At 66.9% G+C, this 221,043-nt stretch carries 220 protein-coding genes and 1 tRNA gene (1 of these 221 only partly in view); 123 read left to right on the top strand and 98 right to left on the bottom strand.

Features of this window, described 5'->3' with window-relative positions; all coding sequences use genetic code 11:
• From NCCP691_RS01100 to NCCP691_RS01090, 3 genes are all read right to left on the bottom strand, one after another.
• A protein-coding gene (locus tag NCCP691_RS01100) for an NHL domain-containing protein (RefSeq protein ID WP_220806386.1) crosses the window boundary here: on the bottom strand, positions 1-585 show its 5' end (the start). The gene continues 642 nt to the left of window position 1, outside the view; the window shows 585 of its 1,227 coding nt (coding positions 1-585); it begins with the start codon at positions 583-585; its stop codon lies beyond the left edge, outside the window.
• Positions 586-902: 317 nt separating this feature from the next.
• Positions 903-1,568: a response regulator transcription factor gene (locus NCCP691_RS01095; RefSeq protein ID WP_220806385.1), complete on the bottom strand. Its 666-nt coding sequence runs from the start codon at positions 1,566-1,568 to the stop codon at positions 903-905.
• Between the two features lie 112 nt (positions 1,569-1,680).
• Positions 1,681-2,913 (bottom strand): TetR/AcrR family transcriptional regulator, encoded by a 1,233-nt coding sequence (locus NCCP691_RS01090; protein WP_220806384.1) that lies wholly within the window; start codon positions 2,911-2,913, stop codon positions 1,681-1,683.
• A 274-nt stretch (positions 2,914-3,187) separates the two neighbouring features.
• Here NCCP691_RS01090 and NCCP691_RS01085 point away from each other — a divergent pair, with 274 nt between their 5' ends.
• The 5 genes from NCCP691_RS01085 to NCCP691_RS01065 all read left to right on the top strand — a co-directional run bounded on the left by NCCP691_RS01085 (position 3,188) and on the right by NCCP691_RS01065 (position 8,402).
• Positions 3,188-4,483 (top strand): MFS transporter, encoded by a 1,296-nt coding sequence (locus NCCP691_RS01085; protein ID WP_220806383.1) that lies wholly within the window; start codon positions 3,188-3,190, stop codon positions 4,481-4,483.
• A gap of 67 nt (positions 4,484-4,550) precedes the next feature.
• Complete coding sequence (locus tag NCCP691_RS01080; protein WP_220806382.1) at positions 4,551-5,483, top strand: NAD-dependent epimerase/dehydratase family protein; 933 nt, start codon at positions 4,551-4,553, stop codon at positions 5,481-5,483.
• Entirely contained in the window at positions 5,470-6,780 is a 1,311-nt protein-coding gene (locus tag NCCP691_RS01075; RefSeq protein WP_238482255.1) for a flavin-containing monooxygenase, read from the top strand. Before NCCP691_RS01080 ends, NCCP691_RS01075 begins: the two co-directional genes overlap by 14 nt.
• 264 nt (positions 6,781-7,044) lie before the next feature.
• Positions 7,045-7,431 (top strand): PA2779 family protein, encoded by a 387-nt coding sequence (locus tag NCCP691_RS01070; RefSeq protein ID WP_220806380.1) that lies wholly within the window; start codon positions 7,045-7,047, stop codon positions 7,429-7,431.
• Positions 7,431-8,402 (top strand): PA2778 family cysteine peptidase, encoded by a 972-nt coding sequence (locus tag NCCP691_RS01065; RefSeq protein WP_220806379.1) that lies wholly within the window; start codon positions 7,431-7,433, stop codon positions 8,400-8,402. Before NCCP691_RS01070 ends, NCCP691_RS01065 begins: the two co-directional genes overlap by 1 nt.
• A 61-nt stretch (positions 8,403-8,463) precedes the next feature.
• Here NCCP691_RS01065 and NCCP691_RS01060 read toward each other — a convergent pair whose 3' ends face one another.
• The 5 genes from NCCP691_RS01060 to NCCP691_RS01040 form a co-directional block, all read right to left on the bottom strand.
• Positions 8,464-9,609 (bottom strand): ABC transporter substrate-binding protein, encoded by a 1,146-nt coding sequence (locus tag NCCP691_RS01060; protein ID WP_220806378.1) that lies wholly within the window; start codon positions 9,607-9,609, stop codon positions 8,464-8,466.
• 50 nt (positions 9,610-9,659) lie between these two features.
• Positions 9,660-10,406: an ABC transporter ATP-binding protein gene (locus NCCP691_RS01055; protein ID WP_220806377.1), complete on the bottom strand. Its 747-nt coding sequence runs from the start codon at positions 10,404-10,406 to the stop codon at positions 9,660-9,662.
• Between the two features lie 9 nt (positions 10,407-10,415).
• On the bottom strand, positions 10,416-12,194 hold the full coding sequence (locus NCCP691_RS01050; protein WP_220806376.1) for a branched-chain amino acid ABC transporter ATP-binding protein/permease: 1,779 nt from the start codon (positions 12,192-12,194) through the stop codon (positions 10,416-10,418).
• Positions 12,195-12,199: 5 nt separating this feature from the next.
• Positions 12,200-13,249, bottom strand: a complete 1,050-nt coding sequence (locus NCCP691_RS01045; protein WP_220806375.1) for a branched-chain amino acid ABC transporter permease — start codon at positions 13,247-13,249, stop codon at positions 12,200-12,202.
• Between the two features lie 194 nt (positions 13,250-13,443).
• The gene (locus NCCP691_RS01040; RefSeq protein WP_238482254.1) at positions 13,444-13,935 is read right to left on the bottom strand and encodes a MarR family winged helix-turn-helix transcriptional regulator; all 492 of its coding nucleotides are present in this window, start codon (positions 13,933-13,935) and stop codon (positions 13,444-13,446) included.
• Between the two features lie 210 nt (positions 13,936-14,145).
• Between NCCP691_RS01040 and NCCP691_RS01035 the strand changes: the two genes are divergently transcribed.
• Positions 14,146-15,390, top strand: a complete 1,245-nt coding sequence (locus tag NCCP691_RS01035; RefSeq protein ID WP_220806374.1) for a flavin-dependent oxidoreductase — start codon at positions 14,146-14,148, stop codon at positions 15,388-15,390.
• A complete protein-coding gene (locus NCCP691_RS01030) occupies positions 15,387-15,818 on the top strand; it encodes a DUF3237 family protein (protein ID WP_220806373.1) in 432 nt (143 codons plus the stop codon). The genes NCCP691_RS01035 and NCCP691_RS01030 overlap by 4 nt, the downstream gene beginning before the upstream one ends.
• Here the strand turns inward: NCCP691_RS01030 and NCCP691_RS01025 are convergent.
• Together NCCP691_RS01025 and NCCP691_RS01020 are read right to left on the bottom strand one after the other, a co-directional pair.
• Positions 15,815-16,108, bottom strand: a complete 294-nt coding sequence (locus tag NCCP691_RS01025; protein WP_220806372.1) for a DUF1330 domain-containing protein — start codon at positions 16,106-16,108, stop codon at positions 15,815-15,817. The two genes, NCCP691_RS01030 and NCCP691_RS01025, sit on opposite strands and share 4 nt — an antisense overlap.
• 68 nt (positions 16,109-16,176) lie before the next feature.
• Positions 16,177-16,584, bottom strand: coding sequence for a hypothetical protein (locus NCCP691_RS01020; protein WP_220806371.1), 408 nt, complete (start codon positions 16,582-16,584; stop codon positions 16,177-16,179).
• A 112-nt stretch (positions 16,585-16,696) separates the two neighbouring features.
• Here NCCP691_RS01020 and NCCP691_RS01015 point away from each other — a divergent pair, with 112 nt between their 5' ends.
• Complete coding sequence (locus NCCP691_RS01015) at positions 16,697-18,208, top strand: AMP nucleosidase (RefSeq protein WP_220806370.1); 1,512 nt, start codon at positions 16,697-16,699, stop codon at positions 18,206-18,208.
• 358 nt (positions 18,209-18,566) lie between these two features.
• Here NCCP691_RS01015 and ocd read toward each other — a convergent pair whose 3' ends face one another.
• Positions 18,567-19,637, bottom strand: coding sequence for an ornithine cyclodeaminase (ocd, locus tag NCCP691_RS01010; RefSeq protein ID WP_220806369.1), 1,071 nt, complete (start codon positions 19,635-19,637; stop codon positions 18,567-18,569).
• Positions 19,638-19,767: 130 nt separating this feature from the next.
• On the opposite strand from ocd, the gene NCCP691_RS01005 reads away from it, so the two are divergent.
• From NCCP691_RS01005 to NCCP691_RS00985, 5 genes are all read left to right on the top strand, one after another.
• Positions 19,768-20,187: an Lrp/AsnC family transcriptional regulator gene (locus NCCP691_RS01005; RefSeq protein ID WP_220806368.1), complete on the top strand. Its 420-nt coding sequence runs from the start codon at positions 19,768-19,770 to the stop codon at positions 20,185-20,187.
• A 78-nt stretch (positions 20,188-20,265) separates the two neighbouring features.
• The gene (locus NCCP691_RS01000; RefSeq protein WP_220806367.1) at positions 20,266-20,673 is read left to right on the top strand and encodes a PaaI family thioesterase; all 408 of its coding nucleotides are present in this window, start codon (positions 20,266-20,268) and stop codon (positions 20,671-20,673) included.
• A 19-nt stretch (positions 20,674-20,692) separates the two neighbouring features.
• The gene (locus tag NCCP691_RS00995) at positions 20,693-21,352 is read left to right on the top strand and encodes an SH3 domain-containing protein (protein ID WP_220806366.1); all 660 of its coding nucleotides are present in this window, start codon (positions 20,693-20,695) and stop codon (positions 21,350-21,352) included.
• Between the two features lie 158 nt (positions 21,353-21,510).
• Entirely contained in the window at positions 21,511-21,759 is a 249-nt protein-coding gene (locus NCCP691_RS00990) for a hypothetical protein (protein ID WP_220806365.1), read from the top strand.
• A gap of 35 nt (positions 21,760-21,794) precedes the next feature.
• On the top strand, positions 21,795-22,379 hold the full coding sequence (locus NCCP691_RS00985) for a hypothetical protein (RefSeq protein WP_220806364.1): 585 nt from the start codon (positions 21,795-21,797) through the stop codon (positions 22,377-22,379).
• A 5-nt stretch (positions 22,380-22,384) separates the two neighbouring features.
• On the opposite strand, the gene NCCP691_RS00980 is transcribed toward NCCP691_RS00985, so the two are convergent.
• Positions 22,385-22,648, bottom strand: a complete 264-nt coding sequence (locus NCCP691_RS00980; RefSeq protein WP_220806363.1) for a hypothetical protein — start codon at positions 22,646-22,648, stop codon at positions 22,385-22,387.
• A gap of 145 nt (positions 22,649-22,793) precedes the next feature.
• Here NCCP691_RS00980 and NCCP691_RS00975 point away from each other — a divergent pair, with 145 nt between their 5' ends.
• The gene (locus NCCP691_RS00975; protein WP_220806362.1) at positions 22,794-23,048 is read left to right on the top strand and encodes a heavy-metal-associated domain-containing protein; all 255 of its coding nucleotides are present in this window, start codon (positions 22,794-22,796) and stop codon (positions 23,046-23,048) included.
• A 13-nt stretch (positions 23,049-23,061) separates the two neighbouring features.
• On the opposite strand, the gene NCCP691_RS00970 is transcribed toward NCCP691_RS00975, so the two are convergent.
• Positions 23,062-23,493 (bottom strand): ProQ/FINO family protein, encoded by a 432-nt coding sequence (locus NCCP691_RS00970; RefSeq protein WP_220806361.1) that lies wholly within the window; start codon positions 23,491-23,493, stop codon positions 23,062-23,064.
• 347 nt (positions 23,494-23,840) lie between these two features.
• Here NCCP691_RS00970 and NCCP691_RS00965 point away from each other — a divergent pair, with 347 nt between their 5' ends.
• Positions 23,841-26,063, top strand: coding sequence for a malate synthase G (locus tag NCCP691_RS00965; protein WP_220806360.1), 2,223 nt, complete (start codon positions 23,841-23,843; stop codon positions 26,061-26,063).
• A gap of 87 nt (positions 26,064-26,150) precedes the next feature.
• Here the strand turns inward: NCCP691_RS00965 and NCCP691_RS00960 are convergent, their stop codons facing one another.
• Positions 26,151-26,672, bottom strand: a complete 522-nt coding sequence (locus NCCP691_RS00960) for an Lrp/AsnC family transcriptional regulator (RefSeq protein ID WP_220806359.1) — start codon at positions 26,670-26,672, stop codon at positions 26,151-26,153.
• A gap of 179 nt (positions 26,673-26,851) precedes the next feature.
• Here NCCP691_RS00960 and hppD point away from each other — a divergent pair, with 179 nt between their 5' ends.
• The 6 genes from hppD (at position 26,852) to NCCP691_RS00930 (ending at position 34,439) form a co-directional block, all read left to right on the top strand.
• Positions 26,852-27,925, top strand: a complete 1,074-nt coding sequence (hppD, locus tag NCCP691_RS00955) for a 4-hydroxyphenylpyruvate dioxygenase (protein WP_220806358.1) — start codon at positions 26,852-26,854, stop codon at positions 27,923-27,925.
• 11 nt (positions 27,926-27,936) lie between these two features.
• Entirely contained in the window at positions 27,937-28,482 is a 546-nt protein-coding gene (locus NCCP691_RS00950) for a VOC family protein (RefSeq protein ID WP_220806357.1), read from the top strand.
• A 114-nt stretch (positions 28,483-28,596) separates the two neighbouring features.
• Positions 28,597-30,621, top strand: a complete 2,025-nt coding sequence (fusA, locus tag NCCP691_RS00945; protein WP_220806356.1) for an elongation factor G — start codon at positions 28,597-28,599, stop codon at positions 30,619-30,621.
• 204 nt (positions 30,622-30,825) lie between these two features.
• Positions 30,826-32,334 (top strand): alpha/beta hydrolase family protein, encoded by a 1,509-nt coding sequence (locus tag NCCP691_RS00940; protein ID WP_373870315.1) that lies wholly within the window; start codon positions 30,826-30,828, stop codon positions 32,332-32,334.
• 81 nt (positions 32,335-32,415) lie between these two features.
• A complete protein-coding gene (locus tag NCCP691_RS00935) occupies positions 32,416-33,585 on the top strand; it encodes a glycosyltransferase family 2 protein (protein WP_220806355.1) in 1,170 nt (389 codons plus the stop codon).
• Positions 33,582-34,439 (top strand): alpha/beta fold hydrolase, encoded by an 858-nt coding sequence (locus NCCP691_RS00930; protein ID WP_220806354.1) that lies wholly within the window; start codon positions 33,582-33,584, stop codon positions 34,437-34,439. The genes NCCP691_RS00935 and NCCP691_RS00930 overlap by 4 nt, the downstream gene beginning before the upstream one ends.
• Positions 34,440-34,491: 52 nt before the next feature.
• On the opposite strand, the gene NCCP691_RS00925 is transcribed toward NCCP691_RS00930, so the two are convergent.
• The gene (locus NCCP691_RS00925; protein WP_220806353.1) at positions 34,492-35,712 is read right to left on the bottom strand and encodes a GAF domain-containing protein; all 1,221 of its coding nucleotides are present in this window, start codon (positions 35,710-35,712) and stop codon (positions 34,492-34,494) included.
• 33 nt (positions 35,713-35,745) lie between these two features.
• Positions 35,746-36,405, bottom strand: coding sequence for a zinc ribbon domain-containing protein (locus NCCP691_RS00920; RefSeq protein ID WP_238482253.1), 660 nt, complete (start codon positions 36,403-36,405; stop codon positions 35,746-35,748).
• Positions 36,406-36,540: 135 nt separating this feature from the next.
• On the opposite strand from NCCP691_RS00920, the gene NCCP691_RS00915 reads away from it, so the two are divergent.
• Positions 36,541-36,617 (top strand) — tRNA-Arg (locus NCCP691_RS00915).
• A gap of 393 nt (positions 36,618-37,010) precedes the next feature.
• On the opposite strand, the gene soxR is transcribed toward NCCP691_RS00915, so the two are convergent.
• Positions 37,011-37,505: a redox-sensitive transcriptional activator SoxR gene (soxR, locus tag NCCP691_RS00910; RefSeq protein WP_220806351.1), complete on the bottom strand. Its 495-nt coding sequence runs from the start codon at positions 37,503-37,505 to the stop codon at positions 37,011-37,013.
• Between the two features lie 80 nt (positions 37,506-37,585).
• On the opposite strand from soxR, the gene NCCP691_RS00905 reads away from it, so the two are divergent.
• Together NCCP691_RS00905 and NCCP691_RS00900 are read left to right on the top strand one after the other, a co-directional pair.
• A complete protein-coding gene (locus NCCP691_RS00905; protein ID WP_220806350.1) occupies positions 37,586-38,164 on the top strand; it encodes an NADPH-dependent FMN reductase in 579 nt (192 codons plus the stop codon).
• The gene (locus NCCP691_RS00900; protein ID WP_220806349.1) at positions 38,161-38,985 is read left to right on the top strand and encodes an arylamine N-acetyltransferase family protein; all 825 of its coding nucleotides are present in this window, start codon (positions 38,161-38,163) and stop codon (positions 38,983-38,985) included. Before NCCP691_RS00905 ends, NCCP691_RS00900 begins: the two co-directional genes overlap by 4 nt.
• Positions 38,986-39,002: 17 nt before the next feature.
• Here NCCP691_RS00900 and NCCP691_RS00895 read toward each other — a convergent pair whose 3' ends face one another.
• Together NCCP691_RS00895 and NCCP691_RS00890 are read right to left on the bottom strand one after the other, a co-directional pair.
• Positions 39,003-39,872 (bottom strand): alpha/beta fold hydrolase, encoded by an 870-nt coding sequence (locus NCCP691_RS00895; protein ID WP_220806348.1) that lies wholly within the window; start codon positions 39,870-39,872, stop codon positions 39,003-39,005.
• 240 nt (positions 39,873-40,112) lie between these two features.
• Complete coding sequence (locus tag NCCP691_RS00890) at positions 40,113-41,480, bottom strand: sodium-dependent transporter (RefSeq protein ID WP_220806347.1); 1,368 nt, start codon at positions 41,478-41,480, stop codon at positions 40,113-40,115.
• Positions 41,481-41,809: 329 nt separating this feature from the next.
• Between NCCP691_RS00890 and NCCP691_RS00885 the strand changes: the two genes are divergently transcribed.
• Positions 41,810-43,252 (top strand): MFS transporter, encoded by a 1,443-nt coding sequence (locus NCCP691_RS00885; protein ID WP_220806346.1) that lies wholly within the window; start codon positions 41,810-41,812, stop codon positions 43,250-43,252.
• Positions 43,253-43,534: 282 nt separating this feature from the next.
• Here NCCP691_RS00885 and NCCP691_RS00880 read toward each other — a convergent pair whose 3' ends face one another.
• Complete coding sequence (locus NCCP691_RS00880) at positions 43,535-45,709, bottom strand: putative bifunctional diguanylate cyclase/phosphodiesterase (RefSeq protein ID WP_220806345.1); 2,175 nt, start codon at positions 45,707-45,709, stop codon at positions 43,535-43,537.
• 235 nt (positions 45,710-45,944) lie between these two features.
• Between NCCP691_RS00880 and NCCP691_RS00875 the strand changes: the two genes are divergently transcribed.
• The 3 genes from NCCP691_RS00875 (at position 45,945) to NCCP691_RS00865 (ending at position 47,493) form a co-directional block, all read left to right on the top strand.
• On the top strand, positions 45,945-46,337 hold the full coding sequence (locus NCCP691_RS00875) for a hypothetical protein (protein ID WP_220806344.1): 393 nt from the start codon (positions 45,945-45,947) through the stop codon (positions 46,335-46,337).
• Positions 46,338-46,609: 272 nt separating this feature from the next.
• The gene (locus tag NCCP691_RS00870; RefSeq protein ID WP_220806343.1) at positions 46,610-47,077 is read left to right on the top strand and encodes an Lrp/AsnC family transcriptional regulator; all 468 of its coding nucleotides are present in this window, start codon (positions 46,610-46,612) and stop codon (positions 47,075-47,077) included.
• Positions 47,078-47,166: 89 nt separating this feature from the next.
• A complete protein-coding gene (locus NCCP691_RS00865; RefSeq protein ID WP_220806342.1) occupies positions 47,167-47,493 on the top strand; it encodes a hypothetical protein in 327 nt (108 codons plus the stop codon).
• Positions 47,494-47,554: 61 nt separating this feature from the next.
• Here the strand turns inward: NCCP691_RS00865 and NCCP691_RS00860 are convergent, their stop codons facing one another.
• Both NCCP691_RS00860 and NCCP691_RS21265 read right to left on the bottom strand, forming a co-directional pair.
• The gene (locus tag NCCP691_RS00860; RefSeq protein WP_220806341.1) at positions 47,555-48,583 is read right to left on the bottom strand and encodes an isocitrate/isopropylmalate dehydrogenase family protein; all 1,029 of its coding nucleotides are present in this window, start codon (positions 48,581-48,583) and stop codon (positions 47,555-47,557) included.
• Positions 48,584-48,694: 111 nt separating this feature from the next.
• On the bottom strand, positions 48,695-50,788 hold the full coding sequence (locus NCCP691_RS21265; protein ID WP_238482252.1) for a helicase-related protein: 2,094 nt from the start codon (positions 50,786-50,788) through the stop codon (positions 48,695-48,697).
• Between the two features lie 129 nt (positions 50,789-50,917).
• On the opposite strand from NCCP691_RS21265, the gene rpmH reads away from it, so the two are divergent.
• Positions 50,918-51,061 carry a 50S ribosomal protein L34 gene (gene rpmH, locus NCCP691_RS00850; RefSeq protein ID WP_220806340.1) on the top strand — a complete coding sequence of 48 codons (144 nt, stop codon included), beginning with the start codon at positions 50,918-50,920 and terminating at the stop codon, positions 51,059-51,061.
• A gap of 51 nt (positions 51,062-51,112) precedes the next feature.
• On the opposite strand, the gene NCCP691_RS00845 is transcribed toward rpmH, so the two are convergent.
• Positions 51,113-51,352 (bottom strand): hypothetical protein, encoded by a 240-nt coding sequence (locus NCCP691_RS00845; RefSeq protein WP_220806339.1) that lies wholly within the window; start codon positions 51,350-51,352, stop codon positions 51,113-51,115.
• A 137-nt stretch (positions 51,353-51,489) separates the two neighbouring features.
• The gene (locus NCCP691_RS00840) at positions 51,490-51,825 is read right to left on the bottom strand and encodes a hypothetical protein (protein ID WP_220806338.1); all 336 of its coding nucleotides are present in this window, start codon (positions 51,823-51,825) and stop codon (positions 51,490-51,492) included.
• A gap of 131 nt (positions 51,826-51,956) precedes the next feature.
• Here NCCP691_RS00840 and NCCP691_RS00835 point away from each other — a divergent pair, with 131 nt between their 5' ends.
• The 3 genes from NCCP691_RS00835 to NCCP691_RS00825 all read left to right on the top strand — a co-directional run bounded on the left by NCCP691_RS00835 (position 51,957) and on the right by NCCP691_RS00825 (position 55,627).
• On the top strand, positions 51,957-53,177 hold the full coding sequence (locus NCCP691_RS00835) for an HTH domain-containing protein (protein ID WP_220806337.1): 1,221 nt from the start codon (positions 51,957-51,959) through the stop codon (positions 53,175-53,177).
• Positions 53,178-53,225: 48 nt separating this feature from the next.
• Positions 53,226-53,954 (top strand): Vgb family protein, encoded by a 729-nt coding sequence (locus NCCP691_RS00830; protein ID WP_238482251.1) that lies wholly within the window; start codon positions 53,226-53,228, stop codon positions 53,952-53,954.
• 506 nt (positions 53,955-54,460) lie between these two features.
• Positions 54,461-55,627: a GGDEF domain-containing protein gene (locus tag NCCP691_RS00825; protein WP_220806336.1), complete on the top strand. Its 1,167-nt coding sequence runs from the start codon at positions 54,461-54,463 to the stop codon at positions 55,625-55,627.
• Between the two features lie 33 nt (positions 55,628-55,660).
• On the opposite strand, the gene NCCP691_RS00820 is transcribed toward NCCP691_RS00825, so the two are convergent.
• Positions 55,661-57,955, bottom strand: a complete 2,295-nt coding sequence (locus NCCP691_RS00820; protein WP_220806335.1) for an NADP-dependent malic enzyme — start codon at positions 57,953-57,955, stop codon at positions 55,661-55,663.
• A 194-nt stretch (positions 57,956-58,149) separates the two neighbouring features.
• On the opposite strand from NCCP691_RS00820, the gene corA reads away from it, so the two are divergent.
• Positions 58,150-59,130 (top strand): magnesium/cobalt transporter CorA, encoded by a 981-nt coding sequence (gene corA, locus NCCP691_RS00815; RefSeq protein ID WP_220806334.1) that lies wholly within the window; start codon positions 58,150-58,152, stop codon positions 59,128-59,130.
• On the opposite strand, the gene NCCP691_RS00810 is transcribed toward corA, so the two are convergent.
• The gene (locus NCCP691_RS00810; RefSeq protein ID WP_220806333.1) at positions 59,062-59,538 is read right to left on the bottom strand and encodes a LysR family transcriptional regulator; all 477 of its coding nucleotides are present in this window, start codon (positions 59,536-59,538) and stop codon (positions 59,062-59,064) included. The genes corA and NCCP691_RS00810 overlap by 69 nt on opposite strands.
• A gap of 245 nt (positions 59,539-59,783) precedes the next feature.
• Between NCCP691_RS00810 and NCCP691_RS00805 the strand changes: the two genes are divergently transcribed.
• The 5 genes from NCCP691_RS00805 (at position 59,784) to NCCP691_RS00785 (ending at position 64,070) form a co-directional block, all read left to right on the top strand.
• Positions 59,784-60,449 carry a MarC family protein gene (locus tag NCCP691_RS00805; protein ID WP_220806332.1) on the top strand — a complete coding sequence of 222 codons (666 nt, stop codon included), beginning with the start codon at positions 59,784-59,786 and terminating at the stop codon, positions 60,447-60,449.
• Positions 60,450-60,472: 23 nt separating this feature from the next.
• On the top strand, positions 60,473-61,399 hold the full coding sequence (locus NCCP691_RS00800; protein WP_220806331.1) for a rhodanese-like domain-containing protein: 927 nt from the start codon (positions 60,473-60,475) through the stop codon (positions 61,397-61,399).
• 263 nt (positions 61,400-61,662) lie between these two features.
• Positions 61,663-62,082, top strand: coding sequence for a DoxX family protein (locus NCCP691_RS00795; RefSeq protein WP_220806330.1), 420 nt, complete (start codon positions 61,663-61,665; stop codon positions 62,080-62,082).
• Between the two features lie 165 nt (positions 62,083-62,247).
• Complete coding sequence (locus NCCP691_RS00790; RefSeq protein WP_220806329.1) at positions 62,248-63,057, top strand: alpha/beta hydrolase fold domain-containing protein; 810 nt, start codon at positions 62,248-62,250, stop codon at positions 63,055-63,057.
• A gap of 191 nt (positions 63,058-63,248) precedes the next feature.
• The gene (locus NCCP691_RS00785) at positions 63,249-64,070 is read left to right on the top strand and encodes a Crp/Fnr family transcriptional regulator (RefSeq protein ID WP_220806328.1); all 822 of its coding nucleotides are present in this window, start codon (positions 63,249-63,251) and stop codon (positions 64,068-64,070) included.
• A 5-nt stretch (positions 64,071-64,075) separates the two neighbouring features.
• Here NCCP691_RS00785 and hpnE read toward each other — a convergent pair whose 3' ends face one another.
• Complete coding sequence (gene hpnE / locus NCCP691_RS00780; protein ID WP_220806327.1) at positions 64,076-65,521, bottom strand: hydroxysqualene dehydroxylase HpnE; 1,446 nt, start codon at positions 65,519-65,521, stop codon at positions 64,076-64,078.
• A 167-nt stretch (positions 65,522-65,688) separates the two neighbouring features.
• Here hpnE and NCCP691_RS00775 point away from each other — a divergent pair, with 167 nt between their 5' ends.
• Entirely contained in the window at positions 65,689-66,246 is a 558-nt protein-coding gene (locus tag NCCP691_RS00775) for a sugar O-acetyltransferase (RefSeq protein ID WP_220806326.1), read from the top strand.
• Here the strand turns inward: NCCP691_RS00775 and NCCP691_RS00770 are convergent.
• The gene (locus NCCP691_RS00770; RefSeq protein ID WP_220806325.1) at positions 66,239-67,099 is read right to left on the bottom strand and encodes an AraC family transcriptional regulator; all 861 of its coding nucleotides are present in this window, start codon (positions 67,097-67,099) and stop codon (positions 66,239-66,241) included. The two genes, NCCP691_RS00775 and NCCP691_RS00770, sit on opposite strands and share 8 nt — an antisense overlap.
• A gap of 247 nt (positions 67,100-67,346) precedes the next feature.
• Here NCCP691_RS00770 and NCCP691_RS21480 point away from each other — a divergent pair, with 247 nt between their 5' ends.
• Positions 67,347-68,912, top strand: coding sequence for a methyl-accepting chemotaxis protein (locus NCCP691_RS21480; protein WP_220806324.1), 1,566 nt, complete (start codon positions 67,347-67,349; stop codon positions 68,910-68,912).
• Positions 68,913-68,929: 17 nt separating this feature from the next.
• Here the strand turns inward: NCCP691_RS21480 and NCCP691_RS00760 are convergent, their stop codons facing one another.
• The 3 genes from NCCP691_RS00760 to NCCP691_RS00750 form a co-directional block, all read right to left on the bottom strand.
• On the bottom strand, positions 68,930-69,568 hold the full coding sequence (locus NCCP691_RS00760) for an MlaC/ttg2D family ABC transporter substrate-binding protein (protein ID WP_220806323.1): 639 nt from the start codon (positions 69,566-69,568) through the stop codon (positions 68,930-68,932).
• A 347-nt stretch (positions 69,569-69,915) separates the two neighbouring features.
• Positions 69,916-72,306, bottom strand: coding sequence for a glycoside hydrolase family 65 protein (locus NCCP691_RS00755; protein ID WP_220806322.1), 2,391 nt, complete (start codon positions 72,304-72,306; stop codon positions 69,916-69,918).
• A gap of 13 nt (positions 72,307-72,319) precedes the next feature.
• On the bottom strand, positions 72,320-73,291 hold the full coding sequence (locus tag NCCP691_RS00750; protein WP_220806321.1) for a ribokinase: 972 nt from the start codon (positions 73,289-73,291) through the stop codon (positions 72,320-72,322).
• A gap of 203 nt (positions 73,292-73,494) precedes the next feature.
• Between NCCP691_RS00750 and NCCP691_RS00745 the strand changes: the two genes are divergently transcribed.
• Positions 73,495-74,127, top strand: a complete 633-nt coding sequence (locus NCCP691_RS00745) for a YbhB/YbcL family Raf kinase inhibitor-like protein (RefSeq protein ID WP_220806320.1) — start codon at positions 73,495-73,497, stop codon at positions 74,125-74,127.
• Between the two features lie 27 nt (positions 74,128-74,154).
• On the opposite strand, the gene NCCP691_RS00740 is transcribed toward NCCP691_RS00745, so the two are convergent.
• From NCCP691_RS00740 to NCCP691_RS00725, 4 genes are all read right to left on the bottom strand, one after another.
• Positions 74,155-75,384 carry a zinc-dependent alcohol dehydrogenase gene (locus NCCP691_RS00740; RefSeq protein WP_220806319.1) on the bottom strand — a complete coding sequence of 410 codons (1,230 nt, stop codon included), beginning with the start codon at positions 75,382-75,384 and terminating at the stop codon, positions 74,155-74,157.
• Between the two features lie 19 nt (positions 75,385-75,403).
• Positions 75,404-75,592, bottom strand: a complete 189-nt coding sequence (locus NCCP691_RS00735; protein ID WP_220806318.1) for a DUF2795 domain-containing protein — start codon at positions 75,590-75,592, stop codon at positions 75,404-75,406.
• 70 nt (positions 75,593-75,662) lie between these two features.
• Complete coding sequence (locus tag NCCP691_RS00730) at positions 75,663-76,769, bottom strand: AI-2E family transporter (RefSeq protein WP_220806317.1); 1,107 nt, start codon at positions 76,767-76,769, stop codon at positions 75,663-75,665.
• Positions 76,770-76,806: 37 nt separating this feature from the next.
• Positions 76,807-77,877, bottom strand: coding sequence for a flavodoxin family protein (locus NCCP691_RS00725; RefSeq protein WP_220806316.1), 1,071 nt, complete (start codon positions 77,875-77,877; stop codon positions 76,807-76,809).
• A gap of 152 nt (positions 77,878-78,029) precedes the next feature.
• On the opposite strand from NCCP691_RS00725, the gene NCCP691_RS00720 reads away from it, so the two are divergent.
• The 6 genes from NCCP691_RS00720 (at position 78,030) to NCCP691_RS00695 (ending at position 85,109) form a co-directional block, all read left to right on the top strand.
• The gene (locus NCCP691_RS00720; protein WP_220806315.1) at positions 78,030-80,717 is read left to right on the top strand and encodes a bifunctional diguanylate cyclase/phosphodiesterase; all 2,688 of its coding nucleotides are present in this window, start codon (positions 78,030-78,032) and stop codon (positions 80,715-80,717) included.
• Positions 80,718-80,739: 22 nt separating this feature from the next.
• The gene (locus NCCP691_RS00715; RefSeq protein ID WP_220806314.1) at positions 80,740-80,985 is read left to right on the top strand and encodes a hypothetical protein; all 246 of its coding nucleotides are present in this window, start codon (positions 80,740-80,742) and stop codon (positions 80,983-80,985) included.
• 194 nt (positions 80,986-81,179) lie between these two features.
• Entirely contained in the window at positions 81,180-83,735 is a 2,556-nt protein-coding gene (locus tag NCCP691_RS00710) for an EAL domain-containing protein (RefSeq protein WP_220806313.1), read from the top strand.
• 106 nt (positions 83,736-83,841) lie between these two features.
• The gene (locus tag NCCP691_RS00705) at positions 83,842-84,150 is read left to right on the top strand and encodes a hypothetical protein (protein WP_220806312.1); all 309 of its coding nucleotides are present in this window, start codon (positions 83,842-83,844) and stop codon (positions 84,148-84,150) included.
• 97 nt (positions 84,151-84,247) lie between these two features.
• Positions 84,248-84,610, top strand: a complete 363-nt coding sequence (locus tag NCCP691_RS00700) for a TraR/DksA family transcriptional regulator (protein ID WP_220806311.1) — start codon at positions 84,248-84,250, stop codon at positions 84,608-84,610.
• Between the two features lie 52 nt (positions 84,611-84,662).
• Complete coding sequence (locus tag NCCP691_RS00695) at positions 84,663-85,109, top strand: AAA family ATPase (RefSeq protein ID WP_220806310.1); 447 nt, start codon at positions 84,663-84,665, stop codon at positions 85,107-85,109.
• Positions 85,110-85,178: 69 nt separating this feature from the next.
• Here NCCP691_RS00695 and NCCP691_RS00690 read toward each other — a convergent pair whose 3' ends face one another.
• Positions 85,179-87,467 (bottom strand): PhoX family protein, encoded by a 2,289-nt coding sequence (locus NCCP691_RS00690; RefSeq protein WP_220806309.1) that lies wholly within the window; start codon positions 87,465-87,467, stop codon positions 85,179-85,181.
• Between the two features lie 299 nt (positions 87,468-87,766).
• Positions 87,767-88,954, bottom strand: a complete 1,188-nt coding sequence (locus NCCP691_RS00685; protein WP_220806308.1) for a DUF3089 domain-containing protein — start codon at positions 88,952-88,954, stop codon at positions 87,767-87,769.
• 273 nt (positions 88,955-89,227) lie between these two features.
• Between NCCP691_RS00685 and NCCP691_RS00680 the strand changes: the two genes are divergently transcribed.
• Together NCCP691_RS00680 and NCCP691_RS00675 are read left to right on the top strand one after the other, a co-directional pair.
• On the top strand, positions 89,228-90,277 hold the full coding sequence (locus NCCP691_RS00680) for a cyclase family protein (protein WP_220806307.1): 1,050 nt from the start codon (positions 89,228-89,230) through the stop codon (positions 90,275-90,277).
• Positions 90,278-90,302: 25 nt separating this feature from the next.
• Entirely contained in the window at positions 90,303-91,508 is a 1,206-nt protein-coding gene (locus NCCP691_RS00675) for an ABC transporter substrate-binding protein (RefSeq protein WP_220806306.1), read from the top strand.
• 63 nt (positions 91,509-91,571) lie between these two features.
• On the opposite strand, the gene NCCP691_RS00670 is transcribed toward NCCP691_RS00675, so the two are convergent.
• Positions 91,572-91,748 (bottom strand): hypothetical protein, encoded by a 177-nt coding sequence (locus NCCP691_RS00670; RefSeq protein WP_220806305.1) that lies wholly within the window; start codon positions 91,746-91,748, stop codon positions 91,572-91,574.
• Positions 91,749-91,915: 167 nt separating this feature from the next.
• Here NCCP691_RS00670 and NCCP691_RS00665 point away from each other — a divergent pair, with 167 nt between their 5' ends.
• Positions 91,916-92,995, top strand: coding sequence for an AI-2E family transporter (locus NCCP691_RS00665; RefSeq protein WP_238482250.1), 1,080 nt, complete (start codon positions 91,916-91,918; stop codon positions 92,993-92,995).
• A gap of 65 nt (positions 92,996-93,060) precedes the next feature.
• Here the strand turns inward: NCCP691_RS00665 and NCCP691_RS00660 are convergent, their stop codons facing one another.
• The 3 genes from NCCP691_RS00660 to NCCP691_RS00650 are packed head-to-tail and all read right to left on the bottom strand — an operon-like array spanning position 93,061 to position 96,740.
• Positions 93,061-95,715: an ankyrin repeat domain-containing protein gene (locus tag NCCP691_RS00660; protein WP_373870313.1), complete on the bottom strand. Its 2,655-nt coding sequence runs from the start codon at positions 95,713-95,715 to the stop codon at positions 93,061-93,063.
• A gap of 41 nt (positions 95,716-95,756) precedes the next feature.
• Positions 95,757-96,527, bottom strand: coding sequence for a phosphatase PAP2 family protein (locus tag NCCP691_RS00655; protein ID WP_220806303.1), 771 nt, complete (start codon positions 96,525-96,527; stop codon positions 95,757-95,759).
• A 33-nt stretch (positions 96,528-96,560) separates the two neighbouring features.
• The gene (locus tag NCCP691_RS00650) at positions 96,561-96,740 is read right to left on the bottom strand and encodes a hypothetical protein (RefSeq protein ID WP_220806302.1); all 180 of its coding nucleotides are present in this window, start codon (positions 96,738-96,740) and stop codon (positions 96,561-96,563) included.
• 206 nt (positions 96,741-96,946) lie between these two features.
• Here NCCP691_RS00650 and NCCP691_RS00645 point away from each other — a divergent pair, with 206 nt between their 5' ends.
• Complete coding sequence (locus tag NCCP691_RS00645; RefSeq protein WP_220806301.1) at positions 96,947-97,219, top strand: WYL domain-containing protein; 273 nt, start codon at positions 96,947-96,949, stop codon at positions 97,217-97,219.
• Between the two features lie 35 nt (positions 97,220-97,254).
• Here NCCP691_RS00645 and NCCP691_RS00640 read toward each other — a convergent pair whose 3' ends face one another.
• The 9 genes from NCCP691_RS00640 to NCCP691_RS00600 all read right to left on the bottom strand — a co-directional run bounded on the left by NCCP691_RS00640 (position 97,255) and on the right by NCCP691_RS00600 (position 109,660).
• The gene (locus NCCP691_RS00640; protein ID WP_220806300.1) at positions 97,255-99,201 is read right to left on the bottom strand and encodes an ankyrin repeat domain-containing protein; all 1,947 of its coding nucleotides are present in this window, start codon (positions 99,199-99,201) and stop codon (positions 97,255-97,257) included.
• Between the two features lie 367 nt (positions 99,202-99,568).
• A complete protein-coding gene (locus NCCP691_RS00635; protein ID WP_220806299.1) occupies positions 99,569-100,732 on the bottom strand; it encodes a DUF4382 domain-containing protein in 1,164 nt (387 codons plus the stop codon).
• 145 nt (positions 100,733-100,877) lie between these two features.
• Entirely contained in the window at positions 100,878-101,996 is a 1,119-nt protein-coding gene (locus NCCP691_RS00630; RefSeq protein ID WP_220806298.1) for a hybrid sensor histidine kinase/response regulator, read from the bottom strand.
• 8 nt (positions 101,997-102,004) lie between these two features.
• Positions 102,005-102,601, bottom strand: a complete 597-nt coding sequence (locus tag NCCP691_RS00625) for a chemotaxis protein CheB (RefSeq protein ID WP_220806297.1) — start codon at positions 102,599-102,601, stop codon at positions 102,005-102,007.
• Between the two features lie 2 nt (positions 102,602-102,603).
• Entirely contained in the window at positions 102,604-103,419 is an 816-nt protein-coding gene (locus NCCP691_RS00620) for a CheR family methyltransferase (protein WP_220806296.1), read from the bottom strand.
• 7 nt (positions 103,420-103,426) lie between these two features.
• A complete protein-coding gene (locus tag NCCP691_RS00615) occupies positions 103,427-106,513 on the bottom strand; it encodes a response regulator (RefSeq protein ID WP_220806295.1) in 3,087 nt (1,028 codons plus the stop codon).
• 154 nt (positions 106,514-106,667) lie between these two features.
• Complete coding sequence (locus NCCP691_RS00610) at positions 106,668-106,952, bottom strand: hypothetical protein (RefSeq protein WP_220806294.1); 285 nt, start codon at positions 106,950-106,952, stop codon at positions 106,668-106,670.
• A gap of 159 nt (positions 106,953-107,111) precedes the next feature.
• A complete protein-coding gene (locus NCCP691_RS00605) occupies positions 107,112-108,638 on the bottom strand; it encodes an FAD-dependent monooxygenase (protein WP_220806293.1) in 1,527 nt (508 codons plus the stop codon).
• Positions 108,635-109,660, bottom strand: a complete 1,026-nt coding sequence (locus tag NCCP691_RS00600; RefSeq protein WP_220806292.1) for an XdhC family protein — start codon at positions 109,658-109,660, stop codon at positions 108,635-108,637. The genes NCCP691_RS00605 and NCCP691_RS00600 overlap by 4 nt, the downstream gene beginning before the upstream one ends.
• A gap of 333 nt (positions 109,661-109,993) precedes the next feature.
• Between NCCP691_RS00600 and NCCP691_RS00595 the strand changes: the two genes are divergently transcribed.
• From NCCP691_RS00595 to NCCP691_RS00555, 9 genes are all read left to right on the top strand, one after another.
• Entirely contained in the window at positions 109,994-110,464 is a 471-nt protein-coding gene (locus NCCP691_RS00595; protein WP_274387217.1) for a (2Fe-2S)-binding protein, read from the top strand.
• A 1-nt stretch (position 110,465) separates the two neighbouring features.
• Positions 110,466-112,874, top strand: coding sequence for a xanthine dehydrogenase family protein molybdopterin-binding subunit (locus tag NCCP691_RS00590; RefSeq protein ID WP_220806290.1), 2,409 nt, complete (start codon positions 110,466-110,468; stop codon positions 112,872-112,874).
• A 10-nt stretch (positions 112,875-112,884) separates the two neighbouring features.
• Complete coding sequence (locus tag NCCP691_RS00585) at positions 112,885-113,682, top strand: FAD binding domain-containing protein (RefSeq protein ID WP_220806289.1); 798 nt, start codon at positions 112,885-112,887, stop codon at positions 113,680-113,682.
• Between the two features lie 22 nt (positions 113,683-113,704).
• Positions 113,705-114,622, top strand: coding sequence for an AAA family ATPase (locus NCCP691_RS00580; protein WP_220806288.1), 918 nt, complete (start codon positions 113,705-113,707; stop codon positions 114,620-114,622).
• Entirely contained in the window at positions 114,619-115,878 is a 1,260-nt protein-coding gene (locus NCCP691_RS00575; protein WP_220806287.1) for a vWA domain-containing protein, read from the top strand. The genes NCCP691_RS00580 and NCCP691_RS00575 overlap by 4 nt, the downstream gene beginning before the upstream one ends.
• Complete coding sequence (locus NCCP691_RS00570) at positions 115,871-116,368, top strand: SRPBCC family protein (RefSeq protein ID WP_373870312.1); 498 nt, start codon at positions 115,871-115,873, stop codon at positions 116,366-116,368. Before NCCP691_RS00575 ends, NCCP691_RS00570 begins: the two co-directional genes overlap by 8 nt.
• A gap of 30 nt (positions 116,369-116,398) precedes the next feature.
• On the top strand, positions 116,399-116,662 hold the full coding sequence (locus tag NCCP691_RS00565) for a hypothetical protein (protein WP_220806285.1): 264 nt from the start codon (positions 116,399-116,401) through the stop codon (positions 116,660-116,662).
• A 139-nt stretch (positions 116,663-116,801) separates the two neighbouring features.
• On the top strand, positions 116,802-118,097 hold the full coding sequence (locus NCCP691_RS00560) for a polysaccharide deacetylase family protein (RefSeq protein WP_220806284.1): 1,296 nt from the start codon (positions 116,802-116,804) through the stop codon (positions 118,095-118,097).
• Positions 118,098-118,205: 108 nt separating this feature from the next.
• Positions 118,206-118,700 (top strand): outer membrane protein assembly factor BamE, encoded by a 495-nt coding sequence (locus NCCP691_RS00555; protein WP_220806283.1) that lies wholly within the window; start codon positions 118,206-118,208, stop codon positions 118,698-118,700.
• Between the two features lie 9 nt (positions 118,701-118,709).
• Here NCCP691_RS00555 and NCCP691_RS00550 read toward each other — a convergent pair whose 3' ends face one another.
• The 3 genes from NCCP691_RS00550 to NCCP691_RS00540 all read right to left on the bottom strand — a co-directional run bounded on the left by NCCP691_RS00550 (position 118,710) and on the right by NCCP691_RS00540 (position 120,925).
• The gene (locus tag NCCP691_RS00550) at positions 118,710-119,825 is read right to left on the bottom strand and encodes a GGDEF domain-containing protein (RefSeq protein WP_220806282.1); all 1,116 of its coding nucleotides are present in this window, start codon (positions 119,823-119,825) and stop codon (positions 118,710-118,712) included.
• An 87-nt stretch (positions 119,826-119,912) separates the two neighbouring features.
• Positions 119,913-120,227, bottom strand: coding sequence for a hypothetical protein (locus NCCP691_RS00545; RefSeq protein WP_220806281.1), 315 nt, complete (start codon positions 120,225-120,227; stop codon positions 119,913-119,915).
• Positions 120,228-120,295: 68 nt separating this feature from the next.
• Positions 120,296-120,925, bottom strand: a complete 630-nt coding sequence (locus NCCP691_RS00540) for a YkgJ family cysteine cluster protein (RefSeq protein WP_220806280.1) — start codon at positions 120,923-120,925, stop codon at positions 120,296-120,298.
• A gap of 178 nt (positions 120,926-121,103) precedes the next feature.
• Between NCCP691_RS00540 and NCCP691_RS00535 the strand changes: the two genes are divergently transcribed.
• The 3 genes from NCCP691_RS00535 to NCCP691_RS00530 all read left to right on the top strand — a co-directional run bounded on the left by NCCP691_RS00535 (position 121,104) and on the right by NCCP691_RS00530 (position 122,549).
• A complete protein-coding gene (locus NCCP691_RS00535) occupies positions 121,104-121,373 on the top strand; it encodes a cupin domain-containing protein (RefSeq protein ID WP_220806279.1) in 270 nt (89 codons plus the stop codon).
• Positions 121,374-121,909: 536 nt separating this feature from the next.
• Positions 121,910-122,044, top strand: coding sequence for a hypothetical protein (locus NCCP691_RS21475; RefSeq protein WP_274387213.1), 135 nt, complete (start codon positions 121,910-121,912; stop codon positions 122,042-122,044).
• A gap of 97 nt (positions 122,045-122,141) precedes the next feature.
• Complete coding sequence (locus tag NCCP691_RS00530) at positions 122,142-122,549, top strand: YkvA family protein (protein ID WP_220806278.1); 408 nt, start codon at positions 122,142-122,144, stop codon at positions 122,547-122,549.
• On the opposite strand, the gene NCCP691_RS00525 is transcribed toward NCCP691_RS00530, so the two are convergent.
• Entirely contained in the window at positions 122,546-123,079 is a 534-nt protein-coding gene (locus tag NCCP691_RS00525) for a DUF2939 domain-containing protein (RefSeq protein WP_220806277.1), read from the bottom strand. The genes NCCP691_RS00530 and NCCP691_RS00525 overlap by 4 nt on opposite strands.
• 159 nt (positions 123,080-123,238) lie before the next feature.
• Between NCCP691_RS00525 and NCCP691_RS00520 the strand changes: the two genes are divergently transcribed.
• A complete protein-coding gene (locus tag NCCP691_RS00520) occupies positions 123,239-124,180 on the top strand; it encodes an alpha/beta hydrolase (RefSeq protein ID WP_220806276.1) in 942 nt (313 codons plus the stop codon).
• 234 nt (positions 124,181-124,414) lie between these two features.
• Here the strand turns inward: NCCP691_RS00520 and NCCP691_RS00515 are convergent, their stop codons facing one another.
• On the bottom strand, positions 124,415-124,882 hold the full coding sequence (locus tag NCCP691_RS00515; protein ID WP_220806275.1) for a hypothetical protein: 468 nt from the start codon (positions 124,880-124,882) through the stop codon (positions 124,415-124,417).
• A 322-nt stretch (positions 124,883-125,204) separates the two neighbouring features.
• Between NCCP691_RS00515 and NCCP691_RS00510 the strand changes: the two genes are divergently transcribed.
• The gene (locus tag NCCP691_RS00510; RefSeq protein ID WP_220806274.1) at positions 125,205-126,206 is read left to right on the top strand and encodes a tyrosine-type recombinase/integrase; all 1,002 of its coding nucleotides are present in this window, start codon (positions 125,205-125,207) and stop codon (positions 126,204-126,206) included.
• Here NCCP691_RS00510 and NCCP691_RS00505 read toward each other — a convergent pair.
• From NCCP691_RS00505 to NCCP691_RS00495, 3 genes are all read right to left on the bottom strand, one after another.
• Complete coding sequence (locus tag NCCP691_RS00505; RefSeq protein WP_220806273.1) at positions 126,203-126,424, bottom strand: hypothetical protein; 222 nt, start codon at positions 126,422-126,424, stop codon at positions 126,203-126,205. The two genes, NCCP691_RS00510 and NCCP691_RS00505, sit on opposite strands and share 4 nt — an antisense overlap.
• A gap of 127 nt (positions 126,425-126,551) precedes the next feature.
• A complete protein-coding gene (locus NCCP691_RS00500; RefSeq protein WP_220806272.1) occupies positions 126,552-127,574 on the bottom strand; it encodes an Ldh family oxidoreductase in 1,023 nt (340 codons plus the stop codon).
• A gap of 101 nt (positions 127,575-127,675) precedes the next feature.
• Positions 127,676-127,948 carry a hypothetical protein gene (locus tag NCCP691_RS00495; protein ID WP_220806271.1) on the bottom strand — a complete coding sequence of 91 codons (273 nt, stop codon included), beginning with the start codon at positions 127,946-127,948 and terminating at the stop codon, positions 127,676-127,678.
• A gap of 319 nt (positions 127,949-128,267) precedes the next feature.
• Between NCCP691_RS00495 and NCCP691_RS00490 the strand changes: the two genes are divergently transcribed.
• The 3 genes from NCCP691_RS00490 (at position 128,268) to ggt (ending at position 131,267) form a co-directional block, all read left to right on the top strand.
• Complete coding sequence (locus NCCP691_RS00490; protein WP_220806270.1) at positions 128,268-128,630, top strand: DUF4148 domain-containing protein; 363 nt, start codon at positions 128,268-128,270, stop codon at positions 128,628-128,630.
• Between the two features lie 259 nt (positions 128,631-128,889).
• Complete coding sequence (locus NCCP691_RS00485; protein WP_220806269.1) at positions 128,890-129,321, top strand: hypothetical protein; 432 nt, start codon at positions 128,890-128,892, stop codon at positions 129,319-129,321.
• 101 nt (positions 129,322-129,422) lie between these two features.
• Positions 129,423-131,267, top strand: coding sequence for a gamma-glutamyltransferase (gene ggt, locus NCCP691_RS00480; protein ID WP_238482249.1), 1,845 nt, complete (start codon positions 129,423-129,425; stop codon positions 131,265-131,267).
• A gap of 230 nt (positions 131,268-131,497) precedes the next feature.
• On the opposite strand, the gene NCCP691_RS00475 is transcribed toward ggt, so the two are convergent.
• Positions 131,498-132,187, bottom strand: a complete 690-nt coding sequence (locus tag NCCP691_RS00475; RefSeq protein WP_220806268.1) for an ArsR/SmtB family transcription factor — start codon at positions 132,185-132,187, stop codon at positions 131,498-131,500.
• A gap of 69 nt (positions 132,188-132,256) precedes the next feature.
• Here NCCP691_RS00475 and NCCP691_RS21550 point away from each other — a divergent pair, with 69 nt between their 5' ends.
• From NCCP691_RS21550 to NCCP691_RS00450, 5 genes are all read left to right on the top strand, one after another.
• The gene (locus NCCP691_RS21550) at positions 132,257-132,772 is read left to right on the top strand and encodes an antibiotic biosynthesis monooxygenase family protein (protein WP_220806267.1); all 516 of its coding nucleotides are present in this window, start codon (positions 132,257-132,259) and stop codon (positions 132,770-132,772) included.
• Complete coding sequence (locus tag NCCP691_RS00465) at positions 132,769-133,851, top strand: cytochrome P450 (RefSeq protein WP_220806266.1); 1,083 nt, start codon at positions 132,769-132,771, stop codon at positions 133,849-133,851. The genes NCCP691_RS21550 and NCCP691_RS00465 overlap by 4 nt, the downstream gene beginning before the upstream one ends.
• Before the next feature lie 101 nt (positions 133,852-133,952).
• The gene (locus NCCP691_RS00460; protein ID WP_220806265.1) at positions 133,953-134,108 is read left to right on the top strand and encodes a hypothetical protein; all 156 of its coding nucleotides are present in this window, start codon (positions 133,953-133,955) and stop codon (positions 134,106-134,108) included.
• A 389-nt stretch (positions 134,109-134,497) separates the two neighbouring features.
• The gene (locus NCCP691_RS00455; RefSeq protein WP_220806264.1) at positions 134,498-136,273 is read left to right on the top strand and encodes a WD40 repeat domain-containing protein; all 1,776 of its coding nucleotides are present in this window, start codon (positions 134,498-134,500) and stop codon (positions 136,271-136,273) included.
• A gap of 18 nt (positions 136,274-136,291) precedes the next feature.
• Positions 136,292-138,046: a hypothetical protein gene (locus tag NCCP691_RS00450; protein ID WP_220806263.1), complete on the top strand. Its 1,755-nt coding sequence runs from the start codon at positions 136,292-136,294 to the stop codon at positions 138,044-138,046.
• 63 nt (positions 138,047-138,109) lie between these two features.
• Here the strand turns inward: NCCP691_RS00450 and adhP are convergent, their stop codons facing one another.
• Positions 138,110-139,132 carry an alcohol dehydrogenase AdhP gene (gene adhP, locus NCCP691_RS00445; protein WP_220806529.1) on the bottom strand — a complete coding sequence of 341 codons (1,023 nt, stop codon included), beginning with the start codon at positions 139,130-139,132 and terminating at the stop codon, positions 138,110-138,112.
• Positions 139,133-139,354: 222 nt separating this feature from the next.
• Between adhP and NCCP691_RS00440 the strand changes: the two genes are divergently transcribed.
• The 3 genes from NCCP691_RS00440 to NCCP691_RS00430 all read left to right on the top strand — a co-directional run bounded on the left by NCCP691_RS00440 (position 139,355) and on the right by NCCP691_RS00430 (position 141,013).
• On the top strand, positions 139,355-139,918 hold the full coding sequence (locus NCCP691_RS00440; protein WP_220806262.1) for a flavin reductase family protein: 564 nt from the start codon (positions 139,355-139,357) through the stop codon (positions 139,916-139,918).
• A 204-nt stretch (positions 139,919-140,122) separates the two neighbouring features.
• Positions 140,123-140,491: a DUF4148 domain-containing protein gene (locus NCCP691_RS00435; RefSeq protein ID WP_220806261.1), complete on the top strand. Its 369-nt coding sequence runs from the start codon at positions 140,123-140,125 to the stop codon at positions 140,489-140,491.
• 330 nt (positions 140,492-140,821) lie between these two features.
• Positions 140,822-141,013 carry a hypothetical protein gene (locus NCCP691_RS00430; protein ID WP_220806260.1) on the top strand — a complete coding sequence of 64 codons (192 nt, stop codon included), beginning with the start codon at positions 140,822-140,824 and terminating at the stop codon, positions 141,011-141,013.
• A 313-nt stretch (positions 141,014-141,326) separates the two neighbouring features.
• On the opposite strand, the gene NCCP691_RS00425 is transcribed toward NCCP691_RS00430, so the two are convergent.
• The gene (locus tag NCCP691_RS00425; protein WP_220806259.1) at positions 141,327-142,340 is read right to left on the bottom strand and encodes a Bug family tripartite tricarboxylate transporter substrate binding protein; all 1,014 of its coding nucleotides are present in this window, start codon (positions 142,338-142,340) and stop codon (positions 141,327-141,329) included.
• A 210-nt stretch (positions 142,341-142,550) separates the two neighbouring features.
• Between NCCP691_RS00425 and NCCP691_RS00420 the strand changes: the two genes are divergently transcribed.
• Positions 142,551-145,217: a bifunctional diguanylate cyclase/phosphodiesterase gene (locus NCCP691_RS00420; protein WP_220806258.1), complete on the top strand. Its 2,667-nt coding sequence runs from the start codon at positions 142,551-142,553 to the stop codon at positions 145,215-145,217.
• Positions 145,218-145,226: 9 nt separating this feature from the next.
• Here the strand turns inward: NCCP691_RS00420 and NCCP691_RS00415 are convergent, their stop codons facing one another.
• On the bottom strand, positions 145,227-145,832 hold the full coding sequence (locus NCCP691_RS00415) for a LysE family translocator (RefSeq protein WP_220806257.1): 606 nt from the start codon (positions 145,830-145,832) through the stop codon (positions 145,227-145,229).
• Between the two features lie 120 nt (positions 145,833-145,952).
• Here NCCP691_RS00415 and NCCP691_RS00410 point away from each other — a divergent pair, with 120 nt between their 5' ends.
• Entirely contained in the window at positions 145,953-146,432 is a 480-nt protein-coding gene (locus tag NCCP691_RS00410) for an Lrp/AsnC family transcriptional regulator (RefSeq protein ID WP_220806256.1), read from the top strand.
• Positions 146,433-146,490: 58 nt separating this feature from the next.
• Here the strand turns inward: NCCP691_RS00410 and NCCP691_RS00405 are convergent, their stop codons facing one another.
• Positions 146,491-147,504 carry a hypothetical protein gene (locus tag NCCP691_RS00405; protein WP_220806255.1) on the bottom strand — a complete coding sequence of 338 codons (1,014 nt, stop codon included), beginning with the start codon at positions 147,502-147,504 and terminating at the stop codon, positions 146,491-146,493.
• A 242-nt stretch (positions 147,505-147,746) separates the two neighbouring features.
• On the opposite strand from NCCP691_RS00405, the gene NCCP691_RS00400 reads away from it, so the two are divergent.
• On the top strand, positions 147,747-148,100 hold the full coding sequence (locus tag NCCP691_RS00400) for a CZB domain-containing protein (protein WP_220806254.1): 354 nt from the start codon (positions 147,747-147,749) through the stop codon (positions 148,098-148,100).
• A gap of 67 nt (positions 148,101-148,167) precedes the next feature.
• Here the strand turns inward: NCCP691_RS00400 and NCCP691_RS00395 are convergent, their stop codons facing one another.
• The 5 genes from NCCP691_RS00395 to NCCP691_RS00375 form a co-directional block, all read right to left on the bottom strand.
• The gene (locus NCCP691_RS00395) at positions 148,168-148,815 is read right to left on the bottom strand and encodes a DsbA family oxidoreductase (protein ID WP_220806253.1); all 648 of its coding nucleotides are present in this window, start codon (positions 148,813-148,815) and stop codon (positions 148,168-148,170) included.
• On the bottom strand, positions 148,812-149,207 hold the full coding sequence (locus NCCP691_RS00390) for a hypothetical protein (RefSeq protein WP_220806252.1): 396 nt from the start codon (positions 149,205-149,207) through the stop codon (positions 148,812-148,814). The genes NCCP691_RS00395 and NCCP691_RS00390 overlap by 4 nt, the downstream gene beginning before the upstream one ends.
• Before the next feature lie 75 nt (positions 149,208-149,282).
• Positions 149,283-150,326, bottom strand: coding sequence for an HDOD domain-containing protein (locus NCCP691_RS00385; RefSeq protein WP_220806251.1), 1,044 nt, complete (start codon positions 150,324-150,326; stop codon positions 149,283-149,285).
• A 97-nt stretch (positions 150,327-150,423) separates the two neighbouring features.
• Entirely contained in the window at positions 150,424-151,002 is a 579-nt protein-coding gene (locus NCCP691_RS00380) for a restriction endonuclease (RefSeq protein ID WP_238482248.1), read from the bottom strand.
• A complete protein-coding gene (locus tag NCCP691_RS00375; protein ID WP_220806250.1) occupies positions 150,999-151,541 on the bottom strand; it encodes a M15 family metallopeptidase in 543 nt (180 codons plus the stop codon). The genes NCCP691_RS00380 and NCCP691_RS00375 overlap by 4 nt, the downstream gene beginning before the upstream one ends.
• A 266-nt stretch (positions 151,542-151,807) precedes the next feature.
• On the opposite strand from NCCP691_RS00375, the gene NCCP691_RS00370 reads away from it, so the two are divergent.
• The 3 genes from NCCP691_RS00370 (at position 151,808) to NCCP691_RS00360 (ending at position 153,637) form a co-directional block, all read left to right on the top strand.
• Positions 151,808-152,728 (top strand): PRC-barrel domain-containing protein, encoded by a 921-nt coding sequence (locus tag NCCP691_RS00370; protein WP_220806249.1) that lies wholly within the window; start codon positions 151,808-151,810, stop codon positions 152,726-152,728.
• A 110-nt stretch (positions 152,729-152,838) separates the two neighbouring features.
• On the top strand, positions 152,839-153,018 hold the full coding sequence (locus tag NCCP691_RS00365; protein WP_220806248.1) for a hypothetical protein: 180 nt from the start codon (positions 152,839-152,841) through the stop codon (positions 153,016-153,018).
• Between the two features lie 82 nt (positions 153,019-153,100).
• On the top strand, positions 153,101-153,637 hold the full coding sequence (locus NCCP691_RS00360) for a hypothetical protein (RefSeq protein WP_220806247.1): 537 nt from the start codon (positions 153,101-153,103) through the stop codon (positions 153,635-153,637).
• 14 nt (positions 153,638-153,651) lie between these two features.
• Here NCCP691_RS00360 and NCCP691_RS00355 read toward each other — a convergent pair whose 3' ends face one another.
• Complete coding sequence (locus NCCP691_RS00355; protein ID WP_220806246.1) at positions 153,652-153,837, bottom strand: hypothetical protein; 186 nt, start codon at positions 153,835-153,837, stop codon at positions 153,652-153,654.
• 121 nt (positions 153,838-153,958) lie between these two features.
• On the opposite strand from NCCP691_RS00355, the gene NCCP691_RS00350 reads away from it, so the two are divergent.
• Complete coding sequence (locus NCCP691_RS00350; protein WP_220806245.1) at positions 153,959-154,114, top strand: hypothetical protein; 156 nt, start codon at positions 153,959-153,961, stop codon at positions 154,112-154,114.
• On the opposite strand, the gene NCCP691_RS21470 is transcribed toward NCCP691_RS00350, so the two are convergent.
• From NCCP691_RS21470 to NCCP691_RS00335, 3 genes are all read right to left on the bottom strand, one after another.
• Complete coding sequence (locus NCCP691_RS21470; protein WP_220806244.1) at positions 154,115-156,127, bottom strand: S8 family peptidase; 2,013 nt, start codon at positions 156,125-156,127, stop codon at positions 154,115-154,117. It abuts the gene before it with no gap.
• A 30-nt stretch (positions 156,128-156,157) separates the two neighbouring features.
• Positions 156,158-156,418 carry a hypothetical protein gene (locus tag NCCP691_RS00340; RefSeq protein ID WP_220806243.1) on the bottom strand — a complete coding sequence of 87 codons (261 nt, stop codon included), beginning with the start codon at positions 156,416-156,418 and terminating at the stop codon, positions 156,158-156,160.
• Between the two features lie 65 nt (positions 156,419-156,483).
• Positions 156,484-158,049: a hypothetical protein gene (locus tag NCCP691_RS00335; protein ID WP_220806242.1), complete on the bottom strand. Its 1,566-nt coding sequence runs from the start codon at positions 158,047-158,049 to the stop codon at positions 156,484-156,486.
• A gap of 602 nt (positions 158,050-158,651) precedes the next feature.
• On the opposite strand from NCCP691_RS00335, the gene NCCP691_RS00330 reads away from it, so the two are divergent.
• From NCCP691_RS00330 to NCCP691_RS00295, 8 genes are all read left to right on the top strand, one after another.
• Positions 158,652-159,290: a LysE family transporter gene (locus NCCP691_RS00330; protein ID WP_220806241.1), complete on the top strand. Its 639-nt coding sequence runs from the start codon at positions 158,652-158,654 to the stop codon at positions 159,288-159,290.
• A 49-nt stretch (positions 159,291-159,339) separates the two neighbouring features.
• Positions 159,340-159,618 (top strand): hypothetical protein, encoded by a 279-nt coding sequence (locus NCCP691_RS00325; protein WP_220806240.1) that lies wholly within the window; start codon positions 159,340-159,342, stop codon positions 159,616-159,618.
• Between the two features lie 36 nt (positions 159,619-159,654).
• Complete coding sequence (locus NCCP691_RS00320; RefSeq protein WP_220806239.1) at positions 159,655-160,068, top strand: DUF2721 domain-containing protein; 414 nt, start codon at positions 159,655-159,657, stop codon at positions 160,066-160,068.
• Between the two features lie 83 nt (positions 160,069-160,151).
• A complete protein-coding gene (locus NCCP691_RS00315) occupies positions 160,152-160,772 on the top strand; it encodes a class I SAM-dependent methyltransferase (RefSeq protein WP_220806238.1) in 621 nt (206 codons plus the stop codon).
• Positions 160,773-160,892: 120 nt separating this feature from the next.
• On the top strand, positions 160,893-161,999 hold the full coding sequence (locus tag NCCP691_RS00310; protein ID WP_220806237.1) for an S-(hydroxymethyl)glutathione dehydrogenase/class III alcohol dehydrogenase: 1,107 nt from the start codon (positions 160,893-160,895) through the stop codon (positions 161,997-161,999).
• A 2-nt stretch (positions 162,000-162,001) separates the two neighbouring features.
• Positions 162,002-162,847, top strand: coding sequence for an S-formylglutathione hydrolase (fghA, locus tag NCCP691_RS00305; RefSeq protein WP_220806236.1), 846 nt, complete (start codon positions 162,002-162,004; stop codon positions 162,845-162,847).
• Positions 162,848-162,964: 117 nt separating this feature from the next.
• Positions 162,965-163,942, top strand: a complete 978-nt coding sequence (locus NCCP691_RS00300) for a tripartite tricarboxylate transporter substrate binding protein (RefSeq protein ID WP_220806235.1) — start codon at positions 162,965-162,967, stop codon at positions 163,940-163,942.
• A gap of 157 nt (positions 163,943-164,099) precedes the next feature.
• Positions 164,100-165,650 carry a PAS domain-containing hybrid sensor histidine kinase/response regulator family protein gene (locus NCCP691_RS00295; protein WP_220806234.1) on the top strand — a complete coding sequence of 517 codons (1,551 nt, stop codon included), beginning with the start codon at positions 164,100-164,102 and terminating at the stop codon, positions 165,648-165,650.
• A gap of 29 nt (positions 165,651-165,679) precedes the next feature.
• Here NCCP691_RS00295 and NCCP691_RS00290 read toward each other — a convergent pair whose 3' ends face one another.
• From NCCP691_RS00290 to NCCP691_RS00270, 5 genes are all read right to left on the bottom strand, one after another.
• Positions 165,680-166,912, bottom strand: coding sequence for a malic enzyme-like NAD(P)-binding protein (locus NCCP691_RS00290; protein WP_220806233.1), 1,233 nt, complete (start codon positions 166,910-166,912; stop codon positions 165,680-165,682).
• Positions 166,913-167,274: 362 nt separating this feature from the next.
• Positions 167,275-167,880: a carboxymuconolactone decarboxylase family protein gene (locus NCCP691_RS00285; protein WP_220806232.1), complete on the bottom strand. Its 606-nt coding sequence runs from the start codon at positions 167,878-167,880 to the stop codon at positions 167,275-167,277.
• Positions 167,877-169,052 carry a YbfB/YjiJ family MFS transporter gene (locus NCCP691_RS00280; RefSeq protein ID WP_220806231.1) on the bottom strand — a complete coding sequence of 392 codons (1,176 nt, stop codon included), beginning with the start codon at positions 169,050-169,052 and terminating at the stop codon, positions 167,877-167,879. The genes NCCP691_RS00285 and NCCP691_RS00280 overlap by 4 nt, the downstream gene beginning before the upstream one ends.
• Positions 169,053-169,124: 72 nt before the next feature.
• Complete coding sequence (locus NCCP691_RS00275; RefSeq protein WP_220806230.1) at positions 169,125-169,652, bottom strand: DUF3617 domain-containing protein; 528 nt, start codon at positions 169,650-169,652, stop codon at positions 169,125-169,127.
• A gap of 24 nt (positions 169,653-169,676) precedes the next feature.
• Positions 169,677-170,372 (bottom strand): EAL domain-containing protein, encoded by a 696-nt coding sequence (locus tag NCCP691_RS00270; RefSeq protein WP_309295105.1) that lies wholly within the window; start codon positions 170,370-170,372, stop codon positions 169,677-169,679.
• Positions 170,373-170,586: 214 nt separating this feature from the next.
• On the opposite strand from NCCP691_RS00270, the gene NCCP691_RS00265 reads away from it, so the two are divergent.
• Together NCCP691_RS00265 and NCCP691_RS00260 are read left to right on the top strand one after the other, a co-directional pair.
• Complete coding sequence (locus NCCP691_RS00265; protein ID WP_220806228.1) at positions 170,587-172,278, top strand: ExeA family protein; 1,692 nt, start codon at positions 170,587-170,589, stop codon at positions 172,276-172,278.
• 4 nt (positions 172,279-172,282) lie between these two features.
• Complete coding sequence (locus tag NCCP691_RS00260) at positions 172,283-172,993, top strand: general secretion pathway protein GspB (RefSeq protein WP_220806227.1); 711 nt, start codon at positions 172,283-172,285, stop codon at positions 172,991-172,993.
• Here NCCP691_RS00260 and NCCP691_RS00255 read toward each other — a convergent pair.
• Positions 172,987-173,889 carry a DMT family transporter gene (locus NCCP691_RS00255; protein ID WP_220806226.1) on the bottom strand — a complete coding sequence of 301 codons (903 nt, stop codon included), beginning with the start codon at positions 173,887-173,889 and terminating at the stop codon, positions 172,987-172,989. The genes NCCP691_RS00260 and NCCP691_RS00255 overlap by 7 nt on opposite strands.
• 192 nt (positions 173,890-174,081) lie before the next feature.
• On the opposite strand from NCCP691_RS00255, the gene NCCP691_RS00250 reads away from it, so the two are divergent.
• The gene (locus tag NCCP691_RS00250) at positions 174,082-174,981 is read left to right on the top strand and encodes a helix-turn-helix transcriptional regulator (protein ID WP_220806225.1); all 900 of its coding nucleotides are present in this window, start codon (positions 174,082-174,084) and stop codon (positions 174,979-174,981) included.
• 4 nt (positions 174,982-174,985) lie between these two features.
• On the opposite strand, the gene NCCP691_RS00245 is transcribed toward NCCP691_RS00250, so the two are convergent.
• A complete protein-coding gene (locus NCCP691_RS00245; RefSeq protein WP_220806224.1) occupies positions 174,986-176,062 on the bottom strand; it encodes an alpha/beta fold hydrolase in 1,077 nt (358 codons plus the stop codon).
• 152 nt (positions 176,063-176,214) lie between these two features.
• Between NCCP691_RS00245 and NCCP691_RS00240 the strand changes: the two genes are divergently transcribed.
• From NCCP691_RS00240 to NCCP691_RS00230, 3 genes are read left to right on the top strand one after another with little or no spacing between them, the layout of a single operon-like run.
• Positions 176,215-176,634, top strand: coding sequence for a PaaI family thioesterase (locus tag NCCP691_RS00240; protein WP_220806223.1), 420 nt, complete (start codon positions 176,215-176,217; stop codon positions 176,632-176,634).
• Entirely contained in the window at positions 176,631-176,861 is a 231-nt protein-coding gene (locus NCCP691_RS00235) for a DUF1653 domain-containing protein (RefSeq protein WP_220806222.1), read from the top strand. Before NCCP691_RS00240 ends, NCCP691_RS00235 begins: the two co-directional genes overlap by 4 nt.
• Positions 176,858-177,472 carry an alpha-ketoglutarate-dependent dioxygenase AlkB family protein gene (locus NCCP691_RS00230; RefSeq protein WP_238482247.1) on the top strand — a complete coding sequence of 205 codons (615 nt, stop codon included), beginning with the start codon at positions 176,858-176,860 and terminating at the stop codon, positions 177,470-177,472. Before NCCP691_RS00235 ends, NCCP691_RS00230 begins: the two co-directional genes overlap by 4 nt.
• An 82-nt stretch (positions 177,473-177,554) precedes the next feature.
• Here the strand turns inward: NCCP691_RS00230 and NCCP691_RS00225 are convergent, their stop codons facing one another.
• Positions 177,555-177,791, bottom strand: coding sequence for a hypothetical protein (locus tag NCCP691_RS00225; protein WP_220806221.1), 237 nt, complete (start codon positions 177,789-177,791; stop codon positions 177,555-177,557).
• 184 nt (positions 177,792-177,975) lie between these two features.
• On the opposite strand from NCCP691_RS00225, the gene NCCP691_RS00220 reads away from it, so the two are divergent.
• From NCCP691_RS00220 to NCCP691_RS00200, 5 genes are all read left to right on the top strand, one after another.
• Entirely contained in the window at positions 177,976-178,350 is a 375-nt protein-coding gene (locus tag NCCP691_RS00220) for a SirB2 family protein (RefSeq protein ID WP_220806220.1), read from the top strand.
• 101 nt (positions 178,351-178,451) lie between these two features.
• The gene (gene trhP / locus NCCP691_RS00215) at positions 178,452-179,813 is read left to right on the top strand and encodes a prephenate-dependent tRNA uridine(34) hydroxylase TrhP (protein WP_220806219.1); all 1,362 of its coding nucleotides are present in this window, start codon (positions 178,452-178,454) and stop codon (positions 179,811-179,813) included.
• Between the two features lie 51 nt (positions 179,814-179,864).
• Positions 179,865-180,722, top strand: a complete 858-nt coding sequence (gene ypfJ, locus NCCP691_RS00210; protein WP_220806218.1) for a KPN_02809 family neutral zinc metallopeptidase — start codon at positions 179,865-179,867, stop codon at positions 180,720-180,722.
• 32 nt (positions 180,723-180,754) lie between these two features.
• Positions 180,755-181,045, top strand: coding sequence for a hypothetical protein (locus NCCP691_RS00205; RefSeq protein ID WP_220806217.1), 291 nt, complete (start codon positions 180,755-180,757; stop codon positions 181,043-181,045).
• Positions 181,032-181,250: an RNA-binding S4 domain-containing protein gene (locus NCCP691_RS00200; protein WP_220806216.1), complete on the top strand. Its 219-nt coding sequence runs from the start codon at positions 181,032-181,034 to the stop codon at positions 181,248-181,250. The genes NCCP691_RS00205 and NCCP691_RS00200 overlap by 14 nt, the downstream gene beginning before the upstream one ends.
• Positions 181,251-181,265: 15 nt before the next feature.
• Here the strand turns inward: NCCP691_RS00200 and NCCP691_RS00195 are convergent, their stop codons facing one another.
• On the bottom strand, positions 181,266-181,652 hold the full coding sequence (locus tag NCCP691_RS00195; RefSeq protein ID WP_220806215.1) for a winged helix-turn-helix transcriptional regulator: 387 nt from the start codon (positions 181,650-181,652) through the stop codon (positions 181,266-181,268).
• 102 nt (positions 181,653-181,754) lie between these two features.
• Between NCCP691_RS00195 and NCCP691_RS00190 the strand changes: the two genes are divergently transcribed.
• A complete protein-coding gene (locus NCCP691_RS00190) occupies positions 181,755-182,315 on the top strand; it encodes a carboxymuconolactone decarboxylase family protein (protein ID WP_220806214.1) in 561 nt (186 codons plus the stop codon).
• Between the two features lie 41 nt (positions 182,316-182,356).
• Here NCCP691_RS00190 and NCCP691_RS00185 read toward each other — a convergent pair whose 3' ends face one another.
• A complete protein-coding gene (locus NCCP691_RS00185) occupies positions 182,357-182,920 on the bottom strand; it encodes a phasin family protein (protein ID WP_220806213.1) in 564 nt (187 codons plus the stop codon).
• Between the two features lie 144 nt (positions 182,921-183,064).
• Positions 183,065-183,781: a hypothetical protein gene (locus tag NCCP691_RS00180; RefSeq protein WP_220806212.1), complete on the bottom strand. Its 717-nt coding sequence runs from the start codon at positions 183,779-183,781 to the stop codon at positions 183,065-183,067.
• 232 nt (positions 183,782-184,013) lie between these two features.
• On the opposite strand from NCCP691_RS00180, the gene NCCP691_RS00175 reads away from it, so the two are divergent.
• Positions 184,014-184,661, top strand: a complete 648-nt coding sequence (locus NCCP691_RS00175; protein ID WP_220806211.1) for a DsbA family protein — start codon at positions 184,014-184,016, stop codon at positions 184,659-184,661.
• Positions 184,662-184,736: 75 nt separating this feature from the next.
• Here NCCP691_RS00175 and phbB read toward each other — a convergent pair whose 3' ends face one another.
• The gene (gene phbB, locus NCCP691_RS00170; protein WP_220806210.1) at positions 184,737-185,477 is read right to left on the bottom strand and encodes an acetoacetyl-CoA reductase; all 741 of its coding nucleotides are present in this window, start codon (positions 185,475-185,477) and stop codon (positions 184,737-184,739) included.
• 44 nt (positions 185,478-185,521) lie between these two features.
• Entirely contained in the window at positions 185,522-186,697 is a 1,176-nt protein-coding gene (locus NCCP691_RS00165) for an acetyl-CoA C-acetyltransferase (RefSeq protein ID WP_220806209.1), read from the bottom strand.
• A 256-nt stretch (positions 186,698-186,953) separates the two neighbouring features.
• Here NCCP691_RS00165 and NCCP691_RS00160 point away from each other — a divergent pair, with 256 nt between their 5' ends.
• Positions 186,954-187,532: an AMP-binding protein gene (locus tag NCCP691_RS00160; RefSeq protein ID WP_220806208.1), complete on the top strand. Its 579-nt coding sequence runs from the start codon at positions 186,954-186,956 to the stop codon at positions 187,530-187,532.
• Here NCCP691_RS00160 and NCCP691_RS00155 read toward each other — a convergent pair.
• The gene (locus NCCP691_RS00155) at positions 187,486-188,295 is read right to left on the bottom strand and encodes an IclR family transcriptional regulator (protein WP_220806526.1); all 810 of its coding nucleotides are present in this window, start codon (positions 188,293-188,295) and stop codon (positions 187,486-187,488) included. The genes NCCP691_RS00160 and NCCP691_RS00155 overlap by 47 nt on opposite strands.
• A gap of 342 nt (positions 188,296-188,637) precedes the next feature.
• Here NCCP691_RS00155 and NCCP691_RS00150 point away from each other — a divergent pair, with 342 nt between their 5' ends.
• From NCCP691_RS00150 to NCCP691_RS00130, 5 genes are read left to right on the top strand one after another with little or no spacing between them, the layout of a single operon-like run.
• Positions 188,638-190,179 carry a 3-hydroxyacyl-CoA dehydrogenase gene (locus NCCP691_RS00150; RefSeq protein ID WP_220806207.1) on the top strand — a complete coding sequence of 514 codons (1,542 nt, stop codon included), beginning with the start codon at positions 188,638-188,640 and terminating at the stop codon, positions 190,177-190,179.
• Between the two features lie 3 nt (positions 190,180-190,182).
• Positions 190,183-191,385, top strand: coding sequence for a 3-oxoadipyl-CoA thiolase (locus NCCP691_RS00145; protein ID WP_220806206.1), 1,203 nt, complete (start codon positions 190,183-190,185; stop codon positions 191,383-191,385).
• 27 nt (positions 191,386-191,412) lie between these two features.
• Positions 191,413-192,597 carry an acyl-CoA dehydrogenase gene (locus tag NCCP691_RS00140; RefSeq protein WP_220806205.1) on the top strand — a complete coding sequence of 395 codons (1,185 nt, stop codon included), beginning with the start codon at positions 191,413-191,415 and terminating at the stop codon, positions 192,595-192,597.
• A 33-nt stretch (positions 192,598-192,630) separates the two neighbouring features.
• Positions 192,631-193,827 (top strand): acyl-CoA dehydrogenase family protein, encoded by a 1,197-nt coding sequence (locus tag NCCP691_RS00135; protein WP_220806204.1) that lies wholly within the window; start codon positions 192,631-192,633, stop codon positions 193,825-193,827.
• A 9-nt stretch (positions 193,828-193,836) separates the two neighbouring features.
• Positions 193,837-194,973: an acyl-CoA dehydrogenase family protein gene (locus NCCP691_RS00130; protein ID WP_220806203.1), complete on the top strand. Its 1,137-nt coding sequence runs from the start codon at positions 193,837-193,839 to the stop codon at positions 194,971-194,973.
• 254 nt (positions 194,974-195,227) lie between these two features.
• Here the strand turns inward: NCCP691_RS00130 and NCCP691_RS00125 are convergent, their stop codons facing one another.
• Entirely contained in the window at positions 195,228-196,835 is a 1,608-nt protein-coding gene (locus NCCP691_RS00125; protein WP_220806202.1) for an AMP-binding protein, read from the bottom strand.
• A gap of 156 nt (positions 196,836-196,991) precedes the next feature.
• Here NCCP691_RS00125 and NCCP691_RS00120 point away from each other — a divergent pair, with 156 nt between their 5' ends.
• From NCCP691_RS00120 to NCCP691_RS00105, 4 genes are all read left to right on the top strand, one after another.
• Positions 196,992-197,681, top strand: a complete 690-nt coding sequence (locus NCCP691_RS00120; protein WP_220806201.1) for a TetR/AcrR family transcriptional regulator — start codon at positions 196,992-196,994, stop codon at positions 197,679-197,681.
• Entirely contained in the window at positions 197,678-198,928 is a 1,251-nt protein-coding gene (locus NCCP691_RS00115) for a branched-chain amino acid ABC transporter substrate-binding protein (protein WP_220806200.1), read from the top strand. The genes NCCP691_RS00120 and NCCP691_RS00115 overlap by 4 nt, the downstream gene beginning before the upstream one ends.
• A 68-nt stretch (positions 198,929-198,996) precedes the next feature.
• On the top strand, positions 198,997-202,296 hold the full coding sequence (locus NCCP691_RS00110; protein ID WP_220806199.1) for an acetyl-CoA carboxylase family protein: 3,300 nt from the start codon (positions 198,997-198,999) through the stop codon (positions 202,294-202,296).
• Between the two features lie 27 nt (positions 202,297-202,323).
• Positions 202,324-202,896 carry a DNA-3-methyladenine glycosylase gene (locus tag NCCP691_RS00105; protein ID WP_220806198.1) on the top strand — a complete coding sequence of 191 codons (573 nt, stop codon included), beginning with the start codon at positions 202,324-202,326 and terminating at the stop codon, positions 202,894-202,896.
• Here NCCP691_RS00105 and NCCP691_RS00100 read toward each other — a convergent pair.
• Positions 202,893-203,696, bottom strand: coding sequence for a hypothetical protein (locus tag NCCP691_RS00100; RefSeq protein ID WP_220806197.1), 804 nt, complete (start codon positions 203,694-203,696; stop codon positions 202,893-202,895). The two genes, NCCP691_RS00105 and NCCP691_RS00100, sit on opposite strands and share 4 nt — an antisense overlap.
• A 53-nt stretch (positions 203,697-203,749) precedes the next feature.
• Positions 203,750-205,033: an EAL and HDOD domain-containing protein gene (locus NCCP691_RS00095; RefSeq protein WP_220806196.1), complete on the bottom strand. Its 1,284-nt coding sequence runs from the start codon at positions 205,031-205,033 to the stop codon at positions 203,750-203,752.
• A 226-nt stretch (positions 205,034-205,259) separates the two neighbouring features.
• Here NCCP691_RS00095 and NCCP691_RS00090 point away from each other — a divergent pair, with 226 nt between their 5' ends.
• Positions 205,260-208,166 (top strand): hybrid sensor histidine kinase/response regulator, encoded by a 2,907-nt coding sequence (locus tag NCCP691_RS00090; protein WP_220806195.1) that lies wholly within the window; start codon positions 205,260-205,262, stop codon positions 208,164-208,166.
• A 14-nt stretch (positions 208,167-208,180) separates the two neighbouring features.
• On the opposite strand, the gene NCCP691_RS00085 is transcribed toward NCCP691_RS00090, so the two are convergent.
• Entirely contained in the window at positions 208,181-208,600 is a 420-nt protein-coding gene (locus tag NCCP691_RS00085; protein WP_220806194.1) for a hypothetical protein, read from the bottom strand.
• Positions 208,601-208,792: 192 nt separating this feature from the next.
• Between NCCP691_RS00085 and NCCP691_RS00080 the strand changes: the two genes are divergently transcribed.
• Together NCCP691_RS00080 and NCCP691_RS00075 are read left to right on the top strand one after the other, a co-directional pair.
• Positions 208,793-209,179: a glutaredoxin domain-containing protein gene (locus NCCP691_RS00080; protein ID WP_220806193.1), complete on the top strand. Its 387-nt coding sequence runs from the start codon at positions 208,793-208,795 to the stop codon at positions 209,177-209,179.
• A gap of 62 nt (positions 209,180-209,241) precedes the next feature.
• A complete protein-coding gene (locus tag NCCP691_RS00075) occupies positions 209,242-209,484 on the top strand; it encodes a hypothetical protein (RefSeq protein WP_220806192.1) in 243 nt (80 codons plus the stop codon).
• On the opposite strand, the gene NCCP691_RS00070 is transcribed toward NCCP691_RS00075, so the two are convergent.
• The 3 genes from NCCP691_RS00070 to NCCP691_RS00060 all read right to left on the bottom strand — a co-directional run bounded on the left by NCCP691_RS00070 (position 209,447) and on the right by NCCP691_RS00060 (position 212,063).
• The gene (locus tag NCCP691_RS00070) at positions 209,447-209,626 is read right to left on the bottom strand and encodes a VOC family protein (RefSeq protein ID WP_220806191.1); all 180 of its coding nucleotides are present in this window, start codon (positions 209,624-209,626) and stop codon (positions 209,447-209,449) included. The two genes, NCCP691_RS00075 and NCCP691_RS00070, sit on opposite strands and share 38 nt — an antisense overlap.
• 141 nt (positions 209,627-209,767) lie before the next feature.
• Positions 209,768-210,169 (bottom strand): response regulator, encoded by a 402-nt coding sequence (locus NCCP691_RS00065; RefSeq protein ID WP_220806190.1) that lies wholly within the window; start codon positions 210,167-210,169, stop codon positions 209,768-209,770.
• Positions 210,159-212,063, bottom strand: a complete 1,905-nt coding sequence (locus NCCP691_RS00060) for a histidine kinase famiy protein (protein ID WP_238482246.1) — start codon at positions 212,061-212,063, stop codon at positions 210,159-210,161. The genes NCCP691_RS00065 and NCCP691_RS00060 overlap by 11 nt, the downstream gene beginning before the upstream one ends.
• A 303-nt stretch (positions 212,064-212,366) precedes the next feature.
• On the opposite strand from NCCP691_RS00060, the gene NCCP691_RS00055 reads away from it, so the two are divergent.
• Positions 212,367-213,182 (top strand): ABC transporter substrate-binding protein, encoded by an 816-nt coding sequence (locus NCCP691_RS00055; RefSeq protein WP_220806189.1) that lies wholly within the window; start codon positions 212,367-212,369, stop codon positions 213,180-213,182.
• Positions 213,183-213,407: 225 nt separating this feature from the next.
• On the opposite strand, the gene NCCP691_RS00050 is transcribed toward NCCP691_RS00055, so the two are convergent.
• Entirely contained in the window at positions 213,408-214,016 is a 609-nt protein-coding gene (locus tag NCCP691_RS00050; protein WP_220806188.1) for a class I SAM-dependent DNA methyltransferase, read from the bottom strand.
• Between the two features lie 268 nt (positions 214,017-214,284).
• Between NCCP691_RS00050 and NCCP691_RS00045 the strand changes: the two genes are divergently transcribed.
• Complete coding sequence (locus tag NCCP691_RS00045; RefSeq protein WP_220806187.1) at positions 214,285-214,872, top strand: LysE family translocator; 588 nt, start codon at positions 214,285-214,287, stop codon at positions 214,870-214,872.
• Between the two features lie 8 nt (positions 214,873-214,880).
• Here NCCP691_RS00045 and NCCP691_RS00040 read toward each other — a convergent pair whose 3' ends face one another.
• Entirely contained in the window at positions 214,881-215,705 is an 825-nt protein-coding gene (locus NCCP691_RS00040; protein ID WP_220806186.1) for an AraC family transcriptional regulator, read from the bottom strand.
• A gap of 218 nt (positions 215,706-215,923) precedes the next feature.
• Here NCCP691_RS00040 and NCCP691_RS00035 point away from each other — a divergent pair, with 218 nt between their 5' ends.
• On the top strand, positions 215,924-216,562 hold the full coding sequence (locus NCCP691_RS00035) for a tRNA-uridine aminocarboxypropyltransferase (RefSeq protein ID WP_220806185.1): 639 nt from the start codon (positions 215,924-215,926) through the stop codon (positions 216,560-216,562).
• Positions 216,563-216,751: 189 nt separating this feature from the next.
• Here the strand turns inward: NCCP691_RS00035 and NCCP691_RS00030 are convergent, their stop codons facing one another.
• Entirely contained in the window at positions 216,752-217,450 is a 699-nt protein-coding gene (locus NCCP691_RS00030) for a class I SAM-dependent methyltransferase (RefSeq protein WP_220806184.1), read from the bottom strand.
• 172 nt (positions 217,451-217,622) lie between these two features.
• On the opposite strand from NCCP691_RS00030, the gene NCCP691_RS00025 reads away from it, so the two are divergent.
• Positions 217,623-218,051, top strand: a complete 429-nt coding sequence (locus NCCP691_RS00025) for a YciI family protein (RefSeq protein WP_220806183.1) — start codon at positions 217,623-217,625, stop codon at positions 218,049-218,051.
• Positions 218,052-218,212: 161 nt separating this feature from the next.
• On the opposite strand, the gene NCCP691_RS00020 is transcribed toward NCCP691_RS00025, so the two are convergent.
• Positions 218,213-219,118 (bottom strand): LysR family transcriptional regulator, encoded by a 906-nt coding sequence (locus NCCP691_RS00020; protein ID WP_220806182.1) that lies wholly within the window; start codon positions 219,116-219,118, stop codon positions 218,213-218,215.
• A gap of 194 nt (positions 219,119-219,312) precedes the next feature.
• Between NCCP691_RS00020 and NCCP691_RS00015 the strand changes: the two genes are divergently transcribed.
• Positions 219,313-219,639 carry a nuclear transport factor 2 family protein gene (locus tag NCCP691_RS00015; RefSeq protein WP_220806181.1) on the top strand — a complete coding sequence of 109 codons (327 nt, stop codon included), beginning with the start codon at positions 219,313-219,315 and terminating at the stop codon, positions 219,637-219,639.
• Positions 219,639-220,418: an SDR family oxidoreductase gene (locus NCCP691_RS00010; RefSeq protein ID WP_220806180.1), complete on the top strand. Its 780-nt coding sequence runs from the start codon at positions 219,639-219,641 to the stop codon at positions 220,416-220,418. The genes NCCP691_RS00015 and NCCP691_RS00010 overlap by 1 nt, the downstream gene beginning before the upstream one ends.
• A gap of 281 nt (positions 220,419-220,699) precedes the next feature.
• Here the strand turns inward: NCCP691_RS00010 and NCCP691_RS00005 are convergent, their stop codons facing one another.
• The gene (locus NCCP691_RS00005) at positions 220,700-221,020 is read right to left on the bottom strand and encodes a hypothetical protein (RefSeq protein ID WP_238482269.1); all 321 of its coding nucleotides are present in this window, start codon (positions 221,018-221,020) and stop codon (positions 220,700-220,702) included.
• Positions 221,021-221,043 lie beyond the last annotated feature (23 nt).

Genomic DNA, 221,043 nt, shown 5'->3' with positions numbered 1-221,043 from the left:
GCCCTGCGGCCGGTTGAAGCGGGCGCCGCTCCCGCGGCCGTCGGCATAGCCCAGCTCCTTCGGCGCGCCCGCCAGCGTCAGCACCTGTCCCTGCGGCGTGACCTTGCGTATCGCATAGCCGTCGGTGACGAACAGGTTGCCGAAGCGGTCGATGGCGATATCGCCCAGCGACGAAAAGCGCGCCGCCGCGCCCTGCCCGTCCGCGATGCCCGGCCAGCCCGGCAGGCCGGCGAGTGTCGTGACGACGCCATTGCGCGCGATCTTGCGGATGGTGTGGTTCCAGGTGTCGGCGACATAGAGATTGCCCGCGCGGTCCAGCTCGATGCCGCCGGGTCCGTTGAAGCTCGCCAGCCGCGGATCGGACACCTGGTAGCCAGGGTAGCCGCTGGCGGTGTAGGCGCGCTCGGCCTGCACCGCCGCGTCCGACACCGCCGCGTCCGTCGCCCCCGCATCCGCCACCGCCCCGGCGGTGCCGTGCAACGACGCTTCACCGGCACCGTCGGCGCCCTCCTCCCCACCCCCGCCGCATGCCGACAGCAGCATGCAAAGCAACGTGGACACCAGTCCTGCTCGGATCTTGAACATATATGCTCCCAAAAGTTGATGAACGCTCCCTGACCTGTTTTTTTTGTTTTCGCGATGGTAGGGAGGCAAGCCGGTGCCCGCTTGACGGCCCGCAAACGGCCATCGAAGCAGCGTCTTTTCATGGGAGACGGAGCACGCTTCGCGCTTGATGTGTTGTATGGATGTTTCAGTCGGGGCGCGAAAGACGCGATGACAGAAAGTGTTCCAGGCTGGATGCGCTTTGCGCTACGTTTTTCGTAACGTCACCCGAATTTCCCCGTGCGGGGCTCGTGGCGGGGTCTGCCGCAATCTGTAATGCGGCCTGTACGGGAATCGCCTCAGCCGGCGAACAGGCCGACCAGCTCGGCCCGCGAACGCACATTGAAGACCAGGAAGATGGAAGACACGCAGTTCTTGACCGAGCCGAGTGCCAGGCCGGTTTCTTCCGCGATCTGGCTGTTGTCATGGCCGGCAAGGATCAGCTCGAGCACCTGTATCTGGCGCTTGCTCAGGGCGACGCCCGACAGCCGCGAAGCATCGACGCTGCCCGCGCACGTCCCCGGCTGCTGCGCACCGGATGCCGGCGGGCGCGGCAGCTGGCCGCGCGCGAGTGCATCCACCGCTTCGAGCAGGCCGGCCAGGCTGCCGGCATCGCCGCCCTTGTTGACGAAAGCGACCGCGCCCAGCATGGCCGCCTTTTCGCGAACCTTTTCATCCTGCAGCCCGGAGACGACGATCACCGGCAGGTCCGGATAGCGCTGCCTCAGCAGCGCCAGGCCGGCCAGGCCGCGGGTGTCGCCGAGATGCAGGTCGAGGAGGATCAGGAAAATGTCGCCCGCCCGTTCCTTGAGACAGACCAGCGCTTCTTCCAGGCTCTGCGCTTCCTCGACCCGGTAGCGTTCGCCGAAATGCTGCAACAGCACCGAGCGCAGACCGACCCGCACCAGCTCGTGATCGTCGATCGCGAGGATGGTGCGCGGCTGAAGGATATTGTCGTTTGCCATTGCAATGCTGCTCGGTGCCATGCTGTCGGTACTCCGGATTCGTGCGTTTGCCGTGCGGGCCAGGCCGGAATTGTAGATCAAGCGGCGGCGGCTTCCTACCTATGCGGCATGTTCAGGGCCGAATGATTCCGACAAACAATGGCCGCACGAACAACTCCAGCGCATTATCCGCGGTAATGCCCGGCACCCAGCGGTCCAGTTCGACCGAGGCGTTGATCATGCCGCCCACCAGCTCCGCCGCCACCGCCTGGTCCAGCGGCCTCACCGAGCCGTCCCGCATGCCGTCCACCAGCAGGGCGACGAAGCGCAGGCTGAGCTGGCTGATGGTCCGCTGCTTGTCGCCGCGCAGTTCTTCGGGCAGCTCGGTCCAGGCGGACATCCGCAGCAGCGGCCCCCGCTCGGAGAACTGGTGGCGCACCAGCGCCCGTGACAGCGCGCACAGTCTGTCCCAGCCCGATCCCTCCGCATCCAGCGCGAGCGACTGGGCGTCGCGGATGAGGGCGAAGCTGCGCTCGAAGCAGGCCGACACCAGGTCTTCCTTGGTCGGATTGTGGTGATAGAAGGAGCCCTTGGTCACGTTCAGCCGGGCCGAGATGCGGTCCACCGAGGCGCCGCGGTACCCCTGCTCGTTGATGAGCGCGGTGGCGGCGCGCAGGAAGGCGTCATGCGTGGTGGACACCGGCGACGGCGCCTGCGCCAGGCGCTCGTCGAGCGGGCAGAGGCGCCAGCGCGCGCCCTCTGCGCCGAGTCCGCCGGTCAGTATCTCGCTCATCCGGGCGGCGACGCGGGCATAGTCGTCGGCGTCGTAGCGCACGACCCAGCTCATCGCGCGCACCGTCAGGGTCAGCAGCAGGTGGCTGCGCGCATTGAGCGCTGTCCTGTCCGACGGCAGCGCGCCATCGCCGGCAAGCAGCGCGCGCACCCGGCGAAACATGCCGGTGTATGCAGAGAACACCACCTCCGCGTGGTCGCCGGCGAGCGCCTGCACGTCGCGGAAGGTCATCATCTCGGGCGCCTGCCCCCGCCGCACGGCCGCCATGCGGTCGAAGAACAGCGCGATGAAGCGCGTGACCCGGCGGCTGGCGTCGGCCTCCGAGGCGGCCACCGGGATGATGTCGCCGACCGCGTCCACCGACCGCAGCAGGCAGGCCACGACCAGGTCTTCCTTCTTCTTGTAGTAGTAGGTGATGCTGTTGGTGCTCAGGCCGACCTGTCCGGCGACATCGGACAGGGTCACGCCCTTGACGCCGCGCTGGTTGAACAGGCGCGCCGCGGCATCGAGGATGGTCTCGCGCTTCTTCACATAGCGCTCGGTCATCCGGCTGTTTGATATCACCTGGGTCATGTCGGGCAGTCCTCGCTGAGCGGCAAGAGGGCGATTATACCTGCCGCCGCGGCCTGGTCCGCGCCGCGCGGCGGCCATACCCTGTTTTCTAATTCGCCTTGCCTCATTCTTCCTTTCCGGCGCTGCGACTCGCCGGCAGCGGAAAGTGGTGCTAATATCGACCACAAAGGACATACCCCGCGCACGAAAGGTGCGAACTGCAGATGACTGAGATTGCGATGCGCCGCCCGCGGCCGTTTTCCTCCGCCAGACCGGCCGCCCGCGCGGGGCGGGAATGAGCGCCCATGAACCGCTCGCCGGCGAAGCCGCGCGCCGCGTCGCGCTCGAACAGGATTTCCGCGCGCAGGTGAAACGCGACCTCGGCCGCAACTTCGGCGCCAGCCTCGCGCACGGCATGCTCGGGCTGACCGGCTTCCGGCTGGTCACCGCGCCCACCTTCGTCCCGGCCTACATCTACCTGCTGTCGGCGTCCAGGCTCGCCGTCGGACTCGCCCTGGCGGCACAGTTCATCGGCATGGCGCTGTCGTCGATCTGGGGAGCGACCCTGATCGAACATCGCGCGAAGGTGCTGCCAGTGGTGTTCTCGATAGGCTGGCTGATGCGCGTGCAGATACTCGGACTGGCGCTCTCGGCGTGGCTGCTCGACGGCTGGTGGGCGATGGCGGCGGCCTGCCTGTTCCTCGCCCTGTTCGGACTGTTCAACGGCGTGCAGAGCGTGGCCTTCGCCTATCTGATGTCGAAGATGATTCCGGTGGACAGGCGCGGCAGCCTGACCGGCCTGCGCAATTTCATGGGCGGCCTGATCGCCGCCGCGGTCGCCTGGGCGGGCGGCCGCTACCTGGTGGGTGCAGATGCCTTCGGCAACGGCTATGCGAGCACCTTCATGGTGGCCTTCATCCTGACCAGCGTCGGCATCTCCGCGCTGTCCTTCGTGCGCGAGCCGGAGTCGCCCTGGGTGCGGCCGCGCGCGCGGCTGCGCGAGCGGCTGCGCCAGGTGCCGGCCCTGCTGCGCGCCGATCCGCACTATCTGCGCTTCTTCCGGGCGCGCGCGCTGGCGGCGCTCGGCACGGCCGCCCTGCCCTTCTATGCGATCTACGCCGCACGCGGCAGCGGCCTGTCGGGCGAGATGCTCGGCTACCTGTCGCTCGCCTTCCTGCTGGCGCAGACCGTCAGCAACCTGGCATGGGGACGCATCGCCGACCGCCGCGGCTACCGCCAGGTGTTCCTGCTCAGCCTCGGCCTCTGGATAGCCGCCACCGGCGGCCTGCTGCTCGCCACGGGCACGCCGGGAATGATGCTCGCCTTCTGCGGGCTGGGCGCCGGCTTCGGCGGCTACTTCGTCGCCTCGCAGAACATGGTGCTGGAATTCGGAACGAGCCAGGACCGGCCGATGCTGATCGCGGTGTCCGACACCGCCTCGCACCTGATGATGGCGGCGGGGCCGATACTCGGCGGGCTCGCCGCCGAGGGCGTCGACTTCGGCTGGGTGTTCGGCGCGGCGATGCTGCTCAAGGCGGCCGCGCTGCTGATGGTGCTGCGCATGGAGGAGCCGCGCCGCCACAACGCATAACAATCGGATGACGAGCCGATGACGAGCCGGCGGCGACCGGCAACGACTGCGGACAAGGAGGAAGACGATGCGCGTACTCGTACTGGGCGCTGCCGGCTTCATCGGCAGCCATCTCGCCGCCGCGCTGCAGGCGCAGGGCGGTATCGATGAACTGGTGCTGGCGGACCGCCGCCCGGCGGCCGCTTCCGGCCGGGCCATCGTCGCCTGCGGCGACATCCGCGACGAGGATTTCCTCGCACGCCTGTTCGCTGGCGGATATGACCGCATCTATCATCTCGCCGCGTCGCTGACGCTGGACGCGGAGTCCGACTTCAGCGCCGGCATGGCCGTCAATCTGCATGCGCTGATGCGCCTGCTGGAACACTGCCGCCTGCAGGACAGGCCGCCGCAGCTGCTGTTCGCCAGTTCCATCTCCACCTTCGGCGGACCGCTTCCCGACATCGTCGGCGACGATGTCGCGCAGACACCGCAGACTTCCTACGGCACGCACAAGGCGATCGCCGAACTCCTGATCAGCGATTATTCGCGGCGCGGCTTCCTCGACGGACGGGTGCTGCGGCTGCCGGTGGTGCTCACCCATCCCGGCCCGGCCACCGGCAGCGTGTCGGACCGCATCGCCGCGCTCATCCGCGATCCGCTCGGCGGGCGCGACGCCGTCTGCCCGCTCGCGCCGGATACGCGCTTTCCGGTGGCGTCGGTGCAGGCGGTGGTGGCGGCGATGCTGGCCCTGCAGCGCGCACCCGCATCGGCATTCGGCGCCAGCCGTGCGCTGAACCTTCCGTCGCTGTCCGTCACGCCCCGCGAGATCGAGGCGGCGCTGCGCGCCGCGGGCGCGCTGGGAAAGCTGTCGTGGCAGGCGGACGCGCACCTCCAGGCGATCATCGACGGCTGGCCGCGCGGCTTCGACTCGCGGCGGGCGCGGGCGCTGGGACTTCACGCCGATGCGTCGGCCGACGAACTCGTCGCCCGCCACCTGGAGACACTGCATGAGCGCCGCTGACTCGCTGCCGGTCTGCATCATCGGCGCCGGATCGTCCGGCGTCACCGTCGCCAAGGCGCTCAAGCAGAAGCAGGTACCGTTCGAATGCTTCGAGCTCGGCTCGGACATCGGCGGCATGTGGCGCTACGAAAACGATAACCGCATGTCGTCCGCCTACCGCAGCCTGCACATCGACACCAGCCGCAGGAACCTCGGCTATTCGGATTTCCCGATTCCCGATCATTACCCGGACTTCCTGTCGCATTACCAGGTGCTCGAATACCTGGAAGCCTACGCCGAGCGTTTCGGCGTGCGTCCCCATATCCGCTTCCGCACGCGGGTCGAGAACCTGCGGCCCGACGGCAGCGGCAACTGGCAGGTGCGGCTGGACAACGGGGAGCTCCGCCGCTACCGCGCCGTCATCGTCGCCAACGGCCACCTCTGGGATCCGCGCTGGCCGGATTTCCCCGGTGGCTTCGGCGGCACGGCCATCCACTCGCACGACTATCGCACGGCAGCGCCGTTCGCCGACAGGAATGTCCTCGTCGTCGGCATCGGCAACTCGGCGGTGGACATCGCCGCCGACGTCTGCAAGACCGCGCGCCGCACCTTCCTGTCGACGCGGCGCGGCGCGTGGATCATGCCCAAGTACCTGATGGGCATACCGATCGACCGCTGGTCGGCCTTCCTGATGCGCAGGCTGAAACTGCCAACGCCGGTCGCGCGCGCCATCGTCGGACGGCTGATGTTCCTGGCCGTCGGCAACCAGGCGCGCTACGGCGTGCCGCGGCCGCGGCATCCGATCTGGCGCGAGCATGCGACGCTCAGCCAGGAACTGCTGTCCTATGTCGGCCACGGCTGGATCACGGTCAAGCCGGACATCCGCGAACTGCGCGGCGATCACGTGCTGTTCGCCGACGACAGCAGCGAGCGGATCGATGCCATCATCTATGCCACCGGCTACCGCACGACTTTCCCCTTCATCGATCCGGCGCTGTTCCGCATCGAAGACGGCAGGGCCGCGCTCTACCGGCGCATGCTCCCGCCGGACCTGCCGGGGCTCTATCTGGCCGGCCTGGTGCAGCCCATCGGCCCGACCATTCCACTGGTGGAAATCCAGGGCCGCTGGCTGGCTTCGGTCCTGGCCGGCGACACCGCGCTTCCCGGACGCGAGGTGATGGAAGACGAGATCGGGCGGCATGCGCGCCGGCTGGCGCGCCGCTACGTCGGCTCGGCCCGCTATACCCTGGAAGTGGATTTCCGGGAGTATGCGGGTCAGCTGAACAAGGACATGAGACGCGGGCGCGCGGGCGTGTGAAACCGGCCGGCGTGCCGCGGAATGGAACAATTTCTCAACGAGCATCACTCATCCTTGAGGGCGATGCTGCATCGCCGCAGGCGCATCGCCCCGCTGTCGCAGCCGCTGTTGCACCGATAACGACGGTTACACGCGGATTGAGAGCCGTCAAAGAGCGGCCGATACGATGCGGTAGAAGTGGCTCACATGGTGTGCCCGCGCTGAACGCATCCCCGCCGTTCCCGACAGGCGAACACACCGTTTCCATCAACCAAGGAGAACAACATGAACACCTTCAAGCGTCTCACCGCGTCCCTGCTCGTCGTCTGCATGACCTCGCTCAGCGTGCCGCTGCAGGCCAATGCCGCCATCATCTCCACGCAGGAGGCCGCCGGCCCCGCCGCCAGCGCCGAGCGCGACCGCGTCATCGACTTCCTGAAGCGGGACGAGGTGCGCAAGGCCATCGAGGCGCAGGGCGTGGACGCGCAGGCGGCGGTCGACCGCGTGCAGGCCATGTCGGACGAAGAAGTGCAGCAGCTCGCGGGCCGCATCGATCAGATGCCCGCCGGCGGCGACGTGCTCGGCATCCTGTTCACCGTGTTCATCATCCTGCTGGTGACCGACATCCTCGGCTTCACCAAGATCTTCCCCTTCACCCGCTCGATCCGCTGATGGGGAACGCGACCGCCACGGGTCGCCTGCAGCGCCTGGCGGCATCCGCGCTGCTGGTGCTGGTGCTGTCCGGCTGCGCTACGAAACGCGTAGCGACGCTGCAGCAGGACTGGCCGGCCGGCCTGGCACCGGCCGCGCTGCTGCGCGACGTGCCCTTTCATCCCCAGGAAGACTATCAGTGCGGTCCGGCCGCGCTGGCGATGGCGGCCGGCGCTGCCGGCGTGACAGTGCGGCCGGAAGACCTCGTCAGCCAGGTCTATCTGCCGGCGCGCCAGGGTTCGCTGCAGCTGGAAATGCTCGCCACCGCGCGCCGCATGGGCCTGGTCGCCTACACGCTCGAACCGGATCTCGAACCGCTGCTGCGCGAAGTGGCGGCCGGCAATCCGGTGATCGTGCTGCAAAACCTGTCCTTCGGCTTCGCGCCGGTGTGGCATTACGCCGTGGCGATCGGCTATGACCGCGCGCGCAACCTGCTCATCGTCCATTCCGGGCGCAACGAGCGCATGGAAATGTCGCTGCACGCATTCGAGCGCACCTGGGAACGCGGCGGACGCTGGGCGATGCTGGCAATGCCGCCGGCGCGGCTGCCGGCCACCGCCTCCGCGTCTCGCTACGCGACGGCGGTCGCGACGCTGGAACGCAGCTCGCAGCGCGCCGCGCACACGGCTTACCGCACCGCCCTCGGCCGCTGGCCGTCGGATCCTGTGCTGCGGCTGGGCGCCGGCAATACCGCCTACGGGCTCGGCGACCTGCAAGCGGCCGCGGCGGAGTACCGCGCGCTGGTGGACGCGCATCCGGGATTCGCGGATGGCTGGAACAATCTGGCCCAGGTGCTGTTCGAGCAGGGGCGCAAGCGCGAGGCGGTCGCGGCGATCGACAAGGCGGTCGCGCTCGGCGGACCGCGACTCGACGGCTACCGGCAGCTGCGCCAGCAGATCACCGCCGGACTCGGAGGCAGCGGGCGGCGCTAGACGCCGCCCCGGCCATGCATCGGGGAGGCCGGCTGCCCGGCCCCCGTCACGGCATGACTTCTTACTTGTCTTCGGCGAGCTTCCAGTCGCCCTTGTCCACGCTCAGCATCACGCGCGCATTTTCTTCCAGGCCGAAGTGGTCTTTCGGGCTGTAGCGCACGACGCCCTGGGTGATCGTGATCGGCTTGCCCGCCTCCAGCGCCTCCTTGAGCGCGGCGCGGAACTCCGGCGTGCCCGGCTTGCCCTTCTTCAGCGCCTCCGGCACCGCCGCCTGCAGCAGCAGGTGGGCGTCATAGCCGTGCGCGGCGAACTGGTTGCGGGTGCCGGCGCCGAACTGCTTCTCGTAGCGCTGCACGAAGTCGGTGGCGACCTTCTTGGACGGATGATTCTCGGGCAGGGCTTCGGGCATCACCGCGAGGCCGGCGACGACGAAGGCGCCTTCCACATCCTTGCCGCCGATCCGGATCAGGTCGCGCGAGGCGGCGCCGTGGGTCTGGTAGATCTTGCCCTTGTAGCCGCGCTCGACGAGCGCCTTGTGCGGCATCGCCGAGCCGCTGCCGGAGGCGCCGATGAGGATGGCATCGGGCCGGGCGGAGACGATCTTCAGCGCCTGCGCGGTGACGCTGGTGTCGGCGCGGGCGAAGCGCTCCGTCGCCACCGGCTTGAGCCCGGCCTTGCCGGCGAGGTCGGTGAACGCCTTCAGCCAGGTCTCGCCGTAGGCATCGGAATAGCCGAGGTAGGCATAGGTCTTCACGCCCTGCTTTTTCATGTGATCGACGACGGCGCCGGCCATCAGCGGCGTCGACTGCGCGACGCGGAAGGTCCAGCCGCCCTTGCCCTCGGGCAGTTCCACCGGCGAGGTCGATATCTGCACCGTCTGCCCTTCCGCCGCGATGTCGGCCAGCGCCACGGAAGCCGGGGTGGCGGTCGAGCCGACGATCACATCCACCTTGTCTTCCGTGATCAGGCGGCGCCCGTTGCGCGCGGACTGGGTGGTATCGGAAGCGTCGTCGAGCACGACCAGCCTGAGCTTCTCGCCGCCGATCGTCTCAGGCCACAGATTGATGCCGTTCCGGGTCGGAATGCCCAGGCCCGAGGCGGGACCGGTCAGCGGCAGGCTCACGCCGACGGTGATGTCCGCGTGGGCGGCGCCGGTGAGCAGGGAAGCGGCGAGGGCCGCAAGGACGGGACGCAGACGGGTGTTCATGGTGTGTCTCCTTGTTTATCGTGTGGTCGGTGGGTTGTGCCGGTTGCGTTTCAGGCCGCCGCCTTGCGGCCGAGGCCGAGATAGGTATCGATCACGCGCGGATTGTGCGCCAGTTCCTGCGCCGGACCGTGCAGCGCGATGTTGCCGGTCTCGAGCACATATGCATGGTCGGACAGCTGCAGCGCGGCGCGCGCGTTCTGCTCGATCAGCAGGATCGCGACGCCGGTGGCGCGCAGTTCGCCGATCACGTGAAAGATTTCCTTCACGATCAGCGGCGCCAGGCCGAGGCTGGGCTCGTCCAGCATCAGCAGCTTCGGCCTTGCCATCAGCGCGCGGCCGAGCGCCAGCATCTGCCGCTCGCCGCCGGACAGCGTGCCGGCGTCCTGGCGCGCCCGCTCGCGCAGACGCGGAAACAGCTGAAAGACCCGCTCCAGCTGGTCCATGAAATGACGCTCGCCGGCGCGCTTGCGGGGCCAGGCGCCGAGCCGCAGGTTGTCCTCCACGCTCATCGAACCGAACAGCTCCCGCGTTTCCGGCACCAGGCACATGCCCCTCAGCACGCGCTCCTCCAGCGGCAGCGGCATCATGTCCTCGCCCAGAAAGCGCACGCCGCCGGCCGCCGCGGCGCCGGTGTCGAGGCTGCCCATGACGGCATTGAGGGTGGTCGACTTGCCGGCGCCGTTCGGCCCGATCACCGAGACGATCTGGCCGGGCGCGACCGCCAGGCTGATGCCGTGGACCGCCTCCACCTTGCCGTAGCGGACATGCAGGTCTTTCACTTCGAGTATTGCGTCCATGGCCATCCCTTAGTCGACGCCGCCGAGGTAGGCTTCCAGCACGGCCGGATCCTTCTGGATCGCCTCCGGCCTGCCTTCGGCGATGCGCGTGCCGAATTCCATCACCACCAGGCGGTCGGTGAGATTCATCACGAAGTCCATGTCGTGCTCCACGATCAGGATACTCATGCCGTCGGCCCTGAGCTGGCGGAGCAGGCCCGCGAGCGCCTGCTTCTCCTGCAGCCGCAGGCCGGCGGCGGGTTCGTCGAGCAGCAGCAATGCCGGATCGCAGCACAGCGCCCGCGCGATTTCGACAATGCGCTGCTGGCCGAGTGCGAGGCTGCCCGCTTCCACGTGCAGAAATTCGCCCAGCCCGACGCGATGCAGCTGGCGCGCCGCCTCGTGCAGCAGCCGGGCTTCCTCGCGCCGGTTGAGACGCAGCACGCTCGCCAGGATCCCGCCGCGTGGATGGTACTCGCCGCGCAGGTGCGCGCCGAGCGCGACATTTTCGAGGACGCTCATCGCCGGCAGCAGCTGCACATGCTGGAAGGTGCGGGCGATGCCGCGCAGCACGATCTCGCGCGAGGGCAGCCGGGCGATCGACTCGCCGCGATAGCGGACATCGCCGGCGGACAGCGGCAGCACGCCGGTCACCAGGTTGAAGGTGGTCGACTTGCCGGCGCCGTTCGGCCCGATCAGGCCCACGATCTCGCCCGCGCCCACTTCAAAGCTCACATCATTGACCGCGACCAGCCCGCCGAACTGCTTGCGCGCCGCCTTCACCTCCAGCACCTTCTCGCCGGCCGCCGGCTTGCCGCCGGTCCGGAGCGGCTCCGCCTCGGGCGGCGGGCCGCGCCGCGCGGGCGGCGGGAAGACGCGGCGCACCCAGGGCCACAGCCCGTTCGGCGCATACTGCAGCAGCGCAACCATCAGCGCGCCGAACACGATCAGCTCGTAGTTGCCGCTCGACCCGAGCAGCCGCGGCAGCAGTCCCTGCAGCACATCCTTGAGCACGGTCAGCAGCGCCGCGCCGAGCAGCGCGCCCCAGATGTGGCCGACGCCGCCGATGACCGCCATGAACAGATACTCGATGCCGTAGTTCAGGCCGAAGGGAGACGGATTGACGGTACGCTGGAAGTGCGCATACAGCCAGCCGGACAGGCAGGCGAGCAACGCCGACATGACGAAGGCGACGACCTTCGCGTGACGCGTGTCCACGCCCATGGCCTCGGCCATCATGCCGCCGCCCTTGAGCGCGCGGATCGCCCTGCCGGGCCGCGAGTCGAGCAGGTTGTGCAGCGCCAGCACGGACGCCAGCACGACGAACCAGATCAGGTAGTAGATGGAACGGCCGGAGGCCAGCTCGAAGCCGGCGATGGAGATCGGGGGAATGCCGCTCAGCCCGTCGTACTTGTTCAGCATCTCCAGATTGCCGAACAGGAAGTAGAGCGAGATGCCCCAAGCGATCGTCGCCAGCGGCAGATAGTGGCCCGACATGCGCAGCGTGACGGCGCCGATCAGCCAGGCCGACGCCAGGGTCAGCGCCAGCCCTGCCGCCAGCCCGAGCCAGGGCGACAGTCCATAGGTCAGCGACAGGTACGCGGTGCTGTAGGCGCCGAGACCGACGAAGGCGGCCTGGCCGAAAGAAGTCAGTCCGGCGACGCCGGTCAGCAGCACCAGCCCCAGCGCGACCAGCGCATACAGGCCGATGTAGTTGAGCAGGCTGATCCAGTATTCGGGCGTGGGCAGCAGCGGCAGCAGCAGTCCGAGGACCAGCAGCGCGGCGGGGAGCAGGTGTCGGCGTTTCATGTCGGTCAATGCTCCTCTTCCGCATGCTTGCCGGTCAGCGAGCGCCACAGCAGCACCGGGATGATCAGCGTAAAGACGATCACTTCCTTGAACGCGCTGGCCCAGAAGGAAGAGTAGCTCTCCAGCAGGCCGACCAGCACCGCGCCGGCGGCGGCGGCGGGATAGCTCACCAGGCCGCCGACGATGGCGCCGACGAAGCCCTTGAGTCCGATCAGGAAGCCGGAGTCGTAGAAGACCGTCGTGATCGGCCCGATCAGCACGCCCGACAGCGCGCCGATCGCGGCCGCGAGCGTGAAGGCGAGCTTGCCCGCCTGGTTCGCGCCGATGCCGACGATGCGCGCACCCAGCCGGTTCACCGCGGTCGCGCGCAGCGCCTTGCCCGACAGGGTGCGGTCGAAATACAGGTAGAGGAGGAAGATCAGCAGGGCCGAGATCGCGAGCACCCAGATCGACTGGCCGGTGACGCGCAGCCCGCCGAGTTCGAAGGCGGCATCGGAAAAGGCCGCGGTGCGCGACCCCTCGGCGCCGAATACCAGCAGGCCGATGCCCGTCAGCAGCACATGCACCGCCACCGATACGATGAGCAGCACCAGCGTGGTGGCGCCGGACAGCCGCTGGTAGGCGATGCGGTAAATCATCGGCCCCATCGGGATCACGATCAGCATCGCCAGCAGCGCCTGCACCGCCTGCGGCAGCGCCGCCAGCGGCAGCGTGCGGGCGAGCAGGTGCAGCGATACCGGGAGAAGCAGATTGGCGGCAATGTTGGGCAGGTAGGGCCGGACACCGTGCCGCATGCCCGCGATGCGCCAGGTGCCCGCCGCATCCATCAGGAAGGCCAGCGCGCCCATGCCCATCACCAGCCAGGTCAGCTGGGGCACCCCGCCGGTCTGGATCGCCGCCAGCGTCAGCGCGCCGAAGGCGACGAACTCGCCCTGCGGGATGAAGATCACCCGGGTTACCGAGAACACCAGCACCAGCGCCAGCGCCAGCAGCGCGTATACCGCGCCCGATGTCACGCCGTCCTGCGCCAGGATGCCCGCAATCTGCCAGTCCATTGTCTCTCCGTTTCTTGTCGCGCCCCTCGGGGTTGGATTCCCTCTCCGGCGCCGCGGATGTCTCTCCGCTTGCCATGCCGGCTATTTGTTCTAGTGCGTAACAGTTATCGAATATAACGAAACGCCGGCGGCGATGCAAGACGCGGCGCAAAATCGCCGTCATCCACAATCCGGCCGCGATGACCGGAAATGTCCTACGCCTGGTGCTGGCCGATCTTGCGCAGCAGGCCGATCAGTTGCTGCCGCTCCGCCGCGCTGAGACCGCCGGCGATGCGGTCGTCGTGTTCGCGCACCGCCTTCTTGTATTTCTTCAACTGCTTCTGGCCTTCGCGCGTCAGGTGCAGGTTGTAGGACCGGCGGTCGCCGGATTCCTTGCGCTCGACGAGACCGCTTTCCTCGAAGCGGTCGATGATCGACACCACGCCCGAGCGGGCGATGCCCATCACTTCCGCCAGCCTGGTCTGCGAGATGCCGGGGTTGTTTTCAATGATCACCAGCGAGGAAAACCGCTGCGGCGTCAGGTCCTCGGCGGCGAGCGAGAACGCGAAATCCTCGTAGATCGACAGTTGCGCGCGGCGCACCGCATAGCCGACGAGTTCGTCGAGTATCTCGTAATTGATGCCTTCCATCCGTGCATTGAAATGGACGGGCTCTCCGTTTCCTTCCGGCTTACGGCCATTAGCCACTCGTATCTCCCTTGCAGAATTTCCACCGCCGATCGCGGGTCACGGCGGATTGTAGCGCGGACGGGCGGGACCCCGGCCCCGCCAGCCGCCGGCCGCTCTTGTGTTATGCGTCGTAATTGTTATACATTAGAACAATCAAGAACCGGCCACGAGGCCGGCAATCCAGGAATCATCAAGTATCGTCAAGACCGAAGTATCGAGGAGACAAGCATGAAGATCACCATCGCCGGCGCCGGCATCGGCGGCCTCACCCTTGGCCTGATGCTGCATGAGCGCGGCATCGAAGTCGACATCTACGAAGCCGTCGCGGAAATACGTCCGCTCGGCGTCGGCATCAACCTGCTGCCGCATGCAAGCCAGCAACTCTGCCAGCTCGGGCTGGAGGAAACCCTGGCATCCCGGGGCATCGAGACCTCCACCCTCGCCTATTTCAACAAGTTCGGCCAGGAGATCTGGCGCGAGCCGCGCGGACGCGCCGCCGGCTATGACACGCCGCAGTTCTCGATCCACCGGGGGGAGCTGCAGATGACGCTGCTGGAGACCGCGCGCGCGCGCCTCGGCGCCGACCGCATCCATGCGGGCCATGCGTTCTCATCCTTCCGGCAGGAGGCCGACAAGGTCATCGCCAGCTTCACCCGTCGCGCCGACGGCGCCACGGTGGAAGTCGAATCCGATGTGCTCGTCGGCGCCGACGGCATCCATTCCGCGGTGCGCCGCTTCCTGTACCCGAGCGGCGACGAACCGCGTTTCTCCGGCCGCATGCTGTGGCGCGCGGTGACCGAGGCCGAGCCCTACCTGGACGGGCGCAGCATGTTCATGGCCGGCCACCAGGACCAGAAATTCGTCTGCTATCCGATTTCGGAACCCTTGCGCCGCCAGGGCCGCTCGCTGATCAACTGGATCGCCGAATTGCGGGTGCCGAATGGCGAGCTGCCGAGCACCGACTGGAACCGCAAGGTCGACAAGTCGGTCTTCGCCGGCCCCTTCCAGGGCTGGAAATGGGACTGGATCGATGTTCCCGCGATCATCGACGGCGCGCGGGAAGTCTATGAATTTCCGCTCGTCGACCGCGATCCGCTGCCGCGCTGGACCTTCGGCCGGGTGACGCTGCTCGGCGACGCCGCCCATCCGATGTATCCGATCGGCTCCAACGGCAGCGCGCAAGCCATCCTCGACGCCCGCTACCTCGCCGACTGCCTCGTCAACGACCCGAACACCCCTTACGCGCTGCGCGAATACGAGGCGGAGCGGCTGCCGCGCACCGCCGGCATCGTGCTGCGCAACCGCATGAACGGGCCGGAACAGGTGATGCAGATGGCGGAGGAGCGTGCGCCGGACGGCTTCCGCCACGTCAACGACGTGATTCCGCAGGAAACGCTCGAAGCGATCTCGCTGCGGTACAAGCGCCTGGCCGGCTTCGACAAGGACACGCTCAAGAGCGGGAGCCGGGCATGAGCGGCGCGATCGCGCTGCGCCCCTTCGCCCGCATCCGGGTCGAGGTCGCGCCGCCCGTCAGCCTCGGCACGCTCGACGGACGGGAACGGCGCATGGTGGCCATCCTCGGCGGCACGATCGAGAGCGCGCGATTCACGGGCCGGGTGCTCGCCGGCGGCAACGACATCCAGTCGGTGCGCGACGACGGTTCGCTGGACCTCGTCGCCCGCTATGCGCTCGATCTCGGCGAGGCCGGCATGGTGATGGTGGAAAACACCGGCATCCGGCGTCCGGCGGCGGGCGACGCGCAAGCGCCGGCCTATTTCCGGGGCATGCTGCGCTTCACCGCGCCCGCCGGCCCGCTGGCGTGGCTGAACGCGACGCTGTTCCTGACCAACGGGTGGCGCGAGGGGAACACGGTCGTGCTGGATGTGGAGGAAGTACTCTAGGCGCCGAAGCCGCGCACCATCAGCACGACGGCGTCGGCGCCGGCCTTCCGGTCCTGCGCGATCTCGAGATAGGCCGGCGAACTGGAAAACGCGGACGCCGATGCCGCATCCGGAAACGACATCAGGACCACCTTATCCCTTTCCCAGCTGCCTTCCAGCACCTGCGGGCGCTCGTCGGCGGCCAGCAGGCGGCCGTTGAACTGCCGAAAGACATCCATGAACCGCGCCTGGTAGCGGTCGTAGGCTTCGCGGTCGGTGAATCGCAACTGCGCCAGCAGATAAACGCTCATGCTTGTCTCCGGTTGTGGTTGTCCGGGACATTCTAGGCAGCGCCGCCCGCGCCGGCGAGTGACCGGGGTTACGCCGGCAGCAGCGCGATCGCGGCGGCGGCGACGGAGACGACCACGGCGACCGCGGCGGCGCCGGCGATCCACGCCTGGCGGCGGCGCATCAGCTCCACCCGGGCGATGAGCTGCGCGTTCTGATCGGCCAGGTCCTTGATCAGGCCGGACGAGGCGAGCATCTGGCCGCGCAACTCGTCGACCTGCGCCTCCAGGTCCGCCACTTCTTCGCGCAGCACGCTGAGGGCGGCGCTGTCGCTGATCCGGGACTCGGTCCTGGCCTCTTCGCGGTAAGCCGGTTGCTCGCGCTTGCCGGAAACGCTGCTCCATAGCTTCTTGGCGCCGTCCGCCACCTTGGGGGCGTTCGAGATCACGTCGGTCCAGGGAACGTTTCGCAGTACGGTAAGCCAGCTTATTGCCATCATTTGCCTCTTATGAAGATCGAAGCGCGAGATTACCAGATGCGCGGGACCGGCGACGTCGCCCGCGCGGCGCGGCGGCGCGTAGAATGGATGCCGGAAACCCAAGGAGCTGCCATTGCTTACCCCTCAATACACCCCCTCGGTTCATTTCGACGACCCCGATGCCGCCTTCGAACAGGTGCGCGCGCTCTATGACCGCAGCATCGGCCATCTGCACGATGCGCTGCAGCGCTTCGTCGCCGGCGAGGATTTCCACGAACGCATACGCGCCTGCTACCCCTTCGTGCGGATCCATACCGACAGCTTCATGCGTGCCGATTCCCGCCTGTCCTACGGCTTCGTCGCCGGCCCCGGCACCTATGAGACCACGGTCACCCGGCCCGACCTGTTCGAGAGCTACTACCGCGAGCAATTCCGCCTGCTGCTCAAGAACCACGGCGCCGGCCACGTGCAGATAGAGGTCGGCACCAGCCTGCAGCCGATCCCGGTGCATTTTTCCTTCGGCGAGAACGAGCATATCGAGGGCAGCATGCCGCCCGGGCGCCGCCGGCTCATGCGCGACCTCTTCGATCTGCCCGACCTGGCGGCGATGGACGACGGCATTGCCAACGGCACCTGGGAACCGCCACCCGGCGAAGCCAAGCCGCTGTCGCTGTTCACCGCTCCGCGCGTCGACTATTCGCTGCAGCGGCTGAGGCATTACACCGGCACCTCGCCCGCCCACTTCCAGAACTTCGTGCTGTTTACGAACTACCAGTTCTACATCGACGAGTTCATCAAGCTCGGCCACGAGATCATGAACCAGGCGCCCGATGCCGGGGACGCGCCGGATGAAGGCCACTACATCGCCTTCGTCGAACCGGGCAATGTCATCACCCGCCGCGTGGGCCAGAGCGTGCAGCCGGGCGACGACCTCGGCGCGCCGCCGCCGCGGCTGCCGCAGATGCCGGCCTATCACCTGGTGCGCGCCGACGGCAACGGCATCACCATGGTCAACATCGGCGTCGGCCCGGCCAATGCGAAGACCATCACCGACCATGTCGCGGTGCTGCGTCCGCATGCGTGGCTGATGCTCGGCCACTGCGCCGGACTGCGCAACACGCAGGAGCTGGGCGACTATGTGCTCGCGCACGGCTATGTGCGCGAAGACCATGTGCTCGATGAAGACCTGCCGCTGTGGGTGCCGCTGCCCGCGCTGTCGGAAATCCAGCTGGCGCTCGAACACGCGGTCGCCGATGTCACCCGCCTCACCGGGCACGAACTCAAGCGCATCCTGCGCACCGGGACCGTGGCCAGCACCGACAACCGCAACTGGGAACTGCTGCCCGGCTCCACCGCCGTGCGCCGCTTCAGCCAGAGCCGCGCGGTGGCGCTCGACATGGAAAGCGCGACCATCGCCGCCAACGGCTTCCGCTTCCGCGTCCCCTACGGCACGCTGCTGTGCGTGAGCGACAAGCCGCTGCACGGCGAGATCAAGCTGCCCGGCATGGCGAATCACTTCTATCGGGCGCGGGTCGACCAGCATCTGCGCATCGGCCTGCGCGCCGTCGAGCTGTTGCGGCGGCACGGCCTCAACAAGCTCCACAGCCGCAAACTGCGCAGCTTCGCCGAAGTGGCGTTCCAGTAGCATGTTCGGCGCGCGGGGCGACTCCCGCGCGAACGAAAAAAGACCCGCGTCCTCGCGGGCGCGGGTCGAATCCAACATCCGTGGAGTTGGAGGAGACATCGGTCACGCAGCGCAAGCGTGTGCGCCGCAAGCCAGGCGCAACAGGCGCGGCAGCGCGCGCGGGCGCGTTGCAGGCGAAGTGCGACAGGCTGAAAAAACAAATGGTCGGCAAATACCGACCGCATACCTTCAAGACCAGCCTGCCATGGGTTTGTTCCGCCTGACGCGCAGATGTCTTGAATTTTTGTGAACCCGATGCGAAATGTCGGCGCGCTTCGGCATTTTTTTCCGGGTTGACATGACAGGCCGCACCGCGGCGCTAGGCGGCGACCAGGCCCGGCCTTGCCGCGAGACCGAGCGATGCAAACAGGTCGCGCGGGTCGCCCGCCGTTCCCACCAGGCTGATTTCTTCGCCGGCATCGGTCTCCAGCGCCGCCGCATGCAGAAACCGCAGCGCGGAATAATCCTCGAGCGCAAAACCGACCGAGTCGAATACCGTGATTTCCTTGTCATGCCGGCGGCCGGGCTGCGCGCCCGCAAGCACCTGCCAGATCTCGGTCACCGGGAAATCCGCGGGCATCTGCTGTATGTCGCCCTCGATGCGCGTCTGCGGCGCGTATTCCACGAACACGCTCGCCGCCGCGAGCACCGCCGGCGAGAGTTCGGTCTTGCCGGGGCAGTCGCCGCCGACCGCGTTGATGTGCATGCCCGGAGCGAGCATGTCGTCGCTGACGATCGTGGCGTTGCGCTTGTCGGCGGTGACGGTGGTCACGATGTCGGCGCCGCGGACCGCCTCGGCGATTCCCGCGCAGGCGTGCATGCGCAGGCCGCTGCCTTCGAGGTTGCGCATCAGCTTGCGCGTCGCGGCCGGATCGATGTCGTACAGGCGCAGCTCGTCGATGCCGACGAGGTCGCGGAAGGCCAGCGCCTGGAATTCGCTCTGCGCGCCGTTCCCGATGAGCGCCATCACGCGGCTGTCCTTCCTCGCCAGATCGACGGCGGCCAGCGCGGACATCGCCGCGGTGCGCAGCGCGGTGGGCAGCGTCAGGTCGCACAGCAGCAGCGGCATCCCTGTCTTCATCTCGGCGAGGACGCCGAATGCCATGACCGTCGGCAGGCCGAAGCGCAGATTGCCCGGGTGGCCGTTGACGTACTTGAAGCCGAAGAGCGTCGCGTCGGACACGGGCATCAGTTCGATGACGCCCTGCGGACAATGGCTGGCCGAGCGCGGCGACTTCACGAAGTCCGGCCAGCGCAGGAAATCGGCGCGGATCGCTTCCGCGATGCCGGCGATGCATTGCTGCAGCCCCTTCCCCGCGATCAGACGGGCGACGGCGGGCGCGTCGAGGAAAAGCGTGCGGGCGGAGCCGGCATGGATGGTCGACTGCATGTCTTTCTCCTTCCTGGCTGTGGCGATGCAGGCATTCTCCGGCCCGGGCGCGCCAGTCTCCAGCCTTCAAAATATTGCCATTCCGGGCTTAAATTGCCATTATGTACAGCATGAGCTTGCAAAACGACACATGGACGATCTCGACCAGGCCCTGATCGGACTGCTGCGGCAGAACGCCCGGCTGAGCGTGGCCGACCTCGCGCACAAGCTGAAGGTTTCGCGCGGCACGATCACCAATCGCATGCGCAAGCTGGAGGACCAGCAGATCATCGTCGGCTACACCGTGCGGCTGCGGCCGGACGCGAACACCGAACGCATACGCGCCTGGATGGGTGTGCGGGTGGAAGGCAACCAGACGCGCCGGGTCATCGCCAGCCTGCTCGGCGAGCCCGGCGTCGCCGCCCTGCACGACACCAACGGACGATGGGACCTGCTGGCCGAACTCGAAGCCGGATCGATGGGAGAACTGTCCCAGATCCTCGAGCGTATCCGGCTGATCAAGGGCATCGCCGGCACCGAAACCAGCATCCACCTCGCGACCTATCGCTAGCGCCCGGCACGCCCATGCCGGAAATGCTCTAATATCCGGCGCGTCCCCCGCGGCCAACACTCAACACTGGAAAGCAACATGGATCAAGCAGCACCCTTTTTCGGCATCGACGTGCCGCTCATGCGCCTGATCGGCCTGCAGGCCGAACACCTCGACGAGCGCATCGCGCGTACCCGCCTGCCGCGCAGGCCCGAAATCCTCAACAGCCGCGGCGACATCCATGGCGGCACGCTGATGAGCGCGCTCGACTTCACGCTGAGCGCCGCGGCGCGCGCGCACGACCCGCTGGGCACCGGCGTGATCACGATCGACATGACGACGCATTTCCTGAGTCCGGCGCAGGGCGATGTGCGGATCGAGGCGAGAACCATCCGGCGCGGCAAGCGCATCGCCTTCTGCGAAGGCACGGTGATCGACGAGACTGGCACCGAAGTCTGCATGGCGCGCGCGGCGTTCAAGCTGATCCCGCGCGGAGAAAAAGGCTGACATCCCACGGGAGGCAAGCATGGCGCTTGAAGCAATGAAGATCCGCGCGGCCATCGCCGCCTGCCTGATCGCCGTCGGCGCGCTCACGCAGGCCCATGCCGAGCGCACGCTCAAACCCGTCGACCAGGCCGCGACACGCGCCGACTTCTACGCATTCCGCGCGCAGCTGCAGGCCGCCATCGCGAGGCGTGACGCCGGCGCGCTGCTCGCCGGCGTCGACCGCAATATCCGCAATTCCTTCGGCGACAACAACGGGGTCGATGCCTTCCGCCAGATCTGGGAACCCGAGGACCGCCGCAGCCGGGTGTGGGAAGTCCTCGGCGAAGTCCTGGCGCTGGGAGGCAGCTTCGACCGCGAAGGCAGCTTCGTCGCGCCCTATGTCTTCAGCCGCTGGCCGCGTGACGCCGACGCCTTCACCCACGCCGCGATCCTCGGCGCCTCGGTCCCGGTGCGGGCAGCGGCCTCACCCTCGTCGCCCGTCGCCGCCTCCCTCTCGTTCTCCATCGTCGAGCAGATCGAGTCGCGGGGCGCGGACGAAAGCTGGGTACAGATTCGCCTGCCGCGCGGGAAGACCGGCTTCGTCGACCGGCGCTTCATCCGCAGTCCGGTCGACTATCGCGCCATCTTCAGCAAGCGCGACGGCAAGTGGAAGATGACCGCATTCCTTGCGGGCGATTAAGCCTTCCACACGCCGACAATTTCCGATACTTGCCGATACATACAAGCGGTAACGGTTCTTACGCGGCGGCTCTGGAAGCCTACATGCCCATCGACTCTAATGCGTGTACCGACGACGCTGCATGGTGCAGCGGCGCCCGGATCCACACAGGAGCGCGCATGAAAACCTTCTTAGCACTCGCAGCGGCGGCAACCGGCCTCTTGACCGGATGCGTGGCGGTGCCGGTCGGCGAACCGGCGGTACACGTCTCCGGCACCATCGCCGGCCATCACCATCATCGTCATCGCCATCATCCGCCCGCCCGCGCCTACAACGGCCCGCCGCCGCCCCGCTACTGGCGGGACCGCGACGGCGACGGCGTACCCAACGGCCACGACCGCCGTCCGCACAATCCCTATCGCTACTGATTGCCGTCCTTGCCCGCTCACCGGAGGAGAGAAAGATGAAAACCAGGATCATCGCAGCCGCCCTCGCGGCATCCGCCCTGCTGCCGCTGGCCGCCGCGCATGCCCAGCACGAGGGCGGCATCGCGCGCGGACAGCAGCAGGTGCGCGACCGCATCGCGCAGGGCGTGCACAGCGGCGCGCTGACCGAGGGCGAGGCTCATCGCCTGTACCAGCGCGAACGCGCGCTGTCATGGCAGCTGGCTTCGATGGAACGAGACGGCGGCCTGTCGCACGACGAACGCCGCCGGGTACGCGCGCAGATGGAGGCGCTGCACGCCGAGATCGATCACAGGCTGAACAACCACCGGCATGCCCATGTACCCATGCCGGGCCTGCAGCGCCGGCAGGAGATGGTCCGGCAGCGGATCGAGGACGGCGTCGCCTCCGGCAGCATCACGCCGCGCGAAGCGGAGCGGCTCGAGCAGCGGGAGCACGATGTCCTGCGCCTGCAGGCGCGCGCGCAGCGGGACGGCGTCGTCACGCAGGAGGAACGGGCGATGCTGCGCGACCAGGTCGCGCTGCTCAATGACGAAGTCGATCGCATGATCAGCAACCACCGGCGGGTCTATTACCGCCGCTAGGCGCCTCACGCCACGGCGGGCTCGCACTCCGCGGGTCCCGCCGGCCAGTCGGGCTGCGCATGCACGTCGGCCTCCCGCATGCGCTCCACCGGCTGCCCCGCCTGGTCCAGCCTGACGCGGGCCACCCACCGTCCATGCAGGCTCTGCAGCGGGACGATCCATTCAACCGCGTCCCGCGCCTGGCGGCCCGCCCACTCCCTGATGTAGTCGTCGGTGCTCCATACGCCCGGCGTCCACATGACGCCTTCGGCCCTGCGCTGATCTCGCATGTTCGACTCTCCACGATTCAAGGCCGCCCAGTGTAGCGCCGCCGCCGATAACATGCAAACCGATTGCATGTTTTAACGCGTATCCGTAGAATCTGCATCGCGGCCTCCCGGGCCGCGAGCCAAACCGACAGCACAAGGAGCGAACATGAAGACCGGCACCATAGACATGGCGAGCCCGATGGATGAAACCAGCGCACAGCAGGCCGCGGCCGTGCTGCAGAAAGTCGCGGGACTGACGAAGATTGCGATCTCGACCGCATCCGGCCGCATCGCCGTCGACTATGACGGCGAACAGACGTCGGTGCAGGAGATGCGGGCGCTGCTGCAGCGCGCGGGCTTCACCCTCAAGCCCGGCGGCCATGGTGAAGGCGGATGCTGCGGCAGTTGCGGCGGGCGCTGAACGCGCCCGGCGTTCAGCGGCGGGATGAGGAGAACTTGGCGGCGAGCTGAGCGAGTTTTTCGGCGCGCCGGCGTTCCGCCTCGGCCGCCTCTTCCGCCGCCTGCAGGGCCTTGCGGCTCTCGATGGCCTTCTTGCGGCGCTCGGCCAGCAGATTCCTGGCGTGCGTCCGGTGCTCTTCCGATACCTCGCCGCCCTCGGCGCCGTCCAGGCCGAAGCGCTTCTGCGCGTCCTTCAGCTGCTTCAGATAGGGATTCGAGCCGGTATGGATGCCGAGCGCGATGCGCAGCGTCTTGCGGTCGACTTCCGGCATCGAGGCGATGATCTGCTTGTCGATGCCGATGGCCAGCGGCTGGTAGTCGCGGAAGACCGCGTACTTTTCCTGAAGCTGCTTGAGGAGTCCGCGCGGACTGGCTTTCTGCTGTGCGTCGTTTGTCGTATTGCTCATTGCGGGAGGACCAAAAAATGCGGCGCCCAGATTAGCACGCTTCCACACGTCCGGGTGCGACCTTGCCGTGAAAAATTGAGGCTTTCGCTCCCCGGCGACGCGCGGGCACTGGTTTCCTCCGTCTTTCCCCCGGCGGACGTACGCGCCGCTACCGTAAAGCCTCGCCGGATGCGCCATCCGCCCCCTCCCGCGCCCCACTTCATCTTTTACCAAAATGCACAGATCATTTGACCAAATGATTTGTTTAGTGAATTTCAAGTCTCTTATACTCTCGTCTGGCATTTTCGACCGGGGCCGCGCCCGCCAGGGAGGCGAACCGGCTTCACAACCATTCGGGGATTCAAACCATGACCGCACGTACCACCTGTCACGGCCTGCAAGTCGCAACCGTGCTGCACCGCTTCATTGAAGAACAGGTCCTGCCGGGCACCGGCATCGACAGCGCCACCTTCTGGAAGGGTTTCGACGCGATCGCGCATGAGCTGGCCCCGAAGAACGCAGCGCTGCTCGCCGAACGCGACCGCCTGCAGACCGAACTGGACGACTGGCATCAGGCCAACCCCGGCCCGATCCGCGACCTGCCCGCCTACCGCGCCTTCCTGGAAAAGATCGGCTACCTGGTACCGCGCGTGGACGACGTGAAAGTCACCACCTCCAACGTGGACTCCGAACTCGCTCTGCAGGCAGGCCCGCAGCTGGTGGTGCCGATCCTGAATGCGCGCTACGCCCTCAACGCCGCCAATGCGCGCTGGGGTTCGCTGTACGACGCCCTGTACGGCACCGATGCGATCCCCGAAACCGACGGCGCGACCAAAATGGGCGCCAACGGCGAAGGCTACAACCCGGTGCGCGGCGAGAAGGTGATCGCCTTCGCCCGCAACTTCCTCGACCAGGCCGCGCCGCTGGCGAACGGTTCGCATCGCGACGCCACCGGCTACAGCGTGGCCGACGGCAAGCTGGTTGTCTCCCTCAGGACCGGCGGCAGCACCGGCCTGGCCGACGCATCGAAATTCGTCGGCTACCAGGGCAGCGCCGAGGCGCCTTCCGCCGTCCTGCTTCGCAATAATGGCATCCATGCCGAAATCCGCATCGACCGCAACACCGCGATCGGCAAGAGCGATGCGGCCGGCGTGGCGGACGTGGTGCTGGAATCCGCGCTGTCCACGATTCTCGACCTGGAAGACTCGGTCGCCGTGGTGGATGCGGAAGACAAGGTGGTCGCCTACGGCAACTGGCTCGGCATCCTCAAGGGCACGCTCGCCGAAAGCGTGACCAAGGGCGGCAAGACCTTCACCCGCACCCTGAACCACGATCGCAAGTACACCGCCGGCGCCGGCGCCGAGGGCGCGAAGGATGGCGTGGTCACCCTGCACGGCCGTTCGCTGCTCTTCCTGCGCAATGTCGGCCACCTGATGACCAACCCGGCGATCCTGCTGTCGAACGGCCAGGAGATCCCGGAAGGCATCATGGATGCGGTGATCACCGTCGCCATCTCCCTGCATGACCTCAAGCGCAGCAAGGATCATCCTTTCGGCAATTCCCGCACCGGCTCGGTCTACATCGTCAAGCCGAAGATGCACGGCCCGGCCGAAGTGGCCTTCGCCAATGAACTGTTCAAGCGCGTCGAAGCGCTGTACGGCCTGGCGGAAAACACCGTCAAGCTCGGCATCATGGACGAAGAGCGCCGCACGAGCGTGAACCTGAAGGCCTGCCTGAAGGAAGCCGCCGGCCGCGTCGCCTTCATCAATACCGGTTTCCTCGACCGCACCGGCGATGAAATGCACACCGCGATGCGCGCGGGCCCGATGATGCGCAAGGGCGACATGAAGACCAGCACCTGGCTCACCTCCTACGAGCGCAGCAACGTGCTGGTCGGCCTGTCCTCCGGCCTGCGCGGCCGCGCCCAGATCGGCAAGGGCATGTGGGCCATGCCGGACATGATGGCAGCAATGCTGGAGCAGAAGATCGGCCACCCGAAGGCCGGCGCGAACACCGCATGGGTGCCCTCGCCCACGGCGGCCACGCTGCATGCGCTGCACTACCACCAGGTGAACGTCGCCCAGGTGCAGCAGGAACTGGAAAAGCTCGACGCGAAGACCGAAATCGAGCGCCTGCTCGACGGCCTGCTGCAGATCCCGGTCGCCGCCGAAGCCAAATGGTCCGCCGCCGAGATCCAGCAGGAACTCGACAACAACGCCCAGGGCATCCTCGGCTACGTGGTGCGCTGGATCGACCAGGGCGTCGGCTGCTCCAAGGTCCCCGACATTCACAACGTCGGCCTGATGGAAGACCGCGCCACGCTGCGCATCTCGAGCCAGCACATCGCCAACTGGCTGCTGCACGGCATCGTGACCAGGGAACAGGTGCAGGAAACCCTGGAGCGCATGGCCGCGGTGGTCGACGCGCAGAACGGCAGCGACCCGCTGTACAAGCCGATGGCGCCCAACTTCGACGCCTCGTATGCGTTCCGCGCGGCGCGCGACCTGGTGTTCAAGGGTGTCGAGCAGCCCAGCGGCTACACCGAGCCGCTGCTGCACGCATGGCGCCTGAAGGTGAAGGCCGGCGCCTGAGCCTGATTACCACTCCGCGCGTCGCGGCCGTCCAGGCTGCGACGCGCGGAGCGGCTTTTCCCGCATAGCTCCCCCCAGCAGGGCCGGTCAGGATCGCGACAGGACCAGCCGGCGCGACGCCTCCGCCGGTTCCGCCACGTGATCGAGCGGCAGCACGTGCGTCTGCTTGATCTTCTTGAGGGCGATGTTGGACTTCACGTTGATGACGCCCGGGAGCTTCAGCAGGCGCTTCATCATGAATTCCGAAAACGCGTTGAGATCGGGCGCCACCACCCTGAGCATGTAATCGGCTTCCCCGGTGACCGACAGGCATTCCAGCACTTCCGGCATCTGCGCAATCGCGCGCTCGAAGGTGTCGCCCTCGGCTTCGCCGTGGCGGCCGAGCGTCACCGAGGTGAAGGCGATCACGCCCAGGCCCACCACCTCGGGGTCGAGCATGGCCGAATAATGGCCGATGACCCCGGTCTCTTCCAGCCGCTGCACCCGCCGGCTGACCTGCGACGTGGACAGATGCACTTTCTGCCCGAGGGCGGCATTGGTCATGCGGCCGTCGCGCTGCAGTTCCGCCAGCAGCGCCAGGTCGAATTTATCCACTGAAATGGCGGCCACGTCTTGTCTCCTGTTTTCATTTTCTGATGCACATATTGTGCATCAAAAGCGAAAATGTCCGCCAAGAACGCGCAAAAAGTGCGCCCCGGCACTCGTAGAATTGTCGAATCCGCATGAAGCGAAACGGCGCCGGTCCGTCGGCATGCATCGGTTCACATATCCACATTCAAGGAAGAGACATGGCAGACATTTTCGACAATCCGATGGGCCTGATGGGGTTCGAGTTCGTTGAATTCGCATCGCCGACGCCCGGCGTGCTGGAGCCGATTTTCGAGGCGCTCGGATTCACGAAGGTCGCGACGCACCGCTCCAAGAAAGTCGACCTCTACCGCCAGGGCGAGATCAACTTCATCGTCAACAACGAACCCAACAGCATCGCATCCTACTTCGCCGCCGAGCACGGCCCCTCCGCCTGCGGCATGGCATTCCGCGTGCGCGACGCGCACAAGGCCTACAAGCGCGCGCTGGAACTCGGCGCCCAGCCGATCGACATCCCGACCGGGCCGATGGAGTTGCGGCTGCCGGCGATCAAGGGCATCGGCGGCGCGCCGCTGTACCTGATCGACCGTTTCGAGGACGGCAAGTCCATCTATGACATCGACTTCGAATTCATCGAGGGTGTGGACCGGCATCCGAAGGGCGCCGGCCTGAAAATCATCGACCACCTGACGCACAACGTCTACCGCGGCCGCATGGCGTTCTGGGCCGGCTTCTACGAGAAGCTGTTCAACTTCCGCGAGATCCGCTATTTCGACATCTCCGGCGAGTACACCGGCCTGACTTCGAAGGCGATGACCGCGCCCGACGGCCTGATCCGCATTCCGCTCAACGAGGAATCGAAGAAGGGCGGCGGCCAGATCGAGGAATTCCTGATGCAGTTCAACGGCGAAGGCATACAGCACATCGCCTTGCTGACCGACGATCTGCGCAAGACCCTGGATGAGCTCAAGATGGCCGGCGTGCCCTTCGTGCCGGCACCGCCCGAGACCTACTACGAGATGCTCGAGGAACGTCTGCCGGGTCACGGCGAAGAGGTGGCCTCGCTGCGTACCCGCGGCATCCTGGTCGACGGCAAGACCGAGGGCGAGAAGCGCCTGCTGCTGCAGATCTTTTCGCAGCCGGTGTTCGGCCCCGTGTTCTTCGAGTTCATCCAGCGCAAGGGGGACGACGGCTTCGGCGAAGGCAACTTCAAGGCGCTGTTCGAATCGATGGAACGCGACCAGATCCGGCGCGGCGTGCTGCAGACGGCGTAACGGGATACGCGATGAAGATCGACCGCATCCACCATGTCGCCTACCGCTGCCGGGACGCGAAGGAAACCGTGCTGTGGTACCAGAAGATGCTCAACATGGACTTCGTGCTCGCGATCGCGGAGGACAACGTTCCGTCCACCGGCGAGCCCGATCCCTACATGCACATCTTCATGGATGCCGGCAACGGCAACGTGCTGGCGTTCTTCGAGTTGCCGACCCGCCCGGAAATGGGGCGGGACCCGAACACGCCGGCATGGGTCCAGCACATCGCATTCAAGGTGAAGGACCGCGAGGAACTGCTCGCCTACAAGGAACACCTCGAGGCGAACGGCGTGCAGGTGCTCGGCGTGACCGACCACGGCATCTTCCACTCGATCTATTTCTTTGACCCGAACGGTCACCGGATCGAGCTCGCCTGCCCCGATCCCGCCGAGGCCGAACAGCTGAAGAAGCTGGACGCGGTCAAATGGGAAATGCTGGAGGAATGGTCCCGCACGCGCCGCGCGCCACGGCATGCCGCCTTCCTGCATGAGAAAGCCTTTGCCGGCAAGCACTGAAGGCACATGAAGCAAGGATTGCCCGCCCGTCCTGCGCGCAAGCAATCCTTGCCGATTCTCCCCCGCCAACCATAATGAACCCATCCCGATCGGCGATCGCCAGGAGGATGGGTCATGGCATACAGCACTGAAGCGCTCCGCAGCATTGCATTCGTCGGCCATGCCGGCGCGGGCAAGACCTCCCTCGTGCAGGCCCTGCTCCGCGCGGCCGGCATGAACGGCGAGGCGCGAAGTCCGGAAGACCCTCTCGAGCGCAAGTACGGCCACACCCTGAGCGCCTCCGTGCATCACGCGGACCACCGCGACTGCCGCATCTATCTCCTCGACACGCCGGGCTATCCCGATTTCATCGGCCATGCGATCGCTACGCTGCCCGCCGCCGACACCGCCGCCGTCGTCATCGACGCCGAGCGCGGCATCGAGATGATGACGCTGCGCATGATGGAACTGGCGCACGCACGCGGCATGTGCCGCCTCGTGATCATCAACAAGATCGACCAGCCCGGTGTCGATCTCGCCGGCCTCATGCGCCAGGTGCAGGAAGTGTTCGGCCGGGAATGCCTGCCGATCAACCTGCCCGCCGCCTCCGGCAGGGAAGTGCACGACTGCTTCTTCAGTCCCGATGGCGACGCCGACTTTTCCACCGTCGCCGACGCGCACCGGGCGCTCATGGACCAGGTGGTGGAGGTGGATCCCGCCTTCATGGAAACCTATCTCGAACAGGGCGACATCGCGCCGGAGGTGCTGCACTCCCCTTTTGAACAGGCGCTGCGCGAAGGCCACCTGATCCCGGTGTGCTTCGTTTCGGCGCGCGGCGGCGCGGGCCTGCCGGAGCTGCTCGATGTCATGGTGCGGCTGATGCCCAATCCGGCCGAGGGCAATCCGCCGCTGCTCTACCGGCAGGATGCGGAGGATGGACGCAAGCGGACGCCATTGCGCTCGCAGCCCGACGCCAGCCGTCATGTGATCGCGCATGCATTCAAGATCGCGGTCGACCCCTATGTCGGCCGGCTCGCCACGTTCCGCATCCACCAGGGCACGCTGCGGCGCGACGGCACGCTGTACATCGGCGACAGCCGCAAGCCTTTCCGGGTGGCCCATCTCTATACCCCGCAGGGCCGGGAGCAGGCCGAAACCCAGCAGGGCGTGCCGGGCGATATCTGCGCGGTGAGCAGGGTCGAGGAAATCTACAGCGACGCCATCCTGCATGACGCGCTGGAGGATGCATCGATACATCTCGAGCCGGTACCGCTGCCGCAGCCGATCTACGGTCTGTCGATCGAACCGCGCAAGCGCGGCGACGAGCAGCGCCTGTGGGACGTGCTGCAGAAGCTGTGCGCGGAAGATCCCTGTCTGCGCGTAGAGCGCATGATGAGCATAGGCGAGACAGTGCTGTCCGGCCTCGGCGAGATGCACCTGCGCTGCGTGCTCGACCGCATGACCGAGGTGTACAAGATCGAGGTCGAGACGCATCCTCCGAAGATCGCCTACCGCGAGACCGTCGCCGGAGAAGGCGACGGCCATCACCGGCACAAGAAGCAGACCGGCGGCGCCGGGCAGTTCGGAGAAGTCTTCCTCAGGGTCGAGGCACTGCCGCGCGGCGCCGGCTTCGAATTCGTGGACGCGGTCAAGGGCGGGGTCATACCCCGCCAGTTTCTGCCGGCCGTGGAAAAAGGCGTGCTGCAGGCGATGGAGAGCGGTCCGGTCGCCGGCTATCCGATGCAGGACGTGCGGGTGACGGTCTATGACGGCAAGAGCCATCCTGTCGATTCCAAGGAAGTCGCCTTCGTCGTCGCCGCCCGCAAGGCCTTTCGCGACGCGGTGCAGAAGGCGCGGCCGCTGCTGATGGAGCCGCAGGTGCAGATCGATGTCACGGTGCCCGACGAGAACATGGGCGACGTTACCGCCGACCTGTCCTCCCGGCGCGGCCAGATCAGCGGCATGCGCAAGGGGCACGACACGGCCTCCATCGTCAGCGGCCTCATCCCGCTGTCGGAACTGAACGGCTATCAGTCCCGCCTGCACTCACTCACCGGCGGCAGGGGAAGCTACACCGTCAGCTTCAGTCACTACGAAGCCGTGCCGGCGGCGACGCAGCAGAAGATGGCATCGCAGCGCAGGGAAATACAGGACGAATGACGACGCCCGCCCCCTCGCCGCTGTGGCAGGAGGGCGACGCTCTTTCTTCCTCGCATTACTCCGATTGCGACAACTCAAGCCTCGCGCAGCCACTGCGCTGCAGCATGGTGCAAATCCCGTATGTTTGTTCGTCACTGCCTGACAAAACAGCGTTCCGCACGATAGAACGGGCAGACCTACCCAACACATTCGAGGAGATCATCAGTGAGTGGAAAAGACTTTCTGAAAGGCGGCGCCCTGTTCTTTGGCAGCGCGCTCTTGCTGGCAGGTTGCGGCGGCGGTGGCGGCGACACGGTGACAGATGCCTTCGCCAACCGCACCAAGGTCAATGCACAGGAGGAGACGCGGCCCCAGGATGCGCGCACCTTCACTCCGGTGGCCGCCACGGCTTATCCCGACTACGAGCAGGCGTCCGACGGCGGAGCGGGCTTCAAGGCCCTGACCGGCACCTCGGCCGAGACCGACCGCTGGGCAGGCATACTGGGTGAATCGGCCTACCGGATCGAGGTCCCGAAGAACTGGAACGGCAAGCTGGTGATGTATGCCCACGGCTACGCCGGCACCGGGCCTGACCTGCGGGTGACGACGCCCGCGATCCGCCGCCACCTGATCGAGAACGGCTATGCCTGGGCCGCCTCGAGCTACAGCAGGAACTACTACGACGTGCGCGCCGGCGTGGAAGACACCAATGCGCTGGCCAATGCATTCGCCCGCATCGCCAAGGAGCGCGGCCGCAACCTCGGCACGCCGAACCGCACCTACATCATCGGCCATTCCATGGGCGGCCACATCGCCGGCGCGGCCGTCGAGAACGAGACCAAGAAGACCGCGATCAACAAGACCCGCTACGACGGCGCGGTGCCGATGTGCGGCGTGATGGCCGACACCGAACTGTTCGATTACTTCGCCGCCTACCAGATCGCGGCGCAGACCCTGGCCGGCTATCGCGAGCATCCGACCGCCCGCTTCCAGGAGATCGCGCAGGACGTGAAGTCCAGGCTCTTCGTCAGGTTCAGCGAGGTGCCGAACGAACAAGGAAAACTGCTGGCCCAGGCCGTGGAAAACCTGACCGGCGGCGACCGTCCGGTATTCGACATCGGCTTTGCCAACACGGCCCTGCAGAACGTGGTCTGGGGCACCTTCGGCAGCGACGGCACGGTGAACGGCATCCTCAACCGGCCGACGCTCGATACCCGCCGCTTCGTCTATCAGTTCGACAGCGACCCGGCGCAGTCGCCGGCCGAGGCGGAGTTCAACACGATCGTGCAGCGCCTGACCGGCGATCCGGAAGCCAACCGCCTGCGTGCCGACGGGCTGCGCTGGATCCCCAGGGTCAACGGCGACTTCAAGGTGCCGGTGGTGACGATCCACACGCTGGGCGACATGTACGTACCGTTCAGCATGCAGCAGATCTATCGCCAGCGCGCCGAAGCGCAGGGCAATGCGGACCTGCTGGTCCAGCGGGCGATCCGCGCGCCCTCCCACTGCGACTTCACCGTGCGCGAGCAGACCGACGCCTTCGACGCGATGATCAACTGGGCGGAAAACGGCGTGAAGCCGGCGGGCGACGACGTGCTCACGCCGTCCACCGTGGCCAGCCCGACCTACGGCTGCGCGTTCACCCGCAACACGCCGACCGTGGATGACAGCCCGGTGACAGTGGGCACCCGCCAGGCGATCGCGCCGCTGATCGCATCCTGCCCGTCGTCCTGATCCCTGCCGGCTTACGGCCGGCTTCCCGCAGGCGCGCCGCTCTCGTCATACAATGAGCGTCGCGCCTTTTCCATTTTTCCCATGAGCACAGGCACATGGTTTTCACTGGCGGTCTTCCTGCTCGTCGCCGCGGTCTGCTTTGATGTGACGCGCGGCTGGCGCAGGCTTAACGAATTGCGTTTCGTGCCCGCCGTGCTGCCGGCCCCGACGCCGATGGTATCGATCGTGGTCGCCGCCCTCAACGAAGCCGACACCATCGCGCCGGCGCTGCGCTCGCTGCTGGCCATCGACTACCCGCGGCTGGAAGTCATCGTCGTCAACGACCGCTCCACCGACGCCACGCCGCAGATCATCGACGACATCGCGCGCGAACATCCTTCCCTGCGCGTCATCCATATCCATGAACTGCCGTCCGGCTGGCTCGGCAAGAACCACGCCCTGCAACGGGGCGCGCAAGCCGCCAGTGGCGACTACCTGCTGTTTACCGACGCCGACGCGGTATTCGCGCCGAGCGCGGTCAGGCGCGCGGTGGCCTATTGCGCCGAACACCGGATCGACCACCTGTCGCTGCTGTTCGAACTCGTCGCGCATTCCCGGCTGCTGCGTCTGCTGGTGGTGAGCTTCGGCGCCGGCTTCATGGCCCGCTTCCGGCCGTGGAAGGTGCGCGAGTCGCCGTCGCACCACGTAGGCATCGGCGGCTTCAACCTGGTCGGGCGCGCCGCGTATTTCGACGCCGGCGGGCACGCCGCGATGCCGCTCGCCGTGCTCGACGACATGATGCTCGGCAAGCTGCTCAAACGTCACGGCTACCGCCAGGACCTGCTGATCGGCACCGACATGGTCCGCATCGAGTGGTATCGCAACACGGCCGGCCTGGTCCGGGGACTCGAGAAAAACATCTTCGCCGGCTTCGACTACCGGCTTGCCCAGCTGATCGCGGTGACCGTGCTGGTGCTGGCCACCCGCGTCTGGCCCTGGCTGGGCCTGTTGCTGACCGACGGCCTGGCGTGGCGCCTGAACCTGTTGACGGTGATGGTCGGCCTGCTGCTGTATGCCGACCTGCTGCGCGCCCGCGGCTGGGGCCTGGAATGCCTGGTGTACGCGCCGCTGGTGCCGCTGATCGAGCTGGCGATCTGGTGGCGGGGCGCGCTCCTGGTGCTGCTGCGCGGCGGCATAGACTGGCGCGGGACGCGCTACCCGCTGGCCATGCTGCGCCGGGCGCACGACGCCGGCGGCGGAGAAATCCGATGAGCCTCGCGCGCCTGCTGCGGGTGCGCGGCGACGGACTCGACCTGCAGGTGACGGTGATGGGCGAAGGTCCGCCGGTGATCCTGCTGCATGGCTTCCCGGAAAACAGCCATTGCTGGCGCCACCAGATGCCGGCGCTCGCGGCGGCCGGATTCTCCGCCTGGGCGCCGAACCTGCGCGGTTACCCGCCGTCCGACATCCCGCACCGGCGCGGCGACTGCGCGCTGCCTCATCTCGTGCGCGACGTGCTCGGGCTGGTCCAGGCCACCGGATTCCCGCGCGTTCATCTCGTCGGCCACGACTGGGGCGGCATCGTCGCATGGGCGTTCGCCGGCGCCCACCCGGAACTGGTCGAGCGGCTGGTGGTGCTCAACGCGCCCCACATGCAATCGTTCCGGGAAAACATCTGGCGCGGCGGACAATTCCTGCGCAGCGCCTATGCGGGGATTTTCCAGCTGCCCTGGCTGCCGGAAGCGGCGCTGTCGGCCGGCGGATTCCGCCTGCTGCGCTCGATGTTCGGGACGGCGCGGCCGGGCGCCTACAGCGCGGCGGACATCGACTGGTATGTGGAAACGCTCGGGCATGACGGCGCGCTGAGCGCCGCGCTGAACTACTACCGGGCCAACGCGCGCGCCGGCGCGATGGACATGGCGCGCGCCCATGTGCGCAGCCAGACCCTGGTGATCTGGGGAGAGCGCGATCCGGCGCTGTCCGTGCGGCTGCTCGACGGGCTGGATCGCTACGTGACCCGGCTGCGCGTGCAGCGCATTCCGCAGGCCGGCCACTGGGTGCAGAACGAAGCGCCCGGCGAAGTCAACGACGCACTGCTAGGATTTCTGCGGGAGGGGCCGCCCTGACCAGTCGCCGGCAGCCGCGTCCATGGACGCGCAGGCGTCAGCCCCGCGCGCGTCAGTCCAGCATGAGATCGATCCGCAGCGCGAGGCGCGCCTTGCGGGTCTTGCCGCCCTCGCCCGCCGCTTCGCTGCGCAGCAGGCGCACATGCTCGGGGCGGACCACGGCCTGCAGTTCGGGCGCGGCGGCGCCCAGGGCTTCCATCACGATCTTCTGCACGCGGCGCATGACCGCCGCTTCCGCGTCCGCTTCTTCCGCCGGCGCCCTGCCGGTGTACAGCTGGATCGCGGTCTGCATGAACTCGCGGCGGGTGCTGACCAGCATGCGCACCGTGCGGCCCGGGAAGAGTTCGCCGAGGATGCGCGCCGACTTCAGCCGCTCCGGGTCGAGCGTGAGCACCGTCAGCGTGCCGTCGTAGTCGTCGAGCAGCAGCCAGCCGTCGCGCAACGAGTACTCGCGGCGCGCATGTTCGTGCAGCGACACGGCCGGCCGCACCGCGCGGAACGGCTCGTAGGGCACGCCGAAGAATTCCGCGTAGGCGGCGCCGACCTGGGCCGGCGAGACCTGGAACTCATCGATCAGCACATCTTCCAGATCGAGCTGCTTGCGACGAGCCGTGCGCCTCGCAAGCTCAAGCTCCGGCCGCGAGAGCGCGCCCTGCGCGACCAGCGGATCGAAGCGCGTGCGCACCGTGACATCCGGCTGGCTGCGCTGCTCGAAGGCCAGCGCCAGCGTCCTGCACAACTCCCGCGCGCCCTCTTCGATGAGGTCCGGGAAAGGCCCGCCGAGCCGATTGTTGATCAGCTGCAGCACCCCGAGCAGCTCGCCGCTGTCCGCATGGAGAATCGGCATCGCGACCATCTCGCGGGTGCGATACCCGGTCCGCCTGTCGACGGCGTCGAGAAAGCGCAGCTCGCGCGAATAGCCGCGCAGCTCCTCCTGGTCGTACACATTGCGGATGTTGAAGCCGCGCCGCGTCATCGCGACATGTCCGGCGATGCTGGACGTCCCGATCGGCAGCTCGAAGTCGCGGTAGCTGTCCATGCCCGTCTTGATCTTCGACACGATGGTCATGCGCGACGGGCCGACCGCATACAGCGTGAGGCGGTCGCAGCCGCACACCGCGCAAATGTCGCGCGACACCTCGAGCATGATCTCGTCGACGTCGCTCGCGGCACCGATGCGCTCGACCACCTCCGCAAGGCGCTGGAAAAAGGCGCTGCGGCGCTCGGCGCGCTTGAGCTGCTGATGCTCCTCCCAGGTTAACTGCTTGCTCATCCCGACCTCCGGCGGCGGCTGCCGCACGCGCGACTATGTGGATTGCTGGTGTTGACGATGCCCGCACTCGGGGCAGAAGCGCGCCCCGGGCTGCATCTCCGCCGAACACGCGGAGCAGACCGGCTTGACGCCGGTAGGCGTACCGCATTCCGGGCAGAACTTCGCGCCGTGGGTCTCCGTCGCGCACCTGGCGCAGACCAGCTGCTGCTCGCGTCTCACATCCCGCTGCTTGCCGCGCGCGATCCCCTCCGCCATGGCCGCCTCGGTCGCGCCCTGGATCTCGCCCTGCGCGCGCGCCGCGGCGATGGCCACGTTCACGCTCGGCGCGCAGTGGTAGCACATGCCCCTGGCGCTGTCGAAACAGCTCGCGCAGACATACTGGAAGCAGCTGCCGCAACGATGGAAATGCGACTTGGCTTCCTCGATCGCCGCGCTAAAGGCTTCATCCCGCGCCGAGTTGAAACCCGCCTGCGCCATGCCCTCGAGCGCGCTGCTCGCGCCGCCGAGCACCCCGCCGAACATCCCCGCCGCCTTCGACACCCAGCCCGACGCCTGCCCGCTCCGATAAGGACGGAAGCGGGTGCGCCAGCGGTCGTTGCAGCGCTCGCAGTAGAACTCGAACTGAAAGCCCGCATCGACCCCGTCCTGCTGGCTCAGGTCCTGGTAATTGTCGGCAAACCTGATCTCCGCCATCGCTGCCCCACGCATTTCCGAAAAGCATCATTCTACATTTCGGTAATCTTCTTACAAGACGACGGTGACGGGCATCATGTCCCTCGCGCAAGGACTGGCAAAATCCGCAGCAATGGGTTATTATTCAGCCCCTTCGCGGCCGTAGCTCAGCTGGATAGAGTACTTGGCTACGAACCAAGGGGTCGTGGGTTCGATTCCTGCCGGCCGCGCCATATAAAACAAGGGGTTACGATCTTTGGGTCGTGACCCCTTGTCCGTTTACGGATCACTTGCCTCATCTCGCACAATGAGGGTGCGGACAAGCCTTGGGCCGTGCGGCAATGACGGCCCGCACCGCCCCCATCGCCCGCATCCAGTCCATACCCTCCCTATACGCACGCCCTCCGACAACAGCACCGTTCCCGAGGGAGCAGCAGAAGCCTTCGCACGCGGCAGTACCGCGACCTGCGGTGCACGCCGAGGGCAAGCGGATTCACAGGCAGTTGAAGGCGAGGGGCACGCGGCTGATGGACGACGAGGACTACCGGTGCCTGGTCGAACTGCTGGCACGGCTGAAAACGAATCTCGAGTCGTAACCGAACAGGCGCGGAACCGTCCGGGCAGAATTACTTGTCCCGCGCCGCCGGCTGCCGGGCACCCGCCCGCTTGCGCGGACCGCCGGCGCCGATGCGCACCGCCCCTTTCCCCTGCCCGCCCAGCTCATCCGATGGATTGAACAGCTTGCAGCGCTCCAGCGAAAGGCATCCGCAGCCGATGCAGTCGCTGAGGCTGTCGCGCAGCTGGAGCAGGCTTGCGATCCTCTCGTCGAGGTCGGCGCGCCAGCGGGATGACAGGCGGTTCCAGTCGGCGGCCGTCGGGGTGCGCTCTTCGGGCAATGCGCTGAATGCTTCCCTGATCGCGTCCAGCGAAATGCCAAGCCGCTGGGCGACCTTGATGACGGCGACGCGCCTGAGGACGTCGCGGGAATAGCGCCTCTGGTTGCCGCTGCTGCGCCGGCTCCTGATCAGCCCCCTGGACTCGTAAAAATGCAGCGTCGGGACGGTGACGCCGCTCCTGGCCGCCACTTCTCCCACGGAAAGCTCGTGTGAAGTCGATTCCATCGTCGCCAGCCTCCTCTTGACCTCAAGTTCGCTTGAGGTTTTACACTGCCGACTATACCGAAACTTCGACAGGAGGCGCAATGAGCGAAAGAATTCGCGTGGCGATCGTTTATGGCAGCGGCCGGGAGGGCCGGCTGTGCGATCGGCTGGTGGACTGGGTGCGGGAGCGGATGGCGATGCAGGCAGCGTTCGACATGGCATTGATCGATCCTCGCGTGCATCTGCTGGGAGGGAGCGGCCCCGCTTCGGGCGAGAGTGGCCTGTCCGCGCTGAGGGAGGAGGTCTTCCGGGCGGATGCCTTCATCGTGGTGACGCCGGAATACAACCACGGCTATCCGGCGGCGCTCAAGGAGATCATCGATGCGGCCTATCGCGAATGGCATGCGAAGGTCGCGGCCTTCGTTTCCTACGGCGGTACCTCGGGCGGCATCCGCGCGGTGGAGCAGCTGCGTCAGGTCTTCGCCGAGCTGCACGTCGCCACCGTCCGCGACGGCGTGAGCTTTCCGCATGCGTGGGAAAGGATCGGGGCCGACGGGCGGTTTGCCGCTACGCCCTCGCAGGAGAAGGCGTTTGCAAGGATGACCGCGCAATTGCTGTGGTGGGCGCGTGCGTTGCGGGACGCGCGCCTCGCGGCACCCTATGAGGAGACCGTGCAATGAGCGATCTGACTGCCTATTTCGACCTGGTCGGTTATCGGCACCAGGGCAGGCCGGACCTTGCCGCGCTGAGGGCATTGCATCTGCGGCATACGCACTCGATTCCATTCGAGAACCTGTCGCCGCTCGCGGGTCTGCCGGTGAAGCTGGATATTCCGTCGATCCTGGAGAAATTCAGCCGGCAGCGGGGCGGATACTGCTATGAGCACAATCTGCTGTTCCAGCATGCGCTCGACGCGCTGGGGTTCAACACGACCGCGCTGCTGGCCCGCGTGCGCATGAATGTGCCGGCGGATGTCGTCACGCCGCGCAGCCACATGCTGCTGCTGGTGGAGGCGGACGGCGAGCAATGGATCGCGGACACGGGCTTCGGGCGGATGACGCTTACCTCGCCGATCCGGCTGGAGCCGGGCGCCGCGCAGTCCACGCCGCACGGCCGCTACCGCCTGATAAAGGACGACGAGGGATACCGGCTGGAAGCGGAGACGGCGGGAAGCTGGGAGCCGCTCTATGCATTCGATCTCAGGCGCTGTTATCCGCCGGACTTCGAGATGAGCAACTGGTATGTGTCGACCCATCCCGCGTCGCATTTCGTGCACGATCTGGTGGCCGTGCGTACCGTCGCCGGCGGGCGGCACGTGATCTACAACACGCGATACAGCTTCTACGGCCTGGATGCTCCGCCAGTCTCAGTGCAGCTGCAGACCGTGGATGAGATCCTCGACATGCTGCGGAGTGAGTTCGGCATTGCGGCTCATGAGGTCGCCGGCATTCAGGACCGGCTCGCGCGGCTGGTGAGCCGGGTTTCTTCGGCGGGACGATAGCGTCCCTCGGGCCGGCATCAGCGCCTGGCATGCACCCGTGAGAGGAAGTCGCGCGACAGGGCGGCCACCTCGTCGAGATGCGTCTCGAGCAGCCAGTGTCCTCCGTCGAGCAGATGCAGCTCGGCGGCGGGCAGATCGCGCAGATAGGCGCGCGCCGCGCCTTCGGGCATGTAGCCGTCACGCGGCCCCCACACGATCAGGGTCGGCGGACGGCGTTCGCGCAGGAAGGACTGGTAGCGCGGGAACCATGCGAGGTTCTCCTTCAGGCCGAGGATGATGTCAAGCGCGATGCGCTTTCGACGCGGTGTCGTCCGGGCCCAGTGCAGCGTCCACAGGTCCGGCGCGATCAGGCTGGCGAGTTCGCCGTCCGCACCGTTCAGAAACTCATCGCGGTAGCCCTCTTCGCTGATGGCCTCTTCGATCGCCTGCCGGTGCCTGTCCGACGGATCGCGCCAGTAGTCCTGCAGGGCCTGGTACTTGGGGCCGAGCTGGTCTTCGTAGATGTCGCCGTTCTGGATGATGAGTCCGGCAATCCTTTCGGGTTGGGCAAGCGCGAGACGCAATCCGATCTGCGAACCGAAGTCATGCAGATAGATGACGAAGCGGTCTATGCCAAGCTGCCGGCAGAAGCCATCGAGCAGTTCGGCGTAGCTGTCGAAATCGTGGATGAAGCTTTCCGGCGCCTCGCTGTATCCGGCCATCGGAAAATCCGGCGCCAGCAGCCGCCATCGATCCCCGAGGGCGGGGAGATAGTTCCGGAATTCGTAGGACGAGCAAGGGTACCCGTGCGGCAGCAGCACGACCGGCGCGTCCGCCGGCCCGGCTTCGCGGTAGAAAATCTTCACTTCGCCAAGCTGCATGGTGCGATGATGAACAGCGGCATTCATCTTCATGTCTCCCTGATGGAAGCAGAGCGGGAATGTGCGGTCTTTTCCCCGGCGTTTCGGCAAAGTTCTCCGACACTGAAATGCCGGCTGCGTTCATTGAAAGAGCGGTCGGGGGATGCCGGCGCGCCGGAGACGCTTCATTGTTCGGCGGTCGACAACAATGCAGTCGGCGCCCGATGTTTTGTTCGGGCGCCGACGATGAACGGGGCACGTTCCGCGCGGCCGTCACGCGTCGCCCGCTTAAAAGATGTTCAACCCCTTGAGCATCACGATCAGAACCAGCAGCGGCGAGACATAGCGCAGCAGGAAGAACACGAGCCGGGCCAGCCCGGCGTTGGCCAGCTGGCCGTTGTTCGACACCGACTGCCAGAGCCTTTCGAAGCCCCACACCCAGCCGACGAAGAGCGCGATGAGAATGCCGCCGACGGGCAGGATGATGTTCGATGAAACGAAGTCGAACAGGTCGAACATGTTCAGTCCGAACAGTTTCGCGTCGGCGAGCAGGCTGCCGGACAGCGCGCAGACGGAGCCGGACGCCGCCAGCACGGCCAGGGTGAGCATGACCGCCTTCGGACGGGACAGGGAGAACCGCTCGCGCAGGATCAGTACGGGCACTTCCATCAGCGACAGCATGGCGCCGGTGGCCGCGATCGCGGTCAGCACGAAGAACGTGACCATCAATACCTGCCCGATCGGGATCTGCGAAAACACGGCCGGGACGGTGATGAAGACCAACGCGGGGCCGGCCGCGGGTTCGAAGCCGAACGTGAACACCGCCGGGAAGATGGCGACGCCGGCCAGCAAGGATACGCACAGGTCGGCGGCCATCACCCGGAAAGCGATGGCGGGAATGTTCTGGTCGTCGCGGAAGTAGCTCCCGTACGTCATCATCGTGCCCATGCCGATCGAGAGCTTGAAGAAGGCAAGGCCGAGCGCGGTCAGTACCGCGGCGCCGGTGAGCTTGCTGAAATCGGGATAGAACAGGAAGGCCAGGCCCTCGGCGGCGCCGTCGAGCGTGAGGCTGAAACCGCACAACAGCACGAGGAGCAGGAACAGCAGCGGCATCAGTTTCTTCGTCAGCGCTTCGATACCCCTGGCGACGCCCATCAGCAGGATGCCGCCCATCGTCGCCAGCACCGCCCACTGCCAGAGCAGCGACCGCCAGGGGTCGCCGGTCAGCGAGGAGAACGCCGCCTCGGTGACCTTGCGATCACTGCTCAGCGTCGTGCCGCGCAGGGCTTCCAGCACATAGGCGAACACCCATGCGACGACTTCCGAGTAGAAGGACATGATGAGGAAGGACGCGAGCATGCCCGCCGCGCCGATGATCCACCACGGCTGGCCGCGCGGCGCGAGGGACTGCAGCGCCGAGATCGGATTGGCTTTCGCCCGCCGGCCGATGGCGATCTCGGCGATCATCACCGGCAGGCCGACCAGCAGCGTCGCGAGCAGGTACACCAGCAGAAAGCTGGCGCCGCCATTGGCGCCGGTGATGTAGGGGAATTTCCAGATATTGCCGAGGCCGACCGCCGACCCCAGGGTGGCGGCAAGGACGCCGAAGCCGGATGTGAAGGCGTCGCGCTGTCTTTCTTTCGATGCTTGACTCATGTGGATGGATATTGCCTGGCGCTGCCGGCAAGGCGGCGGGTTGCATGCGCCGTCGACACTCGCGGCGCGCCCGTCCGGCCGGGCGGCAAAAGGGACGGATCATACAACGTAATGTCCCGGCTTCCCAGCTTTCCCGGTTTCGGCAACTGGGGCGTGACATTCCGGCAATGATGCGCGCCCTCCTCCCGATGCCCTCGCACACCGGTGGCGGATTTCGCACCCGCGGTCGGACCGCGGAAGCGCCTTCCATTACGTCAGGGGTAATCGACCGCCCCCTCGTCCCCGCATCACACTGATGCAGCCTGACAGTTCATGACCGGAGGAGATGGATGAGAATTTCCGAAGCGAATGCCGCATTGCCGGCCGGCCGCTCCCGCCTGCGCTGGTGGCTCACGCTGCCGGTGCTGCTGAGCGGGACCTTCCTGGTGACGCTTGATTTCTTTATCGTCAACGTCGCGCTGGCGGCGATGTCCGCCGATCTCAATGCCAGCACGGCGATGATCGAATGGGTGGTGGCCGGCTACGGCCTCGCCAATGCGGCGGGCCTGATCACCGGCGGACGGCTCGGGGATTTGTACGGCCGGCGCCGGGTTCTGCTGTCCGGCTTCGCGCTGTTTACCCTGGCGTCGATCGGCTGCGGCCTGGCGCCGAACGTCGAATTCCTGATCGCCGCACGGCTGCTGCAAGGCCTGGGAGGCGCCCTGTTGCAGCCCCAGGTCCTGGCCATCCTGGGCATCGTGTTCGAGGGGGAAGACCGGGCGCGCGCGTTTGCCTGGTACGGGATCGTGCTCGGGCTGGCCGCGACCGCCGGCCAGCTGATCGGCGGCGCGCTGATCGAGGCCGACTGGGCCGGGCTCGGGTGGCGGACCTGCTTCCTGATCAATATACCGGTCGGATGCCTCGCGATCGGCCTCGCGCGCCGCGCGATACCGGCTTTGCCGGGCTCGGGCGGGAGGCAGCTCGATCTGGCCGGCGCCGCCCTCAGCACCCTGGCGCTGTCCGCCGTTCTGCTTCCGCTCATCGAGGGGCGCGAACTGGGATGGCCGGCGTGGAGCTGGGCATGTCTCGCGGCGGCGCCCGTCCTGTTGCTCCTCTTCCTGCGGCATCAGCGCCGCAGCGAGCTGCGGGGCGGCGATCCGCTGATTCCGACGGCGCTGACCCGGAACCTGACCTTCATGATCGGCTTGTCGACGGTGCTGCTCTTCTACGCGGGGAACGCTTCCTTCTATTTCGTGCTGGCGCAGTACCTGCAGATGGAGATGGGAATGGCGCCGTTCGCGTCGGGCGCGATGTTCAGCGTGCTCGCCTCGGGTTTTTTCGCGGCGTCGCTGGCCAGCGCCAGGCTGGCGAAACTGCTGGGTCCGCGATCCCTGCCTCCTGGCGGTCTTGTCCTCGCGCTCGGTCACGGCGCGCAGTTCCTGGTGGTGTCGGTACCGGGCGGGCCGGACCCGAGCGTGATGGGCGCGGTATTGCTGGTCGAAGGCATCGGCGTCGGCATGGTCATGGCGCCGCTCGTCGCGACCGTACTGGCCGGCCTGCCGGCGCAGCAGGCCGGCGTCGCCTCGGGCATCCTGGCAATGGTCCAGCAGATGGGGAATTCCGTCGGCGTGGCGCTGATCAGCATCCTGTTCTACCGGCAGGCTGGCGGCGCAAGCGATGTCGTGGACTTCGCTCCGGGCTTTTCCGCGAGCCTCGTGTATCTGTGCGCGGTCGCGGCGGCGGTTACCGTGATGGCGCGCAGGCTGGTCGCGCGGCTGGCGCGACCGGGCTAGTCTTGCGCGATGAGCGGTGCGGATTCAGCGGGAACGCAGGCCGGGGCCGAACATCCCCAGGAGCCGGAGAAGGGAAGACAGGGTGCGAGAACGGCGGCCAAGAAGGATACGGTTGTGAAGTGTGCGTCCCATGATGTACTCCGGATAATGCAAGGAGTATAGGAATGGCTGCTTACAGCCCTCTGACATTTCACAAGCGAAGCGCATTGGCGGACATTTCGCCGCGCTGCCGCTCGTGATGCGACTGCCCGGCGAGGATTGGAACAGGAATGCCGCTCCGGCTCAGTGACCGCGCGACCGTGCAAAGGCATCGAACATCGTCGCGGAGAGCGGACGATGATGCAGGTAGCCCTGAAAGTTCTGGCAGCCTTCGCGCACGAGGAACACCTGCTGGTCCATCGTCTCGACGCCCTCGGCGATGACGGACAGGCCGAGGTTGTGGCCAAGGGAGATGATCGCCCGGGTGATCGCGGCATCGTTCTGATTGGTCGCCACGTCCTGCACGAACGACTGGTCGATCTTCAACTGGTCCAGGGGCAGCCGCTGCAGGTAGGCGAGCGAGGAGTACCCGGTGCCGAAGTCGTCGAGGGAGAAGCGCAGGCCCATGGCCTTAAGCTCCAGCATCTTGCGCTTCGTGTCTTCCAGGTCCTGGATGAGCAGGCTCTCCGTGATCTCGATCTTCAGCTTGCCGGCGTCCGCGCCAGTGGCGGCGATGATGTCCTTGACCTGGCTGACGAAGCCGGGGTGGCGGAACTGTCTCACGCTGACGTTGACCGAGAGCGCGAGGCTGGCAGTGAAAGGATGCGCGCTCCAATTGACGAGCTGGCGGCAGCTCTCCTCGAGCAGCCAGCGGCCGATGTCCATGATGAGGCCGGCTTCCTCGGCCAGGGGCACGAATTCCGCCGGATACACCAGCCCCCGGCGCGGATGCTCCCAGCGCAGGAGGGCTTCGGCGCCGACGATGCTTCCGTCCAGGTCCACCTGCGGCTGGTAGTGGAGGCAGAAGCCGCCGGTCGCGAGCGCCTCCCGCAGTTCGGACTCCATCGCCGCCCTCGCGTTGAAGAGCTGCTGCATGCTGGGGCTGAAGAACCTGATGGCATTGCGGCCCTCGGACTTGGCCCGGTACATCGCCATGTCGGCGCGCTTGAGCAGTTCGCCGGTGCTGGTGGCCTCGCCGTCGATGATGGCGATGCCGATGCTCGGCGTGCTCCGGTACGGCAGGCCGCCGAGGTCGTAGGGCTTGTTGAGCGCACCCACGATTTTTCGCGCCACATGCATAGCGTGGGTGGCGCAGTCCTGCGGCGAGTCGCCGATGTTCTCGAGCAGCACGACGAACTCGTCGCCGCCGAAGCGGCCGACGCAATCATAGTGGCGCACGCAGGACTGCAGGCGCTCCGCCACGGCCTTGAGCATCAGGTCGCCCTTGTCGTGGCCGTGCGTGTCGTTGAGCGTCTTGAAGTTGTCGAGATCGATGAACAAGAGCGCGCCATCATGCGTGATCCGCTGCCGCATCGCGACGAGGTGGTCGATGCGGTCGAGTACGTGCCGCCGGTTGGGCAGTCCGGTCAGGGTGTCGTAGTAGGCGAGCTGGTGAATCTTGTCCTCGGACGCCTTGCGCTCGGTGATGTCCTGCGTCGTCCCTGCCAGATAGGGCCTCGCGTTCTCGTCCGTGAAGAGGCGCGCGATGATTTCAAAGTGCCGGGTTTCTCCCGACGGGCGGATCACCCGGCAGCGCACCGAGGCGTGTCCCTCGCGGACCGCCATGTCCTTGGCCACGTTGACCGCCGGACGATCCTCGGGATGCACCAGGTCGAGGAAGGCCGGCAGGGATCCCCCGAAATCCTCGGACCGGATGCCGAACATGTACAGGATCTCGTCGGAAAGCCGCAGCACGTCTTCCCCGATCAGATATTTCCAGCTGCCGACCGCGGCGATGTGCTGCGCCTGCTTGAGGTGATCGGCCTGCTCGCGCAATTCCGCGTTCGCCTGATTCAGCCGGGTGGCGAGCTTTTCCAGTTCGATGCCCTGCCGCCTGAGCTCGAAATGCACCATGACCTGGTGCGCCACGACATGCATCCTCTGGCGCTGCCCGGCGTGGAGCATGCGCGGCGCCGTGTCCATGAAGGCAAGCGTGCCGAGCCGCTTGCGGGCCGGCGAAATGAGGGGCACGCCGGCATAGAAACGGATGTGCGACGGCCCTGTGACCTCGGGGGCGCCGGCGAATCGCTCGTCCCGGGTGGTGTCCGGCACTTCCAGCAGTTCATCCCCCTGGATCGCGTGATCCCAGCCGGTCGAGAAATTGTCGTCGCGTAAACCGTACTGGGCACGCAGCTCGATGCGATCGTTTTCCCAAACCGTGATGCGGGCGATCGGCAGGTCGCACACCTCGGCGGCCAGCTGCAGCAGCTGGTCGAAGTTTTCAGGCGGGGCCGGTTGTCTGATTCGGGCTGGACACATGACATCTTCCGCGCAGGCGAATGCTTCGTCGACGATTCAGTTCAGACAATCGCGCGATGCCTTCCCCGCTGTTTTGCGCAAAGCCAAGGTTTGGAAAGTTGGCGCGGCCGCTCCCCGGGCGGCTGTCGCATGTCGCGCGGCAAGCGTAGTGCCGGGCGCCGAACAGTCGCACCAGCCGGCGGTCGAATGTCCTGAACGCAGTCGCCGGACTGCCGCCCCCCTTCCCCGGAGTCTCATGCGCCATGCCTTCATTTTCTCGCTGAGCCTGTGCTTCGCGCTTCCCGCCGCGGCCGAACGGCTGCCTCCCGACGAATGCCGGCAGGTCGCCGCGAGGCTGAACGCGGATCTGCCGCAACAGCTCAGTTCTCACTCCATCCTTGAAAGCGTCGCCTGCGTGCAGGGCAAATCGAAGCCGAGGCTGGTCTACCGGAACAAGGTCCTCGCCGACATCCGGAAGCCGCCGCCGCGCGTGATCGAACGGATGAAGGCTGAGCAGAGGGATGCCTGGTGCAAGGACCCCGCCCAGCGCAGCCTGCTGGCGATGCTGGACGTCAGCTATGCCTACTACGACAAGTCGAACCGCTACCTCGGCGCACTCACGCATCGCATAGGCGACTGCGGGCAGTGAGGTCTGCGCGTCGGCCGGCGGCGAGCCTGGGCGGAACCGCGTACGGGGATCGGGATGAGCGGGGAGGCGTCTCCGCCTTCCCCGGGTCGGGGAAGGCGGGAGCGGGCGGCCAGTCGGTGCCTCGTGAGCACGGATAAATCTTACTGCCGTCCTGCGGGAATATGCTTCTTTTCTCCTCGCCTCATGCAGGCCGGAAGAGAATGTTCTCCTTTCATATCGCTGCTTTACAGGATAAACTTCCCTTCCCCACCTCCAGCCGCGCAGAGCCTGCAATGAAGGAAAACCAGCTTGATGAAATCGACCGCAGGATCCTGCGGGTACTGAGCCGCGACGCCCGCGTGAGCAACCAGAAGCTGGCGGAGGCGGTGAACCTGTCACCCACGCCGTGCTGGAACCGGGTGAAGGCGCTGGAGGAAGCGGGATTCATCACCCAGTATGTGGCGCTCCTCGACCAGCGCGCGCTGGGCTTGCCGGACACGGTCATCATCGAGGTCACCCTCGACAGGCATGATGACGAGATCTTCGCCCGCTTCGGCAATGCGCTGGCCGAACTGCCCGAAGTCATCGAAGCCTATCTGCTCACCGGCGAATACGACTACCTGATCAAGGTGGCGGTATCGGGTACCGAAGGGTATGAGCGGTTTCTCCGCCAGAAGCTCTACAAGATCCCGGGCATTCGCCACAGCCGCTCCACGTTCGCGCTGCGCTGCCTCAAGCGCGTGCATTCCGTCACGCCCTGAAAAAACGCCGGCGCCGGCCGGACCGCACCGGAACATTCCACCGGCGCCGAAGCCAAACCTGTCCCTTGTACGAACCTGAAGGAGCGAGCATGCAATCCGGACAGATGCAGGAGCAATTCACGGCGGTCGCCCGCAGCATCGACAACGCCGCCCGGGCCTGCCAGGCCGGCGGCGAGGTTCCCGAAGCCTTGCGCAGCTGCCTGAGCGAACTCGACCGGGAATCCGACCAGGCCAGGCAGGTCATCGCTTCCGGCACCAGCGAACAGGAACTGCAGCAGTGCATCGAAAGAATGGAGGAAATCGGGGACCGGGCGAAGGAAGCCTGCAAGCAGGCCGACAACATCGACCCGCAACTGCACGACGCGGTGGTGCAGGCGCACGACGCCATCTCATCGCTCAAGCACCAGCTCCACTGACGCCCTCCGCCGCCGCCGCGGTGGCCGGACACGCCGGCGCATCCGCCGGCGGCGGCCCGTTTCAGAGGCGCCTGATGAGCGCCGCGGTGAATGCGTCGGTGCCGGCGGTGCCGCCCAGGTCACGCGTGCGCACCTGGTCCTCCAGCAGCGTGACCGAGATCGCCTGACGCAGCCGCCCGGCGAGATCGGCGCGCCCCACGTGCTCCAGCATCAGGCCGGCGGCAAGCATCAGCGATACCGGGTTGGCCACGCCCTTGCCGGCGATGTCCGGCGCCGAGCCATGCACCGCCTCGAAGATCGCCGCATGCTCGCCGATGTTGGCGCCCGGCGCCAGCCCGAGGCCGCCGACCAGGCCGGCAAGTTCGTCGGAGAGGATGTCGCCGAACAGGTTGGTACACAGCAGCATGTCGAACTGCGAGGGATTCAGCACGAGCTGCATCGCACAGGCGTCGACGATGCGGTCATCGACCTCGACGCGTCCCGCGTACTCGGTCGCCACCTCCCTCGCCGCCTCGAGGAAGATGCCGGTGAGCGCCTTGAGCACATTCGCCTTGTGCACGATGGTGATCTTCTTGCGCCCGTGACTGACCGCGTATTCGAAGGCGAAACGGGCGATGCGGCGGCAGCCGTCGCGCGTGTTCACGCCCGTGGAGACCGCGACCGCGCGCGGATCGTTGCCGACGGGGATGAAATGTTCATGGGCGACGTACAAGCCTTCGATGTTCTCCCGCACCAGCACGATGTCGATATTGTCGTAGCGGCCCGGGATGATGGTCTTCGCGGGACGCAGATTCGCATAGAGCTTGAACTCTTCCCTGAGGCGCACGTTGACCGAGCGGAAGCCGCCGCCCACCGGGGTCGTGAGCGGCCCCTTCAGCGCCAGCCGGGTGCGCCGGATGCTGTCGAGCGTGGCCGACGGCAACGGGTCGCCGCCGTCGTTCACCGCGCTCATGCCGGCCTTGCGTTCGTCCCACTCGAAGGGGGCGCCCAGGGCGTCGAGTACGGCGACCGTCGCCTTCGTCACTTCCGGTCCGATGCCGTCGCCGGCGATAAGCGTGGCGGGGATCTTGTCGTTGCGCTGTTCTTCCATCGTTCTTTCCTCATCAGGTCGGTATCACGCTGCTCATGGGCATGCCGTCGCGGCCGCCGCGGAAATCATCGCACGTGCGGGCGCGACATGCACACGGTACGACGCGGCATCTCACCAGTCGTATTCATCGTCATGCCCCGTCAGCCGGCGAAGCGCCCGCGCTTCGGCCGTCGTCGTATCGAAACCGGATTGCGCGAGCAGTGCCTGCTCGATGTAGCGGCTGACCCGGGCGCGCAGTGGCGGCACCCGGTCGCCCTGCGGGAAGCTCCTCGGATATTTGAAGCCGAGCCAGGCATACAGGCTGAGGTGCTTGCCGAGTATCTCGGCCGCTTCGAGATGCAGCGCGCCCGCCTGTCCGAGCCATGCCGGTTCATCCGGCAGCGCCATCGCCGCGCCCTGCCGGTGCGCGCGCAGGCAGGCATCGAAATAGCCCGCTTCCGCCGCCGAGTCCAGTGACACCGGCGCGCAGCTGAAGACGAACTTTTCCGCCAGCGGCAGGTCCGGTGCCAGCGCGTCGACCCGGTGGCCAAGTGCGATCGCCTCGCGCAGGGAAGCCGTGACGAAGAGCGGGCTCCGGATGGCGATCCGTTCGGCGAAGAACGCAAGCAGCGCGCCGATTTCGGGTGTCTGCAGGATCTCGCGCAAGGCAGTGATCTGCCACAGGCCGGGCGCGATGCGCAGCTTGCCTTCGAAGGGCTGCGGAGGCGCGGACAAGGCCTCGCGGATGTGATCGAGACCGGCTTGCTCGAATGCCCCGACATGGCCCTGCTCATACATGCCCATCCGCCCGGCGCGCCCCGCGATCTGCGCGACCTCGACGGGCGTGAGCGGACGCAGCATGCTGCCGTCGAACTTCTTCGAAGCGGAGAACACGACGCGGCGGATCGGCAGGTTCAGGCCCATGCCTATCGCGTCCGTGGCCACGACGATGTCGGACTCGCCGGACAGGAAGCGGGCGGCCTCGGTGCGCCGCACTTCGGGCGCCAGCGCGCCATAGATGGTGGAAACCCGGAAGCCATTGCCGCGCAACCGGGCGCTGAGCGTGAGAATGTCGCGACGGCTGAAGGCAATGACGGCATCGCCGCGACGGATGCCGCCCGCATCGCGCGACACGGGCGTTTCTTCCGTCACGAGGGCTGTCTTTCTCTCGAACGCGACCTCGACCGCCTGCTCCCCGAGCGCATCGATGAGCTTCATGCAGGCGGCCTTCACCTCGGTGCCGCCGCACAGGTAGACATGGCGGGCCGGCGCGCCGACCAGTGCCGCCGTCCACGCGGCGCCGCGCTGTTCGTTTGCGAGCATCTGAACCTCATCGATGACCGCGACTTCGGCTTCCGTGTCGGGATCGAGCATCTCTATCGTGCATGCGGTGTGCGCGGCCCCCTCCATCGGGATGCGCTCTTCGCCGGTCACGAGCGTGCAGGGCACGCCGGACGCGACGAGGCGGTCACGCACTTCCATCGCCAGCAGCCTGAGCGGCGCCAGGTAGACGCCGGACCGGGCCTGTTTGAGTGCTTCCAGCGCGGCATGCGTCTTGCCGGAGTTTGTCGGCCCGAGGTGGAGATGATGGATTCGGCCCAGGCGGCGCGCGAGCGGGAATGCCTGCGGATAATCCTCCAGTTTCAGCAGCGCCTGCGCCCGTCCGGCGTCGATGCGGTCGAGCGTCTCGCGCAGCGGGCCGGCCAGCATGCGCCGGACAAAACCGCTCTTGAGCACATCGTCGCGCCAGACGCCACGCGCCAGCACGCCCCTGAGCGCGCTGGCAAGATTTTTCGCTTCCTTCGGTGTCAGGTCCTCGCCGTAGACGCTGAACAGGTCGTCGATCCGCGCGGCGATTACAGGCAGGAGTTCCGCGGACGTACTGCCGGCCAGCATCCCGCCCACCTGTCCGGTCAGCGCGGCGCAGTCGGATTCCGTGCGCGGTTGCGGCAGCTGCAGCGGCACACGCACGAGGCAGGGCCAGGATTCGGGACGGCGCGCTGTCGCCGGCAGGGTGAACCGGACATGCTTCACCCAGCAGAGCGGGTCCTGTTCATAAAAGCCCGGCGTCTCCACCGCCAGTTCGCGAAGCCTGCCGGTGTACGGATCGAGCAGGCAGGGCTTGCAGCCATGCACCTGGGCGACGCGCCGGATCTCGCGCCGGCGCGGGGACTGGTCGTCCTCGGGCTTGCCGGCGGTTCTGGCCAGTGCCTTAATCTGTGGCATCTCGTGCTGTCCTTGTTGTCGCGGGCCGCGCGGGCGGCGGGCGGTGTTGAATTCGGCGCGCGATGTGTGGTCGATTCAGCGTCGGTTCAGAACCTGACGCCGGCATTCTTCACCAGGCAAGGAGGCAACATGAAACGCACCTATCAGCCCTCGGTCGTGCGCCGAGTCCGCACGCACGGGTTTCGCGCAAGGATGGCCACCAAGGGTGGCCGCGCGGTGATCAATCACCGGCGGGCCAAGGGGCGCAAACGGGTCGCTGTCAGCGTGAGGTGAACCGCGCGCCCGGACGCCGCCATCCCTGATCCGGTCACGGCGCGCGACGCCTCAGGCGCTGCCGTCGCGCCGGTCCTGCGGGTCGGGCGCGCGTTTCTCCGCCGGCGGCGCGCCGGTGCCGGTGTTGCCCTGCCCGGGCGCCTGCCCGAGGACGGCGCCGCCGACCTGGTCATAGGGCTGGCCGGCGGTCGCCGCGCCGCCGCCGACCGCATTGGCCGGCGTGGCTGGCCCGGAGGGCTTTGTCTTGTCGTCCGTTTCCCCGGCGCGGTTCTTCGAGTCGTCTTCTTGCATCGCATTCTCCTTGCTTGTCCGCAGTCCTCACCATGGCCGGCAGGCGCCGGCCTCATGGTGAGGACTGCGGGCCGCGCGAGAAATTCATTTCCTTTTCGGATTCGGCGGCGCGGCACACGGCGCGCCGGACATGGCTGTCATTTCTGTCCGCCGCCCGCCGCCGCGCTACCGGTCTGTCCTGCCGAGGCGCGCTCGCCTGCGCCGGTGTCGCCGCGGCCGCTGCCGGTTGCCGCATCGTTCCGCTCGGGGCCGCCGCTGCTCTTGCCGGGGAGGACGCCGGCCTTGCCTTCTCTTGCCGCCTCGCCCCTGGAGCCTCCCGGCGTCATCTTGCTGCTCTGTGGATTCTGTCCGTAGACCGGACGGGAACTGCCCTGCTGATCGATGTCGGACGTGCCGCTGATTTGAGCGTGGGCAAATGTCGCCGGGAGCGCCGCCAGTGGCACCAGCAGGGTGCTGATCAGGAATGTTTTCATGCTCGGGTCCTTGTTGTGTCGTACGAGCTTTGACAGCGGCAGGCGGCACTTGTTTGAGGGCCTCCTCCGGCTGGGGTGCCCTCTTCTGTCCGGGAAGAAGTGCCGGCGATGGAAGCGTGTAAGCTCTCGCCATGGATTCCCTCATTACGGCCTCGGCACGCGCGCTGGCCGCCGGCGACGCGCTCGGCGCGCTGAAACGCGTCGCCCTGCGCGACGATCCCCCGGCGCTCGCGCTGCGCGGCATCGCCATGGCCCAGCTCGGCGAACACGCGCGCGCGAGGGAGCTGCTTCGCCGCGCGGCAAGGGGCTTTGGCGCCGGCGAACAGCTGGCCCGCGCACGCTGCATGGTGGCGGAAGCCGAGGTGGCACTGGCCATGCGCGACCTCACCGGTTCGCCGCGTTCGCTGATGGCCGCCGCCGATACGCTCGACGCGCTCGCCGATCGCGCCAATGCGCTGCATGCACGTCTCGTCGCGGCGCGACGGCTCTTGCTGCTCGGCCGCCTCGCCGAGGCCGGCACGGCGCTCGCGCGGCTCGACCTGCATGCGATGCCACCGGCGCTGGCGGCGGTGGCCGACGTCGCCGGCGCCGAACTCGCGCTGCGCGCGCTGCATACCGGCGTGGCACGCGCCGCGCTCGACCGCGCGCGCGACGCGGCGGCGCGCGCCGGCGTGCCGGCGCTCATGGCCGAGGTGGCCGAGTTGCGGGCCGTGCTCGACCGCCCGGCGGCCCGGCGCTTCCATGCCGCCGGCGAACGGATGCTGCGTCTCGACGAGGTGTCGGCGCTGCTGGACACGGACGCGCTGGTGGTCGACGCCTGCCGCCGCGGACTCGGTGTCGGCGACGCATGGCGGCCGCTGGCGCGGCGGCCGGTGCTGTTCGCGCTGGCGCGCTGCCTCGCCGAGGCATGGCCCGCCGACGCCGACAGGGATGCCCTGATCGCCTGCGTGTTCCGCACCCGTCATCCGGACGACACCCACCGCGCGAGGCTGAGGGTGGAAATCGGCCGGCTGCGCGCACTGGTGGCGTCGATGGCAGGCGTGGAGGCGACGCCGCGCGGCTTCGCTCTGCGGCCGCATGGCGAACGGGAAGTCGTGTTGCTGACGCCGCCGATCGACGGCGAGCAGGCCTCCCTGCTGGCGCTGCTGTCCGACGGCGCGCCATGGTCCACCTCCGCCCTGGCGCTGGCGCTCGGCGCGAGCCAGCGCACCGTGCAGCGCGCGCTCGCCGAACTCGAGGCCGACGGCCGGGTACGGTCGGTGGGACGGGCGCGCGCGCGCCGCTGGCTGGCGCCGCCGCTGGCCGGATTCACGACGATCTTGTTACTCCCGGGCGCGGCGGCGGATGTATAGAGTTCTCTTGCAGCGCCAGGCCCTGGCGCATAACACCAGGAGCAAACCATGAGCAGCAAGACCAAAGACAGACCTGAAGCGCCGGTGCGTCCGGCGGAAATCGTACGGGAGTACGGCCCCTTTCCCGGCGCCGGGCCGATAGCGGGCATCAGCCACGACGGCCGCCGCGTGTGGGCGGCCACCGGTACGCGCCTGCTTGCCATCGATCCCGCCAGCGGCGAGACCGTCCACGCGCTCGACCGGCCCTGCGATGCCGGCACCGCCTTCGACGGCACCTGTCTCTACCAGATCGCCGAGGCGCGCATCGACAAGATCGATCCCGCCACCGGCGAGGTCCTGGCATCGATCCCCGCGCCCGGACAGGGCATGGATTCAGGCCTCGCCTGGGCGGAAGGCAGCCTGTGGGTCGGCCAGTACCGCGACCGCAAGATTCACCAGATCGACCCGGAGACCGGCGCCATCCTGCGCACGATCGAATCCAACCGCTTCGTCACGGGCGTGACCTGGGTCGACGGCGAACTGTGGCACGGGACCTGGGATGGGGATGAAAGCGACATACGCCGCATCGACCCGCAGAGCGGCGCCGTCCTCGCGCGCCTGGAGATGCCGCGCGGCGCGGGCGTCAGCGGGCTCGAGTCCGACGGCGACGGTCTCTTCTATTGCGGCGGCGGGCCGAGCGGCAAGGTGCGCGCCGTGCGGCGGCCGCGAAGGGGGCAGCCCATGCCGGCCGAGGCGGAGGAAGACGCGGGCGTCGGCCAGCGCCGAACGACGGTCTGAGGCGGGGACTATCGCGGCGTCGGCAGTTGCGAATACGGGTGAGGTGCGGCGCGGTGAGGTTTGCGGAGGGAGTGTGACGAAGGGGACGCCTGCGGGGCCGGCGATGGCCAGCCCCGCGACGGGTGATCAATTTCAGATCTCGTCGGCGATCAGTCCCTCCGGCAGTTCCTCAAGCGGAACCGGGGGAGCATCCCATTGGTCCTGGCTGGCATGTGCTTGCTTTTCAAACATGGTCTTTCCTTTACTGTGAGACGTGTGGCCATGACTAGCAGCTTCCGTGCCGCACCGCACAAACGCGTCGCAGCCTTATTCCACCGTGTCATGCGCATGAAATATAAGGAATACCTGCTGCACTGCGCAAATCTTACAAATTGAATGTGAGCAACGGTCATCGGCCTGTTCATTCCTTTACTCCCGAGAAGTTTCCCTATTACAATTCTTTAATCGCCAGGGGAAATCCCTGGCATTCGCATCGCTTACATTGCTGGCAACAACAAGGGTTTACCGTGCTGGGAGTCGAACCGCGTTCCTTCATCGTGATTTCCGCGGCCTTCGGCATGCTGTGGGCGTTCATTTTTTTCGTCCTGCATTCCAGCTTCCCGCGCGAGATCAGGGGCCTTGCCCGCTGGGGCTGGGCCTGCACGATGATGGCCGCCGGCGCGGTGCTGTTCGCGACCTATGGCGCGCTGCCGGTTTTCCTGTCCAGCTTCGTGCCCAACCTGCTGGTCGCGGCCGGCGTCGCCGCGATGCAGGGCAGCGTGCGGGCCTTCGGCGGACTGCCGCGCCGCGACGGACCGCTCGCGCTGCTCCTCGGCTTCACCGCGCTGGCCATGTTTCCGGCGACGTTCCTGGATGACGATTACCGCAGCCGGCTGATCATCATGAGCAGCGTGCTCACGCTGCTGTTCGGCGCGTGCGCGGTGGCGATCTACCGCTTTCAGCAGAAGGGCTTCGCCGAACGCTTCACCGGCGGCGTGTTCGCCGCCACGGCCTGCATCATGCTCGCCCGCTGCCTCATCGCCATCTCCCAATCGCCTTCCCTGACCCGGCCGCAGATCGATGCCACGCCGGTGCACCAGGTGTACATGGCGACGTTTTCGTTTTCCATCGTCGCCCTCAGCGTCGGCTTCCTGCTGATGGCGAACCGCCAGCTTCACCGCAAGCTGGAATCGCTGGCGATGCGCGACAAGCAGACGGGCGTATATCGTCGGGACGCCTTTCTCGCGCTGCTCGACAGGGAGATCGCCGAATCCAGATCGGGCAAGCGCTCGATGTCCGTGCTGATGATCGACCTCGACGACTTCAGGGCGATCAACGAACAGCACGGGCAGCAGGCCGGCGACCGCGTGATCGACGATTTCAGCGCGAAGGCAAGACAGTCCCTGCGCCGCAACGATGCGATCGGCCGCTACGGGGGCGACGAATTCCTGGTCATGCTGCCCGATACGTCGGCCGAGGGCGCGCAGGCGGTGGGGCAGCGCATCATGGACGCGGCCGCCGAGGTGCGCCGCGACGATGTGCCGGCCTATACCGTCAGCATCGGCATCGCGCGCCTCGAGGCCGAGCGCGAGGACGCCGGCGCCATCATCGAAGCCGCCGACAAGGCGCTGCACGCCGCCAGGAAGGCGGGACGCAGCCGCATCGAGTTCGCGGCCGAGCCGGTCCGGCGCTGAGCGTCCGCGTCCCTGCGCGACGGCCGGCGGCTCTCAGCCGGCCGCGCCGCCCTGCTCCGCTTTTCCCGCCGCCTTCACCGCCGCCAGCGCCGTCATGTTGACGATGCGGCGCACGCTCGCCGTCGGCGTGAGGATGTGCGCGGGCCTGGCCAGGCCGAGCAGGATGGGGCCGACCGTGATGCCGCCTCCCGCCACCATCTTGACCATGTTGAAGCTGATGTTGGCCGCGTCGAGCGACGGCATGATCAGCAGATTGGCGTCGCCGGTGAGGCGTGCGTTCGGAAAGGTCTGCTTCAGCAGCCCGAGCGAGAGCGCGGCATCGCCGGGCATTTCGCCCTCGATCTCCAGATCCGGGGCGCGCTCCCGGATCATGCCGAGCGCGGTCCGCATCTTGCGCGACGAGGGCGTGTCGGCGGTGCCGAAGCTCGAATGGGACAGCAGCGCGACCCGCGGAATCAGGCCGAAACGCCGCACCTCGCTGGCCGCGAGCAATGTCATGGCGGCGATCTGCCCGGCGTCGGGATCGGCGTTGACATAGGTGTCGCAGACGAAGATGGTGCGGTCCGGCAGCAGCAGCGCATTCATCGCCGCCAGCGTGCCGGCGTCTTCGCGCATGCCGATCACGTCGACCAGGTCGCGCAGATGCCCGCCGTAGGCGCCCGAGGTGCCGCACAACATCGCGTCCGCCTCGCCGCGCCGCATCAGCATGGCGCCGATCAGCGTCCGGTTGCGGCGCAGCGCGAGCCGCGCGTCTTCCGTCGATATGCCCTTGCGTTCCATCAGCCGGTAGTAGTCCTGGTGCAGTTCCTCATAAAGCGGATAGCCGGTCGGGTCGACCAGTTCGAAGTCGCTGTCCGGCCTGATGCGCAGGCCGAGCGTCCGGATGCTGGCGGCGATCTCGTCCGGCCGGCCCACCAGGACCGGCCGCGCGAGGCCTTCGTCCACCGCGACCTGGACCGCCCGCAGCACGCGCTCGTCCTCGCCTTCGGCATAGATCACGCGCCTGTCCGCTTCTTTCGCTTCCGAGAATACCGGGCGCATGATCATCCCGGTGCGGTAGACGTAATGGGTCAGCTGCTGCCGGTAGAGCGCCAGGTCGGGAATCGGCGTGGCGGCAATGCCGCTGTCCATCGCCGCCTTCGCCACCGCCGGCGCGATCTTCACGATCAGGCGCGGATCGAAGGGATTGGGAATCAGGTAATCCGGGCCGAAGCTCATGCGCCGGTCGCCGTAGGCGGTGGCGACGACGTCGGACTGTTCTTCCTGCGCCAGTTCGGCGAGCGCGTGCACGGTCGCGATCTTCATGTCTTCATTGATCGCGGTCGCGCCCACGTCGAGCGCGCCGCGGAAGATGAAGGGAAAGCACAGCACGTTGTTGACCTGGTTCGGATAGTCGGAGCGGCCGGTGGCGATGATCGCATCGGGGCGGACGGCCTTCGCCGCCTCGGGCCGGATCTCGGGCTCGGGATTGGCGAGCGCGAGGATCAGGGGATCGCGCGCCATGCGTTCGACCATCTCCGGCCTGAGCACGCCGGCGGTCGACAGCCCGAGGAAGATATCGGCGCCGTCCATGATGTCGGCCAGGGTGCGTGCCTCGGTGGGACGGGCATAACGTGCCTTGCTCGGGTCCATCGATTCGGAGCGGCCGGTGTAGACCACGCCCTTGCTGTCGCTGATGGTGATGTTTTCCGGCGCGAGGCCGACCTTGACCAGCAGGTCGAGGCAGGCGATCATCGCCGCCCCGGCGCCGGAACCGACCAGCCGCGCACTGCCGATGTCCTTGCCGACGACCTGCAGGCCGTTGAGGACGGCGGCGGCGACGATGATCGCGGTGCCGTGCTGGTCGTCATGGAACACGGGTATCTTCATCCGCTCGCGCAGCTTGCGCTCGATGTAGAAGCACTCGGGCGCCTTGATGTCTTCCAGGTTGATGCCGCCGAAGGTCGGTTCGAGCGAGGCGATGATGTCGACCAGCCGGTCGGGGTCGGTCTCGCTGATCTCGATATCGAACACGTCGATGCCGGCGAACTTCTTGAACAGGCAGCCTTTGCCCTCCATCACCGGCTTGCCCGCGAGCGGCCCGATATTGCCCAGCCCCAGCACGGCGGTGCCGTTGGTGACCACCGCCACCAGGTTGCCGCGCGAGGTCATGTTGCCGGCTTCGCGCGGATCGCTGACGATCAGTTCGCAGGCGGCGGCCACGCCGGGCGAATAGGCCAGGGCCAGGTCGCGCTGATTGGTCAGGCCCTTGGTGGGCTGCACCGATACCTTCCCGCGGGGAGCGGCACGGTGATATTCGATTGCCGCCTGTCGCAACTGTTCGTCCATGTTGTCTCTCCATTGAGTTGATTTCCGGCCGTCATCGGCCGCGCCCGCATACAGGGGTTTGAGCAGGAGCAAAAGCGGCTGGTTCGCGAAAATCGGGGAATTGCGGCGCGCCCTCACATGTGAACTCCGACAATACCCGGCCGCTTCCATGGCCTTACCATGTGCCGTCCGTCAATCGCGTCGAGGAAACCTCCATGTCCAGTCCGTCCGCCATCGTGAACTGCTCCGCCTACCGCCAGGGCAGGAAACTGCGCGACCTCAGCGCCGAGGAAATCAGCGATGTCCTCGGCGACAGGGAGACGTTCGTGTGGGTCGGGCTGCACGATCCCGAACAGGCGCAGCTCAGGCAGATGCAGGAGGAATTCCACCTGCATGAACTGGCGATCGAGGATGCGAGCAACGCGCATCAGCGGCCGAAGCTGGAGGAGTACGGCGACAGCCTTTTCCTGGTGCTGCATACCGCGCATCTCGAGAACGGCCGCATCGAGGTCGGCGAAACCCACATCTTCGTCGGCCAGCAATTCGTCGTGACCGTGCGCCATGGTCCGTCGAGCAGCTACAGCGGCGTGCGCGAGCGGGTCGAGGCCATGCCCGAACGGCTGGCCAGGGGGCCGGGCTTCGTCCTCTATGCGATCGCCGATTTCATCGTCGACCAGTACCGGCCCTGCATGGACGACCTGCGGGCGCGCTTCACCCGGCTGGAGCGCCAGCTGTTCGTGCCGCGGCAGACCGACGACGGACTGGAGTCCTTTTACCTGCTCAAGAACGAACTGCTCAAGCTGCAGGCCGCGGCCACGCCGATGATCGATATCTGCAACCAGCTTCTGCGATTCCACGGCTATCTCATCCCGCGCGAAACCCGCGTCTACTACCGGGACATCCTCGACCATGTGGAAAGAATCACCCAGGACGCCGACCGCATGCGCGAGATGATCAACGCCGCGATGCAGGTGGCGCTCGCGCAGATCACCATACGCCAGAACGAGGTGGTCAAGCGGCTGGCCGGCTGGGCCGGTATCCTCGCCGTGCCGACCATGGTGTTCAGCCTGTACGGGATGAATTTCAAGTTCATGCCCGAACTCGAGTGGCAATGGAGCTATCCGCTCCTAATGAGCGGACTCGCCGGTGCCTGCGTGCTGCTGCATCGCCGGCTCAAGCGCATAGGCTGGCTGTAGGCGCGGACGGCGGCCGCGCTTGCGGGACAGGTCCTCGTCGAGGCTGTGGTCGCCGGCGCCGAAGGCGAACACCTGCAGCAGGCCGCCGGCCAGCGCGAGGTCCTTCAGGACAGGTACCGACATCTCGGGGGCGAGCCCCGCCGTCAGGCTCAGCCAGACGCCGACGATCTGCAGCGCCGCGAGCGCGAGCGCGGCGGCACGGGTGCGCCAGCCGACGATCAGCAGCCAGCCGCCGATCAGTCCGGCGCCGGCGGCAGCGGCGGAGGCGGCCGCTCCGAGCCGCAGGTAGGCATCGCCCGCGGCCAGGGTGGCGGCGGGATCGAGCCTGATCGCGGCATCGACGATGAAAGCGAGGCCGAGCAGGCTCCTGCCGGCGGCGGGGAAGGTTTCTTGTACGGGGATGTTCATTTCTGGCTCCTAGTCGGGATTCGCACATGTTCTGCGCGGCGTTCGCGCATGTCTCCCTGCTGTCCGAACCCAGTCTAGGCGCCCCGTTCGCCAGGATAAACCCGCCTTCCCGGCCATCACCATTCCTTCAACGATGACAATCACGATTATTCCCCTCATCGTGATACTGCAGCACACTCATGCTCGTTTATCCCGCTTTTCCCGCTGATTACACTGGGCGCATCAACTTGAAAGGGGACGAGACCATGGACATGTTCTTCCTGAAGGCCGCGCTTCTGGTGCCGCTGACGCTGCTGCCGATACTCAATCCGCTGGGCAATGCCACGGTCTTCGCGAGCGCGGCGGCCGGCGCCGGCCCCGAACTGGAAAGCCGGCTGGCGCGGCAGGTGGCGCTGAACTGCCTTTTCCTGCTGCTGGGCGCGATGCTGATCGGTTCGCAGGTGCTGGCCTTCTTCGGCGTGACGCTGCCGGCGGTACGCCTCGGCGGCGGCCTGATGGTCGCGGCCGCGGGCTGGTGCTTCCTGAACGAAGCCGCCGCCGGAACGGGCGCCCAGGCCGGCAATGCCTGGTCGGAATCCCTGGTGAAGACGCGCAGCTTCTATCCGATCAGCTTCCCGCTGACCGCCGGACCGGGCAGCCTGGCCGCCGCCATCACGCTCGGCGCGACCGAGCCCGGCGACCTGTACGACCGCGCGGCATCGGTCGCCGGATCGATTCTCGGCCTGGCCGTCACGGTCGCCGTCATCTATCTGTTCTACCGGCACGCCAGCCGCATCGTCGGCCTGCTGGGCGAGGCAGGCACCGTCGTCGTCCGCCGCCTGTTCGCCTTCATCCTGCTGTGCGCCGGCATCCAGGTCGCCTGGAACGCGGCGCTCGACCTGCTGGCCGCATCCGGCCTGCGTCTGTCCTGAACACCGGCCACGAGGGGATCGCCATGACACTCCTGCTGCAATGGATCGAGCATTACGGCCTCGCCGCCGTGTTTCTGAATGTGCTGCTGGAGCAGGCGGGGCTGCCCCTGCCTGCCTATCCGACGCTGGTCGTGGCCGGCTCGGTCGCCGATGCCGGCCGGCTGTCGACGCCGCTGCTGGTACTGGTGTCGGTCGCCGCGGCGCTGACCGCGGATCTCGGCTGGTATTACGCCGGGCGCCGGCATGGCCAGAAGCTGATGGCGCTGCTCTGCCGCATCTCGCTGTCGCCCGATTCCTGCATCCGCCAGACGAGGAATCTGTTCAACCGCTGGGGGCCGCACGCCCTGCTGGCGGCCAAGTTCATTCCCGGCTTTGCCTCGCTTGCCGCCGCCCTGGCGGGCAAGAGCGGCATCCGCCTGCCGGTGTTCCTGCTGTTCGACGGCATCGGCTCGCTGCTCTGGGTCGGCTCGGCCGTCCTGCTCGGCGCCGGCTTCAGTTCGGATATCGCATGGCTGCTGCATACGCTGGAACAGGTCGGGACCGGCGGCCTGCTGCTGATCGTCGTCGTGCTGGCGTCCTACGGCCTCGCCAGGTGGTGGCGGCGGCGCCGCTTCGCCCGCTCGCTGCGGGCGCAGCGCATCACGGTGGAGGAATTGCACGGTCTGCTGCAGCAGCAGGAGCAGCCGCTCGTGATCGACGTGCGGGCGCCGGAACTGCAGCGCGAGGGACGCATCCCCGGCGCGCTGCTCGTCGCCGGCAAGCTCTCGCGCGGCGAGGCGGCGGCCGCGCAGCTGGCGCGCGAGGTGATCGTCTATTGCGCCTGCCCCGACGAAGCCTCCGCCGCCCAGGTCGCCCGCATGCTGATGAAAACCGGCGTCGGCCGGGTGCGGCCGCTGCTCGGCGGCATCGACGCCTGGCGCCAGGCCGGCTATCCGGTGGAGGCCGACTGAGGTACCTGCCCTGATACGCCCCGCCCGAACGGACGACGCCGCGCTTGCGCGGCGTTTTTGCCTTCGGGCGGGCGGGCGCGCGATACCCGGGCGCTGCGAACGGCAATTATCATCATTGTGTGAATTGTGATGGTTGTGCTTATCTGTTTATCACGATACTGATGATGTCTACACTTGCTTCATCGACGCTTGAACACCCACCGGGCTTTCTTCCGGCGCCGATCAAGCCCACCCCTATCACTTTCAAGAAAAGGAGCATCACCATGAACAAGCTGAACCTGCAGAATTCCACCCTCCCCCTGATCGGCCGCGTGCTGCTGGCCGCGATCTTCCTCATCAGCGGCGTCGGCAAGATCGCCGCCCCCGCGGCGACCGCCGGCTATATCGCCGCGATGGGCCTGCCGTTCCCGGCGCTCGGCGTGCTGCTGGCGATCGTGGTCGAAGTCGGCGCCGGCCTGCTGCTGGTGCTCGGCTACCGCACCCGGCTCGTCGCGCTGCTGCTGGCCGCCTTCTCGATCGTCACCGGCCTGGTCTTCCACAACGCGATCGGTGACCAGAACCAGCTGATCCATCTGCTGAAGAACTTCGCGATGGCCGGCGGCCTGCTGCAGGTCGCCGCCTTCGGCGCGGGCGCCTTCAGCCTCGACGCCCGTACGGCCACGCCGGCGGTACGCACCGCCTGAGCATGCGCAAGCGCAACGAACGCGGGCCGAAAGGCCCGCTTTCCTTTTGTCGGGCCTCCGCGCCGTCATCACCATTCCGGGAACAGCGGTGCGCCGATCGGCGCGTTTATCGCCGCCGCTCCGATACCTAGACTGTCATCACCGAACCTCCAACAAGGAACAGCCGTGCGAGCCAACCCAGAAACCATCCCCGCAGCCGCCAACGAGGGCGAGCTGCAGCTGCTTTGTCCCGCGCAGGGCGGCTCGCTGCCGCTGCGCATCTACCGGGGTCCGCGGTCGCGCGCCCACCCCGCACTCGTTTATCTTCACGGCGGCGATTTCGCCAGCGGCAGCCAGGACGACGCGACCGCGATCGCCCGCGCGCTGTCGGACACCGCGACCGTGGTCACGGTCGGTTATCCGCTGGCGCCGGCATCGGTGTTTCCTCATACCCTGGAAGCCTGCTTTCCTGTGCTGGCGTGGGTGGCGGAACATGCGAAGGCGCTGCGCATCGATCCGATGCGCCTGTACATCGGCGGAGAACAGGCGGGCGGGGCCCTGGCCGCGTCGCTCGCGATGATCGCGCGCGACCGCCTGTTCGACCGCGCGAAAACGAGACGCCTCGCGGGACAGGTGCTGATTTCGCCGCTGCTCGATCCCGCCCAGGCCACGCCGTCGCTGCGCGAGGCCGGCGATCATCCGGCGCGGCAGGCGTGGGCGAGCTATATCGTGCGCCCGGGCGACTTCAACCATCCGTATGCGTCGCCGCTGCGCTCGCGCAGGCTCGCCGGCATGCCGCCCTGCCTGCTGCTCACCGCGCATGACGATCCCTTGCGCGACGAGGCGAAACTCTATGGCCGCGGCTTGCAGAGCGCGGGCGTGCCGGTACAGCTTCAGCATCTCGCGTCGTCGGCGGTCACCGGGGCAGGCAGGACTGCCCTCGTGCAGGCGCGCGCGGAACGGATACGCGATTTCCTCTCGGGCAAAACCGCATGAGCAACGGGGTGGCTGCATATTGTTTTTCCGCCTTGCATCGCGCTTGAGACGGCTCAAGCGCGCGTAGGAAATGCCCGAATCGCAGGCATTCTTCCGACACGCGAGTTCAGCCTTACGCTGATAGTCGGAACATTGCCGGACGTTGATAATTCAACGCAATCCAATCAGGCATCTCCAAGAGGAAAAAACAAATGCTGACCGCAAACACTTCGACTCAAGCCCGCGTCTCTCTCGCCATGCCGTCCCCCGCCGGCGCCAACTGGTCGCGCCAGCCGAAACTCTGGTCGACGATGAGCGACCTCTGCTCGCTGGTCGGCATCGCCGAGGCCGTGGTCGAGGACAGCTTCCAGTTCCAGCATGTGCAGTTCAAGGCGGGCCAGCGCATTCACACCATCGGCCAGCCCTTCGACATGCTTTACGTGGTCAACTCCGGCTTCCTGAAGACGGTGATGATCGACGAGCTGGGCAACGAGCAGGTGCTGTCGTTCCCGATGAAGGGCGACATCTTCGGCATCGACGGCATCCACGGCAAGCAGTACTGCACCGAGACGGTGGCGCTGACCAACTGCGACGTGATCCTGGTGCCGTTCAAGATCCTGACGTCGCTCGGCCGGACGCATGCCAGCCTCGAAGCCGCCTTCCATGCGGTGATGTGCCGCGAACTGGTGCGCGAGCAGACGATGATCAGCACCCTCGGCTCGCTGACCTCGGAAGCCCGGGTCGCGCGCTTCCTGGTCTACCTGTCCCAGCGCTTCGCCGAGATGGGCTATTCCGGCACGCAGTTCAACCTGCGCATGACGCGCGCAGAAATCGGCAGCTACCTCGGCCTCACACTGGAGACGGTGAGCCGCACTTTCTCCGCCTTCAATGCGATCGGCGTGATCTCGGTCGATCAGAAGGCCATCCAGATCCACGACCTGGAATCGCTGCGCACGCTGCGCCGCCTGCCGCCCTCCCGCGCCCGCGTGCGCGCGGAAGCACGGCGTGCGTCGATGGATGCGATGGCAGCCTGATTCCGTCAGCGCCCAGGGCCGCCGCCTGAACCGCGATAAGCGCGGGCGGCGCGCCGCACCAGCCCCGACAGCCCGTCGGGCATGCGCGGCGGCCGGGCGAGACGCTGCGGCTTGCCGAGCGCGGCCAGCACTTCCTCCGCCGACAGCATGCCCGACATGACCGCGCTCTCCATCGTGCACGGCAGACCGGTTTTCACCCAGTCGCCCGCGAGGATCAGGCCGGGCACGCGGGTGCGGGTGGCCGGCCGCATGCGTTCGAATCCCACCACCGGACAGGGTATCGCCATCGGGATGCGGTGCACTCTCGCGTGGACCAGCCGGGCCTGCGCCGCCGCCGGCGCGAACTCCGCAAGCTCCGCCACCGTGGCCCGCACGATCTCGTCGTCGCCCAGGTGATGTACCCGATGGCTGTAGATGATGTTCGTCGCCACCACCGAAGCCCTGCCCTCCCAGCCCCGCCGTATCCTGCTCAGATCGTAGAAGTCGTAGTTGAGCCGCGCGGGCGACCACAGGTGGGACACGAAGCGCCGCGGCATCACGGGCCGGTCGAACCAGAGGTAACAGGACACATAGGGACTCGGCTCGAACCTGCGGAGCGAGGCGAACGGCTCCGCGCGCTTCCATTCGGCGGGCAGGACGCTGTCGAGCTCGTGCGGCGGCAGCGCGGAAATGATGTGCCCGGCATGCAGGCGGGTGCCGTCCGCCAGCACGACGGACGGGGCGCGCCCGCCGGCCTCGATCGCACGCACTGCGCAGCCGGTCCGCACCTCGCCGCCGGCCGTGCGTATCACGCGCGCCGCCTGCTCCGCGTAAAGCTCGCCGAGTCCGACCGCCGCAAAACCGAAATGCAGCCGCCGGTAACCGCTGAGCTGCCCGTGTATGCGCAGCAGCGAGGCGGCGGAACAGCGCTCCAGCGGTACGTTGGTCACGACCATCGCCGCGAACTTCCACCACCACTCGATCATGCGTTCGCTCACGCCGGACCGGCGCATGAAGTCGAGCGCGCTCTGCGCATCGAGCGCGCCGATGTCTTCCTCGAGCAGCTTCATCGCGCGCCAGGTGGGAATGGCCATCGAGAGATGATCGCGAAGCCGCAGGCCGGGCGCTTTCAGCAGGCCGGGGATCAGGCTCAGCGGCGGCGGCAGCGGCGAATGCCCCAGCGGCATCGGGCCCGGCGCGGTGGCCAGCGCGATCACTTCCTCGGGTTGCCACTGGATCAGCTCGCGCGTGCCGAGCCGTTGCAGCAACGCCAGCATGTTGCGGTATTCGGAGTGCACGACATGCGGGCCGATGTCGACCATGTCGCCGCTCACGTCGTCGCGCCAGCTGCCCGCGCGGCCGCCCAGCCGCCCGCCGCGTTCGAGCACGGCGACCTGCAGGCCGCGGTCGGCGAGCGCAACCGCGCAGGCAAGGCCGGCCAGGCCGCCGCCGGCAATGATGGCATCGGGCATCGGACGCTCCTTGATCGGTGGAACCGGATAGACACCGCATCACCGGAAGTGTTCTTCGCCCGGCCACGGGCCGTCGATGCAGATGACGCCGGAAATGCCTGGCGCGAACTAACCGAACCCGCGCCGGCGCGCGGCATCTACCGTTCTTTCCACGACTACCGCCCAGCATGAAAAGCGAAAAGGAAAAGATGCTCGCCGGCGAGCCGTACGATCCCCTCGACGCGCAACTCAGCGCGGATCGCCGCCGCGCCCGGCTGCTCACCCGGGCGCTCAACGATACCCGCGACGACCAGCCCGAGGAGCGCGCCCGCCTGATCCGCGAGCTGATGCCGGATTCCGGATCCGGCACCTGGATCGAGCCGCCCTTCCATTGCGACTATGGCGCCAACATCACGCTCGGCGACCGGGTATTCATGAACTTCAACTGCGTCATCCTCGATGTCGCGCCGGTGCGCATCGGCTCGGGAACCCTGCTCGGTCCGGCGGTGCAGATCTACGCCGCCACGCACCCGATGCGCGCGCAGGAGCGGCGGACGGGGCTGGAAGCCGGCCGGCCGGTGGAGATCGGCGACGAGGTCTGGATCGGCGGCGGCGCCATCATCTGCCCGGGCGTGCGCATCGGCCACCGCAGCGTGATCGGCGCCGGCAGCGTGGTCACCGGCGATATTCCCGACGATGTCTTCGCGGCCGGCAATCCCTGCCGCGTCATCCGGCCGATTACGTAGCCGGCACGGCGGCACCGGGATCGGCACCGGATCCCGCCTGGCGCCTCAGCCATTCGGTCGGCGACATGCCGTAGCGCGCCGCGAAGGCGCGGGTGAGCGCCGGCTGCGTGCCGTAGCCGACGGCCGCCGCGACCTCCTTCACCGACTTCCCCTCCAGCAGCGCGCCCTGCGCCAGTTCCATCCGCCACGCGGTCAGATACTCCGCCGGCGTGGCCCCGATCAGCTGCCGGAAGCGATTGGCGAACGCGGTGCGAGACATGTGCGCCTCGGCCGCCATCTCATCCACTGTCCAGGGGCGGGCGGGATGATCGTGCAGCGCCGCCAGCGCCGGCGCGAGCTGCGGATCGGACAGCCCCGCCAGCGCGCCGGCATGGATCAGCCCGTGCCGGTGGGCGTGGCGGATGAGATGCACGACCAGGATGTCGCACAGGTGGTTCAGGATCAGGCGGTTGCCGAGTTCGTCGCGTTCGGCTTCCGTGAAAAGCAGCGCCAGCACGGCGTCGAGACCGTCGGCTTCCTGCAGCGGGAGCCGGATGACCGGCGGCAGCGCGAGTGCGATCGGATTGCGCCGGAAATGCCTGAAGCGCACGCTCGCGCATAGCAGGTGCGCCTGCGAGTCCGAAGGCACGACGAGGCGGTGCCGGTAGGGTCCCGGATAGAAAACCAGGCTGGGCTCCTGCAGATCGAGCACGCTGCCGTCCGCGTGCTCCATCGCCACGCGCCCGGCGCGCAGCAGGTGCAGGTGGCCGACTTCGTCGTCTCCTCGGAACAGGTTCTCGCCGCAGAAATGACCGCGGAAAAAGACCGATGCCTCGAATCCGAAGTGCGGCAACAGTGAGAGCAGGCGGTCCATGGATGACAGTCTAGAGGGCGTTGTACGGCGGCGAACGAGATTTGTACGAATGGGTATCGGTCGGCCGTAGAGCTTACCGCGGGCGCATATTAACATTGCCTTGCGGAACTATTGCGCTTGCGTTGTGTCCCCGCCTCACATCATCGGGAAACCGCGGGTCAATCGCGGGTCGTCCGCGGATCACTGCGGTCCGCCAGCGCTTTCCGCCAGGGCTTTTCCCATCCACTCATACGACCGGTCTCCGTCCATGAAAACTCGTCTGCAGCTGACACTCGGCGCCAGGCTCGGCCTCGGTTTCGGTGTAATCATCTTCCTGATCCTGGTGCTCTCCGTCTGCTCCGTCATCCAGACGCGCAACATCGAAGCATTGGTGAAAGAGCAAAACCGGGTGCGCACCGACAAGCTCGAGCGCCTGTACGCGGTGCGCGAGGCGCTCGGGCAGACCGGGCTGGCGGCGCGCAACGCCTACATCTTCACGGATGAGAGCGAAGCCCGGCGCGAGCTCGACCTGCTCGACCAGCAGAAGGCGGCCTATCTGGCCGCGCTCGACGCCGTGACGCCGCTGTTCGCCGGCCACGCGGAATTCGCCCAGGCCCGCGCCGACCTGCTGACGATGGCGGAAGAACTCAAACGCCCGCGGCGCTACCGGGAAGCCGGGCAGATGGAGGAATTCGGCCGCTTCCTGGTGGCCGAATGCAGCCCGCTGCGGCGGCGCATCGTCGGCGAGATCGACCTGATCCTGCGCGGCGTGCAACAGGATATCGAGCGCGACAGCGCGGCGGCGGAAGCCTCGATCGAGCGCTCGGGCAGCATCATCCTGGCGCTGTCGGCGCTGGCCATCCTGCTCGCCATGGCGATCGCCGCCGCCATCACCCGCGGCCTGCTGCGCCAGCTTGGCGGCGAGCCGCGCGACGTCGGCGAGATCGCGGCCCGCATCGCCGGCGGCGACCTGTCGGTGCACATCGCCGTGCGGAACGGAGACGACACCAGCGTCATGCACGCGATGCGCGGCATGCGCGACAGCCTCGCCCGCATCGTCGCCGAGATCCGCACCGGCACGGATACGATCGCCTCGGCATCGAGCCAGATCGCCAGCGGCAACCTCGACCTCTCCGCGCGCACCGAGCAGCAGGCGAGTTCGCTCGGCGAGACCGCGGCCTCGATGGACGAACTCACCGCCACCGTCAGCCAGAACGCGGACAACGCCCGCCAGGCCGACGCCATGGCCGGCAACGCGTCGGACGTCGCCCGCAGGGGCGGCGAAGCAGTGGAACAGGTGGTCAGGACCATGGCCGCGATCAACGCGTCGGCGCGCAAGATCGCCGACATCATCGGCGTCATCGACGGCATCGCCTTCCAGACCAATATCCTGGCGCTGAACGCGGCAGTGGAGGCGGCCCGCGCGGGAGAACAGGGGCGCGGCTTTGCCGTGGTGGCGGCGGAAGTGCGCACGCTGGCGCAGCGCAGCGCCGGCGCGGCGAGGGAGATCAAGGCCCTCATCGGCGACTCGGTCGAGAAGGTGGAGAGCGGCGCCCATCTCGCCGATGCAGCGGGCAAGACCATGAACGACATCGTCGACAGCATCCGCCAGGTGACCGTCATCATGAGCGATATCGCTGCCGCCAGCCAGGAACAGACGGCAGGCATCGCCCAGGTGAACCAGGCGATCGGGCTGATGGACGAGAACACGCAGCAGAACGCGGCGCTGGTGGAACAGGCCGCCGCCGCCGCGCGCGCGATGCAGGAACAGGCGCAGAGCCTGGCGCAGCTGGTCGGCGCATTCCGCCTCGGCGGTGCGCCGGCGCCCGCCTGAACCCGGCGCGGCGCGACTCAGTTGCCGCTGGTGCCGGCGGCGCCCGCGAGGCGCTCGTTCTTCTGCGCCAGCGCGGCGATCAGTCCGTCGATGCCGGAGCGCGCGATCTCGCGCGAAAAGCTGTCGCGGTACGACTGCACCAGCCATACTCCCACCACGCTGAGGTCGTAAATCTTCCAGCCGTCCTGGCCGCGCGCCAGGCGGTAGTTCAGTTCGATCGGCTCGGCGCCGCCCCGCTGCACCACCTGCGACCGCACTTCGGTTTCGCCGGTCGCCGGATCGCCGCGCATCGGGAGAAACACCAGCTCCTTGTCGCGCACCTGCGCGATCGCGCCGGAATAGACATGCACCAGCAGGTCCCGGAATTCCCGGCTCAGCCTGTCCTGCTGCTGAGGCGTCGCCTGCTGCCAGTGGCGGCCGACGGCCAGCGCCGTCATGCGGCGGGTATCGACATGCGGCAGGATCACGCGCGACACCAGCTGCGCGATGCGCTGCCGGTCCCCCTGCGCAATGGCGGGGTCGGTGCGCGCGGTTTCGATGACCTGGCGGCTGATCTGGCGCATCAGTTCCTGGGGGTCCTGTTGCGCCTGCAGTGAAGCAGGCAGCAGGCTGGCGGCGAATATGCAGCAGGTGGCGACGGCGGGGAGCGAGAACATGTTGGGCGGAACCGTGGGCTGAGAGCACTGCCCGCGCGCAAGAGGCGTACCAGCATGACGCCGGCGCGGGATGAGCCCATGATGCCGGCCTGCACACGGACGTGGCTTGAGGAAGGACATCCGGTCCGTCCGGAGGATTTGCGCGCGGCGGAACACCGTGCGCCCGAGCAGAATCTACAAATGTAAGCAAATGTTACAGATGCGCCGCGCGCCGGAGCGCCGGGAGTGCGGGGTCACGCCCCGGTACGCTCCTTGCTGATCGCTATGGGTCTTGACTGCCGTGACTGCGGTTAGAACGGGGTGAGGCGGTCCGCCCGCCCCGTTCCTTTTCCCTTGTCCCTCGTCCCTTAATGCGGCAGCGGCATCTCGACGCATTCGCCGGGCGACAGCGCGATGCGCTCTTCGCCCCGCAGCAGGTGCAGCGGACCGGCATTGCCCCCATCCGCCGTGATCGCCAGGCAGCCGTCCCGCGTTTCTGCCTGCAGCCGCAGCCCGCGATACCGCAGCCCGAGGCTCACCCTGCCCAGTCCCGGCGGCGGCGCCGGATCGATCCGCAGGCCCTGCGGTGTGGCGGAGATGCCGAGATAGCGGCGCTGCAGGATGTCAATCGTGCTGCCCATGGCGCCCAGGTGCACGCCCTCCTGCACGCTCTCGCCCTTGAGCGGATTGAGGTCGGTCTCCAGCGCATGCAGCCAGAAATCCCAGGACTGCGCCGGGTCGAGCCTGGCGAGCGCGCCGCAGTACACCACCCTCGACAGGCTCGATCGGTGCACGGTGCGCGGCAGGTAATAACGCGCGGTGCGCAGGATGTCTTCGCGCCCGAATGCATAGCCCAGCCGCCGCAGCATGCCTGTCACTTCGTCCTCGCCGAGCAGGTAGAACAGGGCCAGCACGTCGGCCTGCTTGGTCACCTGGAATTCATCCGGATTTCTGCCGAGCGCGCGCAGCGCCCAGTCGGTACGCTCGCCGGCAAGGTGCGGCGGCAGACAGTCGGGATCGAACGGCTCCAGCCGTTCGAAGCCTTCGAACTGGCTGATCACGCCGTCCTCATGGAAGCAGACGGTCATGCGGCGGCTGATGCGGTCCCACAGGGCCAGCTCTTCGTCGTCGAGCGCGAGGCGCCGCCGCAGCGACGCCGCCTGCTCCGCCGGCAGCATGCCGAGCAGCTCACGCGCGCGGCACAGGGTCCATACCGCCATCAGGTTGGTGCAGGCATTGTTGTCGAGTCCGGCCTCCTCGCGCCAGGGATAGGCGTTGTGGTATTCGTCCGGTCCGATCACGCCGCGGATGACGTAGCGGTCGCCGGCCGGCTCGGCAATGCTGGCCCAGAAGCGGGCGATCTCGAGCATCATCTCCGCGCCGCAGTCCTGCATGAAGGCGTCGTCACCCGTGGTGAGCCAGTAATGCCAGGTGCTGAAGGCAATCGCCGAACCGATATGCCGCTGCCGCCAGGTGTGGTCGCGCATCCATTCGCCGTTGAGCAGGTTCTTCTGGTGGCGCGGCGTGACCTCGACGCCTTCGCTCGCGCTGCGCCAGGGATACATCGCGCCGCGCAGGCCGGCGGCGCGCGCGGCCTCCCGCGCCGCGCCAAGGCGGCGGTGCCGGTACATCAGGCTTGCGCGCGCGATCGCGGGGAAGCGGAAGTTGAGGAAGGGCAGCACGAACAGTTCGTCCCAGAACACATGCCCGTGATAGGCCTCGCCGTGCCAGCCGCGCGCGGGAATGCCGGCGTCGAGCGCGGCGGTGTGCGGCGATACCGTCTGCAGGATATGGAAGGCATGAAAGCGCAGCGCGCGCAGCACGTCGGCGCGGTCGGCCTCGATCGCGACGTCCGCCCACATCCGCTCCCAGGCCCGGGCGTGACGTTCCTGCAGCGTGTCGAAATCCGGCGCCCCGGCCACGGCCTCCAGCGCGGCGGCGGAAGGATCGGCGTGGCGCGGGTCGAGCGAGCTGCACAGCGCGACCAGCTTTTCGACGCTGGCGCACTCGCCCTCGCGCAAGGCCAGGCGCAGCACATGGCCGCACTGCCCCTCGTTCGCGCAGCCCGCCATCTCGTTGCCGCCGTCGCCGGCGCCCCCGGCATGCAGGCGCTGGGCGCAGGCCACCGTGGCGCGGCGGTCGCTGGTCTGCACCGACAGCAGCGCGACGCCCGGGCCGGCAAGCTCCGCGCCGAGTACGCGCAGGTGCCGCTTTTCATAGTCTTCGAAGCGCCGCACGTTGGCGTTGATCACCCGCGCGTCCAGCGTCGCCTTCAGCTCCGCCTGTCCCGTCCAGTTGACCGGCTGCAGCCGCAGCCGCAACGCGCACAGGCGGGGATCGTCCATGCTCACCAGCCGCTCTTCTTCGATGCGCAGGCGGCGGCCGTCGCGGTCCTGCGCCAGCACTTCGCGCACGGTACGGCCGCCGCGCATGTCGAGGCGCTGCCGGTATTCGAGGATCCCGAGTTCATCGAGCCGCCACCATGCGCCGGCGGCCGGCCGGAAAACCAGCGGCAGCCAGTTCGGAAGATTGACGAGGGATTCGGTGATGTCGCGCTCGCCCGCGACCTGGTTCGGCACGCGGTCGTAGCAGCCGGCATGGTAGGTACCCGGGTAGTGCCGGTCGTCCTGCCCGCTGTCGGTCACCGCGCCGCGCGTGACGAATACGCCATTGCCGAGCGCGAGGATCACTTCCCGCCGTGTCTCGTCGCCGGGGTCGTAATGGTCGAATTCTATCGTCCATGCCGAGTCGCCGGCCATGTCCCTCCCCGCGTCACTGCGCATCGCCGCGCGCCTCCAGCCGCCGCATCATGTCCCCGATCGCCTCGCGCCCGGGATAAGCCGGTTGCGATCCCCAGCCCGTCACCGCGAGATGCGAAGCAGCCACGGCAAAGCGCACCGCCTCCTCCAGCGGCCTTCGCTCCAGCAGGGCAACCGCGAGCGCGCCCGCGAAGGCGTCGCCCGCGCCGGTGCTGTCCACCACCTCGACCGGCGCCGGCGGCACATGCAGCGCACGGCCGCCGTCCCACGCCACGCAGCCGCCATCGGCCAGCTTGACGCAGACCACGCCCGCGCCGCGCTCGCGGAGCGCACGGGCCGCGCGCAGCGCGCCCTGCGCATCGTCGAAGGAAAAGCCGCAGAGCTGCTGCGCCTCGCCGGCGTTCGGCGCGAGGAAGTCGGCGAGCGCGATCAGGTCGTCGCCGATTGCGTCCGCCGGCGACGGATCGAGCAGGCAGGCGATACCGGTCTCGCGCGCCGCCCGCATCGCCGCGCGCAACGCGGCCGCCGGGATCTCGCCATTGGTCGCCAGCACCGACTCCGGCGGGCAGCCGCGGATGGCCCCGGCCAGCGCGGCGCATGCCGCCTCGTCCCAGGCGTGGTTGGCATTCGGCGCCAGCACGATGCCCTTCTTGCCGTCGGGCGGCACCGTGATCATCGACACCCCCGTGGCTTGGCCGGCCACCCTGCGCACGCCGTCGAGCGGAATGCCGGCCCGTCGCAGCGGCGCCAGCGCCTGCTCCGCGAGGTCGTCGTCGCCGACGTGGCCGTACAGGCGCACCGGCACGCCGAGCCGGGCGGCGAGCCAGGCGACATTGGCGGACTTGCCGCCGGACAGTCGGGTGAAGTCGCTCGCGATCAGGGTTTCGCTGACCTCGGGCCGGCGCGCTATCCGCACCTGGAAGTCCGCGTTGATGCTGCCGAGCGCAAGAACGGCCGGCGCGGATGGAGAATTGTTGCGGGTCATGTTTCTGTCCTCTCGTGCAAGCATTCAGAGTCGCAAGACGCACCGCCGTTCCGCCGGCTGCCGCGACGCATCCCTGCGCAATTTCCGAGGAACCTTTGGCTTGCGAGAAAATCAGGCAGCAATATGGCCGGATGATGGTGGGATACCGAATGGATACCGACCGGATATTGGCCGCATAAGTTGAACAAGCGCAGGAGGTTCTCATGCTGGAAAAACTGCCGAGCGTCATCGGCCACGCGCTGCAACACCGGCGCGCGGGGCTCGAAAAAATCGCCTTCAACCAGATCGACCTCAGGGCCGGCACCGCCGCGCTGCAGGTCACCAGCCTGTCGTTCGGCGACCATGAGCCGATACCGGCGCGCTTCACCGCCGACGGCGAAGGCAGCTCGCCGCCGCTGGAATGGACCGGCGTGCCGGAGGGCACCGCCACCCTCGCCCTGATCGTCGAGGATGCGGATGCGCCGACGCCGCAGCCGCTGGTGCATGCGATCGCGGTCGACCTGCCAGCGCACGACGGCGTGCTGCACGAAGGCGAGCTGGATTCCGACGAACTCGACGGCCAGGTCGGGCGCAATTCCTACCTGCGCACCGGCTGGTTGCCGCCCGACCCGCCTCCCGGGCACGGCGTGCACCGCTACGCTTTTCAGCTGTTCGCGCTGGAGAGCGGGCCCGCCTTCTCGGGCACTCCGGGACGGGAAGCGCTGCTGGAAGCCATACAGGAACGCGCCATCGCGAGCGGCTGCCTGATCGGCACCTATGAACGGCCGGACGGCTCGATCAGGCTCGGCGCGAAGGATGCGGTCAGGGCGTCGGTCAGCCGGACCGAGAGCATCTGAACCGGCCGCGCGCCCTACGCCCCACCGTCACCGTCCCGCCTGCCCCTGTTGCGGCACCAGTTCCACCTTCAGCCAGCCCGGCTGGCGGGTATCGAAAGCCTTGTAGGCATCGATCGCCGATACCAGCGGCTCGTGCCGCGTGACGATCTCCGTCGGATCGACGCTGCCGTTGCGGATCAGCTCGATCAGGTGCGGAATGTACTTGCGATGATTGCAGTTGCCCATCCTGATCGTGATGTTCTTGTTCATCGCCATCCCGATCGGGAACGAGGTGTCGTTCGGCGGATAGACGCCGATGATCGACATCGTGCCCGCCTTGGCCAGCGCCTGTATCGCCCATTGCTGCGCCTGCGACGGCGCCTGTCCAGGATGCCAGTTGTCGCCCTGCGGATTCTGCTGCGGCGCGATCTGCTCCAGCTCCTGCCGGAAGGCGGCTTCCTGCTGCTTCGCCTGCTGCGCCGCCGGGCCGTGGTGCGGACACTCGGCATCCACGCCGACCGCATCGATGACCCGGTCCACGCCGATGCCGCCGGTCAGATCCTTGATCGTCTGCACCGGGTCTTCCTCGTCGTAGTTGATCACCTCCGCGCCCTGGCGCCGCGCCATGTCGAGACGGTCCGGCCGGTTGTCGATGGCGAGCACCCGGCCCGCGTCCATCAGTCTGGCCGAGGCGATCGCGAACTGCCCGACCGGACCGCAGCCGAACACCGCCACCGTGTGGCCCGGCCTGATGTCGGCGAGGTCGGCGCCGAAATAGCCGGTCGGGAAAATATCCGACAGCAGGATCGCCTGATCGTCGCTCACTTCATCGGGAAGCTTCACCAGGTTGACGTGCGCGAACGGCACGCGCGCCTTTTCCGCCTGCAGGCCGTTGAAGCCGCCCGCCGGCTCGGGGCCGCCATAAAAGGCGGTGCCGGCGGACGCGCCGTTGGGATTGGCGTTGTCGCACTGCGCGTAATAGCCCTCGCGGCAATAGGAACAGTAGCCGCAGGCGATGGTGGAGGGAATGACCACCCGGTCGCCGGGCGCGAGATTGCGCACGCCCTCGCCGACCTGTTCGACGATGCCGATGCCTTCATGTCCCAGCACGGTGCCCTCCTTCATGCCGGGGAAGGTGCCGCGCACGAAGTGCAGGTCGGTGCCGCAGATGGCGCTGGCGGTGAGGCGCACGATGGCGTCGGTGGGCTGTTCGATGCGCGGCTCCGGCACATCGTCGAGGCGGATGTCGCCGATGCCGTGGAATACCACTGCTTTCATGAGCGTCTCCCGTCCCGTATCAGTGCAGTTTGCCCAGGGCCTGGCTGACTTCGGCAGGCGTCTGAAAATCCTCGTCGGGGAGTTGCTCGAGGTCCTTGCACACGTCGTCGTCGGCGCCTTGTTGCCGCGCGGTTTCGATCAGCGCGGATTTGTTGGCGGGATAATCGACGCCCTTGAGAAATTTCTGGACTTGAATCGGGTTCACCATGACAGCCTCCGGAAGGTGGGGTTGAACGATGCGTTCATGCCTGATTTGCCCGGTTGGCAAAGGTTCCGCTTCAATCCTTCTGGCTCGGCGTCGGCACCCGGTCGCCGAGCACGTCCTGCACATACAGCATGGTGATCAGCACGGCGCCGACCGCGGCCAGCGGCGTGGCGAGCGCGACGCCGGCCATGCCGAACAGCGCGCCCATCAGCACCTGCACCACGATGGTCACCGCCGGCGGCAGCGATACCGTGCGGCGTTCGATCAACGGCATCAGCAGGTAGCCCTCGCCAATCTGGATCGCCAGAAACAGCAGCGCGACGGACCCCGCCAGGGCCGGGCTTTCGGTGAACGCGATCAGCACGGCCGGCACCCCGGCCACGATCGGCCCGACGTAGGGAATGAAATCGAGCAAGCCGGCGATGATGCCGAGCACCAGGGCCAGCGGCACGCCGAGCAGCGCCAGGCCGGCGGTGGTCACGATGCCGACGATCAGCATAGACAGCGCCTTGCCGGCCAGCCATTGCCCCAGCGTGCGGCCTAGTTCATCCAGCACTTCCCGCGCCCGTTCGCGCCTGCGCGTCGGTACCAGGATCACGATGCCATTGATGTAGGGCCGGGGCTGGGCGGCGAGATAGACGCCGACGAAGGCAATGATCGCGACGTTGCCGAGCACACCGAGCACGCCGGAAAACACCAGGCCCGCGCGCGGCAGCAGGCTGCCGAGCTGCTTCGTCATCTGTTCCCCCGCCGGCATACCGGACGACAGGCTTTCCAGCATCGGGTAGCGCGACAGCGTGTCGCGCAGTTCCTGCAGCGCCTGGGGAACGGCCTCGGCGAGTTCGCTCGATTGGCGGGATATCTGCGGCGCCATCAGCCAGCCGCCGCCGACGATGAGCGCCAGCAGCAGGACCACCACGATGGTCAGGGCCGCCCAGTTCGGCAATCCGAGCCAGCCGCGCAGCCTGGCGCTGACGTCGTACAGCAGGATGGCCATCAGCACGCAGGCGAATATCAGCAGCAGCACCTCGGGTGCGAGCCAGATGACGCTGGCGGCCAGCACGAATAGCAGGCTGACGGTATCGAACAGCACCGTGCGGTGCATCACGCGCCGCGCGTCCACGGCATCGGCGTCGTCGCGCTCCCGCGCGGCGCGCGGTGCATCTTCTCGCTGGTTCATGTTGCTCCCCTCTTTCTTCCGGCTGCGGCCGTGGATGCTATTTCGGGCGCGGCTGGCGCAGCGCGGCATCCGGAACCGCCATGCGCCCGCCGCGCAGTGCGCTCACCGCGCCCGCCACCGCGCGCGCCACGTTGCGCACCTCTTCCTGCACCGCCATGTCGCGATCCAGCGTGTCATGGCTGCGCGCATAGGGCTCGTAGTAGCCGATGTAGCGGTCGAGCCGCGCCTTCATTCCCGCGTCGACCAGTCCCATCCAGTCCAGCCAGTCCGACAGCGCGCGCCGCGAGCCCTCGATGCCGGCGACGTCGCCGTGCACCACGAGGCCGTAGGCGCGGCCGGCCAGGTGCTTGGGATAGCTCCAGCCCGCTTCTTCCAGCGCCTTGGCCTTCTCCACGTCCTTGCCCGAGGTCGTGGTCGGGTCCGGATTGCCGCCGTCGGCGCATACCAGGCGGTCGATCATCAGCTTGAGCGCGCTCGGCGACTGATACCAGTAGACCGGGGTGAGCAGGATGACGCCATGCGCGGCCACCCATTTCTCGTAGATCTCGCCCATCCAGTCGTTGGTCTGGCGCAGCGCATGATTCGGATAGCAGCTGCACGGCCAGTGGCACAGCGGCATCGCGGTCGATACGCAGCCCTTGCAGGGATGGATATGCCAGTCATAGTCGGACACCAGGCGGCTCAGGTCGAGCACGTCGGCCACGACGCCATCGGCCTCCAGCACTTCGCGTGCGAGCTGCGTCAGGCGGAAGGTCTTGGACATCTCGCCGGGGCAGGTGCCGTCGTTGCGGTCCGCGCCGCACACGAGCAGCACGCGCGATGGCGAGGCGGGATCCTGCTGGCGGGCCTGCGCCGCGAGCAGCCGGTCGCGCGTCTGGCGCCACTCCAACGACAGCTCATACTCCGGGTCGGCGAAGCCCGCGCCCGCCTTGTCGGTGCGCAGCGTCTTCTTCGAATTGATATAGACATCCCACGCCGCCTCTTCCACCTGCCGCAGGGCATCGTCGACGGCAAGGAATTCGGGACGCCCGAACGAGCCCCGAAAACGGTTGCCGAATTCCTCACGGCTAAGCATGCGTTCGAACTGCCCCTTGCGCGCCCTGGTCATGGTCTGTCCCCGAAATCGTGACGGCGGAATTGCCTGCGGTAAGACCGGCGGAACCGGAGCCGATTCCGCGGTCCGCGCCTTGCTTTGCTCCGCCGCAAGCCCCCGTGCCCGCTGATGAGGAATACCGGCACGGATTTAATGTCTGTACCCGCATGAACCCATCCCGATTGCGCCGCCCGGCCGACTTGCGGCGCTACCTGTCCCGTCACCGCTATTTCGCGCCGGCACTGTTATGGCCGCTTGCGGGCATCCTGCTGTGGCTCGCGCTCGATGCCTTCATGGCTTCCCGCCTGCAGGACGAGAAGGCGGAGGCCATGGCGGCGGCGACCGAGCAGGCGGCGACGCGCTCGCGCTCTTATGCGGCGCAACTGCTGCGCACGATACAGCAGATCGATCAGCTGACGCTGAGCCTGAAGCTCGACTGGGAGGCAAGCGGCGCGCAACTGGACCTGGAGCAACAGCAGGAGCGCGGTCTCTATCCGCGCTCGGCCATGCTGTACGCCAGCATCATCGACCGCCATGGGGACAGCGTCAGTTCCACGCTGGCGGCCTTCGGCGACGCCAGCTTCGCCGGCGACGAATTCTTCCACTATCACCGCACCCACCCGGACAACGGTCTGACGATCAACAAGCCGGTGAAGGGCAAGCGCATCAACCGCCAGGTCGTGCGGTTTTCCCGCCGGATAGATGCGGACGGCGAGTTCGACGGCGTGGCCCTGGTGTCGGTCGAACCGGCCTATCTCACCACGTTCCACGACGAGCGCAGCCTGCGCGACGGCGATTTCATCTCGGTCCAGCTGCCGGACGGCACGCTGCTCGCCAATACCGAGGATCACGCCGCGGTGCGGCGCTCCTATGTCGAGGCCCCGTCGTTCGGCCCGACCGAGGGCACGGTGCTGGAGCCGGCGAGCAAGTTCTTCGACCGCGAGGCGCGCATCGTCGCCTGGAAGAAGCTGAGCGAGTATCCGCTGGTGTCGATGGCGGCGATCTCGGAAACCAATGCGCTCGCGGGCTGGCAGCGCGTGGCCGAGAGCTATCGCAACATCATGAGCATGGCCACGCTCGGCATCGCCGCCTTTTCGCTGACCGGCATGCTGCTCACCGCGCGCCTGTCGTGGCGGCGGCAGCGCGAGGAAGTGGTGCGGCAGATCTTCCGTACCGCCACCGAGGCGGCGCAGGAAGGCTTCTACACGATGCGCCCCCTCTACGGCCGCGACGGCAAGATCGTGGATTTCGTGTACGAGGATTGCAACGAGCACGGCGCCGCGCTGCTCGGCACCGACGTGCGCAGCCTGCGCGGCAAACGGCTGTCGCAGACCCTGGACGAAAGTTATCGCAAGGAGATCTTCGACCTGTACCTGCATGCGATGGAGACGGGCTATTACGAAGACGAGTTCCGCGTGCCGAAGATCAGCCCCCTGAGGGCGAGCTGGGTCAACCGACGCTACGTGCGCGCCGGCGACGGCCTGGCGGTCACGCTGCGCGACATCTCGAAATCCAAGGAACATGAACTGGCGCTGTCGCGGGTGGCCAACACCGACGCCCTCACCTCCCTGCCCAACCGCCACTGGCTCGGCGCCTTCCTGCCCGACGCGCTCGAACGGGCCGCGCGGCAGCACCGCACGCTGGCCGTGATGTTCATCGATCTCGACAACTTCAAGAACATCAACGACAGTCTCGGCCACGAAGCGGGCGACATGCTGCTCAAGGCCGCCGCCCGGCGGCTCCGGGAGGTGGTGCGCGCCGCCGATCACGTGGTGCGCCTGGGCGGGGACGAATTCACCATCGTCCTCGAAGGCCCGCACGGCACCGAGGATGTCGCACGGGTCGCGCGCCAGGTGGTCAGGACGATCAGCGCGCCCTATGAACTCGGCGGCGTCGCCGGGCAGCATGTCAACGCCTCGATCGGGATCAGCATGTTTCCCGCAGACGGCGCCGACGGCGACACGCTGCTGCGCCACGCCGACATCGCGATGTATGCCGCCAAGGCGGCCGGCAAGGGCCGATTCGAGTTCTATCAGCCTCATCTGTCGGACTCGCTGTTCCTCAGGCTGGCCAAGGAGCATGCGCTGCGCGAGGCGATCGACAAGGACCAGTTCGTCGTCCATTACCAGCCCCGGGTCAGCACCCGGGCAGGCCGTCTCAACAGCCTGGAGGCGCTGGTGCGATGGCATCATCCCGAGCGCGGCATGATCGGCCCCGACGACTTCATCGGCCTGGCCGAGGACACCGGCCTGATCGTGCGTCTGGGCGAACTGGTGATCGACAATGTGTGCGCCCAGCTGGCGGAGTGGGGCCGGCGCGGGCTCGGCCCGGTGCCGGTCTCGGTCAATGTCTCCGGCATTCAGCTCAGGGAAGGCGGCCTTTCCGCCTTCATCGCAGCGGCCCTGGCCCGTCACCGCATCGACCCCCGGCTGCTGGAAGTGGAACTGACCGAATCCTCGGTGATCGACAAGGGCCGGGCCACCGCCCACGAGCTGAGCGCGCTGCGCGAACTCGGCATCAAGCTGTCGGTCGACGACTTCGGCACCGGCTATTCCTCGCTCGCCCAGCTGCAGCAGCTCGACGTCGACGTGCTCAAGGTCGACCGCGCCTTTACCAGCGCGGTGGGCAAGAGCGAGGAAGGTGCGGTCCTGTTCCGCGCCATCGTATCGATGGCCGATGCACTGGATATATCGGTGGTGGCCGAGGGCGTGGAGACACGCGAACAGCTGCATGCGCTACAGTCGCTGGATTGCGACGAGGTACAAGGCTATCTGGTGTCGAAGGCCCTGCCGGCGCATGAAGTGCCCTCGCTGATCGCGCGCCGCTACCTGTTTCCCGCATCGGCCACCGCCTGAAGGACATTCCTGGAATCGGACCATGGCAACACAAATCACACATCACGGCATCCGCATCTTCACGCTCGACCCGGGCGAAAGCGTGCTCGACCATTGCGGCCGCAACGACATCGCCATCGTCGAGGAGGACGACGGCTGGTGGCTGTGGTTCGTCGGCGAGGACGGCGAAATCGAAGGCTATGACGAGCCCTTCGACAGCCTGCGGCAGGCGACCGGCAGCGCGAGGGCGGCCGCCGAAATTCTGGCCGAGAGCGGCGCGGGCGGCTGAACCCTGTCCATCGGTTTTTAAAAACTTGACCTGGATCAAGCACCGTCGGCGAGGCGGTACGCGATACTACGTATTGCCTTTTATCAATTTTTGGAATGAGCCTTCGCCGTCTCAACGCATGCGCTGGCGCCCGCCCGCCATTCCCTCGCTGGTCCAGAACAATGTCAGAAGCAAATTCAAGCCGTCCCGGCGCCATGAAAACTCTCGTCACCCGACTCGGCCTGTCCGAGGAGGAGATGGCCGAGCGCAAGCAGTATCTCGAACTGGGCGAGCGGGACTGCGAGGTGCTCAGGGCGATGAACGAGCAGCTCGGCGAACACGGCGGCGGCATGGCGGACAGCTTCTATGCGCACCTGCTGAAATATCCGGAACTCGGCGAGCGCCTGGGGGATCACGCGGCGCTCCAGCGCCTCAAGCAGGCGCAGGCCGTCTATTTCCGCGGCCTGACCGCCGGCAGGTATGACATGGACTACGTGGAGGACCGGCTGCGGGTCGGGGTCGCCCATCAGCGCATCGGCCTCGATCCGAAGTGGTACATCGGCGCCTACCGCAAGTACATGTCCTATCTGCTGCCCGTCATCCACGATCTCTACGCGGGAGACCGGGAGCGGACGATCGCCGCCTGCGATGCGCTGTTCAAGGTCATTTCGCTCGACATGGGGCTGGCGCTCGACACCTATTTCGAAGTGGACCGGCAAGAGATCCTGCGCCACAAGGAATACGCCGAACAGATCATCAGCGGGCTGCCGGCGGGCCTGATCGTGCTCGACGAGCAGCTGCTGCTCCGCTCCATCAATCCTGCGATGCGCCGCCTGCTCGACCTCGGCCCGCGGCCGCTCGCCGGCCAGCACCTGTCGGCCGTGATCGACGATCCCGCGCTCGCGGACAAGCTGGCGCAGGTGCAGGGCGGCGGGACACCGGCACTCGACATCCTGATCAGGCGCGACGTGCAGGGAGAGGAGCGCTACATCGACTTTCACCTCGCGCGCCTGCAGCTCGGCGCCAGCCACGTCATCCTCATCATCGGCGGCGACGTATCGGAGCGAATCAGGGCGCGCGCCGAACTGCGCGAGAGCGAGGAACGCTTCCGCCTGACCTTCAGCATGGCCGGCGTGGGCCTGGCCCACCTCTCGGTCGACGGCCGCATCCTGCGCAGCAACCGCAGGCTGCAGGACATCCTCGGCTATTCCGAGGACGAATTGCGCACCATCGATTACGACGAGATCACGCACCCGGGCGACCGCGGCAAGGGCAGGGAACTGCTCGACCGGCTGCTGCGCAACGAGATCGAATCGTTCGCGAACGAAAAACGCTTCCGGCACAAATCCGGCCGCTACGTGTGGAGCAATTTCACCCTGTCGCTGGTCAGGCGGGAAGACGGCAGTCCGCGCTACTTCATCTCCGTCATCGAAGACATCACCGAAAGAAAGCAGACGGCGGAAAAACTGATCCACCTGGCGCAGTACGACGCACTCACGCAGCTGCCCAACCGCACGCTGCTGCAGGACCGCCTGCTGCAGGCGGTCAGCCACGCCGGGCGCAACCGCGGCCGACTCGCCGTGCTGTTCCTCGACCTCGACCGCTTCAAGGACATCAACGACAGCCTCGGCCATGCGGCCGGCGACACCATGCTGCGCCAGATCGCCGCGCGCCTGTCGATGCAGCTGCGCGAAAGCGACACCGTGGCCCGCCTCGGCGGCGACGAGTTCGTGATCCTGCTGCGCGATGTGCAGAAGGACGAGCAGGTCGCCGCGGTGGCGCGCAAGATCCTCGACGCCGTCACGCGCCAGGTCACGGTCGGCGGGGTCGAGTTCATGCCCACCTGCAGCATCGGCATCAGCATCTACCCGAAGGACGGCCGGGACGGCGAGACCCTGCTGCGCAACGCCGACGCCGCCATGTACCGCGCGAAGGAGAATGGCAGGAACAGCTACTACTTCTACTCCGAGGGCCTGAACGAAAAACTGCTGCACCGGCTGCACATCGAAAGCGGATTGCGGCATGCGCTCGAGCAGAACGAGTTCAGCCTGCACTACCAGCCGCAGGTGGACGCGGTCAGCGGCGAGGTGGTCGGGGTCGAAGCCCTGCTGCGATGGAAGCCCTCCTCGGGCGCGCCGGTCGGACCGGATGAATTCATTCCGATCGCCGAAGAGACCGGTCTCATCGTGCCGATAGGCGAATGGGTGCTGCGCGAAGCCTGCGCGCAGGCGGCCGAATGGCGCCGTGACGGCATCGCGCCGCTGAACCTGACGGTGAACGTGTCGCTGCGCCAGTTCCGAAGCGACATTGCTTCCGCCGTCGCCACCGTCCTGCGCGACACCGGCTTCGATCCGCGTAGCCTGACCCTGGAGCTGACCGAGAGCGTGCTGATGGAGTCGCCCGAGCTGGTGGAAGAGACCCTGCAGAAACTGAAAGCGCTCGGCGTGCGCATCGCGATCGACGACTTCGGCACCGGCTACTCCAGCCTGGCCTACCTGAGCCGCTTCTCCATCGACACCCTCAAGATAGATCGCACCTTCGTGCTCGACTTGCCGGACAGCCGCGACGACGTGGCGATCGTCAAGGCCATCGTCGCGCTCGGCAAGGCGCTCAATCTCAGCGTCGTCGCCGAAGGGGTAGAGACGGCCGAACAGGCCGACCTGCTCCGCGGAGAGCGCTGCGACGTCCTGCAGGGCTATCTCTTCGGCCGTCCCCTGCCCCCGCAAGCCTTGCGTGAGCGCCTGCTCGACGCGCGGGCCGTCCTGACCTGAGCGACACCGCGCGCGATCTTCCCAAAACCTTTGCGCTGGATACTGTCATAGCTGTTGGGCGTCCTCCTGTCGGGGATGCCGGCACAACCAGGCACAGGAGCGCATCATGCAAGACGGGACCAACAGCAATCCGGACAGCAACGAGGCAAAGCACCCGCCGGGCAGGACCCCGGCCAGCGGATCCGACAGCGGCTCAGCCCAGCCGCCCGGCGGCAGCACCGCGAACCGCGGCCTCGGCGGCATCGGCACGGCCGGCGGCGCGCAGGTGGACAAGCCGGCGGCGGGCGGCGGCAATCGTGGCGGCGATGGCGCCAGTAATGGCGGCAGTAGTGGCGGCAGTAGTGGCGCCGGCAAGACAACCGGCGCCGGGGGCGACCCGAACGACCTCGGCCAGGCCGGCGACTACAGCCGATGAACGCCCCGCCCGGAACAAGTTGATTCAGGTCAAACAAATTCCGTAGCGCTCCACTTAACCTGCCTCCAGGTAATGCACACATGCAAAGGAGGCAGTGGTGAACCCGGACAAGGCAAAGGCCATGCTGCAGGCGCGGCGCAGGGAAGTGATCGACGATTTGCGGCGGCGCCTGCACGCCGAAGGCGAGTCCGAGCAGCTCGCGCTCGTCAACCACCTCGAGGACGCGGGCGACTGGGCCGAGGCGAGCAGCGAGAACCTGAACGACCTTGCGCTGCTGCAGCATGAAGTGCACACCCTGCGCCAGCTCGACGAGGCACTGCAGCGCGTGGGCAGCGGCCAGTTCGGCCTGTGCCGCGAATGCGGCGACGCGATTCCCGACGGCCGGCTCGAGGTGCAACCCGAAGCGGCGACCTGCATCGACTGCCAGCAGGCGCTCGAACGGCAGGAACGCCGCGCCTGACGCCCTCCGTCCGCGGGACGGCGTCGGCGGCCTGAAAGGAAAGCGACGCCGGATGGAAGCGGTCCTGCTGATCGGCATCCAGGGCTCTGGCAAGAGTACCTTCTATGTCGAGCGATTCTTCGACACCCATGTGCGCATCAGCCAGGATCTGCTGCGCACGCCCCATCGCCAGCAACGCCTGCTGCAATTCTGCCTCGAGACGCGGCAGCCCTTCGTGGTCGACAAGACCAATGTCACCCGCGCCGAGCGCGCGCGCTGCATCCTGCCCGCGCTCGCCGCCGGCTTCACCGTGGTCGCGTATTTCTTCGAGCCGGATCCGCGGGGCGCGTGGGAACGCAATCTGAGCCGGCCCCGGCAGGTGCCGGCGGCCGGCGTGTTCGGCACGCTCAAGCGCCTCGAAAGGCCCGGCCTGGACGAAGGCTTCAGCATCATCCACCGGGTGACCCTCGCCGCGCCGCGCGGCTTCATCGTCTCGCCCTACCCGGCCGCGATATCCTGACGCGCAAAAAAAAGGACGGAACGCTTGCCGCGCTCCGTCCATCAATTGCTTCTCGCTCAGTGGGTTGGATCAGGTGCCGATGCGGCCGCCGTCATTCTTGGTGATGACGATGGTGGCCGACCGCGGCCTGCCGTTGGCGCCGCCGGCGCCGTAGCCTGCATTGGCCGGCCAGTGGCTGAGGTACTTCGACGGGTCGTTCACGTTGCCCTTGCTGATCGTCTCGCCCGGATGCTGGATGTTGACGAACAGCGCCTTGCCGTCGGGGGTTTCGGCGATGCCGGTGATCTCGCAGTCCTTCGGACCGACCAGGAAGCGTTTGAGCGTGTCGGCGGTTGCCGGCTTGCCGACCTGGGTCGTGACCGAGGTGGTGCCGTTGTATGTCAGCGTCTTGGTACCGCCATCACCAACCTTGCCCGGGATCGCCGCCAGCATCATGCAGTTGGTAACGTCCGTATACGCGCCGTCGTCCGTCTGAATCCAGCACAGGCCGGTAGCCTTGCTGAAGGCGAGGCCGTCCGGACTGGAGAAGTCCTGGTCGGCGGTGAGATTCGAGAGATTGATCAAGCTCGGGTCAGCGTCCGATTCTGCGCCGAACAGGTACACGTCCCACTTGAAGCTGGTTGCGTTCCCCTTGCCGCCGGCCTCCGCCAGACGAACGATATGGCCATTCACGTTTCCGCTGTTGCCGTTGCCGTCAGTATCGGTGTAGGCACGAGGATTCGCTGCGTCCAGTCCGAATTGAGCGGGATACGCCGATGTATTGGGCGCCAGGCGACGGTTGCTGTTATTGGTCAGCGTGTAGTACACCTCGCCGGTGGTCGGGTGTACCGAGCACCATTCGGGACGATCCATCTTGGTCGCACGAACGGCATCGGCGGCGAGACGAGTATTGATGAGCACATCGCCCTGGTTCTGGAAATCGTAGGTGGCATAGCCGGCGATATCGCTGTTCGTAATGACCAGCGCAATCCATTCGCCGTTGCCGGTCGCGTCGAATTTTGCGACATAGAGCGTACCGGAATCGAGGTACTTGTCGCCCACGCCAATACGGTTCGGCGCGGCTGCATCAGCGGGATTCCAGGGCTCAGTGGAGACGAACTTGTAGATGTACTCGCCTTGCGAGTCGTCGCCCATGTAGCAAACGATAGGCTCGCCCGCGACCGGCTTGGCGAAGGATGCGCTTTCGTGCGCAAATCGTCCCAGCGCAGTGCGTTTCTTGATCGCGGCAGTCTTCTCGTACGGGTCGATTTCAACGATATAGCCATAGGTATTGGCTTCGTTGCGATAATCGGCGGTAGCGGCACCGCCGCCCTGGCTGATATTCCAACGTGCGTACTTGTCATCACCGCCGCTTGTTTCCCAACCATGACGGCTCGTAAAGGCATCGCTCGAAGACTTGTATGCGGTGCCCACGCGTTGTGTGCGAGGATCGATTCCATAACGGAACAGGGCGACGTTGGCCATATTGCCCTCGCCGCCTCGGGCGGCGACGTCCCCGGCATTGCGGGCGAAATAACCGCCCCAGTTTTCCTCGCCGGTCAGCAGCGTTCCCCAAGGAGTGATACCGGTGCCGCAGTTATTGATGGTGCCGCGGGTAGTGGTGCCGGCATTCGAATACTTGGTGCGCATCAAATCGTTTCCGCGCGCAGGTCCCGAGAGCTCTATCGGCGTAAGCGGCGTAATGCGACGGTTGAAGGGAGAGCTCTGAACCGTGGTGAAGGCACCGTTCGTCCCCTTCTGGACTTCGACTATGGAGACGCCGTGAGCGTCGATTTCCTTGTCGCTTTCGGCCGCAGGACGCGTACCAGTGGTAGCGCCGTTGGCATGCAGGAATTGCTGGGTCAGCGCCTCGTGATTCATCGCCAGCAGGCCGCGCACCGAGCTGTTGGGATCGCGGGTGCCGGAAGCCGACAGGCCGAAATATTCCATGCCGTCGTGATGATCGCCGGCGCGCTTGTCGAAATCGGTGTCGGTGCCGTCGTTCTTGTAGGGCGCCGTGTCCGCCGTGAGCGGATCGCCGAGCGCATAGATGACGGTGGCGGTGTAACCGGCAGGTACGGCGACCTTATCGGCGACGCTCTTCGCCACGGCCGTGAAGCCGAGCAGAGTCTCGGTCGGCACGGTCGGTGCCGGATTGAAGGGAGCGGCCGTCACATCGTCGCCGCCCGAGTTGCCGCCGCAGGCGCTCAGGCCGACGGAACCGAGGAACGCGCCGGCGGCGGAGGCGAGGCCGCCGCGCAGGATGCCACGACGGCTGACACGCTTGTTCAGTATCGAAGAGAACTCTTCGTTCTTCGAGTCGTTGAAGCCGATGTCATCCGGATCTTCTGCAATCACGATATCGCTACGCTTGTTCATGTAAGTTTTTCCTTTCGATATGCCGGGGTCTGTGGCGGGGAAGGAGTGTATGCAGCGAACATGACGTGCTTGTGACAGACAGACACCTAGGCGACGGCGAGCGCGAAGACCCGCCCGGAACACGTCGCGGACAAAAAAAATGCCTGCAAGCGGACTTGCAGGCAAACTCCAGTGAGAAACGTCGAAGCGATTATGCGAAACGCGCGTGACGGCTTGATGACAGTCGGCGGGGCCGCGCTCGTCGCGCTCGCCACACCTTTGCGCAACGGCGTCTATCGCGTCTATCGCGTCTATCGCGTCTATCGCGTCATGCGCGTCCAGGCCTGCGCCTGCTGTCGCACGATGTCGACCAGGTTGCCCTGCGCGAGGTCGACATCGACCAGGTGGAGCCCCCACTCGCGCAGCATGCGCTCGCCATGGAACAGGTCGCCGGCGACATCGATGCCCGCGGCGGTGTAGGCGGGATGGATGCCGACGCTGAGATAAGAGGCGTTGTCGCGCTGCACGCACTCCGCGCTCGCGATCGCTTCCGGACTCGCGAACTGGGCCTCGGCCTTTTGCGCGAGCGGCATGAAGCGCGTCTTGTCGTGCGGCTGTCCCATCAGGTTGCTCTTCACCGGCAGGTAGGCGCGCAGCACGCCGCGCCCGCCGCCGAGCGCGGCGGGGTTGGTGCAGGCGACCGTGTTGCCGTCGGCGACCCTGCCGAACAGGCTGTTGGCCGGCGGCGGCATGTCGTCGCGGAAGGAGACGTAGGCGATCACGCAGCCGGTCTGAGAGGCGGCGCGGCACAGCGGCAGGCGGCTGAAGGTGCCGCCGGTGTCCTTGCCCGGCGCCACGGTGATGTTGGTGCCGATCAGCAGCGCCGATACCAGCTGCTTTTCCGCCGGCTTGCCCTCGATCTGCTGCCGCACCAGCTCGCTCAGCACGCGGGCGCCCTGCGAGTGCCCGACCAGGACCACGCCGCGCCCCTGGTTGTGATGCTTCATGTAGTGGTTCCATGCATCGAGCACGTCGCGATAGGCGAGCTGCGGATCGATCGCCATCGGCTGGCCGCTGAGGCGGCTGCGCAGGCCCTGCACCGTGACCTGGCGATACACGGGCGCGAAGGGACGGCAGACCGACGCGAAGCGCGCGAACTGGTAGGCGGCGGCGCGCCTCTCTTCCGGTCCGGCGTTCATGTCGCTGTTGGCGGTGGGGTCGTTTGAGATCGTCGGGTAGACGTAGAAGCAGTCGATCGGGGCGGCGGCATCGGCGCGAAAGACTTCGCGCCCCGCGGGCAGGCCGCCCGGCCTGAACAGCGCCGCATCGAGCCCGCCGGCGCAGGCATCATCCCTGCCCGGCAGGCAGAGCCAGCTGTCGTTCTTCGCGTAGGGAGTGTCCGCGGATGCGGCGGCGGCCGCGGATGGCGTGGGGGCGCTGCCGCAGGCAGCGAGAAGCAGGGCCGCGGATGCGGCGCCGAGCAGGGGGAGCAGGCTGGCTTGTCTCATGTCGTCCTTGTTTGTTGTTTTGCAGTGCAAAACTTTGTTTCGTTTTGCGCGGGTATCATAGCGCGTGTCCGCCGTACATGCCGAACGCCCGGAGCAAGACGCGCGTCGGCCGACGACAGGACGTTATGGAAAAGGCAATGCGGCCTGCGCGGGCGCAAAGCTCTGCGTTTTTCTGTGCAAAACCCGGTTTTACTCGATTGACCCGGACCGCCGCCGTCAGTTAGGTTCGGGTCTGCCGCGCGGCCACGACAACAATCAGACGAGGAGACAAGCATGCGTTGGAAAAATCGGCCCGAGGGCTCGAACTGGGGAGACTTCGGCCCCGATGACCAGCTCGGCCGGGTGAATCTGATCGGAGCGGAACAGGTGAAGAAGGGCGCCGCGGAAGTCCGCGCCGGCCGCAGCTTCTGCCTGTCGCTGCCGCTCGATCTGCCGGGCGGGAATCTGCTCAATCCCCGCCGCAATCCGCCCCGGCTGCAGCCGACCTGGCGCGGCGACAAGCCGATGCTCAACTTTCCGATGACGCGCATCGATCCCGATGCCGTCGACGTGGTCTCCGACGACCAGGTGGCGATCTGCCTGCAGTACTCGACGCAGTGGGATGCGCTCGCCCATGTCGGCGCGCGCTTCGATGCCGACGGCGACGGCCGCGATGAGATGGTCTACTACAACGGATTCCGCGCCGACGACGATGTGCAGGGACCGCTGCAATACGCCGACGACGGCAGCGAGCATGCCTGCGGCTGTGACGGCCCGCACCAGTCCTACGCGCATGCGCTGGGCATCGAGAACATGGCGCAGCACGGCATGCAGGGCCGCGGCGTGCTGGTCGATCTGGCGCAGCGCTACGGGCACGAGCGCAAGCTGATCGGCCTGGCGGAACTGCAGGAAGTCATGCAGGCCGACGGCGTGCAGGTGGAACGCGGCGACTTCCTGGTGCTGCGCACCGGCTTCGCCGAGCGGCTGATCGAGATGGACGGCAAGCCCGACCCCGAGGTGCTGCACCACAGCTGCAGCGTGCTCAACGGACGCGACGACAAGCTGCTGGCCTGGATCACCGAGTCGGGCATCGCGGCCCTGTGCGCGGACAATTACGCGGTCGAGGCCTACCCGGCGCCGGCGGTGGACGGCCGCAAGTCCATCCTGCCGCTGCACCATCATTGCCTGTTCAAGCTCGGCATTCCGCTTGGCGAACTCTGGTATCTGCACGATCTCGCCCGCTGGCTGCGCGAAAACGGCCGCAGCCGCTTCATGCTGACCGCGCCGCCGCTGCGCCTGCCGGGCGCGGTCGGCTCCCCGGTCACGCCGGTGGCCACCGTCTGACGGGAATGACAAGGAGGAGACGACAATGAAGAAACTCGCAGTGGCGGCAGCGCTTTCCCTCGCCTTTAGCCAGGGCGCCGGCGCCCAGGTATCCGACGACGCCGTGCGCATCGGCCTCTTGCTCGACATGTCGAGCCTGTACGCGGACATTACCGGTCCCGGCAGCGTGGCGGCGGCGCAGATGGCGATCGACGATTTCGGCGGCAAGGTGCTGGGCAAGAACATACAGCTGGTGTATGCCGACCATCAGAACAAGGCCGACATCGCGGCCAACAAGGCGCGCGAATGGTTCGACCGCGACAAGGTCGACGCCATACTCGATGTCGCGGCGTCGGGTCCCGCCCTGGCGGTGGCGCCCATCGCCCGGGAAAAGAACCGGATCACGGTCTTCAGCGGCCCCGGTTCGGTGCGGCTGACCAACGATGCCTGCACCCCGGTCACGGTGCACTATGCCTACGATACTTTCGCGCTCGCCAATTCCACCGCGCGCGCGGTGGTGCAGAACGGCGGCGACAGCTGGTTCTTCCTGACGGCCGACTACACCTTCGGCACCACGCTCGAAAAGGACGCGACCGATGTGATCCAGGCCAATGGCGGCAAGGTGGTCGGCTCGGTCCGGCATCCGCTCAACGCCTCGGATTTCTCGTCCTTCCTGCTGCGCGCGCAGAGTTCGGGCGCCAAGGTGGTGGGACTGGCCAACGCCGGCGGCGACACCATCAACGCGATCAAGGGCGCGCATGAATTCCGGCTGACCGCCAGCGGCAAGCAGCGGCTGGCCGGACTGCTGGTGTACATCAACGATATCCATACCCTGGGGCTGGAAGCAGCGCAGGGCATGCTGCTGACCACCGGTTTCTACTGGGACCGCAATGAGGAGACCCGGAAATGGGCGCGGCGCTTCTTCGAGAAGACGAAAAAGATGCCCAACATGAGCCAGGCCGGCCTGTATTCATCGGTCCTGCATTACCTGAATGCGGTCAGGGCGGCGGGCACGGACGAGACCGGCGCGGTGATGGCGCGGATGAAGCAGACACCGGTCAACGATGTGTTCGCCCGCAACGGACGAATCCGCGAGGACGGCCGCATGGTGCACGACATGTTCCTGTACGAGGTGAAAAAGCCGTCGGAATCCCGCTACCCGTGGGACTACTACAAGGAAGTGGCGGTCATCCCGGCGGACAAGGCGTTTCAGCCCCTGTCGCAGTCGGCTTGCCCACTCGTGAAGAAATAGAAACAGCGCGGCGGAAAGGCGTGCCGGGCCGACGGTATCGGCCCGGCATTTTTTACATGGCATTCAGTGCAATCGCGGCGGCCCGCCCTGCTGCGGCGTCATCGCGCGGAAAACCGTGTCGAAGTCGTCCTGGATCGCGCGCAACTGCTCTTCCCTTGCCGCCTGCACCAGTCTGCGCAGGATTTCCCGGTAGCGGCGGCGGTCTTCATCGCTCGCCTCCTCGGACAGGGAATCCACCATGGTTCTGATAATTTCTTCCGTGGTAACCATTTTCAACGTACCCCTGGTTGTGTCCCCCGGGATAATGCAAGCTCCGTACCACTTTCCTCCCGGCCGCCCCGCCCTGAGCAAGACTGCGGCAAATCCCGGTTGACGCTGACATTCGTTTTACCCGAAGATTGGGCACCATGCCTTATGTCTCCCTGTTTCTGCCGCTCGTTTTCGCGGTTTCCCTGGCGGCGATGCTCCGCCATTTCCTCGGTTCGCTCGCCTGGGCTGCGCTGCTGGCGGTCATTACCTGGCCGCTGCTCGAAGCCATGGTCCGGCGCGGGTGGTCGCGGCTGGGCAGCGCGACGCTGCTGCTGGTCGGCCTGATCGTCAGTTTCGTCGGGCCGTCGATCTTTCTTTTCAATACGCTCGGGACGGAAGTGGCGGCGGTGGAACGCCTGCTCGGGCGTCTCAACGAGACCGGCATCCCCGCCCCGGAGTGGCTGGCCCGGCTGCCGGTGGTGGCGGCCAAGGCGATCGCCTGGTGGGATGAGCACCTGGCGGTGCCCGGCGGCCTCAACCTGCTGATCCAGACCACCGCCGGCGACCTCCTGCCCTACCTGACCAGCACGGTGCGCACGCTCGGACCGACGGTGCTGGCCAACGGACTGTATCTGTTCCTCGCGCTGCTCACGCTGTTCATCGTCTACCTGGAAGGACCGGCGGTGATCCGGACCGTGGACCAGGCGGGCATGCGCGTGTCGCCGCATTACTATCCGGTGCTGCGCCGCCTGTTTCCGCTGTCGGTGCGCGGCACCGCGCTCGGTCTGTGCTCGGTCGCCCTGCTGGAAGGGATCGTGCTCGGCGTGGCCTACTGGGTGGCGGGAGCGCCGGCGCCGGCGCTGCTCGGCGTGATCACCGGCTACCTTGCCCTGATTCCCGGCGGCGCGCCGCTGTCCTTCACCATGGTGTCGCTGCTGCTGCTCGCGCAGGGTCATCCGGGCGCGGCGCTCGGCCTGTTTTCCTGGGGCGCCTTTGAACTCTTCATGGTGGACAAGTTCGTGCGGCCCAAGCTGATCGGCCACCGCGTCAACCTGCCCTTCCTCGCGGTGCTGTTCGGCCTGCTCGGCGGGGTCTCGACCATGGGCGTGATCGGCCTGTTCGTCGGCCCGTTCATGATGGCCGTGCTGTTCTGGTGGCTGCGCGGCGGCAAGCCGGACTCGGTGCAGGAAATCGCGAAAGAGGAAGCGGAAGCCGAAACCGACAAGCTGGCGGCCTGAGTCGCCCGCGGCCTGCGGCCGGCTCACGACTCATCGGCTTCCTCGCCCGACGCATCCGGGTCACGCTAGCTGCGCACCTCCACACCCCGATTCCTCAGACCATACACGGCGTCCTCGCCGATGCCGTTGTGCTCGCCGAAATCGATGAAGCTCAGCCCGGCAGGCAAGTCCTTGATGCAGGCTTCCGTGATGCGGACTTGACCGAGGTACACGCTTTCGAGTGCCGGAGGAAGATCCTTGATGCAGGCATCAGTGAGGTTCCTGCAGCCCTGGAGGACCAGGTTTCTGACACCCCGCGGTATCTTCGCTATCGCCTCATCGGTGACATCAGCGTGCCCCCGCAGGTTGAGGTCCTCCAGCTTCGGAGGAAGGTTCGAGATGTCGGCATCGATGATACCCGCGCACTCATCCAGGTCGAGCTTCCTGAGTTTCGGCGGCAGCTCGCTCAGGTGCCGGCCCTCGAAAAGTACGCATTGCCAGAAGCTTGCTTCTTCCAGACCGCGAGGAAGTCGCTCAATGCAGGCGCCAGTGATCCAGGTGCCGCCGAGATCGAGTTTCTTCAACCCGGCGAGGCGCTGGCCCATGATTGCGAGGCCCACATCCGACAGCGCCGTGCACCCTCTCACGACCAGTTCTTCAAGCGTGTCCGGGATATCCAGGAGCGCGTCATCTCCGAGCTGGCGGGCGCCGCTCACGTCCAGCCTCCTGAGGCCTTGCAGGCGCGTCGCGAGCGGCGCGAACGCGCCATCGTCGAGCGGCAGGAAGTCCTGCAGAACGAGCACTTCGAGCCTTGCCGGCAGCTGCCCGAGGCAGCCCACGGTAATCCCCGTGCAGCCTGTGATATCGAGTGCCCTGAGGCGCTGTACACGTGCGTCCAGCCGTGCGATGCCGGCATCGGTAATCCCTGTGCAATTCCGCAGGACGAGATCTTCCAGGCCTTCGGGGATTTGCTCAGTGCCGGCATCGGTCAGGCTTGTGCAGCCGCTCAGGTCGAGCTTTTCCAGCCGGTGCGGAAGCTTTCCGACGGCGGCGTCGGTCAGGCGCCTGCAGCGGCTGAGCCGGACCGTCTTCAGGCGGGCGGGAAACGCCTTCATGGCCGTGCCGACGAGTCCGTTCACATCGGTCAGAACCAGCTCTTCCAGGGCCTCGGGAAGCGCCGCGATGCAGGCGTCGGTAAGTCGGCCGCACGCGCCGGCGTCGAGCGATCTGAGTCCGCGGGGAAGATGCGCGATGCCGGCATCGGTGATCGCCCCGCAACCGTGAATGTCGAGCGCCTTGAGTGCGTGGCAATGGCCAAGCAGCCGCAGGTGCTCGTCCGTGAAACCGCCATTCCCTTCAAGCCTGATTTCATGGAGACGCCCGGCGTCGATGCGCCGCACCGCCGCCTCCAGCTCGGCGGGCGTCCGGAAGGTCCAGCGGGTGCGCATCGTCAGCACATCGGCGTACGCCAGGGAATTGACGAGACTGTAGTTGTCCCGCACCCGCTTCGGAAGCATGCCAACGATGTTCTGCCGTAACTCCAACGGGACCGGGAAGGAGTTGATCAGCAGGTCCCGCAATTCCGGCCCCGCCTGACCGGCGCGCAGCAGCGCCGCAGCGAGACTGCGCGGGGTCCTGCCTGCCGCATCCATGGCGTCGGGGTCGGCGCCGGCGGCCATCAGGGCCATGACCAGATCCTTCAGCACTTCCCCGGGCGCCGAAGCGATCGCCTGATGCAGCGCCGTGCGGCCGTCCTTGTCGCTTGCATTCGGGGCGTCACCGGCCATGGCGATGATTGCATCCGCCATCATCTCCTTGTCGATGCGGGCCATCGCATACTCGTGCGGCGTCTTGCCATCGCTGTCATGGATGTTCGGGTCGGCGCCGGCACGTTTCAGGATCGAGAGGACTTCCATCAGGACTTCCCCGCGGCTGGAGGCCACGGCATGATGCAATGCGGTCCTGCCCTTGCCGTCCTGCAGATTGGCGTCCACCTGCAGGTTGAGGAAGTGCTGCAGGATGCGATGGTCGAAGCGGGCGGCGAGATGCAGCGGGGTCAGGCCGTCGTTGTTCTTCAGGGTGGGATCGGCCGACTGCCGGAAACCCTCCCGAGCTTCCGGACCGGCCAGTGCCCGCGCCCAGCCGAGCCGGCCTTCGCGGGCCGCCCTGTGCAGCAGCGTTTCGCCATTCGCATCCCGTCGGTTCAGATCCACGCGAGGATCCGCAAGCAGAACATCCACCGCCCTCGGGTCGCCGTGCGACAGCCAGTAGGGAAGCTGGTTGACCGGATGCGCGTCTCTGTCGGTGCTCATGTCGCCGACCAGCGCCGCGAACACCTCGAATTGCCCGCGCTCGACCGCAAGACGCAGCGCGTCGCGGCCGTCGGCATGTCGCTGGAGCGGGTCGGTGCCTCTGGCGAGCAGTTTTTTCACCGTCCGCACGTCGCCGTCCTTGACCGCCTGGCGAAGGCGCTTGTGTTCATACCCGGGCAGCAGATTCCTCAGCTGGCGATATGCGGCGCGCCGCGATGGCGCACGACGGGGACCGGTTCGCCCGGCACCTGCGCCGCGGGAGGATGTGCGGAGGGCTGCGCCGACGGTTGGGCGGACGGTGGCGCGGCGGACCCGCCCGGGTGTCCCGCGCCAGGCGGCAAGGAAGGCGGGACGCGTGAAAGAGCCATGGACGTTGAACGTGTATTGGTCGGAGGACGTGAGTCGCGTCCCGACCTCTGCAGTTCCCATGCATGCATTCCGCTCGCCCGGGCCGCCAGCGCCCGGCGTGTTCAGCCCTCGGCCGGGTCGCTGACGCCGGCGGTCGGCTGCCCGACCTTGCCGCGCGCCTGCAGCCACAACATCACCAGCCAGCACGCGAGCGCCCACGCCGCCCCGATCGCCCAGCCCGCCAGCACGTCGCTCGGCCAGTGCACGCCGAGATAGACGCGGCTGACGCCGACCAGCACGGTCAGCAGGCCCGCCACCGACAACAGATAGATCTTCACATGGGGCTCGGCGCGGCTGCGCGCGAGCAGCGCGCCCAGCGTCAGATAAACCACCGCCGACAGCATCGCGTGGCCGCTGGGGAAACTGTGGGTGTAGACCTCGGTCGCGTGCGCCACGAGGTCCGGCCGCGGCCGGGCAAACACGTATTTGAGCAGCGAACTCAGGCCCATGCCGGCAGCCACCGACAGCCCCACCATCAGCGCGAACTTGCGCTTGCGGGTCAGCAGCAGGAAGCCGACGACGGCCAGCACGATCGAGGTCAGCACCGCGTGGCCGCCGAGCGCGGTGAAGTCGCGCATGACTTCCTCGAACCAGCGGGGACCGATCGGATCGGACAGGTCGTGCGGCTCGCGGAAGGCGAGCAGCACCGCGTGGTCGAAGTCGCGGGTATCGCCCTCGCTCATGTCGTCGGCGAGTTCGACGAATCCGTACAGGGAAAAGGTGGCCACGCAGGTGGCAAGCAAGGTGCTCTTTTCCGCGCGGCCGACCCTGGCGAGCAGCGCGGAAAACTTCTCAAACAGAGACTTGCGGAACGAGGATCGGGCTTGTGTCATCGGCGGGCAGGAAGACTCGGTTCCCGCCGCATTTTACGCCTGCTCGCCGCGGTCCGGATTCGCCGGCGGCGCCTTCTGCTGGGTGACGCTGTCGGCGGCGGGCGGGCTGCCGGCGTCGCGATTCAGCTGCGGCAGATACAGGATGGCCGCGCTGCACAAGGCCATGAGTCCCAGGGCCGGCATGAGGCGCTTGAGTGTCTCGATGATGTTCATTGCTGTGCTCCCCGGTGAATGTGCCACTAATCTATGGTCCGGCCGGGGCGCCGGGTTTGAGATCGCTTAACTGCTCCCGCTGCGGTGCTTGTCGGGCGCCGAATGTGCGGCGGACATACAACGCCACGCCTCCCATGAATATGGGATTTCAATCCCGCAATGCCGCCAATAAAGTGAAAGCTTCTCCAGCCGTCGCCAAGGGAAGCATGGATCAGCGCGTCATCGAAGCCGTCCGCAGCAGGCGTGTCCTGAAACTGCGCTATTACGGCCGCTCCCGGGTGGTCGAGCCGCATGCCTGCGGGGTCGACCGCCTCGGCGACGACATCCTGCTGTGCCATGAGCCGGACAGCGGGAGCTGGCAGCGCTTGCGCCTGTTCGAGGTGCTGTCGATCGCCGTGCTCGACGACACCTTTCCCGGACCGCGTCCGGGATACCAGCGCGACGACCCGGCATTCGCCAGCGTCGCCGCGCAGCTTTGAGGGCAACGCGCCGGACCTGAGCTGCCGTTCCGCGTTCATCGGGTCTCAAACCTGACACGGATGCCTCTTGCTCTCGGCGCGGCAAGCGCCGCTTCCTCTATTCCGAGGCAGAGTTCGAAGGAGACCGCCTCCAGTGCGGGCGGAAGCTGGCCGATGCACGCACTCGTCAGTCCGCAGCAGCCCTGGAAATCTGCTTCTTTCAGGTTCGGCGGCAGCCGCGCGATGCCGGCGTCGGTCAGCTTATCCCATGCGTGCAGGCTGAGCTTCCTGAGGCTGCGGGGGAAGTACCCGACCGCGTCGTCGGTGAGCCCGTGGCACAGATCGAGGTTGAGTTCCGCCAGATCGGGGGGGAAGCCGGCGGCGCACGCATCGGTGAGCTGGATACAGGCGGTAAGGTCGAGTTTCCTGACGCCGCGCGGGATTGTCGCTATCGCGTCGTCGGCAAGGCTGTGGCACATTCCGAGATCCAGCTCCCTCAGCGCGTCGGGCAGCGCACCGAGCCGGGTGCCTGACAGATCGTCACAGTTTCGAAAACTCAAGGTCCTCACGGTTCTCGGGATACCGTCGAGGCGGCGGCCGACGATCCGCTGGCAATTGCTGAAATCGATTTCCTCCACCTCCGGCGGCAGCGCCGCCATGCATTCGTCCGTGAGCGCAGCGCAGCCATCGAGGTTCAGGCGCTTCAGCGTGCGCGGCAGATGCCTGATGCCGCGATCGGTGATGCCACTGCATCGCTCCAGGGAAAGCGCCTCCAGCCCGGGCGGCAGATGCGCCAGGTCTTCATCGGTCAGATGCGTGCAGTTGCCCAGGTCGAGCCGCCTGAGCGTCCTCGGCAGACTCGCGATGTCCTCGCCGGTCAGCCACGTATGCGCGCGCAGGGAGACCTCTTCCAGGCCAGGGAATCGCTCCAGTGCTTTCAGGTCGCCGGTGGTGAATGGTGGCGCGGGCAATCCGCCGATGCGGATCCTGCGGATGATTCGACCCTGATAATGCCGCGCGGCGTCCTCCAGATCGCCAGGCGACCTGATGATCAGATGCGGCTGACGGCTCGCCCGCACCGACAGATGTGCCGAGGTGTTGACCAGGCTGAAGCTGTCGCGGGAATCCGGGTCGAGCATGGCCGCCACCGCGTTCTGCAGCTCGGTGGGAAGCGCGAGCGCCGGCGCGATGGCCTGCTCGTCCGCAGGCGGACGAGCGATGGCGCGAGCGCGCCGCAGCGCCTCGGATGGAGCGGTGCCGCCGCGTTCGTACAGGATACGCAGCGGCGTCTTGCCCTCGTTATCCCGGGCCGTCGGATCCGCGCCGGCCTGCAGGAGACGGGTCACCGTCTCGACCAGTACCTCCTCGCGCGCGTGGGCCATCGCGTGATGCAGGGGTGTCCTGCCCTGGCTGTCGGGCAGGTTGCCGTCGGCGCCCGCCTCCAGCAGGTGCAGCAGGATGCGATGGTCGAGCCGTGCGGCGAGATGCAGCGGGCTCAGGCCGGCGTCGTTCAGGATCGCGGGGTCGGCCCGCTTTTTCTGCGCGGCCTGCTGCGACGCGGCGGCGCCCTCCTGGTCCGGACCGGCCGGCGCTTCCGTCCATGCCAGCGCCTGCACCCATCCGAGTCTGCCTTCGCGCGCCGCCCTGTGCAGCAGCGTGTCGCCGTTCTCATCCCGCCAGTTCGGGTCCACCCTCGGATGCGCCAGCAGAACCTCGACCGCCTTGCCTTGCTTGCGCTCCAGCCAGTACTCGAGCTGGTTGCCTGGCCGCGCATTCACATCGAACCCGGCATGGTCGAGGAGTGCCGAAAACACCCCGAATTGTCCGCGCTCGACGGCCAGCTGCAGCGGGGTGCGGCCATCGGCGAACGTGGCGAGCGGATGGAGACCCTTGCCCAGCAGCTTTTCCACTGCCTTCACGTCTCCGTGCTTGACCGCCGTGCGGAGTTGCCGCATCCCGTCGCCGCGCACCAGGTCCCGCAAGCGGCGCGCGACGTGCGGCACGTGCACGCGGCCGCCGCAGGGTGCGCGTGCGGGGGTATCCGCCGGCGCATCCGCGGCGGGCGGTTCCGGCGCCTGGCCGGATGCGTGAGACGGATGCACTGGCCCTTGCTGCGGGCGTGACAGGAAAGACAAGGAACGCATGACGCTTGAATGCGAGTGACTGGCATCGTGATTGACGGTTGAACGTGGCACGTGGGTCGCCGCCGGCGGCCGGCCGGTTCCGTTGCATGAACACGCCGGCCAGGCCCGGCCGGCGGATCACCCCATCATGCCGCGTGCGGTGTCGGCATCATGCGTGCGACGCGCCGCTCACGAAAAAAAACCCGCGATGCGGGGTGCATCGCGGGTTGTTCGCGGGCGGGCAGGCTTACCTGACCAGCGTTATGTCGCGCGTCAGGTCGATCGCGCCGAGGTCGATATCGATCGTCTGGGACTGGTAGCCGGCGGCCGTCGCCCTGACCGCATACTTCCCGGCCAGCGGCCCCTGGGTGGTGAAGGAAATCGGCAGCGTGGCGCTGTACTGGCCGTAGCGGGGCGCCGCCAGCGGCAGCGAGAGTTCGTACCGGCCTTCGCTGTCGGCCGCGCGGTACGCGACTTCCACCGTCGGACCGCCGCTGAGTGCCTGGTAGGCGCTCGCGGTCGCTTCGGCCTGGGCCGGCAGCAGGCTGCCCTTCACCATGCCGAAGGTGGAGACAGTGGTCAGCAGCGGCTGCGCGCTCGTGCTGAGCGCCGTCGCGCCGCTCGCGGTAACCGGCACCGCGCCAACGACTTCGGTCGAGCGGGAGCCGCCGGTGATCACCACCGCATAGCTGCCCGCCTCCAGCGGCGCCAGCGAGAAGTAGCCGTTCGCGTCCGGCACCGTGCTGCGCAGGACGACGCCATTGGCCTGGGCGCTGACGACGGCGCCCACCACGGTCTTGTCCACATAGCCGTTGATCGCGCCGCTGACCGCGACCGGAATCATGCGGATCACGGGCTTGAGACCAAAGCTGCCGTTGCCGCGGCTGACGATCGACTTGCAGGCGTCGAAATCGAGCGCGATCTCGGTGGTCGCGCCTTCCTTCACCTCGAAAGTGCCGTTGAGCTTGATTCCGCTCTGCACGCCGCTGGGCGTGTCGAGCGGCTGCTCGGTGCCTTTGTTCGGAACGACCGAGTTGGCCATCGTGCCGCCGGTATTCGGCACCAGTACGAGACGCATCTGATTGTAGGTGCCGACCGGCAGCGTGGTCTGGCCGAGATCGTCGAGCTTGCCGTTGACCAGGCTGAGCAGGTCGATCTTGCGCGGCGTCGCGAGCACGATCTCGGACCAGCCGCCGTCCGTCTCGGCCGCGTCGTCGCTCTTGTGGACGCGCACTTTGCTGACGGTGACGAAGACGTTGTCGAAGCCGCAGGCCGGCGCGTCGGTGAGCGACACCTTCAGGGTACCGGCGGTTGAATCGGTGCTTCCTCCGCCACCGCCGCCGCCGCAGGCGGCAAGCAATACGGCGGCGGTGAAGCCGGCGAGCGCGATAGGGGTCTTTTGCCTGTTCATTCTCTTCTCCTCTTCTGGGGCGGGGGCCGGGGCACCGGCGCGGAAAACCGCCAATAGTTGCCGAAAGGCAATATAGAGAAGTCGGGAAAAGAAAACGATAAATGTTGCGAATAGAAACATTTGCCGCCACAGGCGGCGGCGGCCCCTAGTCCAGGTCGCCGAGCGATTCGCGCGGCACCCGGCGCGGCAGTTCGATGTCGAAGCGCGTGCCCTCGCGCTCGTCCGACGTCACGTCGACGTGCCCCCGGTGCGCCTCGACGAAGCGCTTGACGATGTAGAGGCCGAGGCCGAGGCCGGCGCCGGCGGTGCGCGACTTGCCGTCGGCGTGGAAGGGGCGGAACAGGTTCGGCAGCAGCGCCTCGGGAATCCGGCCCTGGTTGTGCACGCGGATCCTGATGCGGTCGTCTTCGCTGCCGTCGAGGTCCACGGTGATCGGGCTGTCGCCTTCGCCATGCTGCAATGCATTCGCGATCAGGTTGGAGATCACCTGCGACATGCGGTCGACGTCGAACTCGCCCTCCAGCTCGCCGCGGCACGTCACCTTCACCCGCGAGGCCGAGGCGACGTGCTCGATCTCCTGCACGATGCGGTCGCAGACGTTGCGGTAGCTGGCGCGGCCCGGGTTCAGGAGCAGCGTGCCGGCGCGCAGCTGCGCCACGTCGAGCAACTGCCGCACCATTTTTTCCATGCGTTCGCCGCTGTCGCGGATGCGCCGCGCCGTGATCGCGGCGCGCTCGTCCGGCGCGGTATGCATCAGCAGCTCGGCGCCGTGCAGCACCGCCGACAGCGGCGTGCGCAGGTCATGGCCGAGCACGGCGATGAACATCTCGTTCATCTTCAGCGCATGCCGCAGTTCCTCGACCTGCAGGCGTATCTGCTCTTTCTGCGCCTGCAGCTGGACGAATACCTCGACCTTCCCGCGCAGCACCTCGGGATCGACCGGCTTGTTCAGGAAATCCACCGCGCCCGCCTGGTAGCCTCGGAAAGTGCGGGCGCCCTCGGCGGCGGCGGCCGTCATGAAGATCAGCGGGATGCCGGCGGTACGCTTGTTGCCGCGTATGAGTTCGGCCAGCGCGAAGCCGTCCATTTCCGGCATCTGCACATCGATCAGCGCGAGCGCGACTTCATGCGTGAGCAGCAGCTCGAGCGCCTCGACACCGGAAGCGGCCTTGAGAACGGTGAGCCCGGGGCGGGCCAGCATGGCTTCCGCCGCCACCAGGTTCTGCGGGAAGTCATCGACGACCAGGACGTTGATACTGCTCATAGGTGCCCTCAGGCTTGCTTCATGGTTGAAAGTCGGGCCGCGATCTGCTGCAGCGAGAGTACATCGTCGGCGCCGGCGAGCGCCAGCGCGGCGGCCGGCATGACGTGGGCCGCCGCCTCGTCCGGATCCTGCACCCAGGCGGTGCCGCCGCAGGCGCGCAGCTGCCGCAGGCCCTCGGCGCCGTCGCTGCTGGCGCCGGTCAGGATGATGCCGAGCAGGCGTTCGCCCCAGACCATGGCGGCCGACTCGAACAGCGGATCGATGGCGGGTCGCGAGTAATGCACCGCTTCATCGCGCGAGAGCGACAGTGTCCGGTCCGGCTCCACCAGCAGGTGATAGTCGGGCGGCGCGAGATAGACGGTGCCGGCCTGCACCGGCTCCTTGTCCTCGGCTTCCTTCACCGGCCGCGCGCAGCGGCGCGCCAGCAGCGCGGGCAGCACGGTGCCGCGGTCCGGCGGCAGGTGCTGCACGACGAGCACCGCGGCGGGGAACGAGGGCGGCAAGGCTTCCAGCAGCGTGCCCAGCGCCTCGACCCCGCCGGCCGAGGCGCCGACGAGCACCGCCTCGAAACCCGCGGCGCGCGACGTGTTGTCGGCGATGCCCATGTTCATGTCCTCTGATAGATGCGCTGGCCGGGCACGACTTCCAGGAAGGCGCGCGCGTACGGGGAAAAGCGCAGGCTTTCCTTGGGCCCGATGCCGAGGAAGCCGCGATGCACCAGCGACTCGTAGAACAGCTTGACCGCGCGGTCCTGCAGTTCGCGGTCGAAATAGATCAGCACGTTGCGGCAGGAGATCAGGTGCATCTCCGAAAACACGCTGTCGGTCGCCAGGCTGTGGTCGGCGAAGACGATCTGCGACTTGAGCGACTGGCGGAAGATCGCGCTGCCGTAGGCCGCGCTGTAATAGTCCGACAGCGAACGCGTTCCGCCCGCCTGCTGGTAGTTGAGCGTGTAGCCGGCCATCTGGTCGAGTTCGAAGATGCCGGCTTCGGCGGTGCGCAGGGCGTCCGGGTTGATGTCTGTCGCATAGATGATGGTGCGCTCGAGCAGCCCCTCCTCTTCCAGCAGTATGGCCAGCGACCAGACTTCCTCCCCCCTGCTGCAGCCGGCCACCCAGATCTTGGGCGAGGGATAGGTGCGCAGCATGGGCACCACGTGCTCGCGCAGGGCCCTGAAGTAGGCCGGGTCGCGGAACATCTCGCTCACCTGCACCGTGAAGAACCGCAGCATCTCGGCGAACACCTGCGGCTCGTGCAGCACCCGGTCCTGCAGCTGCGACAGCGTATTGCAATGGAAATGCGTCATCGCCTGCCGCATGCGCCGGCGCAGCGACGCCACCGCGTAGTGGCGGAAGTCATGCTGGTACTTGAGGTAGACCCCTTCCAGCAGGAGCTTGAGTTCGATGTCGAAGTCGGCGTCCATGACGGGTCTACTTGGGCAGCCAGACGCGGCACAGCGAGACCAGCTGTTCGACCACGATGGGCTTGGCGATGTAGTCGCTCGCGCCGGCGGCCAGGCAGTCGCGGCGGTCATCCGCCATGGCCTTGGCGGTCAGGGCGATGACCGGCAGGCGTTTGAAGCGCGGCTGCGCGCGCAGCTCGCGGATCGCCGTCAGGCCATCCATCTCGGGCATCATCAGGTCCATCAGCACCAGGTCGATGTCCTGCTCCGCGTTGAGCCGCTCGAGCGCCTCCCTGCCGTTGCGCGCGACCACCAGTTCGGCGCCGAGCGGCTCGAACACGGAAGCGAGCGCGAACACATTGCGCACATCATCCTCGGCCAGCAGGATGCGGCGGCCCTCGAACACGCTGTCGCGCTGGCGCGCCTGCATCAGCAGCTTGCGCTGCTCCGGCGGCAGGTCGGCTTCCACCCGGTGCAGGAACAGTGACACTTCATCGAGCAGCCGCTCCGGCGAGCGCGCGCCCTTGATGATGATGGAGCGCGAATAGCGGCGCAGCCGCTGTTCTTCGTCGCGGCCGAGCTCGCGCCCGGTATAGACGATCACCGGCGGGAAGGAGTACTTGCCGTTCTGCGAGATCTTTTCCAGCAGCTCGTAGCCCGAGCCGTCGGGCAGCATCAGATCCATCACCATGCAGTCGTAGGTATTGGCCGACAGCTTCTCGAGCGCCTCGGCCACGCTGCCGGCGCTGGCGATCTCGATGTCCTCGGCCGCCAGCATCCTGGCGATGCTCTCGCGCAGCACGGCGTTGTCTTCGGTGATCAGCACGCGGCGTGCCTTGCTCCTGGAAACCGTCTCCAGCCGCGCGATCGCCGCCACCAGTTCCTCGCGCGCGACCGGCTTGAGCGCGTAGCCGACCGCGCCGAGTTCATACGCGCTCTGCATGTAGTCGTCGACCGAGATCACATGGACCGGCAGATGACGGGTGGCGGGATTGCGCTTGATGCGCTCCAGCACCGACAGGCCGGACTGGTCGGGCAGGCCGATGTCGAGCAGGATGCCGTCGGGCGCGTGCTGCTCGGCCAGGCGTATCGCCTCTTCCCCGGTCGGGGCGTGAATGCAGTCGAAGTTCATCTCGTGCGCCATCCGGTAGAGGATGCCGGCGAAATGCGGATCGTCCTCGATGACCAGGATCAGGCGTTCGCGCTCGCGGCGCGCGCGGTCGTCGGGTATGGCGGCGACGAGGACCGGCGGCGCCATCTTCGTGGCGCTCTTCGCCGGCCCGGGCGCGGGCCTCGGTTCGGGCGCGGGCACGGGCGCCGCGGCGGCAGGCGGCGCGGCGGATGCCGGCGGCTGCAGCGGGATCTCCACGCTGAAGCTGCTGCCTTCGCCCGGTATGCTGCGCACGGAGATGTCGCCGCCGAGCAGGCGCGCGAGTTCGCGCGAGATCGACAGTCCCAGCCCGGTGCCGCCGTATGCGCGGCTGGTGCTGCCGTCGGCCTGGCGGAAGGCTTCGAAGATGGCTTCCAGCTGTTCCTGGGCGATGCCGATGCCGGTGTCGTGCACCGTGAAGCGCACCCTGTCGCCGTCGCCGGGGCCGACTTCGATCTCGACCCTGCCCTTCTGCGTGAACTTGCAGGCGTTCGACACCAGGTTGCGCAGTACCTGCTGCAGCCGCTGGCTGTCGGTCACCAGGCTCTGGGGCGCGCCGGGACGCTGCACGAATGCCAGTGCGAGGCCCTTCTGCGCCGCCACCGGTTCGAATACCTGGCGCAAGGCGTCGAGCAGGCCGGCAACGAGCACCGGTTCGTTGTGCATCGTCATCTGGCCGGCTTCGATCTTGGACAGGTCCAGGATGTCGTTGATGAGCGCCAGCAGGTCGCTGTTGGAGGCATGGATGGTGCGCGCGTAGCCGACCTGTTCCTCGGTCAGCGTGCCGTCGCGGTTCTCCGCCAGCAGGTGGGAAAGGATGAGCGAGCTGTTGAGCGGCGTGCGCAGCTCATGCGACATGTTGGCGAGGAACTCGGACTTGTAGCGGCTGATCCGCTCCAGTTCGGCGGCGTTCCGCTGCAGTTCGCGCTGCGCCTGGCCGAGTTCGCGCTTCTGCTGTTCCAGCAGCTGGTTGCGCTCTTCCAGTTGTACATTGGCCTGTTCCAGCTCGCTGTGCTGCAGCTCCAGCTGGGCCTGCGAGGCCTGCAGCGCGCTCGCCTGCTCGCTGAGTTCTTCATTCGTGACGCGCAGTTCCTCCTGCTGGGCCTGCAGCTCTTCGCCCTGGCGCTGGGTCTGGGCCAGCAGCGCCTTCAGGTTTTCGCGGTACTGCGCCGAGCGCAGCGCGCTGCCGATCTTGTCGCTCACCATCGCCAGCAGTTCCAGCTCGGTCTCCAGCGACCCGTGCTGGGTGAAACCGAACTCCATCACCCCCGCCGGCGCGCCGCCCGCCGTGAACGGCACGATCATCACCTGCGTCGGCAGAGTGCCGCCGGTGGCGGAATGGATGCGGAGATAATCGGCCGGCAGGCTGGAGACCACCATCGGCTTGCCGTCGCGCGCCACTTCGCCGGCCAGCCCGGCACCGCACGGGATGCGCTCGCGCGCGTCGGCGTCCAGCGCGAAGCCGCCGCAGCGCACCAGCTCCTGGCCTTCCAGCCGGTACATCACGGCGACGCGCGCATCCATGTAGCGGGCGAGCGCATGCAGGATGCGTTCGCAGACTTCGCTCACCGTCGGTTCGCCCAGCATGTTGCGCGAGACTTCGGCGCGCCCCTTTTCCAGCCACATCAGGTGTTCGGCCTGCAGCCGTTCCCGGATCACCCGCCGCGACAGCCAGGCGACGGCGATCACGACGAACACCGCGAGAGAACGGTTGATCAGCGCCACCTGTTCGCTCGCTCCTTCGGGCGACAGCAGATAGCCGATCACCAGCAGGGGCATCAGCACCAGGCCGACGACCACCGGCAGCTGCGGCTGGCGGGCGAAGACGCACAGCGCCACGGGCAGGATGTAGAACACCCATTCCGCATAGCCGAGCGGCGTGAGCGAATCGACGAGGAACACCAGCAGGGCAACCCCGAAGATGTAGGAATGGGCGTAGCGGTCGGCTTTATCCGTGTTCGGCATGTGAGCGGTCTGGTTATGTGTCGCGCCGCCGGGCTTCCACCGGATCGGGAGCTGGCGCGCGACTGTTATGGCTCGGAAAGGCCTGCTAGTTTAGCAGCGTCCGCCGCGCGAGGGCCGGATGCTCGCGCAACGGGGAGCCGGGACCGCCGGGGGCTCAGCGCGTGTCGCTCGCGACCAGCCGGGCCTGGGGCGCCGGCGCCTGCGTCCTGGGCTTCGGCCCGGCGCTCTCCTCGCGGCTGGAAAACAGCAGGGTGAACATGCCGGCATCGGCGCGGCCGAAACGGGCGACCTCGATCGCGGCGACGATCGCCATGATGAACAGCAGCGCCAGCACCACCGCCAGCGCAGCATTGGCACCGCTGGGGGCGGACTCCCGGCATTGCAGGCATTGCTCGGCATCCGGCCCCGCGCGGTGGATGCAGGATTCGCACTTGTTCAAGATCTCCCCCCTGCCGGTACGGTCCGGCGAGCGCGCAGCCTGCTTGCAGCCCGCGCGAAGATCGCAGTGTATTCCTGTGGCGGCGGCGCGCCATCCCATATTCCTGGGAGTCGGCAAAACGCGACAGCGGGGTGGTTCTGTTATGCAATGCCGGCGATGTCAGCCGGTCGACAGGGCGCGAACGGCGAAAAAGCGCGCCAGCCCGGCCGGGTCCGCCTCCCTGGCGGCAAGCGCGATATAGGCGTCCGGCCGGACGAGATACATTGCGTTCTCCAGCAAGCCGGCCGCGTCATGCACCGGATGCCACGGGAACACATGCAGCGGCAGCCGCCGCGAGGCGCACCATTCCGACAGCGCGGCGGGTGCGGCGCCGTACACATGCACCTGCCACACCGGCTGCTTCAATGGCTCGAAATTGTCCCCCTGCGGCGACGGTGCCCAGGGCATGCGGTCGCCGCCGTGCAGCTTTCCGGCGACACCCTCGGCGAGCGGGCCGCTCCGGTAATGCAGCACGGTCTGCGAGATGGTCCGGAACAGGAATTCGCGGGCGGCGTCGACATGCGACAGCAGCGGCATCAGGTTCGGCACCAGGCGCCTGCGGACCACGTCGGCGACATGCCCCTCGGCGGTGGCGAGCGTGAAGACCCGGTCGGTGGTATCGACGAGCCTTCTGGCGAAACCGATGCGCTCGGCTTCATAACTGTCGAGCAGCGCGTCCCCGGCGCGTCCGGCGAGCACGGCGGCAAGCTTCCAGCCGAGGTTGAACGCGTCGCCGATGCCGGTATTCATGCCCTGCCCGCCGGCGGGGCTGTGGATATGGCCAGCGTCGCCCGCGAGGAAGGCGCGGCCCTTGCGGAAATGCGCGGCGACCCTGTGATGCACGCGATAGGTGGAGAACCAGTTGAGCCGGTCGACGCCGACGCCGAGGCTGCCGATGGCGCGCCGGCTGACATCGTCGAACCGCAGCGCGCGCGCCCGCTCTTCGCTCTCCTCGCGCACCGTCCCGATCAGGCGTGCCTGTCCGGTCCCTGACATGCCGAACACCGCGACGAAGTCGGACTCGTCGAAATTGACATGAATCTCGCCGTTCATCGCCGGGCCATGCCCCTCGACGTCCGCCACATAGAAAACCCTGGCATAGGTCCCGCCGGGGAAGTCCACGCCCATTTCCCGCCGCACCGCGGAGCGCGCGCCGTCGCAGCCGGCGAGGTAGCGCGCCTCGCACACGTGCTCCCTGCCGTCCGCCGCGCGCAGCCGCGCCCGCACCCCGTCCGGTTCCTCCGAGTAGCCCAGGAGCTGCGTGCCGCGCTCGACGGCGACCCCGGCCGCGGCCAGCCGCGATTCGAGCAGGCGTTCATGCCTGTCCTGCGGATAGATGAGCAGGAAGGAATACGGGGTCAGGTCCTTGCCGATGTCGGCGAGAGAAAACCTTGCCTTGTGCCGGCCGTCGCTCCAGAGGTTGAATCCCTCCGCCCTATGCCCCTGGCGGATCACGTCGTCGCTCAGGCCGAGCTGGCCGTACAGCTCCAGCGTGCGCGCCTGCACCGCCAGCGCGCGCGACGCGGTGCCGGCGTGTTCGGCCTGGTCGATGATCCGCACGTCGACGCCGGACCTGCGCAGTGCCAGCGCCAGCACCATCCCGGTGGGGCCGGCGCCGACGACCAGGACGTCGCATGAGCCGTTCATTGCGTGCCGCAGGCGCCCGAATGAGAGTCCGTCGCGGGCGCGGCATTCTTGGCATTCGCCACCGCGATTTCCGGCGGCAGCATCACGCCGTTCTTGGCGGCCGTCATTTCGGCCAGGATCGAGATGGCGATCTCGGCCGGCGTCTTGCTGCCGATGTAGATGCCGACCGGTCCGTGCAGTCTGGCCAGCTGCGCATCGTCCAGGTCGAACAGCCGGAGGCGCTCGCGCCGCCGCGCGTTGTTGGCGCGCGAACCGATCGCGCCCACATAAAAGGCGTCGGATTTCAGCGCCTCCATCAGCGCCAGGTCGTCGAGCTTGGGATCGTGGGTCAGCGCCAGCACCGCGCTGCGCGCATCGGGACGCATGGCGATGACGGTATCGTCGGGCATGTCGTGCACCAGTTCCACGCCATCGACCTGCCAGCCGCTGCGATACTCCTCGCGCGGGTCGCAGACGGTGACGTGATAGTCCATGCCGACGGCGATCTGCGCAAGAAAGCGCGTCAGCTGCCCGGCGCCGATGATGAGTAGCCGCCAGCGCGGCCCGTGCACCGTGGTGAGCGCGGCGGACGATACCTGCAGGCTCATGCCGGGACCGGCGGGCCCGAGCGTGACGGTGCCGCTCTGCAGGTCGAGCCGGCGCGCCACGAGTTCGCGTGCGGCGAGGCGGCGCAGCAGTTCGGCGATCATGCTGGCGGCCGACAGCGGCTCGACCGCAAGCTGTATCGTGCCCCCGCAGGGCAGGCCGAAGCGGTGCGCCTCGTCGGCGGTGATGCCATAGGTGATCAGTTCGGGGCGCTCGCGGGTGATGCCCTGCGTGCGCACATGCTCGATGAGGTCGTCCTCGATGCAGCCGCCGGAAACCGACCCGACCACGCGGCCGTCGTCGCGGATCGCGAGCATCGCGCCCGCCGGCCGCGGACTCGAGCCCCAGGTCCTGACCACCGTCACCAGTTCGCAGCGGCGGCCTTCGGCCAGCCATTGTTCGCAATGCTTGAGGACTTCGAGGTCGATGCTGTCCATGGCGGCTTGCTCCCGGGGTTGGAAGGCCGGCGCGACCGGAGGCGGCGCGCCTGCGACGATTCTGATTCCGCCGCCGGCGCGGTCCTTTGAGGTTCCGCAAAGATAGCCGGCCCGGCGGAAGTACGCTGGTTCGGCGCTGCCAGCCCATCCGGCCGACCGCGAATAAAAGAATCGATGACATGGCGAGCGGCCGGTTATCGGGACAAATATCGGAGACACGCTTGACGACGATGCGGCGGCACGGCCTCGCATCCCGGTTTCCCATCTCTGCCCCCGCGGCTACTGCTCCCGCCTGATCAACCGGCAACTCGTTAGAGGAGTAATCGCATGGCAATCCAGGTATCCATGACCGTCAACGGCAGGCAGGCAAGCGCGGAGATCGATCCGCGCACGCTGCTGGTCCAGTTCCTCCGTGAAAACCTCTCCCTGACCGGCACCCACGTCGGCTGCGACACCAGCCAGTGCGGCGCCTGCACCGTGATCGTCAACGGCAACGCGGTCAAGTCCTGCTCCGCGCTGGCGGCGCAGTTCCAGGGCGCGGAGGTGACCACAATCGAGGGCATCGCCGGCGCCGACGGCTCGCTGCATCCGATGCAGGCGGCGTTCAAGGAGTGCCACGGACTGCAGTGCGGCTTTTGCACGCCGGGCATGATCATGTGCGCGCTGGATCTGGTCAGGCGGCATCCGAATGCGTCCGAGCATGAGGTGCGGGAACAGCTCAAGGGCAACATGTGCCGCTGCACCGGCTATCACAACATCGTCAAGGCGGTGCAGGTGGGCGCCGCCAACATGCAGGGAGCCTGACATGAACGCACCCTCGGAACGCGATACCGGCATCGGCGCCTCGGTGCTGCGCAAGGAAGACTATCGTTTCATCACCGGCAGCGGCAGGTACACCGACGACGTGCAGGTGCCCGGCCAGACGTATGCGTATTTCCTGCGCTCGCCCTACCCGCATGCGACGATCCGCGCCATCGACAAGAGCGCGGCGATGGCCGCCCCCGGCGTGGTGGCGGTACTGACCGGCGAGGACCTGGCGGCGGACAAGGTCGGCGGCGTCCCCTGCGGCTGGCTGATCACCGACGTCAATGGCGAACCGATGAAGGAGCCGGCCCACCCCGCGCTGGCGCAGGGCAAGGTGCGCCACGTCGGCGACCAGGTGGCGCTGGTGATCGCCGACACCTACCTGCATGCGCGGGACGCAGCGGAAATGGTCCAGGTCGATTATGAACCCCTGCCGGCGGTGGTCGACGCGCGCGACGCGCTCAAGCCCGGCGCGCCCCTGCTGCACGACGCGGCGCCGGACAACAAATGCTATACCTGGTCGATCGGCGACAAGGCGGCGGTGGAGCAGGCCTTCGCCGGCGCCCACCATGTGACGCGCATCGAACTCACGAACAACCGGCTGGTGCCGAACGCGATCGAGCCGCGCGCAGCGCTCGCGCACTACAGCCGCGCCGACGACAGCTACACGCTCTACGTCGCCAACCAGAACCCGCACGTGGAAAGACTGCTGCTCACCGCCTTCGTGCTCGGCCTGCCGGAACACAAGATGCGGGTCGTCGCACCCGACGTCGGCGGCGGCTTCGGTTCGAAGATCTTCCTGTATGCGGAGGACGTGGCGCTGGCCTGGGCCTCGAAGAAGATCAACCGTCCGGTGAAGTGGACGGCGGAACGCTCCGAATCCTTCCTGTCGGATGCGCATGGCCGCGACCATGCGACGGTGGCCGAAATGGCGGTCGACGAGAACGGCAAGTTCCTCGCGATGCGCGTGCACACGGTGGCCAATCTCGGCGCCTACCTGTCGACCTTCGCCACCTCCATTCCGACCATCCTGTACGCCACGCTGCTCGCCGGCCAGTACAGCACGCCGCATATTTACGCCGAGGTGGACGGCGTCTTCACCAACACCACGCCGGTGGATGCCTACCGCGGCGCGGGCAGGCCGGAAGCGGCCTACGTGGTGGAGCGCCTGGTGTCGGCGGTGGCGCGCGAGATGAAGATCGACGACGCCGAACTGCGGCGCCGCAACTTCATCACCAGCTTTCCCTACCAGACCCCGGTCGCGCTGCAGTACGACATCGGCGACTTCCACGCCTGCCTCGACGGGGCGATGGAGATGGCGGACGTCGCCGGCTTTCCGGCCCGGCGCGAGGAAGCGAAGCAGCGCGGCAAACTGCGCGGACTCGGCTACTCCACCTACATCGAAGCCTGCGGCCTGGCGCCATCCAACATCGCCGGTTCGCTCGGGGCGCGCGCCGGCTTGTATGAAGTCGGCGAGATCCGCGTCCATCCCACCGGCAGCGTGACGGTGTTCACCGGCTCCCACAGCCACGGCCAGGGACACGAGACCACTTTCGCGCAGATCGTCTCGAGCCGGCTCGGCATACCCTTCGACCAGGTGGACATCGTGCATGGCGATACCGGGCGGGTGCCGTTCGGCATGGGCACCTACGGCTCGCGCTCGCTCGCGGTGGGCGGGTCGGCGATCATCAAGGCGCTCGACAAGATCGAGGCCAAGGGCAAGCAGATCGCCGCCCACCTGCTGGAGGCTTCGGCGGCCGACATCGAGTTCAGCGACGGCAAGTTCAGCATCGCGGGCACCGATCGCAGCATCCCCTTCGCCCAGGTGGCGCTGGCCGCCTATGTGCCGCACAACTATCCGCTCGACAAGCTGGAGCCGGGCCTGAACGAGACCGCTTTCTACGATCCGACGAATTTCACCTACCCGGCGGGCGCGCATATCTGCGAGGTGGAAGTCGATCCCGACACCGGCGTGGTCGAGGTGGTGGCGATGACGGCCGTCGACGACTTCGGCAAGGTGATCAATCCGATGATCGTCGAGGGCCAGGTGCATGGCGGACTGGCGCAGGGCATCGGCCAGGCGCTGCTGGAGAATTGCGTGTACGACCGCGAGAGCGGACAGCTGCTCACCGGCAGCTACATGGATTACGCGATGCCGCGCGCCGGTGACCTGCCCTCCTTCCGGGTGGGCAACCGCGTCACGCCCTGCACCCACAATCCGCTCGGCGCGAAGGGCTGCGGCGAAGCGGGCGCGATCGGTTCGCCGCCGGCGGTCATCAACGCGGTGATCGACGCGCTCTCTCCGCTCGGCGTCACCCATCTGGACATGCCGGCCTCGCCGGAACGCGTGTGGATGGCGATCAGGTCCGCGCAAGCGGGTACACAACAAGCGGCCGGCCAGGCGGCATGAGGAGGCAAGCATGTACGGATTCGAACTGCATCGACCCAGTAGCGTGAGCGAGGCGGTGGCCCTGCTCGCCGACCCCGACAGCCGGCCGCTCGCCGGCGGCCAGAGCCTGGTGGCGGCCATGAAGCTGCGGCTGGCCGCGCCCACGCGGCTGGTCGACCTGGGCGGCATAGAAGAACTGCGCGGCATCCGGCGCGAGGGCGAGGCGCTGGTGATCGGCGCCGGCAGCCGGCACGCCGACATCGCGCAGTCGGACGAAGTGCTGCGCGCGATCCCGGCGCTCGCCGGCCTCGCGGCCGGCATCGGCGATCTGCAGGTGCGCAATCTCGGCACCCTGGGCGGGGCGCTCGCCAACAACGATCCGGCGGCCTGCTATCCGGCCGCGGTGCTCGGCCTGGGGGCGGCGATCCGCACCGACCGCCGCGAGATCGCGGCCGACGACTTCCTGAAAGGCATGTACGAAACCGCGCTCGAACCGGGCGAACTGATCACCGCGGTGTCGTTCCCGATTCCCGAGCGGGCCGCCTACATCAAGTTCGAAAACCCGGCCTCCCGCTTTGCGCTGGTCGGCGTCTTCGTCGGCCGCGACCGCCAGGGACAGGTGCGGGTGGCGGTCACCGGATGCGCCGGCTGCGCCTTCCGCGCCGCGCCGCTGGAGCAGGCGCTGCAGGCCAGCTTCACGCCTGACGCGGCGAAGGCGGTGCGGATACCGGAGGACGATCTGAGCTCGGACCTGCATGCGAGCGCCGCCTACCGCGCCCACCTGATCCCGGTGCTCGCCGCGCGCGCGGTGGCCCGGGCGCTGCAATGACGCGTCTGCCGTCGACGGCCGCATGAGTCCGGACAAGCTGCCCGCCTCGGTGGATGACGTCATGCGCCTGCTCGGCGCGCAGCAGTATGTCGCCGAGCGTCATCTCGCGACCGCGCTTTACCTCGCGCTGACCATGTCCCGGCCGCTGTTCCTCGAGGGTGAAGCCGGGGTCGGCAAGACCGAGGTCGCCAAGGCGCTCGCGGCGGGACTCGGCCGGCGGCTGGTGCGCCTGCAATGCTATGAGGGGCTCGACATCGCGAACGCGGTCTATGAGTGGAATTATCCGCGCCAGATGATAGCGATCCGCCTCGCCGAGGCCACCGGCGCCGAGCGCGACAGCCTGGAAACCGACATCTTCAGCGACCGCTTCCTGATCCCGCGCCCGCTGCTGCAGGCGCTCGACAGCAGCGACGGCGGCGCGCCGGTGCTGCTGATCGACGAGCTGGACCGCGCCGACGAGCCCTTCGAAGCCTATCTGCTCGAGGTGCTCGCCGAGTACCAGGTCAGCATCCCGGAGCTGGGCACGATACGCGCCGCGCAGCCGCCGATCGTCATCATCACCTCCAACCGCACCCGCGAAATCCACGACGCGGTCAAGCGGCGCTGCTTCTATCACTGGGTCGACTATCCGGACCGCCAGCGTGAACTCGACATCGTCAGGCGCAAGGCGCCGGAGGCGTCCGACAGGCTCAGCCGCGAAGTGGTGGCCTTCATCGCCCGGCTGCGGGAGATGGAGCTGTACAAGGCGCCGGGCGTGTCGGAAACCATCGACTGGGCTGCCGCGCTGGCCGCCCTCGACCGCAACGCGATCGATCCGGAAGCGGTGGAGGCCACCCGCGGCGTGCTGCTGAAGTATGAGGACGACATCGCGCGCCTCGACGGCAGTGCGGTCGCGCAGCTGGTGGCCGACGCGCGAAGCGACGTCGCGGGGCAGCCATGAGCACGTCGGCGGCGCAGGCACGCGTGATCGGGGGCGGCCGGCTCGCCGACAATGTGCTGTTCTTCACCCGCGTGCTGCGACGCGCGGGATTGCCGATCGGACCGGCGGGCGCGCTCGATGCGCTGCAGGCGCTGCAGGCGGTCGGTCTGTCGCGGCGCGATGATTTCTACTATGCGCTGTCCACGGTGCTGGTGGACCGGCATGAGCAGCAGGAGATCTTCGACCAGGCCTTCGACCTGTTCTGGCGCGATCCCGAGGCAAGCGCGCGCATGGAGGGCCTGCGCGACCTGCTCGCCGGCGTGCGGGCGCCGCAGGCCCGGCGCGAGGTCGCGCCCCGGCTCGCGCAGGCAATGCAGCCGGGTCTCCTCCGCCCGCCGCTTCAGTCCGACCAGCTGCCGCCCGAACTCCGGGTCGACGCCTCGATGACCATGTCGCCCCGCGAAGCGCTGCAGGCGAAGGATTTCGCCGCCATGACGGCGGCCGAACTGGCGCAGACCCGGCGGCTGATCGCCACGCTGCGCCTGCCGCTGCCGCGCCTTCCGGCGCGTCGTTCGCGTCCATGCCGCGGCGGCGGCTCGATTGACCTGCGCGCCACGATGCGGGAAGTCGTCGGTTCCGCCGCCGGCTTCATCGAACTGCGCCGCCGCGCGCCGCGCACCCGCCCGGCCACGCTCGTGGTCCTGTGCGACATATCCGGCTCGATGGAGCGTTACTCGCGCATGCTGCTGCATTTCATGCACGCGCTGTCCAGCCACGGCACCCGCATGCATGCCTTCCTGTTCGGCACCCGCTTGTCCAACGTCACCCGCGCATTGCGCGACCGCGACGTCGACACGGCGCTGGCACGCGTGTCGCGCCAGGTGAGCGACTGGGCCGGCGGCACCCGCATCGGCGCCTGCCTGCATGAATTCAATCGCTGCTGGGCGCGGCGCCTGCTCGGCCAGGGCGCGACCGTGCTGCTGATCACCGACGGGCTCGACAGCGACGACGCCAGGGGACTGGCCGCCGGAATGGAAAGGCTGCACCTGTCCTGCCGGCGCCTCGTCTGGCTCAACCCGCTGCTGCGCTACGCGGGATTCGAAGCGAAACCGGCGGGCATACGGGCGATGCTGCCTCATGCCGACCTGTTCCTGCCGGTGCACAACCTCGACAGCCTCGCCCGCCTCGGCGAAGTGCTGGAAACCGCGGCGCAGCCGCGTCCCTTCACACGCCGCCGGACGATTCATCCGGCAGGAGACCGCCATGGAAATGTCTAGCGTACAAGTGGTGCCGGCGCCGCCGGATCGGGTCTGGGCCGCGCTCAACGATCCGCAACTGCTCAAGGCCTGCATCACCGGCTGCGAATCGATCGAGCCGACCGGCGACAACGAATACAAGGTGGCGATGGCCGTGAAGATCGGCCCGGTCAGCGCGAAGTTCGCCGGCAAGATATTCCTGCTCGACATCCGGCCGCCCGAGTCCTACACCATCAATTTCGAGGGACAGGGGGGCGTGGCCGGTTTCGCCAAGGGGACGGCCAGGGTGCAGCTCTCGCCCGAGGGCGAAGCGACCAGTCTCGCCTATACCGCCTCGGCGCAGATCGGCGGCAAGCTGGCGCAGATCGGCTCGCGCCTGGTGGACGGCGCGGCGCGCAAGATGGCCGCCGATTTCTTTGCCGCGCTCGCCCGGGAATTGCAGGACGAATCCGCGCAGGCCGATCCGGCGCAGCATGCAGCGAGGGCGCCCGGCCCGCAACCCTCCATGTGACAACCGCAACGACAGAACGAGGAGACCGACATGGCCGACCAAGCGAAGGGATTCAAAGTCTGGGATGTCCGGATGCAGGACCTGCCTTCGGACGCGAAAGGGCACGACGGCATCGCCGAGAGCGTGCAGAAGGAAATCGCTTCCGCCAGCGTGCAATGCCTGCAGTGCGGCGAGACATGGACCGCGACCGAAGGATCGGGTGAACGCAGCCTGTCGAACGTCCTCGGCGGCATCGTCGTCACCTGCCCGAAATGCGGGCAGACCGACGGTGTGCAAAGGCCCGATTTTCAGTAGCGCGTGACAGCCGCGAGAGGCGATTCGAGGGCGATTGCAATCCCTCAAGTCAATGCCTGAGGGAACAGGACAGCAGTCAATACCGGCCGGATACCGCCAATTAAAGTGAGCTCCATCGATATGCGAACGGAGCTTGCACATGAGGTCGTACCGTGCCCTGGTCAACAGTCTGCTGCTGACGCTGCTCGCGGGCCTGAGCGCCTGCGGCGGCGGGGGAGGCGGCGGTTCGGACGGGGGAAGCGTATCCCGCCCCGTCACCGACAGCTCGCCCTCCCCGAATCCGCCCGCCACCCATCCTCCGCCCGCCGGACAGGACGGTCCGGCTGCGGACCCGGGCGGCACGCCGGGCAAGGACACGCCGCCCGACCAGACCGGCGGCGACAAGCCCGACAACGAGCCGGTGCCCGAGGATGACCCGCCACCGCCGCCGCCGATCGAATCCATCTGCGCCACGACGATCGACCGCTGCCTCGACCTCAACGCCGCGAGCCTGACGCGCTACCTCGGCGGCAAGCGCTCGGCCGCGTCCTATACCTTCGACGACGGCTACGCCTCGAGCACCACGATCGCCGAGATCTTCGAGCAATCCGGATGGCGCGCGACCTTCTATATCGTCCCCGGCACGGTGGAGACACTGACAGGCTGGGACTACTGGAGAGCGATTGCGGCAAGAGGCCACGAGATCGGCAATCATTCGATGACGCACTCGATCGAACTGAACGACCCGACGCTGAGCGAACAGACGCTGATGACCGAGATCGTGGGCGCGCAGCAGCTCATCGAACAGCGCCTCGGCATGCGGCCGCGGACCATCGCCTTCCCCTGGCACATGTACAGCGCCCGGGCGCTCGAGATCGCCGAGAAAAGCCATCTCTCGGTCCGCAAGCTCGCGATCGGCGAAAGCAACTATGAGTTCGCATTCTTCGACCTCGCGCATGACACGACGCCCGAGCAGGCGCTCGCGAGAGCCAATGCACAGCTGACGAGGGTCGTCGACACCGACGGCTGGCTGGTGGCCGGCGGCCACGGCGTGGATGGCGACGGATGGAGTCCGGTGAGTTCGCAGTTCCTGAGGGACCATCTCGCGCATGCCGCCCGGTTCTCTTCCCGGCTGTGGGTCGACACCTACGAGAAAGTCGCTCGCTACCGGGCCTGCCGGCCGCTGTTCACGCCATCGGTCTTCACCTCCGCGCCCGGCAAGGCGGTGGTGACGCTGACCGGCCAGCATGATCCGCGCCTGTGCACCGATCCGCTGACGGTGGCGATCCCGGTCAAGGCGACGCTGCAGTCCGGCTTCAAGGCAAGCAGCCGCAGCGGCGCCGCCGTCGATGCCGTCGTCGTCGGCGAACGGCTGCTGGTCAGCCTGCGCCCCGGCGACGAAATCACGGTCGAGGTCGCCCCGACGCTGGCCAGGCCGGATACCCGGTACCGCTGAAGGGCGGGCGCCGCGATGGCGGTCGCGTTGATTGTCATTAACCGGCCGCCGATCGCCTGAAACGCGCCGCACCTTCGCTGCTTCCAATGGGTTTTCAGGACAGGCGCCATGATCCGGTCGATTCTTTGCTTCATGCTTTCCCTCCTGCTCTTCGGCTGCGACAAGGACGGCAATCTCCTGCAGGAGCCGGGCCTCGACAGGTTGCAGCGCGGCGTATCGAGCGAAGGCGACGTCAGGTCGGTGATGGGCGCGCCCGACAGGGTCTACGAGGACAGCGACGGCACGCGTGCGCTGCAATATCCGAAAGGGCCGGCCGGCACCCGGACATGGGAATTCCTGATCGGCCGCGACGGCAGACTGGTGGACTACCGCCAGCTGCTGACGGAAGAGAACTTCGCCCGCATCAAGCCGGGCATGACGCGGGAAGAGGTGCATCGCATCCTCGGCCGGGAGCGCAAGATCGAGCGCTATGCGCGCAAGAATGAAGAAGTGCTCGACTGGCGCTACCTGTCGCCCTTCGGCGAACAGTTCTTCAATGTGCACTTCGACATCAGCACCGGAAGAGTGACCGGCACCAGCAGCCAGGACGCGCGCAACTACTGAGGCGCGGCATCAGGCCGCCGTCACGGCCGCGCCCTCCTCTTCCACCGCCACGCGATTGCGGCCTTCCGACTTGGCGCGATAGAGCAGCGCGTCGGCGCGCGAGATGCCGCTGCCGTAATCCTCGCGGTCATGCAGCTCCACCAGCCCGGCGGACACCGTCACGCGCAGCCTGGCCTCGCCGTGCGCGAGCGTCCACGCTTCGGTGTGGCGCCGGAAGCGTTCGAGTATGCCCTGCGCCTGCGCCAGCGTGGTCTGCGGCAGGAACAGCAGAAACTCTTCGCCGCCCCAGCGCGCGAGGATATCGGTCGGACGCAGCAGCTTGCTGCCTTCTTCGGCGAACCGCTGCAGCACCTCGTCGCCGGCCGCATGGCCGTAGGTATCGTTGATCCGCTTGAACCAGTCGATGTCCAGCAGCGCCAGGCAGGCGGGCCTGCCGTGCGGGACGCGCTCGCCGCCCTGCAGCAGGTCGACCATGAAGCGCCGGTTGGGCAGCCGGGTGAGCGCGTCGCGCGTCGCGAGATCCTGGATCCGTGCGAGCGCGACAAGCAGTTCATCCTTCTGTTTCTTGAGCCGCGCGCGCAGGTCGCTCATGCGGCCAGTGAGGATGCCGACCACCGCCACCATGGTCCCGATCAGCACGAAGTGCACGAACTCGATGCGCGCGTCGAAGGCGGGATCGAGCCGGCTCATCGCGATCATCATCGCGCCCAGGAGGACGATGGCGAAAATGCTGAGCGAGTGCGTCTTGCGCGCCTCCAGCGTGAAGGCGCAGAAGACCAGCGTCACCAGCAGCACGACGAGGCAGGCGCCGCGGAAGGGTCCGACGATGGGATAGCCGAGGCAGGTGATCAGTACCGCGAAGCGGCCCTGGTAGACCGACAGCTGCGCCGGCGTGAGCCGAAGCCTGCGGCTCTTGCGGATGAGGAGATAGAAGCCGGCATGGCCGAGGCAGGAGAGTATCGTCAGGGCGGCGGCGGCTTCCCGCTGGCCGGAGCCGGTGAAGGTCTCGAGCCAGACGATGCCGAGGCACAGCAGATAAAGCAGTACCGTGACCGACCAGTAGCTGACCAGGCGCCCCATCTTCGGGTCATCGCCGGCGGCTGTCTTTCCCAGACGATTGAACATTGCGTCTCCCCGCGCGGCCGGGCGTCCTGGCGCCCGGTTCCATTCATGTCATGCATGCCGCCGGCGATGGCGCGGCGGTCGTCGGATTCACTTCGTGGCGGGATGGTCTGCCGGCGCCGGCGACTTGTCCGCGCCGGACGCGCCGTATTGCCGGATCATTCTCGCGATCGGCCCTTCATGCGCCTCCCTGAAGCTCAGCGCTTCCCGGCTCGCGAGCACCGCCATGAGGAACAGCAGGAGAACCACCAGGAAAAGCGCCACATGCACGCGCATCGGCGCAACGCCATGGCACCGCAGGCATTGTTCCAGGTCGCGCTTGTCCCGATGTTCGCAATCACGGCATTTGTCCATACCCATTGCCCCTTCCGATGTCAGGAGGCGGTCGTCGACCGCCCGAAGCATGAACTTGCTACTCGGCATCATGCCGCGCGCGGCGCCCGCTGTCCAGCGGGGGCGGCATGTGCGCCGGGTCAGGCCGGGGCTGCCGGCGGAAAAAAAGCCCGGATGTCCCCTGTCCGGTCCTTTCCCGATACCTGCCGGTAGGCCGCCAGCAGCGGCCCGGGGTCGAGATGCGGCACCGGCGTATGACGCGGATCGCCTGCCTTCGCCAGCGCCAGGTTCTCGAATCCGCACAACAGCGCATCCGTATCCAGGCTGAGGTAATTGCGGCAGACGAAAGGCCGGTGCTCGTAGATCGAACAGGCGTCCTGCACCAGGAAGGGGCAGGGCGTAGCGGGGCCGAAATCGTGCAGGGCGGGCGGCACATAGTCCGACCGCAGCTGCACCGCCGTACGCCCTATCCGGTGGCCGATGGCATCCGCCTCCGTCTGCGACATCATCACCCGCTGGTGGCAGCATGCCGAACAGCCCTGCCGGCAAGCCGCGTGCGCAGCAGCGGCCTCGCGCACCTCCGACACCAGCGCCTGTATCTTGACGATCTTGTTGCGGCGCGAAGCGTTGTCGGCGAGCACGCGGTCCAGCCTCGCGACGAGCGCTGCCTCGCGCGGTGCGAAGTCTTCCTGGATCCGGCGCGTCACGTCGGGCACGCGCTCGCTCAGGCTGGTCTTGCGCGCGTCGATCAGTTCGATAAGGTCATCCATCGCATTCTTTCGTGTTCCCTCGCCGGCGCCCACAGGGCAGGGCCTGTCGGACCGGGAACCCGGTCTCCGGCAATTGGGCGAGTGTAGAAGGAATCCCGCGGCAGGGCAACGCGCTGCGATGGGCAGAGCCGCGCCGGCGATGTTAAGCTGCGGGCATCGATTTTCCCGGGAGCGCCGGATGGAACAGGAACAGTTCGTCGACATGCTGAAGGCCGAGGGCTATGCCGGGCCTGTCAGCGTTACCCGCGAACCTGGCGGCATGCTCGACTCGCATGTCCATCCGTTCGAAGCCAAGGCCCTGATCCTCGACGGCGAAATCCGCATCGGAACGGGAAACGGCGCGCGGACTTACCGGCGCGGCGAGATCTTCCATCTGCAGGCGAACGAAGCGCACACCGAAAGCTATGGTCCGCAGGGCGTGCGCTATCTCGTCGGGCGCAGGCAATAGGAAGGCATCAGTCCCCGCCGTCCCCGCCGCCGCCGTCTCCGCCTCCGTCACCCTCCCCTTCATCGTCCGTGCGGCCATCGCCGCCGCCGTCGCTTCTCCTTGCGCCTCGCGCACGGCCCGGCGACCGGCGGGAAGCCGCCACCCGCTCCCGTCTGCCACGGCGACCGGATCGTGCAAGAACCAGAAAGCCGAGTGCGACGAGGGCAAAGCCGGACCATGAGCCGGCGCTGCCCTGCGTCTCGCTTGCAAGAAGATAGACCCCGCCCGCGAACAGCAAGAGGCCGATGACTCCGGTCACCGTGCGTCCCCTGCCTGGATTGCCGTTCCGGATTTCGCTGCGCTCGCCATTGTCTGCTCCAGGGGGAATGGATATGATCGAATCATACCTCCTGGCGTAGGCGGATGATTTCCGCGCCGCCCCATGTTCATGGGATGCGCGCGGCAGGCATTCGGATTACCGTTGGGCCATGGAATAACAACAAGGGGAGGCTATGTCGCTTCGACTGGAAAACTGCCCGGTATGCGGGAAGGTATACATGCTGGAACAGTACAGCCCTGCCTTCGCCGACGGCGCGGCGCGGGGCGTCATCAAGTGCCCTCACTGCGGCAACGAGAAAGCGGGCGAACCCGACTTCATCTACTCCGGGCACAAGCTGCCGGGCGAAGAATAGGTCCGGCCGGCACGCGCCGCTCATCGCCCACCTCCGATACGATAGCCGCAGAGCCGATATACTCGGCATCCCCGCATACCGCCGGCAGGCAACAGGCATGTCCCTCACGGAAAGAATGCGCGCATGGGCGCGCGGCATCAAGCGCGACGGCGTCACCCTCTGGTTCGCCTACCGGCATCCCGCCACGCCCTGGCACGCCCGGCTCCTGTGCGTGCTGGTCGTGGCCTATGCGCTCAGCCCGGTCGACCTGATTCCCGACTTTATTCCGGTACTCGGCTATCTCGACGATGTCATCCTGCTGCCCTGCCTGATCTGGGTCGCGGTCCGGCTCGTGCCCGCAGCCGTGCTCGATGAATGCCGCGCCCGCGCCGCCGAGTGGATGAACAGGGAAGGCCGCAAACCGCGCAGCAACTGGGGCCTGCTTCTTGTCGCCCTGGCATGGATTGCCGTCTCCTGGCTGCTCTGGAAGGCGCTGAACGGATCCGGCATCCTCGGCCTGCACTAGGACGGCAGCATGACCGCGGCGAGCCGCCAGCGCCACCATCCTTCGCGGCGCAGGATGAAGTAACCCTCGGCATCGGTTGCACCCTCGCGCCGGTAGATCACGGTGTGCCAGTCGCGATAGCCGACCGACATTTCCGCTGGCGGCTCCGCGCTCGCGGGCACCTTCGACACCGCCGCCGACATCACGGAACGGGTCACGCCGGGGCGGCCGGCGTTGAGCATTTCGATCAATGCGGCGGGGCCGAGCAGCAGATCGATCAGCGGGCCGGTCACCGCGCGCGCGAGACCTTGCCCGATGGCCGCGAACGGGTCCTGTCCGCCTGCCTCGTCCGCGCCCGCCCCACCCTGCGCGAGCTGCTGCTTGAAGCTCTCGCGCAGCGCCGGATAATCGACGTAGGCTGAGAACGTTTCATAATCCCGCGCCGCGATCGCGCCGCGCATGCGTTGCACCGTCCAGTACGGACTGAAGAAATTGGCCGCGCAGACGAGCAGTGCGAGGACGGCGACGAGCGAGAGATTTTTTCTGAGCATGGCTGAGCGCGAATCAGGAATGTACCGGGCGCCGCCTTCGCCGCGCTCCCGCCGGATTGTAGCAAGCGCCGCTTCCGCCCGGCCCGGACTTCATTAGAATGGGCGGATGTCGCGCTTCCGACCGCGACCGACGTGATGAAAACAATGAAGGAGACAGACATGAATCAGGGCAGCCGGCCGGCCGTGCAGGACCCCACGACCGCAAGCCACGAAGTTCTGCGGGCCGCGGATGGCGCCGACATCCGTTACCGCCGGTGGGAGCCGGATGGCGAAGCGCGCCTGGCGGTCCAGGTCGTGCACGGCGCCGCCGAGCACGGCGGCCGCTATGAACGCTTCGCGCGGGCCCTGGTGGCGGACGGCTGCGCGGTGTATGCGAGCGACCATCGCGGACACGGACTCAGCCGCGTGCGGTCGGGCGCGCTCGGCGACGCCGGACCGGACGCATGGAACCGCTTCGTCGAAGACGAGCTGGCGCTCAGCGAGATCATCCAGCGCGCTCACCCGAAGTGCCCGCTGGTCCTGTTCGGCCACAGCATGGGCTCATTCATCGCACAGGACTACATCACGCGCGGCTGTCGGCTGGACGGTCTGATCCTGAGCGGCACGGCCTATGGCCCGCCGCCTCCGGCCGAGCTGATCGACGCGCTCGACGCGGCCGCCGCCGCCGCACCGCTTGGCCCGTCGCAATTCTGGGCGGAGCGCTTCAGCGAATTCAACAAGGCCTTCAGCGACAAGCCCGGATTCGACTGGCTCAGCCGTGACCCGGAGGAAGTCCGCAAGTATGAGGATGACCCGCTGGCCGGCTTCTCATTCAGCAATGAACTCGTGCGCGACTTCTTCCGCGGCATGGCGGCACTGCGCGATCCTGCGCGCGAGGCCTGCATCCCGCAATCGCTGCCGGTGCTGGTGATACAGGGCGCGCTCGATCCGGTCGGCGCCAACCTGGCGGGCACGCGTGCACTGATCGATCGTTATCAGGCCCTCGGCCTGGCCCGCGTCGATTACCGGTTCTATGAAGGCGCGCGCCACGAACTGCTGAATGAGACCAACCGCGACGACGTCGTGCGCGACATACTGGATTGGCTGCGCCAGCGTTTTTGAAGATCGATACACCGCAAGTGGATGAGGATGCGGAGGTCCGGCTACGCTTTTGGCTTGACGGCTGTCACTGCCGTGTCATCGAGCGACGCTATGATGAGCGGGTCTGCTGCACACGCAACCGATATGCGTGGCGGAAGATGCAACGCCCTATCGAGCGGATCAGGTCGGCAGCCGTATGGCGGACCGGGATCACGGATAGGGCGTTTGTCTTGATGCGCGGCGCACCGCGATCGCTTACTGCTTGAGGTAACGACGATCCCTGCCGGTGCCGCTGTCGGAAATCGCGCCGGCCTTGACCAGCATATGCAGGGCATTGGCCTGTCGTTGCGCCAGCTTCTTGAGATCGTCGCCGGCAGGCGTGATGCCGAGCGCCTTCACTGCCGCATTCAGGATCTCGCGTGAAGACTGCGGCTCGCTGGTGACCAGACCCGCCCAGAACTCCTTGCCGGTGGCCGGCAGATCCGACTGCGACTTCTTCGCGCGGCCAGCCTTCGCCGGCCTGGCCGCACCGTTCGCCGCGGCTTCCTTCCTGCGCCGGCCGCGCGCCGGTGCCGCGTCCTGCCCGCCCTTGCCCTCGAGCGAGTTCAAGGATGAGAGCGTCTGCTGCAAGGCTTCCACCCGCGATTGATAGTAAGCAAGCCCTTCACGTGCGTGTTCAAGCTCGGCGCGCAGCGCATCCTTCGCAGATTGAAGATTCGACATTTTTTCTCCTTAATGAGAGCGAGCGAGTTTTAATTCCCGCGGATTGTTTTTTTTGGCACTTTGCGGAGATTACACGAATTATCATCTGCCGCTCCAGCCAATTAACAGGTTTTTTACACCGGCATCGCCTGTTTTAACCGTATTCAATGAGTCCACACCTTCAGTCGAAATTCAATGTCGATCAATGGTGATTAATTTTGACGGATATGACCGCGGAGCCGGCCATGCTATTCCTCAAGGAACGATTTCAAGCGTGAAGCCCGATGCAGGGGTACGGCGCTCATCAATTGCGCGCCTGATCGCGTGAAGCTATGATCGGCGCATGTCCCGCCAAACTCCCATCTCACTCTTCGACAGTCCCGACACCTGGCTGAACGCGCCCAAGGAAGCCTTCGCGTCCTGGGTGGTATCGGACCGTTTCGCCACCACCAGGAGGGGCGACCCGCAGGTGCTGCGGGACAGTTCGATCAAGGTGTACCGCGCGATGTTCGGCAAGTTCGCGGACCAGGTACTGGGCACCACGTCCGAGGGCAGACCGGAAAAATCCCTGCGTGAAGTCGGGGTCGACGACATACGCCGCTTTCTCGACGCGAACAGGCTCAACAAGGGGATCCGGCATCGATATGTCCGGCTGCTTGAACGCACCTTCGATCTGCTGCTGGGGAAGGGTCTGGTCGACAGCAATCCGGCGCGCGGACTCGCCGTCGCCCAGCCGACGCGTTCCGGCAAGGGCAACGACAGGACGCAGTGGCTGAGCGCAGAGCAGCAGGCGGCGGTGCTGGCGGCGCTGCCGCAGGGCGAAGGCTGGAAGGATCAGCGCAGCCGGGCGATGATCGCCACGGTGCTGGCGGGCGGACTGAAGGTCAGCGAAGTGATCAGGCTGAGCCTGTCGAATGTCGGCATGAAGCAGGAGGACGGCAGCGTCTTCATCGACGTCTACCCGGGCGGGGCCGGCCGCTGGCATCGCACCCGTGTCGCCGCTTTCGGCGCCGGGATGCTGCTGCAATGGGTCGCGCTGCGCAAGTCGCTGCAATTGCCCGGCAACCTGCTGTTCCCGGCCGGGCCGACGGGAGCGGTGCTGCATCCCGCCACCGTCTATCGCCAGGTGAAAGCGGTGCTCGCGGCGGCCGGCGTGCCCGAGGAACAGATCAAGCGCCGCGGCGCGCGTACGCTACGCAATTCATTCGCGCTGCGCGAACTGGAAGACGGCGCCTCGCCCGCCCTGGTCGGCGAATACCTGGGTCATCGCGCGGACAGGTCGACCCGGTATTACACGGAGCTGCTGCCGCGCGGCCGCGGCCGCGCGCGACCGACGGGCGATTAAAGCAGCTCGCGTTCGTCGGGCCGCCGCAGGCCCGGCATCAGCAGAAGACGCCGCGCATCCTCCGCCCTGTCCTCATCCTGATCGGCGCCGCCCAGCGCCAGCGTGGCCTTGACCTGCTGCCAGCCGTCGTCGCGCTTGTTGACCGTGGCGATCCTGCGCCGTTCGCGGTATGCATCGAGTGAAATGACGACGGCATTCGCCTGCTTGGTGGTCTGCATGCTTGCTCCCTGAATATGCCGATCGAGTCTTGCACATTCCTGTAAGGAATACCCATGCGGTTGCAATTCGTTGCATGTGCGCTTGCGACGAGTGAGGCGACCGGACCGGGCGCGGCGGGAGTCCGGCTCAGGCCCCCGCCAGCCGCCGCAGCTGTTCCAGCGTGGATGCCGCGATCTGCACGCCCTGCGCCTGCGCCTGCGCCGCAAGCGCCTGCCTGCGCGCACCGGGCAACCGCACGCCCTCGTCGGCCAGCACCGCCTCCAGCAGGGCCTCGACCCTGGCGAAATAGACCGCCTGTCCGGCGAGCGCGCCGGGGTCGATGGCGATGAAAGCCTGGCCGAGCCGCGGCCGGTTGCCGGCGTCGACGAAGAATGAGTCCGCCTCGGCGCCGAAGCTCGCGCCGGTCAGCGCGGTGACCAGCAGCTCAACGATCAGGGCCAGCATGGCGCCCTTGTTGCCGCCGGCCGGCAGCATGGATCCCTGCAGGGCTTCCCGCGCGTCGGTGGTCGGGCGACCCTCGCTGTCGAGCGCCCAGCCGGAGGGAATCGGCTTGCCCTGCTGGGCGGCGAGCATGATCTTGCCGCGCGCGACTTCCGACAGCGACAGGTCGATCATCAGCGGCGCCGCGTCGCGGCGGGGGAAACAGGCGGCGATCGGATTGGTGCCGAAAATGGCGCGCTTGCCGCCGGCGAAGGGCATCGCGGCAGGCGAATTGCCCATTGCGAGGCCGACCATGCCGGCCTCCGCCACCGCTTCCAGATGGTAGGCGGCGGCGCCGAAGTGATGGCTGTTGGTGACGGCGGCGATCGCCATGCCGCACTGGCGCGCCGCCGAAACCGCTTCCCCTGTGGCGAGCTCGCAGGCGGGGAATGCGAAACCGTCGGCGGCATCGACCAGGATCGCCGCCGGGCGGCGCGACACGACCGCCGGCACGGCCTGGCCGTCCACCCGGCCGTGCGCGAGGTGCGCCGCATACATCTGCACCCGCGAGGTGCCGTGCGAGGCGAGCCCCTGCATGTCGGCGGCGACCAGTGCGGTGGCCGTCGCGCGGGCCTGGAGTTCGGAGGCGCCCGCGGCGACAAGCGCGCGCAGGGCGAGATGATGCAGGTCGCCGGCGGCGACGATGGCAGTCGTGGGAACGGAAGTCATTGCGTGGACGTATCGGAGAAATCGCCTTCTGCGGGCGAATGCACATGAGAGCGCCATGTTAGCGAAAACCGGCGCCGCGCGCGCCGGCCGGGGAAGACGCCTCAGAGTCCGTTGGCGGCGAGCAGCTGGCGTGCCTGGGCGAGCAGGTCGTCGCGCACCGGGTCGGGCTTGTCTCGCCCTGCCAGCTTGATGTATCCGGTCAGGTCCCGCACCAGCTTACCCATCGCCTCGAGACTGGCGACCAGGGCGACGATGCGCTCGGGATCCGCCGCCAGCACATGGAAGTTCGACTCGACGACCGGCCATTCCTCGTCGTCGCGGTCGCCGTCGCGGTATTCCATTGCCGCCGCCTTGATTGCCTGCAAATCCATCATGTCGCATCCCCGAGCGAAAGTTCAGTGAGTCTTGTTTGTCTGCATTCTCCCTTGCGGCACGCGGCCGCCGCCTGCCGCAGGTCAACGGATGTGCCTGGGGCGGCGCGCGTGTCGCCGGGATTGTTCTCGATTCCGGAACACCGAATTGCCGGAAATCCTGTTTATTCCGAATACGGCCAGGAATAGACTGCGTTCCATCGATGAGCACACAAGAAAAACGCGTGCGACTCACCGAAGCAAAGCCTTCGACGGCAGACACCTTGCCTGCTCCGCCGAGACCGAGTCACTAGTCGTCAATACACTTGTCTGGATAATGAGAATGAATGCCAAGAAAATGATTGCCGCCCTTGCCCTGCTCGCCACCGCCAGCCTCGCCTCCGCGTCGGAGTGGGTCGAGTTCACCGACTTCAAGTCGACCAGGACCCGCGCCGAAGTGATGGCCGAGCTGGAGCAGTCGCAGGCCGACGGCAGCTACGCCGCCCTCCACCAGGAATATGTCGCGCCCGGCACCGGTTTTGTTCCGGGCAAGTCCCGCGCCCAGGTTCTGGCCGAGCTGAAGCAGTCCGTGGCCGACGGCAGCTATGCCGAGCTGCACCAGGAGTTTCAGGGTCAGCTTCCGCCGGTGTATGTCGATGGCGCCACCCGCCTCGCCGGCAATGCGAAATCGGCCGCGGCTTACTGAGTCCGCCGATCAGCCCCGCAAATGCATCGAAGGAACGCCGCCCGCCCGGGCGGCGCTGTCGTATCCCAAGGTCTTCCGCGCGCCATGCCGCATCCCTGTCCTTCCGGCATGCAATCCCCGAACCTGGGGGAAAGCCGCTTGATTCAATTAAAAGAACGCTCTTTAACTGCGAGTCGGACTTCGCCGGTTGACTAGACTGGGAAGGCCGTTCTTCACGGCGCCGCCGGCGGCCCGCGCGGCACGGTCACGGAAAACCGGGATGCTGGATGGAGACATCGTTGTGAGAGTGCTGCGCGCTGCCCTGCTGCTGTCTGTCCTGAGTTGGCAGGTCGCCGCCTGCGGGAGGATGGAAGCCGACAAGGCGCCCGACACCGGGCGCAGAAGCGAGGGCACGGGCTTCCTCTTCGCGGCGATCAGCAATCCATGGACGGCCTCACCGTCTTCGTCCGCGCAATACCTCCCGCCCGGGATGCTTTCTCAGGAACACGCCGCGCCGGCGGACACGGCCCCGATGCGCAGCCGCGACCCTGTTGCCCGTCTCGCCGCGCTGGAGGCGTGGACCCGGTCCCGGCCCGATTCCCTGCATGAGATCGGCCTCATGCTCCATGACCCCGACCCGTCCGTGCGCTCACGCGCGCGCGAGCTGTGGACCGCGGCTTTATCGGGCGGAAGGAAAGCCGACCCGGACTGAGCGTCCGCCGGCACCAGGCATCACCGCACGGCACGGGACAGTGCCGGCATGTGCACCAGGGAGCAAAGCTGGATTCAAAAGAACCCGAAAGAGAGTGAGAGATGATGAAGATCACGCTGACCCGCATCCTCTGCGGACTACCCCTGGCAGGCGCGCTCATCGCCGTTCCTGCCTTCGCCGAAGGCCTGCCCGCCGGCACGCGCGACGTGGCCGACGCCACCGTCGAAAAACAGCAAGGCTACCGCAAGGGCGTCGTCGCGGTGTCGCATCCGCTCGCGGCGCAGGCCGGCGCGCAGATGCTCAAGGAAGGCGGCAATGCGATCGATGCCGCGGCCGCCATACAGTTCGCGCTCAATGTGGTGGAGCCGCAGTTCTCCGGCATCGGCGGCGGCGGCTTCATGATGATCTACCTCGCGAAGACGGGCGAGACCGTCATCGTCGACTCCCGCGAGAAGGCGCCCGCCGCGGCAACGCCCGACATGTTCCTCGGGCAGAGCTTCGCGGACGCCTCCACCAGCGGACACTCGGTCGGCGTTCCCGGCACCGTGCTCGGCGTGGAGACCGCGCTCCAGCGCTGGGGCACGAAGACGCTGGCGCGGACACTGCAGCCGGCGATCTCGCTCGCCGAGGAAGGCTTCCGCATCAACCGCTACCTCGCGGCCGACATCGCCGATCCCCGCACCTCGCTGCAGCCCGAGACCCGCGCCGTGTTCCGGCAGTCCGACGGCACGCCGCTGCCGGAAGGCAGCCTGCTGCGGCAACCCGACCTGGCGAAGACCTTCCGCCTGCTCGCCGCGCAGGGCAGCGAAGTGTTCTATCGGGGCGAGATCGCCAATGCGATCGTCGAAGCGCAGCGGCGCAGCAGCCCCGCCCTCGGTTCGGCCGGCGTCGGCCGCATGACGACGGCCGATCTCGCGGCCTATGATGTCGCGCTGCGCGAACCGGTGCAGGGCGACTATCGCGGCGTCACCATCAAGTCCATGTCGCCGCCGTCCTCGGGCGGACTGACGATCATCCAGATGCTCGAGATGCTGGAGCAGTTCCCGATCGGCGACGCGAGCCAGGGCTACGGCTTTGGCTCCGCCAGGACCATGCATGTGATGACCGAGGCGATGCGGCTGGCGTTCGCCGACCGCGCGGTATGGATGGGCGACGAAGACTTCGTGCCGGTGCCCGAGCGCGGGCTGATCTCGCCCTGCTATACCGATGCGCGCCGCCAGCTCATCAATCCCGAGCAGCGCCAGGCAAGCGTCACCGCGGGCAACCCCCTGCCCTGCAATGTCGCCGGCGGCCTGCCGGCGGTGAGAACGATGCTGGCCGCGCTCGAGGAAGAAAAGGGCATACACACCACGCACTTCTCGGTGGTCGACAAGGAAGGCAACGTGGTCTCGTACACCACCACCATCGAGAACACCTGGGGTACGGGCATCACGGTTCCCGGCTACGGCTTCCTGCTCAACAATGAGCTGACCGATTTCAACTTCACGCCCATGCGCAACGAAGCCACCGGCAATCCCGGCGCCAACGATGTCGCGCCGTTCAAGCGGCCGCGCTCGTCGATGTCGCCGACCATGCTGTTCCGCGCCGGCAAACCGGTGGCGGCTTACGGATCGCCCGGCGGCGCCACCATCATCAACTCGGTGCTGAACGTGACGCTCAATCTCGTCGATCATCGCATGTCGATACAGGAAGCGATCGACGCGCCGCGTTTCTCGGTCACCAGCGCCGCCGGCACGATCAGCTGCGAGGCCGGGTTCGCCGCCGAAACGCTGCAGGGTCTGCTGGCGCTTGGCCATGCGGTGCCGGTGCAGAACGGCGCGCCGAACTGCAATGCGAGAATCGGTTCGGTCCAGGGCGTGATCGTCGATCTCGAAACGGGACGCCAGTACGGCGGTGCGGACCAGCGGCGCGAAGGCACGGTGATCGGCATCAAGGAAGCGCCGTGAAGCTCGCCGAAGGCAAGTGAAGGACGGCCGCGCCGCGCCCGGGACTGATGCACAATGAAGGTCCCACGGGCGCCGGCGCGGGCGTCGCAACGGCGCGCCGCAGGTGTGAAGGTTCTTGCCGCTCGCCAGCGCATGGTCGGAAGCATCGCCCGACACAGCGGCAGGGACATAGCAGCCGGCGTAACGACCGGCCGCCCGTGGCCTTCACTTGCGCCTGCCAGGGGGCAGGCTCAGCAATCCACGCCGAAGCTCTCGCGCAGACCGCGGCGTCCTGCGGGCGTCAGCTGCAAGACCCGGCTGTCCGGATTGCGCAGCAGCCAGCGCCGGCGCAGGAATTCTTCCAGCAACGCGGCGCCGAGCGCGCCGCCGAGGTGAAATTCACGCTCGCTCCAGTCCATGCAGGCGCAGGCGAAACGCCGCTTGGCGCCGCGCAACGCGCCCAGGTCCAGGCCGAAGCGGGCAAGCAAGCTCTCGCCCTTCTCCGACAGGCGGTAATCCCGCTTCTGCAGCGACAGCAGGCGGTCCTGTTCCATCCTCCGCAACAGCGTCACCGCGAGCGCGCCGGCCAGGTGGTCGTAGCAGCTGCGCGCGTGGCGCAGGCTCTCGGGCGTGCCGCGCGAGGCCGGCAGCTGCCGGGTCTGCGGACGCGGAGAAAGCGCGGCAAGCGACTCCAGCGCCATGCCTACCTGCGGACCGGCCAGACGGTAATAGCGATGCCTGCCCTGGGTCTCGACCGCGAGCAGTCCCGCTTCCAGCAGGCGCGCCAGGTGATTGCTCGCCGATTGCGCGGAGATGTTCGCTGCGAACGCGAGTTCGCCCGCCGGCCGCGCACGCCCGTCGAGCAGCGACCATAGCATGCTCGCGCGCGCCGGTTCGCCGAGCAGCGCGGCGGTGCCGGCCAGTGCTTCGGCCAATTCCATGTTTCAGCTCCCGGTGAAATATAAACGACGCAAAAAGCATAGCATTACGTCCATCTCAAGGAGGGAAAAATGTACGCAGTCGTTTTCGAAGTATTGCCGTCTCCCGAGGGCATGTCGCGCTATCTTGAAATCGCCGCCGGCCTGCGCCCGCGCCTGGAACGGATCGACGGGTTCGTCTCGGTCGAGCGGTTCCGATGCCTGGACGAACCGCGATGGCTGCTGTCGCTCTCGTTCTGGCGCGACGAAGCGGCGCTGATGCAATGGCGCATGCACGGCGAGCACCGCGCCGCGCAAGCCGAGGGACGACAATCGGTGTTCGACGACTACCGCTTGCGCGTGCTGCGATTCGGCACCGACGGCGGCCATGGCGGCCGGATGCTCGGCCTGCGCGAGCATGATGGCGGCATCGCCGCCGGGGATGGCAGGCGCTTTGCCGGTCTCGCGGATGCGCGCAGGCAGGTGGATCTGTTCGAGACCGGCGACGTGCCGGGCGTGCGCTGGGGCGAAGTGATCCGCGACTATGGCATGTACGAGCGGGCGCAGGCGCCGCAATCCTTCCCCCCCGTGGCGGCGAGGACACGATGAGCGGCGTGCTGTTCTCACAGTCCGGGGTGGCCGATCCCTACGCTCTGTATGCATCCCGCCTGCGGGACGGGGCCGTGCAGTACGACAGCGCGGCCGGCGTGTGGGCGGTGTATTCCTACGCCGGATGCAAGGCGGTGCTGGCATCGCCGGATGCGCATGTTCCCCGCGCGGCGCTGGAGGGCCTGCGGGACGAGGCGGCGCTGATCGGGGGGCAGCTGGTGCGGCTGGCGAATCCGCCCTCGCATGCGACGCTGCGAGCGGTCGCGCAGCGCCTGTTCGACCGCCTGCGCGGCGGCGGCATCGCGCGGCTGACCGATCGACTGCTGCGGGAGCAGGCACGCGAGTTCGACTGGGTGACGGTCTGCAAGCGGCTGCCGCCGCTGGCGCTGATGGATGGCCTCGGCTTCGCCGCCTCGTCCATCGCGATGCTGTCGCCGCACATCGATGTCCTCGCGAAACTGATGCAGCCGGCAAAGCCCGCGGCGCTGCTTGCCGATCTGCAGGAAAGCGCGAAAGCCTGCTGGCCGGTTCTGCAGACGGAAGCGGCGCGGCTCACCGGGAAAAGCGACGAGGCCGCGGCGGCGAACCTGGCCGGGCTGCTGATCCAGAGCTATGACGCCACGCGCGGCCTGCTGTCGAATGCCCTGCTGTCTGCGCTTGCCCTGCCCGCGCCGCCTGCCTCGGCCGCCGCCTGGCGCGCGCTGGCCCAGGAAACGCTGCGGCATGATCCGCCGATACACAACACGCGGCGAACGCTTGCCGCGCCGATGGAGATCGGGGGCGTGCCCCTGCAGGCCGGCGAGCCGCTGCTGCTGGTGCTGGCCGCGGCCAACCGCGATCCCTCGGTGTTCGCGCAACCGGAGGTCTTCGACTGGCGGCGCGAGAACGCGGCGATGCACCTCACCTTCGGTTTCGGCGCGCACGGCTGCCTGGCGCGCGAGTATGCGGTGCTGCTCGCTGCAGAAGCGCTCGCCCGTCTTTTCGCCGCGGGTCCGGTGCGGCTGGCGCAGCGTGACATCAGGCATGCGCCACTGGTCAATGCACGGTTGCCGGAGGCGCTCCGCATCCGGACAGGGTGACAGGATCGACCGTCATGAGTTGTGTTTGAGCAACACGCGGCCGGAAAGCTGCTGCTAAGATCGGGCCGCCATACACTCTTGCATCGTCACCCGAACTCCCTATGAAGAAAACACTTGCCCTGCTGTTGCTGCCCGTCGTCCTGCTGAGCGGCTGCGTCGTCGTCTCCGAAGTCCCCGCCGCGCGCGTCATCGTCACCGACGGCGGCGGCGGCCCGCCGCACTGCCCGCCGGGCCAGGCCAAGAAAGGCCGTTGCTGACATCGAGAAGTAAAGGGCGGCGCGACGCGGCCGCCCACCTGGCCCACCTCGCCCACCTCGCCGGCGCCGGCTTCCCTGGCACTCTTTTCCCTCGGCATTTCCGCCTGAGCATCACCGGCGCCACCGCCGGACACGCCTGTCCCGAAAGGCTTCGCCCGTCCTCCCCGCGCATTCATTGCTTCCTCTGATCCCGGCCAGTCCTTGCGCGCGCGCATTGAACTTCGCTTGATCGGCCGCAGTCCATTTTGTCGGGTTGGTCTTTCTGCCAACTTCCTGCGGCCGGGCAAGGGCATGCAGGCACCGGACAAGAATACGGAGGAGCAAGCCCGTGATGGCGAGGATCACCCAGCCCGTGACGACCATGGCGCGCGCAAGCGGAAGCTGCTGAGATGCAAGCGCCTGCGTCGCTCAAGCGCAGCGTCCACTGCGCGCGGATCGCGAGGTTCATGACGGCGATGCTGTGCGGCGTCGTCGCGCTCATGCTCGTCGCGCCCGCCCTCGCCGCCAATGCGCCGGTGCTCACCGTCGACCCGGCCACGCACACCGCGGCGATCCGCCAGCTCGCCGTCGATCCGGACGAGCAGCTGCTGGTGACCGCATCGGACGACAAGACCGCGCGTCTCTGGGAAATCGCGACCGGACGGCTGCTCCATACCATTCATGTCCCCGTCGGCCCGGAGGATACCGGCCGGCTTTATGCCGCCGCCATTTCGCCGCAGCGCCGGCTGGCACTCGCCGGCACCACCGCCGCGCGCGGCGGCGCCCAGCGCATCTATCTCTATGACCTGGTCAACATGTCCTTCATCAGGGCGCTCAGCGCCGGCAAGGGCGAGATCAAGCGCCTGCAGTGGTCGCCCGACGGACAGCTGCTCGCGGCGGCGCAGGCGGGCGCGCCGGGCTTTCGCATCTTCACCGACGAGGGCGAGCCGGTGCACGAGGAACGTCTTCCCGCCGACGCATGGAACCTGACGCTGTCGCAAAACGGCCTGCTGGCGCTGCCGGTCTCCGACGGCACGGTGCGCCTGTACGGCATCGCCGGCCGGGTCGAACTGCTTGCGACCCTGAAGACCGATCTCCCCGACCCGCGCGGCCTGCAGTTCTCGCCCGACGGCAGTCTGCTCGCGGTCGGATACCAGTCGAGGAAATCGGCCGATGAAGTACAGGTCGATGTCTTCGACGTGCTGACCCAGACGCTGGCGAAGTCCTTCGTGTTCCGCGACATCGAGCACGGCAATCTGCGCAACGTCGCCTGGCAGCGGGACGGCGGCGCGATCTACGCGGCGGGCTCCGGTTACCGCGGAAAAAGCGACTTCCTCATCAAGCGCATCGCATGGCCGGACGGGGCGGCGACCGATACCCGCGCGGCCGGCAACTCCATCACCGACCTGCTGCCGACCGCCGACAACCGCGTGCTCTTTTCCACGGTGGAGCCGGCCTGGGGCGTGATGCAGCAGGGCCGGGCGGCCACGGTGGCGCCGCCGAGAATCGCGCAGTTTCTCGAAGCCGACCTGCTCACCATCAGCGAGGACGCGAGAACCGTCGCCTGGCGTTTCGCGCCGGCCGAGCGACGGTTTTCATTCTCGGTCGCCAGCCGCGACCTGCAGGCCGGCGAGCGGGCCGCCACCCGCGCGGCCAGAACGGAAAGCCGGCGCATTGCGGTACGCGAATGGAAGAACTCCTATGACGTGACGGTGGCGGGACGCGCCGTGGAAATGGCGCCGACGGAAATCTCGCGCGCCGTCGCGCTGATGCCGGACGACTCCGGCGCGCTGCTCGCCACCAGCCGTTCGCTGCGGCGCCTGGCCGCGGACGGCAGCCAGAAATGGAAGGTGCAGCTGCCGACCGAGGCGCGCGCGGTCAATGTCAGCGCCGACGGCAGGCTGCTCGTCGTCGCCATGGCCGACGGCACCCTGCGCTGGCGCAGCACCGCGGACGGCAGCCTGTTGCTGTCGCTCTTCCCGATGCGGGACGGACGCTGGGTGCTCTGGAATGAAGAGGGATATTTCGATGCATCTCCCGGCGCGGAGCAGATGATCGGATGGACAGTCAACCGACCGGAAGACGGCCAGGCGGATTTCTTTCCGCTCGGCCGCTACGGCGGAAAGTACCGCCGGCCGGAGGTACTCGGACAGGCATTCAGCCCCGCACGTGCGGGCGCTCGATGATTCAGGAAAGGAAATCACATGACTTACTCGATGCAACAGATGACAGGCCGTCTGCGGTGGGCGGTCCTGGCCGCCGCGATTGCCGCCGTGACGGCGTGCGGCGGGGGCGGCGGCGGTGACGGATCGCCATCGGCCGGCTCCGGCTCGCCGGCATCCGGCAGTTCGCAGCAGGCGCCCTGCGTTTCCTACATCAACACCGGTTTCAACGGCGATCTGAATGCCACGTATTCCGATGGCTGGGGCGGCACGCCGCAAGGCGGCGTGATCTACTGCAGCGCCAGTGCCCAGGGCACCGGCGGCGGAATCGTCGGCGAACGAGATGTCGGCGGCGGCGACAGTGGCGGATTCGGCGGCGGCGGAGGCGGTTCAGGTGACGGGGGCAGTTCGGGCGGTGGTGCCGGTGGCGCCGGTGGCGCCGGCAGTGGTGGTGAAGGCGGCGCCGGCGCCGGCGGCGGCGAGGGCAAGGTCGTCAATGCACTGATGACCGTCACCCGGCTGTCGGACGGCGCCTTGCTCGGCTCGGCGCTGACTGATCCGGTCAACGGCCTGGTCACCATCCGTCCGCGTGCCTCCGACGGCCCGGTGCTGCTCACCCTGACCGGCCGCCCCGGCGCGCAATACTATGACGAGGGCCTGGACAGGATGGTCGACTTCGATGCCGGACGCGTGCTGCATGCGCTGGTCGACCGCTTTGACGAAAACGTCGGCGTCACGCCGCTGACCGAGGCGGCCTACCGCTATGCACTGCAGAATTTCCGCGCCGCGGGCACCAGCGCTCAGGGCGCCGGCTCGGCCAGCCTGCGCGGCCTCACCGCCGAACAGGTGCGCAGCGCGAACGAAGCCGTGCGGGTGGGCTTCAACGCCAACCTCGACGCCGACCTGCAGCTCGAATCCGTCAAGTCCCTGCCCACCCCGATCGACAGCAGCAGCCCGGAAGATGCCCTGCCGGACAACCGCTATGGCAAGGCGGCAACGGTGATGGGCGGCCTGGTGAAGGCGGCCGCCAAGCGGCGCCCCGAGGTGGAAGCGCCGGCGCTCGGCGTGACCGAGCAGATCGCCGACGATCTCAAGGACGGCAGCGTCGACGGCACGGTACCGGGCAGCACGCCCGCGGCGCCGGGCACGCCTGCGACGCCTGCGACACCTGCAACGCCTGCGACGCCCGCTGCCCCCGGCGGCCCTTACTACGACCGGGCCACCCTGCGCGCCGAAGTGCGCGAGGGCGCCGAGGAGATCAGGAACCGCTTCGGCCGACGCGGTTCGGGTGACGGCGGCAGCGGTGGTAGTGGTAGCGGTGGTAGTGGTAGCGGTGGAAGCGGTAGCGGTGGTGGAAGCGGCGGAAGCGGCGGAAGCGGTGGCGGAAGCGTTGGTGGAAGTGGCGGTAGCGGCGGTAGCGCTGGCGGGGGCACCGCGCCTCCGCCGGCGACCACACCGCCGGCGACCGGCACGCCTCCGGCTTCGACGACTGACGGCACGACGCCGCCTGCATCGGGCGGGACCACGACGCCGCCGTCATCCGGCTCGACCACTCCGCCGGCGAGCGACAGCCCCGCGCCGGCCACGGGAACGTCGACAGGCACGACGTCCGACACACCGACGTCCTCCGGCGGCAGCGGCGGAACCGGCAGTACTGGCACCGGCACCGGCACTGGCACCGGTACCGGCACCACCACCGGCACAGGTACCGGCACAACCACCGGCACTGGCACTGGCACTGGCACGTCCACCGGCACAGGTACCGGCACCGGATCGGCCGCCAGCACGACCGGTTGAAAACGCGCGCGGCCTCGCAGCTTTCGAGTCTGCGAGGCCGCGCGGCCTATCCTGCCTCAGAACCTAGATCTGAACCACGACGCGGCCATCGATGCCGCCGTTCTTCATTGCGCCGAATATCCGGTTGATGTTCTCGATGCGATCGGTCGAGTAATGCGCCTTGACCTTGCCCTCGCCGGCGAACATCAGCGATTCCTCCAGGTCCTTGCGGGTGCCGACGATCGAACCCCGGACGGTTTTCGCATTGAGCACGACATCGAAGATCGGCAGTTCGAAGCCTCCCGGCGGCAGGCCGACCAGCGACATCGTGCCCCGCTTGTGCAGCATGCCGACAGCCTGGGCGAAAGCCGGCCGCGAGACGGCGGTGACCAGCACACCGTGCGCGCCGCGAATGCCTGACTGGATCACCTTGACCGGATCTTCCCTGGCGGCGTTGACCACCATGTCCGCGCCCAGCTGCGACGCCAGCGCCAGCTTCTGGTCCGCCACATCGACGGCGATCACGTGGAATCCCATCGCCTTGGCGTACTGCACGGCCATGTGGCCCAGTCCGCCGATGCCGGAAATCGCCACCCAGTCGCCCGGCTTGCAATCCAGGACCTTCAATCCCTTGTAGACGGTCACCCCCGCGCACAGCACGGGCGCCGCCGGCGCGAATTCCAGCGTGTCCGGCAGGCGGCCGACGTAGCCGGGATCGGCGAGCACGTATTCGGCGTAGCCGCCGTTGACGGTGTAGCCCGTCATCTGCTGGCTGTCGCACAGGGTTTCCCAGCCGGTGATGCAGTGCTCGCAATGGCCGCAGGCAGTGTGCAGCCAGGGCACGCCGACGCGGTCGCCTTCCTTGAGCGTCCTGACGCCGGCGCCGACCTTGGCGACATATCCGACGCCTTCATGTCCGGGAATGAACGGCAGGGGCGGCTTGACCGGCCAGTCGCCCTCGGCGGCATGCAGGTCGGTATGGCAGACGCCGGAGGCGACGACCTTCACCAGCACCTGGCCGGGCGGCACCTCCGGGACGTCCACTTCTTCAATGACAAGGGGCTTGCCGAACTCGTGCACCACTGCTGCCTTCATCTTCTCGGCCATCATGATCTCCTGTAGTGAGGGACGCGCCGCGCCGTGCGGCGAGCCGTCCGTGCGAAAACACGGCTTGCATGATCGCGCGCCGCGCTCGCATGCGGCATTGATCTGACTCAAAAATCTCCGGATGCAAGCGAGGCCCGCGGCACGGGTTGAAAGCGGCGGGCACGCATGCCGCCCCGGGGTCATAATGACGGTTTTCGTCCCGCCAGCCGGCTGCCCACATTCATGTCCGCACGCATTCCCGTCGATCTCGCAAAGTCCTACCGCCTCCTCAACCACGGCCCCACGGTGCTGGTCACCAGCGCCCATGGCGACGCGAGAAACGTGATGGCCGCCGCCTGGTCCATGCCGCTGGATTTTTCGCCGCCGAAGGTCGCGGTGGTCATCGACCGCAATACCTGGACCCGGGAGCTGGTCGAGGCCTCGGGCGAGTTCGCGCTCAATATTCCTTCGCGCGAACTCGCGGCGGCGACGCTGGCGGCCGGATCCGTCTCCGGCCGCGACACCGACAAGTTCGCCGCGCAGCGGCTGCAGTCTTTCGCCGCCGGGAAGATCGGCGCGCCGCTGATCGAAGGCTGCATCGGCTGGCTGGAGTGCCGCGTGATCCCCGAACCGCATATCCAGGCTGGCTACGATCTCTTCCTCGGCGAAGTGGTGGCGGCATGGGCGGATGAGGCGGCATTCGCGGAGGGACACTGGCGCGACGGCCAGGGCGGCAGGCGCAGCATCCACTACATCGCAGGCGGCAACTTCTTCGAAACCGGTCCGGCGTTAGAGATCGACAAATAAGCGGCGCGTGCGCAAGGCACGGCGATTGTTCCCGAAAACGCAATGCTGCATTGCCGATTGGCATGTTTATTCGCGGACTTCCCGGCAATACACTTCCTCCCATCGATGAGCACACCACAGTGCGACTCGCCGAAGCAAGCCTTCGACGGCAGGCGGATCGTCCGCCCCGCCGAGACTGAGTCCCTAATCGCCAGGAGAAAGAACATGAACACCAGGAAAATGATCGCCGCTTTCGCAGTATTCGCCGCCGCCAACACCGCCTTCGCCGCCGAGTGGGTGGAATTCACCGACTTCAAGTCGACCAAGACTCGCGCCGAAGTGATGGCGGAACTCAGGCAGGCGCAAGCCGACGGCAGCTACGCGCTCGCCCGCCAGGAAGTGGTCGACCCCGCGGCTTCCTTCACCGGCACCAGGACCCGCGCCGAGGTGATCGCCGAACTGGAGCAGTCCAAGGCCGACGGCACCTATGCGGTGCTGCACCAGGAATTCGAAGGCCAGTATCCGGCCGCGGGCAATGGTGCCGGCGCCGGCACCCGACTCGCCGGCAAGGTCCGCCCCGCCAACGCGAACTAAGCCTCCCGAGGCAGCCAGTCATCACGCCGCTCGCACAGAGCGGCGTTTTGTTCTGGCGAACGGTTTGTCGTCACAACCCGTTACAGAGCGCGTCTTCCTTCCGGCGCCGCGCGCGCTAGACTGAATCGCACAGGCCACAAGAACCATCAAAGCCACCCTCCTCTCACGAGGATTCGACACGGACAACAGAATCCGGCGTACGGGGAGCATGAACAGCCCGCCTCAGCGCGGGCTTTTTCTTTGGCGCGCCGCGTCCGGTTTGTACCTTGCTCCGCCCCGGACTACAGTGCAGACGGACCATGGCAGCACGACGGGAGCAGGGGGCACATCATGGAACGACGGACAGGATACGAGCGCCGCAGGATGCAGGTGGAGAACTGGCGGCCGCTTCCATTCTCGAGCACGGTGGCCATCGACGAGCAGGTCAGGCCGGCGGCCGCCGATCGCCGCTCGGGAATGGACCGGCGCCACACGGCCCCGGCCGGATCATCCGCGACACCGCGCAGCGACAAGAACGGGTAGCCCGCGAAAGCGGCGCGTCCCGGAGCCGCCCATCCCTGCCTGCGTGGAGGGCATTAGGCGCAGGCTAAGGAGAGGATTGCGCGATTCAAATTCCCTCGCCGGCGCCGGCCCGCTAAGATCGTTTCCATCTGCCCCGGCGTCCGCGCGAGGCAGCAGCCGAAGGAGAAGCGAGATCATGAAACAGCTGAGGAATGTCCTGTCACACCGCGCCGCGCGCCCCGGTCGCCTCGCCCTGGGTGTCGTCATCAATGCCGGCGGCCTGGTCGCGCTCGCCCATCAACTGCTTGGCTGAGACCGCGGGGCGTCGCGCCGCCTATTCCATCGTCACGCCGGCCCGCTTGACGATGTCCTTCGCGTCGCGGTAATCCGCCTGCAGCAGGCCGGAGAACTTCTCGGGCGTCATCGCCCGGGGCTCCGCGCCCTGCTCGTGAATCGCCTTCTGCATGTCGGGCGCCGCCAGCAGGCGGTTCACTTCCGAATTGACGCGCGCCACGACTTCCTTCGGCGTGCCGGCAGGCGCGAAAAGGCCGTACCAGGTGCTGACATCGAAACCCTTGTAGCCGGATTCCGCGACGGTCGGCACCTCGGGCAAGGAAGTGCTGCGCGCGGCGGAGGTGACCGCGAGCGCGCGCAGCTTGCCGGCCTTGATCTGGCTGATCGCCGACGGCACCGACGACAGGGCGAGATCGACGGTACCCGCCATCGCATCGACCAGCGCCGGGCTCGATCCCTTGTAGGGCACATGCACGAGCTTGATGCCCGCCGCGCCGCCGAGCGCCTCGCCGGCAAGGTGAATGGTCGTGCCGTTGCCCGGCGAGCCGTAGGTGATCGAACCCGGCGCGCGGCGCGCTTCATTGATCACGTCGCCCAGGTTTCTGAAGCGGGAATTGGCGGCGGTGACGATCACCACCGGGGTGTAGGCCACATGCGCTACCGGGATGAAATCCCGCACCGGGTCGTAGGGCAGTTTCTTATACAGCCACGGCGCCACCGCCATGTTGTCCTTCTGGCCCATCAGCAGGGTCTGGCCGTTGGGCGCCGCCCTGGCTGCCTCGCCCACGCCGATGGTGCCGCCGGCGCCGCCGCGGTTCTCCGCGACGATGGTCCACCGGTTGGCTTCGGCAAGCCGATTGGCGACGATGCGTGACAGGATATCGGTGCCGCCGCCCGGCGGAAAAGGGATGATCAGCTTGACCGGCGCGGAAGGCCAGTCCTGCGCCAGCGCGCCCGTGCCCGCGCAGGCAAGCGCGACCGACAACAGGATATGCCGGGCGAAAGATTTCTTCCCGCCGCGCGGGGCGGCCGTGTGCTTGGCAATGATGCTCATGGAATATCGGGATCGTTCGTCGAAGTCTCGTATGGTACCCGCTCCGTCAAATCGCGGCCGGCCGCTTCCGGCGCGGTGCGTATTGGCAAGCGCTTGCTCGTTGAGCTTGCACAAAGTCGGCTTATGCCCGCCGGGGCTTGTCGCCGCACTGCGCTAAATTGGCAGGCATTCACCGCCGGGCCCGGCGTGGCGACAGCAATCGGAGCCTCGATGACGAAGGCACAGAGATCGGAACATGGGTGGACATCGGCTCGCCGCAACGCGGCGCGGGTCTTCCGCGAGCATTTCCTGACGATCCTGCTGTGGCCCCTGATCGCGTTGCTGATCGGCCTGATTTCATGGCAGTGGACGCTCACTTCCATCCGCGAACAGCGTGCGGCGGCGCGCGACGATGCGCTGCGCGAAGCGGCGATCGTCGCGCGCGCCTATGCCGAACATCTCACCCGCACGCTCGAAGCCATCGACCAGATCGCGCTGCATCTGAAATTCAGCTGGGAGACGACCGGCGGCGCGCTGAAGCTGGAAGGCGTGTCGCGGGCAGGCCTGTTGCCCAAGCAGGGGTTTTTCGCCGCGATCGTGGACGACAGCGGCAGGCTGATCACGAGCACCACCCCGCCCGCCGATGCGACGAACGTCGCGAAGGAAGATTTCTTCTTCGGCCATGCGGTCGCGCTCGAGGATGCGCTGTTCATCGGCACGCCGCGCGTCGGCGTGTTCACCCGGCGCATGGTCGTTCCCTTCAGCCGCCGCCTCATCAACCGCGACGGCGAGTTCGACGGCGTCGTGCTGGTCTCGGTCGTCCCCGAATACTTCACGGCGGAGTACGACGAGAAGACGCTCGGCGAACACGGCATGCTGGCGGTGCTCGACGCCGACCGCGAGCTGCGGCTTGCGCGCATCGGGTCTAGCGTGCAATCCGACGGCCATCGGCCGCTGCTGGACGCACGCGCGATACGCGGCGCGCACGGCACGCTCCTGCTGCCGGGCGCGACGAATTTCTCCGATGGCCGCAGCCGCTTCATCGCCTGGCAGACGACCGAAATGTATGACATGGTGGCCCTGGTCGGCCTCGACGAAGCGGATGTACTGGCGGCGCTCGCGCCGCAGGAGCGCGCGCTCGTCTTTCGCGCGATCCTGGTCACGATCCTGACCGCGGTGCTGGCGGCCGCGGCCTCCTTCGTCAGCTGGCGGCTTGCCTGGCGCAAGGATCAGCTGGAGCTCGCGCGGCGCACCTACCGTTCGGCGACCGAGCGCGGCAACGACGGCTTCTATATCGCGAGCGTGATCGAAGACCGCGACGGCAGCGTCGTGGACTTCGAGATCGTGGACTGCAATGAACGCGGGGCGGAATTGCTGCACCGTCGCCGCGACAAGCTGATCGGCCTGAGAACCTCGCAGATTTATGGTCCGCGTGCGAGCGCGCGGCTCCATGCGATCCTGCTCGAGGCAATGGAGAAGCACAAGTTCGAAGACGAACTCAACCTGTCCGACGAACAGGCGGGCCAGGCATGGGTGCATCTGAGCGTGCGCCGCTCCGACGGGCAGCTCGCGATCACGCTGCGCGACATCACGCACAGCAAGATGCATGTCGCCCAGCTCGAAAAACTCAGCAATGAAGATCCGCTCACCGGCTTGCCCAACCGCCTGTGGCTGAACAACTACCTGCCGGCGGCGCTGGCGCGCGCCTCTCAGGCCGGCGGCGAACTGTCCCTGCTGTTCATCGATCTCGACGGATTCAAGCGGGTCAACGACACGGCGGGGCACGACGCCGGCGACGAACTGCTCAGACACGCCGCCCACAGGATGAAGGAATGCGTGCGGCCGCAGGACAGCGTGGCGCGCATTGGCGGCGACGAGTTCGTGGTCACCATCGAGGGCGCGCAGCGCGAGGACGCGGCCAATGTCGCCCGCCGCATCATCCAGGCCTTCGCGGAGTCGTTCAGGCTGCCGGCCGGCGTGCACCGGATCGGCACCTCGATCGGGATCTCGACCTTCCCGGACGACGCACAGGATGCGGATACGCTGCTCAAGCATGCCGACATCGCGATGTATTCGGTCAAGCTCGACGGCAAGCATGCCTGGCGCTTCTTCGACCGCCGCCGCGCGGACTTCATCGCGCATCAGCATCGCAAGGAAGCGGAACTGCGCGAGGCGCTGGAAAGCGACCAGATCGTCGTCTTCTACCAGCCCCGGATCGACGCCCGCAGCGGCAGGCCGTGCGGCTTCGAGGCGCTCGCGCGCTGGGCGCATCCGACGCGCGGCATCCTGGAACCGTCGGAATTCATCGACCTGGCCGAGGAGACCGGCCTGATCAACCGCCTCGGCGACGTGGTGGCGGAGAAGGTCTGCAGGCAGCTCGCGTTCTGGCGGGAGAACGGCCAGGAAGTGCTGCCGGTTTCCATCAACGTCTCGGCCAGGCAGTTCATGCAGCCCGACCTGCTGCAGCAGTTGGGCCGCTGCCTGGAGCGCTGCGGCGTCGAACCGGGACAGATAGAAATCGAAGTCACCGAGTCGTCGATGATGCATGACGCGGCGGCGGTGGCCGAAACCCTGTCGTCGATCCGGGGTCTCGGCATGACGCTTTCGCTCGACGATTTCGGCACCGGCTATTCATCCCTCTCGCAGTTGCAGGACCTGGACTTCGACGTGCTCAAGGTCGACCGTGCATTCACCGCCAGGCTGCAGGAGCCGAAGGGGGAAGTGTTCTTCAGCGCCATCATCTCGATGGCGCATTCCCTCGGCATGCGCGTCGTGGCCGAGGGAGTCGAGACGCGGGAGCAGATGGAGCTGCTCAAGGCGCTCGGCTGCGACGAGCTTCAGGGTTTCGGCCTGTCGAAGCCGGTCGCGGCGGAACGGGTATCGGCGTTTCTGATGTAGCGCCCCGCCTCAGCTCGCCAGCAGCCGGCCCGCGAGCAGGACGAATACGCCGGGCAGCACGAACTTTCCGAAGCGCGATGAACGGCGCATGCGGCGCCCGAGCCGGGCCGCCGACAGCGCGAATGCGATATCGAACGCCAGGCCCATCAGCACCAGCACCGCGCCGAGCACCAGGTATTGCAGCGCCAGCGGGCCGGCTTCCGCATGCACGAACTGGGGCAGGAACAGGCTGCAGAACAGCAGCGCCTTGGGATTGAGCAGATTGGTCAGAAAGCCGCGGCGCAGGAAGGATGCGGCGGGCACCGCCGACGGCGCCGAGGGCGCGCCGGCAGGATCGCTGCGCAACAGCTGCACGGCGACCCAGAGCAGGTAGGCGGCGCCGATCAGCTTGACCGCGCCCAGCATTTCCGGCCTCGCCTGCAGCAGCGCTGCCAGGCCCATGCCGGACAACGCCACGTGCATGGCGCGCGACAGCGCGATGCCGGCGGCGGTGACCAGGGCCGGGCGCGCGCCGCGCGAACCCGCGGTAGCCACCACGAGCGCCATGTCGGGGCCGGGAAGCAGGTAGACCGCGGCCAGGGCGGCAAGATAGGCAAAGAGAGCGGGAGCGTCCATCACGGCCTCGGGAGAAGAAATCGGGAGAGAAATTATCTTCCTGGCGTGATGGAATTTTCTTGCCATATTCCTTCCGCCACCCTAGATTGCGAAAGGATTTCCACAAAAACAATCAGAAAAATGAAAGAAGCCACTCACGACAAGCTGGACGCCACCGACCTGCGCATGCTGCGGCTGCTGCAGGACGAGGGCCGCATCGCCAACGCGCGCCTGGCCGAGCGGCTCAACCTGAGCGAGACCCCGGTCTGGCGCAGGCTGCGGCGGCTGGAAGAAGAAGGGTATGTGCGCGGCTACCAGGCGGTGCTCGATCAGCGCAAGCTCGGTTATGGCGTCACCGCCTTCGTTCTGATCACGTTCGCGATGCATACGGGAGAGCAGCCATACAAGTTCGAGGAAGCCATCCAGGGTATTCCCGAGATTCTCAGCTGCCACAACATCACCGGCGAGGCCGACTACCTGCTGCAGGTAGTGGCGCGCGACCTGGAGGACTACGGCGATTTCGTGGCACGCGTGCTGCGCAAGCTGCCCGGGGTCACCGCCATCCGCTCCACGCTGTCGATGCGCGAGGTGAAGGCCGCGGGCAAGCTGCCGGTCGGGTAGCGGGCGCAAAAAAAGCCGGCCCCGTGGCCGGCTCCGTTCGTCCGTCGCCGGACGCGCGTCAGCGGGCGCCCTGCCCCGTCGTGCCCGAACCCGCAATGCCGGACGCCGACAGCTCGTCCTTCTTGTGCATCGCCTCCTGCTTGGCGAAGTCCGCGATGCGCTGCGCCGACTCCTTGACGCTTTGCATCTGCTGCATGGCGGTTTGCCTGGCCTTGCCGACCACCTTGTCGCGCACGTCCCCCATCAGCTCGTTCTCGCGCCGGGTCATGGCGAGGACCGCGCCCAGTCCGGCGCCGATGGCGACGCCGAGCGCGCCGATCAGCAGCGGCTGCTCTTCCTTCATGGTGCCGACCCGGTCCCTCGCGCGGGAATACTGGTACTTCGTGCGCTCGCCCATGTCCTGCAGCCGGGTTCTCGCCTGTTCGGTCGTCGCGCGCAGGCTTTCGCGGGCATTGCCCTGCGCCTGCTTCACGCGGTCGCCGAGCTGGCTCATCCTGCCGCTCAGGGCGCTCATGCGGCTGGAGGCGCCGGTGCCGCCGGTCGCACCGATCGTGCCGGTCGTGCCGGTCGTGCCGGCGGTCTCCGGCGCATAAGCGGTCTCGAGTCCGTACTCGCGTTCCGACTCCAGCGACTCATCGGCATCGTATCCCGATGCCCTGCCACGCCAGCTCAGCCTCTGCGCGGGGGCAACCTGCATCACGCGTTGCAGCAGGAAACCGGCCAGCACGGTGCCGGCAAGAAAAGCGACCTGCGAGCCGCGCACCCGGTTCCGCACGCTGTCGAGCATGGTGCGGGAGCCATAGCCGCTCTCCCGTGCGCCACCCGCCTGCATGTCCTCGCTTCGCGGCCAGCGCCATTCACGGGCGTCCTGCCCGCCGGCCGTCGCAGAACGATTGCCCGTATCAACAAAGTTGGTACCGCCGCCGATGCCGGTGGCCGCGTCGTCGGTACGGGCGCTGGCAAAAGCCGGCGACGCCGGGTCGAGCAGATGCTCGCCCGGGCCGGGCGCCACGCCGCTGGAGATAGGTCCCTTGTGTTGGTTGTCCTGCCCGGTCTTGTTTTGATCTTCCATTTCTCGTTCCTCGTCAGTGTTGGGGGCGTATCCCTGGGATAACGAATCGGGTCACCGGCTGCATGCGACGTGCTTTCGGGAACACATGCACGCGGCGAGTGAGAGATAAGAATTGCAAGTTGCGGATTAGTTCTGACGCTTGAGCAGGCGCGGGACAATGGTTGCGGCGGTTGCCCGGAAGGCCGACAGGTAGTATGTTCCTGCTGGGCCGCATTGCGGCAGCGACAGGAAAACCGAAGGCCATGAATCTGGAAGAATCACTCGCGAAAGAAGCGGAAATCAAGCAGCGGCTGCTGGCCGCGATCGACAACGGGCATCAGCTCGACCCGAAGGCCGCCGGCAAGGTGGACGGCTGCATGCTCGGCAACTGGCTGCATGGCGAAGGCGAACAGAAGTTCAGGTTCGTGAAGAGCTTCGGCCCATGCGTGGCGGCCCACGACGCATTGCACGCGGAAGTGGAAAAGGTCGTCCGCCAGATCAACCTCGGGGAATATGATCAGGCGAAGGCCATGATCGCCAACGGCGGTTCCTGCACCAGGGCGTTCGTGGGAATGGTGGCGGCCGTCAGGCAGCTCAAGGCCGAACTCAAGCTTTAAGCGCGCGCTGCATGCCGGAGGCGCGCGCCCCGGCACACGCACCGCTCAGGGGTTGCCCCCGGGCGGCTCAGGCGTCGCTCTGCGCCACTTGCCTGAGCGCCTGCTCGAATGCCTCGGGCGGCTGCCCACCCTGCACGAGATAGCGCTCGTTGATGATGACCGCCGGGACGGAGTGTATGCCCTGGTCGAGCCAGAAGCGCGCCTGTTCGCGCGTCTCCTGCGCATACTCGCCGGACGACAGGATCTCCTCCGCGCGCTTCGCGTCGAGTCCGGCTTCCGCCGCGGCCCGCAGCAGGACATCCTTCGCACCCGGATTCTCGCCGCGCGTGAAGTAGGCGCCGAACAGCGCGTGCTTGAGCGCCTGCTGGCGGCCTTCGATGCCGGCCCAGTGCAGCAGGCGATGCGCGTCGAAGGTGTTGTAGATGCGGCTGCGCTTTTCCATCCTGAAGTCGAATCCGACTTCCGCGCCGCGCGCCCGGATCGCCTCGCGCGTGCGGGCCGACTGCTCGGGCGTTGCGCCGTACTTCTCCATCAGGTGCTCGTCGATGTCCTGTCCTTCCGGCCCCATTTGCGGGTTGAGTTCGAAGGGCTGGAAATGGAGTTCGGCGGCGACTTCGCCGTCGAGCCGCCGCAGCGCCTCCTCGAGCGTGTTGAGGCCGATCGCGCACCAGGGGCAGGAGACGTCGGAGACGAAGTCGATTTTCAGAGTTTTCATTCGGGTTTGCTTGTGTCGGTGGTCTCGTCCGCCGGCGCACTGTCGCCGCCGATCGCCTTTTTCAGGCGCTGCAGGCGCGCATACTCCTCCGGATCTTCCTTGGCGAGCCGGCTTTCACGCCACTTGTAGAAGATCGCCACGCCCAGCATGGCGGCGGCGCCGACGGCCAGCTTGCCCTTGTGATTGTTGAGCATGCCGGCGAGTTCAGCCATTTTGCCGGCCGGCTCGTCCTGTTCGCTTTTTTCCTGCGGTTGCGCCTGCCCGGCCGGCGTGGCGGCCGGGTCGGCGGCATCCGCCGGTCCACCCTGCTGCCGGCTCTCCGGCACATCCGGCGCATCCGGCGCATCCGGCGTCTGCGGCGTATCCGGCTTCGAGAGATGATTCGTGGTCATTGTTCTTTTCTTCCTTTTCGGCAATGTATTTCTGCAAGACCTCCTGTTGCTTAGTGTATCCCTGAGACTACTGGTTCATTGCCTGCCGGCGGCGGGCAGCCATTCCCGTTCGCCGACCTCGGCCAGGCGGTGCAGGCAATCGATTTCCTGCGGCGCCAGGCCGGCGAGGACATGCCGGTCGCCGGTGTCGACGCGGCCATGCCGCGCCAGGATGTCCATCTTGCTGAGATAGTCGCCCATGAACAGTATGCGCCCCAGCGGCGATAGCGCGGAGGCGGGCTTCGACTCGCCCTGCTCATGAATCGCCGCCAGGATGGCCGGCGGAAAATGCCAGTCGCGGCCGATGGCGACGGCAAGGTCGCGGCCGATGCTCGCCAGCCCGTTGCAGAAGGTTGGCGAGCCGATCGGATGCCGCTGGTCGGACATGCGGTCGATCACCCGCAGGGACACCGTCAGCCCGACGTTGGAAATCAGGCCGGCCAGGAAGGCGTCGAGCGGATCGACCGCCTCCCCTTCCGCCAGCAGCCGGTTGGCGAGCGCGCAGCGCTCCGACTGGTCCCACAGGCGCGGCGCGAGCATGCGCGTGAAACCGCCGGAGCGCAGGTCGATGATGGGCTTGAAGGCCACGCTCGTGATCAGCCGGCGCAGTCCGTCCTGGCCGAGCACGAGGATCGCGTGCTCGACGCTGGTGACCGGATTGCCGGGGCTGTTGGCGACGCTGTTGGCCAGGCGCAGCACTTCCGTCACCAGCACCAGGTCACCGGCAATCTTGCGCGCCAGCTCGGGCCCGGCGAACTCGCCGCTGCGCAGGCTCTGCAGCAATTGCGGTATCACGCCGGGCAGCCTGCGCAGCAGATGCGCGCCGGCTTCCTGCGAGCGCACCACCGCATCGAGTTCGGCGAGGATGGCCTTTTCCGCCGGGCTGGCAAAGACCTCGGCATGGTGTTCGGTCTCGAAAAGCCAGCTGGAGAACATGAAGTCCAGCTGGTCACGCTGCATCGGCGTGACCCAGTCGTCGGCGAAGCTCGCCTGACGGGGGGATTCGGTGACGGGCGCCGGCGCGGGTGCGGGCACCGGCGCGGGCGGAGCGGCAAACAGGCGGCGGACCCAGTTCAGCATTGCGATGAGGGGAAAAAATGCAAAGATTGCATTTAAGCACACTTCATCGCGTCGCGCGGGGCCCTTGCGCACGCCGGCGGTGGCTGCTTCCGCCGGATCAGGCGCCGGCCTGCGCCTTCGGCATCAGTATCGCCAGCTCGGCGGTGCCGATGATGCGGATGCGGTGCTCGGCGGCGAACGCGCGCGCGGCGTCGCTCAGCACGCCGGTGGCCACCCATGCCGTGTCCTGCGCGCCCCGGCGTTCGGCGATGTCGCGCAGCGCACGCAGCGGCTCGACGCCCGTGCTCGCCGCCTTCCAGCGCCGGGCACCGACGACGGTTTCGCGGCCGCCGACGGCAAGCGCGAAGTCAGCGCCGCCGTCCAGCCGGGTCACCTGGTAACCCTGGCGGCGCCAGGCCTGCTCCAGCCCGGAGGCGAAATCGTTCCAGCTCATGGCGCGCAGGCGCTCGCCCGTGTCGGCCACGGCGGCGGCGCTCGGCGCGCCCCACTGCCTGAAGGCGGCGATGAGGCCGATGATGAAGAAAGGAATGCCGCCGGACGCGGCATAGGGTCCCAGCCCGCGCGGCATGACCGCCGCCAGCGCCAGCGACACCACGGCGGCCAGCAGCATGCTGATCCACCACGGCTTGCGCAGCAGGATCGCGAACAGGGAATTCTCGGCCATCTTCAGTTTCATGCCGCGTCTCCTTCCGGCGTCCAGTACCAGTGCCAGGGCTCGTAGATGAAGCCGAGCGCATTCCCTCGCGGATAGGAAAGCCGGAACCCGTGACGGCCCGCGTTCCGCTGCAGCCAGGCAAAGGCGGCCGTGTGTTCGAAGGGTTCTTCGCGCGGCTCGCATCCCGGGGTATTGATATCCACCGCGCGGCCGCTGTGATGCTCGCTGTAGCCGGGCGGCGCGCTGAGCATCAGGATGCGGTCCATGGGCATCCGCCGCGCAAGCTTGTCGCGGATGATCTCGGCCTGATCCTCCAGCGTGCGGAACGCGGACACGATCTCGAGCACGATGCCGTCGCCCAGCGCTGCCTGCTTCATCGCCTGCCATGCCGCGGCCGCGCCGGGCGTCAGCATGTGGTGCTGGCCGTCGGCGCCGGCTTCCGCCAGCGCGACTTCAGCGGCCACCGCATACCGCGGCAAGCCCTTGGCGGCGAGGATGGCGCCGGTGATGCCGAGTTCGGCAAGGAGGTCGGCAAGCGCCGTGTCTTCGATGACGTGCATGGTGAAAATGAAAGCCGGGTGCGGCAAGACGGGAACGGAAGCGCGTCATTCTACAAGAAGCGTGTTATTGCGCCGCGACCATTTCCGCCGCCGCTGCCGCTTGGTAAAGAACTACCGGCGCGAGCAGCTTTTGCATGCGCCGCGCCGGCGAGGCGAATCTTTCATTATGGCGCGGGCAAGCCGCCCGGCATTGTGGCCGCGCAGGCCGCAGGTGGGCGCGGAATTTGCAGCAGGGGGTGCATCAGCAATAACAGGAGGGTCTGAACATGCAGTCGACTTCCATCAAGAAAAATCTGCCCCTGATTTTGATCGCGCCGCTGCTGATCGCGGCCGCCTTTCCGGTGCTGGCACAGCAGGCGTCGCCCAACACGGGCAATCCCGCGGTCGACGCCCAGGCCGCGACCCGCATGAACGTGCCCGGCGGCGGGCGCGACATGCGCGCCAGCGAAGTCATCGGCAAGGAGGTCAAGAATGCCGCGGGCGAGACGCTCGGCGACATCGAAGACCTGGTCATCGACATCGACAACCAGCGCGTGAGCTATGTGCTCATGTCCGCGGGCGGCCTGCTCAGCCTGGGCGACAAGCAGTTTGCGATTCCGTCCGAACGCCTGCAGCCCGGGCAACGCGAGCGCGACCCGCTCGTCCTGCGGGTGAGCAAGGAAGAACTGGAGAAAGCGCCGGGCTTCGAGCCGGACAAGCGGCCCAACTTCAGCGAGGAAACCTACCGGGGCGCCGTCGACCGCTACTTCTTCAAGGAAGAACGCGGCCGCTACACGCCGTCGGGCGCGCGGCTGATGTCGGCCGAGCAGCTGATCGGCAAGGACGTCAACGACCGGGCCGCGCACAGCGCAGGCGAGATCGAGGACCTGGTGGTCAACTTCGGCACCGGGCGCACCTATGCGGTGCTGGAAGTGAACAATGCGCTCAACCCGAAGGACAAGCTGGTGGCGCTGCCGCTGAAGGCGATCTCCTTTCCGCAGCGTCCCGACCTCGACCTGCTGCTCAACATCGACCGTCCGCTGATCGAAAAGGCACGCGGCCTGGCGGACGCGGGCTGGCCCGACGTCAACTCGGCCGATGCGCGCAAGCAGATCGACAGCGACCTGGCCCGCCTGCAGTCGCAGGTGAAGAGCAATCCGGGCGCGACCCAGACCGGGCGCGAGACCTCCAGCGGCGCTTCGCGCTGAGGCCGCCGCGCATCATGTTCAATCCGACAAGGGAGGACGTCCGGCAAACATTTTGTTTCCACGAGGAACAAAAGTTGCCGGGCGGCGACTAAACCTTCTTTGGAGGTTTCATGCGTAATCAGGACTTCAACGACTCCGACGCCGCGCGCGTCGTTTCCACCCTGCTGGACCGTATCGCGACGACACCGCCCGCCACCGCCCAGGCCGGCGCGGCTCAGCAGCGCCAGATGTCAATCGTGGAATTCACCGAAGAATTGCTCCGGCAGGTCGCGCGCAACAAGCGGAGCTGACGCAAGCGGCGCGATGGCCGCGCTTGCTGATTGTCAGTGAAGCGCGGGGGCTCCATGCTAAGTTGAAGCAAAGGAGTCCTCCATGAAGCCTATCGTGTCCGCGGCCCTGCTTGCCGCCCATATCCCTCTCCTGTCGCCTCCCGCCCTCGCGCACGACAGCGCCACCGTCTACCGGCAGATCACGCGCGACGGCCGCGTGCTGTATTCGGACAAATTGCAGCAGGGAGCGAAGCTCGATGAAAAGATCGCCGTCCTGCCGCCGCAGAAGGGCAACCTCTGGAGCACGCAGCCTCCGGATCGCGTCGCCGCCCCGCCGCGCGTGGAAAGCACCCCGATAGACCGGCTGACCCGCATTCCGCCGCCGGGACGCATGAAGTCCTCCGCCGATGCGGAAGCCGATGTGATACGGGCTGAAATGCTGCTGGAAGATGCGAGAAGAAAGCAGCGCATCGGCGCCGAGCCGCTGCCGGGGGAGCGGACCGGCAATCTGCACGGCGGGTCGCGGCTCAACGAAGCCTATGCCGACCGCCAGCGCCGTCTCGCGGAACAGGTGGCGCAGGCGGAAGACTTCCTGCGCCGCATGGTGGCCGAGCGCGACATGCTCCTCAGCCGCCGGTGAGCGTCAGGGACGGCTCAGTGATCCTGGTGCCGTTCCTGCTTCTTGCCGCCGCCGGCGCCGGTGTCGCCGCCGGCCTTCTCGTGGCTCTTGTCGTTGTGGCTGCTCTTGAGGCTCTGGCCGGACTTGCCGTCGACCGATTTCACGTCGGCCTCGGTCACGTTGCGTTTTTGTTCGGGGTTGTAGCCTTTGTCGGTTTGCACGATGTTGCTCCTCTCGTTTCGGTCAGGTCAGCGTAGACAGCCTGATATCGGAAAAGGTCCGTGCGAACCGGACACGGCTGAAATCCCACTCAGATATGCCTGGTCACATCGGAGAACCGCCATGGAAAACGATGACGACGCCGTGCGCAGGATGCTGGGGATGAAACTGATCGAGGCGGCCCGCAAGGCCGGCGCCGACCTCGATGCGCCGAAGCGGCCGACGCCGCCGCCCGCCGACGAAGAAGCGGACGACAGCAGCGATTTCTTCAGCTGCTGATCACCAGCCCTGCATGCCGAAGCCGGACCGCGCCATGCCGAAGCCCATGCCCTGCGGCGCCAGCCCGCCCATGACGCCCAGCCCGGACTGCGGCCTTCCATAGACGCTCCAGGCGGCATAGGGCGACTCGAAGCCGCCGAGCGCACTGAGCGACAGCGCGCTCTGCTGCGGCCCCCATGGCATGCCGAGCCAGGCCTGCGGCTGCAGTTGTGGCTGCTCGTAGTACGGACCCGCCATCATCGGCTGCATCACCGCCTGCGGCACGCCCTGCACCGGCCTGACCGCGGCCCCGGTCGCGGCGCCCGCGGGCGTCTGCAGCCCGACCGCCACCAGTACGTCGGGCACGCCGAAGCCGGTGCGGGACGGGTCGCCGAGATTGATCCGCCGGGAGCTCATCTTCAGGATCTGGAACAGACGCTCGACCCGCTCCGGGCTGCGCGTCTTGTACGTCGTCTGAAACTCGGGATGATGCGCCAGCACCAGGGCCGCCACCCCGGTGACATGCGGCGCCGCCATCGACGTGCCGTCCCAGGCGGCGAAATTGTTCGGCGGAACACTGGACGTGATCGCCACCCCGGGGGCGCAGACCCCGATCTCCGGCCCGAAACAGGAGAAGCGCGCCGCGAACAGGCCGCTGCCGTCCATCATCTGCGTCAGCGTCTGGGTGTGATAGCTGTCGGGCGGGAATTCCGCCGCGTGTCCCACGGCCGCCACTGCCAGCACATTGGGCGAGGAGCCCGGGTACTGCACCCGTCCGCCGGAATTGCCGGCGGCGACGATGCAGGCGACGCCGGCGCGGCGCGCGCGCTGTATCTGCTGTTCGAGCGCCTCCGAGTATTCGGCGCCGCCGAGGCTCATGTTGACCACATCCACCTGCTTTTCGATGCAGTATTCCAGCGCATCGATGAGCTGGCTGACCTGGCCGCCGGGGAACAGCTTGCAGACATGGACTTCCGCATCCGGCGCGAAGCCGCGCACGCCGTAGGCGTTGTCGTCGCCGCAGATGATGCCGGCGCAGTGCGAGCCATGCGCGATGCTGTCTTCATTCCAGGTGTCCGGCGACTGCTTTTTGTTGACCACGTCGAATCCGGACTGGATCTTGCGCAGGTCGTCGTGCGTGGTGGCGGCGCCGGAATCGATGATGGCGATGCGCACGCCCTGTCCGCGGTAATTGCCGGGGAGCTGGTCCAGCCGCATCAGGCGCTGCCCCCAGCCCATGCTCTGCTGCTGCGGGAAATTGGCGAGCGACGGCCAGTCCGACAGCGGGCGCAGGCCGACGATGTTGGCTTCGTCCGGCGCGATGTCGGGCTGCGGCTGATAGAAGCTCCAGTAATCGGACCGCGGTTTCACGTACAGACTGCGTATGGACTGCGGCGTTTCGCCGTAGAGCGTGAGCGTCACCATGCCGCGTTCGTCGGTCACGCCGCGCGTGGGCACCATGCTGCCGAACAGGAAGACTTCCGCATCCTTGACCGGCGTGCGGTCCTTGCCGCCGACGACGATGATGGCGGCGTTGAGCACGGGTCCCGCGTTGGGCGCGGCGGCCGACACCATCATCGGCTGCAGGTCGGAGGCGTCCTGCAGCGCCAGCGACTGGTCGCGCTCGACGATCAGCCGGCCCTGCGCCTGCTGATGCAGCATGCCCGCCTTCTGCTCGGTCATGCGCGCCACCAGCACCGTCGGCTCGTCGTTCATGCCGTCCGCGAGCATGCCGACGATGCTCTTCGGGCCGACGGTGTCGACCACCTCGATGTCGGGACTGGCGCGCAGCGTCTGCTCCACCATCGCGATCTGCAGGGGCTGGAAGCCCATCGGCTGCAAGCCCTGCGGCCGGCGCGCGGCGATCAGGAACTGGCCCTTGCGTTCCGCGATGTTGTGGCCGCCGGCCGTTCCCGCGCGCGCGGGTTTCACGCCGGCGGTGCTCACCTCCGGCGCCGATGCCGCGCGCGGCTCATCCGGCTTGCCCGGCAACTGGCCGTCGCCCGGCTGATTGATCTCTGTCGTCTTAGGCATGTTCCACCTCTGGTCTGGGTTTACCCTGCCTCATGTGCCGCCGAAGAGCGACAGCGGGCGGTCGGGTTCTATCGTGAATTGATTGGAAGCGCGAAACTGCATCTCGAGCGCGGCGGCCATCTCCGGACTCAGGCCGACCACGGCGGTATGGGGCGCGCCGGCCGGGCCGATCACGTCTAGCAGCTGGATCGACGGGTCGGCCTGCAGACGGCCGAGCAGTGCGGTCAGCAGGCCGGCCTCCCGCGCACGGATGATGTAGCGGGTGCCGTAAGCGGGTGATGTCGTATGCATGTTCGCCTCCTCGCTGAAAAGGCCGCCCCGCGAGGCGGAGCGGCCCGATGCATGCGCAGCCGTTATCAGTGGATGGTCGGCTGCTGCATGCCGAGCCCTCCTCCCTGTTGCTGGCCCGCTCCGAACGGCCCGGCCATCACCTGCCCGCCCTGCGGCTGGCCGGCGTAGCCCGCGTATTGCTGGCTCCAGGGGTCCGCGCCGAACGGCAGCATCTTGCCCAGCTGTCCCGCCAGGCCGCCGATCGTGCCGCCCAGTTGCTGATTGCCGAAGGCACCGCCGATCAGTCCACCCAGCGGACGGCCCACGCTGCCGAGCAGATTGCCGAAGAAGCCCTGCGGCGCGAGTTGCTGCTGCTGTTGCTGAAGTTGCTGCTGAAGCTGCTGTTCATAGGCCGCCGCCGTCATCGGATCGACGCCGAACGGCAGCAGCTTGCCGAGCTGCCCGGCCACGCCGCCGATGGTATTGCCGAGCTGTTGGTTGCCGAAGGCACCGCCGATCAGTCCACCGAGCGGACGGCCCACGCTGCCGAGCAGATTGCTGAAGAAGCCCTGCGGCGCGAGTTGCTGCTGCTGTTGCTGGAGCTGCTGAAGCTGCTGTTCATAGGCCGCCGCCGTCATCGGATCGACGCCGAACGGCAGCAGCTTGCCGAGCTGTCCGGCCATGCCGCCGATGGTATTGCCCAGCTGTTGGTTGCCGAAGGCACCGCCGATCAGTCCGCCCAGCGGACGGCCCACGCTGCCGAGCAGATTGCCGAAGAAGCCCTGCGGCGCGAGTTGCTGCTGCTGTTGCTGGAGCTGCTGAAGCTGCTGTTCATAGGCCGCCGCCGTCATCGGATCGACGCCGAACGGCAGCAGCTTGCCGAGCTGCCCGGCCACGCCGCCGATGGTATTGCCGAGCTGCTGATTGCCCAGCGCGCCGCCGATCAATCCCCCCAGCGGTCGTCCCACGCTGCCGAGCAGATTGCCGAAGAAGCCCTGCGGCGCGAGTTGCTGCTGCTGTTGCTGAAGTTGCTGTTCATAGGCCGCCGCCATCATCGGATCGACCCCGAACGGCAGCAGCTTCTGGATGTTGGGCAGCCCGGTCATGGGCAGTCCGCCCGGCGGCCAGCCCGTGCCCGGAAAGCGGGGCAGCGTGCTGAGGATGCGGTCGCGAATGTGCGGCGGAATGCCCATGATGTTTTGCGGTGAAAAATCCTGCTGCTGTCCGTAGGCCGCCATCGGATCGGTCCCGAATGGCAGCAGCTTGCCGAGCTGTCCCGCGAGGCCGCCGATGGCGCCGCCGAGCTGGGCGTTGCCGAAGGCGCCGCCGATGGCATTTCCAATGGGCTGCCCGAACTGCCCGAGGAAATCGCCGATGGCTCCCTGCGGCGCGAATTGCTGTTGCTGCATCTGCTGGATCTGCTGCAGATAGGCGCTGGCGGGATCAGTCCCGAAGGGCAGCAACGAGCCGCCGATGCCGCCGGCCACCTGCCCGATCTGCGAACCGAGCGACGGATTGCCGAACAGCCCGCCGATCCCCTTGCCGATCAGGCCGCCGACCGGGCCGCCGAGAAGGCCGCCCAAAAAACCCTGCGGCATGAGTTGAGCCTGCGCGCCGGGCAGCCCCGAATATCCCTGCTGGAAGTCGTTCATCTCGCTTGTCCTCTGTCTGTTGCGTGCGGCGCCCTCGCGACGGATCGCGGGCGCCGGTACGGACGCGACGACGCCGTACCGGCCGCACAGTTGATGGAAAGTTTTCAGGACCTGCAATGCGCGCGCTCTGCTTCGCGCCGGGGGACATGCCCGCGACGCGCCCTGCGCGGCTGACGTCCACTGACCAATGTGAGTGGGTGCCAACTCGCCTCACCATCATGGAAGGGGCACCCGGGCTTTTCAAGCGGAGTGCGCGCCCCTTTGCGCGGTCTCAACCGGCCTTAGCGGAGGGAATTCAATGAGCGCCGGCATGTAACCAGGGTCTGCTTCGCCGCGCGCCGGGCACGGACGGCCAGGGACTTCGGCCGCTTCGATCGGAACATCGACGGGCGCCCGGAACGGCCGCGCCAGTGCATGGCCGCGAGGCCGGACCGCATCGACTGCGCCGATCATCGCCTTGCCGGCAGAGGCTGCCAGGTGGCGAGCACGGTCAACAAGCGATTGCGCATGGCGGTCACGATGACGCCGGGCAGCAGGACACGGCCTGCCGGATCGCGCGGCCTTTGATAAGATGCGCGCTCCTTCGATTCTTCCACCCGAGCATGAGCTTCGCCACCTGGGTCACTTTCTTTTTCGCCTCCTGCCTGATCGCCATCTCGCCCGGCTCGGGCGCGGTGCTCTCGATGTCCCACGGCCTCGCCTACGGCGTGCGCAGGGCGAGCGTGACCATCCTCGGCCTGCAGGCGGGACTGCTGCTGGTGCTGTTCATCGCCGGCGCCGGCGTCGGCTCGATTCTGCTGGCGTCCGAAACCCTGTTCACCATCGTCAAGACGGTGGGCGCGCTGTACCTGATCTGGCTCGGCCTCTGCCAGTGGCGCGCGCAGCCGGCGGCGGCCCACCTTCAGGCCCAGGGCCAGGGGCAGATGCCGGCGCCGCGCAGGCGCTTCCTGCTCGGCTTTCTCACCAACGCGACCAACCCCAAGGGCATCGTCTTCATGGTGGCCGTGCTGCCGCAGTTCATATCGGGCGACGCGCCGCTGCTGCCGCAACTGCTGATCCTCGCCGCCACCACCTGCGCGGTGGACCTGGTGGTGATGCACGGCTATGCGGGCGCGGCATCGGCGCTGCAGCGCGTGTTCCGCAGCGCTCAGGCGCTGCGCATGCAGAACCGCGTCTTCGGCGGCGTGCTCATGGCGGTGGGAGCGACCCTGTTCTTCGTCAAGCGCGGGCAGCACGCCTAGCCGGCCTGCCGGCCGGGAACGGCTTGCCCGCACAGCGGCCCAAGCCAGCATGGAAACCTGCCCGCTCTGCGGCCGCGAGCTCATCGACGGTCCCTCGGTCAATGAACATCACCTGGTGCCGCGAAGTCATCGCGGGCGCGACAAGGTGCGCATGCACCGGGTGTGTCACAACAAGATCCATTCGGTGTTCAGCGAGAAGGAGCTGGCGCGCTACTACCACACCTGGGAGCGCCTGCTGGAGAACGAGGAAATCCTGCGTTTCGTGGCCTGGGTGCGCAAGAAGGACCCGGCCTGGTATGACCGCCACGACCCGCGTCGGCGGCGCTGATGTCACAATCGGGCTTTGTGTCCCCTGACCCGCTCGATGAACCTGACCACGCCCGCCCTGCTCTTCCCCGCCATTTCGCTGCTGCTGCTCGCCTATACCAACCGCTTCATCGTCCTCGCCCAGCTGATCCGGCACCTGCACAGCCAGAACCAGGAGAACCTGACCGATGTCGTGATCCGGCAGATCGCCAACCTCGGCCTGCGCATCACGCTGATCCGGCGCATGCAGGCGATGGGGGTGCTCAGCTTCCTGTTCTGCGCACTGTCGATGTTCCTCATCTTCGTCGACATGCTGCGCAGCGCCGAGTATGTTTTCGGCGCCAGCATCTTCTTGCTCGTGATCTCGCTGATCTTTTCACTGTACGAAATATTGATAAGCACCAAGGCAATCGAGATAGAACTGGAAGACATTCAGAACCACGCAAAGAGACAGGGGAGTCGCTTGCCCTAAAGAAACAGTGAGATGGGGCGGCGGCTGAACTTTCTTGCGCCAACAGGTCTTAATACCAGTTTGACAACTCACAAAAAAGAACTATGAACCCCATCTCCGTCGATAACGTTGTTAACACCTATCGCTTCTACGCCCCGGTCTACGACAGCCTGTTCGGTGCCGTGCTCGAGCCGGGCCGTCGTGCGCTGACCGAGACGGTGCGTGCGCTCCAGCCGTCCTCGATCCTGGAGGTCGGGGTGGGCACCGGTCTCACGCTGAGCCAGTATCCGGAGAGCGCGGCCATCACCGGCATCGACATATCCGACCACATGCTGGAGATCGCCCGCGAGCGCGCCAGCAAGATGCCCGAGCGCAGCATCCAGCTCGCGGCCATGAATGCGGAGATGATGGACTTGCCCGATGACAGTTTCGATTGCGTAGCAGTGCCCTATGTGCTGTCCGTCACCCCGCACCCCGAACGCCTGGTCGCCGAGATCCGGCGCGTCTGCCGCAAGGACGGCACCATCCTGATCCTCAATCATTTCAGCGGCAGCCGCTTCTGGTGGTTCCTCGAGCGCGCGGTGCGCTCGCTCGCCAACCGCATCGGCTTCCGTTCCGACTTCTGCTTCAACGAGCAGATCCTCAAGTACGACTGGGAGATCCAGTCGGTGCGCAAGGTCAACCTGTTCGGCCTGTCCCGGCTCGTGGTGATCCGCAATACCTGAGGCGACCGGCATCCTGAGAGGCACTCCGACGCGACGCGCGGCTTGGCGATAGAATCGACGGCCCGGACTCCTCCGGCGCAGCACCCGTCACCGTAACAAACCATCCCTGGAGCCAACACAATGAAAACCAAAGCCGCGATTGCGTGGAAGGCAGGCGAACCCCTTTCCGTTGCCGAAGTCGACCTCGAAGGCCCGCGCGCGGGCGAGGTGCTGGTCGAGATCAAGGCCACCGGCATCTGTCATACCGACTGGTACACGCTGTCCGGCGCCGATCCGGAAGGCATCTTCCCGGCCATCCTCGGCCATGAGGGCGCCGGCGTCGTGGTCGATGTCGGCCCCGACGTGCGCTCGCTGAAGGCGGGCGACCATGTGATCCCGCTCTACACGCCGGAATGCCGGCAATGCAAATTCTGCCTGTCGCAGAAGACCAATCTGTGCCAGGCGATACGCTCCACCCAGGGCCGCGGCCTCATGCCCGACGGCAGCAGCCGCTTCTCGCTCGAGGGCAAGCCGCTGTTCCACTACATGGGCACCTCGACCTTTTCCAACTACATCGTGGTGCCGGAGATCGCGCTCGCGAAAATCCGCAGCGACGCACCGTTCGACAAGGTCTGCTACATCGGCTGCGGCGTGACCACGGGCGTGGGCGCCGTGCTGTTCACCGCCAAGGTGGAGGCCGGCGCCAATGTCGCCGTGTTCGGCCTCGGTGGCATCGGCCTCAACGTCATCCAGGCTGCGCGCATGGTCGGCGCCGACAAGATCATCGGCATCGACATCAATCCCGCGCGCGAAGAGATGGCGCGCAAGTTCGGCATGACCCACTTCATCAATCCGAAGGAAGTGGACAACGTGGTCGATGCGGTGATCCAGCTCACCGACGGCGGCGCCGACTACAGCTTCGAGTGCATCGGCAACACCACCACCATGCGCCAGGCGCTGGAGTGCTGCCACAAGGGCTGGGGCCAGTCGGTCATCATCGGCGTGGCGGCGGCCGGACAGGAGATCAGCACGCGTCCGTTCCAGCTGGTGACCGGCCGCGTCTGGAAGGGCTCGGCCTTCGGCGGCGCGCGCGGCCGCACCGACGTGCCGAAGATCGTCGACTGGTACATGGAAGGCAAGCTCAACATCGACGACCTGATCACGCACACGCTGCCGCTGGACCGCATCAACGAAGGCTTCGACCTGATGAAGCGCGGCGAGTCGATCCGTTCCGTAGTGCTCTACTGATCATGGCCGACATCATTTCCGAACACCGCTGCCACGGCGGCATCCAGGCCTTTTATCGGCACGAGTCCTCGACCATCGGCCTGCCGATGCGCTTCTCGGTCTTCCATCCGCCGCAGGAGAGGAGCGAGATGGTGCCGGTGCTGTTCTGGCTGTCCGGGCTGACCTGCACCGAAGAGACCTTCCCGATCAAGGCCAACGCCCAGCGCCTGGCCGCGCAATACGGACTGATGCTGGTGGCGCCGGACACCAGTCCGCGCAATACCGGCATCGAAGGCGAGGACCGCGACTGGGATCTCGGCAGCGGGGCCGGCTTCTATCTCGACGCCACCGCCGAACCCTGGCGCCGGCACTACCGGATGGAGTCCTGGATCACCGAGGAGCTGTTCGGGCTGGTGCGCGACGAGTTCAATGCCGACACGGAGCGCGCCGGCATCTTCGGCCACTCGATGGGTGGCCATGGCGCGCTGACCCTGGCGCTGCGGCATCCCGACCGCTATCGCTCGGTCTCGGCGTTCGCGCCGATCGCCGCGCCCAGCCGCTGCCCCTGGGGCGAGAAAGCCTTCACCGCTTATCTCGGCGAGGACCGCGAAGCCTGGCGCGAACACGATGCGAGCGAGCTGATGCGCAAGCGGCGGGCGCCCTTTCCGCAGGGGATCCTGATCGACCAGGGACTGGACGACAAATTCCTCAAGGAGCAACTGCTGCCGCTGCAGTTCGAGCAGGCCTGCATCGACGCCGGGCAACCGCTGACGATGCGACTGCACGAGGGCTACGACCACGGCTATTACTTCATCGCCAGCTTCATCGATGACCATCTCGCGTTCCATCAGCGCATTCTTGGCGGCTAGTCGTGCAACGCGCATGGCAAAGCCGGCGGATATCCAGTAGCATAGGCGGTCAGAAAAAAAAGCACGGTCGTAAGCCGTGCCCCAAGAAACACTGAACCGCCATTAACGGAGACAACCATGACCCGACGCATCCTGTCGCGCCGCGACTTCCTGAAAACCTCGGCTGCCGCCGGCGCCGCGCTGGCACTGCCCGCATTTGCCCAGTCGGGCTATCCCAATCGTCCGATCCGCCTGATCTGCCCGTGGCCGGCTGGCGGCTCGACCGATGTGGTGATGCGCGCCATCGGCGACAGCTTCGCCAAGCAGATCGGCGGCACCGTGATCATCGAGAACAAGCCGGGCGCCGGCGGCATTCTCGGCGCCGGCGAAGCCGCGCGCGCGCAACCCGACGGCTACACCCTGACCCAGGTGCCGCTGGGCGTGTTCCGCCTGCCGCACATGCAGAAGGTGTCCTTCGACCCCCTCAAGGATCTGACCTACATCTCCTGCCTGACCGGCTATACCTTCGGCATGGTGGTGCGCTCCGATTCCCCGATCAAGAGCATCAAGGACCTGGTGGACTACGCCAAGGCCAATCCGGAGCGCTTCACCTACGGCTCGACCGGCACCGGCACCACGCCGCACCTCGTGGTCGAGCAGTTCTCGCGGCGCGCCGGCATCAAGCTGCTGCACGTGCCGTTCAAGGGCAACGCCGACGGCATGCAGGCGCTGCTCGGCGGCCACGTGATGGCGCACAGCGACGCCACCGGCTGGGCTTCGGCGGTCGAGGCCGGCCGCTGCCGCCTGCTCGCCACCTACGGCTCCAAGCGCACCAAGCGCTGGCCGAACGTGCCGACCCTGCAGGAGCTCGGCTTCCAGACCGTGTCGGACTCGCCGTTCGGCATCGGCGGCCCGAAAGGCATGGACCCGGCCCTGGTCAAGCGCCTCGACGAAACCTTCCGCAAGGTGCTCCAGGATCCGCAGGTCGTCTCCACGCTGGAGAAGTTCGACCAGCCGATCATCTACATGAACACCGCCGAGTACACCAAGTTCGCGCAGGACACCTTCAAGGAAGAGAAGGAAACCATCGAAAGCCTCGGCCTGGCCAAGAGCTGATCCCCCGCGCCCGGCGCCTCGACGCCGGGCGCATCCTCCAGCGGCGCGGCCTGCCGCGCCCGCTGTCTTTCCGCCCTCCACAACGCGTTGCGCAAGCTACGTATAATGCCTGCCATTCCGTCCGGCGCCCGCCGGGCTTGCCGAATCGGAGCGTGCATTGAATAACCCCGAACCCCGCGTGCACCTGCTGCTGCAGGATGGCCGGCGCTTTCAGACCCTGATCGACAATGTGCAGGACTTCGCGCTCTACCTGCTCGATCATGAAGGCAGGATCAGCAGCTGGAATGCCGGCGCCGAGCGCATCGAGGGCTATCCGGCCGACGAGATCATCGGCCGCAGCATGTCGCTCTTCCTTGCCCCCGAGGACCGCGCGAGCGGGACACTGGAACAGGCGCTTGCATCGGCCGCCGGGCAGGGGCGGCACGAGATGGAAGGCTGGCATGTGCGCAAGGACGGCTCGCGCTTCTGGGCGCATACCGTGCTGCAGGCGATCCGCGACGATGACGGCCAGCTGGCCGGCTACGCCAGCATCGCGCGCGACATCACCCAGCGCAAGCTGGCCGGCGAGACGCTCGAACGCGCCAGTGCCAGGCTGCTGCAGGCGCAGCGGCTGGAAGCGGTCGGACAGCTGACCGGCGGCATCGCGCATGACTTCAACAATGCCCTGTCGGTCATCGTCAACAGCCTCGACCTGCTGGCATCCAGGCTGCGCAGCGCGAGCGACATCGTGGTGCTTGAGAAGGCGCAGCGCGCCTCGGAGCGGGCCGCCGACCTGACCCGGCAACTGCTTGCCTTCGCGCGCCGCCAGGCGCTCGCGCCGGAGCGGCTCGATCTGAATGCCCTGATCGCCTCGGCCGAACCGATGCTGCGCCGGGCCTGCGGGCCCTCGGTGCGGCTGGCGGTCGCCCCCGGCGCCGAGCCGCGCATGGTCTCGGTCGACAGCCAGCAATTGCTGCAGGCCCTGCTGAACCTGGTGATCAATGCACGGGAGGCGATGCCGCACGGCGGCGAGCTTGCCATTCGCTGCGACAGCGTCGTGCTGGCGGAACGCCATGCGGCGGCGAATCTGCTGCCCGGCAGCTATGCGACGGTGAGCGTGAGCGATACCGGCATCGGCTTGCCGCCCGACCTCGTGCCGCGCGCGATCGAACCCTTCTTCACCACCAAGCAGGACGGCAGCAGCGGGCTCGGCCTGAGCCAGGCCTACGGATTCGCCGCGCAGTCGGGCGGCGGCATGATCATCGATTCCGCGGTCGGCAAGGGCACGAGCGTGACCATGTATTTTCCGCTGGCGCCCGCGGCCACGGACAAGCCGCCGGTTGCGTCCGTCGCCGGACGCGCCGGCAAGGTGCTGATCGTCGAGGATGATCAGGACGTGCTCGACCTGGCCACCCGCATCTTCCAGAGCCTGGGCTTCGATGTGCTCACCGCCGGCAACGGCCTGGACGGCGTCGCCGTGCTGGAACGGGTGCGCGACATCGACGTGCTGTTTACCGATGTCGTCATGCCGATGGGGATGAGCGGCATCGAACTCGCGCGCTTCACCCGCAAGGTCTGTCCGCAGGTGCGCATCCTGCTCGCCTCGGGTTACCCGATGGAGGTGCTGCGCGCGGAATACGGCGATCTCGATGACTTTGCCTTCATCGGCAAGCCTTTCCGCTGGACCGAACTGCTGGAGAAGATCCGCGCGGTGCAGGAAGCCGCCTGAGGGCGGCTTCACCCTTCCCCCTCCGGCCCTTACAGCAGGGTCTTGCCCAGCGCCTCGAGCTGCAGGCGGTAGGCAGCGGGGTCCAGCTGCCGGCTGGCGACGCCGCTGTCCCATGCCGCCGCCGCGATGCGCGGCGTGACGCCGCCCAGCAGGCGCTTGTCGAGCAGGCCCGGCACGATGGCGCCGGGGCCGAAGCCGTCGGCGCCCCGCGCCAGCGCCGCGAGTGCCTGCACGCAGGCACGCTTCATCTCCTGGTTGATGCCGCGCGCACCGCTGTCGAGGGCGGCGCGGAAGAGATAGGGGAAGCACAGCGCATTGTTGATCTGGTTCGGATAGTCGGAGCGCCCGGTGGCAATGATGGCGTCCGGCGCGGCTTCCCGCACCAGCTCCGGCCGCAGCTCGGGCTCGGGATTGGCGAGCGCGAACACGATCGGCCTGGCCGCCATTTTCCTCACATCGTCCTGGCTCAGCAGGCCCGGGCCCGACAGGCCGAGGAAGACATCCGCCATGCCGATCACCTCCGACAGCGTGGCGGCGGCGGTGTCCTGCGCCCAGGCCCGCTTTTCCTCGCTCAGCGTGCGCGCCGTGGTGAGCACCCCGCGGCTGTCGCAGACATACACATTCTCGCGCCGCACGCCGAGGTCCACGATCATGTCGAGGCAGGCCATCGCCGCGGCGCCGGCGCCCGAGCACACCACTTTCGCCAGCGAGATGTCGCGCCCGGTCAGCTCCAGCGCGTTGAGCAGGCCGGCGCCGACGACGATCGCGGTGCCGTGCTGGTCGTCATGAAAGACGGGGATCGACAGGCGTTCGCGCAGCCGGCGTTCGACGTAAAAGCATTCGGGCGCCTTGATGTCTTCGAGATTGATGCCGCCGAAGGTCGGATGCAGCGCCGCGATGATCTCGACCAGCTTGTCGGGGTCGGTCTCGTCGATCTCGATGTCGAAGGCATCGATGCCCGCGAATTTCTTGAACAGCACCGCCTTGCCTTCCATGACCGGCTTGCCCGCCAGCGCGCCGATGTCGCCCAGGCCGAGCACCGCCGTGCCGTTGGTGATGACGCCGACGAGATTGCCCTTGGCGGTGTATTCATAGGCCTTGGACGGCTGCCTGTTGATCTCCATGCAGGGCGCGGCGACGCCGGGGGAATACGCCAGCGACAGGTCGGTCTGGCTGCCGACCGGCTTGGTCACCTGGATGGCGACCTTGCCGCGCTGGCCGGCGGCATGGTATTCGAGTGCTTGTTGCTCGAGCGTTGTCATATCGTTACAGAGTAGTGGTTGATCGTCGTTGCCGCATGTTTTCGTCGGACGAACGCAAATGCGCCGCCCTGCCTCGTCCGCGCGCGCGGTTGCGCGGAAAAGGGAGGCTGCCCGGCCTGCCGCGGAGCGGAGCCGGGATGCTGATGTCTGGATCGGATTAATGGTATTGCGCCATCGCTGGCGGGCGCTCGCCGGCTGATAAGCCTGCGGCGTTCCGTGATCCGGCGCCGTCGCCTCGGACGGTCCGGTATCTCCCCGGGATAAGGAAGACGGAATACAGCGTTACCGACGGCAGGAGCGGGGTGTGCCCCGGCCGGGGGAATGCAAGACTAGCACAAAGACCGTCTGACGGGTATCGGGGATCAGAGCGGATAAGGCTTCAGGGGATCGGCTGTCGCGTCCTTCATCGGCGGCGTGCGCGCCACGTTCATCACCATCGACACCGTGGTGAAGTAGCCGATCAGGCCGAGCATGTCGAGCAGGCCGCGTTCGCCGTAGCAGGCCACCGCGCGCGCGTACGTGCCATCCGACACGCCATGCATGCGCTGCAGTTCGTCGCACACTTCCCAGGCGATCTCCTCGTCCTCGGCCATGCCGGGCGGGCGCCGCCCCTCGGCCAGCGCGTCGAGCATCTCCTGGCGGATGCCCGCCCTCTGCGCCAGCGGATGATGCATGCACCACTCGAACTGCTGAGTCCACTGGCGGGACACGATCAGCATCACGAATTCATTGATGCGGGTTTCGAGCGAGGTCTGGAAGCGCAGGTACTCGCCGACCTTCTGCAGCCGGTTCATCAGTTCCGGACTGCGCATGAGCGGGATGAAAGGCCCGAACACGCCCTTGCGCGGGCCGTTGATCAATTCCTGCGCCGCCGCGCGCTGGGCGTCGTCCATCGCTTCCGGTGCCAGCGCGGGCATCCGCTCGGGGCCGGGCATGCAGTGCGCGAGGTCGGGTTTGAGAGTGTTCATGTCGGTTCCCTGGAAGTGGAGGTCAGAAGGATGGCGCTGCCGGCGAGCATGGCGGCGGCGACGATCAGCGCGCTCGAAAAGCCGTTGCCGCCGACAGTGAGCGGGCCGATGATCTGGCCGGCGGCGAATGCGGCCGTCATCGCGGCGAGCAGCACGCGCGCGTCGGCGCCGGCCACCCGCTTGCCTTCCTGCAGCGCCGCCAGCGTGATCACCATGAAGGTGCCGCCGACGCACAGCGCGGCGATGAAGACCGGCAGCAGGCCGGGGCTCAGCGCCGGCAATACCACGCCGGCGGCCATCACGAGATGCGACCAGCGCCAGAGGCGGCGGTTGCCGAAGCGCGCGACCAGCGCGGCGACGCACAGGGTCGACAGCGCCGCAGCCAGCCCGAAAACCGGCCACGACCAGCCGAACAGCGGCGAGCCCTGCAGCGCGGTCCTGGCCATCACGGGCAGGAAGGTGGCGGGAATGATGTAGCCGAAACCGAAGATGCCGTAGCACAGCACGAGACGCAGCGCGTCGGCGTTCCAGCGGAAACGCGAGCGCCCGGTGGCGGCGGCCGCGGCGGCTGCGTGTACGGGTGCGAGAAAGCGCCAGGCGGCCAGGCTGAGCGCGGCGGCGAGCAAGCCCAGCGCCGCCCAGGCGCCGGATGCATGGGCGCCGGCGCCGATCAGCAGCAGGCACAGCAATCCGGCCGCGGCGATACCGCTGCCGACGCCGGCGAAGACGAGGCTGTTGAGGAAGGGGCGCCGGTAGATCGCCAGCGCCTCCATGCACCAGGCCGACACCGAGATCAGCACCCAGGCACTGGCGATGCCGGCCACCAGGCGCAGCAGCAGCCAGCCCGCGTAAGGCAGCGGCGCGGCCATCGCCAGCGTGGTCGCCACGATGACCAGCAGGCCGGCTCTGATCGCCCGCTCCGGCCTCACCGCGACCACCATCGCCGACAGCGCGCCGAGCAGATAGCCGAGATAGTTGGCCGACGCCAGCAGACCGCCCGCCGGCAGCGTCAGCGCGCCGTCCTGCAGCATCATCGGCAGCACCGGCGTGAAGGCGAAGCGCCCTATGCCCATCGCGACCGCAAGTGCGGCAAGCCCGGCAAGCGCCCGCGATATGCCGGCGCCGGCGGCATGGCCGGGCGTGCCGGCGTCAGTGGTTTCCCTGGTCTCCATGGCGCCAGTCTAACGTCACCGGGCCATTAACAAAAATGAATAATGCAGATGACGGATTCTCGAAACGAGAAACTACTTCTTCGGCATCATCTCCGCTACCGGCTTGACGTTGCCGCAGTCGGCCGACAGCCAGCGTCCGCTGTTCTCGGAATGCTGATTGACGGGCTGGCCATGCATGGTGCCCTTGAAATCGTAGGTGGAGGTATAGCTTTCGTTGCCGTTGAAGGTCCCTTTGGCGCGCCCCTCGCCCTTCATCGCCGCGCCGTTGCAGACGATGTCGACGCTGTAGCTGCCGCCGTTGCGCACCATGTTCTTCGACTGGCAGCCCATCTCGTTCTTCTCGAGTCCCGGCAGCTGGTCGCCCTCGGCCATCTGCCGGGTGATGCAGACCCTGGTCACCATCGCGCCGTCCTGGAACTGCGGCACGTTGACGCCCATCTTGCGCATCTGCTCCATCTGTTCCGGCGGGATCTTCGGCATGTTCTTCATCGCGTCGGATTTCGTCGTCATTTCCCACAGGCCGGGCTTCATCTGTCCAGCGGCCAGCGCCTGGGCGGACAGCAGGGAACACAGCAGCACGGCAACAGTCGTCTTGCGCATCACATCTCCTCGGGTTGAAAAAAATCAGTCCGGCCAGTGCGGCTCGGGCAACTGCTCGAATACCGGCCGCCCGAGCAGGTAACCCTGCACCAGCTCGATGCCGAGATCGGCCAGGGTGTTGAGCTCGGCAAGGGTTTCCACGCCTTCGGCGACGGGCCGGATGCCGAGTTCGCGGCAGACCAGCAGCACGCCGGAGACGATGCTGCGGCGGACGCGGTCGCTGTCGATGCCGCGGGTCAGCGCCATGTCGAGCTTGATGATATCGGGCTGAAAGTTGGCCAGCAGATTGAGTCCTGAATAACCCGCGCCGAAATCGTCGATGGCGGTGGCGAAGCCCTGGCGCCGGTATTCGGTGAAGATGCCCTGCAGGTGCGCTTCGTCCTGCACCTGTTCGCCCTCGGTCACCTCGAACACCAGGCGGTCGGTCGGCAGTTCGAACTGTTTCGCCGCTTCCAGCGTGGCGCGGATGCAGGTCTCGGGACGATAGACCGCATTCGGGAGGAAGTTGATGTGCAGCTTGCAGTCGGGCCGGTCGGCCAGTCCGAGCCGCGCCGCCAGTTCGATCGCCTTGACCCGGCAGGCCTGATCGAAGCGGTAGCGGTTGTCGCTGTTGACCTGCTCCAGCACCCACCCGGCGCCCTGCCCCTCGACGCCGCGCACCAGTGCCTCGTAGGCATGCACGGTCCGGCGGCGGAGATCGAGGATGGGCTGGAAAGCCATGCTGAATTCGAAGGACAATCCGGCGCCGTCACGGCATTCGCGGCAGCCTACGGGGATAAAGGGACGGGACATCAAATGTTTTCTCCGCGGGCCAGGTAAGGGATGGATGCAGGATAAATGCAGCGCCCTTGCATTCTATCAAAGTGTCTGCGCGGCAAGAATGCGGGGTGTGGCTGCCATGCTATCCTTGCAAGCCGTCCGACAGACAGCCGTCATGTACACGCAATTCTTCCGGCTTTCGCAGGCCCCATTCTCGATTTCGCCCGATCCGCGCTATCTCTTCATGAGCGAGCGGCACCGGGAGGCGCTCGCTCACCTGTTGTACGGCGTGGACAGCGGCGGCGGCGTGGTGGTGCTGACGGGGGATATCGGCACCGGCAAGACCACCATCTGCCGCTGCTTCCTGGAGCAGGTCCCGTCCAACTGCAATGTCGCCTACATCTTCAATCCGCGCCTGACGGCAATCGAACTGCTGCAGACGGTCTGCGAGGAATTCCGCATCGACATCGTCGCGGACGACGGCGACAAGAGCACCAAGCGCTACATCGACGCGCTCAACCGCTTCCTGCTCGCCGCCCATGCCGCCGGCCGCAACAGCGTGCTGATCATCGACGAGGCGCAGAACCTGTCGCCGGGCGTGCTGGAGCAGCTGCGCCTGCTGACCAATCTCGAAACCAATGAACGCAAGCTGCTGCAGATCATCCTGATCGGCCAGCCCGAGCTGCGCGCCATCCTCGCCCAGCCCGACCTGGAGCAGCTGGCGCAGCGCATCATCGCCAACTATCACCTCACCGCGCTGTCGGAGGCGGAGACTGCGAGCTACATCCAGCACCGGCTCGCCGCGGCCGGCCTCACCGGCGCCTCGCCGTTCCCGGCGGCGCTGACGCGGCAGATACACCGTCTCACCGCCGGCGTGCCGCGCCGGATCAATCTGCTGTGCGACCGCGCGCTGCTCGGCGCCTATGCCAATGGCCTGTCGACGGTCGACCGCCGCATCCTCGACGGCGCGGCGCGCGAGTTGTTCGTCAGCGGCCGCATGCGCGAACCGGCAAAGCGCCGCGTGCCGGTCCTGGCGGCGACGCTGCTGGCGCTCGCGCTCGGCGGCGCGGCGGGCTGGGCCGCCATCGACGCCGGCTGGCTCACGCCGCCGCGCACCGCCCAGGCCGGCGCCGCGACGCAGGCCACGCTCGCCGTCGCCGGTACCGATGCCGCTCGCAAGCCAGAGGCGGCTGCCGCATCCGCGCCCGGCCCCGCGGTCCAGGCCGCGGCCGCTCCGGCGGAGCCGCCGACGGAAGCCGAAGGCCCGCTCACCAGCGAAGCCGAAGCCATCCGCCTGCTCGCGCGGCTGTGGGGCGGCACCCTGGCCGGCGACGATCCCTGCGGCTCGGCGCCCGAACACGGCTTGCGCTGCCACTGGAGCACCGGCGGCATTCCCGAACTGCGCCGGCTCGACCGCCCTGCGGCGCTCAAGCTGCGCGACGATTCCGGCAAGAGCTATTTCGCGCTGCTGACCCGCCTCGACGAAGCCAGCGCGACACTGCGCATCGGCGCCCAGCGCAAGCCGGTGTCGGTCGTGGCGCTGGCGCGCCAGTTCGACGGCGTGTTCGTGACCCTGTGGCGGCCGCCGCCGGGTTTCAACGCCGCGCTGAAAATGGAAGACAAGGGCCCGGCGGTGGACTGGATCGCGGAGCGCCTCGCCGGGCTGGCGGGCGAGCCCGCGCCGGCCGCCGGGCGCCCCTTCGACCAGAAGCTGCTGCGCCAGGTGCTCCAGTTCCAGCAAGCCTCGGGACTGGCGGCGGACGGCATTGTCGGCGCCGTGACCGCGATGCAGATCAACCGCGCCGCCGGCATCGCCGAGCCGCGCCTGCTCGCCAGTCTGCAGGGCGCATCGCCCTCTACGGAATAAGCCTATGTCCTACATCCTCGAAGCGCTGAAGAAAGCCGAAGCGGAACGGCGCAGCGGCCATGCGCCATCCATCCACACGCCGCACTCCTTCGCGCCGGCGGGCGCCGCGCGCCCCTGGTGGCGGCACCCCGCGGCCTGGGCCGGCGTCGCCGTGCTGCTCGCCGCCGCCGGGGCCGCAGGCTGGCAGCTCATGCGCGACCCGGCACCGCCGGCGCAGGTCGCCGCCGCTGCCGTTCCGGCCGCCGCCGCGCCTGCCGCGCCTGCCGCACCCGCATCACCTGCCGCAGTCCCCGCTGCCCCGCCGCCGACCGCCGCCGCTCGGCCGCCGGCCGTCGAAGCGCCTCCCGCCCCGCCGCCCCGCGAACCGAAGGTCGCCGCGAAGCCGGAACCGAAGGCCGAGCGCAAGCCCGAGCCCAGGCCGAAGCCGCGCAAGGAAGAGGAAGCGAAAGCGCCGGCCGCCGTCGCGAGGGCGCCCGAGGCCGACAAGCCGCCGCCGCCCCTGCGCGAGCTGCCCGAGCACATCCAGCGCGAGATACCGCCGCTGCAGATCGGCGGCTACATCTATTCGCCGGTGCCGGCGGACCGCTCGGTCCTGATCAACAAGCGCCTGCTGCGCGAAGGGGACGAGATCGCGCCCGGCCTGACGCTGGAAAAGATGACGCAGAGCGGCATGGTGCTCAACTACCGCGGCCACCGCTACCGCAGCGCCTACTGACGGCTCAGCCCGAGGCGGCCGGGCAGTGCGCGCGCCGGCAGGAAGACCAGCAGATTCCCCGCCAGCACGCACCCCAACCCGAGGAAGGCGGGCAGGCTCCAGCGGTAGCCTTCGAACACGGTGGAAATCGACAGCGCCACCACCGGGAACAACACCGTGCAGTAGGCGGCGCGATCCGGGCCCAGTCGTCCCACCAGCAGCAGATAGGCGGTGAAGCCGATCACCGAGCCCGGCACCGCGAGGTACAGCAGCGAGCCCAGGTAGCGCGCATCGGCCGGCAGCGCGAACGACATGCCGAGCCCCAGCGCCAGCAGCGTCAGCAGCGCCGCGCCGATGAACATCGCCCAGGTATTGGTCATCCAGGGCGTCATGCCGAGCGCCTGCATCCGCGCCGACAGCAGGTTCCCGCTCGAGAAGAACAGCGTGCCCAGCAGCGCCAGTCCGAGCCCGGCCAGCATGCCGTTGTCGTCCATGTGGTCCAGCAGCTGTGGCAGGAACAGCAACGCGATGCCGGCCAGCCCGAGCAGCGCGCCGGCGATCACCTGGGGCTGCAGCGGGCGGCCGAGGAACAGGCGGCCATTGATCGCATTCCAGAGCGGCGCCGTCGAAAACACCACCGCCACCAGCCCGCTCGTCACCCATTGGCTGGCATAGTAGAAGCACAGGAAATTGCAGCAGAACAGCGCGGTGCCCTGCGCGATCAGATACCGCCATGCGCCCGCCGGCGGCCGCAGCCGGTCCCCCCTGGCCGCCAGGATCGCGAGCAGCACCGCCGCCGCGATCCAGAAGCGCAGCGCGATCGAGACCGGCGCCGGCACGGAGCCGAGCTGCCACTTGATGGCGATCCAGGTCGAACCCCAGATCAGGACGGTAAGCAGATAGAGGCCGGCATTCATGTGCATTCCCTTGCAAAGGAAGGCAGCATGCGCGGCACGGGAAGATCATGCTTGTCGAAACTTGCGGTCCTGCATGCCCGGACGCGGCGGCTTGTCGGATCTTGCGCTTGCTTTTCCGGCGCCGCCCATGCTGCGCCCGGCATCGCGTATAGTTGCCAGACTGACCCGTAATCCGCATTCTTCGAGACCGCCATGCCATCCTTGCCCGAAGCGCCCGTTCCGGATGCCATCGGCCACGCCGTATTCGACACGCTGCGTGGCGCGAACGCTCAGCTGGAGCGTTTCGCCTGGCTCGGCGACGACATGGCGCTGGCGGTCTGGCGGCGCGATACCACCGAAGAAGAAACCGCCTACCTGCGGCCGGGCCATCACACCCTGTCCTGCTATCTCGGCGGCGGCTACCGCACGGAGCGCAACGAACTCCCCGGCCGCTTCGGAGCGCCGGGCCGGCTGTGCACGCTGCCCGACCAGCATGAATCCCGCTGGGTGGTGCGCGACCAGCTGCGCCTGCTGCACCTGTATTTCCTGCCCCGCCATTTCACCCGCCGCGCGGTGGTCGAGCTCGATCGCGAGCCGCGCGAACTGACGCTGGCCGACCGCACCTTTTTCGAGGATCCGGCGATCGCCCAGCTCTGCGCCCGGCTCGCGGGCCTGGATTGGGACGGCGCCGACGAACGCCTGCGCGCGAACGAGATTGCCCATGCCGCCCTCGACCGGCTGCTGCATACACAGGCCGAACTGCGGCGCGACCAGAAGCTGCGGGGCGGATTGTCGCCGGCGGCGAGACGGCGCCTGGCGGAATTCATCGATGCCCACCTCGACCAGCCGCTGACGCTCGGCATGCTCGCGGCCCAGGCTTGCCTGTCCGAATTTCACCTGGCGCGCATGTTCCGGATTTCCTTCGGCATGCCGCCCTATGCGTGGATCGCCGCGCGCCGTATCGATCGTGCGCGGTCGCTGCTGGCCCGCCCCGACCTGCCCTTGCAGCAGGTCGCCGACAGCTGCGGCTATGCGGACCTCAGCCATTTCAGCCACCGCTTCCGGGCGGCGACCGGGGTGGCACCCAGCCGCTACCGGCGCATCATCGCCTGAGGGCCTAGCCGGCCGACAGGCGCCGCGGTTCCGGCTCCGCCAGCACGGGTCCGGCGGGCAGCACCTCTTCGGCCGCCGGTTCGGCGGAGGCCGCGGCGGCCTGGTCGATCGCGGCGATCACTTCCAGCGGGGCGACATGATGCAGCATGTGGCCGGCGCCATGGGTGATGTGCAGCGTGCTCTGCGGCAGTTCGGAATACAGGCGCTCAGACTGCGCATGCGTGTCCACGTGGCGGTCGCCGTCGCCGGCCATGATCACCACCGGCATCGACAGTTCCTGGTAGCGGCCATGCAGCGAGAAGGTCGCCGGAATCATCAGCGCGGTATCGGCCGCCGAGGCGCGCAGCTGGGAAGGCCGCACCACCATCCCGACCGGGAACTCGCGCTGGAAGCGCTGCGGCACCTCCGCGGGCCCGAAAATCCGGCGCAGCATCGCCGGCCAGATCGCGCGGCTGAGCAGCGGCGACACGGTGAAGCGCATCAGGTCGCCCAGCACCGGCACCGCCGGCGCGGACAGCACCGGCACGTCGAGGCGCACGCTCGGATAGTAGTAGCCGGACACCAGCACCAGGCTTCTCACCTGCTCCGGGAAATCCAGCGCCAGCGCGACCGCGACCAGCGTGCCCCAGGAATGGCCGAGCACTACGGCAGGGCCGACACCGATCTGGCGCAGCGCGCGCTGCAGGAGAGCGGCCTGGGCCTGCGGCGTCCACACGGTGGTGCGCGGACGCTCGCTGTAGCCGTAGCCCGGACGGTCGAAGACGATGACGCGGTACTTGCGCGCAGCCATGTCGACCAGGCCGCTGCTCATGAAATCCTGGATCAGCGAGCCGTCGCCATGCAGCATCACCAGCGGCTCGCCCTCGCCTCTTTCCATGTAATGCAGCCGCACGCCGTCGACTTCGACGAAACGCCCGACCGGCGGATTGTCCGCCTCGGCCTGGCGGGTGCGGACGCGCACCACGTAGGCGGAGGCTGCCAGCGCGGCGGCGCCGAGCAGCAGCCAGGAGTTGCGGCGCGCGCTCGAAGACGGCACGGTCCGGTAGCGGCGCGGGTAATCATCTCTCGCGGAAAACTTCATTTGTTCTTCTCCCAAGGATTCGTGAACCCGTTGGAAACAGCTCCAGACTTGAAGTTCAATGGTATTTTTTCCATTTTTCCGGCCGGACGGCGCGGTTTGACAGGAGGCGCCCCGCGGCCGAAGATGACACTCACCAACAACGAGGAGGCCACATGCAGGACAAGAAAGATGCGCAATCCTTCACCCGGGACGGAGAAGGGTATCTGCCCGGATTGCTCGGCATACGGGTCACCTCGCTCGGCGAAGGCACGCTCGGCGCGGAGCTGACGGTGCGCAAGGATCTGCTCGCGCCCAACGGCTTTCTGCATGCCGGCACGGTGGTGACGCTGGCCGATACCGCATGCGGCTATGCCTGCATCGCCCACCTCCCCGACGGCGCCGCCAGTTTCACCACCATCGAGTTGAAGAGCAACTTCCTCGGCACCGCGCGCGAGGGCGTGATCGAGTGCGAGGCGAAGGCGGTGCATCTCGGCCGCAATACGCAGGTGTGGGACGCGCTGGTCCGCCACCGCGACACCGGCAAGCTGATCGCCACCTTCCGCTGCACGCAGATGGTGCTGTGGCCGAAATGAGCGACACGCCGCGCACCGTGCGCCCGGGTGTGTACGAACACTACAAGGGCGCGAAGTATTTCGTGCTCGGGCTGTCCCGCAATACCGAGACCGGCGAAGTCTGCGTCGTCTACCGTCCGCTGTACGAGACCGACTGGCCGCAGCTGGTGCACCGCGAAGCCCGCATGTTTTTCGAGGAGGTGGTGGTGGACGGGCGGCGCGTGCCGCGCTTCCGCTGCCTCGAATGATGGATCTGTGCGACGACGGCAAGCGCCTGCAGCCGGTGCCGCTGCAGGATGCGGCGCTGCATGTCGCCACGCATTTCTATGGCCCGGAAGAGAGCGCGGCGCTGATGCATGCCCTGCGCGAAGAGATCGCATGGCGCCAGGAGCGCATCCTGATCGGGGGCCGGGAACGGCTGCAGCCCCGCCTGTCCGCATGGTACGGCGACGCCGGCCGTACCTACCGCTATTCCGGCAGGCGTTTCGAACCGCTGCCCTGGACGCCCGTCCTGCTGCGCGTGCGCGCCGATGTGGAACGCGCCACAGGGCATCGCTACAACAGCGTGCTGCTGAATCTTTACCGGAATGAAAACGACAGCGTGGGCTGGCACAGCGACGACGAAGCCGAACTCGGGTCGGCGCCCGCGATCGCATCGGTGTCGTTTGGGGAAACCCGGCGCTTCCGGCTGCGTCACCGCCGCCGCAAGGACCTCGATGCCATCAGCATTCCGCTCGAGAACGGCAGCCTGCTGCTGATGGAAGGACCGACGCAAAGCTGCTGGCGGCACGCGGTGCCGAAGGAAACGCAGGCATGCGGGCCGCGCATCAATCTCACCTTCCGCCTGATCCTGGATTGAATGCCAAAAAAGAATCGGGCGGCGCATTGATGCGCCGCCCGATGCGGTATCTGCCGCCGGCTCGCGCCGGCATGGTCTGGATTTACGCGCGCAGTGCGATGGTGCGCAGTTCCTGCGCGAGGTTCGGCATCACGGAGTCATACGAAGCGGCCATGCGGTACAGCTTGGCGATGGAGACTTCGTCGGTCTTCTCGGCGACGGGAGCTTGCGGACGGACTGCGAAGATCGCGGCGAGCAGGTTACGTGCGGCGACGCCGACGTTTTCCAGGTAGCTCGAGCCGGCGACATGTGCGGGTGAAGCGATGGTCATGGTGGACATGGTGTATTCCTCTGTTTGATTTCCCTACGCATTGCAGTGTATGGACCGCCGCAGGCTAAATCCAATTACCGATGCGGATGTCTGGTATTCGCGAGAAATATATGTATCCGGATAGCAATTAGCGCACGTTGATAGAATGAGAAGCCTTAATGACCACTCTCCGCGCCGCGGAATCACTTCACACATGAGCTATCTCGCCATCAAACACATGCACATGAGTTTCGCCATCCTGAGCGGACTCCTTTTCCTTGGCCGCGGCATCATGATGCTGGCGGGTTCGACGCTGCTGCAAAAGCGCGTCCTGCGCATCGCGCCGCATGTGATCGACACCCTGCTGCTCGCCAGTGCGCTGGCGCTGGTCTTCATCAGCGGCATGTATCCGTTCGTCCAGGCCTGGCTCACGGCAAAGGTGCTGGCGCTGGTCGGCTACATCGTCGCCGGCTCCGTTGCACTGCGCCCCGGCAGGTCCAGGGGCGTACGCGCGACCGCCTTCGTCGTCGCACTGCTGCTGTTTGCCTACATCCTGAAAGTCGCGGTCACCAAGCAGCCGCTGCTCTGATATCGCAGTCGTCGCCATCGTCATTTTGTGAGGCTGCCCGGGCAGGATCGGGCGGACGCGGAAGGTATAATCGGCGCCTTCCGTTTTCCCGTACCCTGCCCATGCCTCGCGCTCCAGAACTCCTCCTTCCCGCCGGCTCGCTGGCGAAAATGCATGCCGCCTTCGACTACGGCGCCGATGCCGTCTATGCGGGCCAGCCGCGCTACAGCCTGCGCGCCCGCAACAATGAGTTCTCCACCCTGGAGATGCTCGAGCGCGGCATCGGCGAGGCGCATGCGCGCGGCAAGCTGTTCTTCGTCGCCAGCAACATCTTCGCCCACAACAGCAAGCTCAAGACCTATCTGCGCGACATGGCGCCCGTGATCGCGATGAAGCCCGATGCGCTGATCATGGCCGACCCGGGCCTGATCATGCTCGTGCGCGAGACCTGGCCGGACGTGCCGGTGCACCTGTCGGTGCAGGCCAATGCGGTGAACTGGGCCGACGTGAAGTTCTGGCAGCGCATGGGCCTGACGCGGGTCATCCTGTCGCGCGAACTGTCGCTCGACGAAATCGAAGAGATCCGCCAGCAGTGTCCCGACATGGAACTCGAGGTGTTCGTGCACGGCGCGCTGTGCATCGCCTACTCCGGCCGCTGCCTGCTGTCCGGCTATTTCAATCACCGCGACGCCAACCAGGGTACCTGCACCAACTCCTGCCGATGGGATTACAAGGTGAGCAATGCGCAGGAGGACGCCACCGGCGACATCGGCCAGGCGGTGCAGACGGTGCGCTTCGACTATGGCCAGGCGCTGGAACAGGCGAACGGCACATTCGCCGCGCTCGGCGACGCGCGTCGCCATCCGCTGGCGGACCGCAGCTACCTGATCGAGGAAGCCGGCCGACCCGGCCAGCTGATGCCCATCCTGGAAGACGAGCACGGCACCTACATCCTGAATTCCAAGGACCTGCGCGCGGTCGAGCATGTCGAGCGGCTGGTGAAGATCGGCGTCGACTCGCTCAAGATCGAGGGCCGTACAAAGTCGCTCTACTACGTGGCGCGCACCGCGCAGGTCTACCGACGCGCGATCCACGACGCAGTGGCCGGACGTCCTTTCGACCCGTCCCTGCTGGGCGAACTGCAGGGCCTGGCCAACCGCGGCTACACCGACGGTTTCTACCAGCGCCATCACACCCAGGAATACCAGAACTATCTATCGGGCGTTTCCGAGCTCAATCGCAGCCACTACGTCGGCGATGTGATCGCCATGCGCGAGGGCTGGGCCGAGGTCGAGGTCAAGAACCGCTTCGCCGTCGGCGACCGGCTCGAAGTGATCCACCCCCGGGGCAACCGGGAAATCGTCCTCGAGCAGATGCGCGACGTCGAGGGCAGGCCGTTGGAGGTGGCGGCCGGCAGCGGCCATAAGGTGCTGATCCCGCTCGATCCGCGTTTCGACAAGGCATTGCTGGCCCGACTCCTGTAGCTAGCCCGGTTTTTGCATGCCGGCTGCGACCATCGAACAACGGAGGCTCGCATGCGCTGGGAAGGCAATCGCGAAAGCGAAAACGTGGAAGACCGCCGGGGCGGCGGTGGCGGCATCGGCTTCGGCGGCAAGTCCGTTGGCCTCGGCACCGTCGTCATCGCGCTCGTGGCATCCCTGTTTTTTGGCGTCGATCCGGTGACGGTGCTCAATCTGCTGTCCGGCGGCTCCCCCCAGGTAGCGGAAGTCGGGCGCGCGCCGCCGGCCGACGACCGGATGGCGAAATTCGTCTCGACCGTCCTGGCCGACACCGAGGACACCTGGACCGAACTGTTCGCCGCCGAGGGCTCGCGTTACGACAAGCCGCGCCTGGTGCTGTTCTCCGGCGCCACGCCGACGGCCTGCGGCACCGGGCAATCCGCGATGGGCCCCTTTTATTGCCCGGCCGACCAGCAGATCTATATTGATCTCGAGTTCTACCAGCTGATGAAGGAACGCTTCCGCGTGTCGGGAGAGTTCGCGCAGGCCTATGTGATCGCGCATGAGGTGGGCCATCATGTGCAGCAGCTGACCGGGATTTCCGAGCGCGTGCAGGCGGCGCGCCGGCGCGTGCCGGAAGCTCAGGCCAATGCCCTGTCGGTGCGCCTGGAGTTGCAGGCGGACTGCTTCGCCGGCGTCTGGGCCTATCACGCCAACCGCGCCCGCAGCATCCTGGAGTCCGGCGACGTGGAAGCCGCGCTCAACGCGGCCAGCGCCATCGGCGACGACGCGCTGCAGCGGCAGTCGCAGGGACAGGTGGTGCCCGACTCCTTCACCCACGGCAGCTCGGAACAGCGGGTGCGCTGGTTCCGGCGGGGCATCGAGAGCGGAAAGGTCGGCGCCTGCAATACCTTCGAGACGGATCGGCTCTAAAATGGCGCTCTTTTTCGCGAAGAAACACTTCAATGAGTCATGACGACGCCCTCGGCGCCATGCGTGCCAGCCTGCAGGCGCTGCAGCAAAAACGCATATCCATCGGCAGTTTCTGCCAGGTCTGGCGCGCCCAGTCGTCCCTGCTGGCGGCGCTGCCGCCGCGCTACGGCCAGGTGATGGAGGATCTGCTCGGCCGCATGGAAGCGGGAAGCCTGTTCACCGAGGAGAGCTGCTCCTTCAGCCACGAAGACTTGCAGACCGGCCTCTCGACATGGCTGGACAAGGCCGCCCAGCAACTTGGAGGCCGGCATGCAAACGCTTGATTTCGCGGTACAGGGCGAGTACGTGGAGCTCAATCAGCTCCTGAAACTGGTGGGCGTCGTCGACAGCGGAGGCGCCGGCAAGGCGCTGGTGGCCAGCGGCGCGGTGTCGGTGGACGGCAAGCCGGAACTGCGCAAGACCTGCAAGATCCGGCCCGGACAGACGGTGACGCTCGGCGACCTGCGCATCCGTGTGGCGGCCGCCTGAGCCTTTGAAAAATTTCTACCTGGCGGCGCGCGTGGTCTTGCGCGCCGGCTTTTCCTCCGCGGCGGCCTGCTTCTGCATCCGCCGCTGCCAGTGTTCCGACCACCGCTGCAGCGGCAGCAGGGCCTCGAGCAGCTGGTTGCCCGGTCTGGTCAGCGCGTAGCCTCCCGGCTCTTCCAGTTCGACGATGCCGGCGTCGCGCATCTCGCGCAGGCGCTGATTGAGCACGGTCGGCGACATGCCGTCGCAGCGTTCGCGCAGTTCGCGGAAGCTCAGGCGCGCATCATTGCGCAGCTCCCACAATATGCGGAGCAGCCAGCGCCGCCCCAGCAGGTCCAGCAGGGCCATGACCGGCCTGCCGGTCTGCGACCCGCGCACCCGCGATCCCGGAGTAGGTACAGCCATAATCTCCTCACTACAGTTAAGGTAGCGCTATGCTACAGTAAACGTAGTTCTCTGTACAGAACCGTACCGAGAACCCCATCTTCCACGAACGAGGAGACCGGCATGACCGCCCGCATTACCCCCATTCCCTCGCCCTACCCGCAGCCCGCGGCCGACCTGTTTACCAGAATCACTCCGCCCGGCAGCGAGCCCCTGAAGCTCTTTCGTACCATGGCGCGCAGCCCGCGCGTCCTCGAACGCATGTTTGCCGGCGCCCTGCTCGACCCCGGGCCGCTTCCGCTGCGCGACCGCGAGCTCATGATCCTGCGCACCTGCGCGCGCTGCGGCGCCGAATACGAGTGGGGCGTGCATGCCGCGTTTTTTTCGCGGCGCGCCGGCCTGAGCCCCGACGAGCTTGCTGCGACCTGCGAGGAAACGGTGGGACCGGCCTGGAATCCCAGGGATGCCCTGATTCTGAGACTGGCGGACGCGCTCCACCGGCACGCAACGGCAGGCGAGGATTTGTGGCAGTTGCTGGCGAAAGAGTTCAGTGACGTGCAGTTGCTCGAACTGCTCGCACTGGCCGGTTACTACCATGCGATTTCCTTCATTGCCAACGCGAGCGGCGTCGAAGCGGAAGAAGGGGCGCCGCGCTTCCCAACGGGAATGCGGATGGCCCAATGAAAAAAGGCCGCGTTGCCGCGGCCCCTGTCTGCTGCGATCGATCAGGCCTTGACGGTCGACGACACCGTCGACGCCGCCTGCGCGGCGACAGGTGCGGCGGTCGACGCGGCGGTGCCGGTGAAGGCTTCCGTCGCCTGACGGGTGCCGCGGGCAAACTGCTCGTAGTTGGAGTTGGCCTTGTCGAGCGCCGACTTGAAGAAGGCCGCCATGTTGTCGCCGGTGGGCGCATTGCGCGCGGCTTCCTCGACGATGCCGTTGAAGCGCTGTCCGAACCGGCTTACCTGCGCTTCGGCGAGCTTGCCCATCTCGGTCTGCATGCTGGCGGCGATGTTGACGAGGTGACCGCCGTAGGACACTGCCTTGTCGATGTTCGGACGGGCCTGTGCCGCGACCAGCGACATGAGCTCCTGCGGGTCTTTGGCGCCGAGGATCTGACGCGTCGCCGATGCCGCTTCTTCGAGCGACGCGCGGCTGGCGGTGAGGTTGAGCGTGACCAGCTTTTCCAGGTTCTCCAGCGCTTTGCTGGTGAAGTCGGCGTACAGCGAGATCTGGGACTCGAAGTTTGACCGTGCGGTCTCGGAAATCTGATCTTTGTTCAGAAACATGTCATCTCCATTGAATGCTGACGTGGGTAAGGGTGGCGCCTGCTGCTATATGTTGCGTAGCAACATGGCACATTCTAGAGAAGGGCAACGGCAACTTCAATGATGATTTTGTGCATTGCAATAAAGCAATGCGCGCACCCTCGGTCAGCGCTGCAGGCTTTCCGCGCGCCGGTTGGAACGACGCTCGACGGTATGCGAGGAGACGCGGAATTCCATGTTGGTGATGCCGATCGCGCCCGGCGGCCCGGCGACGAAACCGAAGCCCGCCTTGACCGGGTACACGCAGTCGTCCCGCAGCACGATGTCGGTCTGGCAGTTCGGCATCGGGGTATAGAGGTGGGACTTGATTTCGTTCCAGACGGGCTCGGTGACCCAGCCGAAGAGATAGAGCTGGTTCGGGTAGAGGGAATTGTCGTTGTCGAGATAGCCCTTCTGGTTCTTCTGCAGCGGCGGGTCGGTCGGCAGCGTATTGCAGACGGACAGATCGACCAGGCCCTCGCCGATGGAATAGGCCTCTTCGTTCTGATAGGAAGAATAGGCGAGCCGCAGGTGCCAGCGGCAGTTGAGCGCGATCTTCTTTTCCATGCCCATGCGCTCGGTCGCCATCGACAGGCCATCGGTGACGGTGAGCTGCGTGCACATGATCTGGCCGATCAGGGTCGGCTCCAGCTTGCGGAAGTCGCTCAGGTTTTCGTGCAGGTTCCAGAAGAACCATTTGGCGCGTTCGCCTTCGGTCATGTCGGGCAGGTCCCCCATGGGCCTGCTGCCGTGTGCCTCGATCGTCCTCATGACATCCCGGCGCGTCTTCTCGTGCGCCTCGTCAATCTCCGGTCCGAATCGCTGCAAAAAATCGCTACGCATAAAACCTCTCCAAGATCTGGCGGTGCCCCGCGAGGAGGGCGGGGAATTGGCAGGCCCGGACCGGGGTCCCGAGCCTTGCCCGATAGATCATCAATCGCAGCCGTAGTTCATGAAATGGCATGCCGGAAGCCGGCTTATTTCAAGAACTGGCGCGGAAATCCCGGGGTGCTCGTCCAAAGCCGCGCCGGCGCCGGGGTCTATCATGCGAAGCTTCCGAAACCCAAGGATCGTTATGGCCAGCCTGATCTACATCGCCGACCCCATGTGCGCCTGGTGCTACGGCATCACCCCGGAACTCGAAGCGCTCCGCGAAGCCCTGCCCGGCTTGCCGGTGCACGTGGTGGCCGGCGGCCTGCGCGTGGGCGCGGCGCAGGTCGATGAAGCCTACATCGACAGGCTGCGCGGACAGTGGCAGGAGGTCGCGGCCCGCGCGGCACTGCCCTTCGATGACCGCGCGGTGACCACCCCGGGCTTCAATCCCGACACCGAAGCGGCCTGCCGGGCGGTGGTGGCGGCACGCCTGCTGTCCCCGGCCGCCGCGCTGCCCGTGTGTTCGGCGATCCTGCGCGCCTTCCATGCCGAGGGACGCGATGTCACCCGGCCGCAGACACTGGCGGCGATCGCCGTTCCCGTGCTGCGCGGACTGGGTGTGGAGACCGATGAAGCGGCGTTTCTGGAGCGGTATGCGTCCGACGAGACCGCGCGCGCGACGCTGGAGGACTTTCTGCAGACACGGCGCTGGGGCGTGGACGGTTTTCCCGCGCTGGTACTGGAGCGCGACGGCCGGCTCGACCTGGTTTCACTCGGCTACCGGCAGCTGCCGCAGCTGGTCGACACCATGCTGGCGCTGGTCGAGGCGGAGGCTGCGCCGGCGGAATAGACGCGCGGCGCAGAAGCGGCATAAAAAAACCCGGCAGCCAGCGAGGGCGTGCCGGGCGTGCGGTATGCGATGCGATCAGAACATGTGCTGGCCGCCGTTGATCGCGATATTCGCACCCGTCAGGAATGCGGCCTCGTCCGAGGCGAGATAAGCCACCAGGCCGGCGACTTCCTCGGGCTTGCCGAGACGGCCCATCGGGATCTGCGGGATGATCTTGCTTTCCAGGACCTCGGTCGGGATCGCCATCACCATCTTGGTACCGATGTAGCCCGGCGAGATGGTGTTCACCGTCACGCCCTTGCGCGCCACTTCGAGCGCGAGCGCCTTGGTGAAGCCGTGCATGCCGGCCTTGGCCGCCGAGTAGTTGGTCTGGCCGAACGCGCCCTTCTGTCCGTTCACCGACGAGATGTTGATGATGCGGCCCCAGCCGCGGTCCATCATGCCGTCGCAGACCTGCTTGGTCATGTTGAAGACGGAGTCGAGGTTGGTCTTCATCACGGCGTCCCAGTTGACCTTGTCCATCTTCTTGAAGGTCATGTCGCGCGTGATGCCGGCATTGTTGACCAGCACATCGACCGGGCCGAGTTCGCGGGTGATCGTCTCGATGCACTCCTTGGCCGAATCATAGTCCGCGACGTCGCAGGGAAAGGCGCGGAACTTGAAGCCCTGCTTCTCCATCGTCTCCAGCCACTCTCCGGACTTGGTGTTGCCCGGCGAATAGGTGGTGACGACCTGATAGCCCAGCGCGGCCATCTTGATGCAGATCGCTTCCCCCAGACCGCCCATACCGCCAGTTACCAGCGCCAATCGTGCCATGTTGTTTCCCCCGTTGTTGTTGAATGGACCTGCGACGAATTCGTTTAGCGCTCGACGGCAAGCGCGACACCCATGCCGCCGCCGATGCACAGGCTGGCGAGCCCGCGGCGGGCATCCCGGCGGATCATCTCGTGGATGAGCGTGACCAGGATGCGGCAGCCGGAAGCGCCGATCGGGTGGCCGATGGCGATCGCGCCGCCATTGACGTTGATCTTGCTGGTGTCCCAGCCCATTTCGCGGTTGACGCCGATGGCCTGGGCGGCGAAGGCTTCGTTGATCTCCATCAGGTCGACGTCCTCGTGGGTCCAGCCGGCCTTCCTGAGGCACAGCTGCGAGGCCGGTACCGGCCCCATGCCCATGATGGTCGGATCGACGCCGGCCGAGGCGTAGGCCTTGATGCGCACCAGCGGCTTGAGGCCGAGCTGTTCGGCGCGCTGCGCGGACATCATGATGACGGCGGCGGCGCCGTCGTTGATGCCGGATGCGTTGCCGGCGGTGACGGTGCCGTCCTTGGCGAAGGCGGGACGCAGGCCGCCGAGCGCGTCGGCGGTGACGCCGGGCTTGATGAATTCATCGGTGTCGAACACCACCGAGCCCTTCTTGGCGGGGATTTCGAGCGGAATGATCTCATCCTTGAACCGGCCTTCCTTCTGCGCGGCCTCGGCCTTGTTCTGGGAAGCGCAGGCGAACTCGTCCTGCTCCTGGCGCGAGATGCCGTACTTCCTGGCGACGTTCTCGGCGGTGATGCCCATGTGGTACTGGTTGTAGACGTCCCAGAGGCCGTCGACGATCATGGTGTCGACCAGCTTGGCGTCGCCCATGCGGAAGCCGTCGCGGGAGTTGTTGAGCACGTGGGGCGAGGCGCTCATGTTTTCCTGGCCGCCGGCGATCACGATGTCGGCGTCGCCGCACTTGATGGCCTGGGCGGCGAGGTGGGTGGCCTTGAGGCCGCTGCCGCAGACCTTGTTGATGGTCATGCCCGGCACCATGTCGGGCAGGCCGGCGCGGATGACCGCCTGGCGCGCCGGGTTCTGGCCCACGCCCGCGGTGAGCACCTGGCCCATGATGACTTCGCTGACCATCTCGGGAGAGATGCCGGATTTCGATACCAGGTGCTTGATCACATGGGCGCCGAGGTCGGATGCCGCGACCTTGGCCAGCGTTCCGCCGAACTTGCCGACGGCGGTACGGCCCGCGGCGACGATCACTACGTCTGTCATTTGTGAATCCTCCAGGTTGGTCTGCGCGCGGACGGTGCGGACGGCTGCCATCTTAGCGCCGGGGAATGTCCATTTGTTTGATCTGACTCAACGCGTTCCCGTAGTCCGAAAAATGAGAACGGGGAAAAGCGGGCACGCGCTCACGGCCCGCCATCCCTCCCCCCGGGGCCGGCCGTCGTCCCCGGCGGGGGACGAGAGTTGCCGGCCGGGGCAAAAGCGTCTACAGTCCGCCAAGCCTTTTCAATCCCCTCCAAGCATGCCGCAAGAACCCGCCGACCGCCAGCAGCTCGCCGCCCTCGAAGTCATGACGCATGCCCGCAAGATCGCCGGCGGGCTCGCCGCCCTCGGCATGACGCGGGACGATGCGGTGGCCGTCCTGCTGCACCACGACCCGGTCTATCTGAGCGTGGTCCACGGCTGCCGCATCGCCGGCTGCCGGATCCGCCAGATCAGCCCGCACGCGACGCGGGAGCAGATCGCATCGACCCTGGCCGAGCCGGGCATCCGGGTGCTGTTCGTGCATGACTACTTCCTGCCGGTGCTGGCCGAACCTGCGCCGGACATCGCGCTGATCGCGGTCACGCCGCTGGCGCTGTTCCCCGGCGCCGCGGTGGCGGCGGGCGGCATGCGTCCATGGCACGCGTACCACCAGTGGCTGCCGTTACAGGAAGAAAGGAAGTCCCCGCTGACCGGCCCCCGGCGCGGACGGCGGGCGCGGGAAGCGAACGCCGACAGCGCCGCGGTGAGCGGCAGCACGATCGGGGATAGTCTGAAGATGCTGTCGGCGATTACAGCCGGCGCAGGCGGTCTACCGCCTCCAGAAGACGAGGCTTGACCTCGTTGAGCAGGAAATCCGGCGCCAGGTTGAAGGACGGTCCGCCGCAGTTGATGCTGAGGATGGGGCCGCCGTTGGCTGGACGGAAGGCGACCGCGATCGCATTGACGTCGCGCTGCCAGTCGCCGAAGGAGGTGCAGCAGCCGATCCGCCGGTACTCTTCCACCGAGCGGGCGACGCCGTCGCGGATGGCCGGCCAGCGGGTCTCGTCGAGCTCGCGCACCCGTTCCAGGATCTCGATGCGCTCGCTGTCGGGGACTTCGGCCAGGTAGGCGCGTCCCATCGCCGTCAGGGCGATCGGAATGCGGGCGCCGACGTCCAGGCGCAGCGTCAGCGCCGCCTGGCTGCGGCAGTTTTCCACGTAGATCATGCTCAGCCGGTCGCGCATGCCGAGCGATACCGTCGCGTGCGAAAGGTCGGCCAGCTCCTGCATGTAGGGGCGGGCGTACTGGCGGATGTCGAGCTTGGACAGCATCGCGCTGCCGAGCGCCAGGCTGGCGGTGCCGAGACGGTATTTCCCCACCTCGTCGTCGTACTGCAGGTAGCCCAGCTTGGTGAGGGTGTAGGTCAGCCGCGAGACCGTGGACTTGGGCAGGCGGGCGCGGTCCGCCAGTTCCTGGTTGCCCAGCATCTTTTCGCCTGAACGGAAACAGGACAGCAATTCCAGGCCACGCGCCAGCGCGGTGACGAAATGCCGGTCTTCCTTCGCGTTGGTGCTGCGCGCGGCGCCTTTTTGCGGCGCCTGTTCAACGCCCTGCTCCATCCTTCTCATTGCTCCACTCTTCGTTGCGGCCCACGGTCGAAAGCTGCCGGGGCCTGTTGTCGGTTGCCTTGCCGCGCATGGACGGCGGGCAGGCGAATGCCGTCGATACTGGCATAAGCGAACGCGAAAATCAACGAAATGCAGAATTTTGTTCCACTGTGCGGCACAACTGTGGCGGCCAAAGCGAACCTCCGGCGCCACCGGAAGTCCGATTGCGACAGGTGGCGCCGCGAGTTTTCTTGACACGATCGCCCGAAAAAGCCTACAGTTCCATTTCTGATGCAATCATTCTGCATTGCAGAACCGAGAATACCAACACCTCAGATCAGACCCGGAGACAACATGGACCCTGCCCGCCTGCCGCAACCCGGCTCCCCCGACCTCGTGCTAGGTGTCATCGGCTGCGGCGTGATGGGCCGCGGCATCGCGCAGATCGCGGTGCTGGCCGGCGCCAGCGTGCGCCTCGTCGATGCCCGCGAGGGAGCGGCGACGGCGGCGCGCGCCGAGCTGCTCACCACCTTCGGCAAGCTGGTCGAGAAAGGCAAGCTGACGCAGGAAGCGGCGGACGCCGCCGCCGGCAGGCTCGTGCCCTGCGCATCGCTCGGAGAACTGGCCGGGGCACACATTGTCGTCGAGGCGATCATCGAGGAACTCCAGGCCAAGAAAGCGCTGTTCGCCGAACTCGAAGGCATCCTCGGACCGGACGCCATCCTCGCCACCAACACTTCCTCCCTGTCGGTCACCTCGATCGCGGCCGGACTCACACATCCGGAACGCGTGGCGGGCTTCCACTTCTTCAATCCGGTGCCGCTGATGAAGATCGTCGAGGCGATCGGCGGCCTGCTGACGCCGCCGGCGGTGGTCGACTATCTGCTCGCGCTCGGCAAGCAGTGGGGACATACCGCGGTGCGCGCCAAGGACACGCCGGGCTTCATCGTCAACCATGCGGGACGCGGCTACGGCACCGAGGGCATGCGCCTGCTGGCCGAAGGCGTGGCCACGGTGCCGGTGCTGGACAACATCCTGCGCGACACCGCCGGCTTCCGCCTCGGTCCGTGCGAGCTGTTCGACCTCACCGGGCTGGACGTGTCGCACCCGGTGATGGAATCCATCTACCACCAGTACTATGAAGAGCCGCGCTTCCGGCCGCAGGGTCTTACGCGCCAGATGCTGGTCGCCGGCACCCTCGGCAAGAAGGTCGGCCAGGGCTTTTACCGCTACGGCGCGGACGGCAAGAAGGAAGCGATTGCCGAGCCGCAGCAGGCGACGCAGATGCCGCAGAGCGTCTGGATCAGCAATGAACGGCCGGAGCTGGCGGAACAGGTATCGACCCTCGCCGCGGCCGCCGGCGTGCAGATCGAAAGCGGCGTCGCGCCGAGCGACGGCGCGCTGTGCATCGTCACGCCGCTCGGCGAGGACTGCACCACCTGCTGCGCGCGCGAGCGCCTCGACCCGCGGCGCACGGTGGCGGTGGAAGCGCTGTTCGACGCCGGCAAGCGCCGGGTCGTGATGACCAATCCCGGCACGGCACCCGAATACCTGGCGATGGCCTGCGGCCTGTTCGGCGCCACCGGCGTGCCGGTCAGCGTGATCCGCGACAGCGCGGGACTGGTCAGCCAGCGCGTGGTCGCCCACATCGTCAACATCGCCTGCGAGATCGCCCAGCAGGGCATCGCCGATCCGCTCGACATCGACCGCGCGGTCACGCTCGGCCTCGGCTATCCGCTCGGGCCGCTGGCTTGGGGCGACACCCTCGGCGCGCAGACCGTGCTGTCCATCCTGAAGAACCTCGAACAACTCACCGGCGATGCGCGCTATCGCCCCAGCCCCTGGCTGCAACGGCGCGCGCTGCTCGGCCTTTCGCTGCACCACAAGGAGATCTGATCCATGCTCGACGCCTATATCTACGACGGCCTGCGTTCCCCGTTCGGCCGCCATGCCGGTTCGCTCGCGCCGGTGCGCCCCGATGACCTGGCGGCGGAAGTCATGCGCGCCGTGGTCGCGCGCAACCCGTGGAAGCCGGAACAGTTCGAGGATGTGATCCTCGGCGACACCAACCAGGCGGGCGAGGATGCGCGCAACGTGGCACGCAACGCGCTGCTGGCGGCCGGCCTGCCCTGTACCATCGGCGGCCAGACGGTGAACCGCCTGTGCGCGTCGGGCCTGGCGGCGGTAATGGACGCGGCACGCGCGATCACCTGCGGCGAAGGCAGCCTGTACATCGCCGGCGGCGTGGAGAGCATGAGCCGCGCACCGTTCGTGGTCGGCAAGTCGGAGGCGGCTTACGGACGCGACTTCAAGGTGTTCGATTCCACCATCGGCGCGCGCTTCCCGAATCCGAAGGTGACGAAGGAGTACGGCGCCCACACCATGCCCGAGACCGGCGACAACGTCGCGAAGGAATTCGGCATCACCCGCGAGCAGGCCGATGCCTTCGCGCTGGCCTCGCAGATGAAATACCACGCCGCGCTGTCCGACGGCTTCTTCGCCGGCGAGATTCACGGCATCAGCGTGCCGACCGGACGCAAGACGCCACCGGTGCTGGTCGACCAGGATGAGCATCCGCGCCCCGAGACCACGGCGCTGACGCTGGAAAAGCTCAAGCCGCTGTTCGAAGGCGGCGTGGTCACCGCCGGCAACGCCTCTGGCATCAATGACGGCGCCGCCGCGCTGATCATCGGCAGCCGCGCCGCCGGCGAGCAGGCGGGCAAGGCGCCGATGGTGCGCATCCTGTCCGCCGCGGTGGCGGGCGTGGAGCCGCGCATCATGGGCATCGGTCCGGTCTACGCGATCCGCAAGGCGCTGGACCGCGCCAACCTCAAGCTGTCCGACATGGACATCATCGAGATCAACGAAGCCTTCGCCAGCCAGGTGCTCGGCTGCCTGAAGCTGCTGGAAATCGATTTCAGCGACAGCCGCGTCAATCCGAACGGCGGCGCGGTCGCGCTCGGCCATCCGCTCGGCGCCTCGGGCGCACGCCTGGCGCTGACGGCGAGCCGCGAGCTGGCGCGCCGTAACGGGCGCTATGCCGTCGTCAGCCTCTGCATCGGCGTCGGCCAGGGTCTGGCCGTCGTGCTGGAACGTGTTTAATCAATTTTGAAGATCACCGGAGACATCATGGCCACCAACAACAAAGTGCAATTCCACTGGGACGATCCGCTGCTGCTGGACCAGCAGCTGACCAACGACGAACGCATGGTGCGCGACGCCGCCAATGCCTACTGCCAGGACAAGCTGCAGCCGCGCGTCCTGGAAGCCTTCCGCCACGAGACCACCGATCCGGCGATCTTCCGCGAGATGGGTGAACTCGGCCTGCTCGGCCCGACCATTCCCGAGCAGTACGGCGGCCCCGGCCTGAACTATGTCAGCTACGGCCTGATCGCGCGCGAGGTCGAGCGCGTCGACTCCGGCTACCGCTCGATGATGAGCGTGCAGTCCTCGCTGGTGATGGTGCCGATCTACGAGTTCGGCAATGAAGAAACCAAGCAGAAGTACCTGCCCAAGCTGGCGACCGGCGAATACATCGGCTGCTTCGGCCTGACCGAGCCCAACCACGGCTCCGACCCGGGCTCGATGGTCACCCGCGCGAAGAAGGTCGCGGGCGGCTACAGCCTGTCCGGCAGCAAGATGTGGATCTCCAACTCGCCGATCGCCGACGTGTTCGTGGTCTGGGCCAAGGACGATGAAGGCGCGATCCGCGGCTTCGTGCTGGAGAAGGGCTGGAAGGGTCTGTCGGCGCCGAAGATCCAGGGCAAGTTCGGCCTGCGCGCCTCGATCACCGGCGAAATCGTCATGGATGAAGTGTTCTGCCCGGAAGAGAACGCCTTCCCCGACGTGCGCGGCCTGAAGGGTCCGTTCACCTGCCTCAACTCGGCCCGCTACGGCATTGCCTGGGGCGCGCTCGGCGCCGCCGAGGCCTGCTGGCATACCGCGCGCCAGTATGTGCTGGACCGCAAGCAGTTCGGCAAGCCGCTCGCCGCCAACCAGCTGATCCAGAAGAAGCTGGCCGACATGCAGACCGAGATCACCATGGGCCTGCAGGGCTGCCTGCGCCTCGGCCGCATGAAGGACGAAGGCACCGCCGCCGTCGCCATCACCTCGATGATGAAGCGCAATTCCTGCGGCAAGGCGCTGGACGTGGCGCGCATGGCGCGCGACATGCTCGGCGGGAACGGCATCTCCGACGAGTTCGGCGTCATCCGCCACATGGTCAACCTGGAAGTCGTCAACACCTATGAAGGCACGCACGACATCCACGCCCTGATCCTGGGCCGCGAGCAGACCGGCATCGCCGCGTTCTGACACACGCGCAAGCACATCACGCACGAGGAAACCATGGATTTGAACTTCACCCCCGACGAAGTCGCCTTCCGCCAGGAAGTGCGCGACTTCGTCGCCGACAACCTGCCGGCCGACATCCGTCACAAGGTGATCAACGGCCTGCTGCTGCAGAGCGAGGACTACGTCCGCTGGCAGAAGATCCTGCACGCCAAGGGCTGGGGCGGACCCGGCTGGCGCAAGGAATTCGGCGGCCCGGGCTGGACCCCGACCCAGCAGTACATCTTCGACGAGGAATGCGCCGCCGCCGGCGCGCCGCGCGCGATCCCCTTCGGCCTGAAGATGGTCGCGCCGGTGATCATGCAGTACGGCTCCCCCGCCCAGCAGCAGCGCTTCCTGCCGAAGATCCTGTCGGCCGACGAATGGTGGTGCCAGGGCTATTCCGAGCCGGGCGCCGGCTCCGACCTGGCCTCGCTGAAGACGCGCGCGGTGCGCGAAGGCGACCACTACGTGGTCAACGGCCAGAAGACCTGGACCACGCAGGGCCAGTATGCGGACTGGATTTTCTGCCTGGTGCGCACCGACACGGAAGCCAAGCCGCAGCGCGGCATCTCCTTCCTGCTGATCGACATGAAGACGCCGGGCATCACCGTGCGTCCCATCATCACCATGGATGGCGCGCACGAGGTCAATGAAGTCTGGTTCGAGAACGTGCGGGTGCCGGTCGAGAATCTCGTCGGCGAGGAAAACGCCGGCTGGACCTATGCCAAGTTCCTGCTCGGCCACGAGCGCACCAACATCGCCGGCATCGGCATCGCCAAGCGCGAACTCGCGCGCCTCAAGCGCATCGCCACGCTGGAGACCAAGCACGGCAAGCCGCTGATCAAGGATCCGATGTTCGCCGCGCGCATCGCCCAGGTCGAGATCGACCTGACCGCGCTGGAGATCACCAACCTGCGCGTGCTTTCGGCGGAGGCCGAGCGCCGCGCGCCCGGCCCGGAAGCCTCGATCCTGAAGATCAAGGGCACCGAGATCCAGCAGGCGATCACCGAACTGCTGGTGCAGGTCGTCGGCACCTATGCGCTGCCGCTACGCCGCGACGCCATGGCGGCCGGCTACCAGGGCGATCCGGTGGGACCGTTCTACGCGATCCCGCTGGCGGCGAACTACCTGAACATGCGCAAGCTGTCGATCTACGGCGGCTCCAACGAGATTCAAAAGAACATCATCGCCCAGATGATCCTGGGCCTGTAGGAGGACGCGATGGACTTTACGTTTACCGAAGAACAGCAGATGCTGCTCGACACCACGCGCCGCTTCGTGGAAAAGGAATACGACTTTGAAAAGCGCCGTCACATCAAGGACAAGACGGCCGAGGGCTACAGCCGCGAAGTCTGGCAGGGCCTGGCCGACATCGGCCTGCTGGCGCTGAACGTGCCGGAAGCCGACGGCGGCCTAGGCGGCGGGCCGATCGAAACCATGCTGGCGATGAATGCGATCGGCGAAGGCATGCTGCTCGAGCCCTTCCTCACCAGCGCGGTGCTGTCGACGCGGGCCATTGCCCTGCTCGGCAACGAGGCGCAGCGCGCCGAACTGCTGCCGGCGCTGGCCGGCGGCGAAAAAATCGCGACCTTCGCGCATGAAGAACCGCAGACCCGCTTTGACCGCATGGACATCGCCACGCGTGCCTGGAAGGTCGGCAGCGGCTACATGCTGACCGGCGCCAAGAGCGTGATCGCACACGGCGCGACGGCGGATTTCCTGCTGGTGACCGCACGCCTGGCCAATGTCGGCGAATCCGGGCCCCTGGCCGTGTTCTGCGTGCCGGGCGACACCGCCGGCGTGCGCCGGACCGCGTACAAGACGGTGGACGGCATGCCCGCGGCCGACCTGCGCTTCGAACAGGTCTTCCTGCCCTCTTCCGCCCTGCTGGGCGGCGTCGCCGATGCCGAACAGGCGGTCGCCGACGTGCTCGACTTCGGCCTCGCCGCGGTCTGCGCGGAAGCCGTCGGCGCGCTCGACAAGATCCAGGCCGCGACCGTGCAGTACGCGCGCGACCGCAAGCAGTTCGGCCAGCCGATCGGCAAGTTCCAGGCGCTGCAGCACAGGATGGCGGACATGGTGCTGCACAACGAACAGGCACGCTCGATGAGCTACCTGGCCGCGGTGCGCTGCACCGACACCGACCTCGCGCAGCGCCGCCGCGCGCTATCCGCCGCCAAGGTGGTGGTCGGGCAGGCGTGCCGGTTCGTCGGGCAGCAGGCGGTGCAGCTGCATGGGGGGATGGGGGTTACCGACGAGCTGAATGTCAGCCATTACTTCAAGCGGCTGATGGCGGTTGAGTTGCAGTTCGGGAGTACTGATCATCATTTGGAGCTGTATGCGGAGGGGCTGGTCTGAGTGGGCAGTACGCTCTTTCGGTCTGAAGCGTCGCGGGTAGTGTCGGTCCCGGTGCCGGCATTGCCGCGGGCGCCTTGAATTGCGGCTGCTGCGCTCGTTTCTTTGTTTCTCTTCGGTGCTTCAACGTTATAGCCACTGCCCCGGAGACTAGCCGGGACTGCCCCGGCAAGCATCCGCGAAGCGGCTACTGCTTTGCGGCACCGGAGAGAAGCAGAAGCAAACACCCCAACCGCAGGCAGAAATAGCCTCTCCCCCTACTCCTCCCTCAACAACCTCCTCAACACCTTCCCCGCCCCCGTAGCCGGCAACTCCCCCCGAAACACCACCATCTTCGGCACCTTGTAAGCCGCCATCTGCTCCCGGCTCCACCCGATGATGTCCTCCGCGCGCACCTCGCCCGCGTCGGGCTTGAGCACGACGAAGGCCTTGATGACTTCGCCCTTGGTGGCGTCAGGCACGCCGATCACGGCCGCCTGCCGCACCGCCGGATGCTTGACGAGGATGGTCTCGACTTCTTCCGGGAACACGCTGTAGCCGGAGACCTTGATCATTTCCTTGAAGCGGCCGGAGAAGGTCAGGTAGCCGTCTTCATCGAGCTTGCCCATGTCGCCGGTGTAGACCCAGCCGTCGCGCAGCGTGGCGGCGGTGGCTTCCGGCTTGTTCCAGTAGCCCTTGAAATTGCCGGGGCTCCTGAGGGTGATTTCGCCCATCTCACCTGGCGGCAGCACGGCGCCGCTGTCCTTGTCGACGATGCGGCATTCGACGCCGGGCATCAGCCGGCCCTGGGTGCCCCACCTGACGGCGTCGCGCGGCGTGCCGGTGTCGCAGGTGTGGGTCTCGGACAGGCCGTAGGCGGCTTCGAAGGTCTGGCAGCCGCCGGCAAAGTCGCGCCATTGGTTCGCGAGCGGCTCGGTCAGGGTGATGCCGAAGCTGGTGCAGGGATTGATCTTCAGCGAGGTGAGCGAGTAGCGCCGCGCCTCGGGCACCTGCATGACGGCGACATTCATCGGCGCGATGCTGTACCAGTGGCTGACCCGGTAGCGGTCGATCGCCTGCAGGACCGCAAGCGGGTCGAAACGGTGCAGCAGCACCGCGCTCGCGCCGCTGTAGATGGTGCAGTTGATGCCCATCAGCATGCCGGCGATGTGGTACAGCGGCGCGATCGCCAGCGTCACGGTGTCGTTCCCGACCGCGCCCGCGCTTGCCGCGCACAGGGTCTTGAACAGCGCGTTTCGGTAGGTGAGCATGGCGCCCTTGGGCATGCCGGTCGTACCGGAGGTATAAGTCAGCAGCACGACGTCGTCCATGTCGAGCTGCGGCGACGGCGGCGCCTCCTTCACGTCGGCGAGCGTGCCGAGCAGGTCCATGGTCCCCGGCACCGGCTGCCTCGGCACCCGCACTTCCGCCGGGACTTCGATTGCGGGCTGCTCCGGCAGCAGGTCGGAATAGCTGGTGAGGAAGATGTGGCGCAGCCGGGTTTTCGCGCGCACCTGTTCGATGACCGGATACAGGGTGTCGGCGGCGACGATGACTTCGGCGCCGAGGTCGCTGACCTGGTATTCGAGTTCATGCTGCTTGAACAGCGGGCTGCAGGGGCTGACGGCGGCGCCGAGCTTCTGGATGCCGAAATGCGCGATCACGTACTGCGGACAGTTGGACAGGAACAGCACCACGCGGTCGCCCTTCTTCACGCCCAGGGCGGCGAGCTTGGCGGCGAAGCGGTCGCTCAGATCGTCGAGCTCGCGGTAGCTGAGCTCGCGGCCGTACCAGTTGTACGCGCATTTGTCCGGTTGGTTGCGCGCATGCTGGCGCAGGTATTCGTGCAGGGGCTTTTCGCCCTGGGAGTAGGCAATCGCGGTCATGTTCGCTGTCTCCGTGTTGTCGTTCTTGGCGAAGTATGAGGATGGTGCGGCCGACCCCGGGCCGTCTTGAGCTGCCGCAAATCCGGCCGGTCGACGCACCATAATATACCGGTTGGTATAAACTTCCTACCGCCTGGTATATTCACCCGTCATCCCATGCCCACAATGGCAAGCCGCCGCCAACTCGCGCCGCAACAGCCCGATCCCGCCCATGAACGCAAGCGGGAGCAGATCCTGCAGGCCGCCGAGGAGCTTTTTTTCCGCAAGGGTTATTCGGGCACCACCATCGCGGACATCTGCGAACGGCTCGGCGTGACCAAGCCCTTTCTCTACTATTACTTCGCGAATAAAAACGAGATCTTCGAGACGCTCTCCTGGCGCGCTTCACACGCCTGCCTGACCGCCCTGCATTTCGAGAATGACGAGCGGCCGGCGATCGAGCGCCTGCGCGAAGGGCTGCACCGCTTCGCCGCCGCCAACATCCATTTCTTCAAGTCGGGCACCTTCGCCTACCGCGAGGCGGGCGCGCTGCAGCCGGCCTTCACCCGCCGGCTCAAGGCAATGGCGCGCCGCTTCTATGACGAGCTGTGCGCGCTGCTGGAGCAGGCGCGCGCCGATGGCGAGCTGGATTTCCACGACGCGCGCCTGACCGGGCTGGCGATCGGCAGCATCGCCGGATTCATGTACACCTGGTACAAGCCGGACGGCCGTCTGCCGCCGCACGAGATGGTGCAGGAACTGACCGGCATTCTGCTGCGGATTGCCGGCGCGGAAACCGCCCCCCGGGCGAAAACGCGGAAAGCACGCAGCACAGGCAGCAAGACAACCAAGAGGAGACAGCAATGAGGAAGACAGCAGCACGCATCGCCATCGGCGCCGCCTGCGCGGTGTCCGCCGCCGCCGGCGCGCAGGAGACGTTCAAGGTCGCCTACATCGATCCGCTTTCCGGGCCCTTCGCCGAAGTCGGCGAGCTGATGCTCAACCATGTGCGTTTCGCGGTGGACGACATCAATGCCCGGGGCGGCGTGCTCGGCGGCATGAAGATGGAGATGGTCACCTTCGACAACAAGCTGTCGGCGCAGGAGAGCCTGACGGCGCTGCAGGCCGCCATCGACGCCGGCGCGAAGGTGGTATTTACCGGCGGGTCCGGCTCGACCGCGGTGAGCGCGATGGTCGAGGCCGCCAACAAGCACAACGAGCGCAATCCGGACAAGGCGATCCTGATCGTCAACCATTCCTCGATCGATCCCGACCTCACGGGCAAGCACTGCAGCTTCTGGCATTTCACCACCGAAGCCAACACGGCGATGAAGATGAAGGCGCTCACCTCCTTCATGCAGGAGAAGCAGGACATCAGGAAGGTCTACCTGCTCAACCAGGATTACGCGCACGGCCGCGTCTGGGCGAGGCTGGGCAAGGACATGCTGTCTTCGGCGCGCACGGATGTGCAGTTCGTCGGCGAGGACTTCCACCCGATGGGCAAGGTGAAGGACTTCTCGCCCTATGTGGCCAAGGTGAAGGCGGCCGGCGCCGATACCATCATCACCGGCAACTGGGGCGGCGACCTGTCGCTGCTGGTGAAGGCGGCGGCCGATGCAGGCCATGACTGGCGCTACATCAACCATAGCGCCGGCGCGCTGCCCGGCGCGGTGCTGGCGATCTCGCAGGCGAAGCTCGGGCGCGTGACCTGGGTCGGCGAATGGCACCAGAACGTCGAGAATCCGAAGGTGGCGCCGGTGGCCAGCGCCTACCGTCAGCGCTACAACAAGCCCTTCCTGGCGCCGCGCATGGACATGGCGCCGCGCATGGTGGCGGCGGCGGTCGAGAAAGCGAAGTCGACGCAGCCGGTGAAGATCGCGCTCGCGCTGGAGGGCATGACCTATCCGTCCATCATCGGCGACGTCACGATGCGCAAGGAAGACCACCAGCTGCTGCTGCCGCAGACGGTTTCCACGGTCGCGCCGGTCGACGGCAAGACGGTGAAATCCGGGGTCGAAGGCACGAACTACGGCTTCCGCACCGAGACGGTGGTCGAAGGACGGGACCTCGCGCTGCCGACCGAGTGCAAGATGAAACGGCCCGCCGGCGCCTGAGCCTCACCGCCCGCCCCGCGCCGAGCGCGCGGGGCGCCACCCGAAACGATGAAAGTCTATCCAGCATCATGCCCATCACTTCCCTGTTGATCGCCAACCGCGGCGAGATCGCCATCCGCATCGCCCGCGCCGCCGCCGAACTCGGCATCCGCAGCACCGCCGTCCACGCCGAAGACGACGCGGCCTCGCTTCACGTGCGCAAGGCCGACCGCGCCCTGCCGCTGAGCGGGCGCGGCGCGCGCGCCTACCTGGACGGGAAGCAGATCGTCGAGCTGGCCAGGCAGGCAGGCTGCGACGCGATCCATCCCGGCTACGGCTTCCTGAGCGAGAACGCCGGGTTCGCCGAACTGTGCGCCGAAGCCGGCATCCGGTTCGTCGGCCCGGCACCGGAGGTGCTGCGTTGCTTCGGCGACAAGGCGCAGGCGCGCGCGCTCGCGCAGCGGGCGGACGTGCCGGTGCCGGCCGGGATCAACCAAGCGGTGACGCTGGAACAGGCCCAGCATTTCCTCGCCTCGCTGCGAGGCGGCGGCATGATGATCAAGGCCATCGCCGGCGGCGGCGGGCGCGGCATGCGCGCGGTGCTGAAGGCGGACGAAGTGGCCGCCGCCTTCCAGCGCTGCCGCTCGGAGGCGCAGGCCGCGTTCGGCAACGGCGAGCTGTACGTGGAACAGCTGCTGCCGGCGGCACGGCATATCGAGGTGCAGGTGCTGGGCGACGGCAGCGGCGCGGTCAGCCACTGCTGGGAGCGCGAGTGCACGCTGCAGCGGCGGCATCAGAAGCTGCTGGAAATCGCTCCCAGCCCATCCCTGCCGCGCGCGCTGCGAGAGCGCATCCTGCAGGCCGCGCTGCGCATGGCGGCACAGGTCGGTTATGCGGGCCTCGGCACCTTTGAATTCCTGGTCGACGCTTCCCGGCATGACGCCGACGCGCCGTTCTTCTTCATCGAGGCCAATCCGCGGCTGCAGGTCGAACACACGGTGACGGAACAGGTGACGGGGATCGACCTGGTGCAGGCGCAGCTGCGCATCGCCGGCGGTGCGACGCTGGCCGAACTCGGCCTGACCCAGCATGAGATTCCCGCGCCCCGCGGTTATGCGGTGCAGCTGCGGATCAACATGGAGACCATGGATGAGGAAGGCAACGCGGTGGCGGCGGGCGGTCGCATCGATGCCTACGAACCGCCGTCCGGCCCCGGCATCCGCGTCGACGGCTACGGCTACGCCGGCTATGCCACGCATCCGGGCTTCGATTCCCTGCTGGCCAAGCTCATCGCCAGCCATCCCTCGGAACGATATCCGGATGTGCTCACCCGCGCCTATCGCGCGCTGTGCGAATTCCGGATCGAGGGCATCGACACCAACATCGGCTTCCTGCAGAACCTGCTGACACGTCCCGATGTCATCGCCAACCGCGTCCACACCCGCTTTGTCGAGGAACACGTCGCGGCCCTGCTGGAGCCGGTCGGCGGTGCCCACCCGCGCCTGCATGCGGAGGCAGGTGCCGCGCCGGCGGCGGCGCAGGACAGGCGGGAGGCGGCGCCGCCGGGCACCGTCGCGCTCACGGCGCCGATGCAGGGCAGCGTGGTGTCGGTGGACGTGTCCGAGGGCGAGACGGTGCGCGCCGGCCAGCCGGTCGCGGTGCTCGAAGCCATGAAGATGGAACATGTCGCCCATGCCGAAACCGCCGGCGTGGTGCGCAGGATCGCCGCGCGCAAGGGAGAGGTGCTGGCGCATGGGCAGCCGCTGCTGTTTCTGGAGCCGGTTGAGGACAGCGAAGCGGGCGCGGCGGCGCAGGACGAATCAGCCGATCCCGACGCGATCCGCGCCGATCTGGCGGAAGTCCGGGAACGTCACGAGATCGGCCTCGACCACCGCCGGCCGGACGCGGTCGCCCGCCGCCGCAAGACCGGGCAGCGCACCGCGCGCGAGAACATCGCCGACCTCTGCGACGAAGGCAGCTTCATCGAATACGGCGCGCTGGCGCTGGCCGCCCAGCGGCGCCGGCGGCCGCTGGACGAACTGGTCGCGATCAGTCCGGCCGACGGCCTGGTCGCCGGCATCGGCAGCGTCAATGGCGCGCTGTTCGGCGACGACAAGTCGCGCTGCATGCTGCTGTCCTATGACTACACGGTATTCGCGGGCACGCAGGGCATGATGAACCACAAGAAGACCGACCGCATGTTCCAGCTGGCCGAACAGTGGCGGCTGCCGGTGGTGCTGTTCGCCGAGGGCGGCGGCGGGCGTCCGGGCGATACCGACGCCATGCTGGTGGCGGGCCTGGACTGCATGTCCTTCTTCACCTTCGCGCGGCTCTCGGGCGTGGTGCCGCGCGTCGGCATCGTCTCCGGCCGCTGCTTCGCCGGCAATGCGGCGCTGCTCGGCTGCTGCGACGTCATCATCGCCACCGGCAACGCGACGATCGGCATGGGCGGCCCGGCGATGATCGAAGGCGGCGGGCTCGGCGTCTACGCGCCGGAGGAAGTCGGGCCGGTGAGCATGCAGTCGCCCAACGGCGTGATCGACGTGGTGGTACGCGACGAGGAAGAAGCGGTGCGGGTGGCGAAACAGTACCTGTCCTACTTCCAGGGCAGCATCGGCGAATGGGAAGCGGCGGACCAGCGCAGGCTGCGCCAGCTGATTCCGGAAAACCGGCTGCGCGTCTACGATATCCGCCGCGTGATCGAGACGCTGGCCGATACCGGCTCGGTGCTGGAACTGCGGAGCGAGTTCGGGCGCGGCATCGTCACCGCGCTGGTCCGCATCGAAGGCCGTCCCTTCGGCCTGATCGCCAACAATCCGGCGCACCTCGGCGGCGCGATCGATGCCGATGCCGCCGACAAGGCGGCGCGCTTCATGCAGCTGTGCGAAGGCTTCGGCCTGCCTCTCGTTTCCCTGTGCGACACGCCCGGCTTCATGGTCGGGCCGGACGCTGAAAGGACGGCGATGGTGCGCCATGTGTCGCGCATGTTCGTCACCGCCGCCGGCATGTCGGTGCCGATGTTCACCATCGTGCTGCGCAAGGGCTACGGGCTGGGCGCGCAGGCCATGGCGGGCGGCAGCTTCCATGCGCCCTTCTTCACCATCGCCTGGCCGAGCGGCGAATTCGGCGCCATGGGCCTGGAGGGCGCGGTGCGGCTCGGCTACCGCAAGGAGCTTGAAGCGGTCGCCGATCCGGCCGAGCGCCAGAAACTGTTCGAGCGCATGGTGGCGGAATCCTACGAGAAGGGAAAGGCGATCAACATGGCTTCCTTCCTGGAGATCGACGACGTGATCGACCCGGCCGAATCGCGGCAGTGGCTGCTGCGCGGCCTGCGCTCGGTGCCGCCGGATGCCGCGCGCAAGCCGCGCCGCTTCATCGACACTTGGTAGCGGCGGCAACAAGGGAATGGATCAGTCATGAAGCTGGCGCGCGACTTCTACGACCGCGATACGGAAACCGTGGCAAGAGAGCTGCTCGGCATGCATCTCGTGCGCCGCGGCACGGGCGCCGAGCGCCGGGGGCGCATCGTCGAGGTGGAAGCCTATGTCGGCGCCCATGATCTCGCCTCGCATTCGTCGAAGGGCGTCACCGCCCGTACGCGCGTGATGTACGGACCGCCGGGCCATGCCTACGTCTATCTCATCTACGGCATCCACCACTGCCTCAACGTGGTGACCGAGCCGGAAGGCCACGGCGCCGCCGTGCTGCTGAGGGCGCTGGAGCCCTTGTCCGGCATTGCGGGCAACACGCGCGGACCCGGGCTGTTGTGCAGGGCGATGGGCATCGACCGCTCCTTCGACGGCCTCGACCTGTCGGGCGATCTGTTGTTCATCGAGGATCCGGGAGGGCGGGATGCGCCGGAAATCGTCGCCGCGCCCCGTATCGGGGTCGACTACGCGGGGGAATGGGCGCAGCGGCCGCTGCGATTCTATTTGCGCGACAACGCATGGGTGTCGCGCCGGGACCGGTCGAATCGAGGGCGCGGCTAGCGTCCCGAGCTTGTTTCCCCGCCGCCCGGCACGGGCGCGGCAGCCTGCGTCACCGTGCGGCGTCCGCCGAGCGCCAGCACCACGTCCTCGGCGGTCGCTTCGACATACTCCAGTACCTTGTCGCGCACGGCCATCAGTTCGGCTTCGGTCGGCGCGGCGCCCTGGCCGGGCCTGACGGCGCCATACAGCGGCACCGACGGCGCCCGCAGGGTATCGCGCAGCGGCGGCGCTGTCGCCAGGTCGCCCGGCGGATCGAGCAGGAAGACATTCCACTGGAAACCGGAGACGGCGCGCCAGCTGGTCACGCCGTTGGTGCTGCTGCTGTACACGCCCGGCCCTTCGGCGACACGGTCGCAGGGGCCGCCGCTGCAGTCCTGCACGGCGAGCGTCCGCGCGTCCTTCACCAGCACGACCGCCCGCACGCCCTGGGCCCGCAAGCCCTCATACAGCGGCCCGGCGGACGGCTGCCACTGCCGGCCGGCCGGCCCGATCAGCCCCGCCAGGTCGTCATGGCGCAGACCCTGGCTTTCCAGGTCGACCACGCTGAACCCGGCCTGAGTCAGCTCGCGCTGCACCGTTGCCGCGACGGCGTTGTCCAGTTGCCAGTCATACGGATAGGCGCGCGCGATGCGGCCGGCGCTGCGGCCGTCGGACTCGTAATGGGTATGTACCGGCATGTCGCCGGCTTCGACCAGCAGACCGACGCGGTCGCCGGGATGGAGGGTGAATGGAGGACCGGCTGGCGCGGCGGCGCAGCCGGCTAGCATCAATGCGGGAATGAGGCGCAAGAGCGGCATCATGTTTTCCTGCAGGCGATGGTTGCTAACCCCTGTAGGACGCCGGCGGCGGCGGATTAGTTCGGCTCGTGCAGGATGCGGCCGGCATGGTCGCTCCATTCGAACGCGGCCAGCTGCAGCAGGTAGAGGTCGTTGCACGACAGCCTTGCTTCCCGGGCGGCGGCGCGCAGCTGCTCCGGGTGCCGCAGGCTTTCGGCGCCAACGGCCAGGTTCAGCAGTTTTCCGTGCAGGCCTTGCCGCTGCAGCAGCGCGTCGCGCACCTCTTCCACGACTTTCACCTCGCGCAGGATGTCTTCCATCGGCATGCCGAACAGCGTGTCCATCAGCGACATGATGCCGACCGTGAAAGCGGTGTCGGCGACGCCGCGATTACCCGGCATCAGCGCCTGCGCGGCGAGCTCCATCAGGCGGCCGCGCGCCGCGGCCAGGGAGCCGAGCGCCTGCACCGGCGAGCCGCGGCCCGGGGTCTCCTCGTAGAGCAACATGTGGAGCCAGCGCTGCAGCTGGTTGCGGCCGAGCGCCATCATGGCCTGCCGCAGGGAATCGATCGGGTGCGTGGTGAAGGCCGGCGCATTGGCCAGCCGCAGCAGGCTGAGGCTGAGCGGCACGTTGGCCTTGATGACCCGCTCCACCAGCGCTTCGTCGGCGTCGGTCGCGAGAAGCGCCAGCAATTCCACGATCGCCAGCTGGGAAGGCGCGAATCCCTTGCCCTGCTGCAGCTCGGGCTCGGTGAAGAAATATCCCTGGAAGCAGTCGAAGCCGAGCGCAAGGCAGCGGCGGTATTGCTCGCGCGTGTCGACGCCGGCCGCGCAGACCTGCGTGCCGAGAGGCCGCCAGCGGTCGATGCATGCTTTCAGTACCTGATCGTCCTTGCCGCCGATGTCCACGATGATCATCGCCGGCGCCGGCAGCGTCTCGAGGGAGGCGCCGTCGCCCTCGCCGCGCAGCGCGAAGCAGTAGCCCGCCGCCGCCAGCTGTTCGCAGCGGGCCTGCAGTGCCGGCGATGGAAGCCGGTCCGGGCACAGCTCGAGCATCGTCAGCGCGGCGGGAAACTGCAGGATGACGTCGCTGAGGACAGCGGCCTCGCCGACCCGCACGATACCCGGGAGGTCGCCGAGCACCCGCGGCAGGCCGTGGCGGCACACATCCTCGATCACCGCGGGACCGCTTGCGCCCCCGGCGTCGCCGTCCGTCCCCGCCGCCCCCTCTTCCACGGCGCAGAACACCAGCTCATGCGCGAACAGGCGCTGGCGCCGGTCGAGCACCGGGCGGCGCGCCATGAAGAATTCCGCGGAAAGCAGAATGCGGCAGGCGCTGCTGATTCGGATTCCGACGCTCATCGCTGCCTCCTGTGTACGCCTCGTCGGGGCTGAAATATTTCCCTTTATCAACAAGATACGTTGCCCTTGTCCGCTTGCCAAGGCTTTTCTGCGGCTCTGTGCACGCGTTGGATAACCAGTAGTCAACATACGCGGAAATCTCTTTCTCACCGCCGCCGCTGCTGCTACGATCAGTATTTTCCCTTCAGCAATTCTGTCCGCCCCTGGCGGCCGCGCTGCAAATCCGATGTGCACTTCCGTATCCTGGTTACGCTCTTGGGCGGCACTGCTGCTGTGGATCTGTCTCTGCCTGCCGGCGGCGGCGAGCGGCCTGCGGGTGGATCCCGACAGCGGGGAAAAACCGGTGACCCTCACGCCGTACTGGGACGTGCTGATCGATCCCGAGGGCAAATGGACGGTGGAAGACGTCACCACGCCCCAGCTCGACCGCCGCTTCTCGCCGTCCGGCAGCGACGGCGACACCCTGGCCCTCGGCCTGACCCGCGCAACAGTCTGGCTGCGCATCACGCTCGGCAATCCCGGCGTGGCGGACCTGGACCGCTTGCTCGAGATCGCCTTCCCCCAACTGCATTCGGTGCAGCTCTTCATTCCCGATGAGCACGGCTACCGCATGGTCGCGACCGGCCAAGCGCTGCCCTTCGCATCCCGCCCTTACAACCATCGCAACTTCGTCTTCCCGCTGCGGCTCGCCGGGCGCTCGCACCAGACCTTCTATCTGCGCGTAAGCTCGGAAGGCTCGCTGTCCATCCCCGCCCGCCTGTGGGAGCCGGAGAGCTTCGCCCGCCGCAGCCTGCTCGAATACATCGGACAGTCGCTCTACTTCGGCATGATGCTGGCGCTGGGCCTGTTCAATTTCCTGCTGTTCGTGTCGCTGCGCGACCGCACCTATCTGTGCTACGTCGCCTTCGTCGCCGCCAATGCGCTGTCCATCCTCGGCTTCGGCGGCGTCGGCTTCCAGTTCCTGTGGCCGGACTCGCCGCGCTGGCAGACCGTCTCCTGCATGTTCGGCTTCGCGCTGACCGGCGTCACCCTGCTGGTCTTTCAGCGCAGCCTGCTCGCGACCCGGGTCTCGGTGCCGGTGCTGGACCGCGTCATCTCCGTATTCCTGGTGCTGAACCTGCTGCAGATCGTCGGCTTTTCGCTGTTGCCGGTGCATCGGCTGATCGTGGCCGGCATCGCACTGGACGTGGCCAACATGCTGCTGGCGCTGATCATCGGCATCGCCGCCATGCGCAAGGGCCAGCGCAGCGCGCGCTTTTTCCTGCTCGCCTTCAGCTGCCTGATGGTGGCGGCGATACTCACCGCGCTGCGCGGCGCCGGCGTGCCCGGCATCCCGAGCGCGGTCGGCATCTACGGCATGCAGATCGGTTCGGCGCTGGAGATGCTGCTGCTGTCGCTGACCCTGGCGGACCGTTTCAACCAGATCCGGCGCGACAAGGAATATGCGCAGCATCAGCTGGTGGACAGCCTGAAACGATCGGAACGCATGCTGGAGCGCCGGGTGGCCGAGCGCACCACCGAGCTGTCGCTGATCAACCAGGAGCTGCGCGAACACGAGCGCGCGCTCAAGCGCGCCAAGGAAGACGCCGAGCAGGCCTCGCAGATGAAGTCGGCCTTCCTGGCCAACATGAGCCACGAGATACGCACGCCGATGAATGCGGTGGTCGGCATGGCCTGGCTGGCGCTGCGCACCGGCCTGACCGGCATGCAGCGCGATTGCGTGGAAAAGATTCACCGCGCCTCGGTCTCGCTGCTGGGAATCATCGACGACATCCTCGATTTCTCCAAGATCGAGGCCGGCAAGATGCGCGTGGAGCGGGTCGACTTTTCGCTGCGCGACGTGCTCACCAACCTGGCCAACGTCACCGGCCAGCGCGCCGGCGACAAGGGACTCGACTACCTGATCGAAATCGACGACGGCGTGCCGGAATGGCTGCAGGGCGATCCGCTGCGCCTGGGACAGGTGCTGGTGAACCTGGCCAGCAATGCGATCAAGTTCACGCCGCGCGGCTCGGTCCGGGTCAGCTGCGCGCCGGTCGGCGAAGACGCGTCGGGCGTCATGCTGCGCTTCGCCGTCGAGGATACCGGCATCGGGCTGACGGCCGAGCAGCAGGCGCGGCTGTTCGAGCCCTTCACGCAGGCCGACGAGTCCACCACCCGCCGCTATGGCGGCACCGGCCTCGGCCTGGCCATCAGCACCCGCCTCGTGGAAATGATGGGCGGCGCCATCAGCGTACGGAGCAGCCCGGGGACCGGTTCCTGTTTCAGCTTCGAGCTGCGGCTCGGTCGCGCGCAGGCGCCGGCCCTGCCCAGGCCGGAAAGCGGCGGGCTCGCTCCCCTGACGCCGGAAGCCGTTCCGCAGTTCGCCGGCCGCCGCGTGCTCCTGGTCGAAGACAACGACGTGAACCAGGAAATCGCCGAGGCGATGCTCCAGGCGGCCGGCATCGAGGTGACGGTGGCGGGCAACGGCGCGATTGCGCTCGACATGCTGCTCGCCGCGGGCCCGGATGCCTGGGATCTCGTGCTGATGGACATACAGATGCCCGAGATGAACGGACACGAAGCCACCCGCAGGCTGCGCATGGATCCGCGTTTCGATGGCCTGCCGGTGCTGGCGATCACCGCGCATGCCGTCGCCGACGAGAGGGAACAGTGCCTCGCCAGCGGCATGCAGGATCATGTCAGCAAGCCGATCGACCCGGCCGCCTTCTATCGCGCGCTGTCACGCTGGCTGCCGGCGGCCGGCGGCAACAGGCAGGAACAGAGCCGGCACGCGCATGCGCCGGCCATTCCCGGCTTCGACACGGCGGCCGCGCTGGAGCGGCTCGGCGGCGACATCGACCTCTACCAGCGGGTACTGCGCATGATGGCGCACAGCCTGAAGGACGGGCTCGAACGCTTCGCGGCGGCAAGCGAGGCAGGAGACCGCGGCGCGATGGCGGCGGTCATGCATGAAATGCGGGGGATGGCTGCCAATGTCGGCGCGCTGCGCCTGGCCGAGGATGCGTCCGCGCTGGAACAGGCACTGCGCGCCGGCAGCGAACACGCCGACCAGGCGAAGGCTTTCCGTCTGCTGGCGCAGCAGACGCTGGCGGCGCTCGAGCAGGCGTCCGATACCGAGACGGTCGCCTGACAGACGAAAGACGCTCAGCCCAGCGCGAGGTGCTGCTGCTGTTGCGGCAGGAATTCCCGGATGTCGCGCGGGCGGCGGCGCCGCGGATGCTCGATCTCATCGAGCCGCATCGCCCTGGCCGCGCGCCACAGCACCACGTCTTCCTCGTAGGCGCGCAGCGCGGCCTCCTTTTCCCAGAATACCCGCTGGTGCCCGCCGAAATCCCAGCTCACCGGCACCAGACCCTGCAGCTTGCCTTCATGCTTGAGGCGCAGCGCCACGGTCATCACTTCCCCTGCGTGCGGCACGTCTTCCGGAAAATGGATGGTGTTGGCCCAGGCGCGCACGTCGCAGATGTCGATCACCTGGCCGCGCAGCGGCTTGTGCCAGTGATCGGGGTGTGCACGCCGGTTCGGCCAGCGGCCGGCGCCCACGCTTGTGCCTGTCTTGAACATGGATACCTCCTGTCTGTGTCCACGGGAGCGGCAGAATTCTTTCCCAAGGACTACTGTTCAAACATACAGTAGTCCTCATTCTACTCAATATCCATGCGGGTTGCAGCCAATTTTCAGTGTTTGCCGGATGCCAACGGACGCGCGGTATCGGCGCCGCGTGAGTAGAATGATCGCTTTCCTGAAGGAGCCATCATGCCGCGCCCGATACTCGACGAATCCCGCGTCCATCCCGCCATCCGCAGCCGGCTCGCCGGCCATCATGCCGACATCGTGCAGGAGGTCGAAGCCGCCGTCGCCGCCAACCGGGTGGTGGTGGTCGGCATGGCGCAGAACCCCTTCCCGCGCAAGGCGAGGCGGGCACTCGACGCGATCGGCGCGCCCTACCGCTACCTCGGGTACGGCAGCTATTTCAGCCAGTGGCGGCGGCGGAACGCGCTGAAGATGTGGACCGGCTGGCCGACCTTTCCCATGGTCTTCGTCAACGGCGTGCTGATCGGCGGCGCGGCCGAACTGCAGCGGCTGATCGACAGCGGCGAGCTGGCGCTGATGCTGGGCGGCGCAGGCATGGCCGGGGCTTGAGCGGCATCGCATGGGGCTGGCCGCCGTGCTGCTACAGTCGGGTTTTCGGAACAGGAGCCGACATGGAATTTCAAGTCCTGGCGATTACCGTCGACGTCAGTTCGACCCCGTGCCGCTTCGGCGAGACCCGCAGCGAAACCGTCGACACCCGCAATCCCGACAGCCCTTTCGCCGGCTGCAGCACCATCCAGGATGTCGAGTTCGCCTATGAGCGCTACTGGAACTACCGGACCGATCCGGACGTGCTCCACGACCCGGTGCAGAAAGTCAAGGTGCTGACGGTGACGCCGGTGTTCGCGGCGTAGCGACCTCGTCATAGCCGCGTCCGACGAACTGGATCAGGCAGAACCCGTGGCCGAAGGGATCGGCCATCGGCGCCAGCCTGCCCCAGGCATGCGTGCTGATCTCCTGCTCGGACCGCGCACCGGCGGCGAGCGCGGCGGCCACCGCGGCCTACTCAATGCAGTGTAGTCGATCACGCACGCATGGACAGGCGTGGACAGGGGGGCCGGCCGGGAAAGCTTATTCCCTGTCACTTGCAAGAGCCGGACATCTCCCAGGCAATTCAAAGCCGCTGACGCGACGCGCCTAATCTGCCATACCCTGCAAACCCCGGACTGTCGCGGCGTCGGCAAGCATCTCTCTCACGCAGGCAACCAGATAGGCAGGATCGACTGGCTTGCCCAGAATGCGAACGCCGGGAAGGCTTGCGCTGATCTCGTTGCCGTAGCCCGATACGATCAAGGCCGGCAGATGCGGATCGGCCTGTCGCAGCCGTGCGATCAGCTCCTGGCCGTTCATGCCGGGCATGCGAAAGTCCGTGACCAGGGCGTCGATCGGGTCGCTCCGGACGAACGCGAGCGCGCTTTCTCCGTCGTCCGCCACCGAGACACGAAATCCGTGCAGTTCAAAATAGCGGCGGAATACGTACGCAATGGCATCCTCATCATCAACGATGAGGATGTGGCTTGCCGCATGCTTATCCCTCATGGCGGAAGCCGTCCGGTTCCTGGGTCGGCACGCGTTTCAGCAAGGAGGTCCGCACCTCCTCCGCCAGGTCCGACACCCGATACGGCTTGACAAGGGTGGTCATCGAGGCCGTGGCGACATTCGCGCGGGGCAGCTCGTCCATATAGCCTGTCGCAAGCAGCACGGGAAGATCGGGGTGGCGCTCCCGCGCGCGCTCAGCGAGCTGCAGGCCGTTCATCCCGCCGGGCATGATGATGTCGGTGAAGAGCAGGTCCACGCCGCCGTATCGCTCCAGCAGTTCCAATGCCTCTTCGCCGCTCTGCGTGGTCAGGACGCGATACCCGAGCTTGCGCAAGTGTCCGGCGGCCAGTTCCCGCACATCATGGTTGTCGTCCACGACCATGACCGTATGCTTGCCGAGAATCGCCTCGGTACTCCAGTTCAGCCTGTCCTCCTCGCGCTGCCCATTGCCCTCCGGAGCAGGCCGCCCGGCGACCGGGAATATCATGCGGATCGTCGTTCCCTGGCCCGGCGCGCTGTCGATCTCGAGCCGTCCATGCGACTGCTGGACGAAGCCGTGCACCATCGCCAGACCGAGGCCCGTGCCTGGACTCTTGGTGGTGAAGAACGGCTCCGTGGCGCGTCTCACGACTTCCGGCGTCATGCCTTCTCCACGGTCGATGACGCAGATGACCGCATACATGCCGGGCGAGAGATTGTGCGCCTCGATCCTGTCCTTGTCGTTGATGACGGAGGTCGCCACCGTGACCTTTCCGCCGTTCGGCATCGCATCCCTAGCGTTGATCAGCACGTTCAGGAGCGACATCTCCATGTGGGTGGCGTCGAGCGTGCAGGCGGGCAGGCCGGGCTTGAGGTCCAGGTGAAGGTCGATCTTGTCACCCAGTGTCCTGACCAGCATTTCGCTGAACTCCACGACCAGCGTGTTCAGGTTGAGCCGTCGCGGCTCGAGACGCTGCTTCCGGGCGAAAGAGAGAAGCTGCTGAGTGAGCTTTCCGGCCTTTTCGCCCGCCATCATCGCGTGTTCGATGGCTTCACGGCTTGCCTGCCTGTCGTCGAGCGAGGTGACGGCCAGCTCGAGATTGCCGGTGATGACCTGCAGCAGGTTGTTGAAGTCATGGGCGAGTCCGGCGGTGAGCTGGCCGATGGCTTCCATCTTCTGCGCCTGCAGGAAGGATTGCTCGGATATGCGGCGCCGGGTGATATCCATCTGCGATGAAAACCAGTACAGCAGCTTGCCCTGCTCATCGAACACCGGTCCCACGAACAATGCATTCCAGAAGGTCTTGCCGCCGGCCTTGTAGTTGAGGATGTCGACGGCTACCGCGCGCTGTTCATTCACGGCTTTGCGGATTTCGGCGACGGTCCTGGCATCCGTTTCCTCGCCTTGCAGGAAACGGCAGTTGCGGCCCAGCACCTGCTCCTCGCGGTATTCGGTGAGATCAAGAAAGGCGCGGTTGACGAAGACGATGGGGTTATCGGGCTGGTTCGGGTCCGTCACCGCCATCGGCATTCGTGTCATTTCGACGGCGGCGAAGAAGATGTTGCCGCGTTCCTCCAGCCCCGGGCGGGAGATCTGGCTCGCCTGCCAGTGCCTGATTCCCGGATTCCCCAGGGGGTTGTACGCATTTCCTTCCAGCTCTCCTTCAGACGGTCGGCCACTGCTTTGGCCGCCTCCCTGCACGTCTTCGGGTTTGTTCAGTAAATCTTCCTTGTCGCTGCCTGTCGCCATCTCTCGTTCCGCTTCTTCCCAAAGGTGAGACTGTACCCAAGGAAGTCCCGGCCCGGGGGGAGCGTCGATGGGATGCGAGGGTTGGAGATGATGGCTTTGGAAAAGGTTCGTTGCCGTTATAACAAAGCCGGAAGCCGGGAGCGGTGCGGTGGCATCGTCATCCATTCGCGCGTTGCGCCGGGGGACTCTCAGGGTTCCTCGCGCACCTTGTTCTGGCGATCCTCGCTACGGCGTGCGGAACGCGTAGCACGAAAGCGCGGACCTTCCCTGAGATGAATGTCGGTGTGCTATGGTAAGCCCCCCTGAAACTCTGAATATGAACATCTCAGACGGTACGTTCCCCTGTATCCCGATCCCGGAGCATGGTGCAGCGGCGCGGGCGACCGGAGTGCCTGCTGAAGTGCATGTCGCGTACGCCACGCCAGAAGATTTTGCGAAGGAACGTATTCAATCGAGAGGAGTGACCCGATGCTGAACCTGAAGAACAACCTTGCCCTGCTGGGCTTCCTGCTGGCTGCCGCGTCTCCCGCGCTGGCGCAGCAGGTCGTCAAGCTGTCGACCTCGACGAGCACCGACAACTCGGGCCTGCTGCAGTACCTGCTGCCGAAGTTCGAGGCCAGGGCGAAGGTCAAGGTCAACGTGATTTCCGTCGGCACCGGCAAGGCGCTGGAGCTGGCGAAGAACGGCGACGTGGACGTGACCCTGGTCCACGCCCGCGCCTCGGAGGACAAGTTCGTCGCCGAAGGCCATGGCGTCAATCGCCGCGACGTCATGTACAACGATTTCATCCTCGTCGGCCCGGAAAACGATCCGGCCGGCATCAAGGGCAGCACCGATGTGCTCGCCGCGATGAAGAAGATCGTCGACAGCAAGGCCAAATTCATCTCCCGTGGCGACAACTCCGGCACCGACCAGATGGAAAAAGGCTACTGGAAGCAGGTCGGCAGCCAGCCGCAGGGACCCGCCTACGTGTCGGCAGGCCTCGGCATGGGTGAAGTACTCAACATGGCCGCCGAATTGAGGGCCTATACCCTGACGGACCGGGCAACCTACATCGCGTACCGGGCCAGAACCGGCCTGGCCATCGTGGTCGAGGGTGACCAGAAGATGTTCAACCCGTACGGCATCATCGCGGTCAACCCGCAGAAGTACAAGGACATCAATTACAAGGGCGCGATGCAGCTCATCGACTGGATCACGTCGGATGAAGGACAGAAGCTGATCGCCTCCTTCAGGGTCGATGGTCAGCAGGTATTCTTCCCGTCGGCGAAGGCAGGCAAGTAGGCTGCGCCGGCGCTGCGTGACCGTACCGGTCGCGCAGCGCTAAGGGCGCCTGGCGGCGATCCGGCGTTGGATGGTTTCTGTCGCACATTGCAGATTCATGACGACTCCCGGAAAGCCCCATTGCATATGGCAGGGCGTCACCTGGGCATCGACCGGCGGCAGGCGGCGCGAAGCGCCTGCGAACCACCGCTCATATGAAGGATGTTGCCGGCTGCGCTGCGTTTATCAGCCGATTCGCTGGACGATCATGCAGAGATGCTTCTGCGGGTGCTGATCAAGCTCGAGATGCCTGCAAACGCAACCCGCGTCCTTGATGACATCGAGCAGGCCGGGTATGCCAAGGGTGCTGTAGCAGACCTTCGGCCCCATCGAGGAATCGAAATGTTCCTGGGCTTCGTCAAGCCCTCCGGCGGAGAAGATGAATACGCCTCCGGCGTCCAGGGCATTCAGCAGCTTGAGCATCAGCGGCCGTTGCTGTGCCAGTCGGACATGCCAGATGCTGTCCCACGCGGAGATGAAGCGATATGTACGCGGGGGCTGCCATGTACAGACGTCGGCAAGATGAACAGTCACCGCCGGATCGGCCGCCCTGGCCAGGGCCACCATGCGCGGAGAGATATCGACGGCCTCGATTTGCAGTCCTCTCGCATGCAGGAGCGGGTTGAATCGCGTATTGCACCCGCAGCCAGCGTTGAGTGCGAAGCCGCCGGGGCCACCGTCGAGGAATCCGAGAGCACGCCTGTGCTGGTCAACGCCATCAATGCGACTGAACCGATCGTCCAGCCACTGTTCGGCCAGTTCATCGTAGGCAGAGGCGATACTGGGATACTGCATCTCAAGCTCCTTGACCGGCATTCAGTTGAGCAATCACTTTTAAACTGCGAGTGCGGAGCAGTCAAGCCCGCCTTGCTCAGCTGCGGATAATGTACGCGCCCCCGCTGTTTACAAACTGCCAAAATGCCGTCCGCCAGGCGCCAGGACGCAAGGTCGATACGGCTGCCGGGTTGATGGCATGGCTCGAGAAACAGGGTAATTTTCTTCAATACGACTGAACCCGTCGCCGGTATCGTGTGCCATGTCTTTCACTCACATGGCAACTTCGATGAGCCTTATTGCTTCCATGGCGGCCTTTGCCCTGGCCGCGTCAATCTCCCCGGGGCCGGTCAACATTGTCGCGCTCAGCAGCGGCGCGCGTTACGGCTTCTCCGCCAGCCTCCGCCACGTCACGGGTGCGACAGTCGGCTTTTCGGCGCTGTTACTCCTCACCGGGATCGGCCTCCATGAAGTCATCGTCGAGTGGCCGCAAGTAACGGATGCGATTCGCTGGGCGGGCGCCGTTTTTCTCCTGTACATGGCCTGGCGGCTGGCGAGTGACTCGGGCGAACTGGACCCGGGGTCGGCGTCGAAACGCCCCTCGATAAGCCAGGGCGCGGCCATGCAGTGGCTCAACCCCAAGGCCTGGCTCGCTTCGGTGGCCGGCATGGGCACGTATGCATCCGGCGGCGATGCATCGGCTGTCTGGCTGTTCACTGCCGTCTACTTCGTCATCTGTTACCTGTCGATCGCAAGCTGGGCATGGGCCGGCAGCTTCTTGCAGAACTATCTGCGGAACGCCGCCCGCGTCCGGATCTTCAATCGGGCAATGGCGGTGACGATCGTGCTGAGCGTGGTGTATCTGATGACGAGCTGAAGTTCCTTTCAGCCCCGGTATTGACCCGGCGTTGCCGCCGTGAGGCGCTTGAACGTCCGCTGAAGATGGGCCTGGTCCGCGAACCCCGTTTCCAATGCCACCTGCGAGATCGGAAGCCCTTCCCTCAGCCGCGCCTGGGCGTGCTGAATGCGCCGGTTGGTCTGGTACTCGTGGGGCGCCACGCCGTAGCGCTTCTTGAAAGCGCGGATGAGATACGACGAGGAGAGGCCGACGGCAGCGCATATATCGTCGAGGCGTAGCGCTTCCGCATAATTCGCATCGATATACCTGGCGGCCCACTCTATTTTTGGGCCGGCGTCGAGAGGCGCCGACGAGCCTGGCGCGAGTTCGCCCGCCAGCCGGGCAGCATAGTCGATGACACTGACTTCCCTGGTGAATCGGCTGCTTTCGGTATCGGTCAAAGCGGCGAACAACTGCTCGCCGGCGCGGGCGAGATGCGTTGCTTGCACGGCGGCCGTCGTGTAAGGACGAAAAGTCTCGTCCGTATCACCTCTCCACTCGGCCTGCAATCGTCCGAACCACACCTTGTCGAAGTAAAACATCAGGTATGACCAGGGCGTCCCGTCAAGCGGATTGCACGCGTGGATGTCGCCCGGGTTTATCACCACGAGCGTCCCTTTTTCCACGATCTCGGCGCTCGTGCCATTGACATAGCTGCTACGCCCGTCCGTGATGATGCCAATCGAGAAAGTCTCGTGCCAGTGACGCGCATAGCGCAGTTCGCCCCCGTACTGCACGGACCGCGCCTCGACATACGGCATCGACGCGTCCCGCCAGAATACCTGTTGTGCTTTGTGGCTGCTGTGTTCCATACGCCGATTCTACGACGTTTGCCGGTAGTACCGAAGTTCGCTGCCGATCGTTTGGTGCCCCACCGGGGGCCCGAAATTCACGTCCGGCGATGGCGGGCTTCGCATACCTTGTTACCATCCACGCCATGAGAATTTCCGCGGCCCCGGGCGGTCGGGCTGACTTGCGTCCGCCCTTAGTCCCGTGCCATGACGACGACCGTCCCTAATGCCGGAACCCCATGAATCAAACCAAACGCCCTGTCTGCGACCGCTGCATGCGGCCGCAACGCACCTGCATCTGTCACTGGTGCACCCCGATCGCCCATACGGTTGAAGTACTGATCCTGCAACACCCGCTGGAAGTTGAGCAGGCAAAAGGAAGCGCGCGCCTGCTGCATCTGAGCTTGCCGGACAGCCGCCTGGTGGTCGGCGAAGTGTTTGACGAGCCGGATTTACGAACGCTGCTGCACTCGCCGTTCACGCCGGGGGCACACCGCAGGCACGCCGTTCTGCTCTACCCGGATACGCCGGAAGGCGCAAGCAAGGCGCGCCCGGCCACACCGGCGGATGTGCCCTGGGCCGAGCCGGAGAAGCTGCGCCTGGTGGTGCTCGACGGGACATGGCGCAAGAGCCGCAAGATGCTCGGCGCCAATCCGATGCTGCGATCGCTGCCGCGTCTCGCCCTGAGCGATACGCCGGCGTCGCAGTACTTCATCCGCAAGGCACACGGCGCGCATCAGCTATCCACGCTGGAAGCCACGTGTCATGCGCTGATGCAGCTTGAACGGGACAGCGCCAGGTATGTCCCGTTGCTGAGGGCGTTCAATGGCTTCGTATCCCAACAACTGTCATATCGGGATGCTCATATGCATGGGTAGACGCACTGCGCCCACTGCATGCCGCGGACTCATGGTGCCTGCCGCGCCGCCTCTCCCATAAGCGAAGGCACGACATTCACGGTACGACTCCGGCGTCGGCGCGCCTGATATCGAAGTAAGCCCGGCGGCCGTCTCAGGGCGCATCTCGTCGCAATACGGCCCAGCCTGCGGCAAATGCTTAGGCGCCGCTCATCCTGCTCGTCGTGAGTACCAGGCGTGCATCAGGCCTGCCTGATAGAAGTGCACCGATGACGAGAAGCCCGCGGATAGGATGATCGATTCCACCTGCGCTGGCGGCATGATGCCAACGTCTTTGGCGTAAGCCGCGCGCGTTTTCTCCAGGATCTCCGGATGCACTCCGGCAGAAGACATCAGGCGAATCCAGACCCGCAGAATATCCGGGTACGAGGCTGAATCAACATCGGACGCAAGATCAGCACTTGCCAAAAGGCCGCCCGCTACGAGCCGATCCGCAATCCCCTGGAAGAACTGTATGCGCTCTCCTCGATCCAGAATGAACTGCGACACCAGGAAACACGTCGCCGCGTCATACGAATCACCGGCGGGAAGCGAGGAAAGGTAGCCCTCATGGAAGTGGCAGCGCGAAAAGAACCCCTCATCGCTTGCCCGCTGTCGACACACGTCAAGCATCGGACCCGACGGTTCAACCGCGGTAAACGTCCACCCCGTGAAATGTTTGGCCAGATAGGCGATTTCCACGCCGGTGCCCGCACCCACGCAAAGGATCCGGGCATTGCCTGGTAAATCAGCGAAAACAGAACCAAGAAGAAAATGCAAACCGTCGCGAACAGGGGACATCCGTGCCCACTGCTTGTCGTAGCCAGCCGCCTGGCCATCAAAAACGGCTTTGATCTCATCATTCCTCATAAGCGAACCCCCAATTCATCTTCATGTACCTCTCGCCTGCGCTGATAAAGTGACGCTCCAATCTCGCCTCCCTGACGCTGCCGGCCGGAGTTGCGCTGCCCGGAAAGCTCAGGGCGTGTCGAAATTCGCCGCCGTCATTCGTCGTGCAAGGTAACCATTTCAGGAGACTTCCATGCCCCGTTATATGATCCAGGTTCGCGCCACCGCAATGAGCGAGGCCGGCGACTTCCCTGACGACCCTACGCTCGTGCAGCGCATGATGGCCTTCCATGACGAGATGGCCAAGGCCGGCGTGCTGCTCGATGGTGCCGGGCTGCAGCCGAGCAGTCAGGGATTTCGCGTGCAGTACGACGCGGCCGGTCAGGCGCGCGTCATCGACGGTCCCTTCGCCGAGGCCAAGGAACTGATAGCCGGCTACACGCTGATCGAGGTGCCGTCGCACGACGAAGCGCTGGCATGGGCGCAGCGGTTTCCGGCGCCGTTCCCTGGCCAGCCCTGTTGCATCGAGGTGCGCCCTCTGATGGGCGGCATCGACCTGCCGCCCGAAGATGCAGAACGCATCATCCGGGAACAGCTGGCCGCGATCAAGCAGGGAGCCTGACGGCTCCCTCCGACGCCGTCCGGCAACTGAAAGCCGGGCGTCTTGCCGGGTCTCTGCTTCACCTGTGTGCCGCCGGAAACCTGTCGCCCACGAACGGGCGGTTCTGGCCGCCCGTCGCCTGCCGCCCCCGAAGCGGCCAGACAGCCGGCGCTGTCGGCGGTTCAATGAGGCGAAGACGCAGCGTGCTCGCGGGCCAGCTCGACAAAGGCCTTCATCGCGGCCGAGGCGTGACGTCTGCCGGGGTAGTACAGGCACAGGCCGGCAAATGCCGGCGTCCAGTCTTCCAGCACCCGCACGAGATGCCCGGCCTGGATATCGGCCCGCAAGTCCTGCTCCATGAAGAAACCCAGCCCGACACCCTCCAGCACCGCAATGCGTGCGAGGCTGGCCTCATCGAGCGTGATCGGTCCGTTGACATCGATCTGAGCTTCCTTGCCGCCCTTCTCGAAGCGCCATCGATACAGCATCCCGTTCGGCAGGCGCACGCGAATGCACCGGTGCTGCAAGAGGTCGTCGGGGACGCGCGGCCTGGCGTGCCGGCTGAAGTATTGCGGCGATCCGACCACGGCGTGGCGCTGCGGCCTGCCCAGCGAGACGGCGATCATGTCGCTGGGTACGAGGTCAGCGACCCGCACGCCGAGGTCGAATCCTTCCGCCACAATGTCGACCAGGCGCCCTTCGGTGACGAGATCGACATGCACCTGCGGATGGCGGCGCAAGAAAGTGAGCACCATCGGCGACAGGATCTCGCGTGCCGCGGTGGTGAAGGCGTTGATTCGCAAGGTCCCCGCCGGCGTCACCTGCTGCGCCTTCACCGCCTCCATGGCGTCGTTGATGTCCTGCAGGGCAGGGGAAACCCGCTCGATGAACAGGCGACCGGCCTCGGTCAGCGCAACACTGCGTGTTGTCCTGTTGAACAGGCGCACGCCGAGTTTCGCCTCCAGCTTTCCCACCGCGCTGCTCAGGGCGGTGGTCGACATCCCGAGGTCCAGTGCCGCCGTCCGAAATGAAGCTCTGCGCGCGACGGCGATGACTGCCTCCAGGTCGTTAAGTCCTGGTCTGTACATTGTCCCGCTTTCCAAAATGAGGCATCCCGGTTTATCCCGCTTGTAGGGATAAACGATTGTAACTAGATTGGAAGGACCGCGCCCGGCCACCGTCACCGGCACTTCGGACCGGGCATCCGGCAAGTTCAGCGCAGCAGTCGCAAGCGTGCGACCGCTTCACTTCCGTAAGTACATCAACCGCAGGAGGCAACACCATGCATCTTTCATTGCCCGAATCCATCGAGACTTATTTCGCCGTCAGCAACGGCGCGGAGATTGCCCGCCTGTCCGGCTGCTTTTCCGCGGATGCGATAGTGATAGACGAAGGACACACGCATCGCGGGCTTCAGGCGATCACGTCCTGGCAGCACGACGCCCGACAGAAGTTCAGCTACTTCGTGGAGCTCCTGCACGTCGAGCGCGATAACCAGCGTGTTACCGTGCTGACGAGGGTTGCGGGAGAATTCCCGGGCAGCCCGGTACAGCTGAACCATGTGTTCCAGCTGGCCGACAACAGGATCCGTTCGCTGGAGATCCGATAATGTCCCTGAATCTGGCGCTGCAAGGTAAACGTGTCCTGGTCACCGGCGGCACCAAGGGTGTCGGCAGAGCAGTCGTCGATCTGTTCATCGAACTGGGCGCGGACGTAATCACCACGGCGCGGGTGCACTCCGCGGACATGCCGTCATGCCTGTTTGTCGCAGCCGACCTGGCCACCGTCGACGGCTGTGAAGCGGTAGTCGATGCAGTCGGGTCGCATTGGGGCAATGTCGACATCATCGTCCACGTGGTGGGCGGCTCCTCGTCACATGGCGGCGGGTTCGCCGTCCTCGGGGAGGAAGCGTGGCGCAGGGAGCTGGATCTCAATCTCTTCCCGGCAGTCCGGCTGGACCGCGCGCTGATCCCCGCCATGCTGGAACAACGGCATGGTGTAATCATTCACGTGACCTCCATACAGAGCCAATTGCCGCTGCCGGATGCGACGACGGCGTATGCGGCTGCGAAGGCTGCACTGTCGACGTATAGCAAGAGCCTCTCGAAGGAGATATCTCCCAAGGGTGTACGGGTGGTCCGCGTTTCGCCGGGATGGGTCGAAACTGAAGCATCGGTCGCACTTGCGGAGCGGCTGGCACAACAGGCAGGCACCGACATCGACGGGGGCAAGGCGATCATCATGGACAGCATCGGAGGCATCCCAATAGGCCGGCCCTCCACGCCAGCGGAGGTGGCAAGCCTGATTGCATTCCTTGCCTCACCTCTCGCCGCCTCTATTACCGGAGCCGAGTATGTGATAGACGGCGGTACCGTTCCGACGACATGAGCAGCGCACCGCTGTGTCCAGCGGCGCGAGGCCGGATGAGCGATTCCGGCCGCTGGCTGCTGGCCGCCACTGACCGCTTTCATAAGATTTTCCTTCGACGGCCTGGTCCATGGACAGAAGGTCACGCCAGTCCTATCTGCCGCTTCGCTTGCCGGCATTTCCGCTCCCGCGGTCACTCGGGTTTGCAGGCATTCGAAGGACGACTGGCGGCTCAATCGGACATTCCACAGGCACCCTGCCGACGCCCGGATGTCGCATTGAGCCTGGTCCTGCCGGGTATGCTAGCGGCGGCGGGCGACGCACGCGTTGATCCGCGCCGCCTCGGCGCGCGCATCCGGCACGCCGATCACCAGGCGGGTCCAGTCATTTCCGGCCAGTTCGATCACGATGGTTTGCAGTTTGCGCGAGGTGTAGACGAACTGCCTGTCGCCCCCTTTGATGAAGGTGCCGGCGGTGAGCAGGCCCGGGACGTGGGTACCTGGAATGCGCAGGCCTAGCTGTGATGTTTCAATAGGTTGTTCTGGTTCATTCGGATTGGATTTGAGAAACTGGAAATCGCCAAACCCCCAGTTCTCAAAGAAGCCAACCGAATGAACATCCATAAGAATGCCCGATTGACGTTTAT

The organism is Noviherbaspirillum aridicola (genome assembly GCF_019656455.1).
GTDB lineage: Bacteria > Pseudomonadota > Gammaproteobacteria > Burkholderiales > Burkholderiaceae_D > Noviherbaspirillum > Noviherbaspirillum aridicola.
Note: the sequence above shows the minus strand (reverse complement) of the source record. Positions and strands in the feature narration are given on the sequence as shown.

Excerpts from the sequence above, each read along its gene's own strand:
- NCCP691_RS01095 (WP_220806385.1), bottom strand. The coding sequence starts at position 1,568 with ATGGCAAACGACAATATCCTTCAGCCGCGCACCATCCTCGCGATCGAC.
- NCCP691_RS01090 (WP_220806384.1), bottom strand. The coding sequence starts at position 2,913 with ATGACCCAGGTGATATCAAACAGCCGGATGACCGAGCGCTATGTGAAG.
- NCCP691_RS01085 (WP_220806383.1), top strand. The coding sequence starts at position 3,188 with ATGAGCGCCCATGAACCGCTCGCCGGCGAAGCCGCGCGCCGCGTCGCG.
- NCCP691_RS01080 (WP_220806382.1), top strand. The coding sequence starts at position 4,551 with ATGCGCGTACTCGTACTGGGCGCTGCCGGCTTCATCGGCAGCCATCTC.
- NCCP691_RS01075 (WP_238482255.1), top strand. The coding sequence starts at position 5,470 with ATGAGCGCCGCTGACTCGCTGCCGGTCTGCATCATCGGCGCCGGATCG.
- NCCP691_RS01070 (WP_220806380.1), top strand. The coding sequence starts at position 7,045 with ATGAACACCTTCAAGCGTCTCACCGCGTCCCTGCTCGTCGTCTGCATG.
- NCCP691_RS01065 (WP_220806379.1), top strand. The coding sequence starts at position 7,431 with ATGGGGAACGCGACCGCCACGGGTCGCCTGCAGCGCCTGGCGGCATCC.
- NCCP691_RS01060 (WP_220806378.1), bottom strand. The coding sequence starts at position 9,609 with ATGAACACCCGTCTGCGTCCCGTCCTTGCGGCCCTCGCCGCTTCCCTG.
- NCCP691_RS01055 (WP_220806377.1), bottom strand. The coding sequence starts at position 10,406 with ATGGACGCAATACTCGAAGTGAAAGACCTGCATGTCCGCTACGGCAAG.
- NCCP691_RS01050 (WP_220806376.1), bottom strand. The coding sequence starts at position 12,194 with ATGAAACGCCGACACCTGCTCCCCGCCGCGCTGCTGGTCCTCGGACTG.
- NCCP691_RS01045 (WP_220806375.1), bottom strand. The coding sequence starts at position 13,249 with ATGGACTGGCAGATTGCGGGCATCCTGGCGCAGGACGGCGTGACATCG.
- NCCP691_RS01035 (WP_220806374.1), top strand. The coding sequence starts at position 14,146 with ATGAAGATCACCATCGCCGGCGCCGGCATCGGCGGCCTCACCCTTGGC.
- NCCP691_RS01030 (WP_220806373.1), top strand. The coding sequence starts at position 15,387 with ATGAGCGGCGCGATCGCGCTGCGCCCCTTCGCCCGCATCCGGGTCGAG.
- NCCP691_RS01025 (WP_220806372.1), bottom strand. The coding sequence starts at position 16,108 with ATGAGCGTTTATCTGCTGGCGCAGTTGCGATTCACCGACCGCGAAGCC.
- NCCP691_RS01020 (WP_220806371.1), bottom strand. The coding sequence starts at position 16,584 with ATGATGGCAATAAGCTGGCTTACCGTACTGCGAAACGTTCCCTGGACC.
- ocd (WP_220806369.1), bottom strand. The coding sequence starts at position 19,637 with ATGCAGTCGACCATCCATGCCGGCTCCGCCCGCACGCTTTTCCTCGAC.
- NCCP691_RS01005 (WP_220806368.1), top strand. The coding sequence starts at position 19,768 with ATGGACGATCTCGACCAGGCCCTGATCGGACTGCTGCGGCAGAACGCC.
- NCCP691_RS01000 (WP_220806367.1), top strand. The coding sequence starts at position 20,266 with ATGGATCAAGCAGCACCCTTTTTCGGCATCGACGTGCCGCTCATGCGC.
- NCCP691_RS00995 (WP_220806366.1), top strand. The coding sequence starts at position 20,693 with ATGGCGCTTGAAGCAATGAAGATCCGCGCGGCCATCGCCGCCTGCCTG.
- NCCP691_RS00990 (WP_220806365.1), top strand. The coding sequence starts at position 21,511 with ATGAAAACCTTCTTAGCACTCGCAGCGGCGGCAACCGGCCTCTTGACC.
- NCCP691_RS00985 (WP_220806364.1), top strand. The coding sequence starts at position 21,795 with ATGAAAACCAGGATCATCGCAGCCGCCCTCGCGGCATCCGCCCTGCTG.
- NCCP691_RS00980 (WP_220806363.1), bottom strand. The coding sequence starts at position 22,648 with ATGCGAGATCAGCGCAGGGCCGAAGGCGTCATGTGGACGCCGGGCGTA.
- NCCP691_RS00975 (WP_220806362.1), top strand. The coding sequence starts at position 22,794 with ATGAAGACCGGCACCATAGACATGGCGAGCCCGATGGATGAAACCAGC.
- NCCP691_RS00970 (WP_220806361.1), bottom strand. The coding sequence starts at position 23,493 with ATGAGCAATACGACAAACGACGCACAGCAGAAAGCCAGTCCGCGCGGA.
- NCCP691_RS00965 (WP_220806360.1), top strand. The coding sequence starts at position 23,841 with ATGACCGCACGTACCACCTGTCACGGCCTGCAAGTCGCAACCGTGCTG.
- hppD (WP_220806358.1), top strand. The coding sequence starts at position 26,852 with ATGGCAGACATTTTCGACAATCCGATGGGCCTGATGGGGTTCGAGTTC.
- NCCP691_RS00950 (WP_220806357.1), top strand. The coding sequence starts at position 27,937 with ATGAAGATCGACCGCATCCACCATGTCGCCTACCGCTGCCGGGACGCG.
- fusA (WP_220806356.1), top strand. The coding sequence starts at position 28,597 with ATGGCATACAGCACTGAAGCGCTCCGCAGCATTGCATTCGTCGGCCAT.
- NCCP691_RS00935 (WP_220806355.1), top strand. The coding sequence starts at position 32,416 with ATGAGCACAGGCACATGGTTTTCACTGGCGGTCTTCCTGCTCGTCGCC.
- NCCP691_RS00930 (WP_220806354.1), top strand. The coding sequence starts at position 33,582 with ATGAGCCTCGCGCGCCTGCTGCGGGTGCGCGGCGACGGACTCGACCTG.
- NCCP691_RS00925 (WP_220806353.1), bottom strand. The coding sequence starts at position 35,712 with ATGAGCAAGCAGTTAACCTGGGAGGAGCATCAGCAGCTCAAGCGCGCC.
- NCCP691_RS00920 (WP_238482253.1), bottom strand. The coding sequence starts at position 36,405 with ATGGCGGAGATCAGGTTTGCCGACAATTACCAGGACCTGAGCCAGCAG.
- soxR (WP_220806351.1), bottom strand. The coding sequence starts at position 37,505 with ATGGAATCGACTTCACACGAGCTTTCCGTGGGAGAAGTGGCGGCCAGG.
- NCCP691_RS00905 (WP_220806350.1), top strand. The coding sequence starts at position 37,586 with ATGAGCGAAAGAATTCGCGTGGCGATCGTTTATGGCAGCGGCCGGGAG.
- NCCP691_RS00900 (WP_220806349.1), top strand. The coding sequence starts at position 38,161 with ATGAGCGATCTGACTGCCTATTTCGACCTGGTCGGTTATCGGCACCAG.
- NCCP691_RS00895 (WP_220806348.1), bottom strand. The coding sequence starts at position 39,872 with ATGAATGCCGCTGTTCATCATCGCACCATGCAGCTTGGCGAAGTGAAG.
- NCCP691_RS00890 (WP_220806347.1), bottom strand. The coding sequence starts at position 41,480 with ATGAGTCAAGCATCGAAAGAAAGACAGCGCGACGCCTTCACATCCGGC.
- NCCP691_RS00885 (WP_220806346.1), top strand. The coding sequence starts at position 41,810 with ATGAGAATTTCCGAAGCGAATGCCGCATTGCCGGCCGGCCGCTCCCGC.
- NCCP691_RS00880 (WP_220806345.1), bottom strand. The coding sequence starts at position 45,709 with ATGTGTCCAGCCCGAATCAGACAACCGGCCCCGCCTGAAAACTTCGAC.
- NCCP691_RS00875 (WP_220806344.1), top strand. The coding sequence starts at position 45,945 with ATGCGCCATGCCTTCATTTTCTCGCTGAGCCTGTGCTTCGCGCTTCCC.
- NCCP691_RS00870 (WP_220806343.1), top strand. The coding sequence starts at position 46,610 with ATGAAGGAAAACCAGCTTGATGAAATCGACCGCAGGATCCTGCGGGTA.
- NCCP691_RS00865 (WP_220806342.1), top strand. The coding sequence starts at position 47,167 with ATGCAATCCGGACAGATGCAGGAGCAATTCACGGCGGTCGCCCGCAGC.
- NCCP691_RS00860 (WP_220806341.1), bottom strand. The coding sequence starts at position 48,583 with ATGGAAGAACAGCGCAACGACAAGATCCCCGCCACGCTTATCGCCGGC.
- NCCP691_RS21265 (WP_238482252.1), bottom strand. The coding sequence starts at position 50,788 with ATGCCACAGATTAAGGCACTGGCCAGAACCGCCGGCAAGCCCGAGGAC.
- rpmH (WP_220806340.1), top strand. The coding sequence starts at position 50,918 with ATGAAACGCACCTATCAGCCCTCGGTCGTGCGCCGAGTCCGCACGCAC.
- NCCP691_RS00845 (WP_220806339.1), bottom strand. The coding sequence starts at position 51,352 with ATGCAAGAAGACGACTCGAAGAACCGCGCCGGGGAAACGGACGACAAG.
- NCCP691_RS00840 (WP_220806338.1), bottom strand. The coding sequence starts at position 51,825 with ATGAAAACATTCCTGATCAGCACCCTGCTGGTGCCACTGGCGGCGCTC.
- NCCP691_RS00835 (WP_220806337.1), top strand. The coding sequence starts at position 51,957 with ATGGATTCCCTCATTACGGCCTCGGCACGCGCGCTGGCCGCCGGCGAC.
- NCCP691_RS00830 (WP_238482251.1), top strand. The coding sequence starts at position 53,226 with ATGAGCAGCAAGACCAAAGACAGACCTGAAGCGCCGGTGCGTCCGGCG.
- NCCP691_RS00820 (WP_220806335.1), bottom strand. The coding sequence starts at position 57,955 with ATGGACGAACAGTTGCGACAGGCGGCAATCGAATATCACCGTGCCGCT.
- corA (WP_220806334.1), top strand. The coding sequence starts at position 58,150 with ATGTCCAGTCCGTCCGCCATCGTGAACTGCTCCGCCTACCGCCAGGGC.
- NCCP691_RS00810 (WP_220806333.1), bottom strand. The coding sequence starts at position 59,538 with ATGAACATCCCCGTACAAGAAACCTTCCCCGCCGCCGGCAGGAGCCTG.
- NCCP691_RS00805 (WP_220806332.1), top strand. The coding sequence starts at position 59,784 with ATGGACATGTTCTTCCTGAAGGCCGCGCTTCTGGTGCCGCTGACGCTG.
- NCCP691_RS00800 (WP_220806331.1), top strand. The coding sequence starts at position 60,473 with ATGACACTCCTGCTGCAATGGATCGAGCATTACGGCCTCGCCGCCGTG.
- NCCP691_RS00795 (WP_220806330.1), top strand. The coding sequence starts at position 61,663 with ATGAACAAGCTGAACCTGCAGAATTCCACCCTCCCCCTGATCGGCCGC.
- NCCP691_RS00785 (WP_220806328.1), top strand. The coding sequence starts at position 63,249 with ATGCTGACCGCAAACACTTCGACTCAAGCCCGCGTCTCTCTCGCCATG.
- hpnE (WP_220806327.1), bottom strand. The coding sequence starts at position 65,521 with ATGCCCGATGCCATCATTGCCGGCGGCGGCCTGGCCGGCCTTGCCTGC.
- NCCP691_RS00775 (WP_220806326.1), top strand. The coding sequence starts at position 65,689 with ATGAAAAGCGAAAAGGAAAAGATGCTCGCCGGCGAGCCGTACGATCCC.
- NCCP691_RS00770 (WP_220806325.1), bottom strand. The coding sequence starts at position 67,099 with ATGGACCGCCTGCTCTCACTGTTGCCGCACTTCGGATTCGAGGCATCG.
- NCCP691_RS21480 (WP_220806324.1), top strand. The coding sequence starts at position 67,347 with ATGAAAACTCGTCTGCAGCTGACACTCGGCGCCAGGCTCGGCCTCGGT.
- NCCP691_RS00760 (WP_220806323.1), bottom strand. The coding sequence starts at position 69,568 with ATGTTCTCGCTCCCCGCCGTCGCCACCTGCTGCATATTCGCCGCCAGC.
- NCCP691_RS00755 (WP_220806322.1), bottom strand. The coding sequence starts at position 72,306 with ATGGCCGGCGACTCGGCATGGACGATAGAATTCGACCATTACGACCCC.
- NCCP691_RS00750 (WP_220806321.1), bottom strand. The coding sequence starts at position 73,291 with ATGACCCGCAACAATTCTCCATCCGCGCCGGCCGTTCTTGCGCTCGGC.
- NCCP691_RS00745 (WP_220806320.1), top strand. The coding sequence starts at position 73,495 with ATGCTGGAAAAACTGCCGAGCGTCATCGGCCACGCGCTGCAACACCGG.
- NCCP691_RS00740 (WP_220806319.1), bottom strand. The coding sequence starts at position 75,384 with ATGAAAGCAGTGGTATTCCACGGCATCGGCGACATCCGCCTCGACGAT.
- NCCP691_RS00735 (WP_220806318.1), bottom strand. The coding sequence starts at position 75,592 with ATGGTGAACCCGATTCAAGTCCAGAAATTTCTCAAGGGCGTCGATTAT.
- NCCP691_RS00730 (WP_220806317.1), bottom strand. The coding sequence starts at position 76,769 with ATGAACCAGCGAGAAGATGCACCGCGCGCCGCGCGGGAGCGCGACGAC.
- NCCP691_RS00725 (WP_220806316.1), bottom strand. The coding sequence starts at position 77,877 with ATGACCAGGGCGCGCAAGGGGCAGTTCGAACGCATGCTTAGCCGTGAG.
- NCCP691_RS00720 (WP_220806315.1), top strand. The coding sequence starts at position 78,030 with ATGAACCCATCCCGATTGCGCCGCCCGGCCGACTTGCGGCGCTACCTG.
- NCCP691_RS00715 (WP_220806314.1), top strand. The coding sequence starts at position 80,740 with ATGGCAACACAAATCACACATCACGGCATCCGCATCTTCACGCTCGAC.
- NCCP691_RS00710 (WP_220806313.1), top strand. The coding sequence starts at position 81,180 with ATGAAAACTCTCGTCACCCGACTCGGCCTGTCCGAGGAGGAGATGGCC.
- NCCP691_RS00705 (WP_220806312.1), top strand. The coding sequence starts at position 83,842 with ATGCAAGACGGGACCAACAGCAATCCGGACAGCAACGAGGCAAAGCAC.
- NCCP691_RS00695 (WP_220806310.1), top strand. The coding sequence starts at position 84,663 with ATGGAAGCGGTCCTGCTGATCGGCATCCAGGGCTCTGGCAAGAGTACC.
- NCCP691_RS00690 (WP_220806309.1), bottom strand. The coding sequence starts at position 87,467 with ATGAACAAGCGTAGCGATATCGTGATTGCAGAAGATCCGGATGACATC.
- NCCP691_RS00685 (WP_220806308.1), bottom strand. The coding sequence starts at position 88,954 with ATGAGACAAGCCAGCCTGCTCCCCCTGCTCGGCGCCGCATCCGCGGCC.
- NCCP691_RS00680 (WP_220806307.1), top strand. The coding sequence starts at position 89,228 with ATGCGTTGGAAAAATCGGCCCGAGGGCTCGAACTGGGGAGACTTCGGC.
- NCCP691_RS00675 (WP_220806306.1), top strand. The coding sequence starts at position 90,303 with ATGAAGAAACTCGCAGTGGCGGCAGCGCTTTCCCTCGCCTTTAGCCAG.
- NCCP691_RS00670 (WP_220806305.1), bottom strand. The coding sequence starts at position 91,748 with ATGGTGGATTCCCTGTCCGAGGAGGCGAGCGATGAAGACCGCCGCCGC.
- NCCP691_RS00665 (WP_238482250.1), top strand. The coding sequence starts at position 91,916 with ATGCCTTATGTCTCCCTGTTTCTGCCGCTCGTTTTCGCGGTTTCCCTG.
- NCCP691_RS00660 (WP_373870313.1), bottom strand. The coding sequence starts at position 95,715 with ATGGGAACTGCAGAGGTCGGGACGCGACTCACGTCCTCCGACCAATAC.
- NCCP691_RS00655 (WP_220806303.1), bottom strand. The coding sequence starts at position 96,527 with ATGACACAAGCCCGATCCTCGTTCCGCAAGTCTCTGTTTGAGAAGTTT.
- NCCP691_RS00650 (WP_220806302.1), bottom strand. The coding sequence starts at position 96,740 with ATGAACATCATCGAGACACTCAAGCGCCTCATGCCGGCCCTGGGACTC.
- NCCP691_RS00645 (WP_220806301.1), top strand. The coding sequence starts at position 96,947 with ATGGATCAGCGCGTCATCGAAGCCGTCCGCAGCAGGCGTGTCCTGAAA.
- NCCP691_RS00635 (WP_220806299.1), bottom strand. The coding sequence starts at position 100,732 with ATGAACAGGCAAAAGACCCCTATCGCGCTCGCCGGCTTCACCGCCGCC.
- NCCP691_RS00630 (WP_220806298.1), bottom strand. The coding sequence starts at position 101,996 with ATGAGCAGTATCAACGTCCTGGTCGTCGATGACTTCCCGCAGAACCTG.
- NCCP691_RS00625 (WP_220806297.1), bottom strand. The coding sequence starts at position 102,601 with ATGGGCATCGCCGACAACACGTCGCGCGCCGCGGGTTTCGAGGCGGTG.
- NCCP691_RS00620 (WP_220806296.1), bottom strand. The coding sequence starts at position 103,419 with ATGGACGCCGACTTCGACATCGAACTCAAGCTCCTGCTGGAAGGGGTC.
- NCCP691_RS00615 (WP_220806295.1), bottom strand. The coding sequence starts at position 106,513 with ATGCCGAACACGGATAAAGCCGACCGCTACGCCCATTCCTACATCTTC.
- NCCP691_RS00605 (WP_220806293.1), bottom strand. The coding sequence starts at position 108,638 with ATGAACGGCTCATGCGACGTCCTGGTCGTCGGCGCCGGCCCCACCGGG.
- NCCP691_RS00600 (WP_220806292.1), bottom strand. The coding sequence starts at position 109,660 with ATGGACAGCATCGACCTCGAAGTCCTCAAGCATTGCGAACAATGGCTG.
- NCCP691_RS00590 (WP_220806290.1), top strand. The coding sequence starts at position 110,466 with ATGAACGCACCCTCGGAACGCGATACCGGCATCGGCGCCTCGGTGCTG.
- NCCP691_RS00585 (WP_220806289.1), top strand. The coding sequence starts at position 112,885 with ATGTACGGATTCGAACTGCATCGACCCAGTAGCGTGAGCGAGGCGGTG.
- NCCP691_RS00580 (WP_220806288.1), top strand. The coding sequence starts at position 113,705 with ATGAGTCCGGACAAGCTGCCCGCCTCGGTGGATGACGTCATGCGCCTG.
- NCCP691_RS00575 (WP_220806287.1), top strand. The coding sequence starts at position 114,619 with ATGAGCACGTCGGCGGCGCAGGCACGCGTGATCGGGGGCGGCCGGCTC.
- NCCP691_RS00570 (WP_373870312.1), top strand. The coding sequence starts at position 115,871 with ATGTCTAGCGTACAAGTGGTGCCGGCGCCGCCGGATCGGGTCTGGGCC.
- NCCP691_RS00565 (WP_220806285.1), top strand. The coding sequence starts at position 116,399 with ATGGCCGACCAAGCGAAGGGATTCAAAGTCTGGGATGTCCGGATGCAG.
- NCCP691_RS00560 (WP_220806284.1), top strand. The coding sequence starts at position 116,802 with ATGAGGTCGTACCGTGCCCTGGTCAACAGTCTGCTGCTGACGCTGCTC.
- NCCP691_RS00555 (WP_220806283.1), top strand. The coding sequence starts at position 118,206 with ATGATCCGGTCGATTCTTTGCTTCATGCTTTCCCTCCTGCTCTTCGGC.
- NCCP691_RS00550 (WP_220806282.1), bottom strand. The coding sequence starts at position 119,825 with ATGTTCAATCGTCTGGGAAAGACAGCCGCCGGCGATGACCCGAAGATG.
- NCCP691_RS00545 (WP_220806281.1), bottom strand. The coding sequence starts at position 120,227 with ATGCTTCGGGCGGTCGACGACCGCCTCCTGACATCGGAAGGGGCAATG.
- NCCP691_RS00540 (WP_220806280.1), bottom strand. The coding sequence starts at position 120,925 with ATGGATGACCTTATCGAACTGATCGACGCGCGCAAGACCAGCCTGAGC.
- NCCP691_RS00535 (WP_220806279.1), top strand. The coding sequence starts at position 121,104 with ATGGAACAGGAACAGTTCGTCGACATGCTGAAGGCCGAGGGCTATGCC.
- NCCP691_RS21475 (WP_274387213.1), top strand. The coding sequence starts at position 121,910 with ATGCTGGAACAGTACAGCCCTGCCTTCGCCGACGGCGCGGCGCGGGGC.
- NCCP691_RS00530 (WP_220806278.1), top strand. The coding sequence starts at position 122,142 with ATGTCCCTCACGGAAAGAATGCGCGCATGGGCGCGCGGCATCAAGCGC.
- NCCP691_RS00525 (WP_220806277.1), bottom strand. The coding sequence starts at position 123,079 with ATGCTCAGAAAAAATCTCTCGCTCGTCGCCGTCCTCGCACTGCTCGTC.
- NCCP691_RS00520 (WP_220806276.1), top strand. The coding sequence starts at position 123,239 with ATGAATCAGGGCAGCCGGCCGGCCGTGCAGGACCCCACGACCGCAAGC.
- NCCP691_RS00515 (WP_220806275.1), bottom strand. The coding sequence starts at position 124,882 with ATGTCGAATCTTCAATCTGCGAAGGATGCGCTGCGCGCCGAGCTTGAA.
- NCCP691_RS00510 (WP_220806274.1), top strand. The coding sequence starts at position 125,205 with ATGTCCCGCCAAACTCCCATCTCACTCTTCGACAGTCCCGACACCTGG.
- NCCP691_RS00505 (WP_220806273.1), bottom strand. The coding sequence starts at position 126,424 with ATGCAGACCACCAAGCAGGCGAATGCCGTCGTCATTTCACTCGATGCA.
- NCCP691_RS00500 (WP_220806272.1), bottom strand. The coding sequence starts at position 127,574 with ATGACTTCCGTTCCCACGACTGCCATCGTCGCCGCCGGCGACCTGCAT.
- NCCP691_RS00495 (WP_220806271.1), bottom strand. The coding sequence starts at position 127,948 with ATGATGGATTTGCAGGCAATCAAGGCGGCGGCAATGGAATACCGCGAC.
- NCCP691_RS00490 (WP_220806270.1), top strand. The coding sequence starts at position 128,268 with ATGAATGCCAAGAAAATGATTGCCGCCCTTGCCCTGCTCGCCACCGCC.
- NCCP691_RS00485 (WP_220806269.1), top strand. The coding sequence starts at position 128,890 with ATGCTGGATGGAGACATCGTTGTGAGAGTGCTGCGCGCTGCCCTGCTG.
- ggt (WP_238482249.1), top strand. The coding sequence starts at position 129,423 with ATGATGAAGATCACGCTGACCCGCATCCTCTGCGGACTACCCCTGGCA.
- NCCP691_RS00475 (WP_220806268.1), bottom strand. The coding sequence starts at position 132,187 with ATGGAATTGGCCGAAGCACTGGCCGGCACCGCCGCGCTGCTCGGCGAA.
- NCCP691_RS21550 (WP_220806267.1), top strand. The coding sequence starts at position 132,257 with ATGTACGCAGTCGTTTTCGAAGTATTGCCGTCTCCCGAGGGCATGTCG.
- NCCP691_RS00465 (WP_220806266.1), top strand. The coding sequence starts at position 132,769 with ATGAGCGGCGTGCTGTTCTCACAGTCCGGGGTGGCCGATCCCTACGCT.
- NCCP691_RS00460 (WP_220806265.1), top strand. The coding sequence starts at position 133,953 with ATGAAGAAAACACTTGCCCTGCTGTTGCTGCCCGTCGTCCTGCTGAGC.
- NCCP691_RS00455 (WP_220806264.1), top strand. The coding sequence starts at position 134,498 with ATGCAAGCGCCTGCGTCGCTCAAGCGCAGCGTCCACTGCGCGCGGATC.
- NCCP691_RS00450 (WP_220806263.1), top strand. The coding sequence starts at position 136,292 with ATGACTTACTCGATGCAACAGATGACAGGCCGTCTGCGGTGGGCGGTC.
- adhP (WP_220806529.1), bottom strand. The coding sequence starts at position 139,132 with ATGGCCGAGAAGATGAAGGCAGCAGTGGTGCACGAGTTCGGCAAGCCC.
- NCCP691_RS00440 (WP_220806262.1), top strand. The coding sequence starts at position 139,355 with ATGTCCGCACGCATTCCCGTCGATCTCGCAAAGTCCTACCGCCTCCTC.
- NCCP691_RS00435 (WP_220806261.1), top strand. The coding sequence starts at position 140,123 with ATGAACACCAGGAAAATGATCGCCGCTTTCGCAGTATTCGCCGCCGCC.
- NCCP691_RS00430 (WP_220806260.1), top strand. The coding sequence starts at position 140,822 with ATGGAACGACGGACAGGATACGAGCGCCGCAGGATGCAGGTGGAGAAC.
- NCCP691_RS00425 (WP_220806259.1), bottom strand. The coding sequence starts at position 142,340 with ATGAGCATCATTGCCAAGCACACGGCCGCCCCGCGCGGCGGGAAGAAA.
- NCCP691_RS00420 (WP_220806258.1), top strand. The coding sequence starts at position 142,551 with ATGACGAAGGCACAGAGATCGGAACATGGGTGGACATCGGCTCGCCGC.
- NCCP691_RS00415 (WP_220806257.1), bottom strand. The coding sequence starts at position 145,832 with ATGGACGCTCCCGCTCTCTTTGCCTATCTTGCCGCCCTGGCCGCGGTC.
- NCCP691_RS00410 (WP_220806256.1), top strand. The coding sequence starts at position 145,953 with ATGAAAGAAGCCACTCACGACAAGCTGGACGCCACCGACCTGCGCATG.
- NCCP691_RS00405 (WP_220806255.1), bottom strand. The coding sequence starts at position 147,504 with ATGGAAGATCAAAACAAGACCGGGCAGGACAACCAACACAAGGGACCT.
- NCCP691_RS00400 (WP_220806254.1), top strand. The coding sequence starts at position 147,747 with ATGAATCTGGAAGAATCACTCGCGAAAGAAGCGGAAATCAAGCAGCGG.
- NCCP691_RS00395 (WP_220806253.1), bottom strand. The coding sequence starts at position 148,815 with ATGAAAACTCTGAAAATCGACTTCGTCTCCGACGTCTCCTGCCCCTGG.
- NCCP691_RS00390 (WP_220806252.1), bottom strand. The coding sequence starts at position 149,207 with ATGACCACGAATCATCTCTCGAAGCCGGATACGCCGCAGACGCCGGAT.
- NCCP691_RS00385 (WP_220806251.1), bottom strand. The coding sequence starts at position 150,326 with ATGCTGAACTGGGTCCGCCGCCTGTTTGCCGCTCCGCCCGCGCCGGTG.
- NCCP691_RS00380 (WP_238482248.1), bottom strand. The coding sequence starts at position 151,002 with ATGAAACTGAAGATGGCCGAGAATTCCCTGTTCGCGATCCTGCTGCGC.
- NCCP691_RS00375 (WP_220806250.1), bottom strand. The coding sequence starts at position 151,541 with ATGCACGTCATCGAAGACACGGCGCTTGCCGACCTCCTTGCCGAACTC.
- NCCP691_RS00370 (WP_220806249.1), top strand. The coding sequence starts at position 151,808 with ATGCAGTCGACTTCCATCAAGAAAAATCTGCCCCTGATTTTGATCGCG.
- NCCP691_RS00365 (WP_220806248.1), top strand. The coding sequence starts at position 152,839 with ATGCGTAATCAGGACTTCAACGACTCCGACGCCGCGCGCGTCGTTTCC.
- NCCP691_RS00360 (WP_220806247.1), top strand. The coding sequence starts at position 153,101 with ATGAAGCCTATCGTGTCCGCGGCCCTGCTTGCCGCCCATATCCCTCTC.
- NCCP691_RS00350 (WP_220806245.1), top strand. The coding sequence starts at position 153,959 with ATGGAAAACGATGACGACGCCGTGCGCAGGATGCTGGGGATGAAACTG.
- NCCP691_RS21470 (WP_220806244.1), bottom strand. The coding sequence starts at position 156,127 with ATGCCTAAGACGACAGAGATCAATCAGCCGGGCGACGGCCAGTTGCCG.
- NCCP691_RS00340 (WP_220806243.1), bottom strand. The coding sequence starts at position 156,418 with ATGCATACGACATCACCCGCTTACGGCACCCGCTACATCATCCGTGCG.
- NCCP691_RS00335 (WP_220806242.1), bottom strand. The coding sequence starts at position 158,049 with ATGAACGACTTCCAGCAGGGATATTCGGGGCTGCCCGGCGCGCAGGCT.
- NCCP691_RS00330 (WP_220806241.1), top strand. The coding sequence starts at position 158,652 with ATGAGCTTCGCCACCTGGGTCACTTTCTTTTTCGCCTCCTGCCTGATC.
- NCCP691_RS00325 (WP_220806240.1), top strand. The coding sequence starts at position 159,340 with ATGGAAACCTGCCCGCTCTGCGGCCGCGAGCTCATCGACGGTCCCTCG.
- NCCP691_RS00320 (WP_220806239.1), top strand. The coding sequence starts at position 159,655 with ATGAACCTGACCACGCCCGCCCTGCTCTTCCCCGCCATTTCGCTGCTG.
- NCCP691_RS00315 (WP_220806238.1), top strand. The coding sequence starts at position 160,152 with ATGAACCCCATCTCCGTCGATAACGTTGTTAACACCTATCGCTTCTAC.
- NCCP691_RS00310 (WP_220806237.1), top strand. The coding sequence starts at position 160,893 with ATGAAAACCAAAGCCGCGATTGCGTGGAAGGCAGGCGAACCCCTTTCC.
- fghA (WP_220806236.1), top strand. The coding sequence starts at position 162,002 with ATGGCCGACATCATTTCCGAACACCGCTGCCACGGCGGCATCCAGGCC.
- NCCP691_RS00300 (WP_220806235.1), top strand. The coding sequence starts at position 162,965 with ATGACCCGACGCATCCTGTCGCGCCGCGACTTCCTGAAAACCTCGGCT.
- NCCP691_RS00290 (WP_220806233.1), bottom strand. The coding sequence starts at position 166,912 with ATGACAACGCTCGAGCAACAAGCACTCGAATACCATGCCGCCGGCCAG.
- NCCP691_RS00285 (WP_220806232.1), bottom strand. The coding sequence starts at position 167,880 with ATGAACACTCTCAAACCCGACCTCGCGCACTGCATGCCCGGCCCCGAG.
- NCCP691_RS00280 (WP_220806231.1), bottom strand. The coding sequence starts at position 169,052 with ATGGAGACCAGGGAAACCACTGACGCCGGCACGCCCGGCCATGCCGCC.
- NCCP691_RS00275 (WP_220806230.1), bottom strand. The coding sequence starts at position 169,652 with ATGCGCAAGACGACTGTTGCCGTGCTGCTGTGTTCCCTGCTGTCCGCC.
- NCCP691_RS00270 (WP_309295105.1), bottom strand. The coding sequence starts at position 170,372 with ATGGCTTTCCAGCCCATCCTCGATCTCCGCCGCCGGACCGTGCATGCC.
- NCCP691_RS00265 (WP_220806228.1), top strand. The coding sequence starts at position 170,587 with ATGTACACGCAATTCTTCCGGCTTTCGCAGGCCCCATTCTCGATTTCG.
- NCCP691_RS00260 (WP_220806227.1), top strand. The coding sequence starts at position 172,283 with ATGTCCTACATCCTCGAAGCGCTGAAGAAAGCCGAAGCGGAACGGCGC.
- NCCP691_RS00255 (WP_220806226.1), bottom strand. The coding sequence starts at position 173,889 with ATGAATGCCGGCCTCTATCTGCTTACCGTCCTGATCTGGGGTTCGACC.
- NCCP691_RS00250 (WP_220806225.1), top strand. The coding sequence starts at position 174,082 with ATGCCATCCTTGCCCGAAGCGCCCGTTCCGGATGCCATCGGCCACGCC.
- NCCP691_RS00245 (WP_220806224.1), bottom strand. The coding sequence starts at position 176,062 with ATGAAGTTTTCCGCGAGAGATGATTACCCGCGCCGCTACCGGACCGTG.
- NCCP691_RS00240 (WP_220806223.1), top strand. The coding sequence starts at position 176,215 with ATGCAGGACAAGAAAGATGCGCAATCCTTCACCCGGGACGGAGAAGGG.
- NCCP691_RS00235 (WP_220806222.1), top strand. The coding sequence starts at position 176,631 with ATGAGCGACACGCCGCGCACCGTGCGCCCGGGTGTGTACGAACACTAC.
- NCCP691_RS00230 (WP_238482247.1), top strand. The coding sequence starts at position 176,858 with ATGATGGATCTGTGCGACGACGGCAAGCGCCTGCAGCCGGTGCCGCTG.
- NCCP691_RS00225 (WP_220806221.1), bottom strand. The coding sequence starts at position 177,791 with ATGTCCACCATGACCATCGCTTCACCCGCACATGTCGCCGGCTCGAGC.
- NCCP691_RS00220 (WP_220806220.1), top strand. The coding sequence starts at position 177,976 with ATGAGCTATCTCGCCATCAAACACATGCACATGAGTTTCGCCATCCTG.
- trhP (WP_220806219.1), top strand. The coding sequence starts at position 178,452 with ATGCCTCGCGCTCCAGAACTCCTCCTTCCCGCCGGCTCGCTGGCGAAA.
- ypfJ (WP_220806218.1), top strand. The coding sequence starts at position 179,865 with ATGCGCTGGGAAGGCAATCGCGAAAGCGAAAACGTGGAAGACCGCCGG.
- NCCP691_RS00205 (WP_220806217.1), top strand. The coding sequence starts at position 180,755 with ATGAGTCATGACGACGCCCTCGGCGCCATGCGTGCCAGCCTGCAGGCG.
- NCCP691_RS00200 (WP_220806216.1), top strand. The coding sequence starts at position 181,032 with ATGCAAACGCTTGATTTCGCGGTACAGGGCGAGTACGTGGAGCTCAAT.
- NCCP691_RS00195 (WP_220806215.1), bottom strand. The coding sequence starts at position 181,652 with ATGGCTGTACCTACTCCGGGATCGCGGGTGCGCGGGTCGCAGACCGGC.
- NCCP691_RS00190 (WP_220806214.1), top strand. The coding sequence starts at position 181,755 with ATGACCGCCCGCATTACCCCCATTCCCTCGCCCTACCCGCAGCCCGCG.
- NCCP691_RS00185 (WP_220806213.1), bottom strand. The coding sequence starts at position 182,920 with ATGTTTCTGAACAAAGATCAGATTTCCGAGACCGCACGGTCAAACTTC.
- NCCP691_RS00180 (WP_220806212.1), bottom strand. The coding sequence starts at position 183,781 with ATGCGTAGCGATTTTTTGCAGCGATTCGGACCGGAGATTGACGAGGCG.
- NCCP691_RS00175 (WP_220806211.1), top strand. The coding sequence starts at position 184,014 with ATGGCCAGCCTGATCTACATCGCCGACCCCATGTGCGCCTGGTGCTAC.
- phbB (WP_220806210.1), bottom strand. The coding sequence starts at position 185,477 with ATGGCACGATTGGCGCTGGTAACTGGCGGTATGGGCGGTCTGGGGGAA.
- NCCP691_RS00165 (WP_220806209.1), bottom strand. The coding sequence starts at position 186,697 with ATGACAGACGTAGTGATCGTCGCCGCGGGCCGTACCGCCGTCGGCAAG.
- NCCP691_RS00160 (WP_220806208.1), top strand. The coding sequence starts at position 186,954 with ATGCCGCAAGAACCCGCCGACCGCCAGCAGCTCGCCGCCCTCGAAGTC.
- NCCP691_RS00155 (WP_220806526.1), bottom strand. The coding sequence starts at position 188,295 with ATGGAGCAGGGCGTTGAACAGGCGCCGCAAAAAGGCGCCGCGCGCAGC.
- NCCP691_RS00150 (WP_220806207.1), top strand. The coding sequence starts at position 188,638 with ATGGACCCTGCCCGCCTGCCGCAACCCGGCTCCCCCGACCTCGTGCTA.
- NCCP691_RS00145 (WP_220806206.1), top strand. The coding sequence starts at position 190,183 with ATGCTCGACGCCTATATCTACGACGGCCTGCGTTCCCCGTTCGGCCGC.
- NCCP691_RS00140 (WP_220806205.1), top strand. The coding sequence starts at position 191,413 with ATGGCCACCAACAACAAAGTGCAATTCCACTGGGACGATCCGCTGCTG.
- NCCP691_RS00135 (WP_220806204.1), top strand. The coding sequence starts at position 192,631 with ATGGATTTGAACTTCACCCCCGACGAAGTCGCCTTCCGCCAGGAAGTG.
- NCCP691_RS00130 (WP_220806203.1), top strand. The coding sequence starts at position 193,837 with ATGGACTTTACGTTTACCGAAGAACAGCAGATGCTGCTCGACACCACG.
- NCCP691_RS00125 (WP_220806202.1), bottom strand. The coding sequence starts at position 196,835 with ATGACCGCGATTGCCTACTCCCAGGGCGAAAAGCCCCTGCACGAATAC.
- NCCP691_RS00120 (WP_220806201.1), top strand. The coding sequence starts at position 196,992 with ATGCCCACAATGGCAAGCCGCCGCCAACTCGCGCCGCAACAGCCCGAT.
- NCCP691_RS00115 (WP_220806200.1), top strand. The coding sequence starts at position 197,678 with ATGAGGAAGACAGCAGCACGCATCGCCATCGGCGCCGCCTGCGCGGTG.
- NCCP691_RS00110 (WP_220806199.1), top strand. The coding sequence starts at position 198,997 with ATGCCCATCACTTCCCTGTTGATCGCCAACCGCGGCGAGATCGCCATC.
- NCCP691_RS00105 (WP_220806198.1), top strand. The coding sequence starts at position 202,324 with ATGAAGCTGGCGCGCGACTTCTACGACCGCGATACGGAAACCGTGGCA.
- NCCP691_RS00100 (WP_220806197.1), bottom strand. The coding sequence starts at position 203,696 with ATGATGCCGCTCTTGCGCCTCATTCCCGCATTGATGCTAGCCGGCTGC.
- NCCP691_RS00095 (WP_220806196.1), bottom strand. The coding sequence starts at position 205,033 with ATGAGCGTCGGAATCCGAATCAGCAGCGCCTGCCGCATTCTGCTTTCC.
- NCCP691_RS00090 (WP_220806195.1), top strand. The coding sequence starts at position 205,260 with ATGTGCACTTCCGTATCCTGGTTACGCTCTTGGGCGGCACTGCTGCTG.
- NCCP691_RS00085 (WP_220806194.1), bottom strand. The coding sequence starts at position 208,600 with ATGTTCAAGACAGGCACAAGCGTGGGCGCCGGCCGCTGGCCGAACCGG.
- NCCP691_RS00080 (WP_220806193.1), top strand. The coding sequence starts at position 208,793 with ATGCCGCGCCCGATACTCGACGAATCCCGCGTCCATCCCGCCATCCGC.
- NCCP691_RS00075 (WP_220806192.1), top strand. The coding sequence starts at position 209,242 with ATGGAATTTCAAGTCCTGGCGATTACCGTCGACGTCAGTTCGACCCCG.
- NCCP691_RS00065 (WP_220806190.1), bottom strand. The coding sequence starts at position 210,169 with ATGAGGGATAAGCATGCGGCAAGCCACATCCTCATCGTTGATGATGAG.
- NCCP691_RS00060 (WP_238482246.1), bottom strand. The coding sequence starts at position 212,063 with ATGGATGACGATGCCACCGCACCGCTCCCGGCTTCCGGCTTTGTTATA.
- NCCP691_RS00055 (WP_220806189.1), top strand. The coding sequence starts at position 212,367 with ATGCTGAACCTGAAGAACAACCTTGCCCTGCTGGGCTTCCTGCTGGCT.
- NCCP691_RS00050 (WP_220806188.1), bottom strand. The coding sequence starts at position 214,016 with ATGCAGTATCCCAGTATCGCCTCTGCCTACGATGAACTGGCCGAACAG.
- NCCP691_RS00045 (WP_220806187.1), top strand. The coding sequence starts at position 214,285 with ATGAGCCTTATTGCTTCCATGGCGGCCTTTGCCCTGGCCGCGTCAATC.
- NCCP691_RS00040 (WP_220806186.1), bottom strand. The coding sequence starts at position 215,705 with ATGGAACACAGCAGCCACAAAGCACAACAGGTATTCTGGCGGGACGCG.
- NCCP691_RS00035 (WP_220806185.1), top strand. The coding sequence starts at position 215,924 with ATGAATCAAACCAAACGCCCTGTCTGCGACCGCTGCATGCGGCCGCAA.
- NCCP691_RS00030 (WP_220806184.1), bottom strand. The coding sequence starts at position 217,450 with ATGAGGAATGATGAGATCAAAGCCGTTTTTGATGGCCAGGCGGCTGGC.
- NCCP691_RS00025 (WP_220806183.1), top strand. The coding sequence starts at position 217,623 with ATGCCCCGTTATATGATCCAGGTTCGCGCCACCGCAATGAGCGAGGCC.
- NCCP691_RS00020 (WP_220806182.1), bottom strand. The coding sequence starts at position 219,118 with ATGTACAGACCAGGACTTAACGACCTGGAGGCAGTCATCGCCGTCGCG.
- NCCP691_RS00015 (WP_220806181.1), top strand. The coding sequence starts at position 219,313 with ATGCATCTTTCATTGCCCGAATCCATCGAGACTTATTTCGCCGTCAGC.
- NCCP691_RS00010 (WP_220806180.1), top strand. The coding sequence starts at position 219,639 with ATGTCCCTGAATCTGGCGCTGCAAGGTAAACGTGTCCTGGTCACCGGC.
- NCCP691_RS00005 (WP_238482269.1), bottom strand. The coding sequence starts at position 221,020 with ATGGATGTTCATTCGGTTGGCTTCTTTGAGAACTGGGGGTTTGGCGAT.